Origin of the sequence: Sphingobium sp. SJ10-10 (assembly GCF_036038995.2) — a bacterium.
Lineage (GTDB): Bacteria > Pseudomonadota > Alphaproteobacteria > Sphingomonadales > Sphingomonadaceae > Sphingobium.
The window spans coordinates 167645-397769 of the sequence record NZ_CP158132.1 but is presented as its reverse complement, the minus strand read 5'-3'; the positions used below and the strand labels follow the sequence as shown (position 1 = coordinate 397769).

Below are 230125 nucleotides of genomic sequence, written 5' to 3'. Positions count from 1 at the left end.
CGTTCGACGAAGCTTTCGGGATAGAGGATGTTCGCCGGTTCCGACACCAGCTCGCGGGTGAAGGCAACGCCCGCCGCGACCGCCGCCTGCTTCTCCCATGCCGCCCCTGCATCGGCCGATACCAGCGTGATCTTGCTCAGCGTCGGCTTGGCCTTTTCCGGCTGCCGCGTGCGATAAGTTTCGATTCGCCAGCCGCGCAACAGCGCACCGAAAGCCAATTGCGCCGCCTTCTCCCCGCTCGCGCCGCCGAAGAATTCGACCGCCGCATGGGCCGCGCCGCTGGTCGCCAGCCGTGCCGTCAGAGCGCCGCCCGCACGCTCATAATCCGCGTCGCTGCCCACCCCGGTGCCGACCAGCACCACACGCAGCACCTTGCCGCCTTCCTCCACGAAGCTCTCGAAGCTCGACCCCGCTTCCCCGGCGAAGCGCGCCGCGGCAGCGCCAGCCGCCAACACCGGCGCCGCGCCGAGCGGCAGCGCATCGAAGCCGCCCTTCGGCACGGCGAAGACCAATGTATCGGCTTCGGGACGGATCGGGCTGAACGCGATTTCCATCTAGGATCCTTTATTTCCTGCAAACATTCTATGCCTGTCAGATAGTGCGGCTTAGCTTGTCTGGCAAAGCCGTTCGACCGATTTTCCGGCAAAACTCTTGGTCCAGACGATTGCAGCGCAGACAAAGCGGTGCAATAGGGCATGCGATAGGCGGGAAACAAAGCGCCCCCTCAAAGAGGCTCCATCCCTTTGCATCATTCCCCATCCCTCTTGAATTTCAAACAGGTTCTGGCAGCGGGCGTGGCCTTTTCATGCCTCGCGCTGACGCCCCACGCCACCGCCCAACAGCTCCAGGAACCACAGACCACGATCAGCACGCCCGACGCCCCGGTGCCGGAAAATGACGATCAGATCGGCTTTGCCGCCGACGCCCTGGAATATGACAGCAACAGCGAGGTCGTGACCGCCAGCGGCAATGTGCAATTGCTGCGCGAGGGCAACCGGCTGCGCGCCGACAAGGTCATCTGGAACCGCGACACGGGGAAGGTCGAAGCGACCGGCAACGTCTCCGTCACCGATCCCGAAGGCAATATCGCCTATGGCGACAGGTTCGACGTCACCGATTCCCTCCAGGACGGCATGGTCCAGAACATGCTGCTGGTGCTGCAATCGGGCGGACGCCTCGCCGCCGCCAACGGCCAGCGGGTGAACGGCGTCTATACGCTGCGCAAGGCCGCCTATACCGGCTGCGTGGTCGAGGATCATGAAGGCTGCCCCAAGGAGCCGACCTGGCAGATCAAGGCGGTCAAGGTCGTCTATGATCCGGTGAAGGCCCGAGTCAAATATACCAACGCCAGCATCGAGCTGTTCGGCCTGCCGCTGATCCCGATGCCCGGCTTTTCCCATCCGGTGGGCGACAATGGCGGCAGCGGCTTGCTGGTGCCGAATCTGCGCTACGACCGCACCAACGGCTTTGAAGTCGCGCTGCCCTATTATCTGAAGCTGGCGCCCAATCGCGACCTCACCATCACGCCGCATGTCTATACCGACACGCTGCCGATGCTGGAGACCAATTACCGCCATCTGTGGGACCGGGGCGCCTATCAGATCACCGGCTATGCCACCTATGGCAGCCGCGTCGCCACCAGCGGCGCCTCCTCCACGACCCCGGCGGGATCGGAAAAGGATTTCCGCGGCTATCTGGACGCCAGCGGCGCGCTGCAACTGACGCCGGAATGGAGCATCGGCGGATCGATTCGGGCCGCGACGGACCGTACCTTCCTGCGCCGTTACGACATCAGCCGCGACGACCGGCTGCGCTCCACGCTCAATGCCCAACGGATCGGGAAAAACAGCTATTTCTCGATCGCCGGATGGGCGGTGCAGACGCTGCGCACCGGCGATTCGCAGGGGCAGATGCCGATCGCGCTGCCCGTCATCGACTATCGCCTGCGGATGAAGGATCCGCTGCTGGGCGGCGTGGTGCAGTTGCAGGCGAACAGCCTGGCCATCACCCGCACCCATGGCCAGGATACGCAGCGCGCCTTCGCCGCCTTCGAATGGAATCTGCGCAAGCTGACCCCGATGGGCCAGGAAGTGACCTTCACCACCTATTTGCGCGGCGACGTCTATCACAGCAGCGACAATCTGCTGACCAGCGTGGTGAGCTATGCCGGCGATCCGGGCTGGAAGGCGCGCGGCATCGCGGCAGCGGCGATCGACGTGCGTTGGCCCTTCATGGGCGAGGCTTTCGGCGGCGTCCAGCGCATCGCCCCACGCGTGCAGATGGTCGCCGCGCCCAGGATCGCCAATCTCTCCGTCCCCAATGAAGACGCCCGCGCCATCGACCTGGAGGACAGCAACCTCTTCGCGCTCAACCGCTTTTCCGGCTACGATCGGTTCGAGGATTCGAGCCGCGTCACTTACGGCCTCGAATATAGCCTGTCGCTGCCGAACTTCTCGCTGGAAAGCGTGGTGGGGCAAAGCTATCGCCTCAACAGCCGGGAAAGCATCCTGCCCGACGGCACCGGCCTGTCGGATCGCCTGTCCGACATCGTCGGCCGCACCACCGTCCGCTACAAGGATTTCATCAGCTTCACCCACCGCTTCCGCTTGGACAAGGACAGCCTCTCCGTCCGCCGTAACGAGATCGACGCCACCATCGGCACCCGCAAGACCTATGCGACGGTCGGCTATTTGCGGCTCAACCGCGATGCCAATCTCAATCTGGAGGATTTGCAGGACCGCGAGGAACTGCGTCTGGGCGCCCGCGTCCAGTTCGCGCGCTTCTGGTCGGTCTTCGGCTCGACCGTCATCGACCTCACCGATGCGAAGGAAGATCCGCTCAGCGTCGCGGACGGTTATGAACCCGTCCGCCACCGCCTCGGCATCGCCTATGAGGATGATTGCCTGACGCTCGGCTTCACCTGGCGGCGCGACTATCAGGTGCTGGGCGATGCACGAAAGGGCAATAGCTTCCAGCTTCGGCTGGCTTTTCGCAATATTGGCATATAAGGATCAGCCTTCCCGCTTTCCGCTCAGCACCGGTTAAGGCGGATCGGCGCATCTCGTGCCGAACCGATTGGAGAGTTTTGTCGACGATGCAGCCTGTCGTTTTCCCGTTTTCCCGCATTGGCCGCCATGTCCGGTCGGGTCTTCGCACCATGCTCCTGTCCTCGGCCCTCCTGGCGACGGGCGTGCATAGCGTCGCCGCCCAGACGGTCAATGACGATGATAATGTCGGGACCCAGCAGCTCAACCTGCCCAAGGACGTGACCGTCTTCGGCAAGAGCGATCCCAATGTCCGCAAGGCGACCGCCATCGTCAACGGCCGCATCATCACCGGCACGGATGTTGACCAGCGTCTGGCCCTGATCATCACCGCCAATGGCGGCAAGGTGTCGGACGAGGAGAAGGAGCGGCTTCGCGTCCAGGTGCTGCGCAACCTGATCGACGAAACGCTCCAGATCCAGGAAGCCGCCGCCAACGACATCAAGGTCGACAAGGCCGAAATCGAGCAGAGCTATGAGCGGGTCGCGGCCAATTTCCGCCAGTCGCCCGCCCAGTTCGACCAATATCTGCGTCAGCAGGGCAGCGCGTCCGCCAGCATCAAGCGCCAGATCGAGGGCGAACTGGCCTGGAGCCGCCTGCTCCGCCGCAACATCCAGCCCTTCGTCAACGTGTCGGAGGATGAGGTGAAGTCGGTGGTCGACCGCATGAATGCGGCCAAGGGCAGCGACGAGTTCCGCATCGGTGAGATCTACCTGTCGGCCACGCCGGAAAATCAGCAGCAGATCCTGGCCAACGCCCGCAACATCATCGAGCAGATCAAGCAGGGCGGCAGCTTCGCGGCCTATGCCCGCCAATTCTCCGAGGCTTCGACGGCGGCGGTCGGCGGCGATCTGGGCTGGGTCCGCCCCGCCCAATTGCCCGACGAACTGGCGCAGGCCGCGGCCGAAATGCAGGTCGGCCAGATTGCGGGGCCGATCAGCGTGCCCGGCGGCGTGTCGGTCATCTATGTCATGGACAAGCGCAAGGTGCTGACCGCCGACCCGCGCGATGCCCTGCTCAGCCTCAAGCAGCTTTCCGTCAGCTTCCCCGCCGGCACGACCAAGGAACAGGCCAGCAGCCGGGCCGCCGCCTTCGCCGCGCAGGTCAAGGCCATCAAGGGCTGCGGTCAGGCCAATGAACTGGGCGGCAAGATCGGCGCCGACGTGGTCGACAATGACAATGTGAAGCTGCGCGACCTGCCGCCGCAGTTGCAGGACATCCTCTTGAACCTTCAGGTGGGTGAAGCGACGCCGCCCTTCGGCTCGATCGCGGACGGCGTGCGTGTGCTGGTCGTCTGCGGCCGTGACGAAGCCAGCTCCGCCGCTGCGCCCAACGCCGAACAGATCATGGCGCAGCTTGAGGAAGAACGGGTCAACAAGCGCGCCCGCATCTATCTGCGCGATCTCCGCCGCGATGCCGTTATCGACTATAACTGATCCGGCGGACCCTCCCGCGATGGGGCCGCCCTTCGCCGTATCGCTGGGCGATCCGGCAGGCATTGGGCCGGAAATCGTCGCCAAAAGCTGGGTGATGCGGGTGGCGCGCGGCCTGCCGCCCTTCTTCGCGGTCGGTGACGCCGCCTCGCTGCGGGCGGTCTGGTCCGGCCCGGTTCAGATGGTCAGCTCCCCGGAGGAAGCGATCACGGCGTTCGACCGCGCTCTCCCCTGCCTGCAGGTGGCCGATGCTGGCGAGATAATCCCCGGCACGCCCAGCATGGACGGCGCGCGCACGGCGTTTCAGGCGCTGGAAGTCGCGGTCGGCCTCGCCCGCAGCGGATCGGCCGCAGGGATCGTCACCGCGCCGGTGGGCAAGGAGCAGCTTTACGGCGTCGGCTTCACCCATCCGGGGCAAACCGAGTTCATCGCTGAACGCTGCGGCGTGGCACCGCACAATGCGGTGATGATGCTGGCCGGGCCGTCGTTGAAGGTCGTGCCGATCACCATCCATATCCCCTTGGCCGATGTGGCGTCCGTGCTGACGATCGATCTGATCCGCGCCCGCGCCATCACCACCGCCAAGGGGCTCCAGCGCAATTTCGGCATCGGCCGCCCGCGCATGGTCGTCGCCGGGCTCAACCCCCATGCGGGCGAAGGCGGGGCGCTGGGCCGGGAGGAGATCGACATCATCCGCCCCGCCGTGGAATCGCTCCAGGCCGAGGGTTACGACATTATCGGACCCCTCGCCGCCGACACTCTGTTCCACAGCCGCGCCCGTGAAACCTATGACGCCGCGCTCTGCATGTATCACGATCAGGCGCTGATCCCGATCAAGACGCTGAATTTCGATGAGGGCGTCAACATCACTTTGGGCCTCCCCATCGTGCGCACCTCGCCCGACCATGGCACCGCCTTCGGCATCGCAGGCAAGGACAGCGCCAATCCCGGCGCGATGATGGCCGCGATCAGGATGGCCGCCGAAGCCGCCCGCGCCCGGCTGACCCCCGGCTGCTGAGGCCCATGACTGCTGATACCCGCCCCAAGCTTCCGCCACTGCGTGAGGTCATCGCCACCCACGGCCTTCAGGCGAGCAAGGCGCTCGGCCAGAATTTCCTGCTGGACGAGCAATTGCTGGATCGCATCGCCGCCATCCCCGGCCCCCTCAAGGACCAGCCGGCCTTCGAAGTCGGCCCCGGTCCTGGTGGCCTCACTCGCGCGATCCTGCGGGCGGGCGCGAATCTGGTCGCCGTCGAGCGCGACCGTCGTTGCCTTCCGGCGCTGGCCGAACTGTCCGAAGCGTTCCCCGGCCAGCTCCGCGTCATTTCCGGCGACGCCATGCAGATCGATGCCCGCGCCGAAGCGGGCGAAGGCGCGCATATCATCGCCAACCTGCCCTATAATGTCGGCACGGCCCTGCTGATCGGCTGGCTTTCGGCAGAGTGGACGCCGCTCCCTTGGTGGTCGACGCTGACCCTGATGTTCCAGATGGAGGTGGCCGAGCGCATCGCCGCCAAGCCCGGCGGCGACCATTATGGCCGCCTCGCGGTGCTCGCCCAATGGCGCAGCGACGCCAGGATTGCGATGAAGGTCCACCGCAGCGCCTTCACGCCCCCGCCCAAGGTGATGTCGGCGGTCGTCCACATCACGCCCAAGCCCGCCCCCGAAGGCGTGCAACTGAAGCATCTCGAGCGACTCACCGCTGCCGCCTTCGGCCAGCGCCGCAAGATGCTGCGCCAGAGCCTGAAAGGCCTGCCCGGCGCACTGGACGCGCTGGAGGTGGTCGGCATCGACCCGCAACGCCGGGCCGAAACCGTAAGCGTCGAGGAATTCGTCGCAACCGCGCGGGTGATGGGCCGTTCCTGACGGATCGCCAAGTTTTCAAGGGCCGTCCATGCTGCCTACCCTCCCGTTTCTTCTCGCCCTTCTCGCCAGCCCGGCGCAGGCGCAACTGCGCGATTTCTGCCCGGAACGCCCCGGCCTCGACACCCCGCCTTGCATTTTGGACAAGGGCCATTGGCAGGTGGAAATCGGCCTGGCCGACCTTGCCCGCGACAGAACGCCTGAGCGGAAGACGACCAGCCTCACCCTGGGCGACACCGAATGGCGCTACGGCCTAGACGGCAACACCGAACTGCGCGCAGCCTGGACGGCCTATTTATGGCGGCGCGACATTGACCGGCTCAGTGGTGGGCGCAGTCATGCATCCGGCATGGGCGACCTCAGCCTCGGCATCAAACGCGCCCTGCTCAATCACGATGGCGATGCGCTATCGCTTGCAGGCGCGGCGACGATCACCCTGCCGACCGGAAGCGATTCCGTCAGCAGTGGCACCTGGAGCGCCTCCTTCCAGCTCCCCTTCAGCTATGCCCTGACCGACAGTCTCAGCCTGATCGCCACCCCGGAAATCGACGCCGCCGCCGATGAAGACGGCCATGGCCGCCACCTCGCTTATGGCAGCGCGGGCGGCCTGTCCGCCGATTTTGGCGAGAAATGGAATGCCTCGCTGGAAATGCAGGTCATTCACGATCGAGACCCGGCGGAATCGTCGACCCAGACCCTCAGCTCCGTTTCGCTAGCCTTCAAGCCGCAGGCGTCTCTCATGCTGGATGCCGGGGCGAATTTCGGCCTCAACCACGCCACGCCGGACGCGGAAATCTATATCGGCCTGTCACGACGTTTTTGAAACGTCTCCAGTTTAATCAGATGTGTTCCTGCATCCGAAGGTAAGCCATCAGGGCGTTTCGGTCGCCGCCGCCTTGGGCGCCGGCACCACATCCTTCGAACTCAACACCGTCGCGGGCGGCCCCTTTTCGATCGCTGCCGCCAACTGGCCCACGGCGGCACAGTTCGCCTTGCACAGCCCCTGCGCCTGGGCGAGATTTTCCTTGGCCTTGGCGATCGCACCCTTTTCGACCATCGCCTCGCCCTGTCCCACCAGAGCGGCAACATCATTGGGCTCCAGCAACAGCGCCTCGCGATACAGGCGGATCGCCTTGCCCTGCAAACCCTGCGCCCGAGCGACCTGCGCCAGCTCGATATAGGCGGAGCGGTTGCGCGGATCGACCGCCAGCGCGCTTTCCAGCGCATCGGTCGCGCCCTGATAATTGCCCGCCTTGCGCGCCATCTCGCCCGCCTTCTGCCACTCTACCGACAAGGGCGATATCTGCGAATCCGGCCGCTGCGACAGGCCTGCGCTGGAAACGGTGGTCAGCAGGACAGCCAAGGCGATCGAAGCAGGGGTAAAACGCATGCACAACTCCAGCCATGTCTCAGGCATTGATTCCGACCCGGATTCCGGCTGACAAGTGTCGCGATTTTGCGCGCGCTTGTCCATCGACTCTTTCAGACGATCCGCCGCAGGCGCGCGACATAGAAACCGTCGGTGCCGTCATGGCCCGGCGTCAGCAGCAATCCATCGCCATGGGCACGGCCCATCGCCGCTTCGATCCTTTCGGCGGTCCAACCGTCATGCCGTTCCAGAAATGCCCGCACCTGATCCCGCCCCTCCCGGTCCGTCAGCGCGCAGGTAGCATAGACCAACGCACCCCCCGGCGCCAGCAAGGGCGCCGCAAAATCGAGGATACGTGCCTGCTCCGCCACCAGCCGATCGAGCCGCGCCGGGGTCAGCCGCCAGCGCGCCTCAGGATTGCGCCGCCAGGTGCCGGTTCCCGAACAGGGCGCGTCGACCAGCACGACATCCGCCCGGCCTTTCAGGCTTTCCAGCGCACCGGCCTCATGCCCCTGATCGAGCAGCAGGGTCTCGATGAAGGTCGCCCCGGCCCGCTCGGCCCGCGGATCGAGCCGGGCTAGGCGCGAACGGATGGTATCGGCGGCGATCAGCGTCCCCTTGCCCGCCATCGCTGCGGCCAGCGCCAGCGTCTTGCCGCCCGCCCCGGCGCAAAGATCGATCACGGTCATGCCCGGCGCGGCGGCGCAGGCGAGCGCGATCAACTGGCTGCCCGCATCCTGCACCTCGACCTGACCCCATTTCCAGGGATCGCTCTGCTCGACGGGCGCGCCTTCGGGCAGGCGCAGCGCATCCGGCAGTCCCGATAGCCGGATCGCTTCGGGATAATGCGGCGCGACCCTGTCCAGATCGGCCTTCAACCGATTGACCCGCAGATCGACAGGCGCCCGGCCAAGCAACGCCTCGCGCTCCACCGGCGCCGCCAGCAGCGGCTCGATCCAGCCGGGCACGATACCGGCCAATGCCCCCGCTTCCGCATCGGTGATCGGCTCAGGGCCATGCGCCGATCCGTCGAACAGCGCCGCCAGCTCCGCCCGCTCGCGTACGAGCCCGACCATGGCGGCGCGCCCGCTCTCGGGCCGATCGGCCACGCGCCGCACCGCGTCATAGACATGATCGCGCACCGCCCGCCGGTCCCGCGACCCGGCATAGCGCCGTTCCTTGAAATAGCGGGCGATCAGCGTGTCCGCCGCCGGACCGCCATCCCGCGCCGAGGCGATGATGGCGTCGAGCAGTTCAATCGCTGCCTGAACACGAGCGGATGGGGTCATGATGAAACAAGCCCCTCCCTTTCATGGGAGCGGTTGGGGGTGAGGGCATGTCTCGAACGCGGAGTCCCGTATCGATCCCCCACCCCAACGCCTCCCCCGAAGCGGAGGGGCTTCGTCGAGGCTTCAGCGCGTCGGATAATTGGGCGCTTCCCGCGTGATCGTCACATCATGCACATGGCTTTCCGACAATCCGGCATTGGTGATCTGAACGAAGCGCGCCCGCTCCTGAAGATCCTTGATCGTGCGGCTGCCGGTATAACCCATGGCCGCCTTCACGCCGCCGACGAGCTGATGGATGACATCCTTCGCCGGCCCCTTGAACGGCACTTGACCCTCAATGCCTTCGGGCACCAGCTTCATCTGGTCCTTGATGTCCGCCTGGAAATAGCGGTCCGCCGACCCCCGCGCCATCGCGCCGACGCTGCCCATGCCGCGATAGCTCTTATAGGCGCGCCCTTGATAGAGGAAGGTTTCGCCCGGCGCCTCCGCTGTGCCCGCCAGCAGCGAGCCAACCATGACGCAGCCTGCGCCCGCCGCCAGCGCCTTCGCCACATCACCCGAGGTACGAAGACCGCCGTCCGCGATCACCGGAACGCCCTGCTTGGCCGCTTCCTCCGCCGAATCCATCACGGCGGTGAGCTGGGGCACGCCCACGCCCGCGACAACGCGGGTGGTGCAGATCGACCCCGGCCCGATACCGACCTTCACGCAATCCGCGCCCGCGCCGATCAAGGCCTTGGTCGCCTCTGCCGTCGCGACATTGCCCGCCACGACCTGCACATGGTTGGACAGCTTCTTCACCGCCTCGACGGCGACCGCGACCTGCCTGCTGTGGCCGTGGGCGGTATCGATGACGATAAGGTCGCACTCCGCGTCGATCAACGCCTTGCTGCGCTCCAGCCCTGCATCACCCACGGTCGATGCCGCCGCCACGCGCAAGCGGCCCGAAGCGTCCTTGGTCGCCTGCGGATAGGTGACGGCCTTCTCGATATCCTTGACGGTGATGAGGCCGACGCAATGATAATGATCGTCCACCACCAACAGCTTTTCGATGCGCCGCTGGTGCAGCAGGCGCATCGCCTCATCCTGGCCCACACCCGTCTTCACCGTTGCAAGATTGTCGTGCGTCATCAATTCGCTCACCGGCTGGGCCGGGTTTTCCGCGAAGCGCACGTCGCGGTTGGTGAGGATGCCGACCAGCTTGCCCGTAGCCTCGACCACTGGAATGCCGCTGATCTTGTGGCGGGCCATCAGCATCTGCGCATCGGCCAACGTGGCATTGGGGGTGATGGTGATGGGGTTCACCACCATGCCGCTTTCGAAGCGCTTGACCGCGCGCACTGCGTCCGCCTGTTCCTCGATCGAGAGATTGCGGTGCAACACGCCGATCCCGCCCAACTGCGCCATGACGATCGCCATGTCGGCTTCCGTCACCGTATCCATGGCGGACGACAGGACCGGGATGTTGAGCCTGATCGCCTTGGTGACATAGGTACTGGTGTCCGCCTGGCTGGGCAGCACATCGGATTCGGCGGGCTGCAACAGCACGTCGTCGAAGGTGAGGCCAAGGCGGATATCCATGTGAAAGCCACTTTCTGCTGCGCGGACCATGCGGGGGGAAGCATGATCGCTGGGGGATTCGTGGCGGCCCATGTAACCATTAACCAGCAAAACGGCCAGACCCCCGATGGTATTTTATTGCGGGGATATTTTGGGCCGGGCGTCGAGGGGCTGGAATGGGTGTTTTCCTGCCATTCCCCTCCCGCAGACGTTCAAACGAGCCACGCGCCTCGTTTGAACGTCTGCGGGAGGGGAATGTCCTGGAATGGCCAAAAAAGCGAGCGTTTGATGATATTGTCATCCCAGCGAAAGCTGGGATCTCGTGAGGCTAGATCGAGCGCTATCGCCTGAGATCCCAGCTTTACGGAAATGAAGGCCGCTCCCCACCCAAAACGGCCACAAGAAAAAGGCTGGCGGATTGCTCCGCCAGCCTCTTCTGTTTCGCTTGAGGGCAGGACTTAGAAGTCCATGCCGCCCATGCCGCCCATGCCGCCGCCGGGCATGCCCATCGGCGCCTTGTCGTCGGCGGGCAGTTCGGCAATGGTCGCCTCGGTCGTGATCAGCAGGCCGGCCACCGAAGCGGCGTCCTGCAGCGCGGCGCGAACGACCTTGGTCGGGTCGATCACGCCAGCGGCGACGAGGTTCTCATAGGTGTCGGTCGCGGCGTTGAAGCCCTTGGTCTCGTCATTCTCGCGCAGCAGGTTGCCGGCGACAACGGCGCCGTCGACGCCCGCATTCTGGGCGATCTGGCGCAGCGGCGCTTCGATGGCCTTGCGGATGATGTCGATGCCACGGGTCTGGTCGTCGTTCGCACCCTTGAGGCCGTTCAGAGCCTTGGTCGCGTACAGCAGAGCCGTACCGCCACCGGGGACGATGCCTTCTTCAACGGCTGCGCGGGTCGCATGCAGCGCGTCGTCGACGCGGTCCTTGCGCTCCTTCACCTCGACTTCGGTCGCGCCGCCGACCTTGATGACAGCCACGCCGCCAGCCAGCTTGGCCAGACGCTCCTGCAGCTTCTCGCGGTCATAATCGGACGTGGTGGTCTCGATCTGAGCGCGGATCTGCTCGGTGCGGCCCTTGATCGCTTCGCCGTCACCGGCGCCATCGACGATGGTGGTGTTGTCCTTGTCGATCGTGATGCGCTTGGCGGTGCCGAGCATGCCGAGCGTGACGTTCTCAAGCTTAATGCCGAGATCTTCGGAGATCACTTCGCCCTTGGTCAGGACGGCGATGTCTTCCAGCATGGCCTTGCGGCGGTCACCGAAGCCCGGAGCCTTGACCGCAGCGACCTTCAGGCCACCGCGCAGCTTGTTGACGACCAGGGTCGCCAGCGCTTCGCCTTCAATGTCCTCAGCGATGATGAGGAGCGGACGGCCCGACTGAACCACGGCTTCGAGGATCGGCAGGATCGACTGCAGGTTCGAAAGCTTCTTTTCGTGGATCAGGATGTACGGATCAGCCAGCTCGACAGCCATCTTTTCCGGGTTGGTGATGAAGTAAGGCGACAGATAGCCGCGGTCGAACTGCATGCCTTCGACGACGTCCAGTTCGAAGTCGAGACCCTTGGCCTCTTCCACGGTGATGACGCCTTCCTTGCCGACCTTCTCCATCGCTTCAGCGATCTTCTGGCCGACTTCCACGTCACCATTGGCGGAGATGATGCCGACCTGGGCGACTTCCTGCGAACCGGAAACCGGCTTCGAGCGGGCCTTGACGTCTTCGACGACCTTGGCGACGGCGAGGTCGATGCCGCGCTTCAGATCCATCGGATTCATGCCGGCGGCAACCGACTTCATGCCTTCGCGAACGATCGCCTGGGCCAGAACGGTCGCGGTGGTGGTGCCGTCACCGGCGATGTCGTTGGTCTTCGAAGCGACTTCGCGGACCATCTGGGCGCCCATATTCTCGAACTTGTCCTTCAGTTCGATTTCCTTGGCGACGCTGACGCCGTCCTTGGTGATGCGGGGCGCGCCGAAGCTCTTGTCGATGACGACGTTGCGGCCCTTGGGGCCGAGCGTCACCTTGACCGCGTCGGCCAGGATGTCGACGCCGCGCAGAATGCGCTCACGGGCGTCGCGGGAGAATTTTACTTCTTTTGCAGCCATGGGTAAAAACCTTCTTGCAAATGTGTGTGCGGGAAAATCTTGAGTGGGTCAGGCGACGACGCCCAGCCCGTCGCCTTTAGGCGACAACACCCAGAATATCCGATTCCTTCATGATCAGCAGGTCTTCACCGTCGACCTTGACTTCGGTGCCCGACCACTTGCCGAACAGCACGCGATCGCCCGCCTTCACGTCCAGCGGAGTGACCTTGCCGTCTTCGGCCTTGATGCCGGTGCCGACAGCGACGATCTCGCCTTCCTGCGGCTTTTCCTTGGCGGTGTCGGGGATGATGATGCCGCCGGCAGTCTTCTCTTCCGCTTCTACGCGGCGAACGAGAACGCGGTCATGCAACGGACGAAATGCCATGTTGTGTGCCTTTCCCTCTTTAACGACGTTTAAATGGGATGAGGTGGAACCGCCATGGACGGCGACTCCGGCTCCTTCTCCCGATGAACCCGTGTCTGTTAGCACTCCTGATCAGGGAGTGCCAGCGCCGTTTCATATGGACGGGAAAGCCCGGCGATCAAGAGCCACCCGCAATTTTTTTGGACCCGGAATTTTCCGAACGCACAACGAAAGTGACTATGACGATGCCGCTATAAGACTTCCGTGCGGACAGAGACAGTCAAACTGTTGCCAAAATGCTTCTACGTGCAAAAAATACGACAAATGCAGGCAGATGCCGGGGAAATACTGCTTTACGCGAATAAAACAGAACAGCAACATTCCCCTGTCGGCTCAACCGGATAGCGGATGGTCGGACAAAAAGCAGCGCGATGTCGCGGCATTCCCAGACCGCGGCACGCGCCACAGAGGGGATAGCCTGATGTCTATGATGAAGACATTTGCCCGGCTGCGTGATGGCGCGGCCCTTTCCGTGTTTGCCCTTGCCAGCTTGAGCGCCGTTGCGGCGACACCAGCCTTGGCCCAAAGCTCTCCGCAAAGCTCCTCCACCGCCGATGAGGGCGAAACCATCGTCGTCACCGGATCACTATTCCGCCGCACCAATACGGAAACGCCATCCCCGGTTACGGTTCTCACCGCCGAGACGCTGCAAAAGGCGGGCATCACCACTGCTTCCGACGCCATCCGGTCCGTGTCCGCCGACAGCGCCGGATCCATCGGCACCGGCTTCCAGAGCGGCTTTTCCGCTGGCGGTTCGGCCGTGTCGCTGCGCGGCCTGGGCGTGTCCTCCACACTCGTTCTGGTGGACGGGCTGCGCTCCACCAACTTCCCGATCAATGACGACGGGCACAATGCCTATGTCGACCTGAACTCCATTCCGTTCAGCCTGGTCGAGCGGGTCGAAGTGCTGAAGGACGGCGCGTCCTCCACCTATGGCGCCGATGCGATCGGCGGCGTCGTCAACCTGATCCTGAAGAAGCATTTCACCGGCATTGCAGGCAGCGCCGAGGCAGGCGCCGCCTTCCAGGGCGATGCCGCGCACCAGCGGCTGGACCTGACGGCGGGCTATGGCGACTATGAGGATCAGGGCTGGAACATCTACGTCAACGGCGAATATCAGCGCGACGGCCGCGTCACCAACCACAGCCGCGGTTTTCCGTACAACACGCTGGACCTGACCTCCATCGGCGGGCTGGATAACAATAATAATGACAGCACGCTGACCGGCCAGGCGGATAACGGCACACCCACCGCCGTCGTCACACGCGTCAGCCAGACCGACCTCAACAATCCGCTTGCCGGCGGCGGCACGTTGCTGACGAACCAATATCAAGCGCTCAACCTGAACTGCGCCAACGGCACCTATACCCAGACGGGAGCGCAGGTCGGCACGGTCTGCAAATATAATCTGGAGGATCAATATAATCAGCTCGCGCCCCTTCAGCGGCGCTATGCCTTTAGCGGCCGCATCAGCGTGCGGATCAACGACAATGTCGAAGCCTATCTGACCGGCATGTATTCCAACAGCTTCGTCAGCATCATCAACCAGCCGCGCGCCCTGCGCGCCACCCAGCCCTTCGGCGCTTCGCCCTCGCTGGCGTCGAACAATCCGGGCATCGTGCTGCCGGTCTATATCTGCTCGGCGGGCGTCAATTGCGCCACGGCGGCCAATCGTCAGCTCAATCCGAACAACCCCTTTGCGGCCGCCTTCGCCAACGATCCCGCCAATGGCGCGGCGCGCATCCATTATCTGTTCGGGGACATTCCGGCGGGCAGCGACCGCACCAATGAGGTCTGGCGCTTCGCCGGCGGCTTCAGCGGCAGCATCAATGACGACTGGAACTGGAAGATCGACGGGGTTTACGCCCGCGACAACCTCAAGATCACGCAATATGGCTATCTGAACATCGCCAACACGCTGAACGCGATCAACACGGGCACCTATAATTTCGTCAATCCCTCCGCCAACAGCCAGGCGGTGCGGGACTTCGTGTCGCCTGACATCACCACGCCGTCGCATTCGGAAATGTATTCGGTCGACGCGTCCGTGACCAAGAAGCTGATGGACCTACCGGGCGGACCACTGCAAATCGCGGTCGGCGGGCAGGTGCGCCATGAGATGCTGGAGAACAACAACCAGAATGCGGCGCTCGACACCTGGACGCTGACGACATCCGCGGCGTTCGGCAAACATACCGTTTCGGCCGCCTATTTCGAAGTCCAGGCGCCGATCCTCGACAGTCTGGAGGTGAACGCATCCGGCCGCTACGACCATTATTCGGAAGGGTTCAGCCACTTCTCGCCCAAGCTGGGGGTGAAGTTCACGCCGATCCGGCAACTGGCGCTGCGCGGCACCTTCTCCAAGGGCTTCCGGGCACCGACCTTCGCGGAATCGAACCCGCGCAGCCAGTTTGCGGGCTTCTCCAACTTCACGCCGCCAACCTCCTTCCAACTGGCGCATGGCAATAACGGCTATTCGCAGAGATATCGGCTGGGGTCCGGCCTGACCGGCAATCCCGACCTGAAGCCCGAAGTGTCGCGCAGCTTCACGGCGGGCGCCATCTTCGAGCCGACGCGGTGGCTGAGCCTGACCGTCGATTATTATAATGTGAAGAAATCGGACCTGATCGTCGCGGGGCCACTGACGGGTGCGGCTCGGACCGCTTATTATTCCCAGACCAACGTCACCGCAGCCTGCGCCGCCGTCGCTGCCGTGGGTCCAGGCTATAGCTGCTACGCCATCGACGCGCCCGACCCGGCATTCCCCAGTGCCCTGCCCCGCGTGCTGATCATCAACGCGCCGTTCGTCAACGCCAATTATGCGGTGACGTCGGGCGTCGATTTCTCGGCCACGGCCAAGATCCCGTTGGGCGACGAGATGATGTGGACGAGCCGGATCGAGGCGACTCATGTGATCCAATATGATCTGCACACATCAAGCGGCGTGCAGAAATATGCGGGCACCATGGGCCCCTATGAGCTGTCGTCGGGCAACGGCACGCCCGATTGGCGCGGCAACTGGCAGAATACGTTGCAGGTCAAGAATTTCTCACTGACCGCAACGGCCTATTATGTCGGCAAGATCAAAGCGGTTGCCACGGACGAAGGATCGCTCGACAGGTCCTGCGCCCACAATCTCTACGGCACCGGCGATCGGTTCTGCTATGTTAAGAGCTTCATCAATGTCGACATGAACGCTCAGGTGGAAGTGAACGAGAATTTCACCTTCTTCGCCAATGTCGGCAATGTGTTCGGTCGCCGGGCTCCGCTGGCGCCCGCTTCCTATACAAGCTCGCCCAATTTCCTGACCACCTGGCATTATGCCGGACTGATCGGCCGCACCTTCAAGGCGGGGGCGAGCTTCAAATTCTGATCTTCCGGTAAAAGGGGGAGAAAGGGCGGCCTCCCTTGGGCCGCCCTTTTTTTTGCACGCGCGCGTTTGTATCGCGGGCGGGCGATCCTTACCTAGCCCCGGAGCGGCGGACCTCCTCGCTACCCGCCGCCTTTGTGAGAAGCCTTTAGAGGGATCGCCTGCATGACCGACACAGCCTATATTCCGCCGCGCGTCTGGACCTGGGACAAGGAAAATGGCGGCGCCTTCGCCAACATCAACCGGCCGATCGCGGGACCGACTCATGAAAAGGCGTTGCCGGTCGGCAAACATCCGTTGCAACTTTATTCGCTCGCCACGCCCAATGGGCAAAAGGTGACGATCCTGCTGGAAGAGTTGCTGGAGGCAGGCAAGGATGCGGAATATGACGCCTGGCTGATCCGTATCGGAGATGGCGATCAGTTCGGCAGCGGCTTCGTTTCGGTCAATCCGAACAGCAAGATCCCGGCGCTGATGGACCATGGCGTCTCTCCGCCCCGCCGGCTGTTCGAGTCCGGCTCGATCCTGGTCTATCTGGCCGAGAAATTCGGCGCTTTCCTGCCGACCGATCCGGCCAAGCGCACGGAGACGCTCAACTGGCTGTTCTGGCAGATGGGCAGCGCGCCGCTGCTGGGTGGCGGCTTCGGCCATTTCTTCGCCTATGCGCCGGAGAAATTCGAATATGCGATCAACCGCTATGCGATGGAGGCCAAGCGGCAGCTCGATGTGCTGGACCGGCAACTGGCCGAGCATGAATATATAGCGGGCGAGGATTATACGATCGCGGACATGGCGATCTGGCCCTGGTATGGCGGGGTCGCGCTGGGCCGCGCCTATGATGCGGCGGAGTTTCTCGACGTGGAGAGCTACAAGAATGTGCTGCGCTGGGCGAAGCAGATCGACGAGCGGCCCGCGGTGAAGCGCGGGCGGATGGTCAACAAGGCGAACGGGCCGCTGGAAGAACAGCTACACGAACGCCATGACGCGGGCGACTTTGCGACACGCACGCAGGACAAGCTGGAGGGGGCGAGCTGAGGGCGGCCTTATCCTTGTCCGGTTTTACCTAGGCTGTTTTGAAATTTTGCGCCGGGTGGATTCCCCCCATTCCCCCTCCCGCAAGCGGGAGGGGGATGTCTTGGAAATGGCCAAAACCGGCCACACACACCCTATCCCGCCGCTTTCACGATCTCCGCCCAGGCGGCTTCGTCGATCACTTCAATGCCGAGCGCGGCGGCCTGCTTGAGTTTCGAGCCGGCGCCGGGACCGGCGACCACCAAGTCGGTCTTGGCGCTGACCGAGCCGGCGGCCTTGGCGCCCAGCCGTTCGGCCTGCGCCTTGGCCTCGTCGCGGCTCATGGTTTCCAGCTTGCCGGTGAAGACGACCGTCTTGCCCGTGACCTGGCTGGCGGTGGTTTCGACCACATAATCGGGCGGAGAGACTTCGCTCAGCAGGTCGTTCCACACTTCCACATTATGCGGCTCGTGGAAGAAATCGGCCAGCGCATGGCCAACCGCTGACCCCACATTCTCAACGCTGATATGTTCCGCGATCGCCTTGTCGAGGCGATTGCGGAAACGGCCTTCCTCCTCCCCCTCCGCAGGCTCGGCAGCATCGCGCAGGGCGATGATTTCAAGGGCAAGCGCGTGAACCGCCTCCAGCGTCGTATAGCGTTTCAGCAGATCACGCGCCGTCACCGCCCCAATATGGCGGATGCCAAGGCCAAAGAGCAGACGGGCGGCGTCGGGCCTGCGCTTCGCTTCTATGGCGGCGAGGAGATTGTCGACCGATTTTTCCTTCCAGCCCTCCCGGCCCAACAGGCTCGGGCGGTGGGACTTCAGGCGGAAAATGTCGGCGGGTTCGGTGATCAAGCCCAGATCGAGAAATTCCTCTATGCTCTTCTCGCCCAGCCCCTCGATATCGAGCGCGACGCGGCTGACGAAATGGCGCAGCCGTTCGAAACGCTGCGCCGCGCAGATCAGGCCGCCGGTGCAGCGAATGTCGACCTCCCCCTCTTCGCGCACCGCTTCCGAATGGCAGACGGGGCAATGATCGGGGAAAGTGAAAGGGTCGCGCACGGCATCGCGGGTGAGATTGTCGACCACCTGCGGAATGACGTCGCCCGCGCGCTGCACGACGACGCGGTCGCCGGGACGCACGCCCAGACGCTCGATCTCGTCGGCATTGTGCAGGGTGACATTGGAGACGACGACGCCGCCGACAGTGACGGGGGTCAGGCGGCCCACCGGGGTCAGCTTGCCGGTGCGGCCGACCTGGATATCGATCGCCTCCAGCGTGGTTTGGGCGCGTTCGGCAGGGAATTTATGGGCGATGGCCCAGCGTGGAGCCTTGGCGACGAAACCCAGACGCTGCTGCCAGTCGAGCCGATCGACCTTGTAGACCACGCCGTCAATATCGAAGGGCAAGTCGGCCCGCGCCGCCTCAATGGCGCGATAATGGGCGATCAGCGCCTCCAGCGTGTCGACGCAGGCGAGCCGGTCGGAAACGGGCAAGCCCCAGTTCGCAATCGCCTGCATGACGCCGAGCTGGGTTTCGGCGGGGACGGCGCTGAACTCGCCCCAGCCATGGGCCAGGAAGCGCAGCGGGCGGCTGGCGGTGACGGCGGCATCCTTCTGGCGCAGCGATCCGGCGGCGGCGTTGCGGGGGTTGGCGAATTGGCGGGCCTTTTCCGGGTCATCGGCTTCGGCCGCCAAACGCGCGTTGAGGGCGACGAAATCGGCCTTGGCCATATAGACTTCGCCCCGAACCTCGAAAAGATCGGGGATGGCTTCGCCCGTCAGGCGCTCAGGAATGTCGTCGATGGTGCGGACATTGGCGGTGACATCCTCGCCGGTGGTGCCGTCGCCGCGCGTGGCGGCGAGGACCAGTTCGCCCTTTTCATAGCGCAGCGAGCAGGACAGGCCGTCGATCTTGGGTTCGGCGGTCAGCGCCACCGGGGCATCCTCGGGCAGCGCCAGGAAGCGGCGGACGCGGGCGATGAACTCAGCGATGTCCTCGTCGGAAAAGCCGTTGTCGAGGCTCATCATGCGGACGGCATGCTGCACCTTCTTCAGCGAAGAGGTGGGCGCTGCGCCGACCTGGGCGTTGGGAGAGTCGCTGCGGATGAGATGCGGGAAGGTGGCTTCCAGCGCATTATTTTCGCGGACGAGCGCATCATAGTCGGCATCCGCAATCTCCGGCTCGTCCTGATCGTGATAAAGGCGGTTGTGACGTGCAATCTCGCGCGCCAGGCGCATCAGGCGATTGGCGGCTTCGGCTTCGGTCATTTGCGTGGGGTCGGTCATGACCCCGTCTTTAACGTCAGCCTTTGGCAGCGGGTAGCTACAATTCGAGGGGGATCGATCGCAGAAACGGCGGCAGCGGAAGGGAGGCAAGGCTGATGTGCCAGTTCAGACTCCGGCAACGGGCATTGTTTCGAAATGCTGAGGGAAACCGGCGATGATCGGCCGCGCCTTGGCAATGGCTGCGCGAACGGCGCGGAGATTGAGCGATGCCATGTGACTTTCGCGGCTATCCCAGACTTCGGTGATCCAGAGGGCGTCGGGATTCGCCGTGTCGAGCGCGATGACATAGGAAATGCAGCCGGGCATCGCGCCGGTCGCTTCCCGGAGATAGCCGAGCAGTTCTTCGCGCTTTCCGGGTTGGGCGAGCATCTGGCCTATGAGGCCGAATTTGGGTTTGGCTTCCTGTGCGGCGGCGGGGATGGTGCTGGTTGCGAGGCCTGCGGCGGCCAGGGTGAGCATGTCGCGGCGGTTGAGGGACGTGGCGGGGCGTTGCGCATTTCCCCCTCCACCGGCCTTTGGCCGGTCCCCCTCCCCATCTGTCGATGGGGAGGATTTTTTGTGCACGCTCATCGGCCGCCTCCTACACTTTCTCCAGCAACCTCTCCGCCTGTGCCCGCGCCTCTGCGGTGATCTCCGCGCCAGAGAGCATGCGGGCGATTTCCTCGCGCCGTTCGCCGTCGCTCAGCGCATGGACGCCAGTGCGGGTGACGGTGCCGTCGCTTGATTTGGCGATCAGCATATGGCCCGCACCCCGCGCCGCGACCTGAGGGCTGTGGGTGACGACCAATATCTGATTGGTCTTCGACAAGCGCGCAAGGCGGTCACCGATGGCGGATGCGACGGCGCCCCCTACCCCGCGATCGATCTCGTCGAAGATCAGCGTGTCCGCCCCGCCTTGCTCCGCCAGCGCGACCTTGAGCGCGAGGATGAAGCGGGACAATTCGCCTCCGCTAGCGATCTTGACCAGCGGCGCGAAGGGCGCGCCGGGATTGGTGGAGATTTCGAACTCCACCCGGTCCATGCCATGCACGCCCCATTGCCCCTCCTCCTGCGGCGCGACCACGGTGCGGAACCGGGCGGCGTCCAGTTTCAGCGGCGCCAGTTCGGCGGCGACAGCGGCGTCGAGCTTGCCCGCCGCCATCTGTCGTTCGGCGGACAGAGCCTGCGCCGCTTCACGATAGGCGGCCGCCTTGGCCCTCGTCTCCGCTTGAAGGGCGGCAAGATGCTCCTCCCCGCCTTCGATCGCGGCCAGTTTCGCGGCCATGTCGTTGCGCAGGGCGGCGAGATCGTCGGGCTGCACCTGATGCTTGCGTGCCAAGCCGCGCAGGTCGAACAGGCGGGTCTCGATGGCGTCGAGCCGGGCGGGATCGAAACTCAGCGCCTCGGCGGCTTCGTTCAGGCGGTCTTCGGCTTCGCTCGCCTCGATCACGGCACGGTCGAGCGCGGCGAGAACCTCGGCCAGCGGCTCATATTCGCTGACGATCCGGTCGAGTCGGCGGGCGGCCTGCCGCAACTGGGCAAGGCCGCCATCGGAGCCGGTGAAGCATTGGGTAACGGCGGACAGATCGTCCGACAGGCGGGCACCCTTCTGCATGGTGGCGCGTTCCTCAGCCAGCGTGGCTTCCTCGCCGGGTTCGGGCGCGAAGCGGGTGAGTTCGTCCACCGCATGGGTCAGGTAATCGCGGTCGCGGGCAGCCGTTTCGACGCTGGCGCGGTTTTCGGCAAGGCGGTCGGCGGCGGCCCGCCAAGCCTGATAGGCGCCGGAGACAGCGCCAGTGTCGCAGCGCCCATAGGAATCGAGCAAGGCGCGATGCCCACGCGGGTTGAGCAGACCCCGATCGTCGTGCTGGCCGTGGATTTCCACCAATGCGCTGCTGAGGTCACGCAGCAAGGCGGCCGAACAGGCCTGGTCGTTGATGAAGGCCCGGCTGCCGCCATCGGCCTTGACCATGCGGCGGATGATCAGCGGCTCGCCTGGTTCCAGGTCGATGCCATTGTCGGCCAGCAGGTCCGTCGCGCGATGATCGGCGCGGGGCGTGTCGAAGGTGGCGGTGACGCTGGCCTGCGCCTCCCCATTGCGGACGAGGCCGCTGTCGGCGCGAGCCCCCAGCGCCAGACCCAGCGAATCGAGCAGGATCGATTTGCCTGCCCCCGTCTCGCCGGTCAGCACGCCCAGGCCGGAACCGAAATCCAGGTCCAGCGCCTCGATCAGCACGACATTGCGGATGGACAGGGCGGTCAGCATGACGATGGTCCGCGAATGTCATTCCAGCGAAAGCCGGAATCTCGGGCCGCCAGGTCGCGCCCTGACGTCTGAAACCCCAGCTTGCGCTGAGGTGACGATATCATCCGATTACGCCTTGGGCGCATGTTCCCGCATGAGCTTGTAGGACCGCTCATACCATTTCGAACCGGGATAGTTCTTGCCCAGTACCGCAGCAGCCTTTTGCGCCTCGGCGGGAATGCCGAGCGAGAGATAGCTTTCCACCAGACGCTCCAGCGCTTCCGGCGTATGCGTGGTCGTTTGATATTTGTCGATCACCGTGCGGAAGCGCAGCGTCGCCGCCAGCCACTGGCCCCGGCGCTGGTAGAAGCGCCCGACTTCCATTTCCTTGCCCGCCAGATGATCGTTGACGAGGTCGAGCTTCAGCCGGGCGTCGGCGGCGTAGCGCGTGTCGGGATAGCGGCGGATCAGCTCGCCCAGCGCGTCCAGCGACTGCTGGGTGATCTTCTGGTCGCGGGTGACATCGGCAATCTGTTCATAATAGCAAAGCGCGATCAGATAATAGGCGTAGGGCGCGTCCTTGTTGCCGGTATGAATCGACAGGAAGCGCTGGGCGGCGCCGATCGCTTCGGGATAATCCTGATTCATATAATAGCTGAAGGCGGACATGAGCTGCGCCCGGCGCGCCCAGGGCGAATAGGGATGCTGACGCTCCACCTCGTCGAACAGCGCGGCGGCGAGCTTGTACTGCCCGCGATCCAGCCGGTATTTGCCCGCATTGTAGAGCGTGGACACGTCGCGGGCGACATATTGGGTGTCGGCCTTGTTCTTCGACGTCGCGCAGCCGGCGAGCAGGGCGGCAAGCAGAAGCGGTGCGGTGGCCGCGCCGATGCGCGTCATGGTTTTCGTCAGCATGGCCGGGTCATAGCCGAGCGAATGCGCCGCGCCAAGCGGCAGAATGGTGGCAAGCGTCACTATGCGCGGACTGGCAGGTCCAGCCGTGCGGTCGCGCCGCCCTGCGCCGAGCGCTGGAGGGAGAAACGGCCGTTCAATTGCCCCGCCAGCGCGTTGGAAATGCGCAGCCCCAGGCTCTGACTGCCGCCCAGGTCGAAATCAGGCTCTATCCCCTTGCCGTCGTCGGTTACGTGGAGCGTGATCCCGCCGTCCGCCATGTCCAGACCGACATGGATGCGACCCGCCCGATGCGGCAGGCCATGTTCGATGGCGTTGCTGACCGCTTCCGTCACGATCAGCGCCAGCGGCACGGCGATATCGGGTTCGAGAATCAGATCTTCCGGCGCTTCGATGGTCAGCGCTATGTCATCACGGCCGCTGGCTTCCACCACATCGGCGGTCAATGTCGTCAGGAAGGCACGGATATTCTGCCCCTCCCCCGACGGATTGTAGAGCGCGCGGCTGATGCGTCCGACCAGCGCCAGCCGGGCCGAGGCGTCGTCCAGCGCGCGGCGTGCGATGTCATGGTCCACATCGCGCCGCTGGAGCGAGAGCATCGCGGCCACGACTTGAAGATTGTTGGACACGCGGTGCTGCAATTCGTGGAACAGCAGCTCGCGATTTTCCGCCAGCGCGCGGCTGCGCTCCCGCTCGATCGCGAGGTTGAAATTCGCCTTCTGCATGAAATGGATGAGCGCGATGTCGACCGCCACGACGGCGCCGTAAAAGCCAAGGGCCAGCAGGACACCCGGATCGAATGCAATGCCCATGCGCGGCGGAATGAAGAAATACCAGGAAAGCGCGCCGCATAGCAGGCCCGCATAGATGCCCGGCCGCACGCCGAAGAGGAAGGAAGAGAGAATGACGGCAGGAAAGAAGGACACGAAAGGATAGCCGACCGGCATGACGATTTCGGCGGCGCTCCGGATTGCAAATGCGATCAGGCAGAAGGCTGTCGTCAGCAGATAGGCCTGCCACGGCCGCCGCAGGACAAGCGGCAGGCGCTCCACGAATTTTTCGTTCCTGCGCTGCATTTGTCCCCCCACACCCTTTGTTACCGTATCATAACTTTCATTCCCGCCAACTGATTGAGATCAGGAAAGACTCGATTCCATCGAAAAGGGCGCCCGGATGATCCGGACGCCCTTTCCTGCTGTTTCAGCGATGTGCTTGCGCGATCAGTCCTGGGTCAGGAAGTCGGGCAGACCGGCGTTCGAGCCGTCATCATCACCGCCCTTGCCGCCTTCGCCACGCGGGCTACGGTCACGGCGCGGGCCACGATCGCCACGACCTTCACCACCGCGACCGCCACGGTCGCCGCCATCGCGACGCGGGCCACGGCCCCGATCACCACGATCACCGCGGTCGCCGCGCGGTTCACGCGGCTCGCGGGCAGGACGGGTGTCCTCCAGCTCTTCGCCGGTCTCCTGATCGACGACGCGCATGGACAGGCGAACCTTGCCGCGCGGGTCGATCTCCAGGACCTTGACCTTCACTTCCTGGCCTTCCGACACGACGTCGGTCGGCTTTTCGACGCGCTCATTCTTCATTTCGGAGACGTGGACGAGACCATCCTTGCCACCCATGAAGTTCACGAACGCACCGAAGTCGACGATGTTGACGACCTTGCCGGTGTAGATCTTGCCGACTTCCGCTTCCTCGACGATGCCGAGAATCCACGCCTTGGCGGCTTCGATCTGGGCGATGTCGGACGAGCTGATCTTGATGATGCCCTCATCGTCGATGTCGACCTTCGCGCCGGTTTCCGCGACGATCTCGCGGATGACCTTGCCGCCGGTGCCGATGACGTCGCGGATCTTCGACTTGTCGATCTGGATCGTCTCGATACGCGGGGCATGGGCCGACAGCTCGGAGCGGGTCGAGGACAGCGCCTTGCTCATCTCACCCAGGATATGGGCACGGCCTTCCTTGGCCTGACGCAGGGCGACTTCGAAGATTTCCTGCGTGATGCCGGCAACCTTGATGTCCATCTGCATGGTGGTGATGCCCGCTTCCGTGCCCGCCACCTTGAAGTCCATGTCGCCCAGATGATCCTCGTCGCCCAGAATGTCGCTGAGGACAGCGAAATTCTTGCCTTCCAGGATCAGGCCCATGGCGATGCCCGACACCGGACGCTTCAAGGGAACGCCCGCGTCCATCATCGACAGCGAACCGCCGCAGACCGTCGCCATCGACGACGAGCCATTGGACTCGGTGATGTCCGACAATACGCGGATGGTGTAGGGGAACTCGTCCTTGCTCGGCAGGACCGGGTGCAGGGCGCGCCAGGCCAGCTTGCCATGGCCGACTTCGCGGCGGCCCGGCGCGCCGAAGCGGCCGACTTCACCGACCGAATAGGGCGGGAAGTTATAGTGCAGCATGAAGTTTTCATAATAGACGCCGTTCAGGCCGTCTATCATCTGCTCGGCGTCCTTGGTGCCCAGCGTGGTGGTGCAGATCGACTGCGTTTCGCCACGGGTGAACAGCGCCGAACCATGGGTGCGGGGCAGGAAACCGACGATCGCCTCGATCGGGCGAATCTGCGTGGTGGTGCGGCCGTCGATGCGCTTGCCGTCCTTCAGGATGGCGCCGCGCACGATCTCGGCTTCCAGCTTCTTGGTCAGCTTGATGCCGGCCATGACGGTCTGGGCGTCCAGGCCGTCAGCGGTGAACTGGGCCTTCGCCTTGGCGCGGGCTTCGTTCAGCGCGTTGGAGCGGGCCGACTTGTCGGTCAGCTTGTAGGCGGCGGTGATGTCTTTGCCGATCAGCTTCTTGAGCTTCTTCTTCAGATCATCCAGATTGTCGCCCGTGGCAACGTCCCACGGATCCTTGGCTGCCTTTTCAGCAAGGTCGATGATCGCGTTGACGATTTTCTTGCTGGCTTCATGGGCGAACAGGACGGCGCCGAGCATCACGTCTTCCGAAAGCTCCTTGGCTTCGGATTCGACCATCATCACGGCATTGCCGGTGGCGGCGACGACCAGGTCGAGTTCGCCGGTCTTCACTTCGTCCAGCGACGGGTTGAGCTGATATTCGCCATCCTTGTAGCCGACGCGGGCTGCGCCGATCGGACCCAGGAAAGGCACGCCCGACAGGGTCAGCGCGGCCGAAGCGGCGATCATCGCCACGATATCGGGCTCGCTTTCGCCATCAAAGCTCAGAACCTGAGCGATGACGTTGATTTCGTTATAGAAACCTTCGGGGAAGAGCGGGCGGATCGGGCGGTCGATCAGGCGGGAAACCAGCGTTTCCTTTTCCGTGGCGCCACGCTCACGCTTGAAGAAGCCGCCCGGAATGCGACCGGCGGCCGAATATTTTTCCTGATAGTGGACGGTCAGCGGGAAGAAGTCCTGTCCTTCCTTCACCGACTTGGCGGCGGTCACGGCGCACAGCACCACGGTTTCGCCATAGGTCGCCAGCACGGCGGCGTCGGCCTGACGCGCAATACGGCCGGTTTCGAGAGTCAGGGTCTTGCCTGCCAGCTCGATTGATACCTTCTTTACATCGAACATTGGTTTTTTCCTTCGCCCGCCTGGCCCTATTGCCGGGCGGGGCCTGTGTTGCGCGCTATCCGGCGCGCGGCGGTTTCGGGGCATCGTCTGGCCCCTTGTTTCGAGGGATCGCGCCGGATTGCACAATCTCCTCACCTGATTACCGTGTTCCTGCGACCCGAAGGGCGGCGTAAGCCAACGCAGGAACCCAGTTCTGGTCTTTGTCCTGGATCCCCGCCTTCGCGGGGGCGCCCCAGACCTATTTGGCCAATACGTAATCGGCCCGCCGAAGCGGGCCGAACGATTGGGTCACTTACTTGCGCAGGCCCAGCTTGGCGATGAGGTCGGTGTACCGCGCCCCATCCTTTTTCTTCAGATAGTCCAGCAGCGAACGGCGCTTGTTGACCAGCATCAGCAGGCCGCGACGGCTGTGGTTATCCTTGTGGTGCCCCTTGAAATGCTCGGTTAGGTTCGAAATGCGCTCCGAGAGGATCGCAACCTGGACTTCCGGCGAACCGGTATCGCCTTCGGCGCGGGCATGTTCCTTGATCAGCGCTTCCTTGCGCTCAGCAGTAATCGACATCGGCTTCCTTTCATTTTAGAGATTAAAGCCGCGCACCACCCGGATCTCCGGGCCACTGGCTTCGACCAGCGCGACGGGCGTTTGCCCGTCCATCGCCAGCATCAGGCCGGTATGCGGTTTCCCCATAAGCACCTTCCCCTGTCGGAGAGCCAGCGCGTCATCGGGAGAGACGGGGAGAGCCGGGATGTCGTCCAGCCCCGCCGTCAACGGCAGCATGCACTGCGCGATGCCGCCGCCCCTAGCAGCTTCGTTCAATTTGTCCAGCGAAATCGCGGATTCCAGGGTGAACGGCCCCGCCTTCACCCGGCGAAGCATCGTGACATGGCCCACCGTGCCAAGCGCGAGCGCAATGTCGCGGGCAAGGCTGCGGATATAGGTGCCCTTGGAGACATGAGCGGTGAGGGTGACGGAGGCAAGCCTGTTTTCCTCGAGTTCTGGCCCTTCCGGCTCCTGCCCCGTGATGGAGAGGGCGTGGATGGTGACGGCGCGGGTCTTCATCTCCACCTCCTGCCCTGCGCGGGCAAGGTCATAGGCGCGCTGGCCGTCGATCAGGATAGCCGAATAAGCAGGCGGAGCCTGCTCGATAGGGCCGGTGAACCGCGGCAGCACGGCTTCGACATCGGCCAGCGTCGGGCGATGCTCGCTGGCGGCTATTTCCTTGCCCTCCAGGTCGAGCGTGTCGGTCTGGACACCGAAGGCAACGGTAAAATCATAGATTTTGTCGCTGTCCAGCATCCGCCCGGCGAGCTTGGTCGCTTCACCGATCGCGATGGGCAGCACGCCGGTCGCCAGCGGGTCGAGCGTGCCGCCATGGCCGACCTTCCACTTCCCCGCGCCGCTCTGGCGCAGGGCGCGCTTCACGGCGCTCACTGCCTGGGTCGACCCCAGGCCATGGGGTTTGTCGATGATGATCCAGCCGTGCATGGCGGCGGGCTCTAACCGTCATGCGGCCTATTGTCAGCCCTTCTTGGGCCGGCAGACAAATCAGTCGCCCGATCGCCTTTCAACAAAATGGCGGCGGCAGAGCGCGACATAGCGGTCATTGCCGCCGATTTCAGTCTGCTCGCCCTCGCGGATCGGGCGTCCTTTCCCATCGACGCGCAGGTTCATGATCGCCTTGCGCCCGCATTCGCAGATCGTCTTGATCTCCGTCAGCGTGTCGGCAAGGCCCAGCAGCGCCGCACTGCCTTCGAACAATCGTCCCTGGAAGTCGGTGCGGATGCCATAGCAGAGTACGGGGATGCCCAACCGGTCGCACACCGCGGCAAGCTGCCAGACCTGATCGGTGTTCAGGAACTGCGCTTCGTCGATCAGCACGCAGGACAAGGGGGTTTCCGCTTGCCGCGCCTCGACGGACTGGAAAAGATCGGTCGCCGCGTCGAAGAGATGCGCCTGCGCCTCCAGCCCGATGCGGGACACGATCCGGCCCTGGCCGTAGCGGTCATCGATCGCGGCGGTCCAGAGCATGGTTTCCATGCCGCGCTCGCGATAGTTGAAGCTGGATTGCAGCAGGGTGGTCGATTTGCCCGCATTCATCGAGCTGTAGTAGAAATAGAGCTTGGCCATCAGCGCGCCATCGGGGCCACGCCCTTAAGGAAGCGGACCAGCGCGTCCGCCAGGGCAATGCGCTTGTCGGAGAAACTATGGTCGGTCGGCCAGACCATCAGCCGCGTGTCCGGATTGGCGGATTGCGCGTCGGCGGTGACCTTGCGGGCCATGGCGCCGATGCCCCGCTCCGCGCCGATGATGGTGAGCGGGCGGCGGCCATAGCCGACCAGCCTGCGGCCGAGGTCGAATTTTTGCGGCTGGCCGCGGATTTCGCCGGTCAGGCTGTCATAGGTCGCGCCTTGCAGGGGCGGCAGGTCGCTGGCGACTTCGGCCTTCCAGGCGGCTTCGCCCTGCGGGGTCGATAGCGCGGCGACGGTTTCCGCCGGATCCCAGGGGTCGATCAGGAACAGCCCGGCGACATGAGGCTCGGCGGCTGCGACATCGGCGGCCATGAAGCCGCCCATGCTGTGGCCCGCCACCACGATGGTGCTGGTGTCGATGCGATATTTCGCCACGATGGCGGATTGCTGGAGATATTGCAGCGCATTCCAGGCATCTTCCGAGGCGTGGGTGAAAGAGAAGCTGCCTGGACTGCCCCAGGAGCCGCGATAGTGAAGCGTCAGCACATTCCACCCGGCGCGGCGGGCGGCCTGGGCAAGGTCCAGATTCTGCTCATTGCCGGGAAAGCCGTGGAGCAGCAGCAGCGTGGGATGGAGACCCGATCCGGCGGCAGTATAAAGAAGCGCGTTCAGCCCACCATCCTCGGAGGGGATGACGAAGGCGCTCACGCCGGCCGGATAGGCGCTGTCAGGCGCGGGATCGCTGATGACGGCGGGGTGGACCGGCGCTTCCTTCGCCGCTACCGGCACAGCGAGAGCCAATAGCCCGCCGGCGAAAATCCCGAGTCTTTTCATATGCCCTGCCCCTTGGTTCGTCTGCGGGAGAGGCACTGTTAGCCGGGCTACGCCGTCCCGTCGACGGGATTAGAATCCGTTCGTTTCATGGAGAGCCTGCTCCCGCACAGAAGCACGGCGCACTCATTCGTCTTCAGGCGTTTCCAGATCGCGGGCAACCTTGGGGTCGCGGAGCAGCTTGTCGATGTGGGTGCCCTCATCGAAACTCTCATCCGCCAGGAATTTGAGCTTCGCCGCATATTTGAGGCGAATGCGGGTCGCGACCTCGCGCTGGAGATAGGCGGTGTTGGTGCGCAGCGCCTTCAGCACCACTTCCTCATCCTGCCCCAGCAGCGATTTCACGAACACGGTCGCGTGGCGCAAATCGGGCGACATGCGGACTTCAGTGATGCTGACGACATGGCTGGCCAGCACATCGTCATGCACGTCACCGCGCTGGAGGATGTCGGAAAGGACATGGCGCACCTGTTCGCCTACACGGAGCAGACGAACGGAGGGGCCTTCATTTTGTTGAGCCATTGCAAATCCTGGCCACCCCGGCTTGCACCGGGGTAGCTCATTTGATGGTTACAGCGTGCGAGCGCGTTCTTCGACCTCGAACAGTTCGAGCGTATCGCCAACCTTGATGTCGTTCGTGTCCTGCAACACCGCACCACACTCCATGCCGGCACGGACTTCGGACACATCGTCCTTGAAGCGACGCAGCGAGGCGATGTGGGTGCGCGACACGATGACATCGTCGCGGGTAAGGCGCGCCGACAAACCCTTGCGGATGATGCCGTCGAGGACGAGCAGACCGGCTGCCTTGTCCTTCTTGCCCGCCGGGAAGACCTGAAGCACCTCGGCGCGGCCGACGATGGTTTCGATGCGCTCCGGCGCCAGCTGGCCCGCCATTTCGCCGCGAACCTCTTCAAGCAGATCGTAGATCACGTCATAATAGCGCAGCGAGATTTTCTCGCGCTCCGCCAACTGACGCGCCTTGGCATTGGGCCGCACATTGAAGCCGATCAGCGGCGCCCGGCTGGCTGCGGCCAGCGTGACGTCGCTTTCGGTGATCGCGCCGACACCCGAATGCAGGATGCGAACCTTGATCTCGTCGGTCGAGATGCGGTTGAGCGAAGACACGATCGCTTCGACCGAACCCTGCACGTCGCCCTTCACCACCACCGGATATTCGATGACGGTCGTGTTCAGCGCCGAGAACATATGTTCGAAGCTGGTCGGGGCGGTGGTGGTGCGCTTCTTGGTCGCCTGTTCCTGACGGTAAGCGGCGACTTCGCGGGCGCGGGCTTCATTTTCCACGACGGTGAGCTGGTCGCCCGCCATGGGAACGCCCGAAAGACCCAGCACCTCGACCGGAGTCGAGGGACCGGCTGTCTTCACATTCTGGCCCTTGTCATTGATCAGAGCACGCACCTTGCCGCTTTCCGCGCCGATGACGAAAGTATCACCGACCTTGAGCGTACCCCTGCGGACCAGCACGGTGGCAACCGCGCCGCGGCCCTTGTCGAGCTGCGCCTCGATCACATTGCCTTCGGCTGCGCGATCGGGGTTGGCGGTCAGTTCCATGACCTCGGCCTGGAGCAAAATCTTTTCAATCAGCTCGTCCAGACCCGTCTTCTTAAGCGCCGACACCTGCACGTCCTGCACGTCGCCGCCCATATCCTCAACGACGATCTCATGCTCCAGCAGACGCTCGCGCACCTTTTGCGGATTGGCTTCCGGCTTGTCGCACTTGTTGATCGCCACGATCATCGGGACGCCAGCCGCCTTGGTGTGGTTGATGGCTTCGATGGTCTGCGGCATCAGCCCGTCATCGGCCGCCACCACCAGGATGACGATGTCGGTGACGTTGGCGCCGCGCGCGCGCATTTCGGAGAAGGCTTCGTGGCCCGGCGTGTCGAGGAAGGTGATGACATCGCCCCCCTTGGTCGTCACCTGATAGGCGCCGATATGCTGGGTGATGCCGCCGCTTTCGCCCGCGACCACATCGGTCCCGCGCAAGGCGTCGAGCAGCGAGGTCTTGCCGTGGTCGACATGGCCCATGATGGTCACGACCGGCGCGCGGAGCTTCAGCGTCTCGGGCGCGTCGACATCGCCTTCGATGCCGATTTCGACGTCGGCATCGGACACGCGCTGGATGCGGTGGCCGAATTCCTCGACCAGCAGTTCCGCCGTATCCTGATCGATCGGCTGGTTGAGCGTGACGGCAGTGCCCATCTTGAACAGAGCCTTCACCAGATCCGCGCCCTTTTCGGCCATACGGTTGGCGAGTTCCTGAACGGTGATGCTTTCCGGCACGACCACATCGCGCGACTGCTTTTCACGAGCCTGGGCGCCGCCCGAATAATGGGCGCGGCGTTCCTTCTCACGGGCGCGCTTGAGCGCGGCGAGGCTGCGGGCGCGGGCACTGTCGTCGTCCGCCAGAGCGCGGGTGACCGTCAGCTTGCCGGCCTGACGGCGATTGTCGTCGCCACGCTTGGCGCGGTCGGGCTTGGCCGGTTCCGGACGCTTGACCGGCGCGACCGGGGTAAAGCGGCGCGGCGGAGGCATGGCGGAGGCGCCGGGCGTCGCCGGCTTCTGATCGGCGGCAGCGGGCGCGGCTTCGGCGGCAGGCGCAGCTTCTTCGGTTGGCGCAGGCGCGGCCGGAGCCTCTTCGACTTCCTCGACAGCCTTGGCCTGTTGCTCGACCTGACGCGTGGCTTCCGCCTCAGCGGCTTCGGCAGCCAAGCGATTTTCCTCGGCTCGGCGCTTTTCTTCCTCGGTCGCGGCAAGACGCTGGGCATCTTCACGGCGGCGCGCATCTTCCTGCGCGGTCATCCGGGCTTCTTCCGCCTCGCGCAGCAGCTTGGCCTGCAATTCCTGACGCGACATCAGGCTTTGCGGCGGCGACTGGCGCACGGGAGCGGCAGGCTGCGGCGCGCGAATCTGCTGCGGCGGGGAAGCCGGAGCCGCCGGAGCGACAGGCGCAGGCGCGGGATCGGCCTGAAGCTCAGGCGCAGAGGCGCCGGCTTCACCCGGCCTGCCCAGGATGCGGCGCCGCTTCACCTCAACCACGACCGTATTCTTGCGGCCATGGCTGAACTGCTGCTGCACCTGACCGGACTCGACCGTGCGCTTGATCCCCAGCGGCTTGCGGCCCAGAACCGGCTTGTCTTCCTTGCTGTCACTCATACGACTGAACTATACCCTTCACATCAACCCGGCTGGTAAGGCCCGCCGGCGCCTTTCAATTCCAACAACCACTTCAGGCGCCCAGCGCACCGGCAGAGTCCTGCTCCCCATGCACCGGCGCCTCGTTAGCGCAACCCAGATAGCTTTCCAAGCGGCCTATGGCCGCACGCAGACGCGACGCCGCACGCGAGTCGGTCACTGCGATATGGACGACATTGTCCCGCCCCATTGCCATAGATAGGGCGTGTCGGTCCACAGGCAAGACGATGCCCGCCAAATCCGTGCCCTCCGCCTCCTGCCCGACGCGGAGCGCCTGATCGAGCTTGCGGTTGCCGTCTGCAGCCGCATCGGCGGCATGAAGCAAGAGCGTCACGTCCCCTTTGCGGCAAGCGACATCGATCTTTTCCGAACCTGTAAGGACCATGGAAGCCTTCGCCTCCAGCCCCAGACGGTCCAGCAGAGCCTTGCGCAAGCCGTCCTCGATGAGGGCGGGCAGCGTGTCGGGGATTTGCAACTCACCTGTCTTGAACGCGCGGGCCAGTGCGCCCTTGAGCTTGCCCTTCATGTGCGCCTGTTCGAGTTCGGTGCGGGTGACGCCGATCCAGGCGCCCCGGCCGGGGGCTTTGGCGCGGATATCGGGCAGGATTTCGCCATTGGGGCCGCAGGCGAGGCGCACCAGCATTTCCGGGTCGACGCGGTCGCCGGACAGAATGCATTTGCGTTCGGTCATGCCAGCGCCTCCCCGCCAACTGCCATGTTCCTGCGACCCGAAGGGCGGCGCAAGCCAAAGCAGGAACCCAGTTCAGCGCTATCGAGGAGATGCGACGGCGGGGCTGGACTCCTGCGTTCGCAGGAGCCCATCACCCGAACAGCGATGTCGGCGTTCAGCCTCTCATTGGGAAGTGACCGCGGCATTGGCGTCCTCCCCAGGTTTGGAAGCCGGTGCGCGGTCAGCAATGAGCTGCCCGCCCGACCCATAATTTTCCGTCGAAATCTCGGAAATCACCACTTGCACGGCAGCAGGCGACTTCCCCAATCGCTCGACAAGCGACTGGGTGACGTCAGCGACGATGGCCGCCTTCTGCTCACGGGTGGCACTTCCGGCCAGACGGATGTCGACAAAGGGCATCTGTTCTTACGCTTCCTCGTCTTCGAACCAGTGCGCGCGGGCGGCCATGATGATCTCATTGCCCTGCTCTTCGTTCAGGCCATATTCGGCCAGAATCCCGCCCTTGTCCTCGCTGCTTTCGTTGCGGCGGCGGCGCTGGTCGACGCGCTTCTTGGCGATCAGCTCGTCGGTGGCGAGGTCGGCCAGATCGTCCAGCGTCTTGATGCCCGCCTTGCCCAGCGTCACCAGCATGGCTTCGGTGAGGTGCGGCATGCCGGCCAGCGCGTCCTCGACGCCCAGCGCCTGGCGCTCTTCGCGGGCAGCGGCTTCGCGGCGATCCAGCGCTTCCTGCGCGCGGCTCTGCAATTCTGCGGCGAGGTCTTCGTCGAAGCCCTCGATCGCGGCCAGTTCCTCGACGCCGACATAGGCGACTTCTTCCAGCTCGCCAAAGCCTTCCGCCACCAGAAGCTGCGAGAGCGTCTCGTCCACATCCAGCTCGTTCTGGAACAGTTCGGAGCGGGCGACGAATTCCTTCTGGCGCTTCTCGGACGCGTCAGCCTCGGTCATGATGTCGATGGCCTTGCCGGTGAGCTGCGAGGCAAGACGGACATTCTGGCCGCGACGGCCGATGGCGAGCGAGAGCTGATCGTCGGGAACGACGACCTCGATGCGTTCCTCTTCCTCGTCGATGACGACGCGGGCCACCTGCGCGGGCTGGAGCGCATTGACGACGAAGGTCGCGGTGTCCTCGCTCCAGGGGATGATGTCGATCTTTTCGCCCTGCATTTCCTGCACGACGGCCTGCACGCGGCTGCCCTTCATGCCGACGCAGGCGCCGACCGGGTCGATGCTGCTGTCACGGCTGATGACGCCGATCTTGGCGCGGCTGCCCGGATCGCGGGCCGCGGCCTTGATCTCGATCACGCCGTCATAGATTTCAGGCACTTCCTGCGCGAACAGCTTCTTCATGAACTCGGGGTGGGCGCGGCTGAGGAAAATCTGCGGCCCGCGATTTTCGCGGCGCACGTTCAGGATCACCGAGCGGATGCGGTCGCCCACGCGGACGACTTCGCGGGGAATCTGCTGATCGCGGCGGATGACGCCCTCGGCGCGGCCCAGATTGACAACGACATGGCCGAATTCGACGGATTTCACGACACCGGTGATGATCTCACCCACGCGGCCCTTGAATTCCTCATGCTGGCGCTCACGCTCGGCGTCGCGGACCTTCTGGAAGATCACCTGCTTGGCCGACTGGGCGTCGATGCGGCCTAGATCGATCGGGGGCAGCGGGTCGACGATGAAGTCACCGATCACGGCGTCCTTCTTCAGCTTCTGCGCCTGGCGCAGATCGACCTGCTTGAAATAGTCGTCCACAGCCTCGACCACCTCGACGACACGCCACAGGCGCAGGTCGCCAGTCTCCGGGTCCAGCTTGGCGCGGATGTCGTTTTCCGCACCATAGCGGGCGCGGGCGGCGCGCTGAATCGCGTCTTCCATCGCCTCGATGACGATCGCCTTGTCGATCATCTTCTCGCTGGCGACGCTGTTCGCAATGGCGAGCAGTTCGGCCTTGTTGGCGGAAATGGCGTTGGCCATGGTCGTGAACCCTTATTCTTCGGTTTCGAACTCGTCCGCCCCATCGGAGGAGAGCGGCATACTAGCAGCAATCAGCGCGTCGGTCAGTATCAGCTTGGCATCCCCGACCAGCGCGAAAGGGATGACCACTTCACCGGCCTTGACGTCGGTGAACAATATGTCCTCGCCTTCAACGCCCTTGAGCACGCCCCGGAAACTCTTGCGGCCCGAGACGGTTTCGGCGGCGGCGATCTTCGCCTCATGCCCCGCCCATTCGATGAAATCGTGCAGGCGGGTCAGCGGACGGTCGATGCCAGGCGAGCTGACTTCGAGGCGATAGGCCTCCTCGATCGGGTCGGCTTCATCGAGCACGTCCGAAAGGCGGCGGGAGATGGTGGCGCAATCCTCGATGACGAGCTGCTTCGTTTCCGGCCGTTCGGCCATGATCTGCAGCGTATATTCGTCGCCCGATCCGAACAGCTTGATGCGCACGAGGGCGAAGCCGAGGGCTTTCACCTCCGGTTCGATCAGGGCTGTCAGTTCGGCGATGTCCGCCATGCAGTCTCCAAAAGCAAAATGTGCAGCTTCTTCGTCGCCGCAGGCTCTTGCCTGCGACCCCGACATGTTTGACGATGTAAGGAAGCAACGGCGATATAGGCGGGATGCCGCGCTGCTGCAACAACATTTGTTGCGGGGCATTTCATGCCCGGACGAGAGGAGATTCGATGCGCCAATTCGCCCTGACCGCCCTGCCCCTGGCGCTTATCGCCTGTTCGTCGGACAATGCCGTGGGGCAAAATAGCGCCGCCTCGACGGACAAGCCATTCAAGACGTCGGTGATTGCCGATTTCGATTCTCCCTGGGCGATGACCTTCCTGCCGGACGGGCGGATGTTGATTACCGAGAAGGCTGGCGAGATGATCCTGTTCGATCCGGGAAACGGGACGAAGATTCCGGTCGCGGGAATGCCGAAGGTCGACAGCGCAGGCCAGGGCGCCCTGATGGATGTCGTGCCGGCGCCCGGATTTGCGCAGGACAAGAGGGTTTATTTCAGCTTCTCCGAAACCGGACAGGGCGGCAAGGGCGTGGCGCTCGCCACCGGCACCTTCAACCAAGCAAGCGACGGGACGACGAAGCTGGATGGCGTGAAGGTGATTTTCCGCGCGACCCCCTATCTGGACGGCAACGGCCATTATTCGGGGCGAATCGCCTTTTCCCCGGATGGGAAATATCTGTTCTTCACCAATGGCGAGCGGCAGAAATTCGATCCGGCGCAGGATCCGAAATCGACTTTGGGCAAGGTGCTGCGGCTGAACCTCGACGGTTCGCCGGCGGCGGGCAATCCGCTGGCGGCCAAGGGATTTCATCCGGCCGTCTGGTCTTATGGGCATCGCAACCTGCTGGGGATCGCGTTCGACAAGGACGGGCGACTCTGGGAGCAGGAAATGGGGCCGCAAGGCGGGGATGAACTCAATCTGATCGAGCCGGGGCTGAATTATGGCTATCCCCTCGCTTCCAACGGCAGCCATTATGATGGGCGCGACATTCCCGATCACAAGCCGGGCGACGGGTTCGAAGCGCCAAAGCTCTGGTGGAATCCGGTGATCTCGCCCGGCGGACTTGTCTATTATTCGGGCGACCTGTTCCCGCAGTGGAAGAATTCGCTGTTCATCGGCGGGCTGTCGAGCCAGTCGCTGGTGCGCGTGAAGCTGGACGGAGACAAGGCCGCCAAGGCCGATCAGTGGGACATGGGCGCGCGAATCCGGGAGGTGGAGCAAGGGCCGGATGGCGCGCTCTGGCTGCTGGAGGATGGCAAGGATGGGTCGCAGGGACGGCTATTGAAGCTGACGCCTGCCTGATATCGTCACCCCAGCAAAAGCTGGGTTCTCAGGCCAAAGCGCGCGACATAGCCGCACGAGATCCCAGCTTTCGCCGGGATGACGCATGCAATCAAACCAACCGGCTCTGCTTGACCGCCGCTTCGATGAAGCTGGCGAACAGCGGATGCGGGTCGAAGGGTTTGGACTTGAGTTCCGGGTGGAACTGCACGCCGACAAACCAGGGATGGTCCGGCCGCTCGACGATTTCCGGCAACATGCCGTCGGGCGACATGCCCGAGAAGATCAGGCCGCCCTTTTCCAGCGGTTCGCGATAGCCCGCATTGACCTCATAGCGATGGCGGTGCCGCTCGCTGATCTCGCTCGCGCCGTAGATGCCCGACACGACGCTGTTGCCGGTCAGCTTCGCCGGATAGGCGCCCAGACGCATCGTGCCGCCCAGATCGGTTTCGGCGGTGCGCTTTTGCAGGCCTTCCTTGCTCATCCATTCGGTGATGAGGCCGACGACCGGCTCGCTGGTTTCGCCAAATTCGGTGGTCGAGGCATTGTCGATGCCCGCCGTGTTGCGCGCGCCCTCGATGCAGGCCATCTGCATGCCCAGGCAAATGCCGAAGAAAGGCACATTACGTTCGCGGGCGAACTTGACCGAGGCGATCTTCCCCTCCGACCCGCGCACGCCGAAGCCGCCGGGGACGAGGATGCCGTGCATCGGCTCAAGCCGGGCGGCGATATCCGCCCCCTCTTCCTCGAACAATTCGGCGTCGATCCACTTGATATTGACCTTCACCCGATTGGCGAAACCGCCATGGTGCAGGGCTTCGTGAAGCGACTTATAGGCATCGGGCAGGCCGACATATTTGCCGACCACGCCGATGGTGACTTCGCCCTCGGGATTTTGCTGGCGGTCCATGATGTCGTGCCAGCGGTCGAGCTTCGGCTCGGGCGCGCCCTCCATGCCGAAAGCGCGCAGCACTTCATCGTCCAGCCCCTCGGCATGATATTGCGTCGGCACGGCATAGATGCTGCTGGCGTCAAGCGCGGGAATGACCGCTTCGGGCCGGACGTTGCAGAACAGCGCGATCTTGTGCCGCTCACTCTCCGGCAACGGATGTTCGCAGCGGCAGAGCAATATGTCCGGCTGGATGCCGAGCGAGGTCAGTTCGCGCACGCTATGCTGGGTCGGCTTGGTCTTCAGCTCGCCCGCCGCCGCGATATAGGGGACCAGCGTCACATGGACGAAGATCGACTGGCTGCGCCCCAGATCATTATGAAGCTGACGGATCGCCTCCATGAAGGGCAGCGATTCGATGTCGCCCACCGTGCCGCCGATCTCGCACAGCACGAAATCCAGATCGTCGGATTCGGCCAGGGCGAAGGCCTTGATCTCGTCAGTGACGTGCGGGATCACCTGCACCGTCGCGCCCAGATAGTCGCCGCGCCGCTCGCGCTGGATGATGGTCTGATAGACCCGGCCCTGGGTCACATTGTCGGATTGCCGCGCCGAAACGCCGGTAAAACGTTCATAATGGCCAAGGTCGAGGTCGGTTTCCGCCCCGTCATCGGTCACATAGACTTCGCCATGCTGATACGGGCTCATCGTGCCCGGATCGACGTTGAGATAGGGATCGAATTTCCGAATGCGCACACGGAAACCTCGCGCTTGCAACAAAGCTGCAAGCGAAGCGGCCATCAGGCCCTTGCCAAGCGAGGAGACCACGCCGCCGGTGATGAAAATATACCGCGCCATGGGAGGAGAGGCTTAGCCTTTTACAAACGAGTTAAGCAAGCGCGCGAATCCACGCGCGAGCAAAAAAAGCGAAATTGACGGTTAAGTCGTTCAGTTCGCGAGCGGAACCGCACCATTTGCAGCGTTGCTGCTCGCTGCGCCCGCGGCGCCGGCCAGCGGATCATTTCCCGTCGCGGGCGCCGGAGCGGTAGTTGCCGGCCCCTGGGGCGCCTGCTTCACCAGCGAGGTGTCGATGTCGCTCGGCCGGTGCTGGATCGATGCGATGACCGCCAGCACGACCGACAGAGTCACGAAGATAGCGGCAAGAATCGTGGTCGAGCGGGTCAGGAAATCGGCCGCGCCGCGCGCAGACATGAACCCCGCCGGGCTGCCGCCGACGCCCAGGCCGCCGCCTTCCGACTTCTGCATCAGGATGACGGTGACCAGCAGAGCAGCGACAATGGCCTGCACGACGAGGATGAAGGTGAACATGTGGCGAAACTCTGTCTGGTAATGGGTGCGTTGCCGCGCACATAGCGATGAAGGGGCGCGGGGGCAACCGCCCCTCTTCTCCCCTTCCGCCTAGAGAGGGGCTTATTCAGGCCGCTGCTGCGATCACCGGAGCGAATTTCTCCGCCGTCAGGCTTGCGCCGCCGATCAGGCCGCCGTCGACATCGGCCAGCGCCAGAAGCTCCGCCGCATTGTCGCCGTTCATCGACCCGCCATAGAGGATTCGCATCCCATCGGCCTCCCGGCCGATCCGGCTTGCCAGCGCGGCGCGCAGGGCGGCGTGCATGGCGGCGACCGCTTCCATGGTCGGGATTCGCCCCGTGCCGATCGCCCAGATCGGCTCATAGGCGATCGCCAGCCAGTCCGCCGCCGCTCCCTCAGGCAAAGAGGCCAGCAATTGCGCCGACACCACCGCCTCCGCATTGCCTGCATCCCGGACGTCGAGGCTTTCACCGACGCAGAGGATGACCTTCAGCCCCGCCGCCTTCGCCGCGAGCGCCTTCGCTGCGACATCGGCATCCGTTTCGCCCTGGTCCTGCCGCCGCTCGCTATGGCCGACGATGGTCCAGCTCGCACCAGCCTCAGCCAGCATCGCAGCGGAAAGGCAACCGGTATGGGCGCCGCTTGCCTTCATATGGCAATCCTGCGCGCCGACGAAGGCCGCGCCTTTCACGCCGTCCGCCGCGGCAATCAGCGTCGCGGGCAGGCACAGCCCGACGTCCACCGCCGGATATTCGCGCGCAAGGCCGCCGATAGCCTCCACCTCGCCCAATTGGGCACGAAGGCCGTTCATCTTCCAGTTCCCGACAACCAGCTTCCGCCTGCTCATCGATCTTTCCCCTTATGGTTATTGCTGCACGCTGCCCAACGGCGGCGCTCTCCAATGCGAACCGTCGAGTTGGCCGAGCCGATGAACGGCGCACGGGCATTTGTCCAGCCTTGCGCCCGTCGCGCCCCTTGCCCGCGCGACGATCCGCCCTTAAAGCGGGCCGCCATCAAAGCCGCATTTACGGACTTTCCTCCATGCTTTCAGTCTTTCGCCGTTTCATCCACTCCAAATTCGGCGCCTTCGCGGCCCTGATCTTCCTTGGGATCGTCGCGGCCGCCTTCATCATGGGGGATCTCACCAGCGGCAAGTTCGGCACGTCGCTGGGCGCCGGAGAAACCGCGGCGAAGGCTGGCGGATCGCGCCTGACGATGACGGAATTTCAGGACCGGGTGCAGCGCGTGTTCGAAAATGCGCGCCGCTCCAATCCGGGCCTTCAGATCAGCGATTTCCTGGCGCAGGGCGGCGGAGCGCAAGTCTATGATCAACTCGTCGCATCGATGACGCTGAAGGAATATGCGGGCGACCAGAAGGTCCATATTTCCAAGCGGCTGGTCGACGCGCAGATCGCGCAGGTCCCGGCCTTTCAGGACGCGGCGGGCAATTTCAGCCAGGAGAATTTCCGGCAATTGCTGCTGCGCGAGCGGATCACGGAACAGGCGCTGCGCGACGATATCAGCCGCGAGATATTGGAGCGGCAGATGCTCGCTCCCCTGGGCCTGGGCGTGAAGCTGACCGACTCCATGGTGCTGCCCTATGCCTCGCTGCTGCTGGAGGCGCGCCAGGGCACCATCGCCGTCATTCCCGCCAGCGCGTTCAGGGACATCAAGGATCCGACCGACGCGCAGCTCAACGATTTCTACAAACAGAATGCCGCGCGCTACACGATTCCGGAACAGCGCCGCATCCGCTACGCGGTGATCGATGCCGAACGCTTCACCCAGGCGGCACAGCCGACCGATGCGGAGATCGCGGCCGCCTACAACCAGAACAAGGCCGCCTATGCCGCCAGGGAGAGCCGCAGCTTCGAGCAGTTGATCCTGCCGATCGAGGCAGGCGCCAAGGCGATTGCAGATCAGGTCAAGGGCGGCAAGTCGCTCGCCGCCGCGGCGCAGGGCGCTGGCCTCTCCGTATCCGAACTGACGGACCAGAGCCGTGAGGCGCTGACTGCCGCTTCTTCCGCCGCTCTGGCCAATGCGGGCTTCGCCGCGAAGCAGGGCGAGCTGGTCGGCCCGATGCGCGGGCCGCTGGGCTGGGCGCTGCTGCGCGTCACGGCGGTCAAGTCGACGCCCGCCCGCGCCCTGGAAGCCGTCCGGAGCGAAATCGTCGCCACGCTGCGGACGCAGAAGGAAAAGAAGCTGCTGAACGACTTCACCGGCAAGATCGAGGACCAGATCGCCAATGGCGGCAGCTTCGAGGAGGTGGTGAAGGATAATGGCCTGAAGCTGGAGACCACGCCTTTCCTCGTTTCCTCAGGCAAGCAGGTCGAGGATGCGGCCTATCAGCTCTCCCCCGATGTGAAGCCGCTGCTCGCCCCCGTCTTCGGGATGAGCCAGGATGACGATGCGCAACTGATCCCGATCGCTGCCGACAAGCGCTATGCGCTGGCCGCGCCCGGCGACATCCAGGCCGCCGCGCCGCCGCCGCTCGCCAAGGTCAAGGCGTTGGTGGCGATGCAGTACAAGCTCGCCCAGGGCAATGAGAAGGCAAAGGCGCTGGCCGAACAGATCCGCGCCAAGGTCGCCAAGGGCGTGAAGCTGGAGGAGGCGGTCGCCGCCGCCGGTATCGCCCTGCCCAAGCCGCAGGTCGTGGGCGGCCGCCGCGCCGACATCATGCGCGACGGGCAGCGCCCTCCGGCCGAGGTCGCGATGCTCTTCACCATGGCCCCGAACAGCGTGAAGACGCTGCCGGCAGGGCAGGATCGCGGCTATTTCGTGGTGCAGTTGAACGGCATCAAGCGCGGCGACGCGGGCAGCGACAAGGCGCTGGTCAATCAGGTCCGCGACCAGCTCAGCGATGTCGTCGGCCAGGAATATGGCCAGCAGTTCGAGCGCGCGGTCGAGAAGGAACTGGGCGTCAAGCGCAATGCCAATGCGGTGGCCAGCGTCCAGCGCGCTCTGTCCAACGCCAATAATGGCGGTCAGTAAGATGGTTGCGGGGGGACCGGCGGGAATGGACGGCATCGAAAGCGCGCGCGAGGCACTGGCGGCGGGGCAATCCGCGCTGGTGTGGCGGCGCCAGATAGCCGACACCGACACGCCGATTTCCGCCGCGCTCAAATTGTTCGAGGCCGATCGCGGCGACTTTCTGCTGGAATCGGTCGAAGGCGGCGCGGTGCGGGGCCGCTACAGCCTGATCGGACTGGCCCCCGACCTCGTTTTCCGGGCGCAGAGCCATGCGGCCGAGATCAACCGCCAATGGGCGACCGACCGGGAAGCGTTTGCGCCGGAAAGCGTGGACGCATTGGATGCGCTGCGGGCGCTGGTCGCGGAGTGCCGGGCGGAGCTTGATCCGGCGCTGCCCGCTGCTCTGGCCTGTCTGGTCGGCTATTTCGGCTATGAGACGGTCGGGCTGGTCGAAAAGCTGCCCCGTCCCGCCGAAAATCCCATCGCGCTTCCCGACATGCTGTTCGTGCGACCGACGGTCATATTGGTGTTCGACCGGCTGGCCGACGCGCTCTTTCTGGTCGCGCCGGTGTGGAAGGGCAGCTTTGCCGATGCCGACCGCGCCGTGGAACAGGCGCTGGAGCGGATCGACGCCGTCGCCGCGCGGCTGGCGGCGCCGCTGCCTGCGCAGTCCGCCCCCGCCGAGATTGCCGATGTGGCGGTGACGCCGGTGCTGGAGCCGGGCCGCTATGCCGCCATGGTCAACAAGGCGAAGGACTATATCGTCGCGGGCGATATTTTTCAGGTGGTGCTGGCGCAGCGCTTCACCAGCCCCTTCACATTGCCTCCGATTTCGCTTTATCGGGCGCTGCGGCGGATCAATCCCTCGCCCTTCCTCTATTATCTCGACCTGCCCGGCTTTGCGCTGATTGGGTCAAGCCCGGAAATACTGGTCCGGGCGCGGGACGGCGAAGTCACCATCCGGCCGATCGCAGGCACCCGCCCACGCGGCAAGAATGCCGTCGAGGACGCCGCCAACCGCGAGAGCCTGCTGGCTGACCCCAAGGAACGGGCGGAACATCTGATGCTGCTCGACCTCGGCCGCAACGATGTCGGCCGGGTCGCGGCGGCGGGGACCGTCACCGTGACGGACAGCTATACCGTCGAATTCTACAGCCATGTCATGCATATAGTCTCCAATGTCGTGGGGCGGCTGGCGCCCGAGAAGGACGCGCTGGACGCGCTGTTCGCGGGCTTCCCGGCGGGCACGGTTTCAGGCGCGCCCAAGGTGCGCGCCTGCGAGATCATCGCGGAGCTGGAGCCGGAGACGCGTGGAGCCTATGCCGGTGGCGTCGGCTATTTCGGGCCGGACGGCAATATGGATAGCTGCATTGTCCTGCGCACCGCCGTGCTCAAGGATGGCGTGATGCATGTCCAGGCGGGCGCGGGCATCGTGGCGGATTCGACGCCGGAATATGAACAGCGCGAATGCGAAGCGAAGAGCGGCGCGCTGCTCGCTGCGGCAAGGGAAGCCGTGGCATTGGCGCGCTCGGCGGGTTTCGGGCAGTAGCCCTATTGGGATTGGCCTGTGGTTGAAATGGGCCATTTTCAGCGATTGAGTACACCGTGTTCCTGCGAAGGCAGGAACCCAGATCAGACGGCGGAACTGGGCTTCTGCCTCCGCAGGAGCACGTCAACGACTGTCCGTCTTGCACCCATTGGTGACACCGCCCCCACGCACTCAGTCCCTGAACGCTTTAATCCGCCGTCGTCGGATCGATCGTCGCGCGCACCTGAGCGATGCTGTTGGCCGGGAAGCCCGCCATTTCCGCATGCTGGCGGATCAGTTCCTCACTGGGGGCGCGATAGACGCAGTAAATTTTGTCATCCGTCACATAGCTGTGGACCCATTGGATATCCGGGCCAAGCTGGCGCAGGACATTGCAAGACCCTTGCGACGCACCCTTGAGTTGCTCGCCCGACAATTGGCCGACGCCCGGCATGTCCCGTTCGATCACATATTGCGGCATGGCATCCTCCCCATCTGAAGACGGGCGGAGTGTACGCCTTTCACGCGCCCGGTTCGAGAGGCGATATCGGGTTAGTCATCAACGACAGGCCCACCAGCGCCAACCGCCGCAAGACGAACGAGGCGGCACGGAAAAGGCATGGACCCGGCGCATGTTTCAGACACGCCGGACGGTTCCCACTGGTTCCGACGTCACCGGATAGCCGAGGTGACCGGGAATGCAGAGATGCCTCTCCCCATTTCTTTCCTCAACCCAGGGCGTCACCTTTTCGACCGGGATCGACTGGGCATGCGCCGCCAGATCATCGAAGCTGCCGAATTGCGCCAGCCGCTCCAGATTGCGCCGCGTCGGAAAGATGACCTGTCCCTCCCCCCGATCGCAACGCTCCAGAGTCTCCGCCGCGCCACTCCAGAAGAGCTGCACATTTTCGGTTTCATCGACGCTCGCCGCCTGTCCTTCCGGCGCCCGGACAAGGTAGAAGCGGGTATCGAACACGCGCCGCGCATGTTCCAGACCCGCAGGATGCCAGCGGGCAAAGGGCACCAGCGCATCCAGCGCGACCTCCAGCCCATGCGCGCCCAAAATGTCGCCAAGGCCAGCCCCTTGCGCCAGCGCCCGCCGCATGGCGCCGATCCGGTCCGACTCCAGCGGACGGGTGAAGGCGATGGCAAGGCCACTTTCCTCCAGCGTTTCGCGGATCGCTGCGATGCGCGCCGCCGCTTCGTCGAGCGGCAGGCCGCCAGCGATTTTAGCGGCCAGGGCATGATCGCCGGCATCCACCGCCCCCCCCGGAAAGACCAGCGCGCCCGCCGCGAAAGCCATGCTCGACGCCCGTTCCATCATCAGGATTTCCGGCGCAGCGTCCGGACGATGACGCAGGACGACCACCGTCGCGGCGGCGCGGCTTTCAGAAATATTCTCTGTCATGGAACCGCAATAGGCGTTGAAATCGCCAGCGGTAAAGTCCCTTAGGTCAATTCCGCGAAGGGATTGCCGACCCCAAGGTCGTTGCCCCGTTCCCGCGCTAAATATTCTTCAACCAGAATCGCATCAGATGATCGCTCTCATGCGTTTGCCCCACTTCCTTCCATGCCAGCCGCATATCGTAGCGTGGGGCAATGCGGTAGCCTCGCTTTTGCCAGAAATCCGCCAAATCCCGGACTTCTGCAGGGCGGCGGGGATCATTCTCTTCGCGCACCACCGCGCAGAATGCGGCGCAATCCGCGCCCGCCGCCTTTGCCGCCGCCTCCCGTTCATCGAAGAAGCGATGGCCGACACCCTGCCCGCGAAATTGCGGCAGCAGCACTGATTCCCCGAAATAATGGACCGTGCGGGGATCAACGCCCGCTGCGAGGAAGGAGGCCTTGATCGCATCGGACTGCGTTGCCATGGGCGAGGCTGTCGCCATGCCAACTGGAATCTCGCCTATTCGCGCGACGATGAGGATTGCATCAGCGTCACTCAGAAATTCCGCCAGATAGCCGGCCTCATAATCCAGACTGCCATCATAAAGATAAGGCCAGGTACGAAACACCGTCATCCGCAGGGTGGCGAGCGCGCGCAGGGACATATCGTCCCGGCCGATCCGCTCGATCACCAGCGGGACGGCAAGATCGGTCGTCATGCCGCGCCGCTCACCTGCCGCATCCAGTCGGCGAGATTATAATGGTTGCTGACGCGAGCGATCCGACCGTCCACGATTTCGAAGAACGCGCCCACCCGCAAACGGTACCGCTGTCCGTTCGCGGGCGGCAGGTCGTTGTCGGTCTGAAGATATTCACCCTCCAGATGGAACTCCGCCGCTGCGCGCGCACCGTCGGCGGAGGTCAGGAAGACGGGGTCGATCACCCGTTCCCGGTAACAGCGGTTCATATGGTCGAGGAACGCCGCGAAGGCCGCCTTGCCATGACGCGGCTCGCCCTGCGAGGGTTCGTGCACCACATCGTCGGTCAGCAGATTCAGCATCGCCGTGGCATCGCCGCGGTTGAAGGCATCATAATAAAGGGACAGCACAGTCTCGCTCATCAGTCCTCCGGGGCGATGGTAACCCGCATGCCATCCAGTTCGGCCGTCAGCGGAAGCTGACAGGACAGGCGGGAAAAAATGTTGCGATGATCGCTGCTGTCGAGCAGATCATTCTCGTCAGGGCTGATCGGCGGCAAACCGGCCGCGCCTTCTTTATCCACATAGACATGGCAGGTCGCACAGGAACAGCATCCCCCGCATAGGGCGAGCAGTTCGTCGAGACCATTGTCCCGGATCGCCTCCATCAACGACAAGCCCGCTTCGGCCTGCAACGCATATTGAGTGCCGTCACGACCTGTAACGAAAATCCGCACCATCAATCCATCATTCCTTAACGAGCCGAGCCGCGTGCCAGCGCAGATGGTCGGCCATGAAGGTGGAAATGAAATAATAGCTGTGGTCATAGCCTTCGCGGAGGTTCAGCGTCAGGTCGATGCCCGCCGCCTCGCAGGCCGCCTTCAGCAGTTCAGGACGCAATTCCTGTTCGAGAAAATTGTCGGCCATGCCTTGATCGACCAGCAGCGCAGGGACATGGGCGCCATCCTCGATCAGCGCGACCGCGTCATGCCGCCGCCATGCCGCAAGATCCTCACCCAGATAGCCGCCCAGCGCCTTCCGTCCCCAGGGCACCCTGCCCGGCGCGACGATCGGCGCGAAGGCCGATACCGCCCTGAACCGGTCGGGATGGTTCAGCCCGATGGTGAGCGCGCCATGGCCACCCATGCTGTGCCCCATGATCGACTGGCGTTCCATGTCGGCGGGAAAATGCGCCGCGACCAGCGCGGGCAGTTCTGCGGTCACATAGGACCACATGCGATAATGGGCGGCAAAGGGATGCTGCGTCGCATCGACGTAGAATCCGGCGCCAAGACCGAAATCATAGGCACCGTCCGGATCGTCCGCCACACCCTCGCCACGCGGGCTGGTATCCGGGGCGACGAAGATCAGGCCCAGTTCCGCGCAGGCCGCACGGAACTCACCCTTTTCAGTGACATTGGCATGGGTGCAGGTCAGCCCCGACAGATACCAGACGACCGGCAGTTTCGCCCCTTGCTCATGAGGCGGCACATAGACCGAGAAGGTCATCTCTGTGCCCGTCGCGGAGGATGCGTGGCGATACACGCCCTGCACCCCGCCGAAGGCCTTATTGGCGCTGACCTGCTCCAATGTCACGGGATCAGTGTCCGTCCGTGAAGGCGTAGCTGACGACCTTGTTGCCCGCGGGATCGCGGAGATAAGCGGCGTAGGCGCCGGGCAGATGGCTGCGAGCGCCTGGAGCGCCCTCATCCGTACCGCCATTGGCCAGACCGGCGGCGTGGAAGGCATCGACTTGCGCCGGAGTGGCGCCGGCAAAGCCGATCGTCACGCCGTTGCTCGATGGAGCTTCGCCATTGCCGGGCTTGGCGATGATGAACGCAGGCTTCTCCTTGCCATAGAGAATCCAGCCATTGCCGAACGGCCCGAGATTCCCGATGCCCAACGCTCCAAGCGCAGCATCGTAGAATTTGGCCGAAGCATCGACATCGGCTGCGCCAATGAAAACATGGCTGAATATGCCGTCACCGGAAATCACCGTCATATATTCCTCCTTGCTTGTCTTGAAATCGGCGCGTCGGCGGCGTTTAAGCGCCCCCGCTATCTGGTCGGAACTTGGCGAAGACCACCCTTTGCATGCTGTGCGGGCGGGTAGACCCTGCCGTTCAGAACAGCACGACGCTGCGGATGCTCTCGCCCGCGTGCATCAGGTCGAATCCCTTGTTGATCTCCTCCAGCGTGAGGACGTGGGTGATCATGGGATCGATCTCGATCTTGCCGTTCATATACCAGTCGATGATCTTGGGAACGTCGGTGCGGCCCTTGGCGCCGCCGAAGGCCGTGCCCTTCCAGACGCGGCCGGTGACGAGCTGGAACGGGCGGGTGCTGACCTCCTTGCCCGCTTCGGCCACGCCGATGATTATGCTTTCGCCCCAGCCGCGATGGCAGCATTCCAGCGCGGTGCGCATCACTTCGGTATTGCCGGTCGCGTCGAAGCTGTAGTCGGCGCCGCCGTCCGTGATCTCCAATATCTTCGCGACTGTTTCCTCACGCGACAGACCCTTGCTGTTGAGGAAATGGGTCATGCCGAACTTGCGACCCCATTCCTCGCGATCCGGGTTGATGTCGATGCCGATGATCTTGTCCGCGCCGACCATCTTCGCGCCCTGGATGACGTTGAGGCCAATGCCGCCCAGGCCGAAGACTACGACATTCTCGCCGACCTGCACCTTCGCCGTGTTGACGACCGCGCCGACGCCGGTGGTGACGCCGCAGCCGACATAGCAGCTCGACTGGAACGGCGCGTCCTCGCGGATCTTCGCCACCGCGATCTCCGGCAGGACCGTGAAGTTGGAGAAGGTCGAACAACCCATATAATGGAAGATCGGCTGGCTCTTATAGCTGAAACGGGTCGTGCCGTCGGGCATCAGCCCCTTGCCCTGGGTCGCGCGGATGGCTGTGCACAGGTTGGTCTTGCCCGAAAGGCAGCTTTTGCACTGGCGGCATTCGGGTGTGTAGAGCGGGATCACATGGTCGCCCGGCTTCACGGACGTCACGCCCACGCCGACTTCGCGCACGATGCCCGCGCCCTCATGGCCCAGGATCGAGGGAAAGATGCCCTCGCTGTCGAACCCGTCCAGCGTATAGGCGTCGGTATGGCAGATGCCCGTCGCCATGATCTCGACCAGAACCTCGCCCGCCTTCGGGCCTTCCAGATCGACCTCGACGATCTCCAGGGGCTTCTTCGCTTCAAAGGCGACGGCGGCGCGGGTCTTCATCTCTCATTCCTCGTCATGGTCCAATTTCGAGAGGAACAAGCATGGCTCGGCACAATTGGCAAAATTGCCGCATAACCATGCGAAAATTCTTCCAAGCCAGTTCATCGGCACGCCCTCTCTCTGCTACGCCACCCTAGCGCTATTCCGCAGTGGTGATAATATAGTGTTTTGAAAAATCATTATTTCTAGAATGGGACAATCGAATGTCGAATTGGGATGGCATCGATGAATTCATTAGCGTCGCCACAGCCGGCTCCTTCACGCGCGGGGCAAGAGCATTGGGCGTGTCCACCACGCATGTCAGCCGTTCGATCATGGCGTTGGAGCAGCGCGTGCAGGCGCAGCTATTCCATCGGACCACCCGTACCGTCCGGCTGACCGACACCGGCCGGGTGTTTTTGGAACGTTGCGAGCGCATCGCCCAGGACAGGGACGAAGCCATCGCGCTGATCAGCGATCAAAGCGAACCGCAGGGCGAGTTGCGCGTCACTTGTTCGACCGCAATGGGCGAAAGGTTCGTGGCGCCGATCATCCGTCGCTTCGCCATGCAGCATCCCAGGCTTGCCGTGTCGATCGAATTGTCCAATCGCGTCATCGATCTCGTTGGCGAAGGGTTCGACCTGGCCGTACGCACGGGCACGACCATCGATCCGCGCCTGATTGCCACGCGGGTGGCGTCACGTACGCTCTATACCTGCGCCGCGCCCAGCTATCTGGCGTCGGCGGGACGTCCAACGGAGGTTGAGGCGCTAGGGGAGCATGAATCTATTGCAGGCTCCGCAGGCACTTGGCATTTCAAGGTCAACGGCGAGGAAATGATCCATCGGCCCAAAGGGCGTTTCAGATGCAATAGCGGACATGCTGTCATGGAGGCATGCGTCTCCGGTCTTGGCATCTGCCAACTGCCCGATTTCTACATTCTGCCTTATCTTAAACACGGCATGGTCGAGCTGTTGCTGGAAGATTTTCAGCCGGATGACGAACCCATCTGGGCAGTCTATCCCCAGCGGCGCCATCTCTTGCCGAAGGTGCAGAAGGTTGTGGACTGTCTGCTCCATGAGCTGGGGCCAGCGATGAACCGCCCCAAGAGGGAAGCGCATCCTACCTCTTAGAGCGCGCCGCGCTAATTCCTTGTTGTTTCGCTCAAGGATGTCGCGTTCAACCTGCTTGACGGGCATTGCCAAACTAAAGTCATGATGACGCAGGCGCATGATCTTGATCATCATGTCGGCGCCGATATTGCCCGAACCGATAATGGCCGCCTTGGTCTTGGCCATGGCCTTCAAGTCTTTCCATAGGTGAAATTCGTTTCGCCGATGCCGCCGATGACGGCCCGAACCTGATCGCCGGGATTGAGCGCCACCATAGATCCCAGCGCACCGGCCAGCAGAATATCGCCCGCCTTGAGCGGCTCGCCGCGCCGCGCCAGCGTCTGCGCCAGCCATGCGGCGGCGTTCAACGGATTGCCCAGCACAGCCGCTCCCACGCCAAAGGATACGGGCGCGCCGTTGATTTCCATCACCATGCCGCAACTGTAGAGATCGAGCCCTTCGAGCCGCTTTCCATCCCGCGCGAGGACGAAGAAAGCCGAGGAGCCATTGTCCGCAACCGTATCGGCAAAGCTGATTTTCCAGTCCGCGATGCGGCTGTCGACGATCTCGATGGCGGCATGGACGCTGGCGACGGCCTGCGCGGCCATGGCGGGCGTGGTGTCGGGATCGAGCAGGTCCGCGCCAAGGATGAAGGCAATTTCCGCCTCGGCCTTGGGCTGCAAGACCCGTGCGGGATCGAGCGTGCCGCCATCGGCGATCCGCATATCATCGAACAGCACACCAAAGTCCGGCTGGTCGACGCCCAGTTGCTGCTGCACCGCCCTGGCGGTCAGCCCGGCCTTGCGGCCGACGATGCGCCGTCCCTGCGCTTCCCAATAACGGGTGTTGATCGTCTGGATCGCATAGGCGCTGTCGGCATCCTGCGGCTCCAGCCCGTCGCGCATCGGCGGCACCGCACCGTCGGCATAGGCATTCCGCAAACGGCTGGCGAGGTCTTCATGATTGGGGGACGGCATCGATTTCGTTCCTCTCTTGCTCTTCGAGCGATTGCAGCACCAGAGGCAACAATATCTTGGCATCAGCCACCATCCCGACCTCGGCATAGCGGAAGATCGGGGCGTCAGCGTCGCTGTTGATCGCGATGATCCGGCTTGCCATGCCGATTCCGGCAAGATGTTGCGGCGTCCCCGAAATGCCGGCGGCCAGATAAAGCCGGGGAGTCACGAAATGGCCGGACTGGCCGATCTGGCGCGACACAGGCGCAAGACCGAGGTCGACCGCGGGCAGACTGGCGCCGAGCGCCCCGTCGAGCCGTTGCGCGATTTGGCCGAGGGTGGCGAAACTGTCGGCATCCAGTCCCCGCCCCCCACTCACCACCAGACGCGCGCCCTCCAGCGCGGCGTCGCGGGCGGGCAATTCGACATGGTCGATCCCTGATATGCCGGGCGCCGCCAGCGTCACCATCCGGTCGCAGGCGGGTGGCTCGTTCATGGTGGCGACGGCAATGCCCTGCGTCAGCCGCAGGTCAAACAAGATACGACCCCCATAGGACGGACGCCTTGCGACCAGCGCATCGCCGTCCACGCCGATCTCCGTCAGGCGGCCCAGCAGTACCGCATCGAGACGCGCCGCCAGAACCCCCGCCAGCGCCTCGCCTTCGGGGGTTGCCGGCAGAATCAGTAGGGAGCGGTCACTTGGCCAGTCCGGTACCGAATCATTATCGCTGCCCACGCCGATCGCCACCAGAATGCACTGCCACCCCTTCATAGCCGTTCCCCCATGAGGACGATCGCGAGCGCGCGCGCCTGTTCCTGCACCGTGCCTGCGATCATCAGGCAATTGGTGGGCGACCGCGCGCCCGCCAATTCGCTGCTGCCGGCAAGTTGGAGCCCGGTGGCGCCCACCGCGAAAGCCTCCCGACGTTCGATCTGCGCCTGACGAGCCTGCACGACATTCTTCATCAGCGGCTTGCGCAGCCGGGTGCGCCGGTCATTGGTGGCGCTGGCGACGATGGGCTCCGTGACCGGCAACCATTCCTCACGCGCACCCACTTCGCGCATCAGCCGCAGGTGCGGAGCCGCCTCCACCATCTGCACGCGGCCGAAAAAGGGCAGGCCGAGGATGGCAGCCAGCATCGGCGGCACCAGTCCATCGTCGCAATCGCCAAATTCACGACCGATCAGAATCAGGTCCGCGCCACGTGCCGCCACAGCCAGCGCCCGCGCGGTCGCCGCCTGATCCCAGGGCGTCGCCAAAGCCAGCATCGATACGTCCGCGACGTGAAACGCAGAGACGGCGCGGGCCAGCTTGTCGCATTCAGGACCGCCCGCGACGATCGCGCTCAGTTCGACATCGGGCTGGGCATCGCGGACCCTCAGCGCCATTTCCAGTGCCGCTGCATCGAAAGGACTGAGCAGCAGCCGGTCGCCGGAACATTCGGGCAGGCCTCCCGGTCCCGGCGCCACCGGCCATTTGGGGTCAAGCACGCCTGCGATCAGCACCATGATCCTCATGACACCGCCACCGCTTCGCCCGCAATCCGCCCGAACACCACCGCCTTGCCGAGGGCCGAGCCAGTCATATAGGCGGCCCCGTGGAAGCCGCCGGTGACTTCGCCGGCGGCGTACAGCCCCCCGATCCAGCCACCGTCGGCGCGCAATACGCGCGCTTGGCTGTCAATGCGCAGGCCGCAATAGGTGCCGAACACCACGGCGGTCGAAGGATAGGCATAGAACGGCCCCTGATCGATCCTGCGCAACGCGCCATGATGATGCACAAGATGCGACCTCCCGAAATCGGGATCATGCCCGGCATCGACATGGGCGTTGTAGCGATCCACGGTCGCTGACAGCACATCGGGATCAATCTCGATCTGCGCGGCAAGGTCCGCCAGCGTATCGCCCGTATAGAAAAGTCCTTCCTCCAGCCGCCGCCCGAAATCCAGGATGCGGACGCGGTCGTCGCCGGTGTCGAAAATCGCCTGGTCCATGATCTGATAGGCGCAATGCCATGGCTGGGCCATCACCGCATCGCCCAGCAGCTTGTAGGAAATGCTTTCGTCGACGAAGCGCTGCCCGTCCTGGTTGACGGCGATCGCGCCCTTGTAGACCGCTTGCAGGCTATGGTCGTTGCTCTCGTCGGTCGGATGCTTGCCGAAGGTGCCCTTCACATAATCCATGTCGCGCAAGTCCGCGCCCAGCGCCCGCGCCATCTGCAACCCGTCGCCCTGCGATCCCGCTCCGGCGACGAACACGGCCGGGGCATATTGGGGGGCGTAGCGGTCGAGCAGCAACGAATTCTTCGCAAAGCCGCCGCTGGCGATGATGACGCCGCGTGCCGCTTCCAGCGTTTCGCCGTTTTCGAGAACGACGCCAGTGACTCGCCCGTCCGGATTCTGGAGCAGCGAGCGCGCAGCCATGCCAGGGCGATAATCGATATGGCCGGTTTCTTCGGCGGCGGCATGGAGTGCGCGCACCATGTCGGCGGGATCGACGCTGTGCACGCGCGGCACCGACTGGCCCGCCGCCGTCTCAATCACAGGGCTGAAAGCCACCCCAGCGGCCTTCAGCCATTCATAGGTGGCGAGTTGCGCGTCGCAATAGGTCCGGACCAAATCCGCATCGTTCACCTCCTGGCCCACTTCGCGCAGGTCGGTGAACAACAGATCAGGACTGTCGGCCACGCCTTGAGCCGCCTGAAGATCGGTCCCGGCAAAGGCGAGGCACCCGCCGCTCATGGCCGAGGAACCGCCGGATTCGGCCAGTTTTTCCAACAGCACGACCTCCAGGCCATGCTGCGCGGCGGACAGGGCGGCAGCCCAGCCAGCCGCCCCGCCGCCAATGACGATCACATCAGTCATGCGGGGTTCAATCCGTAGAAATCGAGAATTTCGTCGCGTCGGACCGGATCTGGCATTGCGCCAAAATAGCCTGTCCCCGCCGCCTGCCTGCCCGCCCGGCGAGCATCCACCGCCACTTCCGCCGCCCGCACCCAGGCGCCCAGGGAATCGATCACCGGAACGCCGTCCACCTCACTGACGCCGTTCATCGCCAGCAGCACATTGAGCGGCGCCTCCCCCGGCACGATCGCCTCCGCGCCCCTGGCGATCAGGTCACGGGCCGCGCTCCGAAACCGATCGATCAGCGGGCCGGGACTGGCAAACCCCGCAAGCACGTCGGCAAAGCGAAAGCCGACGTCGCAGGCGCCGACCAGCCGACAACCGATGCCGTGGCGGCGGACATTGTCGCGATAGAGTTCGGCCAGTTCCGGAATGAAAACCAGCGCCCCGAACCGCCGCCCGTCGTCCACCGCCGCCCGTGCCGCGCATTCGCCATAGCCCACCACCGGAATGTCGACCAAGGCGCGGATTTCCCGCAGTCCCGGTTCCGGCAGGGTGCTGAGCGCGAAGGCATCATAGCCCTGCCGTTCCGCCATCAACGCGCCCTGCATGAACTGGATCGCGTGCAGGAACTGGAAGCCGACATGCTTGATATCGTCGCCCGGATAGTTGGTCCGATAGGTGCCTTCGCGCATGCCGTGCATGTCGATTACCGTGTCGGGCCGCGCCACCCGCTTGAAATGCGCCTTCAGCGCGTCGTCATAGGCGGCAAGGTCGCTGAGGACGGTGAAGCTCTGGTGCCAGATGCGGATGCCCATCTCAGTCGGCCTTCGGCTTTTCGTAGAGCAGCGGCGGCAGTTCGCCACTCAGCAGATAGCCGCCCAAGGCACCGGCATTGTTATCGGCATCCTGGGTGACATGGTTGGCGGCCACGAGCGTGTCGCGCAGATAGCGCTGGATCGGGTTGGATTTGTACACGCCCCGCGCGCCGGTGCATTTGTAGAGCGTCAGCACCGCTTCCTCGCACTCGCGGCCGATGCGCGCCATGTCGAGCATATAATGGATGCGATCCTCGGTGGAGACCAGTTCGCGCCGTTCGACGATCTGCGTGCAATGCGCCATCATCTGTTCCATGCGGGCCTGCGATGCGCGGACCTTCGCCACGGCATTGGCCAGCCGATCCTTGACATAGGGGCTGAGCCGCGTCGCCGCGCCCGATCCATTGTCGACCCGCACCTGCATCTGGTCGATGAAGACGTCGATCGCCCCCTGCGCGAAGCCGATGATGACCGAAGAGACCGACGAATAGAAGACCATCGCAAAGGGGAAGAGATAGTTGGTCGGCCGATCGTCCATCTTGTAATCGATCATCGAATGGGCGCGGTGATCGGGGATGAAGGCGTCCTTGATCAGCAGGCTCTTGGAGCCGGTGCCGGACAGGCCGAAAGTGTACCAGTCGTCGATGATTTCATAATCCTCGCGCTTGACCAGCAGGGCGTGGCGGTCGATCGGCACGCCCTTTTCATTGCGTTCCAGCGCGCCGATAAAGGCCCAGGCGCCATGGTCGCTGCCGCTGGAGGTGGGCCAGCGGCCCTTGAGGCGCCAGCCGCCCTCCACCTTGGTCAATTCGCCCACCGGCGGATAGGAGGATGCGATGATGGTCTGGTCATCCTCGCCCCACACATCCTGCGCGGCGCGATCGTCCATGACGCCGAATTCCCAATTATGGACGCCCAGGATCATCATCGCCCATGCGCTGGCGCAGCAGCCGCGGCCAAGTTCCCCCAGCACCCGCATGAAGACGATCGGGTTCATTTCCCATCCGCCATATTTTTTCGGCTGGAGGATGCGGAAGAAGCCGGCTTCGCGGAACATGTCGATCACGTCGTCCGGCACGCGGCGCGCCTCCTCGATCGCGTCGGCGCGGGCGCGCAGGCCGGGAACCATGGCGGCGGCGCGGGCGATCAGTTCCTGACTGGTCGGAATCTCACTGGCCTTCTGGCCCAGTACGGCAACGGACATGGCGGGCTCTCCTTGTATCTTGTTATTCACGTATCTTGTTGTTCACTGGATCGGGCGTTCGGGCAGGAATGCCCCGTCGAAATAGATGAGCGGGTCGCCCCCCGGTTCACGCAGCAGCACGCCCAGCACGTCGCAGATGAAGATGTCGTGCGTGCTGGCTTCGATGCTTTCGCCCACTAGGCAGTCGAAGCTGGCGAGCGCGCTGCCGAGCAGGGGCGCGCCGCTGGTGGCGGTGAGCCAATTGCCTTCCGCGAATTTCTCTTCCGGCGGAACGCCCCCGGCAAAGCGCTTGGCCAACGGCAGGGCATCGTCGCCCAGCACATTGACGCCCAATATGCGCGACTGGCTGATGATATTATGCGCCCAGGTGGAGCGGTTGATGCAGACCAGCAACCGCGCCGGTTCCGCCGTGACGGACGCCACCGCCGTCGCTGTCAGCCCGGCCCAGCCTTCGCGCCCCTGACCCGGCGCGACCGAGGTGATGATCGTGCACGCCCCGGCCAGGCGCCGCATGCCCTGCCGAAACAGGTCGGGCTTGGGCGCCATGGGCGGCGACAGCGGGATGGGATGGGCCAGCGCAGCGGCCATGGCTTTCAGACCTCTCCGGTGGTCAGATATTTGACCACCACGGCATCGAATTCCTCGGGGCTTTCATATTGCGGCCAGTGACCGCAATCCTTCCGCATGACGTAAAGCTTGCCTTTCCTGAGGCGCGGCAGCGCGGCCTCGGCGGCGGGGACGTCATGGATCGGGTTGTGCGTGGTCCAGAGCAGCAGGGCTTCCTGCTCGATCTTTTCCAGCTCCATCGCGTCGGGCATTGACTTGCCGCCGCCGGCCTTGGCCTGGTTCAGCCGGGCGAAGACGAGTGGGGCGGACTTCTGGAAATCGGGCCGCGAATAGATGGCGAGACGGGATTCGATCAGTTCGTCGGTCAGAAGATCCCAATTGCCTTCATAGATGAGCCACTGCATCCGCTCCTTGATGCTTTCGAAGCTGGGCGGCTTGCCGTAATTCTTCTCGGTCAGCGTGGCGAGGTTGACCAGATCCTGGCGGCCCTTGTCGGTCATGATCGGAATGCCGCCCGCCGTATTGAGGATCAGGCGAAGGCAGCGTTCGGGATATTTGACCGCGAACAGGCCGGTTACCAGCCCGCCCAGAGATTCGCCGGAAATATGCGCCTTCTCGATGCCGAGCACGTCCATCAACTCCTTGAGTTGATCGGCATAGATGCTGGCGGGATATTCGATGTCGGTCTTCTTTTCCGACAGGCCGTGGCCGACGAAATCGAGGGCGATGACGTGGAAATGCTCGCCCAACGGCACCACATTCTTTGAATAGGCCTCGATATGGCCGCCGATGCCGTGCATCAGGAACAGCGCTTCGGGCTTGCCCTTGCCCGCTTCGGCAATGCGCACGCGGCCGAAGCTGGGCGTGTCGACATAGCGGATTTCGGCGCCGAGGAAATCGATCCAGATAGACATAATCACTCCCTGATTGGATTGGCCACTATTCAGTCGGCCATGTTCATGTTGCGGGCGTGGCCCCAGTCCGACATGCGGTCGTAGATTTGCGGCTCCCAGCTCGCCTCGTCGATCACCAGGCCGCCATGACCCAGTTCCATCCCGAAGCCCGAGGGGGTCCGCATGTAGAAGCTGAACATCTGGTCGTTCGGGTGATGCCCGAGTTCCAGCACGATCGGGATACCGGCCTTCTTGGCGCGGTCGCAGGCCAAGCCGACATCGTTCATGTCCCGATATTCCAGCATCAGATGATTGAGCCGCTTGGAGGATGGGAAAGAGCCGGTCGCGAGCGAGTGGTGACGCCCAGTGGCGCTGTGGAAGAAGGTCGCGTCCGCATAGACGCCGGGCGCAATGAGTTGCCGGATGCGGTCGCTGTAGCGCAGGCCCAATATGTCGCGATACCAGGCGACACCCTCGTCATAGTCACGCGAGACCGGCAGGATATGGCCGATGCCAAGGTCGCCGGTCGTGAAACCTGCACCTCGCAATATGGGCGAAAGATGGCCGCCATCCTGAACGAAACCAGTGCGCCCGCTGAAAAATTCATGGGTGACGCCGTTGGGATCGGTGAGGCTGTAGAGCCGGGCGACGCAGCGCGCCGCCACTCGCCCGGCATCCTCTTCGCGCACATCCGCTCCCTTGGCGCGAAGGGCGGCGACATAGGCGTCCAGTTCCTCCGCCGAGCCGACATCCCAACCCGCATGGGTCAGGTCATCGTCATCCCCCTGGGTGGCGAGCATCCGCCAGGGATGATCGTCCATGCGCAGGCCAAGGCCGCCGTCGGGCGTCGTCACGGTGCCCAAGCCAACGATGTCGGTTGCAAAGCTGCGCCAGGCCCCAAGGTCGCTGACGGCAAAAACGACATAGGCGAGATTTTGCAATTCTGCCATCAATCCACTCCTGCATCTCGCTTGCCGCGAGTTGATGGGACTGGATTAGCGCTGCCTTCCTATTGTCAGAAACGATATATTTGGATAGTCACTATTGAGATAGGCGATGACAAGGCGAGAGCGATGCAACTGAGGGATTTCGACGTCAACCTGTTGGTCACGATGGAGGCGATCTGGACCAACCGCAACGTATCCAACGCTGCAAGGACGCTGAATCTGGCGCAGTCCACGGTCAGCGCCGCGCTTAACCGGCTGCGGCAAGCGCTGGACGATGAACTGTTCACCTGGTCGGGCAGCGAAATGGTGCCGACGCCGCTAGCCGAACAAATCATGCCGGACGTGTCCCAATTGCTGAATGGTGTGCGGGCAGTCATCACCAAGTCACGCGGCCAGGTCGATACTGTCGAACGGCGCCTGGTGATTGCGACGGCGGACTATGTCGCGGCACTGGTCGGCGGGCCTTTGCTGACACGGGCAGCTATAGAAGCCCCACAACTGTCGTTCGACTTTGTAGAAATCCGCCCGCAATTCCTCAACCGCTCGACCCGGCCGGACATAGACCTGTTCGTCTTTCCGGCCAATGCGCTGCGCGTATCGGGCATGGAACGGGAATTGCTCTATCGCGACACCTATGTCTGCATCGGCGCGGAGGATAATGACTCGCTCTACCCCGGAATGTCGGCCGATGAATTTCTGGCGCTGCGCCATGTCGGTTATTCGGCGCTGCCCCGCGTGTCGTTCAACCATGAAACCATGTTGTGGGACGAGTTGGGCAAGGCCGCGAACCTGCGGCTGACCATGGGCAATTATCTGATCTTCGCCCGGATCGTCGCGGGCAGCGACGCGGTCGCCATCCTGCCCAGGCGACTGGCCACGACGCTGAAGGGGGAATGGAAGCTCAAATGGATCGAGCCTCCCCTTCCCACCCCCGAAATCGACATCTCGGCTACCTGGCGGCCCGATCAGTCGAAGGACATTGCGCTGACCTGGCTGCGTCAGGCGCTGGTCGACATCATGGCTGTCTAGGCCGTAAACTCATAAATGTCGCGTTCGAGGCGCCAAAATGGCGAACATATCGGGCCGAAATGCGCGCCGCGAAGGTTGGACACCTTTGCAAGCGCATTTCGGTTCGAGATGGAAGCCATTTTGGCGTCCTGCGGATTTGACCAAAAAGGCCCATCCCGGCGTCGAGAGGGCTTGAAATATCGACATATTCCTGCGCCCTCTCTCCTTGTGCTGGGCCTTTTTGCCTCAAACCTCGAACGCGACATTTATGAGTTTACGGCCTAGTCCGGCATCAGCCCATGGCGGCGTGGGCACCGGCGATCCGGCCGAACACCGCGCCGCTGGTCAGGCCCGCGCCGCCGGGATAGCGATCATAATAAAGGCCGCCGACCAGTTCGCCCGCCGCGTAGAGCCCGGCGATCGCCTCGCCTTCCTCGCTCTGGACGCGGGCCTGCTCGTCGATCGCCAATCCGCCGAAGGTCAGCGTGATGCCGCATGTGACCTCATAAGCGACAAAGGGCGGCTCGCGCAGCGCCCGCGCCCAATTGCTCTTGTTGATCGCAAGACCCCGGGTGCCGCGTCCATCCTTCACCGCAGGGTTGAAGGGCACGTCCTCATCCACCGCTGCATTGAATTCCGCTATTGTCCGCAGCATGGCGTCGCGATCAATGCCTTCCAGCTTGGCCGCCAATCCTTCCAGCGTATCCGATTCGAACCGCGCCGCTCGCGGCACGCGATATTCGTCGGGCAGGATAGGGATCGACTGGGCATCGAACAATTGCCAGCCCGTACCGCCGGGCTGGCGTAGTATCGCCGCACCCATTTTCGAATAGGTATAGTTGCGAAAATCAGACCCTTCGTCAAAAAAACGCTCGCCATTGCGGTTCACGACCATACCGAGCGTGAAATAATTCTTTTGCTGGTTAAGCATGGCGATATTGCCGAAGTCCTCGGCTCCCGCATCGAAGAAGACGCTGTGGCAGCCCGACCAGTTGCCATGCGACCGTGCACCGATGGCGAAGGCGGCCTGTATGACATTGCCGGTGTTGTAGCGCGACCCCCGGACCTTCGCGAGATCCCAGCCCTGCCCCAGAGTGCGCACCCGCCATTCCGCATTGGCATGATAGCCGCCCGCCGCCAGCACGACCGCCTCGGCATGCAGCGCCTCGCCGTTGACGATGACGCCCTCCACCCCATGGCGATTGCCGATCAGATGTTCGACCTTGTGGTCGTAGCGGATCGTGACGCCCAGCGCCTCTGCACGGCGGAACAGCGCGTCCACCAGGCCGACTCCGCCGCCCGCCGTCTCCACGGTCAGGCCGCCCCAGAAGATGTTCCGCCCGTCGACCTTGAAGGATTGGCGGCCATAAGCGGGCAGGAAACGCACACCCTGATCGCGCATCCATGACAGGGTAGGCAAGCTTTGCTGCACCAAAATGTCGATCAGCAGCGGATCGGCGCGATAGCCGCTGAGTTCGCACAGATCGAGGTAGAATTTCTCCGCGTCATAACGACCGAAGTCGCTGCTGTCCCGCTCCTGCTCGGTCAAGTCGGGAACGAGATGGGCGATATCCTCCACCCCTTCATAGACTGTGCGGAAGGCTCCGCCCGTAAAGGCGGAGTTGCCGCCCCGCGCCGCGTCGGGCGCCCGCTCCAGTACCGTGACCTGCGCGCCCGCCTCCGCCGCGGCTATCGCTGCACACAGCGCCGCATTGCCCGCACCTACCACAAGGACTTTCCGCATTCATCTCTCCTATCGCCATAGACGATAATCGCTATCGATAATTATCGCTTCACTCGATGATGGCTATGTTCTAGCCCTGTGGTCAAGAGGAAAGCCAAGGCGTCGCCAAAACAAGCCGCCGGCCAATGGGAGAGAAGAAGATGACGTTCGCGCGCCTTGCAACAGCAGTGTCCAGCACCGCGCTTGCCATGTCCTTTCTGTCCGCCGGACCCTCTCTGGCGCAGGAGGCATCACAGCCGGAAAATGGCGCCGACATCATCGTCACCGCGACCAAGCGGGCGGAATCGATCAACGATGTTCCCATGTCGATCAGCGCCGCTTCCGGAGACGAGCTGGTCAAGGCCGGCATCCAAAGCGCCAATGACTTGGGCAAGATCGTGCCGGGCTTCACCTTCACCCAGTCGGCCTACAGCACGCCGGTCTATTCGCTGCGCGGCGTGGGCTTCTACAATTACGACATCGGCTCCACGCCGACCGTGACGGTCTATCAGGACGAGGCGCCCCTGCCCTTTTCCGCGATGACGCGCAGCGCCAGTTTCGATCTGGAGCGGGTGGAAGTATTGAAGGGGCCGCAAGGCCTGCTGTTCGGGTCCAATTCGACCGGCGGCGCGGTGAACTATATCGCCGCGCGCCCGACCAACCACCTGACCGCCGGGGCCGACGCCAGCTATGGCCGCTTCGATAGCTGGGATCTGGGCGGCTTCGTGTCCGGCCCCGTCAGCGACACCGTCGCGGTGCGGATCGCCGCCCGGCATGAAGGATCGGGCGCATGGCAGCGCAGCGCGACCCGGCCCGGCGACAATAATGGCAAGCGGGATTTCACCCAGCTTCGCGGCCTCATCGACTATAATGGGGAGCGCTTGAAGGCGAAGATCGGCTTCAACGCCTTCTGGGACAAGTCCGACGTGCAGGCGGCGCAGCTTATCCAGGTCAATCCGCTGATACCGCCCTTCGTCGATCCGCGCCTGGCGCACCAGCCGATCGTCACATCCGACGCCCGTGTGGGCGACTGGACGGCGGGCCTCAATCCCCGCCGCGACGACCGCCAGTGGCAGGTGACGGGCCGGTTCGACTATGAGCTGAGCGACAGCGTGACGCTGACCTCGCTCACCTCCTATTCCGACTATAAGCAGCATGACGTGGTCGACCCCGACGGCACCACGTTGGTGCTGGTCGACACGATCGACAGCGGGCGGATCAAGGCCTTCTTTCAGGAAGTGCGGCTTTCGGGCGAGTTCGGTTCCGGCAGCCGCTGGATCGTGGGCGCCAACCATGAAAACAACAAGGTGGATGAAGTCCAGCGACTGACTTCGACCGAAGCGTCCGGCTTCGCGCCCTTCGCCGTCTTCTTCGGCCTGCCGGTGCCCGATCAGATCCCGATCTCTTCGGAGCAGCGGTTCAAGACCTATGGCGTCTTCGGCAATGTCGACCTGGCGGTGAGCGATACCATCACGCTGCATGGCGGGCTTCGTTACACCGACACGTCCGACAAGTTCACGGGCTGCACCGGCAACAGCGCCAATGGCAGCCTGGCGGTCGGCCTGGGTATCATCACCCAGGGCGATCCGTCGGCGCTCGGCCCCAACCCGCAATGCACGCAGCTCAATGCCGCTCTGCAACCGACGATCACGCGCACCAAGCTGGCGCAGGACAATCTGTCCTGGCGCGGCGGCATCGACTTCAAGCCCAATAAGGACACGCTGCTCTATGCCAGCGTCAGTCGCGGTTACAAGGTTGGCGCCTTCCCGTTGATCCCGGCATCGTCGGACTCGCAATATACGCCGGTGACACAGGAAAAGCTGACCGCCTATGAAGCCGGTTTCAAGCTGACGCTGCTGGACCGGAAACTCCAACTGAACGGCGCGCTATTCCACTATGACTATCGCGACAAGCAGACTCTGGGCAGCGTTATCCTGACACCCAATATATTCGGCCCGTTGAACCTGCTGGTCAATATTCCCAAGTCGAAGGTGACGGGCGCCGAACTACAGGCAGTGCTGCGTCCGGTGCGGGGGCTGACGCTGAATGCAGGCGTGACTTACGTCCGCAGCCGCATCGGGGACTTCGTGAACTTCGATCCCTATGGCGTGGTCGAGAATTTCAAGGGCGAATCCTTCCCCAACACGCCGCGCTGGCAATGGTCGGTGGCCGCCGATTACGAATTCCCGGTATCGCAGACGCTCAACGCCTTTGTCGGCGGTAATATCAACGGCCGCAGCAAGACCAATGGCGCGCTCGGGCAAAATCCAACGCTGGCGATCGACGGCTATACTCTTATCGACCTACGCGCCGGAATTGCCAGCGCCAACGACCGCTGGCGCTTCAGCATCTGGGGCCGCAATGTCGGTGATAAATATTATTGGACCAATGCCTACAAGATCGCGGACGTATCCGCCCGCTTCGCAGGCATGCCCGCCACTTACGGCGCGACGCTTTCGTTCCGTTACTGATCCCCCTTCCCCCGAATATCGGAGTCAATTTGCATGAAATCCGCGTTGCTGCTGCTCGACCTTCAGAATGAGATGGTCGATCCCAAGGGCAAGGTCGGCGCCCATGGCCTCGCCCAGATCGTCGAGGAACGCGGCGTGCTGGCCAATGCCCGCCGCTGCCTCGACGCGGCCCGCAGCGCCGGCATGGCGGTGGTCCATGTCCGGCTCGGCTTTCGTCCCGACTATGCCGATTGCCTGAGCGTCGCCGCCCGGATCGGCGGGTTGAAATCCAATCGCGCCGCGATCGTCGGGGAGTTCGGCACCGAATTCCATCCCGATGTCGCGCCGACCGATGGCGAGCTAGTGATCACCAAGCAGTGCGTCAATCCCTTCTTCAACACAGGCCTGATGACCTGGCTGATGCAGAAGGGCATCAAGCGGCTCTACATGGGCGGGGTCGCTACCCATCTGGTCGTGGAAAGCACCGCCCGTTTCGCGGACGATGCCGGCTTCGCGCCCGTCGTGATCGAGGATATCTGCGCCGCCCCAAATCCGGCGCTGCACGATCACTTCATCACGATGATCGCCCCCGCCGTCGGCACGGTCAGCAACAGCGACCAGTTCGTCCAGGCAGCGCGGGAGGGCTGATCCCATGGCGCTGCGGGACATCGCGTCGCGCCGGAAAGCCGTGCTGGCGCCTGGAGCGGCCAACGCCCTCTTTGCGCGGATCGTCGAGGATCTGGGCTTCGAATGCGTCTATGTGACCGGCGCCGGCATCGCCAATATGGCATTGGGCGCGCCCGACATCGGCCTGACGACGCTGGACGACATTGCCGGGACGGTGTCGCGCATGGCCGACGCCGTCAGCCTGCCGCTGATCGTCGATGCCGACACGGGCTTCGGCAATGCCGTCAACACGTTTCGCACTATGAAGGTGCTGGAGCGGGCGGGCGCATCCGCTATCCAGTTGGAGGACCAGCTTTTCCCCAAGCGTTGCGGCCATTTCAACGGCAAAGGCGTGATCCCGCTGGGCGAGATGCTGCCTAAAATCCGCGCCGCGGCGGATGCGCGGACCCGCGACACCCTGATCATCGCCCGCACCGATGCGCTGGCGGTAGAGGGCATCGACGCCGCACTGGAGCGCGCGGAAACCTTTGTCGAGGCAGGCGCGGACATCACCTTCATCGAGGCGCCACGCGATGCGGCGCAGATGCGGCGCATCGCAGCTCTGCCCGTGCCGCAGATCGCCAATATCGTCCATGGCGGCAAGACCCCGCCCTTGCCCCAGTCGGAACTGGCCGACATGGGCTTCGGCCTCGTCCTCTACGCCAATGCGGCCTTGCAGGCGGCGGTGCGCGCCAGCGCGACCGTGCTTGGTTCGCTCAAGGCGACCGGCTCGCTCGATGCCGTTCATGACCTGCTCGCCTCTTTCGAGGAACGGCAAGCAGCGGTGGCGAAACATCATTGGGACGCGCTCGAACAGCGGTTCAAACCGGAGTAAAATCATGCACCTGATCGTTGTGGGCAGCGGCATTGCGGGCCTGAGCGCCGCGCTGACCGCAGCCGAAGCCGGAGCGCGGGTTACGCTCATCGAACGCGCTGCGGAGGGCGAGCATGGCGGCAACACCCGCTATACCGAAGCCTATCTGCGCATGAAGTCGATGGACGAGGTGGCGGACGATTTCGTCGATCATTTCATGGCCAATGCGGGGGGCTATACCGACCCAAGCATCGAACAGGAAATGGTGCGCGACCATGCCGACTGGTCGCCCATTGCGCGCAGCCAATCGATGGTCGACCCGGACCTGCTTTCCGCCTTTGCCGACCATGCGGGGACGACCCTGCGCTGGCTAGAACGGGCCGGATTGCGCTTCGATTTCCTGCCCACCGCCTTCGTCACCACCACGACCACGCGACTGCTGCCGGTCGGCGGCGGGCTGGCGATGGTCGAGACGCTAACGGAAGCGTGCAAGGCGAAGGGCGTGGACTTCCGCTTCGAAACGACCGCCCGGTCGCTGCTGGTGCGGGACGGGCACGTCACCGGACTGGCGACCAGCCGGGGCGCAATCGAGGGCGACGCCGTGATCCTTGCCTGCGGAGGGTTCGAGGGCAATCCGGAAATGCTGGCCCGCTATGTCGGTGCACAGGCGATCAACCTGCGTCCAGTGGCGCGGGGCGGCCATTATAACAAAGGCGAAGGCATCCGCATGGCGCTGGACATCGGCGCCGCGCCCAATGGCGATTTCGGCAGCTACCATGCCGAACCGATCGATCCCCGTTCGGGTCTCGCGGAACCGGCGATCTTCACCTTTCCCTATGGCATACTGGTCAACAAGGACGGCCTGCGCTTCACCGACGAAGCGCCCGGCACGGTCGATGCTCATTATGAAAATGTCACCCGGCGCATCTTCCAGCAGCGCGATGGCATTGCCTGGCTGATCGTCGATGCGCAGATCGACGATGTCCCCAACTGGCAGAAGGGCAGCCGCACCGATCAGCCGCCGGTCAGGGCCGACAGCATAGAGGCGTTAGCGGACGCGATCGGCGTGCCCCGCGATGTGTTGGCCGACACCACCGGCCGCTATAATGCAGCCTGCGGGGCAGGCGAATTCAAGCCGCTGGAGCGTGACGGTCTCGCCACCCAAGGCCTTACGCCACCCAAGTCCAACTGGGCGCGCCCGATCGACCGGGCGCCCTATCTCGCCTGGCCGGTGATCTCGGCCAATGTCTTCACCTTCGGCGGATTGAAGGTCGATCGCCACGCCCGTGTGCTGGACCAGGATGGTCGCGCCATTGATGGACTCTATGCGGCAGGCGAGACGATGGGCCTCTATTATCGCACCTATACCGGCTCGACCTCCGTGCTGCGCGGCGCGGTGTTCGGGCGGCAGGCTGCACTTCACGCGAGCGCAGCGGCATGAAAACGCGGTTCGCGCTGGATGAAATGGTCATGCTGGTCACAGGCGCGGGCGGCATGATCGGAAGCGCGATCACGCAGCGCATGGCCGAAGGCGGCGCCCGGCTGGCACTTGCCGACCGGGAAGCGCCATCATCGGCGGGTGACAGCCGCAGCTATGCGCTCGACCTCTCCGACGCGGCGCAGGTGCGCGAACTGGTCGATGCGGTGGTCCACGATTTCGGCCGGATCGACTGCCTCGTCACTGCGGCGGGCATCACCTCGCTGGGTTCATTTGAGGACATCAGCCTCGAAGAATGGGACCGGGTGCATGGCATCAACCTGCGCGGCGTGTTCCTCGCCAATCAGGCGGTGATCGCGCCGATGAAGGCGGCTGGCTTCGGCCGGATCGTCAATATCGGGTCAGTGCTCGCCAAAAATGGCGGCAATCCGCGCCCCTGGATCGACCCGCAAGAACAGACGCGCGCAGGCAACGCCGCCTATGGCGCGGCCAAGGCGGGCGTGCATGCGCTCACCCTCTACCTCGCCAGGGAGCTGGCATCGCACGGCATCACCGTCAACGCCGTCGCGCCCGGCCCGATCGCCAGCCCGATGACGAACAGCTTCCCTACTACGCTGGTACAGCAAATCCCGGCAGGCCGCATGGGCCGGTCCGATGAGGTGGCGGGCATGGTCGCCTGGCTCTGCACGCGAGAGAGCGCCTTCGTCACCGGCGAGATCGTCGACGTGAACGGCGGCCTCTGGATGGATTGATCACAAGCACGGGACAAGATGATGGCCATAGCTCACGGCGCATCGGTGGCACCATCGTGAATATCATTCGGGACATATGCTGTCGTTAGACCGGCGCGCTCTAATTGAATGGCGCGCAAGGCCTGGGAGAAGTTGTAGCCCAAGCGCGAAAAGACGCAGAAGCATGATCGCGGCGAAGGTAGTTCTCCCAGCGCTGGAAGGCTCCCGCGAGGCTCGAATTGTCAACATCGGCGCCGTTGCCACCGAAGTCGTTGAGCCTGAGACGGGCCACTATGAATTTCTCCCGCAAATGCCCATCGGATCGTACGGGCGACCACTGAGGTCGAGAGCCGGGCATGGTGAGGCACGTGCGGGCAAATCCGTGCAGGTCGCTTGCCCAAGCCCAAACAACGCACCTCCAGCATATCGGCGACAAATCGTGCCGTGAAGCCGGTGAGATGAACGTAAAAGTCGTTTCGCCGAATCCAAAAAAAGGTTGATATACAGAATGATAGCTGAGAATCCGCTGGCCCGAAACGGGGCAGCGGCACTATCTGCATAGGATAAGGAGGAATCGGCAAAGCGGTCAGTCTCATCCAAGAGAACAACAGGGGTCGCATCATGAAAAAAACATTTTTCTCACGCTCGCTTTCGGGCGCTCTATTCGCATGCCTTTTTATGGTTTGTTTCAGCGCCTTGGCTTTAACCTCGAACGCGATCTTCTTTGCACGTTCAGATCGTGAAGCGCCAGCGTTGGGGGCGGCAACGGACAGGCATGCTTCAGATGCCAAAATCGACACATTGGAATTCATGCGCTCCGCAATAGAAAACGCATCCGCGCAGCACGTGGCTGCCGCTGATACGACTGCCATTGCATCATTCTCATCATTAGACGCAGGCGATTTTTCCAGCTTCGACTTTGCGAACGGCACCCGATATCCGGAGCGGGCCACTGCGTCGGTTGGGCCCGCGACTTATCAGCCTGGGGCTAATGTGGCTCATGTCCCGATCTCGCTTGACCGGCCGACGCCCAACACCGTTATCGCTAGGGTGATGACTGAGGACGGCACCGGACTGGTGAGAGGCGTTGCGGGGGTCAACTATCAGCCCATATACAAAGCCGTCATCTTCCGCCCAGGCGATCCGCTGACAAAAACCGTCGACGTGCCGATCATCCTCGGGATCCCGCAAGCCGATTTCATCGTCCGTTTCGTCGAAGCGCCCTGGGGAGGTAAGATGGGAACCGATCGCGCCTATGTGCAGTGCGACTTTCAGAAAGAGGCCACACCGGCGCAGACTGTCGGGCGCGAGCCTCGGACCTTTTCGCCGAGCGGCACGCTTCAGTGGAGGATGAGCCGGGATACAATGAAATGGTCGGATGCAGGCCATGACAAAGCCTGGTCGACCAAATTGCCAAACGGCCGCTCGCAGCCGGGGAACCAGGAAACCGGGATTTATCTTGATGGCTGGGTTTACCGTGACGCCGGGATCGAGGCGCCCCTGCGCTACACGGACGACGGGCTTGTCATGCATAGCCAGAAGCTCAAACAGCCGCTGGAGTGGGATGGCGTTCCCTATAATTATGGTTCGGTCGTCCTGAGCGGTCACAATACCAAGCCGGTCCAGATCGGATATGGCCAATATGAATTCACGGCCAAGATGCCGGACCGGCGCGGCTCATGGCCAGCTTTCTGGCTCATCTCCACAGCTGGCTGGCCCCCCGAGATCGACATCTATGAGGGGTTCGGCTTCGAGAGCTGGTGGGATTTCGATCGCTATACCGCCAACACGCTGCATGGCGGCGCCAATATCACCCGCACCTTCCAGCAAGGAATATTCATGAATACCGAGGAGGTATATGGCATCGGCGGTTTTACGAAAGGCTTCCACAGCTTTGCCGTAGATATACAGCCGGACTATATAAGCTGGTTCATAGATGGTAAGGAGACCTACCAAGCCGTCAATCCTTTCGCCGGCTTCCGCTGGTACCCGATCATGGATGTCGCAGTGAAGACGACCGGCGATTATGCGGATGGCTCAGGTGACATGATCGTCAAAGACATCAAGATTTATTCCAACTAGGGCGAGGAATGATTTGGGCGCGGCCTGGATGACAGGGGGGCGGCGCCGCCTGTCCGCACCCCGGGGAGTCTATATGTCCCGGTTAACGACTGCAAAGGGTCGGCTTTTCCCGGCCAGGAGGTAGGTTCCTCCGATGATAATCTGCGCGCGTCGATTTCGTGTTATATCCGCAGAGGCAAGGAACCCTGGAGCCCCTCCATTCGTCCGGCTGTTTGCCGGTGGCTGACCTCCAGCCATTATTGCTGACATAAGCTCCTTGCACCCAGAGGAAGCCTTATCTCGATCAATGGAACTGCCGATGACGCTCTCAATTGCTATTCATCTCGACTATGAACTGGCGCGGCCGATGGACATCCTGCTTCATGTCCATGCGGCCCAGATCCCCGAGCAGCGGGTCGAGGATCAGTCTTTCACTCTTCCACCTTATGAGCATGTCGCAAGCGTCGCGGCGCAGGACGGGATTGGAGAACGCATCTGGATGCGCGCGCAGGACCAACTTATCGTTGATTATACCGCAACCGTCGCGATCAATCGCATCCTGACGCCTTTGGGTCAGCTCGATCGCGTGCCCTTTCATCTATTGCCTGGCGAGACAGTGCAATATCTCATGCCCTCACGCTATTGCCCGTCCGATCGTTTCCATGACTTTGTGGATGCGACCTTTGCAGAGCCCGAGGGCGGCGCGATGGCGGTGGCGATGCGCGAGTGGGTCCATGATCATTTGCGCTATGCTCCAGGCGCCAGCAATGGCGACACGACCGCCGCAGACACCTTCATCATGCGAAAGGGCGTCTGCCGCGACTATGCGCACCTTCTCATCACCTTCGCCCGGGCCGCGGGCATTCCTGCGCGCATCGCCAGCGTCTATGCGCTGGGTGTCGAACCACCGGATTTCCACGCGGTCGCTGAACTGTTTCTTGGCGGAGAATGGCATCTGGTCGATGCGACCGGCATGGCGCGGGAAGCCGATATGGCGAAGATAGGCGTCGGGCGAGATGCAGCGGACGTCGCCTTCCTGACAGCCTTTGGCGAAGCTAAACTGAATACCCAACAGGTCAGTGTCGTACGGTTAGAAGAGGCATGATGATGTTCGTCGACGGACGACTTTCATGTAGAGATCGTGCGCTCGCTGGCATCAAGGCTGTGGCCTGGCGGCGCAGTCCTGAACCCCGGTGGCAGCTCGATAGCGCAAGTCACCGCATCGCCAGGGCTCCCGAGGCAAGCGTCGGCACGCTACTGCCGATATAACCGCCATCCAGATCGATGATTTGCCCGGTAAGGTAGCTGGCCTTGTCCGACGCCAGAAATGCGGCAAGGTCCCCTATCTCCTTTGTTTCCGCCCCCCGGCCGAACGGCAGATGCGCCGCCAGTTCGCGCCAGCGGGAACCGTCGCCCAAAGTCGCCTTTGCCTTGGCCTCATAAGCTTCCACGACATACTCGGTATTCACGACCCAGGCTCCAATACCCAGAATCCGGATATTGTCCTTGGCCAGATCATGGGCCAGCGCACGGGTCACTGTCGCCAGCGCGGAACAGCTTGCCGAGGAATAGAGTGCCTTGTTGGTCGCGACCTGATAGATCTGGCCGATCACATTGATGATCACGCCCCCTTCCCGCTTCCGCAAGATCGGGAGAAACGCACGCAGCATGCGAATGTAGCTGAACGGCTTGAGCGACCAGTTATGCATCCATTGGTCTTCATCGATGTCCTCAAGCGATCCGGCCGACGGCGTGTTCGCATTGTTGATCAGGATATCGACATCAGGACATTGAGCGGCGATCTCCACCGGCGCACTCGCTGAATATAGATCCGCCTCGATCCATCTGACGGCAACGTGATACGTCTCCGCGATCTCCCGGCTGACGGCTCCAAGCCGGGCCACATCGCGCGCAACCAGGATCAGATTGACCCCTTCCGCAGCGAGTTGTTCGGCCATGCCGCGGCCGATGCCCTTGCTGCCGCCGGTGATCAGTGCCGTCTTTCCCCGTAAATTCAGATCCATCAATGATCCTTTGATGCGATAGTTATAGGATCTCGTTCATGCCCGGAGGGTCATTGCAGGTTGGCCACCGCCATGGCAGACAGGACGGCGGTTCAGCTCAGGTCGGACACCTCATTTACGAGAAGCCGTGTAGCCAGCCCGCGAACCATTTCCTCAATCCCCTCAACGGATTCAGCGACACCAACCAAGTAACGGTCGGGCCGGATCAGCATGACCGAGCCTCCGATTGCGGAAATCGCGCTGACGACCGCCTGACTGCCGTCCGGCACCAGCACCGCTCCGATTGCTTCGAGCGATGACCGCACCTCCGACGAAAGCTGCGAAATCAGTGCAGGATCACCGACAAGCGCAAAATTATAGCCAACCGCGTCATCCAGACGCCTGCCATCGGCAAGGAACGGTTGCGGCGAAAGCCTTCCGCCACCCCGAGCCGCAGGCTCGTGCATACCGGCGCCCAGCCCCAACCGCACATGGACGACCTGGGCATCGCCAAAGTCCTGCCGTTCAAGCGTAGCCAGTTCCTCCGCGGTGGCGGTCGCCATCCAGCGGAGCCTGTCTCCTACCGCGCCAGCCATTTTGACATAATTATATGCGTTCGGATGACGCTCGCTTTCGTAACTTTCCAACAGTGCCTCCGGTGCGGAGCCTTTCAGCACACGGGCAAGCTTCCATCCCAGGTTGAGAGAGTCGCGAATAGCGGAACATACGCCCTGCCCCAGAAAGGGCGGCATCGTATGGGCGGAATCGCCCGCCAGAAATACTCGTCCGACGCGCCAGCGTTGCGCGACGCGGGAATGGAAATGGTAGACATGGGCGCGCAGGACTTCATAATCGCCCGGCGCGAACCATTTGCTCACGAAGTCGGCAACGGCAGCCGGAGTCTTGACGTCTTCTTCCTTCATGTCCTCTGTAAGGGCGAACTCGAACCGATGCATGTGCTGTGGCATTGGCACATAGGTGAGCGTCTCCTTCTGCGTGACTTTCGTCCACGCCTCACGGTTGATGTCGACCGGCACGCCTTCGTTGACTCGAATATCAACGATCATCCAGCGTTGGCTGTCGGCCAGTTGGTCGACACCGATATCAAGATGCTTGCACACAAAGGAATTGCTTCCGTCACACCCCACGACATAGCGCGCCAAAACCTGCTCCGTGGCGCTTTTCTCGCTCGCCCCCGATCTTATGTAGCTCACCAGAACCTTGTCCTGATGCTCTTCCAGATCCACGACCTGACACCCAAGCTTCTGCATAGCCCCGTTTTCGGTGGCCCGTTTGCGGAGATAATGCTCAATGGCAGGCTGGACGAAATAATAGTCCGATAACCAGCCCTGATCCGTCGGTTCGGACTCAAGCCCGGGATAGCCGCCGATGCGCCGATCCAAGGCATCGTAGATGGCATAATCCGCTGTGGGTATCACGGAATCGGGCATCGCTTCGGGGATCGAAAGCATTTGGAACGTCCGCATGGTTTCGTCGTCGATATGGGCGGCCCGAGGTATCTCGAGCACATTTGGCCATCTGTCGAAGATGACGACGCTTAATCCACTGCTCAAAAGCAGATCGGCAAGGACCGCGCCACTCGCGCCATAGCCGATCACCGCGACATCAAACGTGGAAAGCATATGATTGGACCTATTCCATTCGATCGCGGGATATTGCTCGACTATTCACCCGCCCGACGAACGAGCCGAACCTGTCTCCCTCAGGCCATGCTTTCTTCCTCGGCAATCATCTTGGCGAGGATGCGCCGCGCGCGTCCGCCGCCCGCGTCGCCGGGTAAGAGAAGCGGTTTGAGCGACATGAAATCGGCATCGCCGATCATCTGCTGTTGCGCCTCGACGACCGGCAGATCCTCGGTCTGGAACGGAATGCGCAGATCGTCGGTATGCTGCGTGGCGATCTCCTGGGCTTGGGGACTATCCGCCCAGGCAAAGCACATCGCATAGAAATAATGAGTGCTGGTCGCTGTCTCGGGCGTGAAGAAATGGATGCTGGGCAACACCCTTGCCTCATCGCGCGGCTGCCCCATCTTCACTACGCCGCCATAGAGCTCGATCAGTGCGGGCGCCTGCCAACGACAATCGAGCCAGCGGTCGATCGCCGTGTCGGAATCAAAGCCGAACTGTTCCGCCAGATAGGGGGGCAGACGATCGTCGCTAATATAGCGCTTGGACCAGACAGCGTCGCCTTCCAGCACCGTTTCGATCTTGCCCCTGCGGACCGCTTCGGTCGCAAACATCGGATGGAGGAACTCGATATGGCTCAGGTCCATGATGTTGTCGGATTCAAGTTCGTAATTCGCATGGGGCTTCAGATAGCCTTCACCCACCGCATACAGTTCCGGATCGAGGATTTCGAAATAGGGCAGCTTGGCCGGATCCGCCAACGCGGGGTCGCCCGGCCAGAACCACACTGCTCCATAGCGCTCCATCGTCGGATAGGAGTGAACCTTCGCCGCCTTCGGGATCGGACCGTGCGGGTTGACCACGCACTGTCCGTCGCCTCCGAAACGCAGGCCGTGATATTTGCACTGCACAGACCCGTCGACCAACTCACCCATGTGCAACGGCGCGAAGCGGTGGGGGCAACGGTCGTCGGTCGCCTGAACCGCGCCTTCCTCATCGCGGAAAAACAGCACAGGCTTCTCAAGCAGCGTCCGGTGGAACAGCTTGCCGGGTTCCACCTCAGTGCTCCAGGCCGCCATGTACCAGATGTTCTTCAGCGCACGCATCACAGCCTCCCATAATCATCAGGGCTATCGCCCACTCCCGCTCGTGCCTACGCGCCTGGACAGGCTTTGACCGAAAGATTTTGTTTCCTAGCCTTGGCGCCGGGCCACGACCTTTGAATCTTCTATACCGGAAGCGCAGCGCGGTGATTGCAGCAAGCGAAATGAAATCTCGGAAATCCCAAGATATCCTCTCATTTCATGCAGCGCCGTCCGGTCGTCTTCGGGAAAGAATTAGTCCTCTCCCTTCATGCCGGGCAGATGCAGACTTTTGACCTTCGATACCCAAGATCGCAGCATGAACGCTGAAGCGACGCCCCTTATTATCTCATAGAGCGTCCGGATTGGGGCCGCACTTTGGTCAACCGATCCGAAACAGGTATCAGTGTTCGACTAGTGGTATCGTGCGCCGCTTTCGGTTCCTTGGTAAAATGCCGAGGCGCAGGCACAAATTCAGGAACGGCACACCATAAGGGTTCCGACAGGAGGGGAGATCGATAACGATGAAACTCCATCAATTTCGAGATCTTCTGGCAGTCGCGGAAACCGGCAGCCTGAGGGCGGCGGCACGTCATCTCGGACTTGCGCAGCCGGTCATAACCCGCAGCATCCAGGAATTGGAGCGAGAGCTGGGCATCCCCCTGTTCGAGCGGCACGCCAAAGGCGTCGCGCTTACCGAGAGCGGCAAAACCTTCGTTCGCCGCGTCGAAGCCTTTCAGGCGGATCTTCAGCGCGCGAGAGAGGAGATCGCACAGAGCAACGGCCATCTGGTCGGCGAGATTACCGTCGCCTTTTCCGCGATGGTCTGCCTGACCCTGCTTCCCCGGATAGTCAAACATTTCTACAAGAAATATCCCAAGGTGGTCCTCAAGATTTCCGAAAGCATGTTCCAGGAGGTGGAGAGCAGCCTCGAGAACGGCCTGATCGACTTCTGGGTCGGGCCGCTGGATACCTCCATCCGATATCCACGGCTCTCGATCGAATGCCTTTTCGATACAAGCCGGAGGGTGGTGGGCCGGAAGAACCATCCACTTCAGTTTGCGCATAGCCTGTCCGACCTTGCCGAGGCCAGCTGGGTCAGGCCGGCCATATCCAAGCGCAACACCGAAAGCGATTTCGACAAGGTCTTCGAAAAGGCGGAGTTACCCCCTCCCCAGATCATGTTCCAATCCGGGTCGCCGCTGATCACCATGCTGACGGTGGCGAACACCGATTTCCTGACGATGCTACCGCAGCATATCCTTGCTCTGCCGACCGTTTCCGAACTGGTCCGCCCGTTCAACAATATCGATCCGTTCTTCTCGCCGTCCATCTGCTGCGCGAAACGATATGGCCTTCCGCTGACGCCCGCGGCGGAATATCTGTGCGATCTGATCCGCAAATTGGTTCTGAACCATATTCTTGAAGATACTGCGGGAGCTTGGCCATAACCGTATATTAGGGCGGCCATTCGCAGGAATGTCAGGCAAATCGGGTCACGAACGCCTTGATCGCGGCCGACGTTTCCTGCGGGGCGTCCACGTTTACATGATGTCCGGCATTGGGAATCATGACGAACTTAGCGCCCGGGATTGCCGCCGCAAGCTGCTCACCAAGCGCGGGCCGGCTGTCATGGGGCGCCCAGATGATCAGCGTCGGGCATTTGATGTCGCCCAATCGCGGGGTGATATCGACATAGCTGCGCGGCACGCAGAACAGCAGCTGCACGCTTTGCTTCGAATGCGAAAGCAACAGATCCACCTCGTCCGCAAACCGCTTCGGATCACGCTCGGGGAAGTCCGGCGCGTGAAGATAGCCTGTTGCGAAATCGGTCGCCGCCTTGCGACGCTGGCCCTCATCCCCCTCGGCCATCACCCTGGTGAACTCGTCGAGCTTGACAAGCGCAGCGGGCGGCGGGCCGCCGGGACCCCCGCACATGTTCACGAGTGCCGTGACATGCTCGGGATATTTGAGCGCAACCCTCATCCCGATAGCTCCGCCTTGCGACACGCCGACCAGGATCGCTTTCTGCTCGCCCAGCTTCGCGATGATCGTGACGACATCTTCCACCAGATCATCGGCCGCCCAGCCGGCGGGGTTATATCCGGACTCGGCGTGGCCCGGCCAGTCGAACGCGACGCAGCGGAATGAGTCGGAAAGCGCCTCGATCTGCGGCACCAGCAGTTGCTTGCCGCCGGTCGTGCCGTGCATCAGCAGCAGCAACGCTCCTTCCCCCTCCTCGATGCAGGCATAAGGGATTCCATTCACGTCGAGTGTATATTTCTTCATCTTTGAACCCTTCCAGGCATCAGTCTATTGGTAGGAAACGGCGCCGCGCACGACATCGAGCAGCCATCGGCAATCTTCGGGCAATGCGTCGCCCCGCCACGCCACATGCTGGTCGGGGCGGATTAGCGCGAGCTTATGTTCATAGAGCGCACGGGCGGCATCATCATTCAGCTCATAGACCAGCAGCGGCAATCCGATTTCCGCCGCCATCTTCTCAATCACCGCCGTATCAACCTGCGGATCGAGCTTGAGCAACGTGAAGCCGGGCCCGAAATGATCGTAAAGGGAGTCCTTCTCGCCCAGCCACAGATGCGGCGCGCGACAGCCGGCCACCGACGAGGGCGTATATTCGCCATATTTGAGCGGCGGCAGTTCGGTCCCATCGCCGATGACGATGGGAGAAGTCGTGTAACGATAGCCGAATTGAGCACCAAAGCTGCGCGATTGCTGCGTTTTTTCACGGATGATGAATTCGCGTACCTCGGCACGCGCTTTATCGCCGCGCTCCGAATCTTCCTCCATATGGGGCCGGACGAGCACCTTTCCGGCGACCTGATTGTTATGCGCCGCCCCTTCGATGATATATTTGCAGACGTCCCGGCGTTCGAGCGTGTATGTTTCGATCAGCCGGGGTCCACCCCATCCTTGCAGGGTGGCGGCGATCTTCCACCCGATATCGACCGCGTCTCCTATTCCCATGTTCATCCCAAAGCCGCCGAAAGGCGAAGTGAGATGTGCCGCGTCCCCGACCAACACCGCCCGCCCAAAATTGAAACTGGTTGCAAGGCGGGCCTGGCTGGCGAAATAGCGTCCCACCGGCTCGAAGATCTCAAACTCTTCGCCGATGCTGCGGTAAAGCATGTTACGGAAGGCGGGCCAATCATCGGCTTCGACGCCCTCCGGCATCGGCGTCACATGATATAGCCAATGCCCCTCTGCGCTTTGCGGAATCAGAATGTCGCCATAGCAATCCTCATTGAGAAAAAAGGTCATCGAGGACAGTTGCGTATTGCCGAACAGCTTTGCGAGGTCCGGCGCCCGGAAATGCCACGCCTGGTTATAGAACAGCGTGGTGCCGTCCATGCGAAGATTGAGTTTCTTTCTAAACTCCGACTGGGCGCCATCGGCGATGACGAAATAGTCGGCCGAAACTGTTCGGGCGCCGTCCTTGTCTTCCACGATCAGGGAGACGCCATTCTCGTCCTGGCTGAAATCCTTTATCACGGTGAGAGGAAGGAAAGTGGCGGATTCAAGTGAAAGAATCTTTTCCCGCAAGCTTCTCTCGATCGCCTGGTGGGGTGCCCATTCCGGCACTTCCGCGGTAAAGGGCGGTTGCTCGCGCCATTCATAGGCGCCTTCGACGTTCAGAATGATCCTCCCGTTGGCGCGCGTGGAATAGGTCAGATCCCGCACGACATTCAACGGAACCGGATCATTGGCCCGCAACTGCTCCGCGATGCCCCAACGCCTGAAATGCTCCATAGACCGCGCATTGGTGAGATTGATGCGCCCGACATTATAGTCGTCGACGGCGCGCGGATCACAGATCAGGGTACGGATTCCCCGCAATGCCAGCTCGATGGCGGTCGCCATGCCCACCGGGCCCGCCCCCGCAACGACGACCTGAAAATCCTTTTTGCCCGAAGTGCTCACGAACACTCCTCCCCGCTTCTGTTTTCCGTTCCAAGAAGGGCCGACTGCGTCCGAAGCTTCGGAGCCATACATCCTTCCTGCTATGAGAAATCCCGTTTTCGCGGGGTCAGTTCAAACGGTTTGTGCTGGTTGATGTTACAATTCGCAGTTGTGTCGGCTTGTAAGCAAAGGGTATATCTGCGCATCGAAGAAAAAATGTCCCTTGGGGAGTGAACGTGCGCACCTCCGATATAAGCAAGTTCGATTTTAACCTGTTACGGGCGCTGCATGTGCTCCTGCGCGAACGCAACGTGACGCGCGCAGCGAATGATTTGCACGTCACACAACAGGCGATGAGCGGGTCACTGAAGCGCCTGCGGCAATATTTCGATGATCCGCTGTTCATCCGGGTCGGGCAGCATCTCGAACCCACGCCGATGGCGCTCGCCCTGGTTGCGCCGGTGCGCGACGCCATGCGGCAGATCGCAATGACGCTCGAAACCACCCCGACCTTTGCCCCGGAGGTTACGCGACGGCATTTCCGTGTCGCGATGTCCGACCATGCCTCGCTCACCCTGCTGCCCGACCTGATCGCCAACATGGCTTATGCCGCTCCAGGCATAACCTACGAGATCCAGCCGGTCACAAAGCATACGTTGTACCATCTCGATCTGGGCGAACTGGATTTATGCGTGATGCCGCAAAATCTGCGTGTCCATCAGTCGAACCTGTCGAACGTATGCCCCAAAATTCGAAGCACGACCCTGTTCGACGACTGTTTCGTCTGCGTGATAGATGCGAACAACCCGACGGTCGGCCAGGAGCTGACATTGGATCAATATGTCACCATGCATCACGCCGCGCTCAAGATGACCGACGGTCTGCAATCGCTTGTGGAGGTTTCTTGGATCAATGCCGGCATAGCGCCCCATATTGCGGCGTCCGCCAGCAGTTTTGCGAGTTTGATCTGCATGGTGCCCGGCACGCCCCTGGTCGCGACCGTGCATCGTCGCCTTGCCTATAAGTTCAAGACCATCGCCCCCTTGCGCATATTGGACTGCCCGGTTCAGATCGATGTGACCCGGCAGCAGCTCAACTGGCATTACCGCAACGACAACGATCCCACGCATCGCTTCGTTCGGGAAGCGATGGTTTCGGCCGGCGCGACCATGCAGTAATTCTGTCGCTCTGCCTGCCCTACAAGCCGAGACCCACTGATAGTCGCTACAAGGCACAACTCGCGCTTGTCGCGAGGATCAATCTAAACAGTTTGTATAAGAAACGCGTCTGCAACACTGTTCAGTCCCATCTTACCTAAAACGGTAAAAGGGAGGAGCAGGATGGAACAGCGGAGGTGTCATCTTTATTGACGGCAACACCGCGATCTCGTGTCGCCAAAAATTATGGCGCATTCGAGAAAAACACGCCCGGCAAGATCGGGTGGAGCGCTGGCTGCGTCATCCTGCTCCATACATCGCTCGCCGCGATTGCAGGTATCGCCGATAACAAGTTCGCATCTGCCAAACACATGGCCAGACGATCAGTCTCTATTAAAATATTATCGCACTGTCCGCCAGGACCGGCGCAAAGATCAGAACAAAAAATTTCGATTTGGGGAGGGAAGAATGAAGGGTTTTCTGCTATCCACCGTTGCACTTGTTGCGGCTGTTCCATTTGCGACAGTCGTTCGCGCGCAAACTGCCGACACCGCGAAATCTGAGGTTAAGACTGAAGAAGCGGTCGGTATCGGCGAAATCGTCGTTACCGCGAATAAGCGCAGTGAAAGTGTCCAAAAGGCACCAGCCGCCATCACGGCACTGACAGGTCCGCTTCTTGAAAAGATGGGGATCGTAAGCGCGCTGGACTTGAGGAAGGTCGTATCGGGCGCCGCGTTCGTCCATGAGAATAATGTCGTCCAGGGCTTCATCCGCGGCGTGGGCGGCAATCTCGACGAGCCGTTCGTTGATCCGGCCATCGGCATTAACATCAACGATATCAACCTGCCCCGGGCCGCCAGCGGCTCATCCTTCTTCGATCTACAGCGCGTCGAGGTTCTGCCGGGTCCGCAGGGAACGCTTTATGGCGGCAGCGCGACCGGTGGCGTCGTCAACCTGATCTCTACAGTGCCCGCTCATAATTATGAAGGTTCCGCGAGCCTCGAAGGGGGCAATTATGCGGCACTTCGGCTCAATCTGGCGCAGAACATCGATGTCAGCGATACGTTGGCACTTCGTGGCGCATTCCAATTTGCGCGCCATGACGGGTATCAAAGCCGCGGCCTCTATTCACTGGCCAAAGAGTTTGACGGCCGCATCAGCGCGCTCTGGACGCCGACCGAAGATTTCACCGCGAGCATATTCGCCTCCGCATATATCGCTCATGGCAAGCCCGACGCCACGGTCAACGCGCCCCTTAAAGATAAAAATCACCCCTGGCGGGTTCCAACGGTCGGTCAAATCTTCAATAACCCGGTCGATGCCTCCCTTTCCCGCTTTGCGTTCAAGGTATATGTCGTGGGCGGCCGCTTCAACTATGATGTAGGAGATATAAGACTTTCCTACATTCCGGGTCTCAGTGTTACTCGAGTGTCTCTCAACAGCTATGCCGCCGACTTCCCGGACAGCGAAGTCGACAACGAGACGCGGTACAGCAACGAAGTTCGGATAAGCAACTCGGAAAGTGGCCGCAATAGCTGGCAGGTCGGGCTCTATCAGGCGCATACCAAGGTTGCGTACAACTTCTTCTTCGGCAGCGGTGTGTTTCCGCCTCCGGCCGATATCGTGATCATAGTGCCACGGCAGATCAACACCGATTACGCTGTCTATGCACAGGATGTCTTTAAGATTACACCCGAAATCCGCCTCACCGCGGGCGGCCGCTATTCCTACGACAGCAAGAAAACCCGTAACTCCATCGGTGCATTGGGCGTGCCTTTCTCGGCCGACCACCATTGGGACCATTTCGACTGGAAGGTCGGGGTCGATGCCGACCTGGCAAAGGATGTCCTTGGCTACGCGACCATACAAACTGGTTATCTGCCGGGCGGATACTTTCCGTTGCCGAATACGCCCACGTTCAACAACAATGTCGAGCCGGAGCGGCTGCAGTCGTACACCGTCGGTATCAAGAGTCGTCTTCTGGACAACAGGCTGACGATCAATGATGAGGCGTTTTATTACATATATAAAAATTATCAGATCGTCGCCGTCAATCTTTCGGGAGGTCAGGTAGACCTGATAGGAAATGCGCCACGCGCGGTCATTTACGGCAATCAGTTCAACCTGAGCTATCAATTAACCGGCAACGACACGTTCGATATCGGTTTTACCGCATTGAAGGCAAAGTTCACCAACTTCGTGTTCGGTAACAAGAACCTGAAGGATTTCGACATGGCAAACGCCCCGCATTGGTCGGGCGAAGTAGGATATGACCATAGGTTCGATCTGGCCAATGGGGCAGACGTTACCTTCCATGCGCATTCTCATCTTCAGACCGGCTATTGGGGACTTTTCTCGCATGATCCCGGAACCCGTCAGTCCAAATATACGAAGACGGATGTGACATTGACCTATTCTGCGCCGGGCGACCGTTGGACTGCGGGCATCTGGGCCAAGAATATAGAAAATACCCCCGTATTCGGGGCCACGGGCGCCGGAGGACAGCCTGGCCCGGCATCGGCCTTCATCGAAGAGCCGCGGACCTACGGAGTGAAATTGTCCACCAGATGGTAGAATGATCGGCTTCGATCGCCTGTCATCAAAGGCAGTTTTCATGTGCTATATGGCTCCCTAGACTATGCTGAGCCCTGATTAGGAGGTGTGATGCGCGCGCTGAAGAACATCTGGTACATGGCGGCCTGGAGCACTGAGGTGGAACCCGGCAAGCTGTTCCACCGGACGCTGCTTGAGAAGCCTGTACTGTTTTTCCGCGATGAGGAAGGCGCGGTTCAGGCGATCGACGACCGTTGCCCCCACCGCTTCGCGCCGTTGCACATGGGTGAGTTGGTCGACGGGTCTGTGCAGTGCAAATATCACGGCCTGCGTTTCGGAGGCGACGGACAGTGCGTGTTCAACCCGCACGGTCCGATCCCGAAGGCGGCGAAGGTTCACTCCTATCCGACGATGGAGCGCTATGGCGCGGTTTGGTTCTGGCCCGGCGACCCCGCGTTGGCGGATCCGGCCAAGCTGCCCTATTTCGAAATTCTCGATCCGGAACTGTATGCGGTGGGTGAAGGCTATCTGAAGCCCCATGCGAATTACGAACTTGAATCCGACAACATCATGGACCTGAGCCATATCGAGTTCCTCCATCCGATGTTTGCGACCGAAGCGGTTAGAAACGGAAAGATCGAGACGGCGCTGGAAGGGAATGCCGTCTGGTCCAAGCGCTACATCTCCAATGATCATCTGCCTCCTTATTTGGCAGAACTTTTCGGAGTGGACTCCGACACGGCGATCGACCGCTGGCTCGACTGCCGTTGGCAGGCGCCTGCACTGATCGAGCTTTATGGTGGTGCGGTAAAATCCGGACGGCCGCGCGAGGAAGGGATGGTTTCACCCAGCATCCATTTCTTCACGCCCGAAACCGCGACCAGCACCCATTATTTCTACGCGATGTGCATCGCCCGCGCCAGCAATCCCAAGGCGGGCGAGATCGCGCAACAGCAAACCGACGATCTGCGCATTCCGTTCGAGACCGAGGATTTGCCGGTCGTCGAGGCGCAACAGCAGATGATCGGCGATGCCGATTTCATGTCGCTCAAACCGCTTCTCTTACCCGGCGACGCGGGCGGCGGACGCGCGCGGCGCATCCTCGCCAAGATGATTGCCGAGGAAGAAAGCATGGCCTGAGCTGGCCTGGCCTGCAAGAGCAGTTGCTCTGATTGAAGCAGTTTCGGCCCTATCTTCTGGGACGCCTTAATCTTGCGATCGCCATTTTGATGGACAAGCTGTTCTAAGAGTCTGTTTGGAAATGCGCGGAAGAGCGCATTTCCAAACAGACTCTAAGCGTTCGGCCTAGAAGAGGCCTGGGCAATATTCTGTTTCCAGGCGTCGATGGACTGGATGAACGCCTTCTCGACCTCTTCCAGAAACAAACGTGCTGCGGCACTCATTTTCTTGCGAGAAGGTCGGATCGAGAATATTTCGGTGACCATTCCCGGATATGCGATTTCTCGGGCGATAAGGCTTTCATATTCACCGAACATGCTGGACACGGGTAGCAGCGTGACCCAGTCGCTTGCCTTGACCAGATCAAGGATCGTCGGAACCATTTCAATCTCGATGATCCTACTGATGGGAAGCGAGTCGGCCTCGATATAACGGTCCAGGATGCTGCGGAGCGGATATAACCCCGGCACCACCAGCTTGAGAGGCGGCATTTCGGTCAGATTGATCCGGCCAGACGGCAGATCTATATTATAGGGCGATGCGATCAACACGATTGGCTCTATCGCAACTCGGCTGACCGTTAACCGTTTGTCGGTCGGCGGATCGAGCGTGATCGAAAAGTCGACTTCGCCACGAATGGTAAAATCGATCAGCCGCTGGGGAAGCACTTCGACGATACTGAGTTCGACGTCGGGATATTCGTCCAAAAATTGCGGAATGATGGTGGAAGACAGGAATTTGGCTACCCGCGGCGGCAAGGCCACGCGAAGCGGACCGCGAATATCGGATGTCTCACCGGTGACCGCCTTGCGCGCCGCCTCCAGATCCATCAGTATCTTTTGCAGGCGCACATACAGCCCGTGCGCAACGACTGTCGGCGCCACCCCGGTAGCACTACGCCGAAAAAGCGTCGTATTGAGATCCGTTTCCAAATTCCGGATCGCAATGCTGATGCTGGGTTGAGCAATATTCAGACGTGACGCCGCCTTATTGATGCTGCCCTCTTCGTAGACGGCGCAAAATGCCCGGATGAGCCGAAAATCCATAGGCCTGAATATGATCGGCTATGTCCCATCATACTATATATTTTTACCCGATTAGGCGGCGACACATCCAAAATCGCCGGTAGGGCTCGCGCATCGTCGCATAGTGTTGAACGCTTCAGCTTATAGTTTCTCGATATAACGGCTATAGGCTTTTCACGCCTTCCCGGCCCTTGCCCAAAGCGTCAGACATATATCCGGAACTTCCGCGGCTCCCGCGCACAGGCATCGGATGGCGCAATGCATCGGGATGTCGCTTTCTGCATTAATCCAAATGATCGAGGCTCATGACATGATGAATTTGATTGCGGTTCCGACTTCAACCGGCGGCGCGATCGGCGGGTGGCGGCATCCCGAAGCCTGGGACAACACGGTGATGAATCTCGATCAGATGATCTCATGCGCCCAGACCGCGGAAAAGGGCAAGTTCGACTGCATATTCTTTGCCGACGGCAACGGCGTGCGCGACATCAGCAACCCGATACTTTTCGAAGCCTTAAGGGACCGGGCGGCCAGTTTTGAGCCGGTGACGCTGCTTTCGGCACTGTCGCAACACACCACGAATATCGGCCTTGTGGCTACCGTGACCACCACTTATGAAGAACCCTATACGGTGGCCCGCAAATTCGGATCTCTGGACCATTTGAGCGCCGGCCGCGCCGGCTGGAATATCGTTACCACCGCCCGTCCGGGAGATTCGAAGAATTTCGGCCGTGACGAACATATGCCGCGCGAGGAACGCTATCCGCGCGCGGACGAATTTCTCGACGTCATCAAGGGATTGTGGGACAGCTGGGCCGACGATGCGTTCGTGCAAAATCGCGAGACCGGTCAATATCTGAACCGTACACGCGTCCGCACGCTGAATCACGAAGGCCGATATCTCAAGGTGAAGGGGCCGTTGAATGTTTCGCGGCTGCCGCAGGGATATCCGATCCTGTTTTCTGCCGGTCAATCGGAACGCGGACGCGAGCTGGCCGCCAAGCACGCCGATTGCCTGTTCGCGATCTGCCCGTCCAAGGAAGAGGGCGTCGCGCTCCGCCAGGACATGAAGAACCGCTTGGCCAAATATGGCCGCAGGCCCGAGACGCTCAAGGTCATTCCGGGCATGGGCGCTTTCGTGGGCAGAACCGCCGCAGAAGCGGACGAATATTATGAGCAGGCCGGCGCCATGATTACGGAGCAGGTCGGCTTCAACTATCTCGCCTCGACGCTGTCGCTTGATTTAGCCGGTTGCGATATCGACGGACCCGTGCCGGAAATAGACACGAGCGATGCTTCGGGTGCCACGAGCATCAGCCGGGCCGTGGCCAATCACATCAAAAAGAACAATATGACGATCCGGCAGGCTTACCAGCACCTGATTTTGTCGCACAACCATCCCATTTTCAAAGGCACGCCGACCCAGGTCGCCGAAGAAATGGCGGATTGGTATACTTCCGGCGCCTGCGATGGCTTTCTGGTCGACAGCGCCGTCCAGCCGATCGGCATGGAAAGATTCGTTGATCTGGTCGTCCCGGAGCTTCAGCGCATGGGGATATTCCGCAAGGCATATACCGGCAAAACCTTGCGCGAGCGCATGGGACTGCCGACGCCGGACAATCAGTTTTTCCCCGCCTCTGCATCGCGTGCCGCAGAAGCGGATGGGGCGACGGAGCGTCATCCTTCCAACGTTTGAAGAGCGCCAGTCGCCCTCGCGGCGGACAGCGATGCTGCGTGCACATACCATAAGAAATTTCGAAAACTGAAGGGAGAGCGGCCGAACCGGAGTTCGAGCGACGCCGGACGTGGGCCTAAAAAAAGAAAAAGCAGAAGGAGAAAATGGCGTCGTTTCAATAGACAAAAGGGGAATAAAAATGAAGGGAAGCATATATTTGATGGGAATTTCGCTTACCGCATTGGCGATACCCATGGCGCAGGCGCAATCGCGGCCTGACGCAGCCGACACGGAAGTCTCCCCCGACATCGTCGTCACCGCCCAGAAACGGACCGAGCGCCTGCAGGACGTTCCCATCGCCGTCAACGTCGCCTCCAGCGAACAACTCGAAAATTCCGGGGTCAAGGAACTTCCGCAGCTACAAGCGATCATTCCCGGCCTTAATGTCGCCGTTTCAAGCGGCTCCTTCCTCCCCTCTATCCGGGGCGTCGCGACATCCAGCAACATCGTTGAGAATCCCGTCGCGCTGTACATCGATGGCGTCTACTTGCCGCAGCAGCAGGAAGGCCTGCGCGACCTTGCGGACGTGGAACAGATCACGGTTCTCAAAGGACCGCAGGGCACGCTGTTCGGGCGGAACGCCACGGCCGGGGTGCTTCAAATCAAGACGCTGGGCCCGGATTTCGATACGAGCGGCCAATTCAACCTGAGCTACGGCAGCTATCAGACCGTGCACAGCAATGCCTATATAACGACCGGCCTTTCCGACCGGTTCGCCGTGAGCCTATCGGCGGCCTATCAGACGCAAGGCAAGGGCTGGGGCAAGAGCCTGACGACAGGCAAGGAAGAGAGCAAGCTTTATCACTCCTATTCTCTTCGCGGAAAGCTTCTGTTCCAGATAGGCGACGCCACGTCATTGCTGATCCAGGGCGACTATCTCAATCGGCTGGATGCCAGTGCCAATTTCCGGGCCTATCCCGGCACCACCCTCGCCTATCAAGGCTTTGGACCGGCGAGCAATCTGTATGACAGCTACAGCGGCCTTGCCGGCCGAGCTCTGTTCAAGGGCGGCGGCGTGTCCGCCACGTTCAAGAGCGATCTCGGCTTCGCAGACCTGATTTCGATCAGCGCATATCGTGAGTCCGATTTCGATGCCCGATACGATCTGGACGCCGTTGCCGCGACGATCATAGACACGAACTCCTCCGGCCAAGGCCGAATGTATTCGCAGGAGCTGCAACTGATTTCCAACGCCGGCGGCCCGCTAAAATGGGTCGCGGGTGCCTATTATTTCAATTATCGTCAGGGCTATGATTTCTTCAATCGCGACTTCGCCACCGGCGTCGCGCCCGGTGGAGCGCCCTATCGCTTCTCACCATTTAACCGCAACGCCACGCTGGCGACATTCGAGAAAGCGGAATCCTTTGCGCCCTTTGCTCAGGCGGACCTGGAAGTCCTGCCGGGAACGACAATAACCGGAGGCCTGCGCTATACCTATGAAAAGCGCAGGCTAGACGGCTACCGGCAGCTGACGGACAGTATGGGCGTCGTTGCGGCGCCGACCCATTATACTCCGGCGCCGCTCACCGCGAAAAAGGCAACCTGGCGCCTGGCGGTAAACCGGAAGCTTTCCACCGACGCCATGATCTTCGCATCCTATAGCCGCGGTTTCAAGAGCGGCGGCTTCAATATCGCTACGCCTGCGGCACCGCGCTATTTGCCCGAGCAACTCGACGATTGGGAAATCGGCCTGAAAAGCCAGTTCTGGAATCGCCGGATTACGTTCAACGCCACCGGCTTCTACTATAAATACAAAAATGTTCAGGTATCGCAATCGATCGGAAACCCTCCTTCCCAGAACGTAACCAACGGTGCGGGAGCGAAGATTTATGGCGTCGATGTCGACTTGACGGCAAAGCTTGTAGACGGGCTTACTCTGTCGGGCGGGCTGGAATTGCTGCATCCCTATTTCACCAAATATCTGAACGCGCCGCGCGGCGTCGATCTCTCAGGCGGAGGAGTCCTGATCGTTCCGGGCGGGTTTGATGCGAAAGGGCAGCGCATTCCCTTTGCGCGAACCTATGTGCTGAACGGCGCCCTGGACTATGTGACCCCGGCCTTCGGTGGAAATCTGGAGTTCAATGCTACTGTGACACGCAGCGGCGACTATTATTTCGAGCCGGACAATATCGTGCGGCAGCCCGCCTACACAATGCTGAATGGCGGTGTGAAACTGTCGGATGCATCCGATAAATACAGTCTTCGCTTCGGCGTCACCAACGCCTTCGACAAGGTCATTTATTCGCGAGATGTAACCGTGGCTTTCGGGCGGATGGTTTCATATGGCAGGCCGCCACGGGAATATACGCTGACGCTCGGAGCCAAATTCTAGAGCGCGCTGCGTTAAATCGGACGCGGTTCGCGCGCTCTAAGTTTTTGTGGTCGCCTAAAAAAGGGAAACCTCGCGGACGCGCAAGCGATACGATATAAACAGACGGGCGGAGTGATCAGTTCACCCTGCCCGTTTTTGAGTGCAAAACACTGACCTATCAAGTTCAATAGTTCACCTTTATTTCCGTGTGCCGGACTTTCGGCTTTTCCTCCAGAAATTCGACGACCTTTTCGCGCACCTGCGGATATAAGGGCGTTTTCTGCATATCCAGATGATGCTGAACGGATTTCCACGTCACGATGATCATGACGTTCAACGGATCCTCAACCTCATGATGCAATTCCAGGGCGATGAACCCGGGCGCCTGTTCGAAGATGGACTTGGAAGCCGCAGTACCCGCAATGAAGTTTTCCGCCATGCCTTCCTTGACGCGAAATTCGACCACTTCTCTTACCATATAATCATCCTCCGATGCACGATTTAGCCAAAGATCTCCAAGTGTGAGCGATCGCCGCGAAACATCTTCCGATCCATAAGACGATCAATACCGATAGCGGCCCAGGCTGCACATGATCGCCGAACTCACGAGCAGCGCGCCCATGGCGATCCCGAGAGCCATGTCGTAACTGCCGTAAGCCTGGCGCAACATTGCCCCCGCCATCGGCGCAACCCCGAGCGAAACGCTGAACGTTCCGTACAACACGCCATAGATCGCGCCGTAATGCCGAAGCCCGAAATATCGGCTGACCAAATAGGCCATCACGTCGATCTCAACGCCCGCAGCCAAGCCGACCAGCGCAGGCACCAGAAAGATGAAAGATCCGACATCATCCTGCAGGAGCATGAAACAGGCCAGCGCCGGCAGGAAAAAGATTATCGCTCCCAATAGATTGCCGCGAATGCGATCGAGCAACAAACCCCCGCCAACACGACCGATAATTTGTGCCGGACCGTACATGGTCGCTATCGTCGCCGCCGCAAAAGCATCATATCCCTCATCCTTCAGAATATCGGGCATGGTCAGCAGCAGGAAAGCGATGGCGCCCGAAACGACGCCGATGGCCAACAGCAGGCGCCAATATAAGCGGCTCGCAAGCGCCTGGCGCAACGTCACGCCCGTGGCGGCGGACGACGGCGCAGCAGCCTGCTGCTTCTCTACCTGCTCCTGCTTCGGCAACGCTAGATAGAGAGCCGGCAAAAGGGCCAACACGCTGAAGGCGGCAAGCAAGAAATAGAAATATCGCCAGTGAAAAGCCTCGCTGATCATCGTCGAGACTATGGGCACGATCAGCGGCGCCAGGCCGGCGCCCGCCATGGTCATACCCAAGGCCAGGCCCCTATTGGCGACGAAACGCAGCGCAATGGCGGCAGCCCAGACCGCGGGGCCGATAAACTGAATTCCCACCGAGGCGAGCGTCCAGGTGAACCACCAGGAACCAATCGTCTTTCCCGACAGTCCAACCGCAACCTGACCCAGAGCGAACACGAATACGCCGGGAAGCGCCACGCGCCTTACCCCGTAACGATCGACGAGGCGGCCGAGCGAGGGAGCAAGCAGCAGCGCGGAGGAACTGTATATCAGGGCGGCGCTCATCGCCTGTACGCGCGTCCACCCCGTCTCGGCCAGAATCGGCGGCAGCAAAGTAGCCAGGGATAGAAAACCGGACGACGAAGTCGCGCAACCGAGTATGGCGACCGCGACGATGGCCCAGGAATGCCGCCACTCCTCCTTCGCAAACGGCCCATGAGCCGCATTTGCGCCGGATCCATCCGCCGATGATATAGAGAGATCGCTGGATATTTGGGTCATGGGCGATTGCATCTCCTCGTCCCGAAGTCAGGCATCGAAGGCAGGATCGGTGTCAAAATTCGAGCACGATCTTGCCGAAATATAATCGGGATTCGAGCGATTCCAGCGCGCGGCGCGCCTCGGTCCAGGGCAGGACTTCGCTGATGACAGGCCGGATTCGGTGATAGGAGATTGCACGGCACATCGCTTCGAACGTTTCACGAGATCCCACCGCGACGGCTTTCACCCGGGCAGCACTCGCGAGCAACGTCGCCGGGTTCAACTCCGAACCCGCGCCGAGCATCCCGACAACCGAGATGAAACCGTTCATGCGGACCGCGCGAAGGCTTTCCTCGAAAGTGCCCGGCGCACCCATGTCCAGAATGAAATCAGGCCCGCGCCCCCCCGTCAGGCTGCGCGCCGCAGCCGACCAGTTCGCATCGTTCCGGTAGTTGATGAGGTGGTCGGCCCCATATGCGCGCGCGCGCTCCAGTTTCTCATCCGACGATGATGTAACGATCGTTTCGAAGCCCGCCGCCTTGGCAAATTGCAGCGCGAACATCGAAACACCGCCGGTGCCCTGCAAAAGGGCGACATCGCCCGGCAACAAATTGGGTCCGTCGAAAAGCGCATTCCAGGCGGTCAGCCCGGCACAGGCCAGACAGGCGGCCTCCGCATCGGTAAGAAATTCAGGAGCCTTGACGAGAGCCTCCTGGCTGATCACCGCATATTCCCGGCCAAGGCCAGGCAGGTTCATGCCGACTGCCGCCCCGATCCTCTCCGGCGTCGCCGGTCCCGCCAGCCAGCGCGGAATGATCGTGGGGATCACCCGATCGCCGAGAGCTACGCGCGTAACATCGTCCCCCACCGCATCGACAATCCCGCAACCGTCCCCGAAAGGAATGATCGGCTGCACGGAGAGCGCCCCACGGACATGACGTCCGTTTGCAATCAACAGGTCGCGGAAATTAAGCGATACGGCCTTCATCCGCACGCGGACCTCACCGGGGCCGGGTTCCGGCGTGGGAGCCTCGACGAGATCGATGTTGTCAAGACCCCAGGGCGGAGAAACCATCAAAGAGCGCATGGACATCCTTTCATCCGACCAGCGCATTTCGCGCTTTCAACGACCGCTATTACTCAGCCTTTGACCGGCTCGAGGATCGAGGCGTAGGTGGCTACCGCATCACCGCCCATGTTGACCGTCATCGCAAGCGATGCGCCGGGAAGCTGCATGTCGCCGGCCAGCCCGAGCACCTGCCGGGCACCCATCACATGCATCGAGACGCCGGTCGCGCCGATCGCGTGCCCCTTCGCCTTCAGGCCCCCGGACAGGTTCATCGGCAATCTGCCTTCGCGCGATGTCGCGCCTTCGATCACGGCCTCCCGGCCCTTGCCTGCCGGAGCAACGCCGAGCGCCTCGACCATCATCAGTTCCGCGATCGTGAAACAATCATGCACCTCAGCCAGGCTGAGATCGTCGACGGTTATTCCGGCCTGACCATATGCTTGCGCAATGGCGCGGCGCGGCCCTTCGAACGCGATCGGATTTTTCGCCGACATCGGCAGATAGTCATTCACATGCTGATAGGCGCGGAAGCCCACCGCCTTCGGGAAATCCGACAGCATTTCATCCGACACGATGACCAACGCCGCGGCGCCGTCCGAAATGAGCGAGCAATCCGTTACCTTCAGCGGCGGCGCGATCACCGGGTTCTTTTCCGAGGGCGCGAGGCAATAGTCGAGATCCAGCTCTCGCTTCATCTGCGCGAGCGGATTACGGAGCGCGTTTTTGTGGTTCTTGACGGCGATGTGCGCCATCGCTTCCGTGGGATCCCCGTAATGCTCCGCATAAGCATGCGCGTAGCGGGCAAAGATCTGCGGAAAGGTGAAATCCGCCTCTTCCTTCATATAACCCGCGGACCCCAGCGCAAAAGAGACCCCGGCGGTATCCAGGCTCGTCATCTTCTCCGCGCCGACGACCAGCGCGACCTTTATCCGGCCGCTGTTGATCGCGTCGATGGCCCCGTAAATCGCCGCCGAACCGGTCGCGCACGCATTTTCGCAACGAACCGCCGGCTTGTAGCGCAGCCCGGGATCCGCACCCAGAGCCATGGACGAACAAAAGCTGTCGCGGATCAGCCCCGAATTGAAATGACCCAACCAGACGGCATCGACGTCTTTCCCCTCTATGCCCGCTGAAGACAGCGCCTCCTTCACAGCGCCGTGGATCAGCGCTTCCAGATCGAGCGCATCGAAACGACCAAAGGGGGTGTGCCCCCAGCCAACGATGACAGGTTCCACCTTGTTGTTCCTTCTATCTCTATCTCGACACGGGCGAGACGTTTTGCATTCTATTCAACGAATTCCGCGGCGGTTTTCTCGCGGATTTCCTCAAGGGAAACGCCGGGCGCCTTCTCGATCAACTTCAGGGGATTGGACGTGCCCTTGCTTACTTCGAATACCGCCAGATCCGTTATGATCAGGTCCACCACTTCCTTGCCGGTCAGCGGCAGGGTGCATCGCGGCACGATCCGGGGATCGCCCTTCGCAGTATGTTCCATCACCACGACGACCCGGGGAACGCCGGCCACGAGATCCATGGCGCCGCCCATTCCCTTCACCATTTTCCCGGGAATGGTCCAGTTGGCGAGGTCGCCTCCAGGGGAAACCTGAAGCCCCCCGAGAATCGTGATGTCGATGTGCCCGCCGCGCATCATGCCAAAGCTCAATGCGCTGTCGAAAAAGGAGGAAGTCGGGATCTGCGTCACCGTCTCCTTACCGGCATTGATCAGGTCGGGATCCTCCTCCCCCCGGAAAGGAAAGGGTCCCATGCCCAGCATACCGTTTTCGGAATGAAGCTGAATCGACATTCCCTCCGGAATGAAGTTGGCCACCAGCGTCGGAATGCCGATCCCCAGATTGACGTAGAAACCGTCCTGAAGCTCCTGAGCGGCGCGGGCGGCAATTTGTTCGCGAGTCCATGGCATAGAAAGATCCTCTCAACCCCGCTCGCGCACGGTCAGCTTTTCGATGTGCTTTTCGACATGCGCAAGCGGCACGATGCGCTTGATGAATATGCCTGGAGTGATGATGTGGTCCGGATCGATCTCGCCGGGCTCGACAAGATGTTCCACCTCGGCGATGGTCATCTTCGACGCCGTCGCCACGATCGGATTGAAGTTCCGCGCGGTCTTGCGATAGACCAGATTGCCCTCGGTGTCGGCCTTCCACGCATGAACAAGCGCGATGTCACCCACGATCCCGCGCTCCAGCACATATTCGCGCCCTTCGAACACGCGTATTTCCTTCCCATCGGCGATCTGAGTGCCGACGCCGGTCGGAGTATAGAAGGCGGGAATGCCGGAGCCTCCGGCGCGCATGCGCTCCACCAGCGTGCCCTGCGGGCAATATTCGAGCTCTATCTCGCCGGCGATATACATTTTGGCGAAGGTCGCATTCTCGCCGGCATAGGAAGCGACCAGCTTCCTGATCTGGCCCGAATTCACCAGCCTTCCGACGCCCAGACCATCCAGGCCCGGATTATTCCCCACGATCGTCAGGTCTTTGACGCCGGACGCCTCGACCGCCCGGAGCAGCGTGTCGGGGATTCCGCAAATGCCGAACCCGCCGCATATGATCGTCATGCCGTCCTTCAGCAGATCGGCCAATGCCGAGGCTGCATCCTTGTAGACCTTTGACATCTGTTTTCGCCCGCCTCCAGCGTCTTAAGAGCATTATTTTCAACCAGATCGGAGCCAAGGATGCACACCTCGCCTTCTGGTCTCCAACAGCGGCCTAGGCACTGTCTCCCATCTTCGGCAGATAAGAATTGGTGTCCCGTGATACCTGAATGATGCCTGCAGCAGCGACCGCGATGCTGCCGACACGGCTACCTGTCGATGCGCCTTCTTGCTAAAGTGCCGAAACCCCTCCATCCACGGAAAACATCGCGCCGTTCACGAACGGGGCGGCGCCGGAAAGCAGGAAGGCGATAACGGCGGCAATCTCGCCCGGATCGGCAAAACGACCGGAAGGGTTGAGCGCTCTGCGGCTCTCCAGGCTGGGCCAATTAGGGTCTTGGGCCTTCTCGGCAAAGATGGAAGAAAGCATGCGCCCCTCGACCGGACCCGGCGCAACGCAATTGACGCGAATGTTATGACGGCCCCACTCCAGGGCGCCGCTCCGGGTCAAGCCCAGTACCGCATGCTTGCTGGCGACATAAGGCGACATGCCTTCCACGCCCTTGAAGCCCGCGGTGCTGCATATGTTGACGATCGTCCCCCCGCCATTTTCGCGGAGCAAAGGGATGACATGTTTCATGCACAGGAATACGCCGGTGACGTTCACGGCCATCACGGCTGCAAACATATCCGCCGAAACTTGATCGATCGGAGCGCGCCGGCCTTCTATCCCGGCGCCATTCACAATTCCCCCTATCGGGCCCAGTGAACTGCGCACGTCCGCCAGGGCGGCGACGACATCGTCTTCGGATGTCACATCGCAGGTTCTTGCGAAGACCTGGTCCGTCGGGACATCCCCAAGGTTCGTCAAAGCATCGATCGATCTGTCGAAGGCGGCAACGCGTGCACCGCGGTCCAGCAACAGACGGACCGTGGCCGACCCTATGTCGCCGCCGCCGCCGGTGACGACGAAGACCTTATCTACCATGTCGTCAGGCTGGTCCGCCAATGTCTATGCTCCTCGAAGGCGGCATCGTGGGCTGCGTCACCGATATTGCGCGGCTCCGCGCACGACGTCGACGAGATGTCGGCAGTCATCGGGCAGCGCATCGCCGCGCCATGCGACATGCTGGTCGGGACGGATCAGCGTAAGCTTGCGATCATATTGCGCGCGGACATCCGCATTGTCCAAACGCCAAACCTTGAGCGGCAATCCCGCGTCATCAGCTGCAGCCTCCAGCGGCGCCGTGTCGACCTCCGCGCACAAGACCAGCAGGCAGAAGCCGGTGCCGAAATGATCGTAAAGCGAGTCTTCCTTTTGAAGCCAGACATGCGGTGCGCGATAACCGGGAATGGAAGTGGGAATATAATCGCCATAATGCAGCGGCGGCAGTTCCGAACCGTCCCCGACAATGATCGGCGATCCCGTATAACGATAGCCGAACTGCGCACCCAGGCTTTTGAACTGCTGCGTCTTTTCCTTGATGATGACGTCGCGAACTTCAGCTCGAACCTGCTCGCCGCGCTCGGAGTCCTCTTCCATATATTCTTTGACGAGCGCCTTCCCCCACAATCTGTTGTTGTGCACCGATCCTTCAATGATGAACTTGCAAACCTCGCGACGTTCCAGCGTGTAGCTCTCCAGCAACTGCGGCCCGCCCCAGCCATCAAGCATCGCTGAAATCTTCCATCCGAGATCTGCGGCATCGCCCACGCCCATGTTCATGCCGAACCCGCCGAACGGGGGGGTCAGGTGCGCCGCATCGCCCGCCAGAAAAGCCCGCCCGAAATTGAACGTACGCGTCATCCTGGCATGGCTACCCCATTCCCACCCTTGCTCCTCGGAAGTTTCGAACTCTTGCCCGACGCTACGGAACAGCATTTTCTTGACAGTATCCCAGTCCTTGGGATCGACCCCTTCCGGCGTGGGAGAGACCATGTAGACCCAATGGTCGTTCTCGCTCTGGGGCGCGAGCAGGTCGCCATAGGCATCGTCGTTCAAAAAGAATGTATGGGAGGAAAGCTGGGTCTTTTCGAACAGCTTCGACAACTCCGGAGCCCGGAAATACCAGGAGAAGTTCCGGAAAATCGTCTCGCCCTCCAGCCGCAGATTTATCTTCCGGCGCAAGGAGGAATAGGGGCCGTCGGCAACGACAAGATATTGGCCCGAGACCGTTTTTGTTTGCCCATCCTTTTCGTAGGTGAGTTCAACACCCTTCTCGTCCTGAACGAAATCGACCGCTGACGAAAAGGAGGAGAAGGTAATGTTCGGAAGCTCGAGAACGCGCTCGCGCAGCGTCTTTTCGATTGCCTGAAAGGGCGCCCACTCCGGCTTTTCCGAAGCGATCGGCATAGGCTCGCGCCATTCGTTGCCGCCCACGGCGTTGAAGATGATGAAACCATTGGCACGCGTCGACATCGTCAGATCGCGGATGACAGTGGACGGAATGGGGTCGTTCGCCCGCAGGCGATCCGCAATTCCCCAACGGCGAAAATGCTCCATCGACCGGGCATTGGTGAGATTCACCTTGCCAACACCATATTGGTCAGGGGCACGGGGTTCGCAAATGAAGACGCTGACGCCCCGGAGCGCCAGATCGATCGCCGTACACATGCCGACGGGTCCGGCGCCTGCCACCAAGACCTGATATTTTTCGGCGCCGGCAGCTTCCATCATAAATCCCCTCGCTTCATCAACTTTCTATCTGAAATGGCTAGATGGCAACTGGGGTGACCACCAGATGACAAGACTATATCGACGATACCCAAAACAGCGGAACTGATATTCTGATTTGATTGTGGTAACGCGCAATTGGTATCGATAAAGGAGATAGGAATAGGCCATGAAGCTCACCCATTTTCGAGATCTCCTTGCGGTCGTCAAGACGGGCAGCCTTCGATCCGCCAGCCGACATCTGGGTATCGCGCAGCCCGTCATTACCCGCAGCATTCGCGAACTGGAAAGCGAATTGGGTCAGCCGCTGCTTGAGCGTCATTCCAAAGGCGTATCGCTTACGCCGGTCGGAGAGCGCTTTGTTCGCCGGATTCAAGGCATCCAGGCGGAGGTCCAGCGCGCCAAGGAAGAGGTGGCGCAATGGAGCGGCAACTTCACCGGCGAAGTGGCAGTCGGCCTGTCGCCCGCCTGTGTCATGACCCTGCTCCCATCGGCAATCTCGACCTTCAACAAGCGCTATCCGCAGGTCGTGACCAAAGTTACCCAATCGCTTTTCCAACCGATCGAACACAAGCTGGCTGAAGGTCTGCTCGATTTTTGGGTCGGTCCTTTATTCAAGAAAAATATTTCGCAACGCTTTACCGTCGAACAGCTCATGCGCAACGATCGCAGGATCGCCGCGAGGCAGAATCATCCGTTGCTGGCTGCCAAGAGCCTGGAGGATCTGGCCGAAGCATGTTGGGTGCGCCCCCCACTCGGCGACCGATATGTAGAGAGCGATCTTGAGGCCACGTTCGATCACCTTGGCCTGCCCGCGCCCAAGGTGACGGTGGAGTCATCTTCGATGCTCATTACGCTGACCACTGTTTCGAACACCGATCTGCTGACCGTATTGCCGGATCAGATGTTCCGGCTGATGCCGGTGGCGCGCTTTTGCGCGCCGCTGGAAAATATTCCGCCACTGTGTTCTGACCCGATCTGCATGGTCACGAGGCAGGGCTTGCCACTTACGCCGCTCGCCGAGAAGCTCAGCGACCTTATGAGAAAAGCGGCGCACAACCAAGCATTAGAGAACAGTCCGCTATAGCATTCGGCCGGGGATAGCGTTCTTCCCCGCATCCCCGCCGGCCGTGACCCGGGCAATCCGCATTGGCCTGAAAACACACTCCAGGATCGCACCTGCCTGCCCCTGTGCAACCTTGCAGATCGTCTGACCTGTTGCCCTATCAGGTATCAGACGTTCATTTTTTAGATCGCTCATCGTCGCGCCCGTTCGATATGCATGGACGTCAAGCGACGGCGCTTGCGCCTGAAGGACAACTCCCTGCGGGCAAGCGGCCTAGACGCTCCTTTGATGCGTCCCCTCTGCGTCCGCACGGGCTAAATCCTCACGCAAAAAAGAAGGCAGAGGATAATCGCAACAATGGAAGCCCAGACGTTCTCCGTGCGCGAAATGGCGGCGGTCATTGCTATTGGCGCAGTCGGCGGCTGCACCTCCCCCCTGCAACCCATGCTTCTGGGCGCTCTGCTCGCCGCACACAAGATAAGCCCGGAGGCCATGGGTCATGCTGCGACCGCCGAGGCTCTCGGCATGGTTCTCGGGACCGCGCTCGCAAGTGCCTATATCCCGCCCCGGCGTCTGAAATGGCTCATAACGATTGCGCTCGCCGTCGTCTTCACGGCGAACAGTCTGACGATTATGCTGGGCGGCGCGGGAATTCAGATTTTGCGAGGGTTTTGCGGCCTGGGCAACAGCGTGTTGCTCTGGCTCTTTTTGAGCATGCTGGCGCGATCCGATACACCGACCAGGCTTTACGCGGCCTTCTTCCTGACGAGCGCCTCCCTGATCTTTCTGCTCTCGATGTCCCTAAGCGCATTCGCGCTCGATCGCTTCGGTCCCAATGCCGGCTACATCGCGTTCCTTATCATCGAAATCATCCTCCTGTTCGTTGTCCGGCTCGCCCCCGATCGCTATGCGGAAATCCAGAGTGCCAGAGGGGCTGCCGTTCCACCGGTACGGGGATTGCTGGGATTATTCAGTATTACCCTCTATCTGACCGGCGTGACCGCGTTTTGGCTCTACTCCGTGCCGCTCGGCAGCGAAGTCGGAATACCCGTCCGGTCAATGCAGATGATTGTCAGCGCCGCAACCGGAGTCCAGATCGTTGCGGGCCTTGCGGCAATGACTTTGGCGGCAAAGCTGAAGGCGAGCCATGTGGTCGTCTTCACGGCGATCGGCGGATTGGCCGCCGCATTGACGACGATGACGAGCGGCAACATCTTCATATGGGCGCCCGCGATACTCATTTTCGCATTTTGCTGGATGTTCGCCCCGCCCTTTCATGTCGCGTTTCTGATCTCGGTCGATCCCAGCAGGCGTGCCGCCCTGTTCGTCGGAACCGCGCAACTGACCGGCTTTGTGGTCGGGCCGCTGATCGCTTCCGCCATGATATCAAGTTCGGATTTCGCGCCAGCCAGGCTTGTCACGTTCGTCTGCTATTGCGCGTCCCTGACGACCGTCGCCATAATCCATCTGACAGCAAGTCATGCACCGCCGGCGACAACCAATTCGGAACTGCAATCCTGATCGGCCCGGTGCAATCGCAAGCGGGCAGCAGTCGGCTTTAGGTATCACGCGTTCGGTTTTCTGATCGCGCCAGCATCGCACATGCCTGATATGCATGGGTTCAATCAAGGGAACGCTCGACTATCTGGAGAAGGATATGAAGCTCGTACGTTATGAGGCCGATGGCAAGCCGGTAATAGGGGTAATAGTCGGGGATGGAATCGCCCGTATTTCCGATCTCCTGCCCGAATTTACCGAAATGCGTCAGCTCGCGGCCGCGGGGCCGGAAGCCTTGGCGCGTTTGAAGGAGAAGGTGGCGACAGCCAAGCCGAGCGTCGCACTCGCCGACGTCAAGCTCCTTGCTCCCGTCGAACGGCCGCGTAACTTCCTCGCAATCGGCATGAACTATCTCGAGCATTGCAAAGAAGGCGTGACACTTGGCGTGGTTCCGCCCGAGCATCAGGTCTGGTTCAACAAATCGACCATCTGCCTTTCGGGTCCTTATGACGATGTCGATCCCGGCGTGACCAAAATGCTCGATTATGAGGTCGAACTAGGCGTTGTGATCGGCCAGACCGCGCGTTACGTGTCGCGCGAGGACGCCCCGGCGCATGTCCTGGGATATGTCGTCGCGAACGATTTTTCCGCTCGCGACTGGCAAAATTCCGCCCAGACCTGGTTCATCGGCAAGTCGTTCGAGACCCATGGGCCGATCGGGCCGTGGATCGTCACTGCGGACGAGCTCGAAGATCCGCATAATTTGGAAGTGCGCTGCTATGTGAATGGCGAACAACGCCAGAAGTCGAACACCGAACAGCTGATCTACAATGTATGGGATCAGATCGAGTATGTTTCGACTGCGTTCACTCTGGAGCCGGGCGACGTGCTGCTGACCGGAACGCCGGAAGGCGTCGGCTATGCGATGGACCCGAAGAAGCATCTTCAGCCGGGCGACGTCGTCCGTTGCGAGATCGACGGGATCGGCGCGATCGAAAACAAAATCGTCGCCAGCACGGCGCCGCGGTTCCCCGAATTCGAAGCCAACAAGATCGCCAGGGCGCTGGCCGAGGCAGAAGAAGCGGTCGCCTGAATTAGGAAGGATGGCATGAGACTCGTAACGTTCAACAGCGGGAACGGGGCCGCGCTCGGCGCGATCGTAGAAGACAAGGTTCTGGATCTGCCGGCGGCGGCGTCGATCGCCGGGCTGAGTAATTTCCCGACCAGCATGCAGGCGCTGATCGAAGCAGGCGAGCAAGGTCTGGAGGCCGCACGGTCGTTGGTGGCTACGGCGCCCGCCGCCGCCATGGTCGACTCGCCGCGCCTTCTGGCGCCCCTTCCCCAGCCGATCAGGCTGCGGGACACCTGCCTGTTTCTGGAGCATATGGATGTTTCGGCCGGAAAAATCGCCAAGGCGCAGGCGAAGGCGGCCGGCCATCCGGAGCCGACGCCGAAGGGCACCGGCGGGCGCTGGCTCCATGACGAATTCTACAAGCAGGTCATTTATTATAATGCTGACCATCTGCACATCCACGGTACGGACAGCGATATCCACTGGCCGGTGCAGCCGGGTTGGGCCGATTATGAGCTTGAATGGGCCTGCGTGGTCGGCAAGACCGCCATCAACATCGAACGTTCGGTCGCCCGTAATTATATTTTCGGCTTTACCATCTTCAACGACTGGTCGGCGCGCGATCTCCAGATCCCCTTCATGCAGGCCAATCTTGGCCCGGCCGAAGGAAAGGATTTCGCCAACAGCATCGGTCCGTGCATCGCGACGCTCGACGAGTTCGAAGATCCGTACGATCTGTGGATGACGGCAAAGATCAACGGCGAGTTGTGGTCATCGGGTTCAACCAGGAGCATGCACCATCTTTTCGAAGATGCGCTGGTGCAGTTCAGCCGCGGAAGAACGCTCTTTGCCGGTGAAGTTATCGGCTCGGGAACCGTGCTCAGCGGGTGCGGGCTGGAGCTGAACAAGCAGCTGAGCCATGGTGACGTGGTCGAACTCGAAATCGAAGGCATTGGCGTCTTGCGCAACCGGATATTGTTCCCGAATGGAGCATGATCTGAACCGGTTGTCCGACCGGGGTCTGATGGATGAGGGTCCGCTTCACGCTATATTCGACTGATAGGTTGCATCTGGCGCTTAAATATTAGGAGTTAGGAAAATGGCAGGCGTGACAGGGATCGGATACGTGCGGTATCAGGCGCCGGATCTCGATCGAATGGAAACTTTCCTCAGTGACTTCGGCTTAATCCGAGCGGCACGGACGGACACGGCGTTGTACATGCGCGCGACAGGCAGCGAGCACCATATCCATATCACCGAGTTGGGTGAGCCCTCGCGCGGGCTGGGGGTCGGCTTGCGCGTCGACAGCCGGGAGGATCTTGAACGGATCGCACAGCAGGCCGGTGTCGCGGTTGTCGAGTCCGACGAAGTGGGCGGCGGCGTTCGCGCGATTTTAACGGATCCGAACGGCATGAGGGTCGACATCGTCTATGGGATGAAAACGGTCGAGCCGATCACCGTCCGGACTCCGCTTGTGCTGAATGACTCGCAGAGAGCCCCCCGGCTGGGATTGCTACAACGGCCGACGAGGGGCGCGTCGCACATCGCGCGCCTGGAACATGCCGTTCTGGAGGGTCCGAATTTCGAAGCGGCACTGGAGTTTTATTGCGGGCTGCTCGGCATGGAAGTGTCCGATCGCATGTATCAGGGCGATCCGAAAAATACGGTGGTGGCTTTCCTGCACTGCGGATCGGGACAGGCCTATACCGATCATCATACGATCGCGATAGCGAAGGGTCCGGCCGGCATCCATCACTGCGCCTTGGTTGTGCTGGATTGGGACGATCTGATGCTTGGCCATCATCATCTCAAGGATCGCGGCTATTCGCACGATTGGGGTGTCGGCCGCCACATCATCGGCAGCGAGGTATTCGACTATTGGTGGGATCCGTTCGGCAATCGGCTCGAACATTGTGTCGACGGCGACATGGTCAACGACCAGCACCAACCCGACAACTTTCCGTTCGAAGATGAGGTTCTCGCCATCTGGTCGCCGCCGCCCAATCCGAACCCGGCGATCACCGAGGTGGTGGCCGCTTAGGCCAGAACCGATCGGAGCAACGACGATCCAGGAATAGACGCTCGCCCAAAGTTGGGGCGTTGCGGCAGATGCGGCTGTTCCTTGCCGCTTCGTTTCTCCGTCTCGCCATATGGCGGGGTCCAAAATATGAACGCCCTATCGTGGAGCCTTAATTGCCTAGAATCGCCCTTCTGACAGAAAGCGATGTCGCATCGAATGCAGTAGCGTCAGCCGTCAAGGAAAGACGCGGAGGCCGTTTCCTTAATATGGACCTGCTGATGCTCAAAAGCCCGGTTTTCACCGACGGTTGGAATGACTTCAGCCGGATGCTCGGCAACCTGTCCCTGCCGCTTCAGCTGAGGCAATTCGTGATGTGCGTGATCGGCGTCGCGAACGGTGCCGAATATCAGGTGGCAAGTCATGGTCCCCAGTTCCTGGCCGCTGGTGGCCGTCAGGAACAACTGGATGCGCTCACGGATATGCCCGCCTGTTTCGCGAACGAGAATCTGTTCGACGAGCAAGAGCGGACAGCGTCACTGCTTGCCCTGGAAATGACGGAAAATGTGCAGGTTTCGGACGCCACATTTGACGCGGCAGTCCGCGCATTCGATAATGAGGAAAAGATTGTCGATCTTGTCGGCCTGATCGCGGCGTACAACATGATATCCCGCTTCGTGGTCGCCTTCGACATAAGGCCCGAAAACGGGAAGCTCTGAAAAAAGAGGCGTCTGCGCCGCCAGCGCACTCGCTTGATAAGCGGATCATAATCGCAGGAGGCAGCGCTGGTCGGACAACAGGGCATGTTGTGGGGCGAAGGCATCCGGTGGCGCGACGGCGCGCTGTGGCTTTCCGACACACAAGGGTCGAAGCTTTGGACCAACGCTTCCGGACAATGGCGCTCGACCCCCCTGCCCTCCCCTTCCAACGGTCTATGGTTCCTGCCAGACGGGCGGTTGGTTGGTGCCATGATGCATGAAAAGCGTATCGGTGTCTGGACCGGGATCGAATGGGACACCTACGTCGATCTGGCTCCTCTGGGCGTAGGTCCACTGGGCGATATGATCGGCGACGATTGGGGCAATCTGTACGTCGACGATGTTGCCTATTCCAAGCCGAAGGGGGAAGAACCCCGCCCGGGCCGCCTGATATTCGTGGCAAAGGACGGCACGTCACATGTCGCTGCCGAGAACATGCAGTTTCCGAACGGCCTGGCCTTGCTAAACCGCGGCGACACACTTGTGGTGGCGGAAACGACGGCGCAGAGGCTGGTTTCCTTCCAGGTGGATGCGCCCGGCAAGTTACGCGACAAACAGGTCTATGCCGACCTCGCGGCACTGATGGATCCGGAAGCTGCCCCAGATGGCATTTGGGGGACCGAAGCTGGCATATGGGTTGCCACGCTCGAAGGGCGCGCGATTATATTGGTCCGCGATGGAAAGATCGTCGAGTCCATCAATACGGGCGACGCCCTTCCGGTGGCTTGCTGCACCGATGGCGGCGAGCACCTCTTCGTAACATTGGCCGATACTGCGGGTGAGCCGCTGATGGAGGCAATTGCCCGCAAGTCGATCTCCACTATGGTCCACAGTTATGATCTGAAGCCGATGCCATAGGGTAGAGACCGAGACAAAGCCAATCTCGCAGCAATGTGTCGAAAAACGGATCAGTGCCCAAAATATATTAGCGTTCCATAGATCGCCCTGAACTGCGCTCCGGTTCGGGCAATCCAGTAAAGAAATCGCCCGCCTCTGCAAGCAGGCCGCGGATAAAGCGCTGCGTCAGCCTTACTTGAGCGGTCTCTGCCATCTCCGCATCCGCCACCATCCAATATGACCGGCAAAGCGAAATTTCGTCGGGCAGGACCGCGACCAATTCGGAATTTGTGGACGCGACATAGGCAGGCAATACGCACAGGCCAAAGCCGGAAACGGTCGCGCTCATCTGGGCTTGCAGGCTGCTGTTTTGCAATCGTGCCCGCAGATTGGGGCGGATTTCCGGGAGATAATTTAGCGCACGCGTGAAGATCAGATCGTCCACATAGCCGACAAAAGGATGTTCGCCGAAATCGTCCCGCGATCTGATAGGTGACGCCGAGGCGAGATAGGTTTTGGAGGCATAAACATAGAGCTGGTAGTCCGTCAGATGTTCGTGAACGAAATTGCCGGTGGACGGGAGCGACATGGTGACTGCAAGATCGGCCTCCCGACGCGAAAGTGCAACGATCTGTTGGATTGTGATCATCTCGACCGCGAGCCGAGGATGCGCAGCGGCCAGCTCGCCAATGCGCGGAGCGAGGAAATAGTTGCCGAACCCTTCCGGTGTACTAATGCGAATGGCACCGGTAAGCCCCTGCCGCTGACCGGCCGCTGTTTCCTCGATCCGTACCGCTTCCGCTTCAATCGCTTGCGCCATCGTCAGGAGCGTCTCACCATGCCGGGTGAGGTTGTAACCCCGCGGATTACGCTCAAACAGCTGCAGACCAAGCGCCGCCTCGAGCGCTGCAATCCGGCGACCGACCGTCGCATGATCTGCGCCAGTGCGCCGTCCCGCCAAGGATATGGTGCGCGAACGGGCAACCGCGAGAAAAAAACGTATGTCGTTCCAGTTGAAAGCCGATATACTCATATGTGCAAGCTTGCACAGAAATCGAGCAAAGTCTCTTTTTTATCGATACTTGTTGATGCTAATCATCAAGTCGCATACCGAGAATCACGCCGGCTGAAAGGATGCTCTGTGGCCGCAATTCCTCCGTTGAACGCGATACATATGTTCTCGCAAACCACAGGAGCGGCCCGAGCACAAGAGGTATGAAAATGCTTGACCGGACAGATTCCGGGTACGTCCAATCCCGGTGATAACACCATCTCGGACCTGCTGAACACGCGTCGTATATCGAATCTGCAACTGCTTGTCGTGGGCCTCGTCGCGGCCATTATGGTGCTCGAAGGACTCAGTCTTCAGATACTCGCCTATGTCACGCCCACGGTGCTGGCCGACTGGCACGTGACCAAGTTGCAATTCTCGCCCGCCATCGGAATGTCGAAATTCGGCATGGCGGCCGGGGCGCTCATAGGGTGCAAATTCGGCGATTGGTGGGGCCGCAAACCTGTGCTCATCTGCACGGTTTTTCTGTTCAGCATGAGTACAGCCGTTTCCTCTTCCCTTCCCTACGTTCGGTCGATCGGCCGATGTCAGAAAACACGATCAATGCCGCGCTACGGCGTATGGGCTTCGCGCAAGACGAGATGACCGGCCACGGTTTCCGGGCCATGGCGGCCACGCTGCTCAACGAGATGGGCCCATGGCATCCCGATGCGATTGAGCGGCAGCTTGCCCATTGCGACAACAACGCGGTGCGTCGCGCCTACACGCGCGGAGAATATTGGGATGAGCGCGTCCGCATGATGCAGCACTGGTCCGATCACATCGACTTCCTGCGCGACGGAGCGAAGGTTCTCAAAGGCGGGTTCAAAAAAGCCGAATAAATGGCATGTTTTTCGACCCTTTGCGGTCGTTCATCTGCCTATTTTTTTACTCCCAGGTGCGGACCGGCAGCTCAGTTGCGGATCCTCAATAGCCGAGTCCAGAATGACGGCGTACGTCAGCGATTAAGGAAGGTTGTCGAAAGCGGGTCGGGAAAAGTGACCTAGCTGCCACCGCTTCATTGCTGCCGTTCGGATGCAGAATTGACGTTTCCGAAGTGCGGAGCCCGCAGAAAGACCAGTGTGGCACAACCCTCATTCCGGACACCTGATCCTATCGCCACCTTATGGAAATCTCCATCATGCGCGTTATGATGCGTTAGAAGGGGAAGATTCTTAAATGCGATCAATAAAATACCTGTTGTTGGCGTCCAGTCTGTTGGCCAGCAATGCATATGCCGCCGCCGACAAACCAGTGATTGTGCCCGCCCCGGATTGGGTAAAGCCAAATGCAATCCCCGCGATACCGGACAAATCAGATGAATCACCGATCCGCCTTCTCCTCTCGGATCAGCAGGTCAAAATTGAGACGGGTCGGCAAACCGTCTATTCGGATGTGGCTCTACGCATTCAAACGCCGCAAGGCCTCGCGGCTGGTAATCTTTCCTTGCCCTGGAACCCGGAAACCGATCAGCTTTCCGTCCATAAGCTGCTCATCCATCGTGGCAGCGAAACCATTGATGTGCTGGCATCGGGTCAGACCTTTACAGTGGTACGGCGCGAGCCCAATCTTGAAAGCGCAATGCTTGATGGGAGGCTCACGGCCAACATTCAGCCTGAAGGTCTTCAGGTTGGCGACGTTCTCGAACTCGCCATCTCGATCTCAAGCAACGACCCGGTTCTGAATGGGCATGTTGAGCAGATCGGCGCGGCGTGGAACGGCGTCCCTGTCACGCGCGCGCATTTCAAGGCGCAATGGCCCATCCAGTTGCCGTTGGCCATGCGCCAAAGCCCATCCCTGCCGGTCGCCAAGATCGTCAAGGCGGGCGCCACCAGTTCCCTTGAAATAAATCTCGATAATGTCGAGCCGATCACGCCTCCCAAATATGCTCCAGGCCGTTACAATATCGGACGCGTGATCGAACTCAGCGATTTCCGGTCCTGGGCGGATCTCGGCGCGCTCATGGCACCCCTTTATGCCAACGCCGCTGTCGTGCCGGCCGATGGACCGCTGCGTGCAGAACTGGAAAAGATTAAGATAGACTCGATTGATCCAGTGAAACGTGCCGAGGCGGCGCTCGCACTGGTGCAGGATCGTGTTCGCTATGTCGGTCTACTGATGGGAGCCGGCGGTTATGTTCCAGCGAATGCTGCGGACACATGGTCGCGTCGCTTTGGCGATTGCAAGGGCAAGACCGCTCTGTTGCTTGGATTACTGAAGGAACTGGGCATTGCCGCGGAGCCAGTCGCGGTCAATCTGGGTGGTGGAGACGGTTTTGACCAGCGTCTGCCGATGATCGGCTTGTTCAACCATGCCCTGGTGCGTGCGACAATCGCGGGGAAAAGCTACTGGCTGGACGGCACCCGCACCGGCGATCTCAGCCTTGATCGCTTGCGGATACCCGATTTCGGCTGGGGTCTTCCGCTAGTGAAGAGCGGCGCGCAGCTTGTCCGCATGCAGGCTGGGGCACTCGAAAAGCCGGACGAGGATCTCACCATTGGAATTGACGCCCGTGCGGGGCTGACCATGCCCGCTCCGTTCAAGGCCGAGACCGTATTGCGCGGCGATGGTGCCATCAATACCAAGCTCAGCCTGGCCAGCATGACTACGGATGCAAGAGACCGCACATTGCGGGAATATTGGAAAGGACGGTTCGATTTTGTCGATGTGAAGTCTGTTAGCGCCACTTTCGATCCCCAAACGGGTGAGCAGCGCCTCTCCATGCAAGGCTTAGCGCAAATGGATTGGAAGGAAGGCATGTATGAGGCCGATCAGATCGGTCTTGGCTACAAGGCCGACTTCACCCGCTCGGCCGGCCCCGACCAGAACGCACCTTATGCGGTACAGCATCCTGTTTATTACCACACGGTCGAAGAAATCCAACTTCCACCCGGCTTCCCGGAGGGCAGAGACCTGTCGAACGCAAGGGTGAATGAGGTAATCGCGGGCACCGAATATCGACGCAACGCCCAATTGGTGAATAATGTCTTCCGCATCGAGGCTTCATCCCGAAGCATCGCCTCGGAGTTTCCCGCAAAGGATGCGCCGGCTGCCGAGAAGATGCTGCGAGATCTGGTGGAACGGACAGTCTATCTCCGCAAGCCCACGAACTACCGCATGACCGAGGCGGAGCTAAATGCTCCTCTGCCGGACACGGCCGAGAAGGATGCAATATTACTGGCTCGGGGATTGCAGCTGCTCGATATGGGTCAGTTCGATAAGGCGACCGGTAATTTCGATGGGGTTCTGGCCATTAATCCCCGTAATGCCGTTGCCTTGGCCAATCGTGGCCTGGCGAAGGCATGGATGCAGCAGTTTGATCCGGCATCCAAGGATATCGATGCTGCAATGGCGATAGATCCGAAAAACGTCGTGGCCCTTCGGGCGCGTGGGCTGCTATCGGAAGCCAGAAACGATAGTAAATCGGCAATAGCGGCTTATGGCGAAGCAATAGCATTGGATGCTTCAGACAGTTTTTCTCTTGGACATCGCGCTATCCTCGAACAACAAGCGGGCAATGCTTCGTCAGCACTCATGGATGCGGAGCAAGCGCTCAAACTTAACCCGCATTGGGCTCAGTTGAGACTTGTACGCGCGAACATTTTTAAAAATCAGGGCAAGCGCGATGAAGCCCTCGCCGAAGCCAGAGCGTTGACCACCGACAACAGCGGCGACGGCTGGGCCCAAGTGGCAGCGGCGCGCATATACGGCGCGCTCGATCACAAGGAGGAGGCCATGCAAGCTTTCGACAGAGCCTTGGCCATCAAGCCAGAGGCCTTCATCTATGTGAATCGCGCGAACATAAGGGCGAAGGAAGATATTGCGGGTCGAGAAGCGGACTATGACGCCGCGTTGAGGCTTGATCCCCAAATGCCCGACGCCATAGCGGGCAAGGCGAATTTGCTCATCGAAAGGGGTAATCTGACAGCTGCCATTTCCACCTATTCCGATGCATTGGATAAATCCCCCGATAATATCGGGTTGCTTTCGGATCGCGGCCTTGCTTACGCCAAGAGCGGCGACATGGCCAAGGCTGACCGGGACTTCGCGACGGCCCGCGAACGGGCTAAGAGTGGCGCGGTTCTGAACAATCTTTGCTGGGCCAAGGCCACTGCTGGTATCGCGCTGGAGGCGGCCCTCAAGGACTGCGACCTTGCCTTGGCAAAGGAACCCGAAAGTCTGGCGGCGATCGATAGCCGGGCTTTCGTGCTCTTGCGCCTCAGCCGCCTGGATGAAGCCATAGCGGCCTATGATGTCGTATTAGCGAAAAGCCCGACACTGCCTGCTTCCCTCTTTGGACGCGCGGTTGCTTTGGCTCGCAAGGGCGACAAAGCCAAAGCCGAGAGCGATCGCGCCGCCGCTATCGCAGTCAGTCCTGAGGTGGAGAAGACTTTCGCGGGCTATGGCGTGACATTTCCGTAGAGAATTAAAATCCGCGCGCTTGGTCATGTCGGATGTTCCGAAATACCGTAACGACGGTATTTCTACGGATGCCGTCGGCCCGCGACCCATCTTCGCCGCTCAGAGGGCAAATTTCGTTTCTCAGGTTCCGACCGTCCGGTTTCTTATTTTGGGCGCGCAATTCCAGCTGATTCCCAAATGGCCAGTCTCGGCAAACGATTCAGGAAAGCTGCCAAATCTCATGACGAAAGCCCTGCGCCGAAGCCGGCCATGGCGAAAGTGCCAAGAAAGGTGTCCACACTGAGCGCCCCTTTCCATGGACGTAGGTAAAAGCATCAGCGGTGGTTAAAGGCCCAACGCAGTGTGTGGGCAATGATGAAGGCGCTCCCCCGAACCAAGGGCGATGTCAGCGGCCGCGCCGGGAAGCCGTGCAACTGCTTTGCCCAAGGTGGCAATATATCGACCGATGCCTGCATCAGCATGGCCTGCGCGGGCCTCATCGCTGTGGACGGCGCCGGTTGCGACAGGATCATGCGGGCAACGCCGCGGGTACGGGCATCGGCCTTCAACTCCGGCAGGAATGATGCGATCAGCGTTTCGGCCTCGGCACGGTTTTCGGGTACCGGATCGGCCCCAAGCGCGCGGGCGACCTGCGCTGCCTGTTTGAAATAGCGGTCTTGGTCGGCGCGGCTCATGCCCGGTTCGGCAAAGGCGATCCAGGCGTCGAGGAAACCCATCGCCTCACAGACATGGACCCAGGCGAGCAGGCGCGGATCTGTGGCGGCATAGGGCGTGCCGTCAGGAAGGACGCCCTTCACACGTTCATGCACCTGACGCACCCGATCGATGGCCGCGTCCGCTTCCGCCCGATTGCCAAAGGTGGTGATCGCGATGAAGCGGGCGGTGCGCCGCAACCGGCCCAGCATGTCGCCGCGAAAGCCGCTATGGTCCCAGACGCCAGCCAGTGCGGCGGGATGCAACATCTGGAGAAGCAACGCGGTGACGCCGCCTATCATCATCGTCGTCACATCGCCATGCACGCGCCAGATCACCGACTGGCGCGGATAGAGGGCGTTGTCGGAACGGATAACCGGCCTTTCGCCACGATCACGATCATTGAAGACGTCCTGTATCCGCCGGACCAGCATATGCCGCAGATGGTCGGCCGGCAGCAGAAAAAGAGCGTTGGCCATGGTCAGCAGCCTTCCTTGAGAGCAAGCGGGTGGACGGGCGCATCGGTCAACATCATCTTGTCGGCGCCCGTGATGGCAGCTAGTGCCGCGTCCAGATCGGGATAGTGGAAGCTGAAACCGCTTTGGGTTGCGACGGCAGGCAAGACCCGCTGCCCGCGCAGCAGCAATTCCTCCGCAAAGCCTCCCAACAACCGGCGCAGCGGCCAGGCTGGCACCGGCAGCATGGCGGGTCGATGCAGAGCGCGACCCAGCGCGGCGGTGAAGGTGCGGTTGGTGACCGGTACCGGTGCCGTGCCGTTGACCGGGCCGTTAATTTCCGGCCGGGCGAGGCAATGGACGATCAGGTGGACGAGGTCGTCGCGGTGGATCCAACTCATCCAGTGCCGCCCGTCGCCGAAGCGCCCGCCCAGCCCATATTCGAACGGTGCCAGCATCCGCGCCAGCATCCCGCCGCTGGCGTCCAGCACCAGCCCGGTGCGCAGATAGACGGTGCGAACACCAAGCCCTTCAGCCCGGCGCGCAGCCCGCTCCCAGTTCAGACACACATGGCGGGAGAAGCAGGGGGTACCTTTATCGCCTTCACGCAGAGGCTCATCGCCGCGCAGGCCATAGATGCCGATCGCCGATCCGCTCACCAGCACCTCCGGGCGATGATAGAGCCGCTGTATCAGGCGCAAAACATCCTGTGTCATGACCATCCGCGAGCGAACGATGCGCTGGCGCTTGGCGCGGGTCCACGGGCTGTTGGAAATCGGCTCGCCCGCCAGATTGACGATAGCGTCGATGCAAGTGTCGGGCGAGATCGCGTCAAGGCTGGTGACGATGCGGACCGGGCCGGCCTGAAGAAGCGGCAACGCCTTGGCGCGGTCCCGGGTCAGCACGGTCACGTCATGACCGGCGCTGGCCAGCGCCTCCACCAATCGACTGCCGACAAAGCCTGTGCCACCCGTCACCAACACAGCTTTGCGCGGGCCAAGGGCGGCGGCGAGCGGTGCGGGGTCTGCCGGGACAAGCCGCGGGCAACGACGCGCCGCCGCCAGGTCACGCAGGCCGGACACGAACACGCCGAAAGCGGCAATGGCGCAGAACCAACTCATGATGCCATAATGAACGGGCAAGATCGCGCTTGGCTCCCTGGCCCATTCGAACAGTGCGGGGATCAGCATGGCGAGGATGACACCGTAATTGAGCGTCAGCAGAGTATGAGTGACCCGTTCGGTCGCGGGCAGATGGCGGGTGCGGTCTTCCTCGACGAAATCCCAAAGCGTGATGAACAATTCGCCCGCCAGCAGCAGGATCAGCGCGATTGCCCAGCCGCCCTTCGGGATGGTCCAGCCAAGACAGGCAAAGGCCAGCATATAGGCAAGGTTACGAATGCCGTGGAGGCGCAGTTCCCCGCTCTGGCCATGCCGCCAGGCGAGCCGCTCGGTCCCTTCATGATGATAGAAAGTGTCGAATGCGCCCATCATCATTTGCAGGGCGATGAAAAGCCAGAGGGTGGTCGTCATGGCTGGACCTCCTGTTGCGAGGTGGGCTGATCGTGAAAATGGCCGACTTGGCGAATGAGCTCGCCAAGCAAGCGATGGCGGAGAGACAGGGTGAAGGCGAACGCTCCCTCACCCATGTCCTCATGATCGATGCTGAGCGCGCCGGGCGCAATCCAGCGCGGCAGGCGCAGCCGCAGGGCGCCGATGCAGAGGAAGTAATGATGGCTGCGGAAGCGGATGCCGGTTGCGCTCGCCTCGACGGTCAGCGCGATACCGAAGCCCGCACCCAGATATTCCTCCAGCCCAGTGGGCCCGGCGAACCGCTTGGCGCTGTGGATCACTTGGGGAAAGCCGCGCGGGCGGGCATACATGCGGGTCCAAACCTGCCCGCCGCTGGCGCCATCTTCCGTCACCGTGACGACCGCAGCCATGCCGCTGTCCCGGCCGAGCGGCAGTGGCGATCCGATCAAGCGGCACGCCTGCGCCAGCAGCCAACCCGGTGGCCTCATCCGGCAGGTGATGACCTGCCCCGCATAGCTAACCGAACGCCCCGGCAGCAGACGCTTGGCGAAACGGGTCCGTACCGCCTGCGGCAGCCTGTCCCATGCCTCCGCGCCGAGCAGCATCCTAAAGCGCATGTCGGATATCTGGTCAGGGCTTGAACGGCAAAAGACGCTATCGTCTGTCCTCCGGATCGCTGGTCTGGCCATCTTCCCTTCCTCCAATATATTCGGTTATTTCTGTATTGAGAGAAATAACAGGGCAAAAAGTTAAGGCCTAATCGGCCTCCTTCTTATTCCCCTTTCCGCTGACGAACTTGAGCAGGCCCACGACCTTCGATCCCATGCGGATCAGGGTCATGATCTGGGCGGGCGGGACGTTCAGCATCTGCTGATACCAGTTTTCAACCGTGTTCATGAAGTCGTGCATCGAATGAAGGCGCTTGCGGACGACCGGGCTGATCCGGGGATCATCGGCATGCTCCATTGCGGCGCGGATCGCGGCGACCATGGGATCGATTTCCCGCTCCTTGCGCCCTTGCGCGACCTTCGTCGCCATCTGCCACAGATCGGTTTCCGCCTCATAATGATCACGCCGGTCACCCAGTACCGGAACACGCCAGGCCAGTTTCCAGGCCAGCAATTCGCGCAGGCTGTTCGATACGTTGGAGCGAGCCATGCCCAGCTTGTCGGCAATATCCTCTGCCGTCAGGGGACGATCGGACAGAAAGAGCAACGCATGGATCTGCGCCACCGATCGGTTCACGCCCCACTGCCCGCCCATATCGCCCCAACGCAGCACAAACTGCTCCACAGCAGAAGGAAGGCTTTTCGACTCGTTAGATATTTCTGTCATGACAGAAATATCTAACGAGTCTGCCAGCATGTCAAGGCCGAGCATCTAATTTTTGATCCCCAGGTGCTGACGGTCCGCTTTCCCGGCAGGTGTCGACCAGAGCCGGTCGTTCGTCTTAGGGAGCCTTATCGGCAGTTCCGGCCAGCCCCGGTCATTCGCGCAATTCGAAGTCGTCTGGCTGCGGCGCGTCTATCCAAACGAGAACTCAGCGCTCAAACGCGGATCGCTTCGGAACAGCGGGTGAATTTGGACCTTCCAGAGGGGAAGCTCGCGATTAGATTGTGAACACAGGACCCAATCGCGCAATCGCAGACCAGATTAGCAAGACCATTGCCGCGAACGGCACCATCAAGGAAAAGCTGACGGTCAAGGCGACAATAACACCCCAACGCCCCCGCTGATGATAACGCCAAGCCACGGCGTCGGCCATAGCCCGGTTGATCATTAGCAAACGATAGGTGAGCAAGCACCCAAACAGGCCGGCAAGCCCCAGACCCAGATAGGCGAGCAGCCGCCAGCTTGTATTCGCGATGCCATGCGCCGCTTTCAGAGCAACGGCAGTCGCGACCCACCATGCTAGAAGCCGAAGTACATAGTTGGCATATTCAAACAATGGTTTGTCAGGTTCGAGAATCGCCTTCAGATCGCTCCGAACCAAGGCCATTTCCTCCTCAAAGATCTTCGGGAAAGGTGAAGGCTCTTCACGCCGAATCTGCGGTTTGTCACCATCCATGATGTGCCCTTTCCAATTCTTCGCCAGCATCACGCGATAAGAGGATTCGGATTTGCCTTAACTATTGGCCGTAAGGGGGTACGGCGATGTCAGCCGTCGAGCCGGCCGAAGTCGAGATCTTCAGTAAATGCTTCGAGTGGTTCACTTTCTATTTCGCAAAAGCGTACTAGGTCCATCCAAAGTGGCAAGCCGCTTTTCAGGTTGCGGATGCGTACGGCCGCTTTGGGCCCAAAATCGGTATCGATCGTATCAACGTCGGCAATTCCATAGGCGTCCAGTTGGTTCGCACGATCCCCGATCACACGTTCGCCGAGCCGAAACGCGCCCTTGAGGTCGCTGATCAAAATTCTGACGCCATCGACGTCAGTCCGAACCGCACCGGTATTTTCCATCTTAATGGCCCGCTTCACCACCGCGCCAGCAAATCGCCGCAAGTCTACTGGAACGTTGCGCAGCCGTTCGACATAGACCTCAAGCTCCACGGCGGCGTCTACCAGTTCAACGAGCGAGTTCCCCCAGCCAAGCGCGGAGTCAAGTCGAATCAGGTTGGTCGCATGGCTCGGCTCTTCCGCCTCGGTCCAGTCAGTGAGCTTTTCCAGAATGGCACGATCGGGATGGGAAAACCGCTTCTCGTGATCTTCCTTCATCTTCCGTAACTTCTCGACAGTGTACACTGCAACATCATTGGTCTTCTGATGATGTGGATAGCACATAAGAATGAGATTTTCGGCCTGCCGCCGTCCTTCGTTCGTCATGTTGGCGTTGAAGCGTTCGCCATCTTCTTCAGCCGCCTCAATGTGACAAACCTGTCCGATAAAGGTACCCTCTGCGTCCATCATAAGCGCGCCACATCCAGGAAAAGCGCACAGGTTGCCCGATTTGAGGAAAACTTCTCGCAGAGTGTCGGCCTTGGGTGTCAGGCGTTTCGTTTTTTCGGTTATAGTTGTCATTTCGCTAGTTTAGCATAGAGATCGGGATGTAAGTGGCGCGCGGCGCGACGGAAGCTGTTCGGCTAAACAATCGAGGCGGTCAACATTATTTCCCCGCTATTCCAGCATCATCCTACTCAATCATGCGATATTTAAGCTGTAGGCTCGACGATCGCTATTGTCATCGACGAGCGCAAAGCGCCTGGGTCATGCGAGAGGGGCGCAGTTTCAACGGAAACAGGAGCGGCTTGATCACTACCCGTCCGATTGGTTGGGCGCTGGGCACCTTTGTTGCCCCCTTCAAGATGAAACGCATCGCCGATTTCACAGTGTGATCCAAAGCGCCAAGTCGGAAATGGGCCGAATAGCTCAACCAGGCGGCCGGTGCCGGAACCTTGAAAATGTCAGGTCTTGCCGGAAGCTGACCGTTGCTATTGAGAATCCAAACGACGGCTTTGTCCCAGGAGCCTGCGCTCGCTCTCGGCCAAACCGACCCTGTCCGGCCGTTCAACGGCTAATTTCCCTCTCCTAGATCCGGACCGGCCACTTCAATCTGGACTGCCCGCGATGACTGGTCCGGTTGCATAATTAGCTGATCCGCATTTCGGATGCCAGCCTGGGCGGGAGGCGAAGCGTAGCGGAGCCGAGCGGCCAGGCTGGCATCTTGATGGTTTCCGGCGCTGGCGGGCGATAGCCGAGACTACTGTGCGGGCGCAGTCGGTTGTAATGATCGCGCCACCAGCCGGTGACGCAGCGGACCTCATCCAGGCTGTAGAAGATCTCGCCGTTGAGCAGTTCATCGCGCAGGCGGGCATTGAAGCTCTCGATATAGCCATTCTCCCAGGGGCTGCCCGGCTCGATGTAGAGCGTCGTGACGCCGAGCCGGCCCAACCATTCGCGCACCGCATGGGCGACGAACTCAGGGCCGTTGTCGGACCTGATATGCTCGGGCGGGCCATGCTCGATGAACAGATCGGCCAGCACGTCGATGACATCGTTCGACCGGAACCGCCGCAGCGGCACCATCGCCAGGCACTCTCGGCTGAACTCGTCGATGATGTTGAGCATCCGGAACTTGCGTCCGTTGCGCGTCTGATCCTCGACGAAGTCATAGGACCATACATGCCCGCGATGCTGCGGGCGCATGCGGATGCACGATCCGTCGCCCAGCCAGAGCCGCCGTCGCTTCGGTTGTCTCTTCGGCACTTTGAGACCCTCCCGCCGCCAGATACGCTCCACCACCGACAGGCTGACCTGCCAGCCGGCATGGCCCAGCAAGGCATGGATGCGGCGATAGCCGTACCGGCCATAATCCTTGGCAAGCGCGACGATGTCGGCCGTCAGCCTCTGCTCGTCGCCGTCATCCTTCGGACGATGTCGCTGCGTCGAACGATGCTGAACCAGAACACGGCAGGTCCGTCGCTCCGATACCGGGAGAACACGACGGACCTGCTCGATCGCCTCGCGGCGACGGGAGGGGCTCAAAAAGTCAGCTTCGACGCCTCTTGCAGGATTGCCTTATCCAGCGCGAGATCAGCCACCAGCTTCTTCAGCTGCGCATTCTCTCGTTCCAGATCCTTCATCCGACGCACCTGGTCGACCTTCAAGCCACCATATTCCTTGCGCCACCTATAAAGCGTCTGCTCCGCAATCCCGATCTGCCGACAGGCCTCGACGGCGGTCCCACCCCGCCCGACAATCACTTCCACCTCACGCAGCTTCGCGATGATCTGCTCCGGCGTAAATCGCTGACGTCCCATACAATTCTCCAATTCTTATGCCCAAACGGGCTCTCTTCAGAATTGGACCAATTTTCTCAAGGCAGACCCGGTTCGCCTCCATGTTCGACCGGGCCTACGACATTGTCTGCCGCGATGCGGCCACGCCGGTCGCGCGGCTCTACGCGCTCAAGGGCCGTGCGGGAGAGCCAGAGGATGCCGGCTTAAGGGACAAGAATCTGTCCTGCGCCCGTCCCGAGGAAGCCCCGATACCCGACCTTCGCGGCGTCGGGAAAGCCGAGTGCCGCAATGGCGCTGGCCTCAACTACACGATCTACACCTTGCGGCATGGCGACGAGTTGCTCAGCGCCGAAGGTCTTTCGGCCTATGATAGCGCCCTGCAGATCGGGCTGCGCGCCCTTGCGGCCGACCGTGCCGTCGGCGGCGAGATTTCGGTAGCGACCACCAATGCCGGAGATCCCGCTGCCTTTGCGCGGGTCCAGGCGGCCAGCCTAGATCCCGGCCAGGCGCTCGCCGCCGGTTATGGCCGTAATGTCGAAGGCAGCTACGCCGAGGCGTCGGAATTCTTCGAAGCGCTGGTCGGCCGGGTCCGCACCAAAAATGCCGAAACCAGCAAGACCGCCGAATATTACGCCAATGCAGCCATGCAACAGTCGAACCTCGGCAACATGGCTGAGGCCGATCGCCTGTTCGCTGAAGCGTCCAAGGTCGCTGACGGATCAGACCCTTTGTTCGGACGGCTGTTTCGTAACCTCAAGGCCACGCATAAGCTCAACAAGCGCGATGCCGACGGCGCCATTGCGGCGCTCGATACGGCAGTCCCGGCGATAGCCGAGGCGGCAGGATTGAGTTCACGGCTGGCTGAGGGTTTCATCGACAAGAAGCTTTCGCAGCGGCTCCAGATCGATGACGATGCCATGACTAGGCTCGGCGGAGGGGCCACGTACCTATCCGAAGCCGAGCGCGGCACATTGCTTGATGCCCAATCGCATTATCTGCGCGGCGTCGCTCTCCGTTTGAAGCACGAACGCGATGCGGCCAGATCCGAATTCGCCAAAGTGCTGGCCGATTATTCCTCGGTGCGTGGCGGAGCGGTGCGCTCGATGCACTGGATGGTCGCCAGTGTCTCCATCGAACTTGCCCAGATGGCCGAGGCCGAAGGGAAGGGCGGTGTTGCCGAAAACCATCTGCGCGATGCGTTGCGAATTTATGAAGCCGACTATCCGGAATCGGCAACGGTGCTGGCCGTGAAGGCCAGGCTGGCCGGGCTGCAGGCAAAACATGGCGCCATGAACGATGCCATCCCTGCCTATCGTCAACTGGTGCGCGACGCTGCGCGCATTCCGGGCGGCAGCGAGGCTCTGCGCGCCCTCATCAAGCCCTATTTCGATGCGCTCGCCGCGAAGGGCGATGTCCAGTCCGCGAGGGACTTCTTCGTTGCCAGCCAGGCGATGGTGCGGCCCGGTGTCGCCCAGACCCAGGCCGTGTTCGCGCGGGAGCTGTCGGGCGGCAGCGACGAGGCGTCGAGCCTGTTTCGCCAGTCGATCAGCCTGAGCCGTGATATCGTCGTCACCGACGTTGAAATCGCCCGCCTCGGCGCGATTGAATCGCGCACCCCTCAGGAAGACCAGGCGCTTGTCGCAGCTCAAGCCCATCGCCAGCAGGCCGGCGCCGATCAGACCGCACTGCTCGCCCGCCTGGCTGCGTTCCCCAAATTCCGCATCATGACCAACTCGGCCCTCGAACTCGAAGGCATGCAAGCCGAACTCAAGCCCGACGAAGGCTATTACAAGCTGCTCATCGTTGACGAGGCGGCCTATGGCATCCTCGTGCGCCGCGATAGCGCCCGGATTTTCAAGCTCCGCGCAACCCGCACTGATTTAGAAAAGCTGACCAACACCATCCGCGATTCGATCGTTATCGAAGAATCGAACCAGCTCACCACCAATCCGTTCGACCTCTCCGCCTCGCACAAAATGTACGACCTTCTTTTCGGCGCGGTGGCCGGGGAGATTCCGTCGATCAGGCATCTGGTGTTCGAGCCCGACGGGCCATTGCTCAAGCTGCCCGCCAACGTCCTCGTCATGGATCAGGCAAGCGTCGATGCCTATGCCGCCCGTCAGAAGGTGAAGAATCCGGACGAATTCGACTTCACCGGAACGGCCTGGCTGGGGCGCGACCGCCTCATCTCCACCGCTGTTTCCGCTCAATCTTTCGTCGACGTCCGCAGCCTGCCGGCCTCGCGTGCCAAGCGCCATTATCTGGGCATGGGCCAGAACATGCCGACGGCCCAACTGGAATGGGCGCCGCACAGCGAGGAAGGCCGCGATGCCTGCGACTGGACGCTCTCGCTCTGGAACAAGCCGATCTCTTCGGCTGAGCTGAAGCTTGCTTCGCAGCTTCTCGGCGGTTTCGGCAATGAGGTGGTGACGGAAGAAGGCTTCTCCGACACCGCCCTGCGCGAGCGCGACGATCTGAAGGATTTCCGCATCATCCAGTTCGCGACGCATGGCCTCGTCACCGCGCCGCGGCCCGGCTGCCCTGCGCGTCCTGCGCTGGTGACATCCTATGGCAAGCGCCAATCGGACGGGTTGTTGAGCTTCAAGGAAATCTTCGACTTGAGGCTCGACGCCGATACGGTGATCCTCTCGGCCTGCGACACGGCGGGCGCGGCGACGGCGGCGGCGACACGCGAAGCGGGGATCGGCACTGGCGGCAATTTCGCGCTCGACGGCCTGGTGCGCGCCTTTGTCGGCGCCGGGGCGCGCTCGGTCATCGCCAGCCACTGGCCGGTGCCCGACGACTATGACGCCACCAAAAAGCTGATGTCCCTGATCTACGAGGACAGCAGCACCCGTCCGATCGGGGAATCGATGCGGCTATCGCAGAACCGGCTGATGGATGATCCCCTGACGTCCCACCCCTATTATTGGGCGGCCTTCGCCATCGTCGGGGATGCCGCTAAGCCGCTGTCCGGCGGCACCGCAAACCAGTTCGCCGGGGCGGAGAGTGCCGCGAACGAGAAGGAAGCACGGCAATGAGCGATACCCAAGGAAAAGCGGCCAAGGGCTTTGCTGCGAGGCTGGGGAAACTGGCGACGCAGATCGGCCGGGGCCGGGTCGCGCTCTCGCTGCTCGGGCTGGTCCTGGCGGTGCTTGTCGCCAGATTGAGTTGGAACCTGCCGTTCGCCGTGGATGCCGAACATGCTTTGTTCGATGCGCGAATCATCGCCACCGCACCGACTGTCGAACAGGATAATCGCGTCGTCATCGTCCCCTACACCGACGAAACCCTGATCAAGACCGGCAAGCGCTCGCCGTTGGACCGGACGACCCTGGCCAAGGCGCTCGCGCGGCTGGACAGCATGGGGGCCAAGGGGATCGGCATCGACATATTGATCGACCAGCCGCAGAGCGACGACGCGCTCCTCATCAAGACCTTCCAGGCGATGAAGACCCCGACCTTCCTCGCCCATGCCTCCATCGACACGGCAAGCGACAAGATACTCTACGAGCAGCAGCAGTTCCTGGAGACCTTCCAGAAGGAAATCGCCAGGGGCGGCCATGTCCACCCGACCAGCATCGTCATTCAAACCGATTCCGACAATGTCATGCGCAAATGGGCCGACATCATACCCGGCGCTCCGCCACGCATGCCCAATGCGCTGAATCCCGGCGACAAGGCCTTCGCCCATTATACCGGAAGCCTTGCCTATCGCCGCCCGGCGCTCAAGGATCAGCCAATCTTCGCGGCCATTCCGATCGATACCTTCGCCAGCGACGAGCTGTTCCAGTCTCCTGAGGCGGCAGCGATGTTCGCGCAGCAGATCAAGGGCAAATATGTCCTCATCGGCGGCAACATCCAGGATATCGATATCTTCCAGACCCCGCTGACCCGCGGCGCGGGCAAGGACGAAGCGAAGAATATCTGGGGAATGGAGCTGTTCGCCCATATGCTGGCCCAGATGATGGACGGTCGGCTGTTGAAACCGGTGCCGAACGCCGCGCTTTGGATGGCGGCCATCGCCGCCGTGCTCGCCGGGGCTTTTACCGCGTCCTTCAACCGCAAGCCGATTCTCTCCGGTTCGCTTCTGGCGGTTCAGATCGCGGCGCTGGGTGGCATCCCCTTCCTTCTCGCCGCCAACGATATCGAGACCTACGATCTCCCCGCCTTCGGCTGGATTACCGGCTGGCTGGCCGCGTTCATCATTGCCGGCTCGGCGGCGCGGGCGCTGAGCGCCGAGCAGCGCAGGTTCGCGCAAGGCGCGCTGGGCAAATATCTGCCAGCCGACATTGCCGCGGAGATCATGAAGGATCCCGATTCCCTCCAGCTCGGCGGACAGAAGCGCGAGATATTCGTGATCTTTTCCGATCTTGAGGGCTTCACCAAGCTGAGCCACGCGATCGAGCCGGAGATGGTGGCCAGACTGCTCAACCGCTATCTCGACATGCTGAGCGAGGTTGTGCTCGCCCATGGCGGGACGATCGACAAGTTCGTAGGCGATGCCGTGGTGGCCTTCTGGGGTGCGCCGATCAGTCGTCCGGATGATGGCGAACGCGCGGTCAAGGCTGCGCTCGCGATGCACGCAGCGGGCGAGCTATTTCGCAAGACCGTACCCGAAGGCGTGCCGCCGATCGGCATGACCCGGGTCGGCCTGCACCATGGCGAAGCGATCGTCGGCAATTTCGGCGGCGAGGGACGCATCCAGTATACCGCGCTCGGTGACAGCATGAACACCGCCGCGCGCCTCGAATCCGCGAACAAGCAGACCAAGTCCGCCGTCCTCGTCAGCGAGAGTGCGAAGGAACGCTCAGGCCTCGACATCTTCCGGCCGATGGGCAACGTCGTGCTGCGCGGCCGCGCCTCCTCGATCGGCATTTTCGAGCCGGTTCCCGATATGCCCGAGATCGAACGCAAGCAATTTTGCGAGGTCGCCGGCAAGGCCATTGGCGGTTGTGCCGAGGCGCTGAGCGAGCTTGAAAAGAAATCGGAAACCATAGCGGATGACAAGGCCTTAACGCAGCTCGTTTACAGGCTGAGACACCAGGAAACAGGAGGGTATTTTGTTCTCGACTAGGAAGCTGACGGCACTTGCGGGCGCAGCGATCGCCCTTGCCACCGCCAACGCGGCTCTCGCCGGAACCTTGGTGGTCCGTTCGACTGGCCCTTCGGCTGCCTCCTATCCGGTGGGCAAGACCCTCGCGGCTGACGCCAAGCTGGCGCTCAAGCCCGGTGATATGATCACCGTGCTCGACGCCGCCGGCACCCGCGTCCTCAAGGGGCCGGGCCAGGTTGCGGTTGCCGGATCGGGCGCCGCGACGGGTTCGGGCTTCACCGCCTTGCTCGCCAATGCCGGCGCGCGCCAGTCGCGCACCGGGGCCACCCGCAGCGCCATCGGCGGCGGTCCCGCCCGCAGCCCGAATGTCTGGTATGTCGATGCGTCCCGAGGCGGTCTGCAATGCGTCGCTGACACGGGAACCATGGCAATCTGGCGTCCCGACAACGCCGCCGAGGGTTCGGCCACCGTGACCCGCGAGAGCGATGGCAAGAGCGCACTTGTGGACTTCCGCGCGGGCCAGTCGGTTCGCGCCTGGCCGGTCGACGAACTGCCCGTTGTCGAAGGTGCGCGATTCAAGATCGCGCTCGCCGGTGCGGCCACGCCTGTCACGCTCAAGGTCACCATGGTGAGCCCGTCCAGCGCCGAGCTCGATGGTGTCGCTTCCGCCTTGCTGGCCAAGGGCTGCAACAGCCAGATGGACGTTCTGGTCGAGGGTTCGAAGCAGGAATCCGGATCGGCGCTGGCCGCGAAATGACGCACGCCGGCCGGGTGGGGGTCCGGCCGGTGCAACGCACCTGGGGAGGGGCAACCGGTGTTGATAGCGCAAATCACCGACATCCATCTTGGCTTCGATCCCGGCAATCCCGGTGAGCTGAACCGGCAACGGCTGGACATGGTGCTCGATCGTTTGACGGCCGGTCCAAACCGGCCGGACCTGCTGCTCGTCACCGGGGATCTCACCGACAGGGGCGATCGCGAGAGCTATGCACGCCTGGCGGAAGCGTTGGCGCCGTGCCGGTTCCCGGTGCATCTGTGTGTCGGCAATCATGACCTGCGCGATCCGTTCCGAGCACAGTTCCCGAATGTTCCCGACGCCTTTGGCTTCATCCAATATGCGATCGACCTCGATGGGCTGCGTATCCTGGTCCTCGATACGCTGGAGGAAGGGCGCCATGGCGGGGCGTTCTGCGCAATCCGCGCGGCATGGCTGCGCGCCAGGCTGGCAGAGAAGCCGGACGTGCCCACGATCATTGCCATGCACCACCCGCCGGTCGAGCTGGGGATCGACTGGATGGACACCGCATCTCAGGAACCCTGGGTCGCCCGCTTCACCCAGGCAATGTGCGCCGCCGATCAGGTGAAGGCGATTGTCTGCGGTCATGTCCACCGACCGGTCATGACGCTCTGGCAGGGCCGGCAGGTGACCGTCTGCGCCTCATCTTCTCCCGAAGTCGCGCTGGATTTCCGCCCGATAAATCCCGATGCGACCGACGACCGCGCGATGATCGTCGCGGAGGCTCCGGGATTGGCGTTTCACCGCTGGGACGGCGAACGGCTGGTCACTCATTTCGACGTTGCCGGGAACCGCCAGACCCTGGCGCATTATGATGCAAACATGCAGGCGCTGGTCCGCCATTTGCTCGAAGAGCGCCCTGCCGAAGCAGGAAATCCCGCTGCGGCCCTTCACTGGCAATACACCACCCAATCGCGCACCGCGTAGTATTCAATTTCATTTCAGCAGCGGGGCAGCAAACCACCGGCGATGGGCGGTCTTGCATTGCGTTTCATCCTGGACCGTGCATTTTGCCTGCATGTTGATTGCCACTGAGAGTTGACCCGGGATTTCCACCGAGAAGTGACCCGCCTGATGGTTATGTTTCGGATGTCATCGGTGGTTCAAGATGGTGGTTTCTCCTTTCTGGGTCTGGCCTGCTGGGCCGAGCTGTTTTTGAACCGGAAGCTGTCGTTGCCGGTCTCCAGAATGTGGCAGTGATGGGTAAGCCGATCGAGGAGCGCGGTGGTCATCTTGGCATCGCCGAAGACGGTGGCCCACTCGCTGAAGCTCAGGTTGGTGGTGATGATGACGCTGGTGCGCTCGTATAGTTTGCTCAGCAGGTGGAAGAGTAGCGCGCCGCCGGAGGCGCTGAACGGCAGGTAGCCCAGTTCATCAAGGACGACGAGGTCAGAGTGCACGAGCCGGTTGGCGATCTGCCCGGTTCGCCCCTGGGCCTTTTCCTGTTCGAGGGCGTTGACCAGTTCGACTGTGGAGAAGAAGCGGACGCGCTTTCGGTGATGCTCGATAGCCTGAACACCCAGCGCCGTGGCGACATGGGTTTTGCCGGTGCCCGGTCCGCCGACCAGCACCACATTGTCGGCGACATCGATAAAGTCGCATCGATGCAACTGGCGCACCAGCGCCTCATTCACCTCGCTGCTGGCAAAGTCGAAGCCCGCCAGATCGCGATAGGCCGGGAACCGCGCGACCTTGAGCTGATAGGCCACGGACCGCACCTCACGTTCGGCCGTCTCGGCTTTCAGCAACTGGGAGAGGATTGGCACCGCCGCCTCGAAGGCGGGCGATCCCTGCTGCATGAGGTCGGTCACGGCCTGAGCCATGCCGGGCATTTTCAGGCCGCGCAGCATGACGACGAGGGCGCCGGTGGCGGGATCATGACGCATGACGGTTCTCCCGGCGCAGAGCATCGTAGCGCTCGACATTGGCCATCGGCTCGCTGACCAGCCTCAACGCCTGCGGCGCCGTCACCGGCGGCGTCGAGAGCGGTTTTCCATCGAGCAGCCGGTGCAGCAGGTTGAGGATATGGGTCTTGGTCGGAACGCCCGCGTTCAGTGCCATGGCGACGGCGGTCAGTACCGCCTGCTCGTCATGGTGCAGGACCAGCGCCAGGATCTCGACCATTTCCCTGTCACCGCCGGGGTTGCGCAGCAGATGCCGTTGCAACCGCTGGAAGGCCTCGGGCAGTTCGAGGAAGGGCGCGCCGTTGCGCAGGGCGCCGGGTTTGCGCTGAACCACCGCCAGATAATGGCGCCAGTCATAGACGGTATGGCCGGGGCCATCATGGGATCGGTCAATGATGCGCTGATGCTCGCATATGACCTGTCCTTCCGCCACGACCAGGAAGCGATCGGGATAGACCCGAAGGCTACGGGCCAATTGGCAAAGGAGGCCGGTACGCTGTAGCGATTGCGCTCCAGGTGAACGAGGCAGGTCGGCGAGACGCGCTTGCCATATTCCACAAAGCCGTCGAACGGGCTGCCCACCGGCATCAGGCATTCCGCTTCATCAGCCCAGGCATCGGCAACGGAGCCGGGTTCGATCCCGTGCGGGATATCCTGCCACAGCGCCTTGCAGCGTTCCTCCAGCCACAGGTTCAGGGCGTCGAGGCTTTCCGCCTGCGGTGTAGGTTGCCACAGGCGATGCCGCGCATCCTGGACATTCTTCTTCACCTGACCCTTTTTCCATCCCGCTGCCGGGTTACAGAACTCGGCCTCGAACAGATAATGGCTGACCATCGTCAGGAAGCGGGTGTTGACGTTCCGCTCCTTGCCGCGCCCGACCTTGTCGACGGCGGTGCGCATATTGTCATAGATGGCCCCGGCGCGGCACGCCGCCCAGCACGCGGAAGGCGTGATTATGGGCGCAGATAGGCTCGCACGAGGAAGGCCCGGCTGTGGCTGAGCTTGAAGTGGGCGACCTGCAATTTGGTGCGCACGCCAGCAATGATCGCCCAGTCCTCGCTCCAGTCGAATTGGAAGGCCTCACCCGGTGCGAAGGACAGCGGCACGAATGTCCCGCGTCCGCTCATCTGCTGCTGGCGGCGATAATCGTCGCGCCAGTCCCGCGCAAAGGCGGCAACCCGATTGTAGGAGCCGTCATAGCCCAGGCTCACCAGATCGGCATGCAGCTGCTTCATCGCCCGTTTCCGCTTGCGGGTGCGGCTCATCTCCCGGCGCAGCCAGGCTGACAGTCGCTCCGCGAACGGGTCCAGTTTGCTCGGCCGATCGGGCACCTTGAACCGCGGCTCGATCGTGTCCGAACGTAGATATTTACGGATCGTATTACGTGACAGTCCCGTGCGTCGTGCAATCTCGCGGATCGACAGATGATCGCGGAAATGCCAGCGCCGGATAACGCTCAATAACGCCATGTCCAACACTCCATGACCCCTCGCTCGTCAAAGCCAGGGGTGAGTTCAACATGGGTCAATTCTCAGTGGAAATATCACCCCTTCCTGGGTCAACTCTCAGTGGAAATCAACAATCCTCATCGCTCAGCATCGGCGCGCTTTCGACCACCACGAACAATTCCTCCGACCGCAGATACAGGCAGCACGACAGGAACCGCGCTTCTCCTGATTGGTGCGTGTGGAAGCTGCATGTCAATTCGCGGCGTGCCAGCCGTACCCGCAGCCCTACAGGAACCGCTCGCCGGAAGTGGTAAACGCCCCCGCGTCTGACCGTATTTGGGATGGCTCCCATCCGTACAAAGCCCCAACTTTGTAGCAGGGTTCTGTAGCAAATGCCCCACCACAGTTCCGGCGTCGTCCGAAAAGCCAGGTTTGGCAGTATGTTGGGAAAAACTTGGCTGGGGCGGCAGGATTCGAACCTGCGCATGGCGGCATCAAAAGCCGCTGCCTTACCGCTTGGCGACGCCCCAGCATCGCCGGACATCGCCGGCGCGGACCGCCATATAGCGTGTGCTGCGCGAAAGGAAAGCCTAGTCATTATTTTCCGAAACGGCCAATATGCGCCCCGCCCTTCCCTTCAGCCTGGAATTGTCCGGCATGTCCGCTCCGAATTCTCCATCAGCCGTCTCGACCTCCCAGATCTCGCCTGCTTCGCCGCTGTTCCTGCGCGAAGACGAGATTCGCCGGGGCATAGAGATGCTCTATTTCGGCTATTCCGCGCTGACCCGATCGATCGACGAAGGACTCTCCGCGCAAGGGCTGGGCCGGGCGCATCATCGCGCGCTCTATTTCATTTCGCGCCAGCCTGACCTTACCGTCAAGGATCTGCTGCGCCTGCTGGCGATCACCAAGCAGTCGCTGGGGCGCGTGCTCAACGACCTGATCGAGCAGGGCTATATCGAAACCCGGCAGGGCGCCAATGACCGGCGGCAGAAATTGCTGAGGCTGAGCCCCGCCGGGGTGGCGCTGGAGGCAGAGCTGTTCCGCGCGCTGCGGGAAAAAATGGCGACCGCCTATGCCCAGGCGGGACAAGGCTCCGTCACCGGGTTCTGGCGCGTGCTGGAAGGGCTGATCCCCGATCAGGACCGATCGATGGTGTTCGGCCTGCGCGGCCGCTGAAAGATCGTTACGCAACCTTATCACCGCAGCAACGCTTATTAGACCTTCGTTGATGGCAAATGAGGGTAAACCATGCGCAAATCATTCCTGGCCGCCATGTCGGTGCTGACCGTCCTGAGCGCGTCCGCCTGTTCGGAAAAGGCCTCCGACAATCTGGAAAATGCAGGCTCCGCCATCGGCAATGATGTGAGCAACGCGGTCGACCAGGCGGGAGAGAAGATCGACAGGGGGCTCGACAAGGCAGGCAATGCGATAGACGAGAGTTCTGACCGGATGGGCGCGGCGATGGACAATGCCTCCCGCGATGCCGAACGAGAGGCGCGAGAGGCCAAGCGGGATGTCGGCTCGGCCATGGAACGTGCAGGCAACGACATCCGAAAGGACTGACCCGAACGGAAAAGCGCCACTCCCCGGCCCCGCAAGGGAGCGGCGCTTGACCTGAGCGGCCATCGGCAGCACCAGCGATGGCATGCATGGCGCCACTTCCGAAACACCCTCCCCCTCCCGGCTGATGATCGGACGCCCGGAACTTGCGCTGATCGGCGTCACCCTGCTGTGGGGCGGCACATTTCTGATCGTCCATCATGCGATGCGGCACAGCGGGCCGCTGTTCTTCGTCGGGCTGCGTTTCGGCACCGCCGCGCTGATGGCGCTGCCGTTCGCATTGCCCCTGTTGCGCGGTGTCACCCGGCGCGAATGGCTGGCCGGGACGATGATCGGGATCGGCATCTTCACCGGCTATTCGTTGCAGACATGGGGGCTTCAGACGATCGCCAGCAGCACGTCGGCCTTCATCACCGCCGCCTATGTGCCGCTGGTTCCCATCCTGCAATGGATCATCCTGCGCAGGCGGCCCCGGCTGGCGAGTTGGGCGGGCGTAGCGCTGGCCTTCATGGGGTTGTTGCTGATCGCGGCGCCGAAGGATGGATTGTCGCTGGGCCGGGGCGAGACGCTGACGCTGATCAGCACGCTCGCCATCGCGCTGGAGATCATCTTCATCAGCCTGTGGGCGGGCCGCGTCGACGTGGCGCGGGTCACGTTCATCCAATTGGCGGTGACATCCCTGCTGGCCTTTGCCTGCATGGTTCCGGCTGGAGAGGCGATTCCGCCCTTTTCCTGGACGGTGATGCTGTCGGCCTGCGGCCTGGGGCTGATGACGGCGCTGATCCAGTTCGTCATGAACTGGGCGCAGCAGAGCGTGTCAGCGACCCGGGCGACGCTGATCTATGCAGGCGAGCCGGTCTGGGCGGGCCTGATCGGCTGGATCGCGGGCGACCGCCTGCCGGCCATCGCCCTGTTGGGCGGCGCGCTGGTGGTCGCCGCCGTCATTGTCAGCGAAATCCGGTTCGAGAAGCGTTAGCGTGATTTCGCAGCAGGGGGAAGCCCCTGCTGCATTCCGGTTCAATCAGAACCGGAATGTTTCTAGCGCCGAAACACTGGCGGGCGCTTTTCGAAAAAGGCCGCAAATGCCTCCTGCGCCTCGGCGGAGCGAAGCGCTTCCTGAAACAGTCGCGCTTCCTCCTCGATTCGCTGGTTCAGCACGGCCGGATCGCCCTTCATCAGCCGACGCGTCGCGGCAAGCGCCTGGGGCGGCTTGGTCATCAGCATCGCCGCCTTCTGCCGCGCATGATCCAACAGGCTATCGGCCGGGACGATCGCCGTGACGAAACCCGCCTGATCGGCCGTCTGCGCGTTCATCGGTTCGCCCAGAAGCAGCATCGACGCCGCCTTGGCATAGCCGAATGTGGCGGGCGCCAGCAGGCTGGAGCCCGCCTCGGCCACGATCCCCAGATTGACGAAGGGCGTGATGAAGCGCGCATCGGGCGCCGCATAGACCAGGTCGCAGTGGAACAGCATGGTCGTCCCCACCCCCACGGCGAGCCCTTGCACAGCGGCGACCATCGGCTTTTCGAAGGCGGCGATGGCGCGAATAAAGGCGAAGGCAGCCTCCCCGCCCTGCGGACCAGCCATGAAATCCTTCAGGTCGTTGCCCGCACAGAAAGCGTCGCCCTTCCCGGCGAAAAGCACGACGCCGATCTCGTCCCGCGCGGACGCATCGGCCAGCGCGGCGGTCATGGCACGGTACATGGCGGCGGTCAGCGCATTCTTCTTGTCCGGCCGGTCGATGTGGATTTCGATGACGCCCTGATTTTCGACGATGGCGATCCCTTCGCTCACGGCCAGACTCTCCTTCACTTTTGGCTGCGTTGATTGACCGGGCGACTGTTGGCCGATCGGCGCTGGCACGTCTATTCTTTTTCGACCATCCTGCCTAAAGCCGAGCCATGCAACGCCTGCGCGAGATTCTGGACCCTTTCCTGCTGCTGCTGATCTGCACGGTGGCGCTCGCATCCTTGCTGCCCGCGCGGGGCGAGGCCGCCGGTATCGCCGGAGCCGCCGCGGATGCGGGCATCGTTCTGCTGTTCTTCCTTCATGGCGCCAAACTGTCGCGGGAGGCGATCTGGGGCGGGGCCAAGGCCTGGAAATTGCATCTGGCGACATTGGGAACGACCTTTGCGGTCTTTCCGTTGATCGGCCTTGCGACGCAGCAGGTGGCGGCGATTCCCCCTTCGATGCGCGCGGGATTGCTGTTCCTGACCCTGCTGCCGTCCACGGTGCAGTCCTCCATCGCCTTTACCGCGATTGCGCGGGGCAATGTCGCCGCCGCGGTGGTGAGCGCATCCTTTTCCAATCTGCTGGGCATCGCGCTGACGCCGGCGCTGGTCGCCCTGATGATGGAGAAAAGGGGAACGGGAAATCTGATTTCGCTGTCCTCGATCGAGGACATAGTGCTGCAATTGCTGCTGCCCTTTGTCGTGGGACATCTGGCGAGGCCATGGATCGGCGGCTTCGTGAACCGGCACAGGGCGATGCTGGGCCGGGTGGATCGCGGGTCTATCCTGCTGGTGGTCTATTCCGCGTTCAGCGCGGCCGTCGTGGAGGGACTGTGGCACAAAGTGTCGCGGGGCGAACTGCTGCTGCTGGCGGCGCTGTGCATCGCGATCCTGATCGTCGTGCTGCTCTTCACCTTCTTATTGGGGCGGCTGATGGGCCTTTCGCGGCAGGATGCGATCGTGCTGCAATTTTGCGGATCGAAGAAAAGCCTGGCGACGGGCGTGCCGATTGCCGGCGTGCTCTTCCCGGCCAGCGCGGTCGGACCGATTCTGCTGCCGGTCATGCTGTTCCACCAGATACAGTTGATGGCCTGCGCGGTGCTGGCGCGGCGCTATGGCGCGGCGGCGGACGAGCGGGCCCGTCTGGCTACGGCAGGCTGAAGACGGTGGACCAGCCGATATTGACGCCGGTGACCATGGAGAAATTTCTCGGCCAGATCGATGCGTTGGCGGGTGGGCTGGCGGCTTCGGGATGGCGGCCGGATTATCTGGTCGGCATCGGGCGCGGCGGACTGGTGCCCGCCACCTATCTCAGCCATGCGACCGGGCTGGCGATGCTGTCGGTCGATCTGTCGGTGAAGCTGCCGGATTTCGCGGAAGCGCTGCTAGCGAAGCTGGCGCAACGCGCCATGGCCGGAGACAAGCTGCTGTTCGTCGACGACATCAACGATAGCGGGCGAACGATCAATGCGGTGCGGGACGCCATGACGGCGGCTCCGGCTGAGGCGGTGCGCTTTGCCGTTCTGATGGACAATGTCCGGTCGGCGGCGGCGGTGGACTATCGCGCGGAAGCGATCGACCGGGCGGTGACCAAGGACTGGTTCGTCTTTCCCTGGGAAGCCGTGGCAAGCCGGGAGAGCATATTGGCCGATTGGGGCGATGTGCCGGAAAGGACACAGTAGCTTTCCAAAGGACGGAGTTTCCCGCCGCCCTTGTTGCCCGCGAACCGTTACTGTTATACGAATGTATAACTTCGGCGACTGTGGGGCTCGCGATAATGGACGGCAGCGGGCAAGAGGATGATCCCGACGCGGCATGGAGCCTGCCCGGCTGGACCTATCGCGATCCCGAATTTTTCCATGCCGAACTGCATCGGGTGTTCCGGCCATCCTGGCAGATCGCAGCGCATGAAAGCGACATCCCCTCCCCCGGCGACTTCCATCGGCTGGATTATATCGGGGAAAGCGTCATCCTGATGCGGGGCGAGGATCAGGCCATCCGCGCCTTCACCAATGTCTGCCGCCATCGCGGGGCGCGGATCATTGATGCGGCGTCAGGCTGCGCAAGGAAGCTCACCTGCCCCTATCATGGCTGGACCTATGACAGCGGCGGGCGGCTGACCGGAGTGCCGATGGGGGCGAGCTATGCCTTCGACATAGCCGATCATGGGCTGGCGACCGTGGAAGTCGAAAATTTCCACGGCTTCCTGTTCGTGCGGCTGGAGGATGATGGCGGGCCTTCCGTGGCGGAGATGCTGGCGCCTTATCTGAGCGAGATTGCAGCCTATCGCTTCGAGGAATTGCGGGCGCTCGGGCGAGTGACGCTGCGCCCGCGGGCGGTGAACTGGAAAATCGTCGGAGACAATTATTCGGACGGGCTGCATATCGCGGTGGCGCATCCGGGGCTGAAGCGGCTGATGGGCGATGGCTATGGCGTCGAGGCAAGCACATATGCCGACAGGATGTGGGGACCGATCCTCGACCGGCCTTCCAGCCACCTTTCCGAGCGGGCCTATCAGCATTTCCTGCCGCGCATACCGCATCTGGGGGATGAGCGGCAGCGGCTTTGGGCCTATTTCAAGCTGTGGCCCAATATCGCTTTCGACATATATCCCGACCAGATCGATTTCATGCAGTGGTTGCCGCTGTCTCCGACGCAGACGCTGATTCGGGAGATTCCCTATGCGATTCCTGATAAGCGCCGGGAAATGAGGGCGGCGCGCTATCTTAACTGGCGGATCAACCGGCAGGTCAATGCAGAGGACAGGACATTGATCGATCGGGTGCAAGCGGGCGTGGCTTCGGAAAGCTTTACCGTGGGGCCACTGTCCGATCAGGAGGTGGCGCTCCGGCATTTTTGCAAGCGGATGCGGCAGATCATTCCGCAGGCGCGGCTGCATCGGGCGCCGGCGGCTGGATGGAGCCGGGCCGCATGACGAAACGCTATGACGCCGTCATCATCGGGGGCGGGCATAATGGCCTGGTCTGCGCCTTCTATCTGGCGCGGGCGGGGTACAAGGTGCGCATCCTCGAACGGCGCGCCATCGTCGGCGGCGCCGCCGTCACCGAGGAGTTCCACCCCGGCTTCCGCAATTCGACGGCGAGCTATACCGTCAGCCTGCTCCATCCCAGGGTGATCCGCGACATGGCATTGGCCGAACATGGCTATCGCGTGATCGAGCGCCCCATCAGCAATTTCCTGCCGCAACCCGACGGCCGCTATTTGAAGCTGGGCGGCGGGGTCGATCGGACGCAGGCCGAATTCGCCAAGTTCAGCGCGAAGGACGCCGCCACCCTGCCCGCTTATTATGATGCGCTGGAGGTGGTCGCGGACGTGCTGCGCGACATGGTCCTGAAGGCGCCGCCCAATGCGGGCGATGGGCTGGCGATGGTGGTCGCCGCGCTCCGGCAGGGACGGCGGATCGGCAGGCTGCCGCTGGAACAGCAGCGCGACGTGCTGGACCTGTTCACCAAATCGGTGCGCGGCTTTCTGGACGGCTGGTTCGAGAGCGAGGCGGTGAAGGCCGCCTTCGGCTTCGACGCGGTGGTGGGCAATTATGCCTCGCCCGATACGCCTGGCAGCGCCTATGTGCTGCTGCACCATGTCTTCGGAGAGGTGAACGGGAAGAAAGGCGTCTGGGGCCATAGCGTCGGCGGCATGGGGTCGATCACCCGGATCATGGCGCAGGTGGTGCGCGCCATGGGAGTGGAGATCAGCCTGGAAGCGCCGGTCGCGTCGGTGCTGGTCGACGGAAAGCGCGCCGTCGGCGTCCGGCTGGAAAGCGGCGAGGAGGTGCTGGGCAAGACCGTCATCGCCAATGTCGGGCCGAAGCTGCTCTATGAACGGCTGATGGACCCCGGCGACCTGCCGGACGATTTCCTGAAGCGCATCCGGGGGTTCAAGACGGCTTCCGGCACCTTCCGCATGAATGTGGCGCTGTCGGCGCTGCCGGACTTTTCCTGCCTGCCAGGCGTGGGCGAGCATCACCAGTCGGGGATCATCATCGCGCCGACGCTGGATTATATGGACCGCGCCTTCATGGATGCGAAGCGCGATGGCTGGTCGCGCGAGCCAATCATCGAGATGCTGATTCCTTCGACGGTCGACGAGAGTCTCGCCCCGCACGGATGCCATGTGGCGAGCCTCTTCTGCCAGCAATTCGCGCCGGTTTTGCCGGAGGGCCGCAGTTGGGATGATGAGCGCGAAGCGGCGGCGGACCATATCATCGCGACGGTCGATGCCCATGCGCCCGGCTTCGCGCGTTCAGTGATCGCGCGGGACATACTCTCGCCGCTCGATCTGGAGCGGAAATTCGGGCTGGTGGGCGGCGACATCATGCACGGCAATATGACGCTGGACCAGCTTTGGGCGGCGCGGCCGGTGCTGGGGCATGGGGCGTATCGCGGGCCGTTGAAGGGGCTCTATATGTGCGGCGCCGGGACGCATCCGGGCGGCGGCGTGACCGGCGCGCCGGGGCATAATGCGGCGCGAGAAGTGATGAAGGACGGAACGCTGCTGGGGCGGTGGTTCGGGCGCGCTTGAGCTTGCCCTCGCCCCCACCCTCGCCTAAAGGGTCGGTTCATGCCCGACATCATCGTTCCATCCGCCCAGTCCGATCTTAAAGGGGGCGACCTGACTGGCCGGGCGTTGTTTCCGCATCGGCATCTGCTGTCCATCGCGGACCTCAAGCCCTGGGAAATCCGTTTCCTGCTCGATGAGGCGGAACATTGGGCGAAGAGCAACCGGGGCGGCGCGCGCAAGCATGACGATCGCCTGGCGGGCATGACCCAGATCAACGCCTTTTTCGAAAATTCGACGCGCACGCTGCTGTCCTTCGAGATTGCGGGCAAGCGGCTGGGCGCGGACGTGGTCAACATGGCGGCGGCCACGTCCAGCGTGAAGAAGGGCGAGACGCTGATCGACACCGCCATGACGCTCAATGCCATGGCCGCCGACGTGATCGTCATCCGCCATGCCAGTTCGGGCGCGGTCGCGCTGATCGCGGACAAGGTGGACTGTCCGGTGCTGAACGCGGGCGACGGCTGGCACCAACACCCGACACAGGCCTTGCTCGATGCGCTGACCATCCGGCGGCGCAAGGGCGGGTTCGAGGGGCTGATCGTGGCGATCTGCGGCGACGTGCTGCACAGCCGGGTGGCGCGGTCGAACATGCTCTGCCTCGCCGCGCTGGGCGCGCAGGTGCGGGCGGTGGCGCCGCCAACGCTGATGCCGCCCGAGGTCGAGATGCTGGGCGCGACGCCATACACCCGCATGGACGAAGGGCTGGAGGGCGCCGACGTGGTGATGATGCTGCGGCTCCAGAATGAGCGCATGGACGGGGCTTTCATCCCCTCGGCGCGGGAATATCATATGTTCTACGGGCTGACGCCCGAGCGGCTCGCCATCGCCAAGCCCGATGCGCTGGTGATGCATCCTGGCCCCATGAACCGGGGCGTCGAGATTTCAAGCGTGGTGGCCGATCATCCCGAGCGCTCCGCGATTACCGAGCAGGTGGAAATGGGGGTCGCCATTCGCATGGCCTGTCTGGACGTGCTGACAAGAGGCGCGCGGGGTGTGGAGGGATGGCAATGACAAAGCTCGCCATCATCAACGGGAAGCTGGCCGATCCGGCAGGCAAGGATATCGGCAGCGGCGTCATCCTGATCGAAGGCGACCGGATCGTCGCGGCGGGCGATGTGGCCGTGCCGAAGGATGCGGAGGCGATCGATGCGGGCGGACTGGTGGTCGCGCCGGGGCTGATCGATCTGGGCGTCTTTGCGACCGACAAGCCTGCCTTTCATTTCGGCGGGATCACGCGAGCGGCGCTGATGCCGGACCAGTCCTCCCCTCTGGACGATGCAGGCCTCATCCGGCAGGCGACGCGGGCGGGGAAACCGGATTTCTGGGTGCACCCCATCGCTGCGGCGACGCGAGACCTCAAAGGCACCGAACTGGCCGAGATCGGCATGATGCAGGCGGCAGGCGCCAAGGCTGTCGGCACCGGACGCCAGTGGATCGCGGATTCGGGCGTGATGATGCGGGTGCTGTCCTATGCTTCCGGCCTGGGGCTGACCGTCATCACCCATGCCGAGGATGGCGGGCTGGCAGGCAAGGCCGTGGCGACCAGCGGGGAGACGGCGACGCGCCTTGGCCTGCCGCACGCACCCGCCTGCGCCGAAGCCATGGCCATCGCCCGCGACATCATGCTGGCGCGGGCGACGTGCGCGGCGATCCACTTCCGGCTGGTGACGACCAAGGCGGGCTTCGACCTGATCCGCGCCGCCAAGGCCGAAGGGCTGAAGGTAACGTGCGGCATCAGCCCGGCCTATCTGTTCCTGGCCGACAATGCCGTGACCGATTTCCGCACCTTTGCGCGACTCTCGCCGCCGCTGCGGTCGGAGGACGACCGCAAGGCATCGATCGCGGCGGTGGCCGACGGCACGGTCGACGTCATCACCTCCAGCCACGATCCGCGCGGACCGGAGGACAAGCGCCTTCCCTTCGCGGACGCTTCGCCGGGCATGGCAGGGGCGGAAACGCTGCTTGCGCTGTCGCTCAATCTCGTGCGCGAAGGACATGTGTCGCTGGGTCGCCTGATGACCCTGCTCAGCGCCAATCCGGCGAAGATTCTGGGCGTCAATGCGGGCAGCTTCGCGCCGGGCAGCGCGGCGGACCTGATCTTTGTCGATCCCGACATGCCGTGGATCGTCGATTCGACGAAAATGGCCGCGCAGGCAGGGAATACGCCCTTCAATCGCATGCCTGTGCAGGGCCGCGCGCGCAAGATCATGAAGGGTGGCGTTTTCCTCTGATTTCTCCCCTTGCCCTCCCAGGCGGGCCACGCTAAAGCGCCCTCCTTCGCTGGCACAGGCCAAAGTGCAGGAGTGTAGCTCAGCTGGTAGAGCGTCGGTCTCCAAAACCGAATGCCGGGGGTTCGAGTCCCTCCACTCCTGCCAAAGATTTTGCCGCGAAACCTTGATAAACCAAGGGTTCGCGGCTAAGTGCGCAGGCGAAGATGGGTCGCGGAGCAGGCGGCCGCACCCCCGGACGCCAATATGGGCGGGATCGGGAGGGCGGACTGTTGCTTCGCGCTTTGGTGTTTGTTCGAAGGGTTTGAGACAGGCGATGGCGAAGGTTTCTCCGGGCGAATTCGTCAATCAGGTGCGGACCGAAGCCAACAAGATCGTGTGGCCCACCAGCCGCGAAACGATCATGACTGGCGTGATGGTGGTCATCATGACCTCGCTGCTGGGACTCTTCTTCTTCGGCATCGACACCTTCTTCGGTGCGATCGTGCAATGGCTGCTGGCCTTCGCGGCCGGTCAGGCGTGAAGTTTTTGATTGCCGCGATTTCCAAGTAAATCGCTCTGGTTGGGAGTTTGAGACGGTAACATGGCGCGCTGGTACATCATCCACGCCTATTCGGGCTTCGAGAACAAGGTCAAGGAATCGATCCTGTCCGAAGCCGAGCGCATGGGCCTCTCCCAACTGGTCGAGCAGGTGGAAGTCCCCACCGAGACCGTGACCGAGGTGAAGCGCGGCAAGAAGGTGCAGGTCGAGCGCAAGTTCATGCCCGGCTACGTCCTCGCCAAGCTGGCGATGAACGACGACATCTACCACCTCGTCAAGAACACGCCGAAGGTGACGGGTTTCCTGGGTTCGTCGGGCAAGCCGCAGGCGATCAGCGAGGCCGATGCCGCCCGCTATTTCGGCGCCCAGAAGGAAGCCGAGGCCGCGCCCAAGCACAAGGTCAGCGTCGATTACGAAATCGGCGACAGCGTCAAGGTGCTGGACGGCCCCTTCGCGAGCTTCAACGGCACCGTCGAGGAGCTGGATTTCGAAAAGAACCGGGTCAAGGTGTCCGTGTCGATCTTCGGCCGCGCCACGCCGGTCGAGCTGGACTTCGAGCAGGTCGAGCTTTCGAAGTAACGAATTTCCCTCTCCCGCAAGCGGGAGAGGGCAGCGAGACTTACCGAGCCGCAAGGCGAGGTTAGTCGCAGCGGGAGAGGGCATAGCCCCCTCTCCAAATCGGTCTAAGCGGCGAGCCGCCAAGACCTCCTATCCTGATCAGAGTCTCGTGCCTCTGATCAGCCCCAATGGGGCAAGGATAAATGCAGTGCGGGAGGGTTTCTTCGGAAACCCGTCTGACCGCTAAACTTGAACCGGGCGCGTCTTCGGACACGTCCAGCAACAGAGTGAGTGACAATGGCCAAGAAGATTACGGGCTATATCAAGCTCCAGGTGCCCGCTGGAGCCGCCAACCCCTCGCCGCCGATCGGTCCGGCGCTGGGTCAGCGCGGTGTGAACATCATGGAATTCTGCAAGGCGTTCAACGCCTCGACGGAAAAGATGGAAAAGGGCACCCCGCTGCCGACCATCATCACCGTCTATGCGGACCGTTCGTTCAGCTTCGTCACGAAGCAGCCGCCCGCCACCTATCTGATCAAGAAGGCCGTCAACCTGAAGTCGGGTTCCAAGGAACCGGGCAAGGTCGTCGCCGGCAAGATCACCCGCGCCCAGCTGGCTGAAATCGCCCAGGCCAAGATGGTTGACCTGAACGCGAACGACATCGACGCGGCGACGAAGATCATCGAAGGCTCCGCTCGCGCGATGGGCCTCGAAGTGGTGGAGGGCTAAGACCATGGCAAAGCTGACGAAGAAGGCCAAGGTTCTGGCCACCGCCGTTGACAAGGAAAAGCTGCACGGCGTCGACGAGGCGCTGGGTCTGATCAAGACCCACGCGACCGCCAAGTTCGACGAAAGCGTCGAAATCGCGATCAACCTGGGCGTCGATCCGCGTCACGCCGACCAGATGGTCCGTGGCGTCGTCACCCTGCCCGCCGGCACCGGCAAGGACGTCCGCGTCGCCGTGTTCGCCCGTGGCGACAAGGCTGAAGCCGCGACCGCCGCTGGCGCCGACATTGTGGGCGCCGAAGACCTGCTGGAATCGATCCAGGCCGGCAACATCGACTTCCAGCGCGTGATCGCGACCCCCGACATGATGGGTCTGGTCGGCCGCCTCGGTAAGGTTCTGGGTCCCAAGGGTCTGATGCCGAACCCGAAGCTGGGCACCGTGACGCCGAACGTCGCTGAAGCCGTGAAGGCCGCCAAGGGCGGTCAGATCGAATTCCGCGTCGAAAAGGCCGGCATCATCCACGCCGGCCTCGGCAAGGCGAGCTTCTCGGCCGCCGATCTGCGCAAGAATTTCGACGCGTTCGTCGACGCGATCGTCAAGGCGAAGCCGTCGGGTTCGAAGGGCAAATATGTTCGCAAGATCGCCCTGTCGTCCTCGATGGGTCCGGGCGTGAAGGTCGACGTGGCGGAAGTCGCTTCGGTCTGATCTGACGGATTAAACTGATAGGGGAGCCTCCTTCCTCCATGCGGGGAAGGAGGCTTTCTTCTTTTGTGCTACATAGCCTGAACCACAAAGTGCTCCTGCGCAGGAGCACGGCATTTCAAACACCGCCGGGCACTCGCCCAGGAACGGTGTGAACTTCGGGGTGTGTGACCTTGCACCCCGGCTCCCGCAGCAGCCGGAGCACATCAGGTCATCCAGTATCCGTCGGGAATGGCGGGTCGCCTTTTACCGATGGAAAATAGAATGTCTTTCGAACACCTCCCCCCTCTCCTCTCCGACGCGCTGACGCGGAAAGGCTATGAAAATCTGACCCCGGTGCAGGCACAGGTCACCCAGCCCGAAGCCGAAGGGCGCGACCTGATCGTGTCGGCGCAGACCGGATCGGGCAAGACGGTCGCTTTCGGCCTTGCCATGGCGGGCGAATTGCTGGGCGAGCAGAGCCGCCTCCCCGTCGCGGGCAAGCCGCTGGCGCTCGCCATCGCGCCGACGCGCGAACTGGCGTTGCAGGTGAGCCGCGAGCTGGAATGGCTCTATGGCGAGGCGCGTGCCCGCATTGCCACTTGTGTAGGCGGCATGGACGCCGCCAAGGAACGCCGGGCGCTGAGCCATGGCGCGCATATCGTCGTCGGCACGCCCGGCCGTCTGCGCGACCATCTGGAACGTGGCGCGCTCGATCTTTCGGGCCTCAAGACCGTGATCCTCGATGAAGCCGACGAAATGCTCGACATGGGCTTCCGCGAGGATCTGGAGGAGATTCTCGACGGCACACCCGACGAGCGGCGCACGCTGCTGTTCTCGGCCACCATGCCCAAGCCGATCGTGGCGCTTGCCAAGCGCTACCAGAAGGATGCACTGCGCATTTCCACCGTCAGCGACGAGCGCGGCCATGGCGACATCAGCTATCAGGCGGTGACGGTTGCCCCCGCCGATATCGAGAATGCGGTGGTCAACCTGCTGCGCTATCATGAGGCGGAGACGGCGATCCTGTTCTGCGCGACGCGCGACAATGTGCGGCACCTGCACGCCAGCCTAACCGAGCGCGGTTTCGCGGCGGTAGCGCTGTCGGGCGAGCATAGCCAGAATGAGCGCAACCATGCGCTGCAAGCCCTGCGCGACCGCCGGGCGCGGGTCTGCGTGGCGACCGACGTGGCCGCACGCGGCATCGACCTCCCCAACCTCAGCCTCGTCGTGCATGTCGAACTGCCGCGTGATGCGGAGACGATGCAACACCGTTCGGGCCGCACCGGGCGCGCGGGGAAGAAGGGGACAGCCGTGCTGATCGTGCCCTATCCGCGCCGCCGCCGGGTCGAATCCATGCTGCGTGGCGCGAAGATTCCGGTCGAATGGGGCACCCCGCCGAGCAAGGAAGCGATCCAGGAGCAGGACAATGCGCGGCTGCGCGCCAGCCTGATGGAGAAGGCCGAGCTGGACGAGCAGGACTGGGCGCTGGGCGCCGAGCTGCTAGCCGAAAAGTCCGCCAAGGAAATCGCGGCGATGCTGGTGCGCAGCGCCCGTGCCGCCCTGCCCGCCCCCGAGGAGCTGCTGGATGCCAGCGAAGCGCCTGCGCGGCGTGACGGACCGCGTCCGGGCTTTGAGGACACCATCTGGTTCCGCATGGACATCGGTCGCAACCAGAATGCCGATCCGCGCTGGATATTGCCGCTGATCTGCCGTCGCGGGCATGTCAGCCGGGGCGATATCGGCGCGATCCGCATTGCCGCCAATGAGACGATGTTCGAAATTCCCTCCGCCATCGCTTCGAAGTTCGTCGGCGCGGTGCAGCGCACCGGCCAGGCCAATGACGAAGGCGCCGAAGTTGCCATCGAGCAAATCGAGGGCAAGCCACGCGAAATGGCGCGGGAGAATCGGCGCGAAGGACCGCATGGCAAGGGTCGGCCCAATAGCGAGCGCGGCCCGCGCCCACCCGCACATAGCCCGCGGCCCTTCAAGGGCGGCCCCAAGCGCGCTGGGCCTCGCAAGCCTCGCTAAAGCGCGCTGCGTTAAATCCGACGCAGGACGCGCGCACTAAGTTTTGTGATCGCATCGTTTTTGCGCACGATGCTCCAATGTAAAAGGGCCGCTCCTCGATGGAGCAGCCCTTCCTGTTTGCAGGGTCAGCCCGCGCCGCAGAGCGTCAGCATCTTGGCGGCCAGTTCGCGCTCGCCCATGACGACATGGGGGACGCCCAGCCCTTCCAGATGCGCGACTTCCGCGTCCGAATGCGCTCGGGCGATGACTTGGAGGTTCGGGTTCAGGCGGCGCGCATGTTGGTGGATCGCACCGCCTTCAAAACCCTCCGGCACCGCGATCAGCAGGCGGCGGGCTTCGCAAATGCCCGCCGCGGCGAGGTAGCGGTCCTCCAGCGCGTTGCCACGCACCACTGACAGGCCGGCCTCCTCCGCTTCGTCGGCGCGGTCGGCATCGCCCTCCAACACCACGAAGGGGGCTTGCCGCTCGGCCAGCCGGGTAGCGATCAGCTTGCCGACGCGACCATAGCCGACCAGGATGACATGGCCGGCGCGCGGTTTTTCCGGCGCCTTTTCCGGCTTCGCTTCCTCTTCATCCTCCGCCTTGTGGCTGCGCACGATAACCGAAAAGATCAGCGGGTTGAGGAAGATCGATACGATCGCGCCCGCGAGGATCAGGTCGCGCGCCTCGGCGGGCAGCACCCCCAATCCCGTGCCCAATGAGGCAAGGATGAAGGAAAATTCCCCGATCTGCGCCAGGCTCGCCGCGATGGTCAGCGCCGTGTCGCCGGGATGACCGAAGGCGCGAACGATGGCGAAGGCGGCGATGGACTTGCCGACGATGATGATCGCCACGGTGGCGAACAGCGGCAACGGCTGTTCGATCAGCACTGCCGGATTGAACAACATGCCGACCGAGACGAAGAAGAGCACCGCAAAGGCATCCCGCAAGGGGAGCGTTTCCTCCGTCGCCCGGCGGCTGAGCGGCGTTTCGCCCAGGATCATGCCAGCGAAGAAGGCGCCCAGCGCGAAGGACACGTCGAAGGCGACCGCCGCGCCGAAAGCGACGCCGAGGGCGATGGCAAGGACGGCGAGGCGGAACAGCTCACGCGAGCCGCTATGGACGACCCAGTGCAGCGCCCAGGGAATGACGCGGCGGCCGACGACCAGCATCAACGCGACGAAGCCCGCAACCTTGAGAAAAGTAATGAGCAGCGGCGCGAGCAAGGCTCCTGCTCCACCGCCCGCGTCGGCATTGTTCATGATCCCGGCCAGCGCGGGAAGCAACACCAGCGCCAGGACCATCACCAGATCCTCCACGATCAGCCAGCCCACCGCGATACGCCCCCGGTAGGTTTCGACCAGATCCGCCCCTTGCAACGCGCGCAGCAGGACGACCGTACTCGCCACCGAAAGCGAGAGGCCGAAGACCAGCCCGCCCATCAGCGGCCAGCCCATATAATGGGCAAGCCCCATGCCCATCAGTGTCGCCACGGCGATCTGCCCGATGGCGCCGGGCACCGCGATATTCTTGACCGACAGCAGGTCGCGCAGGGAGAAATGCAGGCCGACGCCGAACATCAGCAGGATCACGCCGATTTCCGCCAGTTCATTGGCCAGCCCCGCATTGGCGACGAATCCGGGGGTGAAGGGACCGACGATGATACCGGCGACCAGATAGCCGACCAGCGGCGATAATTTCAGGCGATGGGCGATGGCGCCCATGATGAAGGCAACGACAAGGCCCGCTACGATCGTTCCGATCAGGGGCGTGTGATGGGGCATAGAGTATGTTTTCCCTGGCGCCGCCGGCGGAGTGCACTGAGTTCGTGCGTCCCACCACCGGCAGCTTATCCTATTTTCATTCAGCGACAGCCAGCATGGCCGCCGACAGCAGCGCGCCGGCCGCGCCCAGTCCCGCCAGGACGGCAGGCATGAACCACCGGGGCGGGCGGCGGCGAGACGAATCGTGGTCGCCACTTCGCGATCTTCTGCGGGTCATGAAGAAGCTCCTTTTCCCTGACGGCGGTTCCCAAAGGGTCCGCCCTGAGAGCGATGCGTCAGGAAAAGGCAGGCGGCGCGCGGGCGCGCTGGCGGGAAAGCAGGTGGAAGGGCTTTGGGGACGGGAAAGAAGGAGAAAGGCGACGAGCAGGCAGGAGAAGCGCGGCGCCCGGCGGCAACGCCGCAACAGGCAGAAACCAGATCGCGGCGGACGCCAATGCCGGTGCCCGCCCATCGCCATCCGGCTCGGTCACCCGGAGCGCGATGGGATTCGCATCAGCGCGGGCCTTCAGCACGACGCTGGTGGTCGCCGGGTTGAAGGCGGAGCCGGTGATCCTACTGGACGGCGGCCCCAGGGGCGCCAGGGCGCTCAACAGCGCCACGCCGAGCGACAGCCACAGAGACAGGATGAAGAGCAGGCCGCCCGGCCCGGCTTCATTCCTGTATGGCGTCGGCGTCATGCGTGATAATATCCCTTCCGCGATGCAAGATAGGAACGGATGGGCCGAAAAACCAGCCCTGAAAGCCGGTCGGATGATGGTCGCATTTTCGAACCGAATGACGGCTTTGCCGCTAATCTGAAAATGCTCTTGCCGGTTGACAGAAGCGAGTCATTCCAGTAGCGGGCCACATTCCCGCGCGGGTCGGTAAGGGCTTCATGTCCTCGACGATCTGCGTAAAGCAGATTTGAACGAGAAGAGAAGAGCCATGTTCGCAATCGTGCGCACGGGCGGCAAGCAATATCGCGTCGCCGCCGGAGACAAGATCGTCGTCGAAAAGCTGGCCGGTGAGGCTGGCGACAAGGTGACCCTGGATGACATCCTGTTCGCCGGTGAAGGCAGCGACGTGAAGGACGCAGCCAAGCTGACAGTCGCCGCTGAAATCATAGCGCAGGCGAAGGGCGAGAAGGTCATCGTCTTCAAGAAGCGTCGTCGTCACAACTACCGCCGCAAGAACGGCCATCGCCAGAATCACACGATCCTCAAGATCGTGTCGATCGCCTGAGCCGCAGCTAAGTCACGAGGAGTTTGAGTCATGGCACATAAGAAAGCTGGCGGTTCATCGCGCAACGGTCGCGATTCAGAATCGAAGCGCCTTGGCGTGAAGAAGTTCGGCGGTCAGGAAGTGATCGGCGGCAACATCATCATTCGCCAGCGCGGCACCCGCGTATACCCGGGCCGCAATGTCGGCATGGGCAAGGACCATACGCTGTTCGCGCTCGGTGAAGGCCGCGTGGTATTCCACACCGGCAAGCTCGGCCGCAAATATGTGTCGGTCGACGCTATGGCCGAAGCAGCCGAATAACGGACGATCGATGACGGATCGTCCCTCGCAATCGGGGCGATCCTCCTGGCGGAACGGCTTTTAGTCCACCGTCAGCGTTCGAGGGAAACAAGGGGCGCCCCGTCCGGGAGCGCCCCTTTTTCCATTTGTCGGCGTCTCCCCTCATTTTCCCTCAAGCCTCTGGAACTCCCCCTCCCCCTCGCGCGTCGAGGCGGCGGGCCCAGCCAGAGACAAAGCGTCGTCAAGCCGTAACTTTTTGCGGCCAGAGGCGCGCCAGAAATCAGGAGACGTTTGAATGTTCGCCCGTACCCCTCGCCTGTTGCTGCGGCCCGGCTGGATGGAAGATGCGCCCGCCCTGGCCGAAGCGATCGGTGATCCTTCGATCCTGCGCAACCTGACGCGTGCGCCCGTCCCCTATGCGCAGGCTGATGCCGAGGCTTTCCTTGCCGCGCCGCAGGATCCGCGCCTGCCGCGCCTGCTGGCCTTCACCCGCACCAACGGCGCGCCGCGTCTGGTGGGCGGCTGCGGCATCCATCTGGAGGAGGATGGTACGGCGGAACTGGGCTATTGGATCGCCCGCCCTTATTGGGGCCTGGGTTTTGCCACGGAGGCCGCGCGCGCTGTCATGCACATGGCGCGGGCGTCGGGAATCCGCGATGTCCGTGCAGCCCATTTCACGGACAACCCGGCATCGGGCAACGTCCTGCGCAAGATCGGCTTCCGCTATACCGGACGGATCGAAACGCGCTTCAGCCTGGGCCGGGGCGCCGCGGCGGACTGCCTGATTTTCGAGGAAGGTGAGGCCGCGCGCATGGCGGCGGATTCGTCAATGGACCTTTACGGGGATTCGGTGCCCGCATTGGCCGCCTGATCCTGCAACACCGGGGGAAGCGACGGGCGCTGCTTCCTCCGTCCCCCTCAAAGGGCACCCGCTGGCGGCGCCAGGCGATTCGGCGCTGGACGAACCGATGACGGCTGGGATCGGCACCGCGAAATCGTCACGCGGCGGCTGGTTTTGGCGCTGACGGAAGAAGCGACCGCTTTTACTGAGCGCGTGGTTTAATTTCGCCGCATAAACCGCTATGGGCGCGCCATGCATTTTCTTGATCAAGCGAAGATTTACATCAAATCCGGCTGGGGCGGTCCCGGCGCGGTCAGTTTCCGGCGTGAAAAATATGTCGAATATGGCGGCCCGGACGGCGGCAATGGCGGCAAGGGTGGCGACATCATCTTCGAGGCGGTGGCGGGGCTGAACACCCTGATCGACTTCCGCTACACCCAGCATTTCAAGGCACAGCGCGGCCTGCCCGGCGCGGGCAAGAATCGCTATGGCGCGGGCGGCAACGATCTCGTCATCAAGGTGCCGGTGGGGACGCAAATCCTGTCCGATCCCACGCCCATAGAGGGCACGGAGGATGAAGACGGCTATCCTGAATATGAGGATCAGGAAGTGTTGGCCGACTTCACCGAGGTCGGGCAACGCATCATATTCCTGCGCGGCGGCGATGGCGGGCGCGGCAACCTGTCCTACAAGACCAGCACCAACCGCGCCCCGCGCCAGCATGGGACGGGCTGGCCGGGGCAGGAAATGTGGGTGTGGCTGCGCTTGAAGCTGCTGGCCGACGTGGGCCTGGTCGGCATGCCCAATGCGGGCAAGTCGACCTTCATCAACCAGGTCACCAACACCAAGGCGAAGGTGGGAGCCTATGCGTTCACCACCACCAAGCCGCAGCTCGGCGTCGTGCTGCATCGCGACCGGGAGTTCGTACTGGCGGATATTCCGGGGCTGATCGAAGGCGCCGCCGAAGGCGCGGGCATTGGCGACCGCTTCCTGGGGCATGTCGAGCGGTGCCGGGTGCTGCTGCACCTGATCGATGCGACCGGCGACGATCCGGTCGAACAGTTCCGCATCGTGCAGGATGAACTGGCTGCTTATGGCGGCGGGCTGGACGAAAAGCCGCAGATCGTGGCGCTCAACAAGGGCGATCTGCTGGGGCAGGAATTGATGGAGGACATTGCCGAACAGCTTCGGGACGAGGCTGACGTGGAGGATGTATTCATCATCTCCGGCGCGACCGGCGAAGGCGTACCGGCTCTGCTGGACGCGGTGCTGCCGCTGCTGGACCAGCCCAGCGACGATGAAGAGGAGGATGAGGCCGGTGAGGAAGGCGAGGCGCCGTGGTCTCCGATCTGACCGGCAAATCAGGCTCGCTTCGATCGCTACCCTCGCCCGCCCCCTCCCTGCAAGGGAGGGGAGGAAGATATAGATGACCCATTCCCTCTCCGGCTTTCCGCCGTCTCAAATCCGCCGTCTGGTCATCAAGATCGGGTCCGCGCTGCTGGTCGATCCGCAGGGACAAGTGCGCGAAGCCTGGCTGCGCACGCTGGTCGCGGATGTCGCGGCGCGCAAGGCTGCGGGGCAGCAGATCATCATCGTCTCCTCCGGCGCCATTGCGCTGGGCGCGCGGCGGTTGAAGCTGCCCAAGGGCGGGCGTGGTTCCCTGGAGGATGCCCAGGCGGCAGCAGCGACGGGGCAAATTGCGCTGTCGCAATGCTGGGCGAGCCTGCTGCACGAGAACGGCATCACAGCCGCACAGATGCTGGTGACGCTGGACGATCTGGAGAATCGCCGCCGCTATCTTAACGCCTCCGCCACGTTGGAGAGGCTGATGGCGCTGGACGTCGTGCCGGTGGTGAATGAGAATGACAGTGTCGCCACGGCGGAGATCCGCTTTGGCGACAATGACCGGCTGGCGGCGCGTATCGGACAGGCGGCACGGGCTGACGCAGTTGTGCTGCTGTCGGACGTCGACGGGCTTTACACCGCCAACCCGCATGTCGATGCGAACGCCATGCTGATAGAGACAATCGAGCGCATCGATGCGCGCATTGCCGGGATGGCGGACAGCGGCTCCGCCTCGGGCATGGGATCAGGAGGCATGACCTCCAAGATCGAGGCGGCGCGCATCGCCACGGGGGCTGGCGCGCATCTGGCGATCATCTCCGGCAAGGTGGATTCGCCGCTGTCGCATTGGAGCAATGGCGGCAAAGGCTCGATCTTCCTCGCCGCGCAGGCGAAGGGCGCGCGCAAGGGCTGGCTGGCCGGACGCCTAACGGTGCGGGGACGGATCGTGGTTGATGCCGGGGCCGAGGCGGCGCTAGGGCGCGGCAACAGCCTGCTGCCCGCTGGCGTGGCGCGGATCGAGGGGATTTTCGCCCGCGGCGACGTGGTCGACATATTGGCCGAGGACGGACGGGTGATCGCCCGCGGCCTGATCGAATATGACAGCGATGAAGCGGCGCGCATCGCGGGCAAGCGCAGCGAGGACATCGCCGCTTTGCTGGGGCATCTCCCCCGCTCCGTGCTGGTCCATCGCGATCATATGGCGATGGTCTGATCCATGGCCCTACGCATTGCGATGACGGGCGCGACGGGTTTCGTCGGCGCCGAAACGCTGAATCAGGCCTTGGCGGCGGGACATCATGTCTCCGCCATAACCCGCCGGGCGCAGCCGCCCCGCGCCCATCTGAAATGGGTGCCGGGCGCGCTGGAGGATCGGGCGGCGCTCAACACGCTGGTGCGCGACGCCGATGTGGTGATCCATATCGCGGGCGTAGTGAACGCGCCGGATCGCGAGGGGTTCGAGATCGGCAATGCGCGCGGCACCATGGCGGTGGTCGACGCCATGCGTCAGCGCGGGGTCAAGCGGCTGATCCATGTCTCCTCGCTCTCGGCGCGGGAGCCGGGGCTGTCCGACTATGGCTGGTCGAAGGAACTGGCCGAACGGCATGTGAAGGCGAGTGGGCTCGATTGGACCATTATACGCCCGCCCGCCATCTACGGACCGGGCGACCGGGAGATGCTGGAACTGTTCCGCATGGCCAGGCGCGGGATCATGCTGATGCCTCCGGGTGGGCGGCTGTCGGTGATCGAGGTGAGCGATCTGGCGCGACTATTCCTGACGCTGGCGGTCGAGAAGGATATGAAGAGCCTGACCCATGTCTATGAAGTCGATGACGGCACGCCGGGCGGCTGGGACCATATGGAGTTCGCGCAAGCGATCGCACATGCGGTTGGGCGGTCGGTGCGGACCTTTGCCACGCCGGAATGGATGCTGGGCATGGGTGCGCGGCTGGACCGGATGGTGCGGGGCAGGAATGCCAAGCTGACGCTCGATCGGGTGCGCTATTTCTGCCATCCCGACTGGGTTGTGGCAAAGCGCAAGCAACCGCCCAAGAAGCTGTGGGTGCCCAAAGTGACGACCGAGGATGGGTTGAAGGCGACGGTCGAAGCCTATCGGGCGAAGGGGTGGCTGTAGCGCGGCTTGCCGGTTCGGGTGGAGAGTGGACGGTCTGCTTCGCGCTCTTTCCTTGAAGCGCATCGTGCTCCTGCGAAGGCAGGAGCCCAGTTCTTATGGTGCGATGATCCACAAGCGGCGGAACTGGGTTCCTGCCTTCGCAGGAACACGGATGCGCTCAATGGCAGCTAATGACCATTCCATCCTCAATGAAAATCCCGCGATTGCGGCAATATCCGCACATTGCGCGGATGCCCTGAGGCCCGCGCATGACGCATGCGGGAAGACTCCTCCGCACCTATTTGCGAAAGCCGCGCCAACTCCGCTGTCCGGTCATGCACTCGGGCAGCCATCAGGTGGACGACTCCCTCCTTGCTGCGCTGCACTTCCCCTTCGACCAGCATCAGCCGCGACGCCATGACCGGCCGCCGCTGCATTTCGAACAATCGCGCCCAGAGCAGGATGTTGGTGATGCCCGTCTCATCCTCGATGGTGATGAAGACCGCATTGCCCTTGCCCGGCCGCTGTCGCACCAGCACCACGCCGGCCGTCTTCACCAGCGTCCCGTTTTTCGCCGCCGATGTCTGCGCGCAGCTCAGCACGCCCTCCGCCGCGAAGACCGGGCGCAGGAATTGCATCGGATGCCCCTTGAGCGACAGGCGCGTCACCAGATAATCGGCCTCGACATGCTCGGACAAAGCCATGGCGGGCAGCATCGCATCCGGCTCCTCGCCCAGTTCCCGCGCCTTGGCGGCGGCGAACAGGGGCAATTCATCCGAAGGCGTCCGCCGCGCTTCCCAGAGGGCAGCCCGCCGGTCCTGCCCCAGCGACCGGCAGGCGTCGGCGTCCGCCAGCAACCGCAAGGCCCGCGCCGGCAATCCCGCCCGCCGCGCCAGATCCTCCATAGTGGCAAACAGCCCGTCCGCCCGCGCCGCGACCAGTTGCTTCGCCCAATCCTCGCGAAAACCATCCACCTGCCGTAAACCCAGCCGCAGCGCCAAGGCCCGCCCCTGCCCCTCGCCCCGCTTGCCGTGCCGCGATCGCAGCAACGGTTCGAGCGCATTGTCCCAGCCGCTCATGTTCACATCGACATCATGCACGGTGACGCCATGCTCCCGCGCATCCCGCACGATCTGCGCCGGGGCATAGAAGCCCATGGGCTGCGAATTGAGCAGCGCGCAGGCGAACACGGCGGGTTGATGGCATTTGATCCAGGCCGAGACATAGACCAGCCGCGCGAAGGACAGGGCATGGCTTTCGGGAAAACCGTAACTGCCGAACCCCTCGATCTGCTTGAAGCAGCGCTGGGCGAACTCCGCCTCATAACCGCGCTCGACCATGCCGTTGATCATCTTCTCGCGAAAATGATGGATGGTGCCGACATTGCGGAATGTCGCCATGGCGCGGCGGAGCCGGTTGGCGTCCACGTCGCTGAAGTTGGCCGCCACGATCGCCAGCCGCATCGCCTGCTCCTGGAACAACGGCACGCCCTTGGTCTTGTCGAGGATTTTCTCCAGCTCGTCCTTCGGCCCATGGTCCGGCGCGGGAGAGGGATAAGTCACCTTTTCCTCTCCGCAGCGCCGGCGGAGATAGGGATGGACCATATCGCCCTCGATCGGCCCCGGACGGACGATCGCCACCTGGATGGTGAGGTCATAGAGGGTGCGCGGCTTCAGCCTTGGCAACATGTTGATCTGCGCCCGGCTTTCCACCTGGAACACGCCGATGCTGTCGCCCTTGCACAGCATGTCGTAGACGGCATCGTCCTCCGCCTCCATATCGACCGTCAGTTGATGGTCGCCCAGCCCCTGTTCGCGCATCAGGTCGAAGGCCCGGCGGATGCAGCTCAGCATCCCCAGCGCCAGCACGTCGACCTTCATCAGGCCGAGGGCGTCGATGTCATCCTTGTCCCACTCGATGAAGCTGCGATCCTCCATCGCCGCGTGATGCAGCGGAACCGTCTCGTCGAGCCGGTTCTGGGTCAGCACGAAGCCGCCCACATGCTGCGACAGGTGACGTGGAAAAGGCTGAGACAGCAACTGGTCGACAATCGCCTTCAACTGCACGATCTGCGGATTGTCGAGCGCAAAGCCCGCCTCCAGGATCCGCGCATCGCCCATGTCGCCGGAATAGCTGCCCCAGACCGTGCTGGACAGACGCGTCGACACATCCTCGCTGAGGCCCAGCACCTTCGCCACTTCCCGCACGGCGCTGCGCGAACGGTAATGGATGACGGTCGCGGCGATCCCGGCGCGATGGCGGCCATAGCGCTCATAGATATATTGCATGACCTCCTCGCGCCGCTCATGCTCGAAATCGACGTCGATATCGGGCGGCTCGTTGCGCTCTTCGGATACGAAGCGGGAAAAGAGCAGGTCATGCTTGCGCGGATCGACGGAGGTCACGCCCAGCAGGAAGCAGACCATGCTGTTCGCCGCCGAACCCCGGCCCTGGCAGAGGATGCCCTTCGTCCGGGCAAAGGCCACGATGTCGTGAACGGTCAGGAAATAATAGGCATAGTTGCGCTTGGCGATCAGTTTGAATTCTTCCTCCAGCGATTCCCGCACCTTCCGGGGAATGCGCGGGCCATGGCGAGCATGGGCGGCCGACCAGGTCAGTTCCTCCAGCCATTGCTGCGCCGTCCAGCCCTCCGGCACCGGCTCATGGGGATATTCATAGGCAAGTTGGTCGAGCGTGAAATGCACCTGACTTAAGAAACGCCCGCTTTCCGCTACCGCCTCCGGACAATCGCGGAACAGATGGGCGATTTCGGCAGGGCTATGGACATGCCTTTCCGCATTCGCCTCCAACAGCCGCCCCGCTTTGGCGATGCCGGTACCTTCGCGGATACAGCTCAACACATCCTGCAAGGGGCGCTGCGCTGGACTGGCATAGAGGGCGTCCATGGTCGCGAGCAAAGGCACGCCCGCCGCCGCCGAAAACGCCTTGAACCGCGCCAGCCGCCGCGTATCCCGTCCATCCCGACCCAATGCCGCCGCCAGCCAGACCCGGCGCGGCGCCAGGCGCCACAATCGGACCAGAAGCCCCTCCAGATCGGCCGGAGGCGGCGGCGGCACAAGGCTGAGATGGCCCTGCCTGATCGCCTCCTTCGGCGGCCGGTCATCATAATCATATTCCACCGGCTTGCGATGCGCGGTCTGCTCGGTGGCGGTGGAACAGGGCATCACGATCAACAGCAGATCGTCGAGATAGGCGGTCAGATCCTCATAGCGCAGGATGCAGTCGCCCTTCACCGACCGGAGATTGCCGACGGTCAGCAATTTGGTGAGTTCGCCCCAGCCCCGCCGCGTCGCGGGATAGGCGACGATGTCTGGCGTGCCGTCGGCAAAGACCAGCCGCGCCCCGACGATCAGCCGCAGATCGGTCCGGCAGGCGCGTTCCTCTTCATCGCTGAGTTCCAGCGGCTGGCCTGCTTCCTTGCGCGCTTCCAGCAGCGCCTCGCGCATCCGTTCGGGCCAGCGCTTGCGTGCGACATGGGCGCGGACCACGCCGGCGACCGTGTTGCGATCGGCAATACCCAGACCCTGAAGGCCCAGCATGATAGCACGCGTCACCATGTCCTGCGCATGGGACGCGCCGCGCAGGAAGGAGAAATTGGTCGCGGCCACCAATTCGGCAAAGGGTGGAGCCTCTGTCGGCGGGGATTGGCCCGGTGGTTTACGCCGCGCCTTCTCCCGCACGGCTTCCAGCGCCTCCCGCTCCCGCCGGTCGATGGATTTGGGTTTTGCCGGATCGGGTCCGCTGCCCCGTTTCATGCGAACAGGCCATGGATATACCAGCCCGGATGCACCGCTTCGGTCCCGTAAAGCCCGTGGCGGAAAATCCAGTAGCGCCGCCCGCGTGCATCCTCGACCCGGTAATAGTCCCGCGTCAGCCCGACGCTTTCCCCCTCCAGCGCGCCGTCCTTGGCCGTCCACCATTCGGGCGCGATGCGTTCGGGGCCTTCATAGCGCGTCACTTCATGCAAAGCCCGCCGCCAACGGAAGCGATGCGGCGGACCATCGGGCACTTCCGCCACCACATCGATCGGCTGGGGCGGGTCGAACAGATGCAGCGGGCGCAGGGGCGGGTCGCCTGCCTCCTGGCTTTGCGGCCAGTTCATGGGCGCGCGGCTTTCCATGGCGGGCAGGGCAAGCTGGGCCTGTTCGGGAATATGGCTGTCACTTGGATGAAGCCGCTGGATGCGCGCCCGCCCCGCCCGGATCGACAGCCGGTCGACCAACGCCGCAACGCTTTCTTCGCGACGCGCCTCCCCCCCTTCCAACGCCAATTGCGTCGGCGCCATCGGTTCGGCCTGCGGCACGGTGAGGCGCAGCATGTCGAAGCCGAAACCCGGATCGAGCGGATCGGACAGCGCATCGATCCGCTCCTGCACCAGCCGCATGATCGCGGGCGCGTCGCGCACCGGCAGGCTGGTTTCGACCCGCAGCGGAAAGGCGAGGCCATCGCTGCGGAAGAACAGCGCTTCGAACCGCCGTCCGCCTTGGCCGCGTTCACCCAGCCGCTCCCCCGCCTCGATCGCCATCTCTTCCAGCACTTGCAGGGCAAAGACGGTGCTGCCCATCGGTTCGGCAAAGCGCCGTTCGATCCGGATCGCCGGGCGTGGCCGCCGGGGCGCAAGCGGCCGCCGTCCCAAGCCAAGCAGGCCATGCAGCGCATCCACCGCTTCCTCACCGAAGCGCGACGCCAGGACCGCCGCCGGTCGCGCCGCCAGATCGCCCACGGTACGCAGCCCCGCCCGGCGCAGCGCCACCGCGCTTTCCTCATCCAGCCGCAATGCCTCCACCGGCAGACGCCGCAGCGCCGCATCCTCATCCGCCGCAGCGCCGACCGGAAAACGGCACAGCGCATGGGCGCCCTCCGCCGTTCCGGCGAGGGCGTGGCGCACCCGCATGCCATGGCGCTCCAGCCGCTCCGCCGCCTCCCGCGCCAACATGTCCTCCCCGCCCCAGAGATGCGCGCAACCCGTAATGTCGAGCATCAGGCCGAAGGGGGAATCGAGCGCCGCAACCGGCGTATAGCGGGCGCAACCATCGCACAGCCGCTCCAGCCAGTCCTGATCGCCATGAGGATCGGCATCGAACATGCGCAGGCCAGGTTCCCGCGCACGCGCGTCGGCCAGCGTCATGCCGGGCGTCAGGCCCAGCGCCAGGGCATCGGCGTCCAGCGTCGCCAGCCGCATCGCGCCACGCACCTGCTCGATGATCACCGCAGGCCCATCGCCCTGCGCTGCCCAGAGGTCAGGCCGCGCGATCCGCAGCCGGTCGACCGGCAGAAACGGAAACCACAGCGCCAGATAGCGGCGCTTGCCGATCGCGTCCTCCGCCATTCTGTCTCCTGCCATCCTGTTCCCTGCCACTCTGGCCAAGGTCATGGCGTTCATCGCGCCCACCTCCACTCTCTTCAAACATGCCCCGGCCATTGTCCCAGACCAGCCGCCAGCCCAGCCCATCCCGCCCCGCCCGCCGCCGCAACAAGCTGAGATCGAAGGCGCACATGCCCGGCCCGTTCCCCGGCACGGGCAACGAAGGGGCCGCCGCCACGCGCCAGCGCGTATCCGCCGCGCTCGGCGCCGGATCGCCGCCCACCCGCAACATGAAGGCCGTCACGCCCGATGCCTCCGCCGCCAGCGCCAACCGCCGGCTGGCCGTCAGGTCGAGCAAGGGCGCGGAGCCACGCAGTTCGACCACCAGCCCGCCCAAGGCCGGACAGCGCAGCGCATCCACCGCCGCGCGCAACAGCATCCCGTCATCGGCCATCACGCCGATCACCAGCCGCTCGGGATCGACTCCCAGCGCCGCCAGTCCCGGACCATAGGGCATGCCCCCTGCCCTCCCCGCCGCCACCGTCCGCAGCCAGAGCAGAGGCGCATCCACCGCCGCCAGCCGCGCCAGGATCAGCGCCAGCCCTGCCCCCGCCGCCGCTTCCTCCACCGCAGCGAAGAATTCATGCACCCGGCCACGCGCCAACCCGCCATCCAGCGCTTGGTCGATCGCCGCATGGCCGGTTTCCACCCGCGCATGAGGCTGCGAGGCTGGAACGCCCTCCAGCGATGCGATATGCCGCCTGAGGGCGGCGAGGGTCTTCACCGACTCGACCATATTATTTGTTCCTGATTTGTTCTTTTCGGCGCAATGACAGGCGCTGTCAATCGAGCGTGGTAGCCCGATCCAGAAAATGCGCGAGGCGGCGCGTCTGCCGGTCCATCAGAGGTTCAAGGATGAGTCCGCCCGTTCGGCACTGTCGTCCCGGGCAGGATGACGGGCTGATATCCCAAGACCGATAATTGAACCGAAACCGACCTATTCGGCTTCCGCAGCTTTGCGCGACCGGCGTTCTGCCACGAATTCGCTGATCGCCTGACCGCTGGCATTGAGCAGCGGATAGGTGCGCGCATCGGACAGCCAGTCCGGGCGGCGCGCGCCGCTGCCGTAGAAAGTGTCGTAGACGAGGCTGAACGCCAGAAACACCAGAGTCGCGCCGATCAAGCCCTTGACCGCACCAAAGCCCGCGCCCAGCACCCGGTCGACGGGACCGAGCACCGACTGGCGCGTACGACGGCCGATCGCATGGGCAAGCAGCTTGCCCGCGCCGAAGGTAATGCCGAACACCAGCGCGAAAGCGAGTACCGCCGCGCCGCTGGTGCTGCCGACGAAGGGCGTGACCAGCTCCGTGGCCGAAGCGTGGAACAGGCGGATTGCGAAGATCGCCAGCACCCAGGCGATCAGCGACAGCGTTTCCTGCACGAAACCGCGCATCAGACCCAAGATCGCGCAACCGCCGATCAGGAGCAGGACGAGAATATCGATCGCGTTCATCGCGTTGCTGGCTATCCGCGCCCGAGCATCTGGTCAACAAGTTGCGCGAGGGCGCGATAGCCGCTGACGGAAATGCCCTTAACCCCATCGGCCACGGCGGCGGGCACGAAGGCGCGGTTGAAGCCCAGCTTGGCAGCTTCGCGCAGGCGGAGCGGCGCATGGGCGACCGGGCGGATCTCCCCCGACAACGCGATTTCACCGAAGAGCACGACATCGGCGGGAACCGGGCGTTCCGACAGCGCGGACATCAGCGCGGCGGCGACGGCCAGGTCGGCGGCGGGGTCCGACAGGCGATAGCCACCCGCGACGTTCAAATAGACTTCACAGGTCGAGAAACTGAGCCCACAACGCGCCTCCAGCACGGCAAGCACCATGGCAAGCCGCCCGCTGTCCCACCCGACCACGGCGCGGCGAGGGGTAGCGCCGCTGGAGAGGCGGACGACCAGCGCCTGTATCTCCACCAACACCGGGCGCGTGCCTTCCAGCGCCGGAAAGACGGTAGCGCCTGTTACCGTTTCATCGCGGTGCGTCAGGAACAGGGCGGAAGGATTGCTCACTTCCTCCAGCCCCTCCGCCACCATGGCGAAGACGCCGATCTCGTCCGTGCCGCCGAAGCGGTTCTTGATGGCGCGCAGGATGCGATATTGATGGCTGCGTTCGCCCTCGAAGCTCAGCACCGTGTCGACCATATGTTCCAGCACGCGCGGTCCCGCGATGCTGCCATCCTTGGTGACATGGCCGACGAGGATCAGCGCCGTGCCGCGCTGCTTGGCGAAGCGGATCAGTTCCTGGCTGGAAGCGCGCACCTGGCTCACCGTGCCAGGCGCGCCTTCGATCAGATCGCTGTGCATGGTCTGGATCGAATCGATGATGAGCAAGGCGGGCGGCGTTTCCTCTCCCAAGGTCGTCAAAATATCGCGGACGGAGGTGGCGCTGGCGAGTTGCACCGGCGCATTGCCCAGACCCAGCCGCTGGGCGCGCAAGCGGACCTGATCGGCCGCTTCCTCGCCGCTGATATAGGCGACGCGGTGTCCCGCCGTGGCGATGCGAGCGGCGGCCTGGAGCAACAGCGTCGACTTGCCGATGCCGGGGTCGCCGCCGATCAGCGTGGCGGAGCCGGAGACGATGCCGCCGCCCAAAGCGCGGTCGAACTCCGCAATGCCGGTGCTGGTGCGCGGCGGCAATTCGACCTTGTCGTCCAGGCCCACCAGCCTCAGCGCACGGCCGCCGCTGTGCAAATCATGCCGTGCGGAAAAAATCGTTTCGGCCACTTCCTCGACGATGCTGTTCCATTCGCCGCAATCGTCGCATTGTCCCTGCCAACGGTTTGAAACAGTGCCGCATTGCTGACAGACGAATTTGCGCTTTGCCTTTGCCATGGGGCACGCATATCAGAACATATGCGGAACACAAATCCCCTTTGCATCTTCCCATGGAAACCGGGCGCGGAGTGGGGCATTGTTTCGACATGAAGACCGTTCGTGTCGCGAGCTATAATATCCGCAAGGCCATAGGCACCGACCGCCGCCGGGTTCCGGAACGGGTGATCGACGTGCTGAACGAACTGGACGCCGACATCATCGCGCTGCAGGAGGCGGACCGGCGCTTCGGCGTACGGTCGGCGGCGCTGCCGCCCTGGCTGCTGGAGAGCATCAGCCCCTACAAGCCGGTGCCGCTCAACGTGCATGTCGATTCCATGGGCTGGCACGGCAATGCCATATTGGTGCGCAAGGAAGCGCAAATCGGCACGCATGACGTGCTGCACCTGCCCTGCCTGGAACCACGCGGCGCCACCATGGCGGAGGTGACGCTGGGCAAGGCGAGCCTGCGCATCTTCGGCATGCATCTCGACCTGTCGGGGCTGTGGCGGCGCAAGCAGGCGGCGGCGGTGATCCACGCGGCGGGCCTGCGCGACACCATGCCGACGGTGCTGATGGGCGACCTCAACGAATGGAGCGCCGAACGGGGCTGCCTCGCGGATTTCGCGCGGCATTACAGCTTCGCGCCCTGCGGCCGGTCCTTCCATGCGCGGCGGCCGGTGGCGCGGCTCGACCGCATCATGCATTGCGGGCAGTTGAAGCTGGCCGATTGCGGCGTGCATGAAAGCGCGGCGGCGCGACGGGCTTCGGACCATCTGCCGATCTGGGCAGAGTTCAAGCTGGGGTGATGCGCGATTCCCGTGGGACAAACGCGCATACCCATCAACGCTCTCTCGACAAGCGGCTCTTGCTCTGCAACTCTCAACCCCATGAAAGAGCGGGAACTCAGGCTCGCACTGGTCTGCTATGGCGGGATCAGCCTGGCCGTCTACATGCACGGCATCACCAAGGAAATCTGGCATCTGGCTCGGGCCAGCCGGGCTTTTCATGACGGCGCGCCATCGGGCAACAGCAGCGAGGCGGTCTATCGCAAACTGCTGAAGGATCTTGAACAGGCCTGCGGCGTCAAATTGCGCGTGATGCCCGATATCATCGCGGGCGCGAGCGCGGGGGGGATCAACGGCATCTTTCTGGCGCAGGCGATCGAGACGGGCCAGTCGCTCGACCCGCTGACCGACATGTGGCTGGACAATGCCGATGTCGAAAGGCTGCTCGATCCCGACGCCCGGCCCGCCCGGCGGATCACCAAATTCTGGGCGACCCCGCTCGTCTGGATGGCGGCGCGGCATCCGGGCGACACGGTCGAGCGCACCGTCGCCCCCGACACGCGGGAGGAGGTGCGGCACAAGCTGTCGCACTTCATCCGCTCCCGCTGGTTCGAGCCGCCCTTTGGCGGCGAAGTCTTCACCGCCATGATCCTTGACGCCTTCGATGCGATGGAGGCGACCGGGCGCGGCCCCGCGCTGCTGCCCGCCGGTCATCCGCTAGACCTGTTCGTCACCGTCACCGATTTCGAAGGGCATCCGCAGAGCCTGAACCTCCACAGCCCGCCGCAGGTGGTGGAGACGGAGCATCGCCTGTCGATCGGCTTTCGCGCCCATGGTCAGAGCGGTCGCTGCCTTGCCGACCCGGCCGAACTGGTCTTCGCGGCGCGCGCGACCGCCAGCTTCCCCGGCGCTTTCCCGCCCTTCACCGTGCGCGAGTTGGACCGGGTGCTGAAACGCCGCCATCGCGCCTGGCCGACGCGGGACGCCTTCCTGACGCGCGCCCTGCCCCGCCACGCCGCGCGGGGCCGCGTGGAGGATGCCGTGCTGATCGACGGATCGGTGCTGGCCAACGCCCCCTTCGCGCAGGCGATCGGCGCGCTCAAGAACCGTCCCTCCCGGCGGGAGGTCGATCGGCGCTTCGTCTATATCGACCCCAAGCCCGGCCACCGCTCGATCCAGCTCAACCGGCAGGGCGAGGCGGAGGAGGCGCCTTCGGGCGAGGAGGCGCTCCTGCCTGGCTTCTTCCGCACCATATTCGGCGCCTTGAGCGACATTCCTCGCGAACAGCCGATCCGCGACAATCTGGAGGCGATCGACCGGCACAGCGCCCGCATCCGGCGCATGGTGCGCATATTGAACGCGCTGCGGCCGGGGATCGAGGCCGAGGTGGAGGGCACCATCGGCGGTATGCTGTTCCTCGACCGGCCGACGCCAGCGCGGCTTTCCGCATGGCGCGGCAAGGCGCAGCAGCGGGCGGCCAACTCCGCCGGTTTCGCCTTTCCGGCTTACGGGCATCTCAAGCTTTCCGGCATTGTCGAGGATCTGGCCGATCTGCTGTTCCGCCTGAGCGGGGAGGAAAGCCCGCTGATGCGCGAAAGCTACCGCCAGTCGCTGTGGAGCCATGTGCGCGCGATCGGTGCGGATCGATTGACCGAGGATGTCGGTCCCGCCTCCGCCCCGGTCGGCTTCTTCCGCCAGCATGACCTGCCCTTCCGCATTCGCCGCCTGCGTTTTCTGGCGCGGCGGCTGGCCGAGACGCTGGAGGTGGAGACGACCACGGATGATGCCATCCTCCAGAAGATGCACGACGCCATCTATGCCGCCCTGTCGCATTATACCGAATGCGAAGGCGTCGATTTCTATAATGGCGAAATCCGGGCAGCGGCGCGAGAGGTGCCCAATGATCCGGGCGCCGCGCTGGAGGCGGTGGCGCAACTGCGGGGCTTGCGCGAACGCGACGAGGCGGCGGACATGATGCTGGCCGACGCGCTGGCGGCGCTGCCCAAGGCGGCGCGGCGCACCATGCTGCTCGCCTATCTCGGCTTTCCCTTTTACGACATCGCGACGCTGCCGCTGCTGCAAGGCCATGGGATGGACGAATATGATCCGGTCAAGGTCGACCGGATTTCGCCGGAGGATTGCAGCGCGATCCGGCCCGGCGGGGCGGAAGCCACGCTGAAAGGCATTGAGTTCAACAATTTCGGCGCCTTCTTCAGCCGCGCCTATCGCGAGAATGATTATCTCTGGGGGCGGCTCCATGGGGTGGAGCGGCTTCTGGATATCGTAATTTCGGCATTGCCTGCGGCAAGCCGTCTTTCGCAGGAGGCGGTGCATCAGTATAGGCGGACCGCTTTCCTGGCGATCCTCGATGAAGAGGAAAAGCGGCTGGACCATGTCGCTGATCTGATCGCCAGCTTGCGAGAGGAGATTGGGTGAACGCAGGCCGGACGCTGTTTCCGATGATGGTGCTGGCGCTGGTTGCCGGTTGTTCTCCAGCCCCCGACGAGCAGGTGAGCGCGAGAGAACGGCCTGGTGAACGGGCCGCCCTGCCCGATTCGTCGTTGACGCGGGATGCTCCGTTGCCCCGCGAAGCGGCGGCTCCGGCATCAGCCCCCGCCATTCTTCCCGACATCGATCCCGCCCTTATCGATATGCAAACGGCGCAAGGCGGTGAACGGAAGGCCGCACGCCACGCACCCCCCGCCGATCCGACCAGTAAAACGCTATCGCAGTCGCTGCCGACAAAGCCATCCGCGGCCAACATCCGGCCCACCGCCTATGTCCCGGACCTGCCACCCTCTGACGGCGCGGCCGACGCCCAGCCCTTTCCCGATGAGGTGACGCGCTACATGGTGGACCGCGACAGTTGCGACCATTTTCGCGGCGAGGAAGCCTATGATGTGGAGCGGCTTGCTTATTTGCAGGAGAATATAGCGGAGCTTTGCACGGGCACCGACGCCCGGCTGGCGCTGCTGCGCCAGCTTTATGCCCGCGACCCGGCGGTCATGTCCGCGCTCAGCGGCTATGACGACCGGATCGAGGGCAACGCATCGCAATAGCGCTTACAGCAGAGCGTCGATCTGCGTGGCGAGGTCGATGTCGCGGCGCGACAGGCCGCCCGCATCATGGGTGGTCAATATGATGTCGACACGGTTGTAGACATTCGACCATTCGGGATGATGGTCCGCCTTTTCCGCAAGCAGCGCCACCTGCGTCATGAAACCGAAGGCGGCGGTGAAATCCTTGAAGGTGAAGAGGCGGCGGATGCCGTCAGGGTCTTGAACGGCCGTCCATTCGGGCAAGTTCCTGAGCGCCAGAGCGCGTTCCTCTCCATCTAGTTTCGCGATCATCTCTTTTTCCTGACTTTTCCCCGCCTCATCCGACGGCGTTAACCCATTTTCCGGTGCGTCGAGAGTTTGCAGACGATTCGGAACATGCTTTATGTCTTCCCTATGCATGATGCCGGTCAACCACCCCGATTTGCGCCGACGCGCGAGGATATCGAAAAGCTGGCGCTGAAGGCGCTGACGCGCCTGCCCGAACCGTTCCGGTCGCATCTTTCCGACGTCGTGCTGTTCGTTGAGGAATTTGCCGATCCCGGAATACTCAAGGAGATGGAGATCGACGATCCCTTCGGCCTCACCGGCCTCTATTCCGGCCGACCAGTGGGGGAAGCGGCGCAGACCGGCGACATGCCGCCGACCGTGCACCTGTTCCGCCGTCCGCTGCTGGACGAATGGGTGGAAACCGGCGTGCCGCTCGACATGCTGATCACCCATGTGGTGGTGCATGAAATCGGCCATCATTTCGGCCTGTCCGACCTCGACATGCATGTCCTGGAGGACATGGTCACCCTATGAGCCGGGTGGGATTGCACCTGTCGGGCGTCGCCTGCGTGCGCGGCGGGCGGTTGCTGTTCCGCGGCGTCGATCTTGCCATGGAGCCGGGCGGCAGCGCGCTGCTGAAAGGGCCGAACGGCATCGGCAAGTCCAGCCTGATGCGGATCTGCGCCGGGCTGCTGCGCGCTTCGGCGGGAACGGTAGATCGCCATGGCCGGGTGGCGCTGACCGACGAACGGCTGGCGCTGGACATGGAACAGCCGCTCGGCGCGGCGCTCGGCTTCTGGGCGCGGCTGGATGCGGCGGCGCCGGGCGCGCTGGACGCGGCTTTGGCGGCGATGGCGCTGGAGCCGCTCCGCCAGGTGCCGGTGCGCATGCTGTCGACCGGCCAGCGCAAGCGCGCCGCGCTGGCGCGGGTAATCGCGGGCGGCGCGCCGATCTGGCTGCTCGATGAACCGGGCAACGGGCTGGACGATGCGGCGTTGGAATTGCTGGGCGATGCTGTGGCGGCGCATCTGGCCAAGGGCGGGATCGTGGTCGCTGCGTCGCACCAGCCGCTGCCGCTGGCGACGCCGGTGGTGATGGCGATGGCCGATTTTGCTGCGGTGGAGGAAGCCGCATGAACATCCTCCTGACGCTGGCCGGCCGGGATTTGCGGCAGGCCTGGCAGTCCGCCGGGCTGTGGCTGCCCGTTGCCTTTCTGTTACTGGTGGCCAGCCTCTATCCCTTTGCGGTGGGCCCCGATGCAGCCTTGTTGCGGCGGACTGGCGGCGGCATGCTGTGGATCGCGGCGCTGCTCGCCAGCCTTTTGCCGGTGGACCGGCTGGTGGCGCCGGACAGGGACGCGGGCGTGCTCGATCAGATCGCCCTGCGTGGGATCGGAGAAGAGATGGTCGTGCTGGCGCGGCTGATCGCGCATTGGCTGGGTTTCGGCCCGGCGCTCATGATCGCGACCCTGCCCGCCGCTGCCCTGTTGAAGCTGGACGGGGCGACCATCGGCTTGCTGGAGGCGGGACTGCTGATCGGCACGCCTGCGCTGGCGGCACTGGGGCTGCTGGTGGCGACATTGACCGCCGGGCTGCGGTCGAGCGGCGCGTTGGCGGGGCTGCTGGCGCTGCCGCTGGCCGTGCCGCTGCTGATCTTCGGCGCGGGAACGCTGGGTGACGGCAGCGGCGCGGCGCTCAAATTTCTGGGCGCGGCATCGCTGCTGCTGGTCGCGATCACGCCTTTTGCCGGCGGTGCTGCGATCCGGGCGGGGCGGGAATAAGCGGGACGGTTTCGGGTGGACGATCTGCTTCACGCTGCCTTCCTTGAAGCGCATCGCGCTCCTGCGAAGGCAGGAGCCCAGTTCCTACCGTGCGATGATCCACAAGCGGCGGAACTAGGTTCCTGCCTTCGCAGGAACACGGATCAATCAATGGCTTACATTGCCAAAACTCGACAACCGAGTGCCATTAGGCCAAAGGTTCGGACATGATCGCCGCTCTCGCCTCCCTTCTCTTCATTCTCATCTGGTCGACCGGCTTCATCGTCGCGCGGGCCATAGTACCCCATGCTGCGCCGGAACTGGTCCTTACCGTGCGGCTGACGCTAACGACGCTGCTACTGGCGGGAGCCGCGCTTTATGCACGGCAAGCCCTGCCTCGCGGACGGCGGTTGGCGTTGCACCTGGCGGCTGGGGCGATGCTGCACGGCTTTTACCTGACGCTCAGTTGGTGGGCGGTGAACAACGGCATGCCCGCCGGAATCATAGCGCTGCTGGGGGCGCTGCAACCGCTGATGGTCGCGGTGGCGAGCGTCGCCTTGCTGGGGGATCGGTTGCCGTCACGCGCCTGGACCGGGCTGGCAATCGCGATCCTTGGGGTCGGCTGCGTGCTGCTTCCCGCGATCGGGCGGACGGGCGCAGGATCGATCACGATATGGCCTGCATTTGCCGGAATGGTGGCCGTGCTGGGCATGGCGGGCGGCACGCTGATCCAGCGCGGGGCAATTGCCGGCGACGGCATCGCGATTTCAGGCGCGGTGCAGAATGCGGGCGGCGCGCTGGTCGCGCTGACAGCGGCACTGATCGTGGGCGAATATCGTTGGGACGGGAATCCCATCCTCTGGCTGGGTCTGGGCTGGTCGGTGCTGGGCCTGTCGGCGGGCGGGCTGTCGCTGCTGGTGTGGCTGGTGCGGCATCAGGGGCCGACGCGCATGTCGATGCTGTTGCTGCTGGTGCCGCCGCTCGCCGCCATCGAGGCTTGGCTGCTGTTCGGGGAGCGGCTGGGGCCGGTGCAGATCATCGGCTTCGCGCTGGCGCTCGGCGGGGTGATGCTGGGCCGATCGACACGGCCCGCGCGCGGTCAGGAAATCACCGAACCGGCCTGACCTCAACCCTGCTGTTCGCGCAGCCGCTCATGATGACGGATCACCTCATCGATGATGAAGCGCAGGAATTTCTCGGTGAAGTCGGGGTCCAGATTGGCGTCGGTCGCAAGTTGGCGCAGGCGCGTGATCTGGCGTTCCTCCCGGCCCGGATCGGCGGGGGGCAGGTCGTGGGTCGCCTTGTGCTCCCCGACGGCCTGGGTGATCTTGAACCGCTCGGCCAGCATGAAGACCAGCGCCGCGTCGATATTGTCGATGCTCTCGCGATAGCGCTTCAAAGTCTCGTCCACTGTGGTCCTCCGATCCATTGGGAGGCTTTTTGCCGCTTCCGCACGCCCGCGCAAGCTATTCCCGCTTGCCTTTAGCATTTTGGCCCGCCACATGGCGCTTGTCATGACAGCATCCGCCACCGGCAATGTCCATCCCATCGGCCGCGCCAACAGCGCGCCTTCGCTCGCCCCCATGATGGCGCTGGTCGCTGAGGGCATGAATCAGGTGAATGCCGTCATCCTGGACCGGATGCAGTCGCGCATTCCGCTGATCCCCGAACTGGCGGGCCATCTGATCGCGGGCGGCGGCAAGCGGATGCGGCCGATGCTGACTCTCGCCTGCGCCGATCTGGTCGGCTATGCCGGGTCGCGCCATTACAAACTGGCCGCCGCCGTCGAGTTCATCCACACCGCGACCCTGCTGCATGACGATGTGGTCGACGGGTCGGGGCTTCGCAGGGGCCGCAAGACCGCCAATATCATCTGGGGGAACAGCGCTAGCGTGCTTGTGGGTGATTTCCTCTTCTCCCGCTCCTTCGAGCTGATGGTCGAGGCGGAATCGCTCAAGGTGCTGAAGATCCTCTCCAACGCCTCTGCCGTAATCGCGGAGGGCGAGGTCAACCAGCTCACCGCCCAGCGCAAGATCGACACCAGCGAAGAGCAATATCTCGACATCATCGGCGCCAAGACCGCCGCACTGTTTGCCGCCGCGTGCCGGATTTCCGCCGTGGTGGCCGACCGCAACGAGGCGGAGGAGCAGGCGCTCGACGTCTATGGCCGCAATCTGGGCATCGCCTTCCAGCTCATCGACGACGCCATCGACTATGAGTCGGACGGTGCGACCATGGGCAAGGATGCCGGAGACGATTTCCGCGACGGCAAGGTGACGCTGCCGGTGATCCTGGCCTATGCGCGCGGTTCGGACGAGGAACGCGCCTTCTGGAAGGCCGCGATCGCGGGCAACCGGGTGAGCGACGAGGATCTCGCTTATGCGACCGGCCTGCTGCGCAAGACGGGCGCGATTGCGGATACGCTGGCGCGGGCGCGGCATTATGGCCAGCGGGCGATCGACGCGCTCGGCATGTTCGACAATGGCAAGGCCAAGGCAGCGCTGACCGAAGGGGTCGAGTTCGCGATTGCGCGAGCCTATTGAGGGTTTTGGCAGGCCAGTTCGTTTCAATTGTCGTGTTCCTGCGTAGGCAGGAGCACGGTGCGCTTCATTCCGCCAAGACTGCCCGCCACCCATGATCCCCTCCCCTGAAACCATCGCCTTCCTCATGGCCGCCGCGCTGATGGCGGGGTGCATCGACGCGATGGCGGGCGGTGGTGGACTGATCGCCTTGCCCGCCCTGCTAGCCGCCGGAATCCCGCCCGTGGCGGCGGTCGCGACCAACAAGCTGCAATCCTCGCTCGGCACTTTGGGTGCCTGCATCGCCTATGCGCGGGCGGGACATATGGACCTCAAGGCCTATCGCTGGCCGCTGATCGCCGCCTTTGTCGGCTCGGCGGGCGGAGCGTGGTTGCTGCAGAGGATCGATCCGTCCATCCTCGCCGGACTGATGCCCGCGTTGCTGATCGCGCTGGCCGCCTATTTCACCTTTTCGCCCAAGATCAGCGAAATGGACCGGCACCAGCGGGTCGGCATCGTGATCCTCAGCCTGCTGATCGGCGCGATCGGCTTTTATGACGGCTTTTTCGGGCCGGGCGCTGGGGCGTTCTACACCACTATATTCATCGCTTTAGGTGGCCTTGGCCTTGTCCGCGCAACGGCACAGACGAAGGCGGCCAATTTCGCCAGCAACCTGGCCGGGCTGCTCATCATGATCGTGGGCGGGCATGTGATCTGGATCGTCGGCCTCGCCATGGCGGTGGGCAGCATCACCGGCGGGCAGATCGGATCGCGCCTGGCGATGCGCTTCGGCAGTCGGTTGATCCGGCCGCTGCTGATCGTCATGTCGCTGGCACTCACCGCCAAGATGCTGCTGGACCCCAAGAACCCGATCCACGCGCTGCTGTTCGGCTGAATCATTGCGTTGTGGCGCGAATGGCGCGAGAGGGAGCAGCGATGACCGCGCTGCCGATCCCCTTGCCGATCCATACCGTGCTGCCCGACCTGCTCGCCACCTTGCGCAAAGGCAGCAATGCCGTGCTGGTGGCGCCGCCGGGCGCGGGCAAGACGACGGCCGTGGCCCCCGCTCTGTTGAACGAACCCTGGTGCACGGGCCAGGTCCTGCTGCTTTCGCCCCGGCGGCTGGCGGCGCGGGCCGCGGCGGAGCGGATTGCCGAGTTGATGGGCGAGGATGTCGGCGGCACGGTCGGCTATGCGACGCGCCTGGATTCGAAGGCCTCCAAGGCTACGCGGCTGCTGGTGCTGACCGAGGGCATTTTCGTCCGGCGAATTCAGGATGATCCCGAGCTTTCAGGCGTCTCCGCCGTCCTGTTCGACGAAGTGCATGAGCGCAGCCTGGACGGTGATTTCGGACTGGCCTTGGCCCTTGATGCCCAGGGCGCGCTGCGGCCCGACCTGCGGATCGTACCCATGTCCGCAACTTTGGACGGGGCGCGCTTTGCCGCGCTGTTGGACGGCGCTCCGGTCGTGGAGAGCGAAGGCCGCATCCAGCCGCTGGAATTGCGCCATGTCGGACGCGCCGCGGAAAAGCGGATCGAGGATGAGATGGCGGCGACCATCCGCCGGGCGCTGAGCGAGGAGGCCGAGGGCGATCTGCTCGCCTTCCTGCCCGGCGTTGCGGAGATCGAGCGGACGGCGGAGCGGCTGGAGGGCGCAGGCATGGAAGTCCACAAGCTGCACGGATCGCTCGACCCGGCGGCGCAGCGGGCGGCGATCCGGCCTTCGCGGGAAGGGCGGCGGAAAGTGATCCTCGCCACCTCCATTGCGGAAACCAGCCTGACCATCGACGGCGTGCGGATCGTGGTCGATAGCGGGCTGGCGCGGCGGCCGCGCTATGACCGGGCGGCTGGGGTGACGCGGCTGGTGACGGAGCGGGCGAGCCAGGCGGCGGCGACCCAGCGCGCCGGTCGCGCTGCGCGGCAACGGCCCGGCGTCGCCTATCGCCTGTGGGAAGCGGCGGCGACGGCGGGCATGCCGTCCTTCGACCCGCCGGAGATATTGGAGAGCGACCTTTCCAGCCTGATCCTCGACTGCGCGCTCTGGGGGGTAAGCGATCCGGCTGAGCTGCGCTGGCTGGACGCGCCGCCGGGCGCTGCGGTGGCGGAAGCGCGCAAAAGGCTGACCGTGCTGGAGGCGTTGGACGCGGACGGGCGAATCACCGCGCATGGCAAGGCGCTGGCGAAGCTGCCGCTGGAGCCGCGCATCGGCCATATGCTGGTGCGGGCGGGCGAAATGGGGCTGGCGGACATCGCGGCGGAGGTCGCCGTGCTGCTGGGCGAGCGGGGAGTTGGCGGACAGGACGTCGACCTGTCGCAGCGGCGCATGCGCTGGCGGCGGGAAAGCGGGAAACGGGCCGACGCGGCGCGGGCCATGGCAAAGCGCTGGAGCAAATTAGCTCCCCTCCCGCTTGCGGGAGGGGTCGGGGGAGGGAATGTCGGCGTGGGAGAAGGCCATGAAACCGGCCTCGCGCTTGCCCTCGCCTTCCCCGACCGCGTGTCCAAGCGCCGCTCCGCCGACGGCGCGGATTGGGCGAGCGTCGGCGGGCGCGGCTTCCGGCTCGACCCGCTCAACCTCCTGGCGCGCGAGGATTGGCTGGCGGTGGGCGAAGTGCAAGGCAGCGCCGCCGGCGCCCGCATCCTCTCCGCCGCGCCAATCAGCGAGGCGGAAGTCATCGCCCTGTTCGGCGCCCGCATTGCGGAGCATCGCACGGTGCGCTTCCGCCCGGCCAATGGCGGGATCGAGGCGCTGCGGGAGCGGCGGTTGGGGGCGGTCAAGCTATCCTCCGGATCCGACGACCGCCCCGATCCCGAAGCGGTGGCCGCTGCCCTGACCGACGGCGTGCGCCAAGGCGGGCTGGACCTGCTCCCCTGGTCCGACGCGGCGCGTTCGCTCCGGATGCGGGCGGAATTTGCGGGGGTGGAGGCGCTGTCCGACGCCGCGCTGATGGAAACGCTGGACGACTGGCTGCCACCGCTTCTGCAAGGCAAGCGGCGCCTGTCCGACATCGATCGCTCGCAGCTTTCCGGCGTCCTCGAAGGCCTGATCGGCTGGGACGGCAAGCAGCAGATCGACCGGCTCGCCCCGCCCGATTTCCGTTCGCCCGCAGGCAGCGCTCATGAAATCGACTATGCCGCCGAAGGAGGCCCACGCGTCGAACTGCGCGTGCAGGCGCTGTTCGGCTTGGCCGAGCATCCGGTGGTGGGTAGCCAGCGCATTCCGCTGGTCCTGTCGCTCACCTCGCCAGCAGGCCGCCCGATCCAGACCACGCGCGACCTGCCCGGCTTCTGGGCGGGAAGCTGGAGCGCTGTGGCCAAGGAAATGCGCGGGCGCTATCCCAAGCATCCCTGGCCCGACGATCCGGCAGCGGCCAGCGCCACTTTGCGCACGAAACGCGCCGATGCCAAGGGGAAGCCTTGACTTGGGTCCGTTCGCTGGTGCAACGCAGCGCCATATTCCCTCAGGAGTCTTTATCGCGATGAGCGCGCGCATCTATCAGATCCAGAAGAACGCCCTGCAATCCGGCAAGGCGCTGACCCATAAATGGGTGCTGGAATATGCGCCCGCCGAAGCGAAGAAGCCCGATCCGCTAACCGGCTGGGCCGGGTCAGGCGATACGAAGCAGCAGATCAAGCTGAGCTTTCCCTCCGAAGAGGCGGCACGCGCTTATGCGGAGCGGGAAGGCATTGCCTATAGCGTGATCGCGACGGCGCCGAAGACGCTGAAGATTCAGGCCTACGCCGACAATTTCCGGTAATCCTGGGGTGTTCCTGCGAAGGCAGGAACCCAGTCCCGCCCTCTGAACTGGGCTCCTGCCTTCGCAGGAGCACATAATCCTAAAATGGCGGGGTTATCGCCACCCCAGCGCAAAATCGACCACCAGCGCCACGAAACTCAACACCACGCCAGTCAGAAACAAGCGGTACGCATAGCCCAGATAGCGATATTTCCGCCGCTGGAGCACCTGCCCATTCTGGTACATGTCACGTAGCATCGCCCGGCACAGCGCATCGTCATCCGCGACGAGCGCCATCATCCGCTCGCTGAACTCGGCCTCGCTGAGACTGGTGAAGATGCCGAAGAACAGCAGATTGTCGCTCTCCCCCACTTGCCCCAACGGCCGCCCGACGCTCGGCAACACCGCCAGGATCGCGCAGGTCGCGGCCAGAAACACGCCTACCGCCAGCACCGCCACCGGCCAGACCAGCGCGCCCGACCGCAATTGCGCGACGCACAGGGTGAAGATCACCATCGAAGCGCCGATCAGCATATTCGCCTTCTGATCGGCCATCTGGCTCAGTTGCATATTGGTCTGCACCGCCGTGCGCAGCAGGTGGATCGCATTGGGCACTGGAGCATTAACCGCGTCCATCATCTTCCCCTCCCCTTTTTCGCGACACTCATGCCCGATTGCCGCCTTATTCCCTTGCCAAAGAGTGACGCTTGAGGGCAAAAGCCGCTCTTTCACGGAAAGCACCACGGATAATGACGGATCGCCAGCAGATTTTCGACAGCGTTTTGAGCCAGATCGCGCCTTTCAACAAAAAGGGCGCGGACCTGACCGAAGCCACCAGTTTCGCGGGCGATCTGGAGTGGGACAGCCTGACCGTGATGGACTTCGTCGCTGCGATCGAGGACGAATTCGACATCATCATCACCATGAACATGCAGGCCGAGATCGAGACCATCGGCCAGCTCGTGGAAGCCGTGGCGAAGCTTAAGGGCTGAAGCCGGCTATACTGATCCTTGGTGCTGGCGACAGCACCCGCATATTCGCGTAGCGTCCGGCCCTGCCCCGGACCAACGGCTATTGGGACCACATATGACGACCGAAACCCGTGACCTCTTCTCCAAATTCGACCCTTTGATCGCTGAGCGCGAGACGCTGCTGGCGACCGGCGTGCGCGATCCCTTCGCGATCGTGATGGACGAGGTGAAGTCCCCGACCCAGGCGGTCATCAAGGGCAAGGACACGATCCTGCTCGGCACCTATAATTATATGGGCATGACCTTCGATCCGGACGTGGTCGCGGCGGGCAAGAAGGCGCTGGACGAATTCGGCGCAGGCACGACCGGCAGCCGCGTGCTGAACGGCACCTATCAGGGGCACAAAGAGGTCGAGGACGCGCTCAAGGAATTTTACGGCACGACCGGCGCCATGGTCTTTTCGACCGGCTATCAGGCCAATCTGGGCATGATCTCCACGCTGGCGGGCAAGGGCGATTATGTCATTCTCGACGCCGACAGCCATGCCTCCATCTATGACGGCTGCTTCCTGGGCGATGCGGAAATCGTCCGCTTCCGCCACAACAGCGTCGAGGATCTGGACAAGCGCCTGGGCCGCCTGCCCGCCGACGCGCTGAAGCTGGTGGTGCTGGAGGGCGTCTATTCGATGCTGGGCGATGTCGCTCCGCTGCCGGATATGGTCGCGGCGGTGCGCAAGCATCCCAATTGCATGATCCTGGTCGACGAAGCCCATGGCATGGGCTTTTTCGGCCCCAATGGCCGCGGCGTCTATGAAGAGCAGGGCGTGGAAAAGGACGTCGATTTCGTCGTCGGCACCTTCTCCAAGTCGGTCGGCACGGTCGGCGGCTTCTGCGTCTCCAACCATCCCAAGTTCGAGGTGCTGCGCCTCGTCTGCCGTCCCTATGTCTTCACCGCTTCGCTGCCGCCCAGCGTCGTCGCCACGGCCGCGACCTCCATCCGCAAGCTGATGCATGCGGGCGAGAAGCGCGCCCATCTGTGGAAGAACAGCCAGCGGCTGCACAAGGGGCTTCAGGATCTCGGCTTCAAGCTCGGCACGGAAACGCCGCAATCCGCGATCATCGCGGTAATCCTGACCGACCAGACCCAGGCGGTGGCCATGTGGCAAGCGCTGCTGGAACTGGGCCTCTACGTCAACATGGCGCGTCCCCCGGCGACCCCGGCGGGCACCTTCCTGCTGCGCTGCTCGCTCTGCGCCGAACATAGCGACGAACAGGTGGGCCAGATCATCGCGATGTTCGAAGCGGCAGGCAAGGCCACGGGCGCCATCGGCTGATCGCGCCTTCATCTCGACCGCACGACCGAGCGGGCATTTAACGCGACGGAATTCCACGCAAAATCGGAACTTTCCACCTGTGGCATTTCTCGCTTAATGTTGTTCGTCTAGTGTAACTGTCGATGGCGGACGGGTTTTTCATGGATGAACATGTGACCGGGTGGCGAGCGATCACAGCCCGCTTCCTGCCGCTGGTGCTGGTCGTTCTGCTGGTCGGGTCGCTCGGCATATTGCTTTACAGCGCCAGCCACGCCGCGCGCGACCATGAGCGCGCGCTGAAGGAACAGCGCCGCAGTTTCGAGACCATTGCCCTCGCCCGCGCTTTCGAGGCCAAAACCGCAAGGGCGGAGGTGACTCTGGCCCGCTATGTCATCAGCCTCGACCCCGATACGGGCCGGCTGTTCCAGGATCAGTGGCGCACCGCCGCAAGCCAGCTCAAGACCCTGAACTATACCACCCGCCATTCCGACTGGCAGCGCGGCAACGTACTGGCGCTGCAAGCCGCGTTCGACCAGCGGGGCAAGACATTGAGCGAGATCGGGCTGCGCACCACCTATGATCAGAAGGTTGGCGCGCTCGCCCAGTTCCATCAGGCGGGCAAATCGCGGGATCTGATGCGCATCACCGCTCTGCTGGACCGGGTCATCCAGGCGGAAAATGCCCGGTTGCAGGAACGCAGCGAAGCCGTGTCGCTGGCCGGGGACCGCAATGCGTGGTTCGGCAAGACCTCGCAACTTTTCGGCCTGGTGCTGCTGGTCTGCGTGCTGTTCGCGCTGTGGTTCGCCAATGCCGCCTATAATGAGCGGCGCAATGCGCGGCGGCAGGCTGAGAATGAGGGCGAGCGCGCCGACCGGCTGGAAGCGGCGGTCGCCGCGCGCACGGCCGAACTGTCCGACGCCTATGAGCAGCTCAAGAAGCAAACCACCGAGCGCGCCGCTGCCGAGGAAAATCTGCGCCAGATGCAGAAGATGGACGCCGTGGGCCAGCTCACCGGCGGCATCGCCCACGACTTCAACAATATGCTGGCGGTGGTGGTCGGCGGGCTGGAACTGGCCAAGCGCAAGCTGCGCCTGAAGCCGCAGGAGGCGAGCCGCCACCTCGACAATGCGATGGAGGGGGCCAATCGCGCCGCCGCCCTCACCCGCCGCCTGCTGGCCTTTGCCCGATCCGAACCGCTATTGCCCAATGCGGTCGATCCCGATGCGTTGGTGGCGGGCCTTTCGGATCTGATCGACCGGTCGATCGGTGACCAGATCACCATGGCCTTCGAAAAGGAAGCGCAAGGCTGGCGGATCTTCGTCGACCAGCATCAGATGGAAAATGCGATATTGAACCTGTGCGTCAATGCGCGGGATGCGATGGACGGGCGCGGCCGCCTGGTCATCAGGACGGGTCAGGCCCAACTCGCGCCCCAGGAGATCGGGGAATGCGCGGGCGGCGAATATGTGATGCTGAGCGTCAGCGACGATGGCTGCGGCATGACGCCCGAAATCCTCTCCCGCGTGTTCGAACCCTTTTTCACGACCAAGCCGGTCGGCAAGGGAACGGGTCTGGGCCTCAGCCAGATTTTCGGCTTCGTGCACCAGAGCGAAGGCGAGATTCGGATCGAATCCGAACCCGGTCAGGGCACCAGCGTCCACATCTACCTGCCCCGCCATATCGGCGCGGAGGGTGAGGATGCGGTCGACGCGCATGCCCCCGACCGGGAACCTGTCCTGCATCCGCCGACGCGCATCCTGGTGGTGGAGGATGACCCCCGCGTCCTCAACCAGACGATGGCGGCGCTGGCGGAACTCGGCCATCTGCCGGTCGCCTGCGACCATCCCTCAAAGGCGGCGAAGCTGCTGACCAGCCATCGCGACATCGGCCTCATCATGAGCGACGTGCTGATGCCCGATATGACCGGGCCGGAAATGGTCCGCACCCTGCCCGCCGGCTGTGCGCATCTGCCGGTGCTGTTCGTCACCGGCTATGCGGGCGATACCATCGAAAGCGCGGATTTTGCGGGGCATGAAGTGCTGCGCAAGCCCTATACGCTGACGGGCCTGGCGCAAGCACTGTCCCACGCGCTCAACGGATCGCACCACCCCGGAACAGCCGCGGCAGCAGAGTAAGCGCGCCAATCAGCGGCCAGCGGCGCTGCCATGGCTTGATCTCGATCGCCGTACCGGCATGGCGGTTGATCTTCCAGGCGAGATAATCGATGCCGCCTGCATAGGTGAAGCTGGCCTTGGCAAGGCGGATGACGGAGAGCCATTTGCCCCGCCTTTGCAACCGCCGCCAGCGGATAGCCGCCTGATCCGGCGCGAGCGCTGGCGGAAGACCCTCCGCCAGCGCAGCTTCCCCGAAGCGGCGATAGCGGTCGGGATCGGCGTCGACGATGGAGAAAGAACGGCCTTTCCGCTCCGCGCGCAACTCCGCCCCATAGGTTAGGGTGAAGCCTGTCTTCCAGAGCGACAGCGCATCCTGCTCCTCCGCCATCGGACGGGCGAGCGACAGCAGTGTCGGGGTGGCGCTGGCGACGGCGCCGATGGCGCGCTGGCGAGCGAGGTCGTCCGCGGCCCAGAGCAGCCGCGCTGGCTGGGCGAAACGCGCCCAGACCGAAACATTGTCGGCGGCCGGACTGTTCAGCCGCGCAAAATCCGCCTCCGACAGCACGGCATATTTGGCGATCAGGCCGTTATGCTCGAACGGGAACACATTGGGCGGGATCAGCCGGTTGGCGGTCGCGAGCCAGCGCTTTCCATAGGCGGCGCGATAGTCCGACACGATCAGATAGAAATCCAGCATCAACCCGTCGAGATTCTTCTCACGCAGGCAGGAACCGTAGAAGAGCACCGCACGCGAGGCATGGGGGTATTTGGCCGCCAAAGCGCCAGCCATGGCAGCCGCTCGCGGATCGGCGGGGCCGGCAAGTTCGGCGGTGACGAGGGAGAGGAGAGTTTCGGGCATCGGTCCTGCTGGGCACTTCGCGTTCCTGCTTTCGCAGGCGCGCGCCGGTCTTTCAATCCCGCCGCCGAAATAGCAACGACAGGTTGTTGGCAGGCATTTCCACAAGGCGGTCGAAGCGCAGCCCTTGGGCATCGGCGGCGGCGATCACATCCTCGACGCGGCGCAGGCCCCATTGCGGGTCGCGGGCCTTGAGCGAAGCATGGAATGCCAGATTGCTGGGCGCGATTTCCACATCGTCACGCAGATAGGGACCGTAGAGATAAAGCAAGCCCTCGGGAGGCAAGCATGCCCCTGCCCCACGCAGCAGCCCGAGCGTCGCGATCCAGGGGGAGATGTGGACCATATTGATGCAGAGGATCGCGTCGGCGCGATCCACCGGCCAAGGCGCAGCAGCGTCGAGCCGGATCGGCGCGCGGAGATTGGCTAGGCCCGCTTCCTGACGCCACGCCTCGATGGATGCCAGCGCTGCCGGATCGGGATCGCTCGGTTGCCAATCGAGATCGGGCAAGGCTGCGGCGAAGTGGATCGCATGTTCGCCGCTGCCGCTCGCCACCTCCAGCACGAGGCCGGAGGATGGCAGTTCTTCGCGCAGCACGCCAAGAATGGCGTCGCGGTTGCGCTCCGTGGCGGGAGCGTAGCGCCTGAGATCGCCGCTGCCCGCTGCAACCGGGCCGGAACCGGGTTCCCACGGCTCCGGCTGGTCCGTCATTCGGCGGCCTGCGCCAGCGTGGGTTCGCTCCAGGTCAGGACCGGCTTGCGCGCTGCCAGCGTCTCATCAAGGCGGCGGCGCGGGGCGAAATAGGGCGCGCCCTTCAGCGCTTCATCGCCCGCCTTGGCGCGTTCCGCCAGGCTGCGCAGCGCCATGATGAACTGGTCGAGCGCGGCCTTGCTTTCCGTCTCGGTCGGTTCGACCAGCATCGCGCCATGGACGACCAGCGGAAAATACATGGTCATCGGGTGGAAGCCCTCGTCGATCAGCCCCTTGGCGATGTCGAGCGTGGTGAAGCCTTCGGCCAGCCCCTTGTCGCTGAACAGAGCCTCATGCATGCAGGGACCGCCGCCGCCGAACGGCGCGTCCAGCACATCGTCCAGGCTGCGCAGGATGTAATTGGCGTTCAGCACCGCGTCGCTCGCCACCTGGCGCAGACCGTCCGCGCCGTGGCTGAGGATATAGGTCAGCGCGCGGGTGAACATGCCCATCTGGCCATGAAAGGCGACCATGCGGCCGAAGCTGCTGGCATGATGCTCCCCGGCCGTCTCTTCCTCGACCAGCGCGAAGCCATTGCCCTGCTTTTCCACAAAGGGCAGCGGCGCGAAGGGGGCGAGCGCCTCCGACAGCACCACCGGGCCAGAACCCGGACCGCCGCCGCCATGGGGCGTGGAGAAGGTCTTGTGCAGGTTGATATGCATCGCGTCGACGCCCAGGTCGCCGGGACGGACCCGGCCGACAATCGCGTTGAAGTTCGCACCGTCGCAATAGACGAAGGCTCCGGCGGCGTGGACCGCGTCGGAAATCGTCTTCATGTCGCGCTCGAACAGGCCGCAGGTGTTGGGGTTGGTGATCATCACCGCCGCGACATCGGGGCCAAGGCGGGCCTTCAAGGCTTCCAGATCGACGCGGCCATCCGGGGTCGCCGGAATATCCTCGACCTTGTAACCGCAAAAAGCGGCGGTAGCCGGATTGGTGCCATGGGCGCTTTCCGGGACGAGAATGACGCTGCGGGCGTCGCCACGGGCTTCCAGCGCGGCGCGGATCGCAAGCAGACCGCACAGCTCGCCATGCGCGCCTGCCTTGGGGCTCATCGCGACCGAATGCATGCCAGTCAGCTTTATGAGCCATTCGGCCAGTTCATGGATCACCGCCAGCGCGCCCTGCACCGTCGATTGGGGAGCCAGCGGGTGAAGGTCCGCGAAACCGGGCATCCGCGCGACCTTCTCATTAAGGCGCGGATTATGCTTCATCGTGCAGGAGCCGAGCGGGAACAGGCCAAGGTCGATGGCATAGTTCTGACGGCTGAGGCGCGTATAATGGCGCACCGTTTCCTGTTCCGACAGGCCCGGCAGGCCGATGCCGTCCGTGCGGGCGAGATTGCCCAGGCGGCTGGCGACCTTCGGCGCTTCCGCGAAGTCGACGCCGGTGGTGTCGGTCGAGCCGATCTCGAAGATCAGCGCCTCCTCCAGCATCAGCGCGCGGTTGCCCGTGGCGGTTGCGGGGGCCGTGTCGGCTTCGTCCAAGGCTTGCGGCGCGGTGGGGCGGCCTTCCTTCAGCATGGTCATGCCAGTTCCTCCTCAAGCGCCTTGGCAAAACTCTCGATATCCTCCGGCGTCACGGTTTCGGTGACGGCGACGACGAGGCCGTGGCCGATCTCCGGTGCATCGGGGAACAGGCGGCCCAGCGACACGCCGCCCAACACGCCCTTGTCGGCAAGGGTGCGGACGATTTCGCGAGCGTCCTTCGACAGAACCAGCGTGAACTCATTGAAGAAGCTGTCGTTGAGCAGCTTCACGCCCGGCACCTGCGCCAAACGGTCGGCCGCCTGACAGGCAAGCCCATGGTTGAGCATCGCCAGCTCCCTCAATCCCTTCTCGCCCAGCAGCGTCATGTGGATGCTGAACGCCAGCGCGCAGAGGCCGGAGTTGGTGCAGATGTTCGACGTCGCCTTTTCGCGGCGGATATGTTGCTCGCGGGTCGAGAGGGTCAGCACGAAGCCGCGCTTGCCCGCCGCGTCCACCGTCTCGCCGCAGAGGCGACCCGGCATTTGGCGGACATATTTCTGCTTGCACGCGAACAGGCCCAGATAAGGCCCGCCAAATTGCAGGCCGACGCCGATCGACTGGCCTTCACCCACCACGATGTCCGCGCCCATATGGCCCGGCGCCCGACAAGCGCCCAGCGCAACCGGCTCCGTCACGACGGCGACCAGCAGCGCGCCCGCCGCATGGGCGGCGTCCGCGAGCGGGGTCAGGTCAGCGATGCGGCCGAGAATGTCGGGATATTGGACGACGACGCAGCTCGTATCCTTGTCGATCCTGGCGATCAGCGCATCGATGTCCGTGGCAGCGTCCAGGGTCGGCGCTTCATGCACCAGCGCGTCGCCGGTGAACTTCGCCATGGTGTTGGCGACCGAGACATAATGGGGATGCAGGCCGGAGGAGAGGATCGCCTTGCCCCGCTTGGTGATGCGGCGGGCCATGCCGATCGCCTCCCAGCAGGCGGTCGAGCCGTCATACATGGACGCGTTGGCGACATCGCAGCCGAGCAGGCGCGCCACCTGGGTCTGGAATTCGAACAGCACCTGGAGCGTGCCCTGCGCGATTTCCGGCTGATAGGGCGTATAGGCGGTCAGGAACTCGCCGCGCTGGATCAGATGATCGACGCTGGCGGGGACATGATGCCTGTAGGCGCCTGCGCCCAGGAAGAAGGGCGCCTCCCCTGCCGACAGATTTTTCCGCGCCAGGGCCGCCATGTGGCGCTCGACCGCCAGCTCGCTGGCATGATCGGGCAGGCCTGCGATCTTGTCGGAAAGCCGGGCTTCGGCGGGGACGTCCACGAACAGGTCATCGATGGAAGTCGCGCCGATGACGGACAGCATGTCCTGCCGGTCAGTGTCGGTAAGGGGTAGGTAGCGCATGATGTTTTCCTGCGGGCGTCATCCCCGCCTTCGCGAGGATGACGATGATAAGATCAGAGCGAGGCCACGAACTTCTTGTAGGCGGCTTCGCTCATCAGGCCTTCCAGCTCGCTCGCATCGGCAATGCGCAGCTTGAAGAACCAGCCGTCTTCCTCGGCGTCGCTGTTCACCAACGCGGGTTCATCCTCCAGCGCGCCGTTGGTCTCGACGACTTCGCCGGAGATCGGCGCATAGACGTCCGAAGCGGCCTTGACCGACTCCACGACGGCGGCGTCGTCGCCCTTTTCGAAGCTGGTGCCTTCGGCGGGCAGTTCGACGAACACGATGTCGCCCAACTGTTCCTGCGCATAATCGGTGATGCCGACGGTGGCGATTTCGCCCTCGACATCGATCCATTCATGTTCGTCGGTGAAATAACGGCTCATGGATTTACTCCCCTCGGAAAACAGTCAAGCCTTGCGGCGGTAACGGTGCGGCACGAACGGCATCGGCGCGACGGTGGCGGCGATGCGCTTGCCACGCACCTCGATCTCCAGCGCTTCGCCCAGCCCGGCATGGGGCAGGCTGACCCAGCCCATGGCGATCGGCGCGCCCACGGTCGGCGCGAAGCCGCCCGAAGTCACCTCGCCCACCAGCACGTCGCCGGCATAGATCACCGCGCCTTCACGCGCAGGTAAACGGCCTTCGATCTTCAGGCCCACGCGTTTGGAACCCGGCCCGTCGGCCAGTTCCTTCATCACGCGGGCATGGCCGATGAAGCCGCCTTCCTCGCGGCGGCGCTTCTGGATGGCGAAGCCCAGATCCGCGCCGATGGTGCTGACGGCGGGCGTCAGATCATGGCCATAGAGCGGCAAGCCCGCCTCCAGCCGTAGCGAGTCCCGCGCACCAAGACCAATCGGCTTCACCTGCGGCAATTCGCACAGCGCCTCCGCCAGCAGCACCGCATCCTCGGCGGGAACGCTAATCTCGAACCCGTCCTCGCCGGTATAGCCCGAACGGCTGATCCATAGCGACACGCCGCGCCAGGTGAAAGGGCCGGACTGCATGAAGATCATCTCGGCGGTTTCAGGAATGAGCGCCGCCAGCGCCTCGCCCGCTTCCGGGCCTTGCAGGGCCAGCAGAGCCTGCTCGTCCATATGGTTCATGACGACCTCATCGGGCAGATGCTCGATCATCCAGCCGATATCGTCATATTTGGTCGCGCCGTTGACGACCATGTAGATGTCCGCGCCGTCAAAGGCCTCACCGCCCAGGCGTGAGACCATCAGGTCGTCCAATATGCCGCCCTCTTCGTCCAGCAGCATCGAATAGCGCTGGCGGAAGGGCTTGAGTCCCTTGATGTCGCTCGGCAGCAGATGCTCCAGCGCCTCGTCCACGCCCTCGCCGGAAAAGGTGAGCTGACCCATATGGCTGACATCGAACAGCCCGGCATGCTCGCGCGTCCAGGCATGTTCGGCCATGATGCCTTCATATTGGATCGGCATGTGATAGCCCGCGAAGCCGACCATCCGCGCACCCCTGCCACGATGCCAGGCATCCAGCGGCAGATCCTGCAGCGGCAATTCTTCTTCGATATGAGCGATGTCGTCATTGCCGGACATGGGAGGTGGCCTTTCCGTACGAGTTACAGGCGACACACGCAGGCGTCCGGAGTCGGACCCATCGCGTCTGCCACCCCCTCTGTCACGGAACCTGAGAGCTTTGACCACCGGCCAATCGACCGGATGGCTTACCCCTTCGGTGGGACGGCGTTAAACCGTCCGCTTTCCAGAGTGCCTGCCCATGATGCGGTCCTTTGGCCTGAGAGATTCCGGGGCGGTTGCTCCTTCGGCGACGGGGTGGCCTGAAAGGCTTCCCATGCTCTCCCGCATCAAGTCCGGCGCCGAATCCTCGGCAACGGAGACCTCTTCGCATTGCGTCAAACGCGCCCCGGCGTCAATCGGGCAATCGGAGGGTATGAGCGGTTTTAGGCGATCTCCAGCCTGCCGAAGATTTCCGCATGGCGCTTTTCCGCATAGCGATCGGTCATGCCGGCGATGAAATCCGCGATGTGGCGGCTACGCTGCGGCTCGGACGAGACGCAATCGTCGCGCCATTCCTCGGGCATCAGCTTCGGATCGGCCTGATAGGCGCGGAAGAGGTCGATGACGATCACCCTCGCCCGGTCGGCCGCCGCAAGCTGCGTGGGATGGTGATAGAGCGTGGCGTACATGAAACGCTTGAGTTCGCGCTCCTGCGCCGCCAGTTCGGGCGAGAAGGCGACCAGCGTGCGTCCAGCTCCACGGACATCCTCGACCGTTTTCACGCCGGCGTCCGCGATATTGGCCCGGGTAGCGGCGATCAGATCATTCGCCATGACCCCGATCTGCTCACGCACCAGTTCGCGCAGCAGCCGGTCCTGAGGCACGTCGGGATAACGGCTGCGAACGCGATCCCAGCAGGTTCTAACGAGCGGAATGGTCAGCAACTGGTCCAGGCTCAGCAATCCGGCGCGTAAGCCGTCATCGATGTCGTGATTGTCGTAGGCGATGTCGTCCGCGATCGCAGCCAATTGCGCCTCCAGCGAGGCATGGCTCGCAAGGTCGAGCGGAAACAGCGCGTCCACCTCTTGCATCGCCCAGCCGGGACGGGTGATCGGGCCATTATGCTTGGCCAGCCCTTCGAGCATTTCCCAGCTCAAATTCAGCCCCCGGAACAGCGGATAGGGACTTTCCAGCAGCATCAGCGTGCGCAACGTATGGGCATTGTGATCGAAGCCGCCATGATCGTCGAGCGCCGCCTCCAGCGCATCCTCGCCTGCATGGCCGAAGGGTGGATGGCCGATGTCATGGGCGAGGCAAAGCGCCTCGGTCAGATCTTCGTTGAGGCCCAGGGTCCGCGCCGTAGTGCGGCCGATCTGCGCGACCTCCAGACTATGGGTCAGGCGGACGCGGAAATGATCGCCGTCGGGGGAGACGAACACCTGCGTCTTGTGCCGCAGGCGGCGGAAGGCGATGCTATGGATGATCCGGTCGCGGTCGCGCTGAAACACGTCGCGGGGGCCGCGCATCTCGCCGCCGGGTTCGGCGTGGAGGCGGCCCCGGCTCTTGCCGGGGTGCGATGCATAGGAAGCAAGCAGCGTCATGCCGCGCCCTTTAAAGCTGTTTCCCGTAATTGGCTACGCTGGCCTCGCGGTTCCGAGTCTCCAGATGGTCCATCCGACCTGAAATCGCTCTACTTGGCCGGGAGCCGTTCGACGACCTCCCCGGCATCACTTTTCCAGGCAAACACGTCCGCCCCTGCCGATTTCAGCTTGTCCTCCAGCGCCTTGGCGCGAGTGAAGCTGCTGAACGGTCCGACCAGCAGGCGGTTGGTTCGGCCCCAGCCCGCAACCCAGGCATCCTGGGGTTCGAGCGAGTCATATTTCTTGCGCAGCCCCTTCATGGTGAAGGCCAGCGCGCCCTTGCTCGCTCCCGTACCCACCTGAAGCCAGTTGCGCGAGGGATTGGCGGCAAGGCGCGCCTTTTCCTCGGCGGCCTTCTTCTTTTCCTCGGCCAGTTGCTTCGCCTTGGCGTCTGCTTCCGCCTTTGCCTTGGCGGCAGCGGCCTTCTTCGCCTTTTCCGCGGCAACAGCGGCGGCGGTTTCGCGTTCGGCGCGACGGGCTGCCTGCATCTGCGCGATTTCGGAAAGGTCCACCGCAACGACGCTCGATTGGCGTTCGGATTCCGGCACGTCGATGGCGTGGATGATGTCGGCCAGCGACCGGGTCACGGCGGGGTCGATCTGCGGCTGGGGCGCGGTTGCCGGAGGCGCGGCTTCAGCCATAGCGGCAGGAGGGGTGGCTGGCGGAGTAGGCGCGGGCGCCGGGACGGGCGCGCTCTGCGGTTGTGGCGCGGGGGAGCGAGGCACAGACGCCTGCGCCAGCGTGATCGCGTTGAGCTGACTGGCCGATGGGTTGGCGGGCGTGGCAGGCTGGGCCGGGACGGACTCGAAACCGGGCGCCGGTGGACCCTGCACATTCGCGGCAGGAACGGTGGCCTGTTGTGCTGGGCGGGACGCAGCCTGAGGTGTGGAGGCGGGGGGCTGCGCTGGTCGAGCGGCGGCTTCCCGTGTCGGAGCAGGCTGATAGGAAGGCGGCGCGGCAACCGGACGAGGCGGCCCTTCCGCCTGGGCGAGCGTGGCGCTGCCCGACCCATTGCGGCGCGAACGATCCTGCCGCCCGGTCTTGGCAACTTGCGGCGTCTCGGCAACCGGCGGCCTGGCGGTTGGCGCCGCTGATGCAAAGGCTGGCGGCGTCGGCGTCACGGCGGCGATGGTCGTGCCGACATTGGCCGGGAAATGCCCGAAATGCACGGCCGCCGCTTTCTGGGCCGCCGTCAGATAGGGCATTTTCTGCATATAGGGCAGGATCGCCGTGGCGAGTTGCGACGGCATGGTCTGCTCGGCAATCTTCTTCGCGTCAGCCTGGCGGTTGTTCATCGCCAGGATGAAGGCGCGGTAGCGCCAGGCGGCACGGTCGCTCTTGTAGAGCAGCGGTTTCAGCACCCGTTCCGCCGCATCCACCTGCCCCGATATGCCAAGGGACGCTGCGTAGCGATGGGTCAGCTCCACATCATCGGGCGTCCGCTGGAGCGCCGCCTGATAGTCGCGCTGTGCCCCGGCCTGATCGCCGGTCATGTCCTTGGCAAGGCCGCGATCGGACAGCAGGGCCGCTTCGGAATAGCCCAGCCGCGTCGCCTGATCGAACAGGCGCAGCGCCTCGCCCGGATTCTGGTTCTTGAGCATCACCCGGCCAAGGCCCGCCTTCACCTTGCCATTATTTGGCGCAAGCGTGTCGGCGCGCGCGAAAAAGCCCGTCGCCGCACGCGCGTCGTCCATGTCGAGCGCCGCCTCGCCCGCGCCGATCAGCGCCGCCACATCGCGCGGATTGGACGCCAGACGCGCGAGATTAGTGTTGAGATTTTCCGCGCTGGAAGGGCGTATCGCCTGCACCTGAGCCGGTTGCGCCAGAATTGGTTGTGCTGGCGCGATGCCCGCTAAAAGCAGCCCGCCCAGAATCCATATGTCATAACGTCTCACAGGCAGCCCTTTAGCGGAAGGAAGCGGGGCAAGGGAATATGTCGAAAGAAAAAGCGCGCCCGGTTGCCCATGGCAGCCGATAGCGCGCTTGTCCTGCTGAGGCGGGGCCGAAGCCCGCGTCCGATTACTGGTTGCTCTGACGGTTCAGGAAACGCGGAATATCCGGAGTCGGCGCGCCATCATCGCTGGCTGCGGCGCCCTTGTCCGCGCCACGGGTCAGGCCCGCCATCCGCTCGAACAGCGTCCCGCCGGTGGCGACACGCGGAGCCGCCTGCGGCGCGGGGGCCGGAGCCGGCTTGGCTTCGGCTTCCTCTGCGCCTAGCAGCAATTCGTCCTGCGAGGGGTCTTCATCCGAGAAGACGGCGGCCGGACGCGTCGGCGTGAAAGGCGCAGGCTTGGGCTGTTCCGCGACCGGCGGGGTCAGCGGCGCAGGGGCAGGCGCCGCAGGCACGTCCAGTTCCAGCGTTTCAGGTTCCGGCTCGGGCGCGGCGGCCGGCGCAGGGGCCGGAACCGGCTGCGGCGCGGACCTGGACGCGGCGGCAGTCGGCACAGCGACGGCCGGACGGCTGGCGAAGCTGAACGGCTGCGTCAACGGCGCGGCAGCGGCGCCTGCATCGCTGTCGATGCCGGTGGCGACCACCGACACGCGGATCTTGCCGTTCAGATTGTCGTTGAACGCCGAACCCCAGATGATGTTGGCATCCGGATCGACCAGCTCGCGGATATGGTTGGCGGCTTCGTCCACTTCCATCAGGCGCATGTCGTCGCCGCCGACGATGGAGACGATGACGCCCTTCGCGCCACGCATCGACACACCGTCGAGCAGCGGGTTGGCGATCGCCTTTTCCGCCGCCTGGAGCGCGCGGCCGTCGCCTTCGGCCTCGCCGGTGCCCATCATCGCCTTGCCCATCTCGCCCATGACCGAGCGGACGTCGGCAAAGTCGAGATTGATGAGGCCCGGCATGACCATCAAGTCGGTGATGCCGCGAACGCCCTGCTGCAACACCTCGTCCGCCATCTGGAAGGCTTCCTTGAAGGTGGTGTTCGGGTTGGCGATCAGGAACAGATTCTGGTTCGGGATGACGATGAGGGTATCGACATGCTTTTGCAGTTCCTCGATGCCGCTTTCCGCCGACTTCATGCGGCGATTGCCCTCGAAGGTGAAGGGCTTCGTCACGACGCCGACGGTCAGGATGCCGCGATCGCGCGCAGCCTTGGCGATGACGGGAGCAGCGCCTGTGCCGGTGCCGCCGCCCATGCCGGCGGCGATGAAGCACATATGCGCGCCGTCCAGAGCCTGCTCGACCGAGGCGATGGTTTCCTCAGCCGCTGCCTTGCCGATTTCGGGGCGGGAGCCTGCGCCCAAGCCTTCGGTGATCTGCGGACCAAGCTGGATGCGCCGTTCCGCAGGCGAGGCGTTCAGCGCCTGCGCGTCGGTATTGGCGACGATGAAATCAACGCCCTCGACCGAGGCGGCGATCATGTTCGCGATGGCGTTGCCGCCCGCGCCGCCGACGCCGATCACCGCGATGCGTGGCTTCAACTCGTCCACATGCGGTGGGCTGATTTCAATGCTCATAAATTCTAGCTCCCTCCAGCTTCGGTGACGTGAGCGAAACTGTCATCGAAGGTTAATGCAACAGATGATGGCGTAATTCACCAGTAAATTTCGCCTGACTTCACTTTATTTCAATAGTTCGTCTTCATGGCTTTGACCATTCTTTGCCACCAGGCAGGCGCACCGATACGATGAACCGTCTGAGAGGCAGGCGCTATCGTTCTAAGATCAACCGGGTTCGAAGCGCCGTAAAGCGCAAGACCGGCCAAAGTCGCGAAGGCCGGACCGCTATGCGCCTCGGGCAAGGCGGCTAGCCCACGGGGCCGCCCGATGCGCACGGCGCGCCCTAAAGCACCCTGGGCATAGTCGGCAATGCCCTTCATTTCCGCGCCGCCGCCGGTCAGCACCACTTGCCGCCCTGTGGGCGTGTTGAAACCCATGCCGGCGAGCGCAGCGTTCACCTCGACCATGATCTGGTTCAGCCGCTCGCAGATCACCGCTACCAGCGCGGCGCGAGTGATCTTGCCGCCATCGGCGTTGGGACCGGCGCTCTGGCCCGGAATGGCGACATCGCCATGGGGGGCGGCGATCTCGATCATGTCCCGGAAATCGCGGCGGTTCTGCATCGCGGAGCCGTAGAAGCATTTGATCCGCTCCGCCTGGCTGCGGCGGATACCGAAGGCGGAGGCGATGTCGTCGGTGATATCCGACGCGCCGATGGGAATGCTGTGCAGGCCGACCAGCATCCCGCCCGCGTAAAGCGAGACATTGGTGACGCCCGCGCCCAGTTCGACCAACGCAACGCCCAGATCCCTCTCCTCTTCGGACAGGCAGGCCAGGCCGGTGGCGATGGGAGAAGCGACGATGCTGTTCACATTGAGATAAGCCCCTCGAACGCACAGGTCGAGATTGGCCAGCGGCGCGCCATCGGCCAGCACCACATGGATATCGACGCCCAGCAGGTCGGCATGCATGCCCAGCGGCTTCTTCACCGGCACGCGGCCATTGATGGTAAAGCAGGTCGGCTGCGCGTGCAGAACCACGCGCCCTTCGGGATCGATGCCCTGCTGGCCGGTGGTAAGCAGGTCATCGATATCGGCCTGCTCGACGCGATATCCGCCCATGTCGCGCTCGACCGTGACGACATCGCTGACGAGAGAGCCGCCCGAAAAGCTGACCCAGACATCCTCGATATTCGTGCCCGCGACGCGCTCGGCCTGCTCGACCGTCTCGCGCACGGCCAATTCGGTCCGCTCCATGTCGGCAATGAAGCCGCGCCGCACGCCCCGGCTTTCGCGTTGACCCGTCCCCAAAATCGCCAGTTCGCCATTTTCGGTGCGCCCCGCGATCAGCGCGGACACCTTCCACGATCCGATATCGATCGCGGTGACGAACTTTTCGACCTTGGGTTGGGCCATGGGATCAGCCTTCCTCGCCCTTGGCGGGCGCGTCCGCGCTTGCCGCCGGCTTTTCGCTGGACGTGCCGGTGCCCTGGCCCTGCGGCAGACGCAGCACGAAGCGGTCGGGATCGCGCATGTCGAACTTGACGATGCCCCGGCCCAGCAGGCGGTTCACGCCATCCATCCGCGCGAAATTGACGAGCGCCGTGGCCGACGGCTTGTCGCCTTCGGGCAGGGATAGCGTCTCACCCGACTGAAAGCGCAGATCCCAGCGCCGGTCCCCGACCCAGGTGGCACCGGCCAGCATGGGCTTCAGCGCAGGCGCATTTTCCATCAACTTGTTGAGGCCCGCCGTCTGGAGATTGGCATTGGGACCGACCACCAGCGGCAGGTCGGGCATCGCGCCCGCGGACACCGATTGCAGCACCACGCCCTGCACGTCGATCAGATGGAGCTGGCCGTCATGCTGCCAAACCGCCACCGGATCGCGCTCGACGATATCGACAACCAGCGTATCGGGCAGGCGGCGGGAAATGCGCGCATCCTTGACCCAGCCAAGCTTCAGCATGTCGTCCCGCACCTTGGGCAGATCGAGCGACAGCATGGAGCGGCTCACCTGTCCCAGCGCGATATTGTAGATGGGCAGTTCGTCCATCCGCTCGACGCCACGCACTTCGACCTTCTCGACCTCGAAGCCCGCATTGGCGGCGAGTTCGGAGGCCTTCTGCCCGGCCATGGCGGGAAGGCCCATCAGCATGGCCATGCCGACCAAGCCCGCCAGCACAATGCTAACGATGGCCCAGCTCGCCATGCGTTGGAGCGTTTCCTCGCTGAAAGGGAGCAGGTCGAGCAGGCTGTCGACCCAGTTCCGGCGCTTGACCGAGCGGCCTCTCCCTCCGCTGCGGCCGCGCGCGCCGGTCGCGCGCGTCAGCCGCGCCGTCCCGCCACGCCGGATGCGTGCTTCAGCCATGATCTGCCCCCTTTGCGTGCTGCTTCCCCTTCAACGCGTCCTCGACAATACGCTCCACCAGCTCGGCATAGTCAATGCCGAGCTTCGCCGCCTGTTCGGGAACGAGGCTTAAGGGCGTCATTCCCGGCTGAGTGTTCACTTCCAGCAGGAACAGCCCCTCGATCCCCTGATTATCGTCCCAGCGGAAATCGGAGCGCGAGGCGCCCTTGCAGCCCAACAATTGATGCGCGCGGAGCGCGATCGCCTTGCAGGCTTCCGCAATCTCATTGGGAATCTCCGCCGGGCAGACATGCTCGGTCATGCCATCGGTATATTTGGCGTCGAAATCGTAGAAGCCGCTTTTCGGGCGCAATTCCGTCACCAGCAGCGCTTCGTCGCCTAGTACGGCGGTCGTGAGTTCCCGGCCGCGAATATAGGGTTCGGCCAACAACTCATCGAAATGCAGCCATGGTCCCTCGACATCCCGGCCAATGGGCGAACCGTAATTGCCGTCCTGCGTCACGATGGCGACCCCGACCGAGCTGCCCTCATTAACCGGCTTCACCACATAGGGGCGCGGCAGGGGGTCAGATTCGAACAGGCTGTCGCTTTTGACGATCTGACCGCCGGGCATAGGGATGCCATGGGGCACCAGCGCCTGCTTGGTGAGCTGCTTGTCGATCGCGATGACCGAGGTGGCGAGCCCCGAATGGGTGTAGTTGAGACCCATCAGGTCCATCATGCCCTGCACCGTGCCATCCTCGCCGGGGACGCCGTGAAGGGCGTTGAACACCACGTCGGGCCTGGTTTCGGAGAGGCGCAGGGCCACGTCGCGGTCCATGTCGATGCGCGTGACCTTATGGCCGCGCGATTCCAACGCCTTGGCAACGCCTTCGCCCGAGGACAGCGAAACGGGCCGCTCGGCGGACCAGCCACCCATCAGGACGGCAACATGCCACGGACCACGGCTCACTTCTTCACTCCCACAAGATTTTCCACTTTTGCCTCGTCGGCAAACAGGCCAACGCGCTGAATTTCCCATTCCAGTTCAATGCCGCTTTTTTCCTTCACCCGGCGGCGGACTTCCTCGCCCAAGGCTTCGATGTCGGCGCTGGTCGCGTCACCCAGGTTGAGAAGAAAATTGGTATGCTTTTCCGAAACCTGCGCGCCGCCCCGTTGCAGGCCACGGCAACCGGCTTCATCTACCAGCGCCCAAGCCTTGTGCCCGGCGGGATTCTTGAAGGTCGAACCGCCGGTCTTGCTGCGAAGCGGCTGGCTCTCCTCGCGAGCGGCGGCGATGCGGTCCATTTCCGCCTGGATCGCGGCAGGTTCACCCGGTAAACCCCGGAAAATTGCGCTTACCACCACCGCGCCTTCCGGCAGAGTGCTGTGGCGATAGGTATAGCCCAATGCGTCGAGCGGCAGCGTGGCGATCTCGCCGGATCGCAGCACGACCGTGCATTCCACGAGAATATCGCAAGTTTCGCGGCCATAGGCGCCGCCATTCATCCGCACGAAGCCGCCGACCGTGCCTGGGATGGAACGCAAAAACTCCAGTCCCGATATCCCCGCATCCCGCGCGGTCGAGGAAACGAGGATGCCCGAAGCCCCTCCCCCGCAGCGCAGGGCGGTCGCATCGATCTGCTCGACCTTGGCGAAGGGCTTGCCGAGCCGCACGACCACGCCCGGAACACCACCATCGCGGACGATCAGGTTGGAACCTAGGCCAAGCGCCATCACCGGGATCGCCGGGTCCAGATCACGCAGAAAATCCGAGAGATCCTCCGCATCCTTCGGCTCGAACAGCCATTGCGCAAGACCCCCCGCCTTGAACCAGACGAGGGGGCCAAGCGGCGCATCAGCCTTGAGCGAGCCGCGAACCGAGGGAAGGGCCGTCGCCGCCAACGTCAATCGCGCATCCCCCAGAGCCGCATCCAGCCCTTCATCGCTTTCATGCCCGCTTCGCCCGCCTGGGTCGCGGCCTGTCCGGCCTCGACATTGCGCTGCGCCGTATCGACCATTTCGCGGGCGACTTCGATGCCTTGCATCTGAATGTCGATTATCCGCTTCTGCATTTCCAGGCCGACATTGAACAGTTCGAACATCAGGCGGCCTCTTTCGCTGCAACGGCAGCAGCAAGCCCCGCCGCCCATTTTGTGATGTCCCCCGCGCCGAGACAGATGATCATGTCGTCCGCCTGAACATCAGCGGCGATCACGCGGGCAAGCTCATCGGCGCCCTCGACGATCGAAGCGCGATGATGCCCCCGGCGCTTCAAACCCGCGACCAGTTCGGCGCTGTCCACGCCCTCGATCGGCTGCTCGCCCGCCGGATAGACCGGGGCGGCATAGACGATGTCGGCGTCGTTGAAGGCCTGTTGGAACTCGTCCATCAGGTCGCGCAGGCGGGTGAAGCGGTGCGGCTGGACCACGGCAATGACGCGGCCCTTCGCCCCTTCGCGAGCGGCGGCGAGCACCGCCTTGATCTCGACCGGATGGTGGCCATAATCGTCGATGACCGTCGCGGTGCCGCCGTCGACAGCGATTTCCCCGACCTTGGTGAAGCGCCGCTTCACCCCGCCGAATTTGGCGAAGCCGGTCTGGATCGTGGTGTCGTTGATCCCCATTTGCAGCGCCACGCCGATCGCCGCCATGGCGTTCAGCACATTATGGCGGCCGGGCATCGGCATCTCGATCCCTTCGATGCGGCGGGTCGAGCCGTCCCGCTCGCGGATCTGCACATCGAAGCGGTTGCCGCCGGGGATGGGCTGGACATTCTCGCCGCGAATATCGGCCTGCGCGGAGAAGCCGTAAGTGACGATGCGCCGGTCCTGCACGCGCGGCAGGATCGCCTGCACCTCCGGATGATCGAGGCACAGCATCGCCGCGCCATAGAAAGGCACATTCTCGACAAATTCGACAAACGCGTCCTTCACCTTGTCGAAGCTGCCATAATGGTCGAGATGCTCGGGATCGATATTGGTCACGACCGCCAGCGTGCCGTCGAGCCGCAGGAAACTGCCGTCGCTCTCATCGGCTTCCACCACCATCCAGTCGCTCTTGCCCAAACGGGCGTTGGAGCCATAGCTGTTGATGATGCCGCCATTAATGACGGTCGGGTCCACCCCGCCCGCGTCCAGCAGCGCCGCCACCATCGACGTGGTCGTCGTCTTGCCATGCGTGCCCGCAATCGCGACGGTGGATTTGAGCCGCATCAGTTCCGCCAGCATTTCCGCGCGGCGGATGACGGGGACGCGCTTTTCCAGCGCCAGATCGACTTCCGGATTGCCCTTCTTGATCGCGGTGGAGGTCACGACCACGGCGGCATCGCCCAGATTTTCGGCCTTGTGGCCGATCATCACGTCAATGCCCTTCTTGCGCAGCCCTTCAACGACATAGCCTTCCGCCACGTCGGATCCCTGAACCTTGTAACCCAGATTATGCATCACCTCAGCGATGCCGGACATGCCGATCCCGCCAATGCCGATGAAATGGATCGTGCCGATGTCGGTGCCGACACCCTTCATGCGCGGGATTCCTTATATGCAAAACCGTTCGGGCTGAGCGAAGTCGAAGCCGTCCACTGAACGCAGTGAAGTGCTTCGCCAGGTTCAACCAAGCCCTTAGACATGCTCGGGGCGAACGGGGAGAGGTTGGCGTTCTTCATGCAGGAACACCCTGCAAATTCAGGCTGGTGGGCGTAGGACCAACCCGCAGCGGATCATTCATGATCGGCGCCGGCCCGATGCTTTCCAGCAAATCGGCCATATCACGCGCGGCATCGGGGCGGCCGCAGGCGCGGGCGCGCCTGGCGGCGTTCTGGAGGGCGCCGGGTTCCAGCGCCATTTTCTGCATCTGCTTGGCGAGCTCGACCGCCGTGAAGCGCGCCTGCGGGATGGTGCGCGCGCCGCCCGCCTCGGTCATTTCGCGGGCATTGGCGGTCTGGTGATCGTCCATGGCGCTCGGCAGCGGAATCAGGATCGCCGGACGGCCCGCGCAGGTCAGTTCGGCCAGCGTCGAAGCACCCGCGCGGGCGATGACGAGGTGCGACCAGCCCAGCTTTTCCGGCACATCGTTGAAATAGGTCGCGAGATCCGCCGGGATTTCGAGATCGGCATAGAGCTTGCGCACACGTTCGATATCCTCGGCGCGGCATTGCTGGGTGACTTGCAGGCGACGGCGGAGGCTCAAAGGCAACATGCCCAGGCCATCGGGCACCACGCTGGAAAGGATCGTCGCCCCCTGGCTGCCGCCGATCACCAGTACGCGAAAGACGCTTTCGTCGGTCAGCGCCGGAAATTCCTCCTCGCGCAGATGCTTCACTTCCTCGCGCACCGGATTGCCGATCAGGTGAACCTTCCCGGCATATTTGTCCTTGAGCCGTCCGACCTCCGGATAAGCGGTCGCGATGGCATCGACCCGCCCGGCCAGATAGCGGTTCACCCGGCCCAACACCGCATTCTGTTCATGGATGGCGGTCGGGATACCGTCGGCCAGCGCGCCGAGCAGCGCAGGCATGGCCGGATAGCCCCCAAAACCCACCACGGCGGTTGGACGGAAGGTTTCGTTGAGCCGTCGCGCCATCGCCCGGCCCGCGAGGATCGCATTCAAGGCGCCCGGCCAGCTTTTGGGATTCTTGGTCATCCGCCCTGCGGGCATGACATGGACCTGCGCCTTATCGAAAATGCCGGGAATCTTCGCGCCGCGCTCATCGGTCACCAGAGCGACATGATGGCCGCGCAGCATCAGCTCTTCCGCGACGGCATGCGCCGGAATCATATGACCACCCGTCCCGCCTGCGGCGAGGACGAAGTGACGGGAAATGCTCATCGACCACTCCATTTGACGACCGTGTGCCGACCCATGAAGGGATTGCGCCGCGTGAACGCGAGCAACAGGCCGACGCCGATACAAAGCGCCAGCATAGAGGAGCCGCCATAGCTGATAAAGGGCAGCGTCATGCCCTTGGAAGGAAATATCTGCGCATTGACGCCCATGTTGATGATCGCCTGTAAGCCGAACTGGGTGGTGAGGCCTGCTGCTGCGAGGATGGTGAAATTATCGTCCTCGTCCAGCATCCGCAGGAAAACGCGCACGACGATGGCCAGATAGACGCAGGCGATGCCGATGCAGGCGAGCAGGCCGAACTCCTCCCCGATCACGGAGAAGATATAGTCGGTATGCGCTTCGGGCAGGCGGAATTTATTCTGCCCGCCGCCGGGACCGACGCCCAGAAAGCCACCATGGGTGATGGTGCGGAAAGCCAGTTCGGTCTGGTCCGGCCCGGTATCCTGCGCCACGCCGATGCCGAGAAAGTCATTGATGCGCTGGCGGCCATTCTCATAGAATATGTACATTAATACCAAGCCACCCAGCCCGGCGCCCGCCAAACCGCCAATGGCGCGCATCGACACGCCCGACAGCAGCAGCAGCCCGCCCCAGCAGGCGAGGAAGATCACCGTCTGACCAAAGTCCGGTTGCCGCATCAGTACCACCGCGATCATCGCGGTGGTCACGAAGGTCAACTGGATCACCGGCAGCGTCATGTCCTTGCCGCGCAGCGACAACAGCCAGGCCATCGTCACCACATAGACGGGCTTCAGAAACTCGGACGGCTGGAAACGAAAACCCGGTAGGTCGATCCAGCGCTTCGCCCCGTTCACCGTGGACCCGAGCACCGGCACCAACAATAATGCCAGCGCAAAGACGATGCACAGGCAGAAAGCCAGCCGTCGCGCCTGCGTGCGAGGCAGCATGGAGATCACCAGCATGATCGGCAGGCCGATGAACACCCACATCAACTGGCGGTAGAAATAGATAAGCGGCGTCACGGAAATGGTACTGGTCGACCGGTCGATCGCCGCCACGGGCGAAGCCGCCGCGACCGCGACCAGCCCGATCGCCATCAGCGCGACGATCAGCGACAGCAGCACGCGGTCGATTTCCCAGAACCAGATGGCCAGCGCCGTGCGCTCACGCGGGACGGTACGGTTCCTGAACTCCCTGACCAGTTCACCAGCTCTGGACATGCCTCTTGCCCCTCTATTCCAGTGCCGCGACGGCGGCGGCGAAGGCATCGCCCCTCGCCTCGAAATCGCGGAACTGGTCGAAACTCGCGCAGGCGGGCGACAGCAGCACCACATCCCCCGGCTGGGCCACCCTCGCCGCGCGGCGAACGGCGGCGGATAGCATTTCCGAGTCATCCACCGCCATAGAGCCACGCAACAACTCAGCGAACATAGGCCCCGCTTCACCGATGGTATAGGCCTGCGCCACATTGTCGAAATAGGGCGCGCACTCGTCCAGATTGTCGGTCTTGGCGAGGCCACCGACGATCCAGTGCAGCCGTTTGCGCCCCTCGACCGGCGGATAGGCCGCCAGAGCAGGCGCGGTCGAGGCTGCGTTGGTCGCCTTGCTGTCGTTGACGTAGAGGACGCCGTTCAGTTCCCGCACCCGCTGCATGCGGTGCGGGAGCGAGGCGTAGCTGGCAAAGGCGGCTTTGATCGTAGCAGGATCAATACCGAGCGCCGCAGCCGTTACCATCGCGACTGCGGCATTCTGCGCGTTATGCGGCCCTTGCAGCGAGGGCCAGCCACGCTGTTCCACAGGATCAACCAACCCGGACGACACCTCGACCACATCTTCTCCACCGCCACGGGCCTGGCAGACCTGGGCGAGGATGGAACGGCTCGGTTCATCTTCGGCCGCAATGATGGCGCGGTGCCCCGCCGACTGCATCGCAAACAGCCGCGCCTTGGACGCCACATAGCCCTCAAAGCCATTATAGCGATCCAGATGGTCCGGCGTGATGTTGAGCAGCACCGCCACATCGCAATCGAGGCTCTGCGTCAGGTCGATCTGATAGCTCGACAGCTCCAGCACATAGACGCCGCCCTCCGGCAGTGGATCCTGCCCGAGAATGGGAAGGCCGATATTGCCGCCCATGCGCGTCGGGATGCCCGCCGTCTCGATGATATGATGGACCAGCGCGGTGGTGGTCGACTTGCCGTTGGTGCCGGTGATCCCGACCACGCGATGCCTGGGGAGCGCAGGGCGGGCCAGCGCGAACAGCTCTATGTCACCGATGATCGGTACGCCCGCCAATTTGGCGTGCATGGCGATGGGATGCTTGTTGAGCGGCACGCCGGGCGAAACGACCACACCGTCAAAGCCCTTGAGGTCGATCTCCGCCGGATCGGCCAGTTCCGCCTTGTACGCGACAGCCGCGCGGGCTTCGTCGCGGCTATCCCAGGCGACGACCTGCGCCCCGCTTTCCGCCAGGCATTCGACCGTGGCGAGGCCGGAACGGGCCAGACCCAGCACCGCATATTTCTTGCCCGCAAAGACGTCGGATACGATCCCCATGGCGCTCACCGGAGCTTCAGAGTGGCGAGGCCGGCCAGGGCCAGCACGAAGGAAATGATCCAGAAACGGATCACGACGGTCGGTTCGGCCCAGCCTAACTGTTCGAAATGATGGTGGATCGGTGCCATCTTGAACACGCGCTTGCCGGTGCGCTTGTAGAAGAAGACCTGGATGATGACGGACATGGCCTCGACCACGAACAGCCCGCCGATCACGCCCAGCACGATTTCATGATGCGCGGTGACGGCGATCACGCCAATGGTGCCACCGAGCGCAAGACTGCCCGTATCGCCCATGAACACGGCTGCGGGCGGCGCATTGAACCAGAGGAAGGCCAGACCTGCCCCGATGATCGCGCCGCAAAGGATAGTGAGGTTGCCTGCGCCCGGCACGTGGGGAATGCCCAGATAACCCGCAAAGTCGGCGCGGCCCACCAGATAGACGATCGCCATGAAGGCCATGCAGGCGATGATCACCGGCATGGTGGCAAGACCGTCGAGGCCGTCGGTCAGGTTCACCGCATTGCCGAACGCGACGATCACGAAGGCCGCGAACAGGAAGTAGAACGGCCCCAACTCGATCGCCGGGCCATTGTAGAAAGGCACATACAGCGCGGTGTTGCCATGCTGGCTGACGATCAGCCATGCCGCGAAGCCCGCGATCAGAAATTCGAAGGCCAGACGCATCTTGCCCGAAAGCCCCTTGTGGCTGGCCTTCGTCACCTTGTCATAATCGTCGAGGAAGCCGATGGCGCCGAAACCGAGCGTCACGAACAGGCAGGCCCACACATAGATGGACGACAGGTCCATCCACAACAGCACCGACGTCACCACCGACGTCAGGATCATGAGGCCGCCCATGGTCGGCGTGCCGCGCTTGGCGAGGTGGGTCTGCGGGCCGTCGTCGCGGATCGGCTGCCCCTTGCCCTGCCGCACCCGCAGCCAGCCGATGAAGCGCGGACCGATCACCAGGCCGATAATCAGCGCGGTTGCGATCGCAGCGCCGGCGCGGAAGCTCAAATAACGGATGAGGTTGAACACACCCGCGAAATCCATGGTCTGGGCCAGCCAGTAGAGCATCAGTTCGTCTTTTCCTTGAGCGCGGCGACGAGGCGCGACAGGCCGATGCCGTTCGAGCCTTTGACCAGGATCGCGTCGCCCGCGCGCATTTCGGTTTGAAGGAGATCGGTCGCCTTGGCCGCGTCGGGCACATGGTCGAAGGCGATCACGCCCTCTACGTTTTTGGCAAGCGCGTCGGCCAACGGCTGCATTTCCTCGCCAACGAGGATGGCATAATCGACCTGTCCCGCCGTCAGCGGTTCGACCAGCCCGGCGTGCAGCTCCCGGCTCCGGTCGCCCAGCTCGCGCATACCGCCCAGCACGGCGACGCGGCGCCTGGCCTGCTCGCGGCCCAACTGCTTGAGCGTTGCCGCCATGCTCAGCGGATTGGCGTTGTAGCTTTCATCGATCAGCAGCGCCTCGCCGCCCTCAACCGGCACAATGCGCCGCTCGCCCCGGCCCGGCAGCCCCGGCATCTCCGCCAGAGCCAGCCCCGCCGCCGCCAGGTCGCCGCCAAGCGCCTCGACCGCCGCCAGCACGGCCAGCGCATTGGACACCCAATGCTCGCCCGGTGCGCCCACGGTGAAGCATAGCTCCACGCCGGGCAGCGTCGCCGTGACCAGCGTGCCGCCGCCCGCAGCCGGCACCATCTCGCGGGCGTGGACATCGGCCTCCGGATCAAAGCCGAAGGTCAGGATGCGCGCGGCATGCCGCTCCGCCTTGGCATAGAGCGTGGCGACATGGGGGCTGTCATAGGGGATGACCGCCGTGCCGCCCGGTTCCAGCCCTTCGAAAATCTCGGCCTTGGCCTCCGCGATCTTCTCCTCGGTGCCGAAAAATTCGATATGGGCGGGCGCTATGGCGGTGACGATGGCGACATGCGGCCGCACCTGCTGCGTCAACGCGGCCAGCTCGCCCGCATGGTTCATGCCCATTTCGAACACGCCGAAAGCCGAGTCCCGCGCCATGCGCGACAGGCTGAGGGGCACGCCGACATGATTATTATAGCTTTTGACCGAACGATGCACTTTGCCGGGGCAGATCCGGTCGAGCGCATGGAACAGCGCTTCCTTGGTGCCGGTCTTACCAACCGATCCAGTGACGCCGACCACCTTGCCCTGCATCCGGGCGCGCGAGGCCCGGCCCAAAGCCACCAGCGCCGCCGCGCTGTCGGGCACCAGCACGTGCGGCTGGGCGATCGGTTCGCTGACGATGGCGCCCGCCGCGCCCTGCCCGAAGGCTTTTCCCACGAAACGATGACCGTCCGTCGTTTCGCCCTTCATCGCGACGAACAGGTCGCCGTCCGTCACTTCGCGGCTGTCGAACGCCACGCCAGAAACGGCGAAGGGCGCCGAAGCGACGCCCCCTGTGGCCTGCACAATCTCTTCGGAGGTCCACAATGCGCTCATCCGGCGCATTCCCGCGCCACGGTCACATCGTCAAAGGGCAACACACGGTCCCCGATAATCTGCCCCTGCTCATGCCCCTTGCCCGCAAGCAGCACGATATCATCCGCGCCCGCCTGCGCAATGGCGGCGGCAATGGCGGCGCGGCGCCCGCCAATCTCCTCTGCCCCCGGCGCGCCCGCCATCACGGCGGCGCGGATCGAGGAAGGTTCCTCCGAACGCGGATTGTCGTCGGTCACGATCACATGGTCGGCCAGTTCCGCCGCGACCTTGCCCATTTGCGGCCGCTTGCCCGCATCGCGGTCTCCGCCCGCACCGAACAGCGCGATCAAGCGCCCACGCGTATGCGGACGCAGCGCCTCGATCGCGGCGCGCAACCCATCGGGCGTATGCGCATAATCGACATAGACCGGCGCACCCGCTCTGGTGATGACGGCGCGCTCCAACCGCCCGCGCACCGGCTGAACCCGGCCGAGCAGTTCCAGCACCTTGCCCACATCCTCGCCGCCCGCGATCACCAGCCCGGCGGCGGTCAGCGCATTGGCAGCCTGATAGGCGCCGATCAGCGGCAGATTGACCTTATAGAGCTTGCCCTCAACCCCGACTTCCAGCGTCTGGCCCAACTGGGTCGGGGTGCGGTTGGCAAGGCGAAAGCCAAGCCCCTGCACCCCGACGCTCAGCACACGAAGCCCCCGCTTCGTAGCCCGCTGGATGACCTTGTCCGACCACTCGTCATCGGCCCACACGACCGCCGTGCCATCGGGCGCGACCACCTCGTCGAACAGCCGCATCTTGGCCTCGAAATAGCTGTCCATGTCGCCATGATAATCGAGATGATCGCGCGACAGGTTGGTGAAGGCGCCGACCGACACCGGCAGCCCTTCGGTGCGATATTGAGCAAGGCCATGGCTCGACGCCTCGAACGCGGCGTGGGTGACGCCCTCGCGCTTCAGGCCGGACATGTTGGAGAGGAAAGTCACGATGTCCGGCGTGGTCAGCCCCGTGGACACCTGGTCGACCGAGGTGGTGACGCCCAAAGTGCCGATGGAGGCCGAATGATGCCCCAGCATCCGCCACAATTGCCGCGTCAGTTCCACCGTGGAGGTCTTGCCGTTGGTCCCTGTGACGGCAACCGTGACATCCGGAAAAGGCGCGAAATAGCGCGCCGCCAACTGCGCAAACAAGCGGCGCGGATTGTCATGGGCGATATGGATCGCGCCATCGACCTTGGCCTCGGGCCGGGCAACGACCGCCACGGCTCCTGCGCGCACGGCGGCGGCAATATAATCCTCGCCATTCACGCGCGCGCCCTGGAAGGCGCCGAACACCGTGCCCGGCGCAACCTTCCGATTATCGATCGCAAAGCCCGACACCGGCACATCTAGCGATGCCTTGGTGTCGGGCTTTGCATCCAGCCCCTCGATGAGCGACCCGAGGCGCATCCTATTCTTTCTCCTTGTCGCCGTGCAGCAACGGCATGAGGTCGGAAATATCGACGTCGCGGCGCTCGTCGGGCAGCACGCCCAGCATCGGCCCGGTGCGCTCGACCACCCGTTTCACCACCGGCGCGGCGGTCCAGGCCGCCGTGCGCAGGCCATATTGACCCGTCGCCTCGTCCATGGTGACGAGGACCACATAGCGCGGATTGTCCATCGGGAAGGCAGAAGCGAAAGTCGTCACCAGCGAAGTCTTGTTATACCGGCCTTCTTGGGGTTTTTCGGCCGAACCAGTCTTGCCGCCCACCCGGTATCCCTTGGCGTCGGCGCTGCGACCTGTACCCGCCGCGACGATCATGCGCAACAGTTGCCGCATGCGCGCGCTGGTGGCGGCGGAGAAGACCCTGCGGCCCTCCGGCACTTCATCCGCCTTCAATTTGCGCAGCGTAGCGGGCCGCCACAGCCCGCCATTGACCAGCGCCGCATAAGCCGAAGCGAGATGCAAAGGCGTTACGGCGATGCCATGGCCATAGGAAACGGTCAGCGTGGTGATGCGCCCCCAATTGGCCGGCCACAGCGTCCCGGCGCGTTCGTTGAGTTCGATCGGCGCGCGATCGTTGAAGTGCAACTCGCGGAAAAGATGCTGCAAAGGCTCCGCGCCCATCTGGTCAGCGATGCGCGCCGTGCCGATATTGGAGCTGTGCACGAGAATTTCCGGCACGTTGATCCAGCGGCCGAGCGGATGGTCGTCCTTGATCCGGAAACCGGCGATGGCAAGTGGGGCTGTCGCGTCATAGGTCCTGGACATGGAGGTCACGATCCCCCGGTCCATCGCCGCGGCGATCGAAAGCGGCTTGAACGCCGAACCCAGCTCATAGCGCGCCTGCACCATATGGTTGCAGAGCGGCGATTCGCTGCACGACTTGCCCGCGTAATTTTGCAGCTTGTTGGGATCGAAGACCGGGATCGAAGCCATGGCGATCACTTCGCCGCTATTGGCGTCCAGGATCACCCCGCTTGCGCCCTTGGCGCGGGTCTGCACCAATTGCGCGTAAAGCTCGCTCTCCAGCGCGCCCTGGACCCGGCTATCGATGGACATGGCGAAGGGCTGCCCACGCAGCGCCGGATCGGTCAGGCGGTCGTTGAACGCGGCTTCGACGCCCATGCCACCCTTGCCATCCGCATTGGGCGCAAAGCCAAGCACATGCGCCGCCAAGGTGCGCTGCGGATAGAGCCGCTCCTTTTCACGCGGAAATTCGATGCCGATCTCGCCCAGCGCATTCACCGCCGCCACTTCCTCGGGCAGCGCGCGGCGACGCAGATAGGCCCAGCCTTTGCCGGTCAGCTTCTTGTGGAAGGCCGATTCCGGTTCATCGGGAAAAATCTCATGCAGCTTGCGCGCAAGATCGGATGGATCGCTGATCAGCTTGGAAGGCCGCACGGCAATGGAATAAGCGTCCATGGTCCGCGCCAGCGGCACCCCGTTGCGATCCACAATGTCGGCCCGAGCAGGCAGTCCCGACATCACGTCGCCGCCCCGTCCGCTACCCGAAAAAATGCCGACCCAGGTCAGCCGCAGGACCACCACCCCCGTAACAACCAAGAACAGGATCAGCAGCAGCATCAGCCGGTTGTGCGCGATCGCCGTCAGGTCGACCCGCTGCTTGCCCGCTCTGGCTCCGCCCGGCTGGACGATGATCGTCGCCATTTCAGCGATCCCCCTTGCGACGCTCGCGCTTGGCCTGCGCCGTCAGATCGCCCATGGTGCTGTCGTCCAGCAGCTTCGCGTCCAGCATCGCCATCCGCTCGGCGCGGCGGGCGACGGGATTGGGCTTCGAACTGTCGGCGTCGTCCTTTGCCTTTTCCTTGGCGGTCTTGACCACGGGCTTGGCGATCTTGTCGACATTGTCGGCGGCATGGGCTTCGCGAATCACCGCGATGTCGCTGCGGATCTGCGTCGCAGCGGGGCTCGCCGGGGCAGCCTGCGGCGCGGAGGGCAGGTCGGCGGGCGTCTGCACCATCGCCACCATCACCGGCGGCGCGACATAGTCCGGCCCATTGGGCTGCACGCCGTCCAGATGCGCCAGAGCGCGCTCGCCCGCCAGATATTGCTGGGCGGTCGGCGTCGCATACATGAAATCATCCTGATTCCAGCGTTCAAGCTGGCGCATGTTCGCGCGCGCGCTGAACTCGGTCTCCAGATAGCGGATATCGGCCTTCGCCCGCGCGATCTGCACCCGCACCTTCATCAGCTCGTTGCGCTCGGTCGCGACCTTCAGCGACACCATATAGGCTCCCAGCGCACCCAACGCGACGAGCAGGATCCAGATCAGGCTCTGCAATCTCTTGACCGCGATCATGAACGGGGACTCCGGGTGGCAACAGGGGCGGAAGTGCGAATGGCGCTGCGCAAGGTGGCGGATCGGGCTCGGGGATTGCGGGCCAGCTCCGCCTCTCCCGGCCGCACCGCCTTGGCAGGCTTTTCGAAAGTGGGCGCAGGACCGAGTTTCTTCTGAGGCAAATGGCGCGATCCACCTGCTTCGCCGCCACTGCGATTGCGCAGGAACTGCTTGACGATGCGGTCTTCCAGACTGTGGAAGGTCACGACCGCCAGCCGCCCGCCCTCTTCCAAAATCGCCTCGGCCGCCTCCAGCCCGCGCTCCAGCTCCTCCAGTTCGCGGTTCACATGGATGCGGATCGCCTGGAAGGTCCGGGTGGCCGGGTCTTTCTTGTCATGCGGCTTGTGGCCGAGCGCCCGGCGCACGACGCTCGCCAACTGGCCGGTACGCTCCAACGGACGCGCCTCGACAATCGCTTTCGCCACGCGGCGCGAGCGCGGCTCCTCGCCATAGCGATACAGGACATCGGCAATTTCCTGCTCGGGGGCATTGTTGAGGAAATCGGCGGCGCTCATGCCGCTCTGGCTCATGGTCATGTCCAGCGGCCCGTCACCCTGGAAGGAAAAGCCCCGCTCCGCCCGGTCGAGCTGCATCGAGGACACGCCAATATCCAGCGTCACGCCCGCTACCGAGGTCACGCCCCGCTGCGCCAGCAGTTCCTCCATCCGCGAAAACTCACCGGCGATCAGGGCAATGCCCTTCTCGTCGGCCAGCGCCTGTCCTTCCCGAATCGCATCGGGATCGCGGTCGAAGGCGAAGACCTTCGCGCCCTTGCCCACCATGGCGCTGGAATAGCCGCCCGCGCCGAAGGTGCCGTCAACATGGACCTCGCCGGGGTTGATGGCGAGAGCGTCGAGCACTTCGTCGATGAGCACCGGAATGTGACGATCGGGGTCGACGGGAGCGCTCACTTGCCGCCTCCCGCTTCGCGCTGGTCCAGCCAGCGGCGCACCTTGTTGCGGATCAGTTCCGGCCGGTCCTTGCTGCCGACCAGCGTTTCGGGCTTCCAGATCTGGATGTAGCGGCCCACGCCATAGAAAAATACTGCATCGGCGATGCCATATTCCTCCTTGATATCGGGGTGCATGGCGAAGCGGCCGCCTTCGTCGAAATTCACCTCCTCGATCGTGCCGAGGCGGCGTTCCAGCTCCAGATCGGCATCATAGTCGCGGCCGGCCGCGCGCGCTTCGCGGGCCAGTTCCTCGACTTCGGTGAACAGATGGCGGCGGTGCGACTCACCAAAGGCCGTGGCGCAGGGGTTGCCGCCATGGACCGAGAGAAAAAGCCGCGTTTCGTTGCCGCTGGAGAGCTTGACCTGCCGGCGCATCTCCAGGGGCAGCACGAAACGGCCCTTGCCGTCCGCGACGCTGAACGCGTTGCCCGTATAGAGAATGACTTCCGACACTTTTGGACCGCTGCCCCTCTGTTCCCAGGGCGCAGGCCGTCGCCAACCGGATCGCCACGATGACGAACCGGCTCACAGGACTAGCAAAGCCTGACAAACCCCTATGGCTTTCAAATACCAAGCCACGGGGTTCAAGAAAAGGGATATTTTGGGATAATCCGGGAAATCCTGTTTTGTTCTGGTATTTAGTCCCCAATTTCCGGTTTCGGGACGATGACATGTTGTCGAGAGCGGTCAAAATGCGCCCGATTCCGCCGCCGGAACAGCACCGCGCCCAAGGCTGCCCAGAAAATCCCGGCCAGAGCTGCCCAGCGGACGGCGTTGACCAGCGCCTGGCCCGACCTGACCCAGCGGCGACCGGCGGGAAGCTCGTCACCCAAGGCCTGTGCGACAAATTGCGGCGTATCGGCGGTCCACTGATCGGTGTCCAACGGCGCGGCCGGATCGGCCAGCCAGAGCCGGTCGTCGATCAGGTCGGCATCGGCGACGATGGTCGCTACCCCCTTTCCCACCCCGCAGTGCGCCACCAGCCCGCGCCCGACGATGCGGCAATCCGGCCCGGCATCATCGAAACCCGAGGCCGCATAGACGGTCAGCATCCGCCCATCGCCCAGAAAACGGCGTTCCTCCTCCGCTCCAGCGGCAGGCGGCATCAGCTTCACGCCCCAATATTCGATCATCGCGGAGAGCAGGGTAACGGCAGGCGGCCGGCGCCGGTCACCCAATGGCAAGCCCATCGGCCAGCGCAATTGCGGATCGGCCAGGATCAGCGCTTTGCCGCCCCGGCTGATCCACGCATTGAGCGCCACCAACTCGTCCATCGAAAAGGCGCGCGGCTGGGCAAGCAGCAGCGCCTTGGTCCGGCTCCTCTCCAGCGCGACTGGGCTGTCGACAGGCGTGACCGTGAAGCGCTGGCGCAGCAGGGTGATGATGGGCGCGTCAGCCTTGGCCGCCAGCCCTTTCTCGCCGTCTCTCCAGAAAAGCGGCAGGCCGCTGATGACCGCCAATTCCGGCCGCCGTTGTAAAGGTTCAACGCGAGGCTCTTTGGCAAGCCAACATATCGCCAAAGCCAGCAGAGCCAGCCCTAGCCCCACCAACTGCCGTGCTCCTGCAAAGGCAGGAGCACGAAACCTTTCAAATTGAAGCCCCGACAAGGTTGCCAGTGCCACCACGCCGAGCAACCACGCCACCGGCACCAACCCCGGCACATGCCAACTCGCCAAAAACGTGCAAGATAGCACCGCCCCCGCCGTTCCCAGCCCGGCCCACCAGGCCGCCCCCTCACCCCGCCGCGCTTTTAAAAAAGCGGCCGCCGGGATCAACAACAGCGCAGGCAGCATCCAGCCACGCGGATCGACCTGTCCCGTCCGCAGCAACGCCGGAAGCCCGCCGAGCAGCACCAGCACCCCCAGCAAAGCCAGCATCGCCCAAGTTCGGAGCAGAAATTTCAAGTGATCAGTCAGCGCGAGGCCGGCGGAATCTCGCGATCCATGGGTTTCTTCAAATTAGGGTCCGGCTGCAAGTCCGGCACGATCGGCGCCTGCTCCGGCGCGGGCTGCACGCCCAGTTCCGCGAGAGGCTCCTTGGGCGACACGGCATTGACGTCCAGCGTGGGCACGGTCGGCGGCGGCACGGTCGGATCGTCGATCCGCGCCTTGTCGATCACGATATTCGCCAGACCCACGAGCAACACCACGCCCGCCAGCCCGGTGAGGCCGATCTGGACACGCTGCAACCCTTCCTGTTGGCGGGGTGTTTCAGCCATGAAGCGCTCTTTTTTCTCGCTGTCGAGACCCGTATCGACAGTCAACGAGTGTGCGCGAGCCAGGGGAAGACAGTCAAGCCCTTCGATTCCAGCCACTCGCGATTGTAGAGCGTTGAAAGATAACGGAATCCCGTATCGCACAGGATGGTGACGATCCGCTTGCCCGGCCCGAGCTGCTTCGCCAGCGCCACCGCGCCCGCGACATTGATGCCCGAGGACAGCCCCAGACATAGCCCTTCCTCGGCCAACAAGCGCCGCACCCAGAGCAGCCCTTCTTCATCGGAAATGCGGAACTGCGTATCGATCGGCGCGCCTTCCAGATTGGCGGTGATCCGGCCCTGCCCGATACCCTCGGCCACCGAATTGCCCTCCGCCTTCAACTCGCCATGGGCATAATAATTGTAGAGTGCCGCGCCATGCGGATCGCTTAGCGCAATGATGATATTCTCGTCATGCGCCTTCAGGCCCAGTCCGACGCCCGCAATCGTCCCGCCCGTGCCCGCCGCGCAGGTGAAGCCGTCGACCTGCCCATCCATCTGGGTCCAGATCTCCTCGGCCGTGCCGATGATATGCGCCTTGCGGTTGGCGATATTGTCGAACTGGTTCGCCCAGATCGCCCCTTCGGTTTCCTCGGCCATACGGCGCGAGGTGTGCACGAAATGGCCGGGGTTGGAATAGGGAGCCGCCGGAACCGTCACCAGCTCGGCGCCCAGAGCGCGCAGCGTGTCCATCTTCTCGCGGCTCTGCGTCTCGGGCATGACGATGATCGTCTTATACCCCTTGGCATTGGCCACCAGTGCAAGGCCAATGCCGGTATTGCCCGCCGTGCCCTCCACGATCGTGCCGCCAGGCTTCAACAGCCCCTTTTCCTCGGCATCGTTGACGATGAACAGCGCGGCGCGATCCTTCACCGAAGCGCCGGGGTTGGCGAATTCGCACTTGGCGAAAATGTCGCAGCCCGTCTCTTCCGAAGGGCCGGTGAGGCGCACCAACGGCGTGTTGCCAATCAGGGCAAGGCTATCATTCTGAACCAGCATGGTCTCCGCATAGCGGACCAGATACGCCCTTGCCAAGCAAGGGAATGATGGCCGCGCAAAAGTCCGGTTTGTCCTTCGCCCCGTTAAGCTTTGCTTCCCCCGCTGTTCCATTGCGGGACAGCGCGTAATCGTGGGAGGAAATGGCAAGGCTTTTCCCTTATGGCCGGTGCCAAGCTACGGATTATCAGAGGAAAAGATCAGTTGGCGGGCGGCAGGACAGTAAAGGCGATGAGGGCGAGGCATGGCGCGATCGCCGCGCTGGCGCTTGTCGCACTGGCCGCGCCGCGCCTGATCACCGCCGCGCCTCTCGACCTTCTGGCCGCGACGGGAATCCAGGATGACCCCGCCGAAAAGCCGGGCCAGAATTTCCCCGGATCAGCCTTTTTCTTCGCCGAGGGCGCTTTCGATCCCGTAGCTGGCGCCGCCACGCTGAACAGCGAGCATGTTCTGGGACTCGACGCGGTGCAGGTCGCCCCCGCCATGGCATTTCGCGGCCTGACCGCGCTCGACAGCTACAGGGCGCTCAACTGCCTGACCTCCGCCATCTATTATGAGGCCGGGAGCGAGCCGGAAGAGGGCCAGCGCGCCGTGGCGCAGGTGGTGCTGAACCGGGTGCGCAACCCGCTCTGGCCGCAAAGCGTGTGCGGCGTCATCTATCAAGGGTCGGAACGCGCCGATTATCGCTGCCAGTTCACCTTCAGTTGCGACGGTTCCATGGCGCGCATGGCCAACGCCAAAGGCTGGGCACGCGCGCGCCGCATCGCCGCCCAAGCCCTCTCCGGCCTCGTCTATCAGCCCGTGGGCCTCGCCACCTATTATCACACGCTGGCGGTCCGGCCCGACTGGGCGACGGCAATGCGGCCCGTTGCAGTGATCGGCGCGCATATCTTCTACCGTCCGTCCGGCTTTGACGGAACGCCCGCCGCCTTCCGCGCCGCCTATCTGGGGCGGGAAACGCAGTCAGGTCCGGCCTGGCCGGTGAAGCCCTTGCCGTTCGCCCCGGCCCTGGAACTGCCCATCCCCATTTCCTCCCCGTCCGCCACATCCGGCGCGGCGACCGCCGATCCCTTGCCCGCTGCGGCGCCCGGCCTTCCCCAGTCGACGATCCGGCCCGAATATCGCAACAGCGGCCGTCCCCTCATCTGACCTGGATTTTTTTGGCGGCGGAGGGAATATTTTACGTTTAATTCGTCAGAAACCATTCAACTTGTTGAAAAATAACAGAATAAAAATCTGGTGATTTTTCGGAGCTCCGGGAACCTAATCCTCCGCCCGATAGTTCTGCACTGCGGATAGCAAATCTTTTGCCCCCCGCTCTTGCTATCCAAAAAAACATGAGCCCGGAACGCATCTCCCCCCCCCGACGCGTTCCGGGCTCAGAATTTTTGGGCCTATCCCACGGAAATCGGAGATATTTTCGCTTTCGGAACGCTTTTCCGAGCGGCGGGTTGTTCCTTGGGTCACCGGCATGATGTCCGGTTGAAGCATTTCCCGTCAGGGATGCAGGACAAAAAGCTCTGAAAAGGAGACGATGATGACCAGGAAGATTCTAGCTGCCCTTTTGCTGACCGGTTCGTTGATGGTCGCGGCCTGCAATACGGTCGAGGGTGCCGGCAAGGACGTGCAGAGCGCTGGCCAGGCGGTCGAGAACGCCGCCAACTGATTTGAAAAGGCTCGCCTCCCCGGCGAGCCTTTTTTCTTCAGCTCGCAGCTTCGGCCGCCGCCACGTCCCTGGCCTGTCTCCGGTCAGTGAACCAGATGGCGATGATGGTAATCTCATACAGCGCCAGCAACGGGATCGCGAGCATCAGTTGCGACACCACATCGGGCGGCGTCAGCACTGCGGCCAGGATGAAGGCGGCAACGATCATATAGCGGCGCAGGCCGATCAACTGCGCCCGGCTGACGAAGCCCGCCCGATTGAGCAGCATCAGCAGCACCGGCATCAGGAAACTGATTCCAAAGGCCAGGATGAACTGCATCACCAGCCCCAGATAGGCGTCCGCGCTCGGCAGCGCCTCCACCTGAAGGCCGCTACTATTCCCCTGAAATTCCAGGAAGAAATGGAAGGCGGTCGGCATCACCACGAAATAAGCGAGCGACGCCCCCATGGCGAAGAGAAAAGGCGTGGCGATGATGAACGGCAGCAGCGCCTTCTTCTCCTTCGCGTAGAGCCCCGGCGCGACAAAGGCCCAGAGCTGGTTCGCGATGATTGGAAAGGACAGGCAGAAAGCGCCGAAAACCGCGATCTTCACCTGCACGAAAAAGGCTTCGTAAAGTTTGGTATAGACCAGCCGCCCACCGCCATCGCCAAAGGCTTCCTTGAGCGGATAGACCAGTATCGCGAACAACTGCTCCGAAAAATAGAAGCAGATCGCGCCCGTGATGAACAGCGCATAGACGCATTTGAGCAACCGCCCACGCAGCTCGATCAGATGGTCGAGCAGGGGCGCCTTGCTGTCGTCGATATCCTTCATGCCCCCGCGTCCCCCCTCCGCACAGGCTCCTGCGCGACATAGGGCGGTCCGTCGGTCGCGGGCTGGACCTCCGCCACATAGGGCGGCGCCTCAGTCGCCGGCGCGGATTCGGCCACGAAAGGGGGCACTTCCCCAGCCGCCGCTTCAGCGCCAGGTGCAGGCAGCGCTTCCAGCTCCCCGGTCGTTTCCGGTGGATGCTCTTCCATGATCCGCTTGTTCTGCGCGGCCCATTTCTTTTCCAGCTCCTCCAGCTCAACCTCGCGAACCATCGCGTCGATGCCGGTGCGGAAATGGCGCGCCATGCCCTGCGCCTTCCCGACGATCTGCCCCACTTTGTAGAGCGCGCGAGGCAGGTCTTTCGGGCCGATGACGATCACCGCAATGATGATGATCACCAGAAGCTCAGACGAATCGATACCAAACATGCGTGCCTACCGCCCCGGCCGGAGGAAAATCAGGCCTTGGTCTTTTCGTCTGCCGCATTTGGCGTGGCAGTCGACGCATCCTGTTCCGGAACGCGATGGCCCTCAATGCGCGTGGCGGGCTTGGTCGGCACGACATCGTCGTCATCCTCCGCCATGCCCTTCTTGAAGCTCTTGATGCCCTTGGCGACGTCACCCATCAACCCGGAAATCCGGCCGCCGCCGAACAGCAGCATGACCACCAGGAGAACGATGACCCAGTGCATCAGCGAAAAGGAACCCATTTTAACTTTCTCCTGAAACTGCCGCTTATCTAAAGTGATTTCGAGTGAAATGGAACATTTCACGGCTCGGAAATCACGGCAAACAAAGCCCGCAGATCATATTGCCACAGAATATGATCTAAGCGTCTTCCTCGTCATTTTCCACAACGGATTGGGCGCCCAGACCCTCAAGCGCCAAATCCACCGGATCGAGCAGACCCGCGGCGCGCAGATCGTCGATACCCGGCAGGTCGCGGCGGCTGCTAAGGCCGAAATGTGACAGGAATTCATGCGTGGTGGCATAGATTAGCGGCCGCCCCGGCACTTCCCGTCGTCCTGCGGGCCGCACCCATCCCGCCTCCATCAGCACGTCCAGCGTGCCCTTCGCCACCTGAACGCCGCGGATGGCCTCGATCTCGGCGCGGCTCACCGGCTCATGATAGGCAATGATCGCGAGGGTTTCCATAGCGGCGCGGGACAGCTTGCGCGTCTCGTCCTTCTCACGGCGCAGGATATGGGCCAGATCGGCGGCCGTCTGGAAATGCCAGCGCCCGCCCCGCTCGACCAGATTGATGCCGCGCCCGGCATAGTGATCGCTCAATGTCGCGAGCGCGGCGGTCAGATCCCCCGCCTCCCCCACATGCAGCTTGAGTTCGGCTAGGGTCAGCGGTTGTTCGGAGACGAACAGCACGGCTTCGACGGCGCGGAGGAAATCATCAGGTTCTTCGATCACAACAGACGTCCCGCAGTCGGTTCCGGCACGGCGGCGCGCAGGAAAATGGGTTCGAAAATCCCCTCCTGCTGGATTTCCAGCCGCCCCTGCCGCGCCAGTTCCAGGGCGGCGACGAAACTACTGGCGAGCGCCGATCGTGCCATCGGCCCATCCTGCCCGGTCGGCAGGAAGGCTTCAAGCGCGGTCCAGTCGATCGCCGCGCCGACCAGGGTGCTGACCCGCTGGATCGCTTCGTCCAGAGTCATCACCGGTCGAACCGCGACCATATGCACGACCGGCTGGGTCCGGGCGCGAATCTGGCCGTAGGACTGGATCAGGTCGAACAGGCTCGCCGCCCATTTCGCCCTGCGGACGAGGCGCAGCCCTTCAGGCTTTTCCCGCGCGAAGACGTCGCGGCCGATCCGGTCCCGCGCCATCAGCCGCGCGCCCGCCTCCCGCATCGCGTGCAGGCGCTGGAGCCGCAATTGCAGACGCAGCGCCAGTTCCTCCGGACTGGGGTCGGGCTGCGCCTCCTTGGGCAGCAGCAGCGCCGATTTGAGATAGGCGAGCCACGCCGCCATCACGAGATAATCGGCGGCCAGCTCCAGCTTCAGCTTCCGCGCGCCCTCGATATAGGCGAGATATTGCTCGACCAGCGCGAGGATGGAGATTTCGCGCAGATCGACCTTCTGCGTCCGCGCCAGCGCCAGCAACAGGTCGAGCGGCCCCTCCCAGCTTTCGAAACTGAGCATAAGGGTTTCAGGCCGGGGAACGGCGGGAGGGGTGAAAAGATCGTCCATCGCTAGACTATCGCTTTTAGGTTTTTGTGGCATCCCCTCTTCACGCCGGAACCATCGCCAGCAGCGCATCGCGGGTGGCGAGCAATTCCTCCAACAGCGGGCCGTCCGACAGCCTGTGCGTCGACGCCATCGCGCGACCGAGGCGCGTCATGGCCTCCGGCGTGATCTCCGGCAGCAGATCGGCAATCCCCACCATATCGTCCATCCGCCCCCAGCAATTGAGCGCCAGATCGCATCCCGCCGCAACCGTGGCCGCCGCCAGTTCGGGAATGCTGCCCTTCAACGCCTTCATGTCGAGATCGTCGGACATCAGCAGCCCATCGAAGCCGATCCGCCCCCGGATGATGGTCTCGATGATGGAGGGAGACAGGCTCGCAGGCAGATCGGGATCCCAGGCGGTATAGACGACATGCGCCGTCATCCCCATGGGCGCGTCCTTGAGCGCCTGGAACGGCGCCAGATCGACCGCCAGCGCATCCTCGTCAGCGGTGACGATGGGCAGTTCATGATGGCTGTCGACCATCGCCCGGCCATGGCCCGGCATATGCTTGACGATGCCGACCACCCCGCCATCGGCCAGTCCCTCGATCACCGCCCGTCCCAGCGCTGCGACCCGCATCGGTTCGGCGCCCAGCGTCCGGTCGCCCATGATATCGCTCGCCCCCGCCTGCCGCACATCGAGCAAGGGCAAGGCATCGACCGTGATCCCCACTTCCGTCAGCGTGGCGGCGATCGCCCGGGCATTGGCGCGGGCGGCCGCGATGGCGCTGGACGGCGCGACCTCATAGAGCCGGTCGAACACGGCGCCGGGCGGGAAACTCGGCCAGACGGGCGCCTGCATCCGCGCCACCCGGCCGCCTTCCTGATCGATCATGATGAGCAGATCGTCCCGGCCATGCAGCGCCCGCAGATCATCGGTCAGCGCCCGAAGCTGCTCCCTGTCCACGATATTGCGCCGGAAGAGGATGTAGCCGGCAGGCTGCGCTTGCCGGAAGAAGGCGCGCTCGTCCGCAGTCAGGGTCTCACCGGAAAGGCCGAAGATAACGGGTTTCATAAGAGCGATGGTAGCGGCTGAAAGAGGCTCTGTCGAAGGGGTTATTCCGGCCTTGTCGCAGGATTTGCGGGATTTGGCCGAGGGATAAAATGAGTGGGGAGCGGACACGCCAGGACAGTCTACCTGGGCATAAGGCGCAACGTGCTCCTGCGAAGGCAGGAGCCTAGTTGTTTAGTCCCGGCCTCTATGGATTATCGGACCGTCCGAACTGGGCTCCTGCCTTCGCAGGAGCACGCTGTGGTTATCGGCAGCCAAGACCGTCTCAGGCCAAATCCCCCACACCCCTAATTCACGACCATGCAGCTCTCGCCCGCCACCTTCAGCTTGCCGCAGAGCGTGCTGGCCTGCCCGCCCGCCGCCGCGCGCAGGCGATAGACAGTGCTGCCGCTCACCTCTGCCTGCTCGATCGACATCGGCAGCGGCTCCAAATAGGTGAAGCGTTTGGACAGCCGCTTCCACGCATCCTTCGCGAAGGCCTGATTGCCATAGGCGCCCAACTGGATCATGCCGCCTGCGGGCCGCGCAACCGTCGTCACGGGCTTCGCATTGGTTTCATCGGCTACCCGCGCCGTGACGCTCTGACCCGGTTTTCCCGCCACCGCCGACTTGGCGTTGCCAGCCGCGCCGGTCGGCGTGATCGGCGCTTCCGGCACCCGAGTCGGATCGATCCGCCCGTCGCGGGCCACGCCCTCGCTCGCCGCATAGCTGGCGTCGCCCTCTCCGTCGAACTTCTTGGCGTCGGCTTCCTTGGCGGGTATCTTGTAATCCCCGGCCGGCGCGGCGATCAGCTTGCCTTCGCCGCCAGCCCCGCCCGAGCGGTTCTGGATCAGCCATACGCCCGCGACGACCAGACCGATCAGCACCAGTCCAAAGAGAATGAAGCCCAGCAGCCGCAGCGGCGAGAGCCCCTGCTCCTCCTCATCCTCGATGGCGGGTTCGAGCCAGGGCAGACGCTCCTCGTCGTCCAGGTCCAGCCTGCCCCGCGCATAATCGCCCATCTCGTCCGTGCCTCCGCCGGTTACTGCATCTCGGTCAAGGCTGCGACGCCCATCAGCGCCAAGCCGTTACGGATGATTTGCCCTATTCCCCGGCTCAAGAAAAGCCGCGCGGAAGTAGTGGCCGGATCGTCCATCAGGATGACCCGCGCCTGCGGATTGTCGTTGCCCAAATTCCACCAGCTATGGAACGCCGAAGCCAAGTCATTGAGATAGAAGGCAATACGATGCGGTTCACGGGCCGATGCCGCCCCTTCCACAACGCGGGGGAATTGCGCGGCAAGCTTCACCAGTCCCAGTTCCTCCGTCCCAAGGCGGGACAGGTCGGGCGCGGGCAGGTCGATCCCCGCCTCCTCCGCCCGCCGGCCGAGCGAGGAAATCCGCGCATGGGCATATTGCACATAGAAGACCGGATTGTCCTTCGACGCCTCCACCACCTTGGCAAAGTCGAAGTCCATCTGCGCATCGGCCTTGCGCGTCAGCATGGTGAAGCGCACCACATCCTTGCCCACTTCGCGCACCACATCGGCCAGCGTCACGAAATTGCCGGCGCGCTTGGACATCTTCACCGGCTCGCCGTCGCGCAGCAGACGGACCATCTGGATCAGCTTGACGTCGAAACGGGCCTTGCCTTCGGTCAACGCCGCGACCGCAGCCTGAATGCGCTTCACCGTGCCGCCATGGTCAGCGCCCCAGATGTCGATCAACTGGTCGGCCGTCTGCGCCTTCTGATAATGATAGGCCATGTCGGCGCCGAAATAAGTCCAGCTTCCGTTGGATTTCTTGATCGGCCGGTCCTGATCGTCACCGAATTTCGTCGAGCGAAACAGCGGCAGCTCGACCGGCTCCCAATCCTCCGGCGTCTCGCCCTTGGGCGCTTCCAGCACGCCATCATAGACGAAGTCATGTTCGCGCAGCCATTTTTCCGCAGCTTCCGGCTTTCCGGCCGCCTGCAACTCGGCTTCGGAAGAGAAAATGTCGTGATGGATGCCCAGCAGCGCCAGATCGCTGCGAATCATGTCCATCATCGCCGCCACAGCCCTGGTGCGGAACGGCACCAGCCATTCGCTTTCCGGCGCGCCGACATATTTGTCGCCATAGTCGGCGGCCAGCGCTTGTCCCACCGGCACCAGATAGTCGCCCGGATAGAGGCCTTCGGGAATCTCGCCAACGGCCTCGCCCAGCGCCTCGCGATAGCGCACATGCGCCGACCGGGCGAGCACATCGACCTGCCCGCCCGCATCGTTGATATAATATTCGCGGATGACCTTATGCCCGATATGCTCCAGCAGGGTCGCGAGTGCGTCGCCCACCACCGCCCCCCGGCAATGGCCCATATGCATAGGGCCGGTGGGGTTGGCGGAGACATATTCGATGTTGACGGTGATGCCCTCTCCGGTAGCGGAGCGGCCATAATCCTCCGCCTCGGCATGAATCGCGGCGAGTTCCGCGCGCCAGGTAGCGTCGGTCAGCCTGAGGTTGATGAAACCTGGCCCGGCGATGGACGCTCCCTCGACCTCGTCCAGCTTTTCCAGACCAGCCACGATCTTTTCCGCCAAAGCACGCGGATTGGTGCCAGCCGGCTTGGCCAGCACCATCGCCGCATTGGTGGCAAGGTCGCCATGGCTTGCGTCGCGGGGCGGCTCGACCGTTACCGGCTTGCGGTTCAGGCCAGCGGGCAGCGAACCATCAGCCTCCAGCGCGTCGAGCACGGCGTCGAGATGGGCGGTGAAACGGTTATAAAGAGACAAGGGACGGACTTTCCTTCAACTCCGTTCGCCCTGAGCGCAGTCGAAGGGCCGTCCTTTCCTCAACAAAAGGTCAGGGCATCGACTTGTCTCAGCCCGAACGGAAAAATGGGCTTAGCGGGTAGCGTTGTAACGGAGCTGATCCTGGGTCAGGTTGAAACCCACGAGCAGCTCGAAGCTGGTTCGCTGCAAGGCCGCCTTGACGTCCGGCTGCGCGAAGGGATCGATCGCCGCGTCGGCGTCACCCGCCTTGCGCTTCTGCGTGATCATCGCCTGGATCGGCCCCGGCAGCGTGGCGGCGGCCTTGTTCACATAGGATCCGGCCTTGGCGGTCGCGCTGGCGCGATATTGCCCCGCCGGGAAATCCAGCACAACCTGGCCCACGCGCTTGGCGACCACGGCGTTGCCGCCCCGCACCACGGCGGAATAATAAGGCAATGTCACCTGCCGCGCTGCGCCCGCATCGCTGCGGCGGGCATTCACGGTAAAGGTCGCCTCGGTATAAAGCTGCTCCCCGTCGGCGCAGGTCGAGCGCAGATTGGTGATTTCCGCCACCACGTCGATCGCGCGGGCATCGGTGCTGCCTGCCGGATTGAACAGGGTGATGTCGCCGGTCTGGGCCGGGACCGCCGCCACCGGGCAGGCCGAGCGCACGGCCACGATGCCGCCGGTCGGGTCGATTTCGCCCCGCTGGGAACAGCCCGCAAGGGCCATGGCGATCATTCCGGTCAGCGCAATTCGAGAAAAGGTCACAGGCAATCCCTTGGGAACAGGCGTTGGGCTTCTTATCCATAGGCTGCGGGACGCGCAACATAAAGGAAGCGGCTTTCATCCTCCGTCACATTCGCCTAAGCGGCAAGCCATGACCTCTCGCTCGCCCATGAAGCTGCTGATCGCCGCCCCGCGCGGCTTTTGCGCCGGTGTCGACCGCGCCATCATCATCGTCGAAAAGGCGATCGAGAAATATGGCGCCCCGGTCTATGTCCGCCATGAAATCGTTCACAACAAGTTCGTGGTCGACAGCCTGAAGGCCAAGGGCGCGATCTTCGTGGAGGAACTGGATCAGGTACCCGACGGCGTGCCGGTGGTCTTTTCCGCCCATGGCGTGCCCAAGGCGGTGCCCGCCAAGGCAGAGGAACGCGGCCTCGACTATCTCGACGCCACCTGCCCGCTGGTCAGCAAGGTTCACCGCCAGGCCGAACGCCAGGTGGAGGCCGGACGCCACATCCTCTTCATAGGTCACAGGGGCCATCCGGAGGTGATCGGCACCTTCGGCCAGGTCGATGACGGCAACATGACCCTGATCGAAACGGTCGAGGATGCCGAAGCCTTCGCTCCCGCCGACCCCGACAATCTGGCCTTCCTGACGCAGACGACCCTGTCGGTGGACGACACCGCCGCCATCGTCGCGACGCTGCTGCGCCGTTTTCCCGCCATCCATGCGCCCAAGGGCGAGGATATCTGCTACGCCACCTCCAACCGGCAGGCGGCGGTCAAGGCGATCGCCGGGCAATGCGACGCCGTCTATGTGATCGGCGCGCCCAACAGCTCCAATTCACTGCGGCTGGTTGAGGTGGCGGAGCGCGAAGGCACCCCCGCCCGGCTGATCCAGCGCGCCGACGATATGGACTTCGCCTGGCTGGAGGGCGTGCGCACGCTGGGCCTTACCGCAGGTGCCTCCGCCCCCGAAGTGCTGGTGCGCGAAGTGGTCGACCGGCTGGCCACGCGGTTCGACGTGATCGAGGAGCAGGTGGAAACCGCCCGCGAAAACATTGCCTTCAAGCTTCCCCGCGGACTGGAGGCCGCGTAAATCCATGGCCGTCTATACCCAGGTTCCCGCCGAAGAGATCGACGCTTTCCTCACCCGCTACGACGCCGGACGCCTCGTGTCGGCCAAGGGCATCGCGGAAGGCGTGGAAAACAGCAATTACCTGCTCGAAACCACCGGCCATGACGGCGCCTTGGGTTCCGGGGGAGGCCACCGCTACATCCTCACCCTCTACGAAAAGCGGGTGGATGAGGCGGACCTGCCCTTCTTCATGGACCTGCTCGATCATCTGGGCGCACGCGGCTGCCTCGTCCCCCGCTTCATCGCGGATCGGGAAGGCAAGCGGCTACAGCAACTCGCCGGACGCCCCGCCTGTCTGATCGAGTTCCTGACCGGCATCTCCGTCACCGAACCGACCGTCGGCCAGGCCCGTGCGGCGGGCGCGGCGCTGGGCGAAATGCACCGCGCGGCGGAAGGCTTCACCGGCACCCGCCGCAACGCCCTCGACCTGCCCGGCTGGCATGAACTGGCCGCCAAATGCGGCGAGGATTTCGACCGGATCGCCCCCGGCCTCGGTGCGCGGGTGGCGCAAGAGCTGGCCTTCCTTGATGCGCATTGGCCCGCAGACCTGCCCCGGTCGGTGATCCATGCCGACCTTTTTCCCGACAATGTGCTGATGCTGGGCGATGAGGTGACGGGCCTGATCGACTTCTATTTCAGTTGCACCGATATCCGCGCCTATGACCTGGCCGTCACACACAGCGCCTGGGTGTTCAGCAATGATGGCGCCACTTGGTTCGGGGACCGCGCCGCAGCCCTGGGCGCCGGTTATATGACGGCCCACGGCCTGTCCGACGCCGAACTCACCGCTTTCCCGATCCTCTGCCGGGGTGCGGCGCTGCGTTTCCTGCTGACGCGGGCTTATGACTGGATCAACACGCCCGCCGACGCGCTGGTGATGCGCAAGGATCCGCTGGCCTATCTGCGCCGCCTCGATTTCTACGCCAGCGCCGACCCGGCGGCGCTGCTTGGCGCATGAGCGAGCTTCCCGAGGTCGAGATCTTCACCGACGGCGCGTGCAAGGGCAATCCCGGCCCCGGCGGCTGGGGCGCCGTGCTGCGCTTTGGGGAGAAGGAGAAGGACATCTCCGGCGGAGAGGCGCAGACCACCAATAACCGCATGGAAATGATGGCGGCGGTGCAGGCGCTGGAGACGCTCAAACGCCCTTGCCGGGTGACGCTCTACACCGACAGCAAATATGTGATGGACGGCATCACCAAATGGGTCTTCGGCTGGCAGAAGAACGGCTGGAAGACGGCGGACAGGAAGCCGGTGAAGAATGCCGAACTCTGGCAGCTACTGGTGAAGGCCGCCGCCCGCCATCAGGTGACATGGCAATGGGTCAAGGGCCATGCCGGTCATCCGGAGAATGAGCGCGCCGATCAATTGGCCTGCGCGGCTGCGGAGAGTTTCCGGAAGTAGCGACAGTTAAGGCTGTTTTTCTGCCATTTAAATCCGTCATCCCAGCGCAAGCTGGGATGACGAATGTTATCGATGTCCGCCTCTGGCCAAAACCCGGCCATATCCCTCAAACCGCACTCAACCCCGCATCGGCCAGCCCGCGCCACAGATGCAATGCCTGCACGCTTTCCTTGACGTCATGCACCCGCACCATCTGCGCGCCCAGTTCCACAGCGCGGAAGGCCAGTCCCACCGACCCGCCCAGCCGCTCCGCCGCAGGCGCCTCGTTCGACAAGGCTCCGATCAGCCGCTTCCGGCTCCCGGCGAACAGCAACGGCACCCCCAGCCCCTGAAATACCGCCAACCCATTCACCAAAGCGAGATTATCGCCCAGCGACTTGCCAAAGCCCAATCCCGGATCGACCATGATCTTCTCGCGGGCAATACCCGCCGCCAGACATGCCTCCACCCGCGCTTCCAACATATCGAACACATCGGCCACGACATCGCCATAACCGCCCGGATTCTCATGCGGATCGTCGCCGGCCGATGGCGCATGCATCAAGATCACGGGACAGCCCGCCGCGACCACCACCTCCATCGCCCGCGGATCGTGCAGCAACGCGCTCACATCATTGACAACAGCCGCTCCTGCCGCCAGCGCCGCCTCCATGACCGCGGCCTTGCGCGTATCGATGGATATGGAAACGCCCGCCGCCGCCAGCTTCTCGATCACCGGCACGACGCGTGCGATCTCATCCCCTTCCCACAGGCGTGGCGCCTTGGGCCGGGTCGATTCCCCGCCTACGTCGATCAAAGCCGCCCCCGCAGCCGCCATGGAAAAGCCCGCATCAGCCGCCGCCTGGGGATCGTCCATATGCTCACCGCCATCGGAAAAGCTGTCGGGCGTGATGTTCAGGATCGCCATGACCTGAGGCGCGTCGAAGCGAATGGTCCGCTCACCCAGCAGTAAAGGCGGACGTTGCGCCGAGATATTGGCGGCGAGGCGCTGCGCCCGCTCCGCCAGCGGATCGGGCAACCCCGCAGCCGCATCGGCAAATTCCGTGACCGGCACCGTCACCCGCGCCACCCGCCGACCATCCTTGCGCGCAGTCAGCTCATAGCCCTGAAACCAGATCAGCCCATTGCCCATCCGCGCCGCCGACCCGTCCGGCAAGCCGATGGGCGACGGCACGAACCAGGTGGGGCGCAGGTAAAGCCGCGCATCGGCAGGGATTTGGGAAAGCATTGCCATGTCCTTCGATCGGATCGAAAGGGCTTCCCTTAGCGCGATGACGTGCTCCTGCGAAGGCAGGAGCCCAGTTCGGAGGTGGCGCGAATAAACTGAGGTCTGAACTGGGTTCTCACGAGCCGCTTGTCTCGCTCAAATGCCTGCGCAGGAACGCGGGGCCGCTTACGGCTCGTTCGCAAGCAGATAGGTCTGCCGCAAAGCATCGATCGGCTTCAACACACCCTCGATCTCGCAATGCCAGAAAGTCCAGCCATTGCAGCTCGGCGCGCCTTGCAGCGTCGCGCCCATCTTATGGATAGACCCCGTATCCGTCCCCACGCTGAGCGAGCCATCCGCCCGCACCACCGCCTGCCAGCGCCGCTTGGAATCCATCAACACCGAACCCGGCTGCAAATAACCCGTCTCGACCAACGTGCCGAACGCCACCTTGGGCTGCTGCCGCGCGGTCTGCATGATGGTGAGCGAGCTTTCGTCCAGCGGCAGCGCCGCCTCGATCCGCTCCAGCGCGACCTCGATATAATCGTCCTCGCGCTCGATGCCGATCCACTTGCGGCCCAGGCGCTTGGCCACCGCGCCGGTCGTGCCTGTGCCGAAAAACGGATCGAGCACCACGTCGCCCGGCTTGGTGCAGGCCAGCATCACGCGATAGAGCAACGCCTCGGGCTTCTGCGTCGGGTGCGCCTTGGTGCCGTTGCGCTTCAGCCGCTCCTGCCCGCCGCAGATCGGCAGCACCCAGTCGGAGCGCATCTGCAATTCGTCGTTGAGCGTCTTCATCGCCTTGTAGTTGAAGGTGTACTTCGCATCCTCGCCTTGGCTGGCCCAGATCAGCGTCTCATGCGCATTGGTGAAGCGCGTGCCCTTGAAATTGGGCATGGGGTTGGACTTGCGCCAGATGATGTCGTTCAGAATCCAGAAGCCTTCGTCCTGCAACGCCGTGCCGACGCGGAAGATATTGTGGTAGCTGCCGATCACCCAGATCGAGCCATTGGGCTTCAATATGCGGCGCGCCTCGCGCAGCCAGGCCTTGGTGAAGCGATCATAGCTGCCCAGCGTGTCGAACTTGTCCCAATCATTGTCGACCGCATCGACGCGGCCGCCCTCGGGCCGGAACAGATCGCCGCCAAGCTGGAGATTATAGGGAGGATCGGCAAAGATCATGTCGATGCAGGCGTCGGGCAGCTTCGCCATTTCGGAGATGCAGTCGCCACGCAGCAGGCGGTCGGCCTCGACCTCGACTGGCGCAACCGCCTTTTTCCGCCGCGGCGCGACGCGTTCCATGACACCCATTAGTGACCCCCGTTCGGTTCTGAGGCCCAGCGATGAGTCCTCGGGAGTCCGCCGTCAAGATCAGCAACTTAGGGTTCGAGCCTCACACAATGGTTAACGCTGCGGAGAACGAACCGGGTAGCCACTAGATATTGAGTCGAACGCGACTCGAAAGACTCAAGATCGGCTAGTGTGACGCAAAAGACTCAGCGGAAAAGGGTCAAAAAGTTTTTTTGGTTAACGCCGCTTCGGAGGGCAAAAACGCACCTTCGCTTGACCATCTCATAACCATTAGGTTATGTCATAACGATGACAGAACATATTTTGAGGGGGGATCGTTCGGCCTCCTGCGATGAACTTTTCAAGGCCTTGTCCGACGGCACCCGGCGGGCGCTGCTCGAATATCTGGTGCGCGAAGGCGAACAGAGCGTCCACGCCCTCACCGCCATTTCCGGCGTATCGCAACCCATGGTGTCCCGCCACCTTGGCAAGCTGAAGCGCGCCAGCCTCGTGACGGCCCGCCGCGCAGGCCGGGAAACCTACTACACCGCCCGCGCCAAGGGGCTCGCCCCGGTGGTGCAATGGATGGCGGTGTACGGGGCGCTCTGGTCGCAGCGCTTCACCGCGCTGGAGAACCTGGACGGCTACTGACTTCTGAGTGCAGAATAACGTGCTCCTGCGCAGGCAGGAACACGGCAGCTCTATTCAGCAGACTTGGCCAAAATCGCCTCGATCAACACAACATCATCCGGCTTATCCGCATCGATACAAGCCTCCGCCTGCTCCATAGCCACGAGCCGCGCCACCAGCCCAAAGCGCCGCCCCACCCGCGCGATCCCGCCCCGCAGCGTGGAAATCCGCAGCACCGCCCCCAACAAAGCCAAAGACCCGAAAGCGGACAATATCTTCCACCCCTTCTTGCGGTCCTGCTCGACCTCCTGCCAGAGCGCGATCACCGGCCGGGCCTTACCGCTTCCGAACCAGAAGATATTCGCCCCCGACCACCAGCCGTCGCGGAACTTGAGCCAGGTCCGCCGCGATCCCGGATAGCGCGCCAATAGGGTCGCCCGCTCCACCATCGCCACGGCAATGTCGGCCCCGTTCGCCTCCCGCACCATCTGGTCGAGCATCGCTCCATCCAGCAGCACGTGATCCGCCGTCGTCATCAGTAGCGGAAAGGGTAGATCCGCCCGGTCCAACAAAGTCATCAGCGAGGACGCAATCCCGCCCCCGCTCGTTTCGAACCGCACCTTGGGATGCCCCGCCAGCCAGGCGGTAGCCGGATTACCGGCAAATAGTTCGGGCGCCTGCGTCAGCACGATCACGCGCCCGATCGCGGGATGCGCCAATAATGCTCGCGCCGGGTGGTTGATCATCGGCTCACCCCCGACAGGGACCAGCGGCTTTACCGCCACCCCCGCCGCCACAGCCAAAGGATCAGGAACTGGCCGCCCTCCGGCCAGCAATATTGCGGTAATGTCGGAAGCCGGTGCGATCATGTCCGCCCGTTAGCCCAGGCGACCATACGCGAAAAGCTATTTCCCGGAAACCGCCGGCCCCGCACTCTGGGCTTGCTGCTTTTGGGCCACCTGGACGGGCAAACCGATCCTCAGGCTCTTCAACTGCACCAGCCGCGCCCGGAAAGCCGCCAGCTCCCGCCCAGCCAGTTGCGACGTGGTCGTAAAGCGAACCGACAGCGGATTGATCGTCTGCCCGTTGCGATACAGTTCATAATGCAGATGCGGCCCGGTCGACAGGCCCGATGAGCCGACATAGCCGATCACCTGCCCCTGCCGCACGCGCTGCCCCGGCGCGGCCGCGATCCGGCTCATATGCGCATAGCCGGTGGCGAGGCCATTGCCATGCTCCAGCCGCACATAATTGCCGTGCCCGCCATGGCGCCCGGCATAGGACACCACGCCGTCGGTCGCCGCATAGATGGGCGATCCATAGGCCGCCGCGAAATCGATCCCCGCATGCATCCGGGTATAGCCCAATATCGGGTGCCGCCGCATGCCGAAGCTGGACGACATGCGCCCCGCCACCGGCGCGGACAGCACGCCCCGCCGCTGGCCCACGCCCGACGCCTCGAACCATTGGGTCCGCCCGTCGCTATTCCATTTCAGCATGTCGATGCCGCGTCCGCTGGCCCGGTGCAGTCCGGCGAACAACAGGTCGCCCACCTCGACATCGCCGGTATCCGCGCGCCGATATTCGGTGACGATGTCATAGCGGTCGCCCGCCGAGATCGACCCCAGATCGATCTGCTGCGCCACCACGCGCAGGAAGCTCTGGATCGCCTTGGGCGGCGCCCCCGCGGCCCGCGCCGAATGGTACAGGCTTTCCCCCACGACGCCCTGGATGCGCAGCGGCGTATCGTCGACATGGATCGCGGTCCGCTGCACCTGCAACACCCCGCCAGCCCGCGAAATCTCTATCCCCAGGTCCAGCCGCGCCCGAAATGCCAGCTTGTCGAGCGGCCGGGGCACGTCCCGGCTCGCCCGGCGGCCGAGCAGGATGTCCAGCGGCGTCCCCGGCTTCATGCCCGCGCCGACATCGCCGGCGACAAGGCTCATCACCGTCGCCACATCGCCGCCGCTCACCCCGGCCCGCGCCAGCGCCCGGCCCAGCGAATCGCTCCCGCCGATCTGCGCGCGCAGCTCGATCTGCGGCCGCTCCGGCGTCTCGCGCAGCGGCTGCACGGCGTCGGTCGGTCCCATGCGCCGCCCGCTGTCGGCGCCCATGGCGAGCGGCATGATCATCTGGCTGCGCACTTCGTCGAATTGCCGGGACGCCATCAAAGGCTGCGGCTCGCCCGGCAGCGCATGGAAGCCCGGCGACAGATAAAGCGCCGCCGCGCACAGTCCGAAACAGGTCGCAAGTCCCCGGAACCAGGTGAAACTTCCCACCCGCTGGCCAAGGTCGGGAACCAGCTCCACATCCTCGGCCCAGTCGCGCAGCTTTTCGCGCCAATCGCGCGAATCCTCGACCGGCTCCCCATTGCGGATGGAGTCAGTCAGCCACAGGGACGCAGAGGCGCCCCCCTGTTGGGCATTGATCTGACTGCCATGAAACACGGTAAAACAAGCCCCCGGGGCAATATACGCCACGACCCCCGCCGCGCGTTCATCCGCAATTCTGTGAAGGCATAAGGTTAAAGTCAAATAAAGACGGCTATTTTAACCCTTTTTCTGCGCCCGGACGAGCCACATGGCGGACCGGCGGACCAATTTGGGGCATCGCACCGCTTTACCAGGCCTTTGCCCTTGCCCTTCCGCCCGCCATGCCCGACATAGCAGGGGTCATGGCCCTATTTGCCCGCTCGCCCATCACCGCCGTGTTGGGCCCTACCAATACCGGCAAGACCCACCTCGCCGTCGAACGCATGTGCGGCCATTCCTCCGGGATGATGGGCTTTCCGCTGCGCCTTCTGGCGCGCGAAGTCTATGACCGGGTGGTCGGGATGAAGAGCGCCAGCCAAGTCGCGCTGATCACCGGCGAAGAGAAGATCGTGCCGCCGAACGCGCGCTATTTCCTCTGCACGGCGGAATCCATGCCGGTAGACGGAGATTACGCTTTCGTCGGCCTGGACGAAGCCCAGCTCGGCGCCGACCCGGGGCGCGGCCATGTCTTCACCGACCGGCTGTTGCGCGCTCGGGGTCGCGAGGAAACGATGATCCTCGGTTCCGCCAGCATCAGCCGCGTCGTCAAATCCCTCGTCCCCGACGCCGAGATCATCGGCCGGCCTCGATTCTCGACGCTCAGCTACGCAGGCGCGAAAAAGCTCTCCCGCCTGCCCAAGCGCTCCGCCATCGTCGCCTTCTCCGCCGAAGAGGTCTACGCCGTGGCCGAAATGCTCCGCCGCTTCCGGGGTGGCGCGGCGGTGGTGATGGGCGCGCTTTCCCCCCGCACGCGCAACGCGCAGGTGCAGATGTTCCTGAACGGAGAGGTCGACTATCTGGTCGCCACCGACGCCATCGGCATGGGCCTCAACCTCGACGTCGCCCATGTCGCCTTCGCCTCGCTGCGCAAGTTCGACGGCCGCCGCACCCGCCGCCTGACGGTCAGCGAAATGGCGCAGATCGCAGGCCGCGCTGGTCGCCATCACAGGGACGGCACCTTCGGCAGCCTGGGCCATGAAGAGGGTGAAGCCGCCTTCACCCCGGAAGAGATCGAAGCGATCGAAGCCCACCGCTTCCCCCCGGTCGAGCAGCTTTTCTGGCGCGACGGCACGCCACGCACCGACCGGCTCGACCATCTGATCTTCGACCTGGAAGGGAAACCCGAACGCCCCGAACTGCGCGCCGCTCCCGAGGCTGTCGACCTCGCCGTCCTCAAACGCCTGGCCGACGACCCGCTGGTAATCGAGCGCGCCAAGGGCCAGAAGCAGGTCGAACGTCTCTGGGCCGCCTGCGGCCTGCCCGATTTCCAGAAGCTGGGGGCGGAACATCATGCCCGCACGGTCAGCCGCATCTGGCGCTTCCTCTCGGAAGGGAGCGGCCACATCCCTCGCGACTGGTTAGCCCAGCAGATCGCGCGACTCGATTCGGTTCAAGGCGACATCGACACGCTATCGGGCCGGATCGCCGCCGCGCGCACATGGTCTTACATAGCCCATCGCGCCGACTGGCTCGCCCATCCGGCGGAAATGGCCGAACGCACCCGCGTGCTGGAAGAAAAACTCTCCGATGCGCTCCACGCCGCGCTGACGCAGCGTTTCGTGGACCGCCGCACCACGGTTCTGCTAAGGGATATCGGCCAGAGCGCAGCCAATCTGCCGGTCGACATAGAGCCGGACGGGACAGTCTGCGTCGATGGCGAGACGATCGGGCGACTTGACGGATTTCGTTTCTCGGTCGATCCCGCTACCCGGCATCAGGACAGGAAGATGCTGCTGGCGGCCGCTGAACGGCGCCTTGGAAGGATATTGCGAGTGAAGGCTGACGAATTGCTGAGCGCACCCGATACTGATTTCGCGCTCATGGACGAAGCAGGACAAGCCCCCGGCATAAGCTGGAAGGGGGACGCGGCGGCCACGCTGCACGGCGGCCCCGCGCTGCTGACCCCGGAAATCCGGCTGGATCGCGCGCTTCTGGCGCTGGGCCAGGATGTGCAGAAGCTTATTCTCGCCCGCCTCACCACCTGGTTCGACGCGCAGAAGGAAAAGCACCTCCTGCCGCTGACCAAGATGGTCGCCAGCTCCTCCGACCCCGAAGTGCCCGCAGTCGTCCGCGCCGTCTTCGCCCAGCTTGCCGATGCGGGCGGCGTGATCGCGCGCACCGATCTCGATTCGGCGCTCGGCCATCTCGACAAGGATCAGCGCCATTTGCTGCGCCGCGCCGGCATCGATATCGGCGTGCTCGACATCTATCACCCCGGCCTGCTGAAGCCCGGCGGCGCCCGCTGGCGCGCCGCTTTGCTGGCGGCCCGCATCGCCAAGCCCTGCTTGCCTCTGCCCGGTCCCGGCCTCACCCTGATCCCGGCCGGCGAAAAGCCCGAGCAGATGGGCGCCCGCATCGCCGGTTTCCGCGGCTTTGGCGAGCAGATGCTGCGCATCGACATGGCCGAACGCATGGCCCGCACCGCACATGAAGCCATCGCCAAGAACGAGGCCTTCACCGCGCAAAGCCCGCAGATCATCTCGCTAGGCCTATCGGAAGAAGCCTTCCTGCAACTGATGCGCCTCGCCGGCTTCCGCCCCGTGGAAGCGCCCGAGGAAGGCGGCCCCAACTGGGTCTTCCGCGGCCGGCAAAAGCCCCGCCCGCACCTGCAGCACCAGAACCGCGACAAGCGAGGCACCCCATCTCAGGGCAAGTCTCAGGGCAAAACACGCGGCGACCGGACGCCCCGCCCCGCCGCCTCATCCGGCTCCGCGCCCATCGGCAACCACGCTTTTGCGGGTCTTGCCGAATTGCTGGGCCGCAATGGCTGACGCGGGCATGGTGTCGGTCCACGGACCAAGCCTGCGCATCGACAAATTCCTCTGGTTCGCGCGGCTCGCGAAAAGCCGCTCGGTCGCCCAGAAGATGGCGGAGGAAGGCCATATCCGCCTCAATGGCCGCCGCATCGACCGCTCGCACGCCCCGGTGCGGGCGGGCGATCTCATCACCTTCCCCCACCCCAGCGGCGTGCGAGTGGTTCGGGTGACCCAGCTTCCCCATCGCCGCGGCCCGGCGCCAGAAGCCCAGGCCTGTTATGAGGAACTGACGGTCGGCGCCTGAAGCCGCAGAAGCTTAAGCCCAACAATCACCCCGCCAACAATATCCTCATTGACCTTCGCCGCGACCGCGCATAGCAGGACGCCCAATTGTCCTAATTCCAAGAGTGCTGACCCATGACCTACGTCGTGACCGATAACTGCATCCGCTGCAAATATATGGATTGCGTCGAGGTTTGCCCCGTGGACTGTTTCTACGAGGGCGAGAATATGCTGGTCATCAACCCCAATGAGTGCATCGACTGCGGCGTGTGCGAGCCTGAGTGCCCTGCCGAAGCGATCCTGCCCGATACCGAGAACGGCCTGGAAAAATGGCTGGAGCTGAACACGAAATTCTCCGCCGAATGGCCGAACATCACCGTCAAAGGTGACGCCCCCGCCGACGCCGACGCGATGAAGGGCGTCGAAAACAAGCTGGAACAGTTCTTCTCGCCCGAGCCCGGCAGCGGAAGCTGATCTGCCGCGCCGCAGCGTTGCCCGCGCGCGGTCCGGACATCCCCCAAACTAGCTGTTGCGTTTAATTTGCAAGCCCACTCCCGGATTTTGTGTCCGGGGGTGGCAATTTTGTTACGAATCTGCTAAATAGGGACCAACAGGTGGACATGGTCGCGTCCGCTACGGAGACAAATGCCTGATGTATTGATGGTGGCGCCGCATCCCCCTCGGCTCGTGCATCTGTTCGCACTTGCAACGCGAACGCCACCGCTCCCCTGTAATATGGAAAGGTTTCAAATGGCTGCCAAGGCGCTGTCCTTTGACGTAGGTGATTATGTTGTTTACCCCAAGCATGGCGTTGGCCGCGTCATAGAGCTGCAAAAGGAGCAGATTGCGGGCATGGAGCTGGAGCTCTATGTTCTCCGCTTCGAAAAGGAGCGCATGACGCTCCGCGTGCCCACGAACAAGGCCGAAGGCGTCGGCATGCGCAAGCTGTCCTCCAACAAGACGCTGGAGGAAGCGGTCGAGACGCTCAAGGGCAAGCCCAAGGTGAAGCGCACCATGTGGTCGCGCCGCGCCCAGGAATATGAAGCGAAGATCAATTCGGGCGACCTAGTGTCGATTGCCGAAGTGACCCGCGACCTGTTCCGCGCCGACGATCAGCCGGAACAGAGCTATTCCGAACGGCAGATCTTCGAGGCCGCCTCCAGCCGCCTCGCCCGCGAACTCGCGGCGATGGAGGAAACGGACGAGCCGAGCGCGCTCAAGAAGATCCTGCGCATCCTCAACGAAGCCGCGCCCCGGTACGTGAAGGTGGAAAGCTGATCAAACTGCGCTCGAGCCGACAACGGCAGGCGTAAAGAAAAGGGCGTCCCGATCGGGGCGCCCTTTTCCGTACATCCTGAGTTGGCAGCTTCCAGAACCATCCGCTTCTGCACAAGCGCCGGGCCGAGACAGACGGCTCAAGACAGCGCAGATACTGGGTTCCTGCCTCTGCACGACCACCAACCATGCGCAATCTTATTGCTGATCCTTTACGGCACCCGCCGCATCCTTGGCTGCGTCACCGACATCGCTTGCCGCCTGACCGACCTGCGTAGCGGCGCCTTCGACAGCGCTATCCTTGCGGGTTTGGCTGCTGATCAGGAAGAAGGCGGCGATCGCCACCACCACGACCAGCAAGAGAACGGCTACCATGGTGCCGCCGCCGCCACGCTTTTCGATGACCGTGGTGGTCGTCGGACGCTCCTGATAATCCGCCATAGAAATCCTCCTCATCTTCACGCCACCCGGCAACATAATGCGCAAGCAAGCTGACGGGTTCCTGAGCCTTCAACGGCAATAGCCCTCCCGCCCCGGCACAACGACCAAACAATCCTGCCTGCCCGCGAGATATTTGAACCCCGTCTCGGCGCCCGCGCCCGGCCGGATGCTGAGTTCCTGGCCGTCCCGCACGAAGCGGATCGCCGCCCCTGCGGCCACACCGTCATAACCGCCCTGCCGGTCGAGATTGTCCCGGTTCGTGATGGTATAATGGCCTGGCCGGCCATCCGGCGAGGGCTGAATGTCCAGGAAAAGTCCCTCCGGCCCGTTCCACCGTCCCACCCAATCATCAGTGGGCAGGCCCGCCGCTTCATTGGCGGCCGCGCCGACCGCATCCGGCTCCTCGACCGCCTCGACATCCGGCGCCTGCGCGGCATTGTTCGCGACCGTCCCCTTATCCACGCTCTTCGCGCAACCGGACATCAGCGCGCCCGCCAGCATCAACGGTAGAAGCGCGCGGTTCAGATCAAGACGCCTCATTCATCTTTCCCCTTGCAATTGGCCTCATAAACGGCTGAACGCGGGTCTTCGATCCATTTTCCTGAATGGGGACGGAGCGCTTGCCAGCGGTTCCGGCAGGGAGCAGGATCATGGCGGGGAAAAGAAATGGAGCACAAGGTTGAGGGGCGCCCCGAACGGGCGCGTTTCGTTCGCGAAACCGCCGATGTCCGGCGGCAGGCTCTGATCGAGGCAACCGCGCGCTGCCTGGCCGAAAAGGGCGTGGGCGGCACCTCCGTTCGGGCGATCTGCGCCTATGCGGGCGTGTCCGCAGGCCTGCTGACTCATTATTTCGACGGCGTGGATGCCCTGATCCTGGCGACCTATCGCGATGTCGGGGAACAGGTCGCCGCCGCGATGGAACGCGCCGTGGCCGAGGCCGGACCCGATCCCCGCGCCCGGCTCTGGGCCTATTTGCGGTCCAATTTCCAGCCGCCGGTACTGGACCCCAGTCTGCTTGCGACCTGGATTTCCTTCTGGAGCCTCAACAAGACCAATCCGAAAATCGCCGCCACCCATGCCGAAACCTATGGCGGTGGGCGCGAACGCATGGAGGTGCTGCTGCGGGAAGCGGCGCCGCAAATTCCTCGTCCGGACGCGCGCATCGCCGCCATCGGCCTCACTGCGATGATCGACGGCCTCTGGCTGGAACTGTGCCTCGATTCGTCCACCTTCACCATCGAGGAAGCGTTGGGCATGATCGAGGAAGCGATGAATTACGTCCTGCACAAGCCCAGAAGCGGTCCGATCGATCAATAAGACGGCCTGTGATCGCTTTTATCAATCGACTTGGCCAAGAAAACCAATTTCACGTCCCCATGCGCATTCCCTACATGGGTCGGGCAACAGCAACTCCCTAAAAGGAACTGGAAAGCCCATGGCTCTTATCAACACGACCATCAAGCCGTTCACCGCCACCGCGTACAAGCAGGGCAAGTTCGTCGACGTCACCGACGCCGACGTGAAGGGCAAGTGGGCCGTCTTCTTCTTCTACCCCGCCGACTTCACCTTCGTCTGCCCGACGGAGCTGGAGGATTTGGCCGACATCTACCCTACCCTTCAGAAGCTAGGTGTGGAAGTTTATTCGGTTTCGACCGACACGCATTTCAGCCACAAGGCCTGGCACGACACCTCGCCGGCCATCGGCAAGATCAACTATTTCATGCTGGGCGACCAGTCGGGCCAGATCACCAACAATTTCGACGTGATGCGTCCGGGCGTCGGCCTGGCTGACCGCGCCACCTTCCTGGTCGATCCCGAAGGTGTGATCCAGTTCATGGAAATCACCTCGGAAGGCGTCGGTCGCAACGCGACCGAACTGCTTCGCAAGGTCAAGGCTGCGCAATATGTCGCCGCCAACCCTGGCGAAGTCTGCCCGGCCAAGTGGGAAGAAGGCGAAGCCACCCTGGCTCCCTCGCTCGACCTCGTCGGCAAGATCTAACGGCCTCGCCGACATTCCGCCCATGCGGGCCTGCGAAGCACGATTTCCTGCGCTTCGGTGCTCACGGACCAGAAGTCCGCTGCGCTCCGATACTCGGACATCACGCTTCTCGGCTCCACCTGAACGAAATGTCGACAAGGCCTTAACTCTTCGTCGGGCTGGGTTGAAGGCACCCTCCCCGGCCCGGCGGGAGCCATTATATGCAACGTGCTCCTGCGAAGGCAGGAGTCCAGAGCGTCAGGTCACGCGCCAAAGCCTGGACTCCTGCCTTCGCAGGAGCACGCCGCTCTCAATTTACAACCTCCGCAAACGCCGGGCCTTCGGATCGCACCGTCCCGGCGAAGGACAAGCCGCGTGCCCCGGATCGGCGCGCCCAACCCATGGAGACCACTATGTTGGACGCAAATCTCAAGGGCCAGCTCAAGGCCTATATGGCGAACATTACCCAGCCGATCGAGCTGGTGGCGTCGCTGGACGAAGGCGCGAAGAGCCGTGAACTCAAGACGCTGCTGGATGAGATCGCTGAACTGTCGGACAAGGTGTCCATCACCACCGGCCCAAAAACCGATAGCACCAAGCGCGTCCCCAGCTTCATGATCCGCCGTACCGGCACGGACATCGGCGTAACCTTCGCCGGCCTGCCCATGGGCCATGAATTCACCTCGCTCGTCCTCGCCCTGCTGCAAGTCGGCGGCCACCCGTCCAAGGCGGCGCAGGAACTGATCCAGCAGATCAAGGACATCGATGGCGATTTCGCTTTCGAAACCTATTTCTCGCTGTCCTGCCAGAACTGCCCCGATGTGGTGCAGGCGCTGAACCTGATGGCCGTCCTCAACCCCCGCATCAGCCACACCGCCATCGACGGCGCGCTGTTCAAGGAAGAAGTCGACGCCCGCAAGGTCATGGCCGTCCCCACCGTCTTTCTGAACGGCGAACCCTTCGCCTCGGGCCGGATGGAGCTGGAGCAGATCGTCGCCAAGATCGACAGCGGCGCGGCCACCCGCGCAGCGGAGAAGATCAAGGCGCAAGACCCGTTCGAGGTGCTGATCGTCGGTGGCGGTCCCGCTGGCGCTGCGGCGGCGATCTATGCGGCGCGCAAGGGCATCCGCACCGGCGTCGCGGCGGAGCGCTTCGGCGGTCAGGTGCTCGACACCATGGATATCGAGAATTTCATCTCGGTCAGCCGCACCGAAGGCCCCAAATTCGCCGCCGCGCTGGAAGCCCATGTGAAGGACTATGACGTCGAGATCATGAACCTGCAGAAGGCTGCCAAGCTGATCCCGGCCAAGACCGAGGGCGGCTATCATGAGGTCGTGCTGGAAAATGGCGCGTCCTTGAAGGGCAAGACCGTCATCCTCTCGACCGGCGCCCGCTGGCGGCAGATGGGCGTGCCTGGCGAGGACGAATATAGCAACAAGGGCGTGGCCTATTGCCCGCATTGCGACGGCCCGCTGTTCAAGGGCAAGCGCGTGGCGGTGATCGGCGGCGGCAATAGCGGCGTCGAGGCGGCCATCGACCTGGCCGGCATCGTCGCCCATGTGACGCTGATCGAATATGACAGCCAGCTCCGCGCCGACGCCGTGCTCCAGCGCAAGCTCGCCAGCCTGCCCAATGTCAGGATCATCACCTCGGCCCTCACGACCAAAGTGGACGGCAATGGCGAACGCGTCACCGGCCTCAGCTATAAGGATCGCAGCGGCGGTACGGAGCATGATGTCGAACTGGAAGGCATTTTCGTCCAGATCGGCCTCGTCCCGAACACCGAATGGCTGAAGGACGCGATCGCCCTTTCCCCACGCGGCGAGATCGAAATCGACGCGCGCGGCGAAACCAGCCAGCCCGGCATCTTCGCGGCGGGCGACTGCACCACCGTGCCCTATAAGCAGATCGTGATCGCTTGTGGAGCGGGCTCGACGGCGGCGCTCTCCGCCTTCGATTACCTGATCCGCCTGCCCGCAGCGGAGGAAACCGCCGAAGCAGCCTGATCATCCGGGCCAAAGAATCGCGGGGCGGCGGATTCCACGGGGGGATCAGCCGCCCTTTTCTCATTCAAGCCACTCAAAAGACACGCGATTGTAAAGTTAATGTCTTTTTCACCATGATTCGCGATTCTGGACGGCGTCAATTACGCAAGCAGGTATCGTCATGGCGCACTGTGCCTATCGCAATCCGGAATGGCTGTCGGCGGTCTACGCCATGGTCGACGATGTCTGCGCGCGGGATGGCGCCCCTC

The 230125-nt window shown here is 63.1% G+C and carries 208 protein-coding genes, 2 tRNA genes, 2 pseudogenes and 1 riboswitch (2 of these 213 cut by a window edge); of the genes and pseudogenes, 88 read left to right on the top strand and 124 right to left on the bottom strand.

The window, feature by feature from the left end; genetic code table 11:
- Window positions 1-554: the beginning of a leucyl aminopeptidase gene (locus VVT58_RS01870; protein ID WP_327751663.1), read on the bottom strand. Its footprint begins 907 nt before the window's first position; 554 of the gene's 1461 nt are visible here — the first part of the coding sequence; its start codon is at window positions 552-554; its stop codon lies beyond the left edge, outside the window.
- 240 nt (window positions 555-794) lie between these two features.
- On the opposite strand from VVT58_RS01870, the gene VVT58_RS01865 reads away from it, so the two are divergent.
- The 5 genes from VVT58_RS01865 (at window position 795) to VVT58_RS01845 (ending at window position 7163) form a co-directional block, all read left to right on the top strand.
- Window positions 795-3008 carry an LPS-assembly protein LptD gene (locus VVT58_RS01865; protein WP_405053717.1) on the top strand — a complete coding sequence of 738 codons (2214 nt, stop codon included), beginning with the start codon at window positions 795-797 and terminating at the stop codon, window positions 3006-3008.
- 86 nt (window positions 3009-3094) lie between these two features.
- Complete coding sequence (locus VVT58_RS01860) at window positions 3095-4480, top strand: peptidylprolyl isomerase (protein WP_327751660.1); 1386 nt, start codon at window positions 3095-3097, stop codon at window positions 4478-4480.
- Window positions 4458-5495 carry a 4-hydroxythreonine-4-phosphate dehydrogenase PdxA gene (gene pdxA, locus VVT58_RS01855; RefSeq protein WP_327751659.1) on the top strand — a complete coding sequence of 346 codons (1038 nt, stop codon included), beginning with the start codon at window positions 4458-4460 and terminating at the stop codon, window positions 5493-5495. The genes VVT58_RS01860 and pdxA overlap by 23 nt, the downstream gene beginning before the upstream one ends.
- Window positions 5496-5500: 5 nt before the next feature.
- Window positions 5501-6343: a 16S rRNA (adenine(1518)-N(6)/adenine(1519)-N(6))-dimethyltransferase RsmA gene (rsmA, locus tag VVT58_RS01850; protein ID WP_327751658.1), complete on the top strand. Its 843-nt coding sequence runs from the start codon at window positions 5501-5503 to the stop codon at window positions 6341-6343.
- Window positions 6344-6371: 28 nt separating this feature from the next.
- The gene (locus VVT58_RS01845) at window positions 6372-7163 is read left to right on the top strand and encodes a transporter (RefSeq protein WP_327751657.1); all 792 of its coding nucleotides are present in this window, start codon (window positions 6372-6374) and stop codon (window positions 7161-7163) included.
- A 48-nt stretch (window positions 7164-7211) separates the two neighbouring features.
- Here VVT58_RS01845 and VVT58_RS01840 read toward each other — a convergent pair whose 3' ends face one another.
- The 5 genes from VVT58_RS01840 to groES all read right to left on the bottom strand — a co-directional run bounded on the left by VVT58_RS01840 (window position 7212) and on the right by groES (window position 13027).
- Window positions 7212-7730 (bottom strand): tetratricopeptide repeat protein, encoded by a 519-nt coding sequence (locus tag VVT58_RS01840; protein ID WP_327751656.1) that lies wholly within the window; start codon window positions 7728-7730, stop codon window positions 7212-7214.
- A 92-nt stretch (window positions 7731-7822) separates the two neighbouring features.
- On the bottom strand, window positions 7823-8998 hold the full coding sequence (locus VVT58_RS01835; protein WP_327751655.1) for an RsmB/NOP family class I SAM-dependent RNA methyltransferase: 1176 nt from the start codon (window positions 8996-8998) through the stop codon (window positions 7823-7825).
- A gap of 123 nt (window positions 8999-9121) precedes the next feature.
- Window positions 9122-10579, bottom strand: coding sequence for an IMP dehydrogenase (gene guaB / locus VVT58_RS01830; protein WP_066558913.1), 1458 nt, complete (start codon window positions 10577-10579; stop codon window positions 9122-9124).
- A 437-nt stretch (window positions 10580-11016) separates the two neighbouring features.
- Complete coding sequence (gene groL, locus VVT58_RS01825; RefSeq protein WP_066558918.1) at window positions 11017-12663, bottom strand: chaperonin GroEL; 1647 nt, start codon at window positions 12661-12663, stop codon at window positions 11017-11019.
- 76 nt (window positions 12664-12739) lie between these two features.
- Complete coding sequence (groES, locus tag VVT58_RS01820; RefSeq protein WP_066558920.1) at window positions 12740-13027, bottom strand: co-chaperone GroES; 288 nt, start codon at window positions 13025-13027, stop codon at window positions 12740-12742.
- A 460-nt stretch (window positions 13028-13487) separates the two neighbouring features.
- Here groES and VVT58_RS01815 point away from each other — a divergent pair, with 460 nt between their 5' ends.
- Window positions 13488-16439: a TonB-dependent receptor gene (locus VVT58_RS01815; RefSeq protein ID WP_405053716.1), complete on the top strand. Its 2952-nt coding sequence runs from the start codon at window positions 13488-13490 to the stop codon at window positions 16437-16439.
- A 162-nt stretch (window positions 16440-16601) separates the two neighbouring features.
- Entirely contained in the window at window positions 16602-17471 is an 870-nt protein-coding gene (gene yghU / locus VVT58_RS01810; RefSeq protein ID WP_327751651.1) for a glutathione-dependent disulfide-bond oxidoreductase, read from the top strand.
- Between the two features lie 131 nt (window positions 17472-17602).
- Here the strand turns inward: yghU and ligA are convergent, their stop codons facing one another.
- From ligA to rimP, 16 genes are all read right to left on the bottom strand, one after another.
- On the bottom strand, window positions 17603-19738 hold the full coding sequence (ligA, locus tag VVT58_RS01805; protein WP_327751649.1) for an NAD-dependent DNA ligase LigA: 2136 nt from the start codon (window positions 19736-19738) through the stop codon (window positions 17603-17605).
- 105 nt (window positions 19739-19843) lie between these two features.
- Complete coding sequence (locus tag VVT58_RS01800) at window positions 19844-20197, bottom strand: putative quinol monooxygenase (protein ID WP_405053730.1); 354 nt, start codon at window positions 20195-20197, stop codon at window positions 19844-19846.
- Between the two features lie 121 nt (window positions 20198-20318).
- Window positions 20319-21983, bottom strand: coding sequence for a DNA repair protein RecN (gene recN, locus VVT58_RS01795; RefSeq protein WP_327751647.1), 1665 nt, complete (start codon window positions 21981-21983; stop codon window positions 20319-20321).
- Between the two features lie 108 nt (window positions 21984-22091).
- Entirely contained in the window at window positions 22092-22877 is a 786-nt protein-coding gene (locus VVT58_RS01790) for an outer membrane protein assembly factor BamD (RefSeq protein ID WP_066561873.1), read from the bottom strand.
- A 59-nt stretch (window positions 22878-22936) separates the two neighbouring features.
- Window positions 22937-23950, bottom strand: a complete 1014-nt coding sequence (locus VVT58_RS01785) for an ATP-binding protein (RefSeq protein ID WP_327751646.1) — start codon at window positions 23948-23950, stop codon at window positions 22937-22939.
- A 144-nt stretch (window positions 23951-24094) separates the two neighbouring features.
- Window positions 24095-26428, bottom strand: coding sequence for a polyribonucleotide nucleotidyltransferase (gene pnp / locus VVT58_RS01780; protein ID WP_327751645.1), 2334 nt, complete (start codon window positions 26426-26428; stop codon window positions 24095-24097).
- Between the two features lie 292 nt (window positions 26429-26720).
- On the bottom strand, window positions 26721-26990 hold the full coding sequence (rpsO, locus tag VVT58_RS01775) for a 30S ribosomal protein S15 (RefSeq protein WP_022681215.1): 270 nt from the start codon (window positions 26988-26990) through the stop codon (window positions 26721-26723).
- A gap of 15 nt (window positions 26991-27005) precedes the next feature.
- Window positions 27006-27914, bottom strand: a complete 909-nt coding sequence (gene truB, locus VVT58_RS01770; RefSeq protein WP_327751642.1) for a tRNA pseudouridine(55) synthase TruB — start codon at window positions 27912-27914, stop codon at window positions 27006-27008.
- 60 nt (window positions 27915-27974) lie between these two features.
- Window positions 27975-28556: a thymidine kinase gene (locus tag VVT58_RS01765; protein ID WP_327751640.1), complete on the bottom strand. Its 582-nt coding sequence runs from the start codon at window positions 28554-28556 to the stop codon at window positions 27975-27977.
- Window positions 28556-29452, bottom strand: a complete 897-nt coding sequence (locus VVT58_RS01760) for an alpha/beta fold hydrolase (protein WP_327751639.1) — start codon at window positions 29450-29452, stop codon at window positions 28556-28558. The genes VVT58_RS01765 and VVT58_RS01760 overlap by 1 nt, the downstream gene beginning before the upstream one ends.
- A 123-nt stretch (window positions 29453-29575) precedes the next feature.
- Window positions 29576-29971 carry a 30S ribosome-binding factor RbfA gene (gene rbfA, locus VVT58_RS01755; RefSeq protein ID WP_087574505.1) on the bottom strand — a complete coding sequence of 132 codons (396 nt, stop codon included), beginning with the start codon at window positions 29969-29971 and terminating at the stop codon, window positions 29576-29578.
- A 48-nt stretch (window positions 29972-30019) separates the two neighbouring features.
- Window positions 30020-32626: a translation initiation factor IF-2 gene (gene infB / locus VVT58_RS01750; RefSeq protein WP_327751638.1), complete on the bottom strand. Its 2607-nt coding sequence runs from the start codon at window positions 32624-32626 to the stop codon at window positions 30020-30022.
- Between the two features lie 73 nt (window positions 32627-32699).
- A complete protein-coding gene (locus VVT58_RS01745; RefSeq protein WP_327751636.1) occupies window positions 32700-33356 on the bottom strand; it encodes a DUF448 domain-containing protein in 657 nt (218 codons plus the stop codon).
- 162 nt (window positions 33357-33518) lie between these two features.
- Entirely contained in the window at window positions 33519-33755 is a 237-nt protein-coding gene (locus VVT58_RS01740; RefSeq protein WP_327751635.1) for a 4-oxalocrotonate tautomerase family protein, read from the bottom strand.
- A gap of 6 nt (window positions 33756-33761) precedes the next feature.
- A complete protein-coding gene (gene nusA / locus VVT58_RS01735) occupies window positions 33762-35333 on the bottom strand; it encodes a transcription termination factor NusA (protein ID WP_327751634.1) in 1572 nt (523 codons plus the stop codon).
- Between the two features lie 12 nt (window positions 35334-35345).
- Window positions 35346-35870 (bottom strand): ribosome maturation protein RimP, encoded by a 525-nt coding sequence (gene rimP, locus VVT58_RS01730; RefSeq protein ID WP_087574501.1) that lies wholly within the window; start codon window positions 35868-35870, stop codon window positions 35346-35348.
- Between the two features lie 167 nt (window positions 35871-36037).
- On the opposite strand from rimP, the gene VVT58_RS01725 reads away from it, so the two are divergent.
- A complete protein-coding gene (locus VVT58_RS01725; RefSeq protein ID WP_327751633.1) occupies window positions 36038-37171 on the top strand; it encodes a PQQ-dependent sugar dehydrogenase in 1134 nt (377 codons plus the stop codon).
- A 91-nt stretch (window positions 37172-37262) separates the two neighbouring features.
- On the opposite strand, the gene VVT58_RS01720 is transcribed toward VVT58_RS01725, so the two are convergent.
- From VVT58_RS01720 to tpiA, 3 genes are all read right to left on the bottom strand, one after another.
- Window positions 37263-38897 carry a CTP synthase gene (locus tag VVT58_RS01720; RefSeq protein ID WP_327751632.1) on the bottom strand — a complete coding sequence of 545 codons (1635 nt, stop codon included), beginning with the start codon at window positions 38895-38897 and terminating at the stop codon, window positions 37263-37265.
- Between the two features lie 90 nt (window positions 38898-38987).
- Complete coding sequence (secG, locus tag VVT58_RS01715; protein WP_327751631.1) at window positions 38988-39368, bottom strand: preprotein translocase subunit SecG; 381 nt, start codon at window positions 39366-39368, stop codon at window positions 38988-38990.
- Between the two features lie 106 nt (window positions 39369-39474).
- Window positions 39475-40215 (bottom strand): triose-phosphate isomerase, encoded by a 741-nt coding sequence (tpiA, locus tag VVT58_RS01710; RefSeq protein ID WP_327751629.1) that lies wholly within the window; start codon window positions 40213-40215, stop codon window positions 39475-39477.
- Window positions 40216-40409: 194 nt separating this feature from the next.
- Here tpiA and VVT58_RS01705 point away from each other — a divergent pair, with 194 nt between their 5' ends.
- Both VVT58_RS01705 and trpE read left to right on the top strand, forming a co-directional pair.
- Complete coding sequence (locus VVT58_RS01705) at window positions 40410-42359, top strand: SurA N-terminal domain-containing protein (protein ID WP_327751627.1); 1950 nt, start codon at window positions 40410-40412, stop codon at window positions 42357-42359.
- A gap of 25 nt (window positions 42360-42384) precedes the next feature.
- The gene (gene trpE, locus VVT58_RS01700) at window positions 42385-43887 is read left to right on the top strand and encodes an anthranilate synthase component I (protein ID WP_327751625.1); all 1503 of its coding nucleotides are present in this window, start codon (window positions 42385-42387) and stop codon (window positions 43885-43887) included.
- A 187-nt stretch (window positions 43888-44074) separates the two neighbouring features.
- Here the strand turns inward: trpE and VVT58_RS01695 are convergent, their stop codons facing one another.
- From VVT58_RS01695 to VVT58_RS01660, 8 genes are all read right to left on the bottom strand, one after another.
- Window positions 44075-44347: a DUF4242 domain-containing protein gene (locus VVT58_RS01695; RefSeq protein ID WP_327751623.1), complete on the bottom strand. Its 273-nt coding sequence runs from the start codon at window positions 44345-44347 to the stop codon at window positions 44075-44077.
- 156 nt (window positions 44348-44503) lie between these two features.
- A complete protein-coding gene (locus VVT58_RS01690; RefSeq protein ID WP_327751622.1) occupies window positions 44504-45274 on the bottom strand; it encodes an NUDIX domain-containing protein in 771 nt (256 codons plus the stop codon).
- 97 nt (window positions 45275-45371) lie between these two features.
- Window positions 45372-45971: a GNAT family N-acetyltransferase gene (locus VVT58_RS01685; RefSeq protein WP_327751621.1), complete on the bottom strand. Its 600-nt coding sequence runs from the start codon at window positions 45969-45971 to the stop codon at window positions 45372-45374.
- On the bottom strand, window positions 45968-46372 hold the full coding sequence (locus tag VVT58_RS01680) for a ketosteroid isomerase-related protein (protein WP_327751620.1): 405 nt from the start codon (window positions 46370-46372) through the stop codon (window positions 45968-45970). The genes VVT58_RS01685 and VVT58_RS01680 overlap by 4 nt, the downstream gene beginning before the upstream one ends.
- The gene (locus VVT58_RS01675; protein ID WP_327751619.1) at window positions 46372-46689 is read right to left on the bottom strand and encodes a 2Fe-2S iron-sulfur cluster-binding protein; all 318 of its coding nucleotides are present in this window, start codon (window positions 46687-46689) and stop codon (window positions 46372-46374) included. Before VVT58_RS01675 ends, VVT58_RS01680 begins: the two co-directional genes overlap by 1 nt.
- Window positions 46690-46696: 7 nt before the next feature.
- Complete coding sequence (fghA, locus tag VVT58_RS01670) at window positions 46697-47539, bottom strand: S-formylglutathione hydrolase (protein WP_327751834.1); 843 nt, start codon at window positions 47537-47539, stop codon at window positions 46697-46699.
- A gap of 10 nt (window positions 47540-47549) precedes the next feature.
- Window positions 47550-47951: a VOC family protein gene (locus VVT58_RS01665; RefSeq protein ID WP_327751617.1), complete on the bottom strand. Its 402-nt coding sequence runs from the start codon at window positions 47949-47951 to the stop codon at window positions 47550-47552.
- Window positions 47952-48072: 121 nt separating this feature from the next.
- Window positions 48073-49185, bottom strand: a complete 1113-nt coding sequence (locus VVT58_RS01660) for an S-(hydroxymethyl)glutathione dehydrogenase/class III alcohol dehydrogenase (protein WP_327751616.1) — start codon at window positions 49183-49185, stop codon at window positions 48073-48075.
- Window positions 49186-49388: 203 nt separating this feature from the next.
- On the opposite strand from VVT58_RS01660, the gene VVT58_RS01655 reads away from it, so the two are divergent.
- Window positions 49389-50297: a LysR substrate-binding domain-containing protein gene (locus tag VVT58_RS01655; RefSeq protein WP_327751614.1), complete on the top strand. Its 909-nt coding sequence runs from the start codon at window positions 49389-49391 to the stop codon at window positions 50295-50297.
- 170 nt (window positions 50298-50467) lie between these two features.
- Here VVT58_RS01655 and VVT58_RS01650 read toward each other — a convergent pair whose 3' ends face one another.
- Genes VVT58_RS01650 through VVT58_RS01610 form a run of 9 tightly spaced genes read right to left on the bottom strand, consistent with a single transcriptional unit; the run spans window position 50468 to window position 58507 of the window.
- On the bottom strand, window positions 50468-51253 hold the full coding sequence (locus VVT58_RS01650) for a fumarylacetoacetate hydrolase family protein (RefSeq protein ID WP_327751613.1): 786 nt from the start codon (window positions 51251-51253) through the stop codon (window positions 50468-50470).
- The gene (locus VVT58_RS01645) at window positions 51234-52004 is read right to left on the bottom strand and encodes an electron transfer flavoprotein subunit alpha/FixB family protein (RefSeq protein WP_327751612.1); all 771 of its coding nucleotides are present in this window, start codon (window positions 52002-52004) and stop codon (window positions 51234-51236) included. Before VVT58_RS01645 ends, VVT58_RS01650 begins: the two co-directional genes overlap by 20 nt.
- A complete protein-coding gene (locus tag VVT58_RS01640) occupies window positions 52001-52750 on the bottom strand; it encodes a hypothetical protein (protein WP_327751611.1) in 750 nt (249 codons plus the stop codon). The genes VVT58_RS01645 and VVT58_RS01640 overlap by 4 nt, the downstream gene beginning before the upstream one ends.
- Window positions 52747-54096, bottom strand: a complete 1350-nt coding sequence (locus VVT58_RS01635; protein ID WP_327751609.1) for a flavocytochrome c — start codon at window positions 54094-54096, stop codon at window positions 52747-52749. The genes VVT58_RS01640 and VVT58_RS01635 overlap by 4 nt, the downstream gene beginning before the upstream one ends.
- Entirely contained in the window at window positions 54093-54893 is an 801-nt protein-coding gene (locus VVT58_RS01630) for an aspartate/glutamate racemase family protein (protein WP_327751608.1), read from the bottom strand. The genes VVT58_RS01635 and VVT58_RS01630 overlap by 4 nt, the downstream gene beginning before the upstream one ends.
- Window position 54894: 1 nt before the next feature.
- Window positions 54895-56097, bottom strand: a complete 1203-nt coding sequence (locus VVT58_RS01625; RefSeq protein ID WP_327751607.1) for an acyl-CoA dehydrogenase family protein — start codon at window positions 56095-56097, stop codon at window positions 54895-54897.
- Window positions 56098-56139: 42 nt separating this feature from the next.
- Complete coding sequence (locus tag VVT58_RS01620) at window positions 56140-56685, bottom strand: flavin reductase (RefSeq protein WP_327751606.1); 546 nt, start codon at window positions 56683-56685, stop codon at window positions 56140-56142.
- A gap of 5 nt (window positions 56686-56690) precedes the next feature.
- Complete coding sequence (locus VVT58_RS01615; RefSeq protein ID WP_327751605.1) at window positions 56691-57578, bottom strand: alpha/beta hydrolase; 888 nt, start codon at window positions 57576-57578, stop codon at window positions 56691-56693.
- A gap of 29 nt (window positions 57579-57607) precedes the next feature.
- Window positions 57608-58507, bottom strand: coding sequence for a VOC family protein (locus VVT58_RS01610; protein ID WP_327751604.1), 900 nt, complete (start codon window positions 58505-58507; stop codon window positions 57608-57610).
- Window positions 58508-58630: 123 nt separating this feature from the next.
- Here VVT58_RS01610 and VVT58_RS01605 point away from each other — a divergent pair, with 123 nt between their 5' ends.
- Complete coding sequence (locus tag VVT58_RS01605; protein ID WP_327751603.1) at window positions 58631-59533, top strand: LysR family transcriptional regulator; 903 nt, start codon at window positions 58631-58633, stop codon at window positions 59531-59533.
- A 271-nt stretch (window positions 59534-59804) separates the two neighbouring features.
- Here the strand turns inward: VVT58_RS01605 and tcuA are convergent, their stop codons facing one another.
- Entirely contained in the window at window positions 59805-61256 is a 1452-nt protein-coding gene (gene tcuA, locus VVT58_RS01600; protein WP_327751846.1) for an FAD-dependent tricarballylate dehydrogenase TcuA, read from the bottom strand.
- Between the two features lie 140 nt (window positions 61257-61396).
- On the opposite strand from tcuA, the gene VVT58_RS01595 reads away from it, so the two are divergent.
- The 7 genes from VVT58_RS01595 to VVT58_RS01565 all read left to right on the top strand — a co-directional run bounded on the left by VVT58_RS01595 (window position 61397) and on the right by VVT58_RS01565 (window position 70500).
- Complete coding sequence (locus tag VVT58_RS01595; RefSeq protein WP_327751847.1) at window positions 61397-63706, top strand: TonB-dependent receptor; 2310 nt, start codon at window positions 61397-61399, stop codon at window positions 63704-63706.
- A gap of 33 nt (window positions 63707-63739) precedes the next feature.
- Window positions 63740-64333, top strand: a complete 594-nt coding sequence (locus VVT58_RS01590; protein ID WP_327751848.1) for an isochorismatase family cysteine hydrolase — start codon at window positions 63740-63742, stop codon at window positions 64331-64333.
- Window positions 64334-64337: 4 nt separating this feature from the next.
- Complete coding sequence (locus VVT58_RS01585) at window positions 64338-65186, top strand: isocitrate lyase/phosphoenolpyruvate mutase family protein (protein WP_327751849.1); 849 nt, start codon at window positions 64338-64340, stop codon at window positions 65184-65186.
- A 4-nt stretch (window positions 65187-65190) separates the two neighbouring features.
- Window positions 65191-66606: an FAD-dependent oxidoreductase gene (locus VVT58_RS01580; RefSeq protein WP_327751850.1), complete on the top strand. Its 1416-nt coding sequence runs from the start codon at window positions 65191-65193 to the stop codon at window positions 66604-66606.
- Complete coding sequence (locus tag VVT58_RS01575) at window positions 66603-67355, top strand: SDR family NAD(P)-dependent oxidoreductase (RefSeq protein WP_327751852.1); 753 nt, start codon at window positions 66603-66605, stop codon at window positions 67353-67355. Before VVT58_RS01580 ends, VVT58_RS01575 begins: the two co-directional genes overlap by 4 nt.
- Before the next feature lie 789 nt (window positions 67356-68144).
- Entirely contained in the window at window positions 68145-69416 is a 1272-nt protein-coding gene (locus VVT58_RS01570; protein ID WP_405053729.1) for a family 16 glycosylhydrolase, read from the top strand.
- 298 nt (window positions 69417-69714) lie between these two features.
- Window positions 69715-70500 carry a transglutaminase family protein gene (locus VVT58_RS01565; protein WP_327751854.1) on the top strand — a complete coding sequence of 262 codons (786 nt, stop codon included), beginning with the start codon at window positions 69715-69717 and terminating at the stop codon, window positions 70498-70500.
- 109 nt (window positions 70501-70609) lie between these two features.
- Here VVT58_RS01565 and VVT58_RS01560 read toward each other — a convergent pair whose 3' ends face one another.
- The 3 genes from VVT58_RS01560 to VVT58_RS01550 form a co-directional block, all read right to left on the bottom strand.
- Window positions 70610-71419, bottom strand: coding sequence for an SDR family oxidoreductase (locus tag VVT58_RS01560; RefSeq protein ID WP_327751855.1), 810 nt, complete (start codon window positions 71417-71419; stop codon window positions 70610-70612).
- Window positions 71420-71511: 92 nt separating this feature from the next.
- Window positions 71512-73041, bottom strand: coding sequence for a bifunctional 3-(3-hydroxy-phenyl)propionate/3-hydroxycinnamic acid hydroxylase (locus tag VVT58_RS01555; RefSeq protein ID WP_327751856.1), 1530 nt, complete (start codon window positions 73039-73041; stop codon window positions 71512-71514).
- An 80-nt stretch (window positions 73042-73121) separates the two neighbouring features.
- Entirely contained in the window at window positions 73122-74150 is a 1029-nt protein-coding gene (locus VVT58_RS01550; protein WP_327751857.1) for an aromatic ring-hydroxylating dioxygenase subunit alpha, read from the bottom strand.
- A gap of 500 nt (window positions 74151-74650) precedes the next feature.
- Between VVT58_RS01550 and VVT58_RS01545 the strand changes: the two genes are divergently transcribed.
- Window positions 74651-75577, top strand: a complete 927-nt coding sequence (locus VVT58_RS01545; RefSeq protein ID WP_327751858.1) for a LysR substrate-binding domain-containing protein — start codon at window positions 74651-74653, stop codon at window positions 75575-75577.
- 31 nt (window positions 75578-75608) lie between these two features.
- On the opposite strand, the gene VVT58_RS01540 is transcribed toward VVT58_RS01545, so the two are convergent.
- Window positions 75609-76415: an alpha/beta hydrolase gene (locus tag VVT58_RS01540; RefSeq protein ID WP_327751859.1), complete on the bottom strand. Its 807-nt coding sequence runs from the start codon at window positions 76413-76415 to the stop codon at window positions 75609-75611.
- Window positions 76416-76439: 24 nt separating this feature from the next.
- A complete protein-coding gene (locus VVT58_RS01535; RefSeq protein WP_327751860.1) occupies window positions 76440-78068 on the bottom strand; it encodes an FAD-dependent monooxygenase in 1629 nt (542 codons plus the stop codon).
- A gap of 215 nt (window positions 78069-78283) precedes the next feature.
- Between VVT58_RS01535 and VVT58_RS01530 the strand changes: the two genes are divergently transcribed.
- The 3 genes from VVT58_RS01530 (at window position 78284) to VVT58_RS01520 (ending at window position 82897) form a co-directional block, all read left to right on the top strand.
- Window positions 78284-79225, top strand: coding sequence for a LysR family transcriptional regulator (locus tag VVT58_RS01530; RefSeq protein WP_327751861.1), 942 nt, complete (start codon window positions 78284-78286; stop codon window positions 79223-79225).
- 447 nt (window positions 79226-79672) lie between these two features.
- Window positions 79673-81778 carry a TonB-dependent receptor gene (locus VVT58_RS01525; protein WP_327751862.1) on the top strand — a complete coding sequence of 702 codons (2106 nt, stop codon included), beginning with the start codon at window positions 79673-79675 and terminating at the stop codon, window positions 81776-81778.
- Window positions 81779-81868: 90 nt separating this feature from the next.
- Window positions 81869-82897: an aromatic ring-hydroxylating dioxygenase subunit alpha gene (locus VVT58_RS01520; RefSeq protein ID WP_327751863.1), complete on the top strand. Its 1029-nt coding sequence runs from the start codon at window positions 81869-81871 to the stop codon at window positions 82895-82897.
- Window positions 82898-83049: 152 nt separating this feature from the next.
- Here VVT58_RS01520 and VVT58_RS01515 read toward each other — a convergent pair whose 3' ends face one another.
- Window positions 83050-83982 (bottom strand): LysR family transcriptional regulator, encoded by a 933-nt coding sequence (locus VVT58_RS01515; RefSeq protein ID WP_327751864.1) that lies wholly within the window; start codon window positions 83980-83982, stop codon window positions 83050-83052.
- 229 nt (window positions 83983-84211) lie between these two features.
- Here VVT58_RS01515 and VVT58_RS01510 point away from each other — a divergent pair, with 229 nt between their 5' ends.
- Window positions 84212-85657 (top strand): LLM class flavin-dependent oxidoreductase, encoded by a 1446-nt coding sequence (locus VVT58_RS01510; RefSeq protein ID WP_327751865.1) that lies wholly within the window; start codon window positions 84212-84214, stop codon window positions 85655-85657.
- 178 nt (window positions 85658-85835) lie between these two features.
- On the top strand, window positions 85836-88028 hold the full coding sequence (locus VVT58_RS01505) for a TonB-dependent receptor (protein ID WP_327751866.1): 2193 nt from the start codon (window positions 85836-85838) through the stop codon (window positions 88026-88028).
- Between the two features lie 163 nt (window positions 88029-88191).
- On the opposite strand, the gene VVT58_RS01500 is transcribed toward VVT58_RS01505, so the two are convergent.
- The 8 genes from VVT58_RS01500 to VVT58_RS01465 form a co-directional block, all read right to left on the bottom strand.
- Window positions 88192-88485 carry an antibiotic biosynthesis monooxygenase family protein gene (locus tag VVT58_RS01500; RefSeq protein WP_327751867.1) on the bottom strand — a complete coding sequence of 98 codons (294 nt, stop codon included), beginning with the start codon at window positions 88483-88485 and terminating at the stop codon, window positions 88192-88194.
- A gap of 84 nt (window positions 88486-88569) precedes the next feature.
- Window positions 88570-89838: an MFS transporter gene (locus VVT58_RS01495; protein ID WP_327751868.1), complete on the bottom strand. Its 1269-nt coding sequence runs from the start codon at window positions 89836-89838 to the stop codon at window positions 88570-88572.
- Between the two features lie 52 nt (window positions 89839-89890).
- Window positions 89891-90904, bottom strand: a complete 1014-nt coding sequence (locus VVT58_RS01490; protein WP_352000010.1) for an NAD(P)-dependent alcohol dehydrogenase — start codon at window positions 90902-90904, stop codon at window positions 89891-89893.
- Window positions 90905-90957: 53 nt separating this feature from the next.
- On the bottom strand, window positions 90958-92121 hold the full coding sequence (locus VVT58_RS01485; protein WP_327751870.1) for a thiolase domain-containing protein: 1164 nt from the start codon (window positions 92119-92121) through the stop codon (window positions 90958-90960).
- A 50-nt stretch (window positions 92122-92171) separates the two neighbouring features.
- Window positions 92172-92807, bottom strand: a complete 636-nt coding sequence (locus VVT58_RS01480; protein WP_327751871.1) for a 3-oxoacid CoA-transferase subunit B — start codon at window positions 92805-92807, stop codon at window positions 92172-92174.
- A gap of 12 nt (window positions 92808-92819) precedes the next feature.
- Complete coding sequence (locus VVT58_RS01475; RefSeq protein ID WP_327751872.1) at window positions 92820-93521, bottom strand: CoA transferase subunit A; 702 nt, start codon at window positions 93519-93521, stop codon at window positions 92820-92822.
- Between the two features lie 211 nt (window positions 93522-93732).
- On the bottom strand, window positions 93733-94488 hold the full coding sequence (locus tag VVT58_RS01470) for an SDR family oxidoreductase (protein WP_327752054.1): 756 nt from the start codon (window positions 94486-94488) through the stop codon (window positions 93733-93735).
- 57 nt (window positions 94489-94545) lie between these two features.
- Window positions 94546-96177, bottom strand: a complete 1632-nt coding sequence (locus tag VVT58_RS01465; RefSeq protein WP_327751873.1) for an FAD-dependent monooxygenase — start codon at window positions 96175-96177, stop codon at window positions 94546-94548.
- Window positions 96178-96343: 166 nt separating this feature from the next.
- Here VVT58_RS01465 and VVT58_RS01460 point away from each other — a divergent pair, with 166 nt between their 5' ends.
- From VVT58_RS01460 to VVT58_RS01430, 7 genes are all read left to right on the top strand, one after another.
- Complete coding sequence (locus VVT58_RS01460) at window positions 96344-97261, top strand: LysR substrate-binding domain-containing protein (protein ID WP_327751874.1); 918 nt, start codon at window positions 96344-96346, stop codon at window positions 97259-97261.
- Between the two features lie 336 nt (window positions 97262-97597).
- Window positions 97598-98761, top strand: coding sequence for a hypothetical protein (locus VVT58_RS01455; RefSeq protein WP_327751875.1), 1164 nt, complete (start codon window positions 97598-97600; stop codon window positions 98759-98761).
- 94 nt (window positions 98762-98855) lie between these two features.
- Entirely contained in the window at window positions 98856-99830 is a 975-nt protein-coding gene (locus VVT58_RS01450) for a fumarylacetoacetate hydrolase family protein (protein WP_327751876.1), read from the top strand.
- A gap of 15 nt (window positions 99831-99845) precedes the next feature.
- Window positions 99846-100805, top strand: a complete 960-nt coding sequence (locus VVT58_RS01445) for a fumarylacetoacetate hydrolase family protein (RefSeq protein ID WP_327751877.1) — start codon at window positions 99846-99848, stop codon at window positions 100803-100805.
- 103 nt (window positions 100806-100908) lie between these two features.
- Window positions 100909-101850, top strand: a complete 942-nt coding sequence (locus tag VVT58_RS01440; protein ID WP_327751878.1) for a VOC family protein — start codon at window positions 100909-100911, stop codon at window positions 101848-101850.
- 245 nt (window positions 101851-102095) lie between these two features.
- Window positions 102096-102545: a carboxymuconolactone decarboxylase family protein gene (locus VVT58_RS01435; RefSeq protein ID WP_327751879.1), complete on the top strand. Its 450-nt coding sequence runs from the start codon at window positions 102096-102098 to the stop codon at window positions 102543-102545.
- 84 nt (window positions 102546-102629) lie between these two features.
- Window positions 102630-103442: an SMP-30/gluconolactonase/LRE family protein gene (locus tag VVT58_RS01430; RefSeq protein ID WP_327751880.1), complete on the top strand. Its 813-nt coding sequence runs from the start codon at window positions 102630-102632 to the stop codon at window positions 103440-103442.
- A 67-nt stretch (window positions 103443-103509) separates the two neighbouring features.
- Here VVT58_RS01430 and VVT58_RS01425 read toward each other — a convergent pair whose 3' ends face one another.
- Window positions 103510-104454 (bottom strand): LysR family transcriptional regulator, encoded by a 945-nt coding sequence (locus tag VVT58_RS01425; RefSeq protein WP_327751881.1) that lies wholly within the window; start codon window positions 104452-104454, stop codon window positions 103510-103512.
- A 192-nt stretch (window positions 104455-104646) separates the two neighbouring features.
- On the opposite strand from VVT58_RS01425, the gene VVT58_RS01420 reads away from it, so the two are divergent.
- From VVT58_RS01420 to VVT58_RS01410, 3 genes and pseudogenes are all read left to right on the top strand, one after another.
- Window positions 104647-105078: a hypothetical protein gene (locus VVT58_RS01420; protein WP_327752061.1), complete on the top strand. Its 432-nt coding sequence runs from the start codon at window positions 104647-104649 to the stop codon at window positions 105076-105078.
- Window positions 104973-105314, top strand: a pseudogene (locus VVT58_RS01415) (tyrosine-type recombinase/integrase); the annotation flags it as partial. The gene VVT58_RS01420 and the pseudogene VVT58_RS01415, both read left to right, overlap by 106 nt.
- Window positions 105315-105690: 376 nt before the next feature.
- The gene (locus tag VVT58_RS01410; protein ID WP_327751882.1) at window positions 105691-108894 is read left to right on the top strand and encodes a DUF3857 domain-containing protein; all 3204 of its coding nucleotides are present in this window, start codon (window positions 105691-105693) and stop codon (window positions 108892-108894) included.
- Window positions 108895-109208: 314 nt separating this feature from the next.
- Here the strand turns inward: VVT58_RS01410 and VVT58_RS01405 are convergent, their stop codons facing one another.
- From VVT58_RS01405 to VVT58_RS01375, 7 genes are all read right to left on the bottom strand, one after another.
- Window positions 109209-110066, bottom strand: coding sequence for an oxygenase MpaB family protein (locus tag VVT58_RS01405; protein WP_327751883.1), 858 nt, complete (start codon window positions 110064-110066; stop codon window positions 109209-109211).
- 2 nt (window positions 110067-110068) lie between these two features.
- On the bottom strand, window positions 110069-111574 hold the full coding sequence (locus VVT58_RS01400; protein WP_327751885.1) for a TIGR01777 family oxidoreductase: 1506 nt from the start codon (window positions 111572-111574) through the stop codon (window positions 110069-110071).
- Window positions 111571-112191 (bottom strand): DUF4166 domain-containing protein, encoded by a 621-nt coding sequence (locus VVT58_RS01395; RefSeq protein WP_327751886.1) that lies wholly within the window; start codon window positions 112189-112191, stop codon window positions 111571-111573. Before VVT58_RS01395 ends, VVT58_RS01400 begins: the two co-directional genes overlap by 4 nt.
- A 139-nt stretch (window positions 112192-112330) precedes the next feature.
- Window positions 112331-112909 carry a MarR family transcriptional regulator gene (locus VVT58_RS01390; RefSeq protein WP_327751887.1) on the bottom strand — a complete coding sequence of 193 codons (579 nt, stop codon included), beginning with the start codon at window positions 112907-112909 and terminating at the stop codon, window positions 112331-112333.
- A 274-nt stretch (window positions 112910-113183) separates the two neighbouring features.
- Window positions 113184-113642, bottom strand: coding sequence for a hypothetical protein (locus tag VVT58_RS01385; protein WP_327751888.1), 459 nt, complete (start codon window positions 113640-113642; stop codon window positions 113184-113186).
- An 89-nt stretch (window positions 113643-113731) separates the two neighbouring features.
- Window positions 113732-114592 (bottom strand): hypothetical protein, encoded by an 861-nt coding sequence (locus VVT58_RS01380; protein ID WP_327751889.1) that lies wholly within the window; start codon window positions 114590-114592, stop codon window positions 113732-113734.
- A 567-nt stretch (window positions 114593-115159) separates the two neighbouring features.
- Window positions 115160-116331 (bottom strand): IS3 family transposase gene (locus VVT58_RS01375; RefSeq protein WP_405053715.1). Its coding sequence is split into 2 segments (ribosomal slippage): window positions 115160-116058 and window positions 116058-116331, totalling 1173 coding nucleotides; the frame shifts between segments, so codons are not numbered across the junction.
- Window positions 116332-116411: 80 nt separating this feature from the next.
- Between VVT58_RS01375 and VVT58_RS01370 the strand changes: the two genes are divergently transcribed.
- The 4 genes from VVT58_RS01370 to VVT58_RS01355 are packed head-to-tail and all read left to right on the top strand — an operon-like array spanning window position 116412 to window position 123089.
- A complete protein-coding gene (locus VVT58_RS01370) occupies window positions 116412-119351 on the top strand; it encodes a CHAT domain-containing protein (RefSeq protein ID WP_327751891.1) in 2940 nt (979 codons plus the stop codon).
- A complete protein-coding gene (locus VVT58_RS01365; protein ID WP_327751892.1) occupies window positions 119348-121387 on the top strand; it encodes an adenylate/guanylate cyclase domain-containing protein in 2040 nt (679 codons plus the stop codon). Before VVT58_RS01370 ends, VVT58_RS01365 begins: the two co-directional genes overlap by 4 nt.
- The gene (locus VVT58_RS01360) at window positions 121374-122123 is read left to right on the top strand and encodes a hypothetical protein (protein ID WP_327751893.1); all 750 of its coding nucleotides are present in this window, start codon (window positions 121374-121376) and stop codon (window positions 122121-122123) included. Before VVT58_RS01365 ends, VVT58_RS01360 begins: the two co-directional genes overlap by 14 nt.
- A 57-nt stretch (window positions 122124-122180) precedes the next feature.
- Complete coding sequence (locus VVT58_RS01355; RefSeq protein ID WP_327751894.1) at window positions 122181-123089, top strand: phosphodiesterase; 909 nt, start codon at window positions 122181-122183, stop codon at window positions 123087-123089.
- A gap of 176 nt (window positions 123090-123265) precedes the next feature.
- Here the strand turns inward: VVT58_RS01355 and istB are convergent, their stop codons facing one another.
- The 4 genes and pseudogenes from istB to VVT58_RS01335 all read right to left on the bottom strand — a co-directional run bounded on the left by istB (window position 123266) and on the right by VVT58_RS01335 (window position 126044).
- Window positions 123266-124048: an IS21-like element helper ATPase IstB gene (gene istB, locus VVT58_RS01350; protein WP_327751895.1), complete on the bottom strand. Its 783-nt coding sequence runs from the start codon at window positions 124046-124048 to the stop codon at window positions 123266-123268.
- Window positions 124038-125535 (bottom strand): annotated as a pseudogene (istA, locus tag VVT58_RS01345) (IS21 family transposase). Before istA ends, istB begins: the two are co-directional and overlap by 11 nt.
- A gap of 106 nt (window positions 125536-125641) precedes the next feature.
- Window positions 125642-125866 carry a DUF6538 domain-containing protein gene (locus tag VVT58_RS01340; RefSeq protein WP_352000008.1) on the bottom strand — a complete coding sequence of 75 codons (225 nt, stop codon included), beginning with the start codon at window positions 125864-125866 and terminating at the stop codon, window positions 125642-125644.
- Window positions 125867-125969: 103 nt separating this feature from the next.
- Window positions 125970-126044 (bottom strand) — tRNA-Gln (locus VVT58_RS01335).
- Between the two features lie 127 nt (window positions 126045-126171).
- Here VVT58_RS01335 and VVT58_RS01330 point away from each other — a divergent pair.
- The 3 genes from VVT58_RS01330 to VVT58_RS01320 all read left to right on the top strand — a co-directional run bounded on the left by VVT58_RS01330 (window position 126172) and on the right by VVT58_RS01320 (window position 128053).
- Entirely contained in the window at window positions 126172-126693 is a 522-nt protein-coding gene (locus VVT58_RS01330; RefSeq protein ID WP_327751897.1) for a MarR family transcriptional regulator, read from the top strand.
- A 72-nt stretch (window positions 126694-126765) separates the two neighbouring features.
- Window positions 126766-127080, top strand: coding sequence for a hypothetical protein (locus tag VVT58_RS01325; RefSeq protein ID WP_327751898.1), 315 nt, complete (start codon window positions 126766-126768; stop codon window positions 127078-127080).
- Between the two features lie 82 nt (window positions 127081-127162).
- Window positions 127163-128053 carry a DMT family transporter gene (locus VVT58_RS01320; RefSeq protein WP_327751899.1) on the top strand — a complete coding sequence of 297 codons (891 nt, stop codon included), beginning with the start codon at window positions 127163-127165 and terminating at the stop codon, window positions 128051-128053.
- Between the two features lie 62 nt (window positions 128054-128115).
- Here VVT58_RS01320 and VVT58_RS01315 read toward each other — a convergent pair whose 3' ends face one another.
- Window positions 128116-128871 (bottom strand): enoyl-CoA hydratase-related protein, encoded by a 756-nt coding sequence (locus VVT58_RS01315; protein ID WP_327751900.1) that lies wholly within the window; start codon window positions 128869-128871, stop codon window positions 128116-128118.
- Between the two features lie 107 nt (window positions 128872-128978).
- Between VVT58_RS01315 and VVT58_RS01310 the strand changes: the two genes are divergently transcribed.
- From VVT58_RS01310 to VVT58_RS01255, 12 genes are all read left to right on the top strand, one after another.
- A complete protein-coding gene (locus VVT58_RS01310) occupies window positions 128979-129968 on the top strand; it encodes a bile acid:sodium symporter family protein (protein ID WP_327751901.1) in 990 nt (329 codons plus the stop codon).
- A gap of 5 nt (window positions 129969-129973) precedes the next feature.
- Window positions 129974-130489 (top strand): phosphoribosyltransferase family protein, encoded by a 516-nt coding sequence (locus VVT58_RS01305; protein WP_327751902.1) that lies wholly within the window; start codon window positions 129974-129976, stop codon window positions 130487-130489.
- Window positions 130490-130584: 95 nt separating this feature from the next.
- Window positions 130585-131742 carry an aromatic ring-hydroxylating dioxygenase subunit alpha gene (locus VVT58_RS01300; RefSeq protein ID WP_327752055.1) on the top strand — a complete coding sequence of 386 codons (1158 nt, stop codon included), beginning with the start codon at window positions 130585-130587 and terminating at the stop codon, window positions 131740-131742.
- A complete protein-coding gene (locus VVT58_RS01295) occupies window positions 131739-133349 on the top strand; it encodes an NAD(P)/FAD-dependent oxidoreductase (RefSeq protein WP_327751903.1) in 1611 nt (536 codons plus the stop codon). The genes VVT58_RS01300 and VVT58_RS01295 overlap by 4 nt, the downstream gene beginning before the upstream one ends.
- Before the next feature lie 39 nt (window positions 133350-133388).
- A complete protein-coding gene (locus VVT58_RS01290) occupies window positions 133389-134399 on the top strand; it encodes an aspartate carbamoyltransferase catalytic subunit (RefSeq protein ID WP_066559261.1) in 1011 nt (336 codons plus the stop codon).
- On the top strand, window positions 134396-135619 hold the full coding sequence (locus VVT58_RS01285) for an amidohydrolase family protein (RefSeq protein ID WP_327751904.1): 1224 nt from the start codon (window positions 134396-134398) through the stop codon (window positions 135617-135619). The genes VVT58_RS01290 and VVT58_RS01285 overlap by 4 nt, the downstream gene beginning before the upstream one ends.
- A 68-nt stretch (window positions 135620-135687) precedes the next feature.
- Window positions 135688-135763 (top strand) — tRNA-Trp (locus tag VVT58_RS01280).
- A gap of 169 nt (window positions 135764-135932) precedes the next feature.
- Window positions 135933-136139, top strand: a complete 207-nt coding sequence (gene secE / locus VVT58_RS01275) for a preprotein translocase subunit SecE (RefSeq protein WP_066559273.1) — start codon at window positions 135933-135935, stop codon at window positions 136137-136139.
- A 60-nt stretch (window positions 136140-136199) separates the two neighbouring features.
- Window positions 136200-136736 (top strand): transcription termination/antitermination protein NusG, encoded by a 537-nt coding sequence (nusG, locus tag VVT58_RS01270; protein ID WP_037451561.1) that lies wholly within the window; start codon window positions 136200-136202, stop codon window positions 136734-136736.
- 276 nt (window positions 136737-137012) lie between these two features.
- Complete coding sequence (gene rplK, locus VVT58_RS01265) at window positions 137013-137444, top strand: 50S ribosomal protein L11 (protein ID WP_007709087.1); 432 nt, start codon at window positions 137013-137015, stop codon at window positions 137442-137444.
- Between the two features lie 4 nt (window positions 137445-137448).
- Window positions 137449-138147: a 50S ribosomal protein L1 gene (rplA, locus tag VVT58_RS01260; protein ID WP_066559275.1), complete on the top strand. Its 699-nt coding sequence runs from the start codon at window positions 137449-137451 to the stop codon at window positions 138145-138147.
- Window positions 138148-138408: 261 nt separating this feature from the next.
- A complete protein-coding gene (locus VVT58_RS01255) occupies window positions 138409-140154 on the top strand; it encodes a DEAD/DEAH box helicase (RefSeq protein ID WP_327751905.1) in 1746 nt (581 codons plus the stop codon).
- A 125-nt stretch (window positions 140155-140279) separates the two neighbouring features.
- Here VVT58_RS01255 and ybaL read toward each other — a convergent pair whose 3' ends face one another.
- The 3 genes from ybaL to VVT58_RS01240 form a co-directional block, all read right to left on the bottom strand.
- A complete protein-coding gene (gene ybaL, locus VVT58_RS01250) occupies window positions 140280-141917 on the bottom strand; it encodes a YbaL family putative K(+) efflux transporter (RefSeq protein ID WP_327751906.1) in 1638 nt (545 codons plus the stop codon).
- A gap of 76 nt (window positions 141918-141993) precedes the next feature.
- On the bottom strand, window positions 141994-142134 hold the full coding sequence (locus tag VVT58_RS01245) for a hypothetical protein (RefSeq protein WP_327751907.1): 141 nt from the start codon (window positions 142132-142134) through the stop codon (window positions 141994-141996).
- 58 nt (window positions 142135-142192) lie between these two features.
- Window positions 142193-142594 (bottom strand): hypothetical protein, encoded by a 402-nt coding sequence (locus VVT58_RS01240; RefSeq protein WP_327751908.1) that lies wholly within the window; start codon window positions 142592-142594, stop codon window positions 142193-142195.
- Between the two features lie 247 nt (window positions 142595-142841).
- On the opposite strand from VVT58_RS01240, the gene rplU reads away from it, so the two are divergent.
- The 6 genes from rplU (at window position 142842) to VVT58_RS01210 (ending at window position 147736) form a co-directional block, all read left to right on the top strand.
- Window positions 142842-143138 carry a 50S ribosomal protein L21 gene (gene rplU / locus VVT58_RS01235; protein ID WP_066559284.1) on the top strand — a complete coding sequence of 99 codons (297 nt, stop codon included), beginning with the start codon at window positions 142842-142844 and terminating at the stop codon, window positions 143136-143138.
- A gap of 30 nt (window positions 143139-143168) precedes the next feature.
- The gene (rpmA, locus tag VVT58_RS01230; RefSeq protein ID WP_007683600.1) at window positions 143169-143438 is read left to right on the top strand and encodes a 50S ribosomal protein L27; all 270 of its coding nucleotides are present in this window, start codon (window positions 143169-143171) and stop codon (window positions 143436-143438) included.
- A gap of 274 nt (window positions 143439-143712) precedes the next feature.
- Complete coding sequence (locus VVT58_RS01225; protein WP_327751909.1) at window positions 143713-144288, top strand: GNAT family N-acetyltransferase; 576 nt, start codon at window positions 143713-143715, stop codon at window positions 144286-144288.
- Between the two features lie 222 nt (window positions 144289-144510).
- Window positions 144511-145611, top strand: a complete 1101-nt coding sequence (gene obgE / locus VVT58_RS01220) for a GTPase ObgE (RefSeq protein WP_327751910.1) — start codon at window positions 144511-144513, stop codon at window positions 145609-145611.
- 73 nt (window positions 145612-145684) lie between these two features.
- Window positions 145685-146815, top strand: a complete 1131-nt coding sequence (proB, locus tag VVT58_RS01215) for a glutamate 5-kinase (protein WP_327751911.1) — start codon at window positions 145685-145687, stop codon at window positions 146813-146815.
- 3 nt (window positions 146816-146818) lie between these two features.
- Window positions 146819-147736, top strand: a complete 918-nt coding sequence (locus VVT58_RS01210) for an NAD(P)-dependent oxidoreductase (RefSeq protein WP_327751912.1) — start codon at window positions 146819-146821, stop codon at window positions 147734-147736.
- Window positions 147737-147921: 185 nt separating this feature from the next.
- On the opposite strand, the gene VVT58_RS01205 is transcribed toward VVT58_RS01210, so the two are convergent.
- From VVT58_RS01205 to radA, 5 genes are all read right to left on the bottom strand, one after another.
- On the bottom strand, window positions 147922-151491 hold the full coding sequence (locus VVT58_RS01205) for an error-prone DNA polymerase (protein ID WP_327751913.1): 3570 nt from the start codon (window positions 151489-151491) through the stop codon (window positions 147922-147924).
- Window positions 151488-153080: a DNA polymerase Y family protein gene (locus tag VVT58_RS01200; protein ID WP_327751915.1), complete on the bottom strand. Its 1593-nt coding sequence runs from the start codon at window positions 153078-153080 to the stop codon at window positions 151488-151490. The genes VVT58_RS01205 and VVT58_RS01200 overlap by 4 nt, the downstream gene beginning before the upstream one ends.
- Window positions 152977-153837, bottom strand: coding sequence for a hypothetical protein (locus VVT58_RS01195; RefSeq protein WP_327751916.1), 861 nt, complete (start codon window positions 153835-153837; stop codon window positions 152977-152979). The genes VVT58_RS01200 and VVT58_RS01195 overlap by 104 nt, the downstream gene beginning before the upstream one ends.
- Window positions 153838-154038: 201 nt before the next feature.
- Window positions 154039-154554, bottom strand: coding sequence for a CvpA family protein (locus tag VVT58_RS01190; RefSeq protein ID WP_327751917.1), 516 nt, complete (start codon window positions 154552-154554; stop codon window positions 154039-154041).
- Window positions 154555-154565: 11 nt separating this feature from the next.
- A complete protein-coding gene (radA, locus tag VVT58_RS01185) occupies window positions 154566-155933 on the bottom strand; it encodes a DNA repair protein RadA (RefSeq protein ID WP_327751918.1) in 1368 nt (455 codons plus the stop codon).
- A gap of 89 nt (window positions 155934-156022) precedes the next feature.
- Between radA and VVT58_RS01180 the strand changes: the two genes are divergently transcribed.
- The 3 genes from VVT58_RS01180 to VVT58_RS01170 all read left to right on the top strand — a co-directional run bounded on the left by VVT58_RS01180 (window position 156023) and on the right by VVT58_RS01170 (window position 159759).
- The gene (locus VVT58_RS01180; protein ID WP_176392455.1) at window positions 156023-156721 is read left to right on the top strand and encodes an endonuclease/exonuclease/phosphatase family protein; all 699 of its coding nucleotides are present in this window, start codon (window positions 156023-156025) and stop codon (window positions 156719-156721) included.
- 81 nt (window positions 156722-156802) lie between these two features.
- Window positions 156803-159136, top strand: a complete 2334-nt coding sequence (locus tag VVT58_RS01175) for a patatin-like protein (RefSeq protein ID WP_327751920.1) — start codon at window positions 156803-156805, stop codon at window positions 159134-159136.
- The gene (locus VVT58_RS01170) at window positions 159133-159759 is read left to right on the top strand and encodes a hypothetical protein (RefSeq protein WP_327751921.1); all 627 of its coding nucleotides are present in this window, start codon (window positions 159133-159135) and stop codon (window positions 159757-159759) included. Before VVT58_RS01175 ends, VVT58_RS01170 begins: the two co-directional genes overlap by 4 nt.
- Window positions 159760-159762: 3 nt before the next feature.
- Here the strand turns inward: VVT58_RS01170 and VVT58_RS01165 are convergent, their stop codons facing one another.
- Window positions 159763-160050, bottom strand: a complete 288-nt coding sequence (locus VVT58_RS01165; protein WP_066561903.1) for a 4a-hydroxytetrahydrobiopterin dehydratase — start codon at window positions 160048-160050, stop codon at window positions 159763-159765.
- Window positions 160051-160134: 84 nt separating this feature from the next.
- Here VVT58_RS01165 and VVT58_RS01160 point away from each other — a divergent pair, with 84 nt between their 5' ends.
- The 4 genes from VVT58_RS01160 to VVT58_RS01145 all read left to right on the top strand — a co-directional run bounded on the left by VVT58_RS01160 (window position 160135) and on the right by VVT58_RS01145 (window position 162909).
- Window positions 160135-160560: a metallopeptidase family protein gene (locus tag VVT58_RS01160; RefSeq protein WP_066559320.1), complete on the top strand. Its 426-nt coding sequence runs from the start codon at window positions 160135-160137 to the stop codon at window positions 160558-160560.
- Complete coding sequence (ccmA, locus tag VVT58_RS01155; RefSeq protein WP_327751922.1) at window positions 160557-161162, top strand: heme ABC exporter ATP-binding protein CcmA; 606 nt, start codon at window positions 160557-160559, stop codon at window positions 161160-161162. The genes VVT58_RS01160 and ccmA overlap by 4 nt, the downstream gene beginning before the upstream one ends.
- Window positions 161159-161806, top strand: coding sequence for a heme exporter protein CcmB (locus VVT58_RS01150; protein ID WP_327751923.1), 648 nt, complete (start codon window positions 161159-161161; stop codon window positions 161804-161806). Before ccmA ends, VVT58_RS01150 begins: the two co-directional genes overlap by 4 nt.
- A 206-nt stretch (window positions 161807-162012) precedes the next feature.
- Window positions 162013-162909 carry a DMT family transporter gene (locus tag VVT58_RS01145; RefSeq protein WP_327751924.1) on the top strand — a complete coding sequence of 299 codons (897 nt, stop codon included), beginning with the start codon at window positions 162013-162015 and terminating at the stop codon, window positions 162907-162909.
- Window positions 162910-162911: 2 nt separating this feature from the next.
- Here the strand turns inward: VVT58_RS01145 and VVT58_RS01140 are convergent, their stop codons facing one another.
- On the bottom strand, window positions 162912-163196 hold the full coding sequence (locus VVT58_RS01140; RefSeq protein ID WP_066559329.1) for a chorismate mutase: 285 nt from the start codon (window positions 163194-163196) through the stop codon (window positions 162912-162914).
- A gap of 103 nt (window positions 163197-163299) precedes the next feature.
- On the opposite strand from VVT58_RS01140, the gene VVT58_RS01135 reads away from it, so the two are divergent.
- From VVT58_RS01135 to VVT58_RS01120, 4 genes are all read left to right on the top strand, one after another.
- A complete protein-coding gene (locus VVT58_RS01135) occupies window positions 163300-164328 on the top strand; it encodes a polyprenyl synthetase family protein (RefSeq protein WP_066561905.1) in 1029 nt (342 codons plus the stop codon).
- A 91-nt stretch (window positions 164329-164419) separates the two neighbouring features.
- Complete coding sequence (locus VVT58_RS01130) at window positions 164420-165199, top strand: TSUP family transporter (protein ID WP_327751925.1); 780 nt, start codon at window positions 164420-164422, stop codon at window positions 165197-165199.
- Between the two features lie 20 nt (window positions 165200-165219).
- Entirely contained in the window at window positions 165220-167721 is a 2502-nt protein-coding gene (gene hrpB / locus VVT58_RS01125) for an ATP-dependent helicase HrpB (protein ID WP_405053714.1), read from the top strand.
- 58 nt (window positions 167722-167779) lie between these two features.
- Window positions 167780-168058, top strand: coding sequence for an ETC complex I subunit (locus tag VVT58_RS01120; protein WP_327751927.1), 279 nt, complete (start codon window positions 167780-167782; stop codon window positions 168056-168058).
- Between the two features lie 93 nt (window positions 168059-168151).
- Here VVT58_RS01120 and VVT58_RS01115 read toward each other — a convergent pair whose 3' ends face one another.
- Window positions 168152-168676 carry a Pycsar system effector family protein gene (locus tag VVT58_RS01115; RefSeq protein WP_327751928.1) on the bottom strand — a complete coding sequence of 175 codons (525 nt, stop codon included), beginning with the start codon at window positions 168674-168676 and terminating at the stop codon, window positions 168152-168154.
- A 110-nt stretch (window positions 168677-168786) separates the two neighbouring features.
- On the opposite strand from VVT58_RS01115, the gene VVT58_RS01110 reads away from it, so the two are divergent.
- The 3 genes from VVT58_RS01110 to VVT58_RS01100 all read left to right on the top strand — a co-directional run bounded on the left by VVT58_RS01110 (window position 168787) and on the right by VVT58_RS01100 (window position 172455).
- Window positions 168787-169029: an acyl carrier protein gene (locus VVT58_RS01110; RefSeq protein ID WP_327751930.1), complete on the top strand. Its 243-nt coding sequence runs from the start codon at window positions 168787-168789 to the stop codon at window positions 169027-169029.
- A gap of 94 nt (window positions 169030-169123) precedes the next feature.
- Entirely contained in the window at window positions 169124-170341 is a 1218-nt protein-coding gene (gene spt, locus VVT58_RS01105) for a serine palmitoyltransferase (protein WP_327751931.1), read from the top strand.
- Window positions 170342-170463: 122 nt separating this feature from the next.
- Window positions 170464-172455, top strand: a complete 1992-nt coding sequence (locus VVT58_RS01100; RefSeq protein ID WP_327751932.1) for an ATP-binding protein — start codon at window positions 170464-170466, stop codon at window positions 172453-172455.
- Here the strand turns inward: VVT58_RS01100 and VVT58_RS01095 are convergent.
- From VVT58_RS01095 to VVT58_RS00960, 28 genes are all read right to left on the bottom strand, one after another.
- The gene (locus VVT58_RS01095) at window positions 172412-173293 is read right to left on the bottom strand and encodes a hypothetical protein (protein ID WP_327751933.1); all 882 of its coding nucleotides are present in this window, start codon (window positions 173291-173293) and stop codon (window positions 172412-172414) included. The genes VVT58_RS01100 and VVT58_RS01095 overlap by 44 nt on opposite strands.
- 52 nt (window positions 173294-173345) lie before the next feature.
- Window positions 173346-174002 carry a DUF938 domain-containing protein gene (locus VVT58_RS01090; RefSeq protein ID WP_327751934.1) on the bottom strand — a complete coding sequence of 219 codons (657 nt, stop codon included), beginning with the start codon at window positions 174000-174002 and terminating at the stop codon, window positions 173346-173348.
- Entirely contained in the window at window positions 173999-175570 is a 1572-nt protein-coding gene (gene gcvPB / locus VVT58_RS01085; protein ID WP_327751935.1) for an aminomethyl-transferring glycine dehydrogenase subunit GcvPB, read from the bottom strand. Before gcvPB ends, VVT58_RS01090 begins: the two co-directional genes overlap by 4 nt.
- Window positions 175567-176925 (bottom strand): aminomethyl-transferring glycine dehydrogenase subunit GcvPA, encoded by a 1359-nt coding sequence (gene gcvPA / locus VVT58_RS01080; RefSeq protein ID WP_327751936.1) that lies wholly within the window; start codon window positions 176923-176925, stop codon window positions 175567-175569. The genes gcvPB and gcvPA overlap by 4 nt, the downstream gene beginning before the upstream one ends.
- A gap of 53 nt (window positions 176926-176978) precedes the next feature.
- Window positions 176979-177350: a glycine cleavage system protein GcvH gene (gene gcvH / locus VVT58_RS01075; RefSeq protein WP_327751937.1), complete on the bottom strand. Its 372-nt coding sequence runs from the start codon at window positions 177348-177350 to the stop codon at window positions 176979-176981.
- 24 nt (window positions 177351-177374) lie between these two features.
- Window positions 177375-178526: a glycine cleavage system aminomethyltransferase GcvT gene (gcvT, locus tag VVT58_RS01070; RefSeq protein ID WP_327751938.1), complete on the bottom strand. Its 1152-nt coding sequence runs from the start codon at window positions 178524-178526 to the stop codon at window positions 177375-177377.
- A 177-nt stretch (window positions 178527-178703) separates the two neighbouring features.
- Window positions 178704-178803, bottom strand: a riboswitch (glycine riboswitch).
- Between the two features lie 88 nt (window positions 178804-178891).
- Complete coding sequence (locus tag VVT58_RS01065) at window positions 178892-180049, bottom strand: deoxyguanosinetriphosphate triphosphohydrolase (protein WP_327751940.1); 1158 nt, start codon at window positions 180047-180049, stop codon at window positions 178892-178894.
- Between the two features lie 89 nt (window positions 180050-180138).
- Window positions 180139-181983: an SPOR domain-containing protein gene (locus VVT58_RS01060; RefSeq protein WP_327751941.1), complete on the bottom strand. Its 1845-nt coding sequence runs from the start codon at window positions 181981-181983 to the stop codon at window positions 180139-180141.
- A 124-nt stretch (window positions 181984-182107) separates the two neighbouring features.
- Window positions 182108-183562, bottom strand: a complete 1455-nt coding sequence (gene ftsZ, locus VVT58_RS01055; RefSeq protein ID WP_066559375.1) for a cell division protein FtsZ — start codon at window positions 183560-183562, stop codon at window positions 182108-182110.
- A 110-nt stretch (window positions 183563-183672) separates the two neighbouring features.
- Entirely contained in the window at window positions 183673-184959 is a 1287-nt protein-coding gene (gene ftsA, locus VVT58_RS01050; protein ID WP_066559376.1) for a cell division protein FtsA, read from the bottom strand.
- Window positions 184960-184963: 4 nt separating this feature from the next.
- A complete protein-coding gene (locus tag VVT58_RS01045; RefSeq protein WP_327751943.1) occupies window positions 184964-185911 on the bottom strand; it encodes a cell division protein FtsQ/DivIB in 948 nt (315 codons plus the stop codon).
- Window positions 185904-186863, bottom strand: a complete 960-nt coding sequence (locus tag VVT58_RS01040) for a D-alanine--D-alanine ligase (protein ID WP_327751944.1) — start codon at window positions 186861-186863, stop codon at window positions 185904-185906. Before VVT58_RS01040 ends, VVT58_RS01045 begins: the two co-directional genes overlap by 8 nt.
- Window positions 186860-187801: a UDP-N-acetylmuramate dehydrogenase gene (murB, locus tag VVT58_RS01035; protein WP_327751946.1), complete on the bottom strand. Its 942-nt coding sequence runs from the start codon at window positions 187799-187801 to the stop codon at window positions 186860-186862. Before murB ends, VVT58_RS01040 begins: the two co-directional genes overlap by 4 nt.
- Window positions 187798-187995 (bottom strand): hypothetical protein, encoded by a 198-nt coding sequence (locus tag VVT58_RS01030; RefSeq protein WP_327751948.1) that lies wholly within the window; start codon window positions 187993-187995, stop codon window positions 187798-187800. Before VVT58_RS01030 ends, murB begins: the two co-directional genes overlap by 4 nt.
- Complete coding sequence (gene murC / locus VVT58_RS01025; RefSeq protein ID WP_066559383.1) at window positions 187995-189416, bottom strand: UDP-N-acetylmuramate--L-alanine ligase; 1422 nt, start codon at window positions 189414-189416, stop codon at window positions 187995-187997. The genes VVT58_RS01030 and murC overlap by 1 nt, the downstream gene beginning before the upstream one ends.
- A 136-nt stretch (window positions 189417-189552) precedes the next feature.
- Complete coding sequence (gene murG / locus VVT58_RS01020) at window positions 189553-190719, bottom strand: undecaprenyldiphospho-muramoylpentapeptide beta-N-acetylglucosaminyltransferase (RefSeq protein WP_327751949.1); 1167 nt, start codon at window positions 190717-190719, stop codon at window positions 189553-189555.
- A complete protein-coding gene (locus VVT58_RS01015) occupies window positions 190716-191918 on the bottom strand; it encodes a putative peptidoglycan glycosyltransferase FtsW (protein ID WP_327751950.1) in 1203 nt (400 codons plus the stop codon). The genes murG and VVT58_RS01015 overlap by 4 nt, the downstream gene beginning before the upstream one ends.
- Window positions 191919-191931: 13 nt before the next feature.
- Window positions 191932-193254 (bottom strand): UDP-N-acetylmuramoyl-L-alanine--D-glutamate ligase, encoded by a 1323-nt coding sequence (gene murD, locus VVT58_RS01010; protein ID WP_327751951.1) that lies wholly within the window; start codon window positions 193252-193254, stop codon window positions 191932-191934.
- 5 nt (window positions 193255-193259) lie between these two features.
- Window positions 193260-194333 carry a phospho-N-acetylmuramoyl-pentapeptide-transferase gene (gene mraY / locus VVT58_RS01005; RefSeq protein WP_327751952.1) on the bottom strand — a complete coding sequence of 358 codons (1074 nt, stop codon included), beginning with the start codon at window positions 194331-194333 and terminating at the stop codon, window positions 193260-193262.
- A complete protein-coding gene (murF, locus tag VVT58_RS01000) occupies window positions 194333-195721 on the bottom strand; it encodes a UDP-N-acetylmuramoyl-tripeptide--D-alanyl-D-alanine ligase (protein WP_327751953.1) in 1389 nt (462 codons plus the stop codon). Before murF ends, mraY begins: the two co-directional genes overlap by 1 nt.
- Window positions 195718-197160, bottom strand: coding sequence for a UDP-N-acetylmuramoyl-L-alanyl-D-glutamate--2,6-diaminopimelate ligase (locus VVT58_RS00995; protein ID WP_327751954.1), 1443 nt, complete (start codon window positions 197158-197160; stop codon window positions 195718-195720). The genes murF and VVT58_RS00995 overlap by 4 nt, the downstream gene beginning before the upstream one ends.
- A 1-nt stretch (window position 197161) precedes the next feature.
- A complete protein-coding gene (locus VVT58_RS00990; protein ID WP_327751955.1) occupies window positions 197162-198862 on the bottom strand; it encodes a penicillin-binding protein 2 in 1701 nt (566 codons plus the stop codon).
- A gap of 1 nt (window position 198863) precedes the next feature.
- Window positions 198864-199514 (bottom strand): colicin transporter, encoded by a 651-nt coding sequence (locus tag VVT58_RS00985; protein WP_066559400.1) that lies wholly within the window; start codon window positions 199512-199514, stop codon window positions 198864-198866.
- Window positions 199511-200464: a 16S rRNA (cytosine(1402)-N(4))-methyltransferase RsmH gene (gene rsmH / locus VVT58_RS00980; RefSeq protein WP_327751956.1), complete on the bottom strand. Its 954-nt coding sequence runs from the start codon at window positions 200462-200464 to the stop codon at window positions 199511-199513. Before rsmH ends, VVT58_RS00985 begins: the two co-directional genes overlap by 4 nt.
- The gene (locus VVT58_RS00975) at window positions 200461-200958 is read right to left on the bottom strand and encodes a division/cell wall cluster transcriptional repressor MraZ (protein WP_327751957.1); all 498 of its coding nucleotides are present in this window, start codon (window positions 200956-200958) and stop codon (window positions 200461-200463) included. Before VVT58_RS00975 ends, rsmH begins: the two co-directional genes overlap by 4 nt.
- 185 nt (window positions 200959-201143) lie before the next feature.
- Window positions 201144-202409 carry a Gldg family protein gene (locus tag VVT58_RS00970; protein ID WP_327751958.1) on the bottom strand — a complete coding sequence of 422 codons (1266 nt, stop codon included), beginning with the start codon at window positions 202407-202409 and terminating at the stop codon, window positions 201144-201146.
- An 8-nt stretch (window positions 202410-202417) separates the two neighbouring features.
- Complete coding sequence (locus VVT58_RS00965; RefSeq protein WP_044660141.1) at window positions 202418-202723, bottom strand: hypothetical protein; 306 nt, start codon at window positions 202721-202723, stop codon at window positions 202418-202420.
- A 41-nt stretch (window positions 202724-202764) separates the two neighbouring features.
- The gene (locus VVT58_RS00960; RefSeq protein WP_327751959.1) at window positions 202765-203760 is read right to left on the bottom strand and encodes a cysteine synthase A; all 996 of its coding nucleotides are present in this window, start codon (window positions 203758-203760) and stop codon (window positions 202765-202767) included.
- Window positions 203761-203988: 228 nt separating this feature from the next.
- On the opposite strand from VVT58_RS00960, the gene VVT58_RS00955 reads away from it, so the two are divergent.
- Entirely contained in the window at window positions 203989-204906 is a 918-nt protein-coding gene (locus tag VVT58_RS00955) for a cell wall hydrolase (protein WP_327751960.1), read from the top strand.
- A gap of 388 nt (window positions 204907-205294) precedes the next feature.
- Window positions 205295-205423, top strand: a complete 129-nt coding sequence (locus VVT58_RS00950; RefSeq protein WP_025546951.1) for an entericidin A/B family lipoprotein — start codon at window positions 205295-205297, stop codon at window positions 205421-205423.
- Between the two features lie 37 nt (window positions 205424-205460).
- On the opposite strand, the gene tatC is transcribed toward VVT58_RS00950, so the two are convergent.
- The 9 genes from tatC to VVT58_RS00905 form a co-directional block, all read right to left on the bottom strand.
- Window positions 205461-206237, bottom strand: a complete 777-nt coding sequence (tatC, locus tag VVT58_RS00945; RefSeq protein ID WP_066559409.1) for a twin-arginine translocase subunit TatC — start codon at window positions 206235-206237, stop codon at window positions 205461-205463.
- The gene (tatB, locus tag VVT58_RS00940) at window positions 206234-206662 is read right to left on the bottom strand and encodes a Sec-independent protein translocase protein TatB (protein ID WP_327751961.1); all 429 of its coding nucleotides are present in this window, start codon (window positions 206660-206662) and stop codon (window positions 206234-206236) included. The genes tatC and tatB overlap by 4 nt, the downstream gene beginning before the upstream one ends.
- 29 nt (window positions 206663-206691) lie before the next feature.
- Window positions 206692-206943 carry a twin-arginine translocase TatA/TatE family subunit gene (locus tag VVT58_RS00935; protein WP_066559414.1) on the bottom strand — a complete coding sequence of 84 codons (252 nt, stop codon included), beginning with the start codon at window positions 206941-206943 and terminating at the stop codon, window positions 206692-206694.
- 118 nt (window positions 206944-207061) lie between these two features.
- Complete coding sequence (scpB, locus tag VVT58_RS00930) at window positions 207062-207655, bottom strand: SMC-Scp complex subunit ScpB (protein WP_327751962.1); 594 nt, start codon at window positions 207653-207655, stop codon at window positions 207062-207064.
- Entirely contained in the window at window positions 207652-208434 is a 783-nt protein-coding gene (locus VVT58_RS00925; protein WP_327751963.1) for a ScpA family protein, read from the bottom strand. Before VVT58_RS00925 ends, scpB begins: the two co-directional genes overlap by 4 nt.
- A 40-nt stretch (window positions 208435-208474) precedes the next feature.
- A complete protein-coding gene (gene nagZ / locus VVT58_RS00920) occupies window positions 208475-209488 on the bottom strand; it encodes a beta-N-acetylhexosaminidase (RefSeq protein WP_327751964.1) in 1014 nt (337 codons plus the stop codon).
- 284 nt (window positions 209489-209772) lie between these two features.
- Window positions 209773-210486, bottom strand: coding sequence for an SPOR domain-containing protein (locus VVT58_RS00915; protein ID WP_066559425.1), 714 nt, complete (start codon window positions 210484-210486; stop codon window positions 209773-209775).
- 20 nt (window positions 210487-210506) lie between these two features.
- Complete coding sequence (argS, locus tag VVT58_RS00910; protein ID WP_327751965.1) at window positions 210507-212234, bottom strand: arginine--tRNA ligase; 1728 nt, start codon at window positions 212232-212234, stop codon at window positions 210507-210509.
- A 111-nt stretch (window positions 212235-212345) separates the two neighbouring features.
- Window positions 212346-212954, bottom strand: a complete 609-nt coding sequence (locus VVT58_RS00905) for a hypothetical protein (RefSeq protein ID WP_327752056.1) — start codon at window positions 212952-212954, stop codon at window positions 212346-212348.
- A gap of 139 nt (window positions 212955-213093) precedes the next feature.
- Here VVT58_RS00905 and ispH point away from each other — a divergent pair, with 139 nt between their 5' ends.
- The 3 genes from ispH to rnhA are packed head-to-tail and all read left to right on the top strand — an operon-like array spanning window position 213094 to window position 215481.
- Entirely contained in the window at window positions 213094-214041 is a 948-nt protein-coding gene (ispH, locus tag VVT58_RS00900) for a 4-hydroxy-3-methylbut-2-enyl diphosphate reductase (RefSeq protein ID WP_327751966.1), read from the top strand.
- Between the two features lie 4 nt (window positions 214042-214045).
- Entirely contained in the window at window positions 214046-215038 is a 993-nt protein-coding gene (gene thrB, locus VVT58_RS00895) for a homoserine kinase (protein WP_327751967.1), read from the top strand.
- Window positions 215035-215481 carry a ribonuclease HI gene (rnhA, locus tag VVT58_RS00890; RefSeq protein ID WP_327751969.1) on the top strand — a complete coding sequence of 149 codons (447 nt, stop codon included), beginning with the start codon at window positions 215035-215037 and terminating at the stop codon, window positions 215479-215481. The genes thrB and rnhA overlap by 4 nt, the downstream gene beginning before the upstream one ends.
- 106 nt (window positions 215482-215587) lie before the next feature.
- On the opposite strand, the gene folP is transcribed toward rnhA, so the two are convergent.
- Entirely contained in the window at window positions 215588-216709 is a 1122-nt protein-coding gene (gene folP / locus VVT58_RS00885; RefSeq protein WP_327751970.1) for a dihydropteroate synthase, read from the bottom strand.
- A 165-nt stretch (window positions 216710-216874) separates the two neighbouring features.
- Window positions 216875-217999, bottom strand: a complete 1125-nt coding sequence (locus VVT58_RS00880) for a site-specific DNA-methyltransferase (protein WP_327751971.1) — start codon at window positions 217997-217999, stop codon at window positions 216875-216877.
- Between the two features lie 288 nt (window positions 218000-218287).
- Between VVT58_RS00880 and VVT58_RS00875 the strand changes: the two genes are divergently transcribed.
- A complete protein-coding gene (locus VVT58_RS00875) occupies window positions 218288-218629 on the top strand; it encodes a metalloregulator ArsR/SmtB family transcription factor (RefSeq protein WP_327751972.1) in 342 nt (113 codons plus the stop codon).
- A 50-nt stretch (window positions 218630-218679) separates the two neighbouring features.
- Here VVT58_RS00875 and VVT58_RS00870 read toward each other — a convergent pair whose 3' ends face one another.
- Window positions 218680-219477 (bottom strand): nucleotidyltransferase family protein, encoded by a 798-nt coding sequence (locus tag VVT58_RS00870; RefSeq protein ID WP_327751973.1) that lies wholly within the window; start codon window positions 219475-219477, stop codon window positions 218680-218682.
- A 36-nt stretch (window positions 219478-219513) separates the two neighbouring features.
- On the bottom strand, window positions 219514-221055 hold the full coding sequence (locus VVT58_RS00865; protein ID WP_327752057.1) for a M23 family metallopeptidase: 1542 nt from the start codon (window positions 221053-221055) through the stop codon (window positions 219514-219516).
- A 227-nt stretch (window positions 221056-221282) separates the two neighbouring features.
- Here VVT58_RS00865 and VVT58_RS00860 point away from each other — a divergent pair, with 227 nt between their 5' ends.
- The 4 genes from VVT58_RS00860 to VVT58_RS00845 all read left to right on the top strand — a co-directional run bounded on the left by VVT58_RS00860 (window position 221283) and on the right by VVT58_RS00845 (window position 225455).
- Window positions 221283-223910 (top strand): helicase-related protein, encoded by a 2628-nt coding sequence (locus VVT58_RS00860; protein WP_405053713.1) that lies wholly within the window; start codon window positions 221283-221285, stop codon window positions 223908-223910.
- Window positions 223903-224199 (top strand): RNA-binding S4 domain-containing protein, encoded by a 297-nt coding sequence (locus VVT58_RS00855; RefSeq protein ID WP_327751975.1) that lies wholly within the window; start codon window positions 223903-223905, stop codon window positions 224197-224199. Before VVT58_RS00860 ends, VVT58_RS00855 begins: the two co-directional genes overlap by 8 nt.
- Before the next feature lie 113 nt (window positions 224200-224312).
- Window positions 224313-224651, top strand: coding sequence for a ferredoxin FdxA (gene fdxA / locus VVT58_RS00850; RefSeq protein WP_327751976.1), 339 nt, complete (start codon window positions 224313-224315; stop codon window positions 224649-224651).
- Between the two features lie 276 nt (window positions 224652-224927).
- Complete coding sequence (locus VVT58_RS00845; RefSeq protein ID WP_066559459.1) at window positions 224928-225455, top strand: CarD family transcriptional regulator; 528 nt, start codon at window positions 224928-224930, stop codon at window positions 225453-225455.
- Between the two features lie 195 nt (window positions 225456-225650).
- Here VVT58_RS00845 and VVT58_RS00840 read toward each other — a convergent pair whose 3' ends face one another.
- Both VVT58_RS00840 and VVT58_RS00835 read right to left on the bottom strand, forming a co-directional pair.
- Window positions 225651-225893: a hypothetical protein gene (locus tag VVT58_RS00840; RefSeq protein ID WP_066559460.1), complete on the bottom strand. Its 243-nt coding sequence runs from the start codon at window positions 225891-225893 to the stop codon at window positions 225651-225653.
- 69 nt (window positions 225894-225962) lie between these two features.
- A complete protein-coding gene (locus VVT58_RS00835; protein ID WP_327751977.1) occupies window positions 225963-226433 on the bottom strand; it encodes a hypothetical protein in 471 nt (156 codons plus the stop codon).
- Window positions 226434-226559: 126 nt separating this feature from the next.
- Here VVT58_RS00835 and betI point away from each other — a divergent pair, with 126 nt between their 5' ends.
- The 4 genes from betI to VVT58_RS00815 form a co-directional block, all read left to right on the top strand.
- Window positions 226560-227210 (top strand): transcriptional regulator BetI, encoded by a 651-nt coding sequence (gene betI / locus VVT58_RS00830; RefSeq protein WP_327751978.1) that lies wholly within the window; start codon window positions 226560-226562, stop codon window positions 227208-227210.
- Between the two features lie 118 nt (window positions 227211-227328).
- Window positions 227329-227892, top strand: coding sequence for an alkyl hydroperoxide reductase subunit C (gene ahpC / locus VVT58_RS00825; RefSeq protein ID WP_267249465.1), 564 nt, complete (start codon window positions 227329-227331; stop codon window positions 227890-227892).
- A gap of 392 nt (window positions 227893-228284) precedes the next feature.
- Window positions 228285-229877, top strand: coding sequence for an alkyl hydroperoxide reductase subunit F (ahpF, locus tag VVT58_RS00820; protein WP_327751980.1), 1593 nt, complete (start codon window positions 228285-228287; stop codon window positions 229875-229877).
- A gap of 160 nt (window positions 229878-230037) precedes the next feature.
- Window positions 230038-230125: the beginning of a hypothetical protein gene (locus VVT58_RS00815; protein ID WP_327751981.1), read on the top strand. It continues 212 nt past the right edge of the window; 88 of the gene's 300 nt are visible here — the first part of the coding sequence; the start codon lies at window positions 230038-230040; its stop codon lies off the right edge, out of view.

Excerpts from the sequence above, each read along its gene's own strand:
- VVT58_RS01330 (WP_327751897.1), top strand. The coding sequence starts at position 126,172 with ATGTCCGCTCCGAATTCTCCATCAGCCGTCTCGACCTCCCAGATCTCG.
- VVT58_RS01340 (WP_352000008.1), bottom strand. The coding sequence starts at position 125,866 with ATGGGAGCCATCCCAAATACGGTCAGACGCGGGGGCGTTTACCACTTC.
- VVT58_RS01130 (WP_327751925.1), top strand. The coding sequence starts at position 164,420 with ATGATCCCCTCCCCTGAAACCATCGCCTTCCTCATGGCCGCCGCGCTG.
- VVT58_RS01640 (WP_327751611.1), bottom strand. The coding sequence starts at position 52,750 with ATGAGGATCATGGTGCTGATCGCAGGCGTGCTTGACCCCAAATGGCCG.
- VVT58_RS01440 (WP_327751878.1), top strand. The coding sequence starts at position 100,909 with ATGGCAGGCGTGACAGGGATCGGATACGTGCGGTATCAGGCGCCGGAT.
- VVT58_RS01565 (WP_327751854.1), top strand. The coding sequence starts at position 69,715 with ATGACGCTCTCAATTGCTATTCATCTCGACTATGAACTGGCGCGGCCG.
- VVT58_RS01180 (WP_176392455.1), top strand. The coding sequence starts at position 156,023 with ATGAAGACCGTTCGTGTCGCGAGCTATAATATCCGCAAGGCCATAGGC.
- rpsO (WP_022681215.1), bottom strand. The coding sequence starts at position 26,990 with ATGTCGATTACTGCTGAGCGCAAGGAAGCGCTGATCAAGGAACATGCC.
- VVT58_RS01145 (WP_327751924.1), top strand. The coding sequence starts at position 162,013 with ATGATCGCCGCTCTCGCCTCCCTTCTCTTCATTCTCATCTGGTCGACC.
- VVT58_RS01595 (WP_327751847.1), top strand. The coding sequence starts at position 61,397 with ATGACGTTCGCGCGCCTTGCAACAGCAGTGTCCAGCACCGCGCTTGCC.
- VVT58_RS00860 (WP_405053713.1), top strand. The coding sequence starts at position 221,283 with ATGGCCCTATTTGCCCGCTCGCCCATCACCGCCGTGTTGGGCCCTACC.
- VVT58_RS01165 (WP_066561903.1), bottom strand. The coding sequence starts at position 160,050 with ATGATCGCGAAACTAGATGGAGAGGAACGCGCTCTGGCGCTCAGGAAC.
- VVT58_RS01240 (WP_327751908.1), bottom strand. The coding sequence starts at position 142,594 with ATGACGCCGACGCCATACAGGAATGAAGCCGGGCCGGGCGGCCTGCTC.
- thrB (WP_327751967.1), top strand. The coding sequence starts at position 214,046 with ATGGCCGTCTATACCCAGGTTCCCGCCGAAGAGATCGACGCTTTCCTC.
- VVT58_RS01115 (WP_327751928.1), bottom strand. The coding sequence starts at position 168,676 with ATGATGGACGCGGTTAATGCTCCAGTGCCCAATGCGATCCACCTGCTG.
- mraY (WP_327751952.1), bottom strand. The coding sequence starts at position 194,333 with ATGCTCTACTGGCTGGCCCAGACCATGGATTTCGCGGGTGTGTTCAAC.
- VVT58_RS00925 (WP_327751963.1), bottom strand. The coding sequence starts at position 208,434 with ATGGACGATCTTTTCACCCCTCCCGCCGTTCCCCGGCCTGAAACCCTT.
- rbfA (WP_087574505.1), bottom strand. The coding sequence starts at position 29,971 with ATGGCTCAACAAAATGAAGGCCCCTCCGTTCGTCTGCTCCGTGTAGGC.
- VVT58_RS00835 (WP_327751977.1), bottom strand. The coding sequence starts at position 226,433 with ATGAGGCGTCTTGATCTGAACCGCGCGCTTCTACCGTTGATGCTGGCG.
- VVT58_RS01475 (WP_327751872.1), bottom strand. The coding sequence starts at position 93,521 with ATGTCAAAGGTCTACAAGGATGCAGCCTCGGCATTGGCCGATCTGCTG.
- VVT58_RS01590 (WP_327751848.1), top strand. The coding sequence starts at position 63,740 with ATGAAATCCGCGTTGCTGCTGCTCGACCTTCAGAATGAGATGGTCGAT.
- VVT58_RS01550 (WP_327751857.1), bottom strand. The coding sequence starts at position 74,150 with ATGCGTGCGCTGAAGAACATCTGGTACATGGCGGCCTGGAGCACTGAG.
- VVT58_RS01110 (WP_327751930.1), top strand. The coding sequence starts at position 168,787 with ATGACGGATCGCCAGCAGATTTTCGACAGCGTTTTGAGCCAGATCGCG.
- VVT58_RS01500 (WP_327751867.1), bottom strand. The coding sequence starts at position 88,485 with ATGGTAAGAGAAGTGGTCGAATTTCGCGTCAAGGAAGGCATGGCGGAA.
- VVT58_RS01815 (WP_405053716.1), top strand. The coding sequence starts at position 13,488 with ATGTCTATGATGAAGACATTTGCCCGGCTGCGTGATGGCGCGGCCCTT.
- VVT58_RS01840 (WP_327751656.1), bottom strand. The coding sequence starts at position 7,730 with ATGCGTTTTACCCCTGCTTCGATCGCCTTGGCTGTCCTGCTGACCACC.
- VVT58_RS01630 (WP_327751608.1), bottom strand. The coding sequence starts at position 54,893 with ATGGGCATCCGCATCTGGCACCAGAGCTTCACCGTCCTCAGCGACCTT.
- VVT58_RS01635 (WP_327751609.1), bottom strand. The coding sequence starts at position 54,096 with ATGACTGATGTGATCGTCATTGGCGGCGGGGCGGCTGGCTGGGCTGCC.
- VVT58_RS01665 (WP_327751617.1), bottom strand. The coding sequence starts at position 47,951 with ATGACGGTGATTTCCGGTGACGGCATATTCAGCCATGTTTTCATTGGC.
- gcvPA (WP_327751936.1), bottom strand. The coding sequence starts at position 176,925 with ATGCGCTACCTACCCCTTACCGACACTGACCGGCAGGACATGCTGTCC.
- VVT58_RS01835 (WP_327751655.1), bottom strand. The coding sequence starts at position 8,998 with ATGACCCCATCCGCTCGTGTTCAGGCAGCGATTGAACTGCTCGACGCC.
- VVT58_RS00870 (WP_327751973.1), bottom strand. The coding sequence starts at position 219,477 with ATGATCGCACCGGCTTCCGACATTACCGCAATATTGCTGGCCGGAGGG.
- VVT58_RS01575 (WP_327751852.1), top strand. The coding sequence starts at position 66,603 with ATGAAAACGCGGTTCGCGCTGGATGAAATGGTCATGCTGGTCACAGGC.
- VVT58_RS01480 (WP_327751871.1), bottom strand. The coding sequence starts at position 92,807 with ATGCCATGGACTCGCGAACAAATTGCCGCCCGCGCCGCTCAGGAGCTT.
- VVT58_RS01645 (WP_327751612.1), bottom strand. The coding sequence starts at position 52,004 with ATGAAGGGGTGGCAGTGCATTCTGGTGGCGATCGGCGTGGGCAGCGAT.
- VVT58_RS01585 (WP_327751849.1), top strand. The coding sequence starts at position 64,338 with ATGGCGCTGCGGGACATCGCGTCGCGCCGGAAAGCCGTGCTGGCGCCT.
- VVT58_RS00960 (WP_327751959.1), bottom strand. The coding sequence starts at position 203,760 with ATGCTGGTTCAGAATGATAGCCTTGCCCTGATTGGCAACACGCCGTTG.
- nusG (WP_037451561.1), top strand. The coding sequence starts at position 136,200 with ATGGCGCGCTGGTACATCATCCACGCCTATTCGGGCTTCGAGAACAAG.
- proB (WP_327751911.1), top strand. The coding sequence starts at position 145,685 with ATGACCCATTCCCTCTCCGGCTTTCCGCCGTCTCAAATCCGCCGTCTG.
- VVT58_RS00995 (WP_327751954.1), bottom strand. The coding sequence starts at position 197,160 with ATGCGCCTCGGGTCGCTCATCGAGGGGCTGGATGCAAAGCCCGACACC.
- ahpF (WP_327751980.1), top strand. The coding sequence starts at position 228,285 with ATGTTGGACGCAAATCTCAAGGGCCAGCTCAAGGCCTATATGGCGAAC.
- infB (WP_327751638.1), bottom strand. The coding sequence starts at position 32,626 with ATGAGTGACAGCAAGGAAGACAAGCCGGTTCTGGGCCGCAAGCCGCTG.
- VVT58_RS00880 (WP_327751971.1), bottom strand. The coding sequence starts at position 217,999 with ATGGGTGTCATGGAACGCGTCGCGCCGCGGCGGAAAAAGGCGGTTGCG.
- VVT58_RS01745 (WP_327751636.1), bottom strand. The coding sequence starts at position 33,356 with ATGACCGAACGCAAATGCATTCTGTCCGGCGACCGCGTCGACCCGGAA.
- VVT58_RS01320 (WP_327751899.1), top strand. The coding sequence starts at position 127,163 with ATGCATGGCGCCACTTCCGAAACACCCTCCCCCTCCCGGCTGATGATC.
- nagZ (WP_327751964.1), bottom strand. The coding sequence starts at position 209,488 with ATGAAACCCGTTATCTTCGGCCTTTCCGGTGAGACCCTGACTGCGGAC.
- ispH (WP_327751966.1), top strand. The coding sequence starts at position 213,094 with ATGACCTCTCGCTCGCCCATGAAGCTGCTGATCGCCGCCCCGCGCGGC.
- VVT58_RS01425 (WP_327751881.1), bottom strand. The coding sequence starts at position 104,454 with ATGAGTATATCGGCTTTCAACTGGAACGACATACGTTTTTTTCTCGCG.
- radA (WP_327751918.1), bottom strand. The coding sequence starts at position 155,933 with ATGGCAAAGGCAAAGCGCAAATTCGTCTGTCAGCAATGCGGCACTGTT.
- ftsZ (WP_066559375.1), bottom strand. The coding sequence starts at position 183,562 with ATGAGCATTGAAATCAGCCCACCGCATGTGGACGAGTTGAAGCCACGC.
- murG (WP_327751949.1), bottom strand. The coding sequence starts at position 190,719 with ATGAGCATTTCCCGTCACTTCGTCCTCGCCGCAGGCGGGACGGGTGGT.
- VVT58_RS01015 (WP_327751950.1), bottom strand. The coding sequence starts at position 191,918 with ATGTCCAGAGCTGGTGAACTGGTCAGGGAGTTCAGGAACCGTACCGTC.
- VVT58_RS01845 (WP_327751657.1), top strand. The coding sequence starts at position 6,372 with ATGCTGCCTACCCTCCCGTTTCTTCTCGCCCTTCTCGCCAGCCCGGCG.
- VVT58_RS01765 (WP_327751640.1), bottom strand. The coding sequence starts at position 28,556 with ATGGCCAAGCTCTATTTCTACTACAGCTCGATGAATGCGGGCAAATCG.
- VVT58_RS01545 (WP_327751858.1), top strand. The coding sequence starts at position 74,651 with ATGAAACTCCATCAATTTCGAGATCTTCTGGCAGTCGCGGAAACCGGC.
- VVT58_RS01685 (WP_327751621.1), bottom strand. The coding sequence starts at position 45,971 with ATGACGACCGATCTTGCCGTCCCGCTGGTGATCGAGCGGATCGGCCGG.
- guaB (WP_066558913.1), bottom strand. The coding sequence starts at position 10,579 with ATGGATATCCGCCTTGGCCTCACCTTCGACGACGTGCTGTTGCAGCCC.
- VVT58_RS01725 (WP_327751633.1), top strand. The coding sequence starts at position 36,038 with ATGCGCCAATTCGCCCTGACCGCCCTGCCCCTGGCGCTTATCGCCTGT.
- VVT58_RS01570 (WP_405053729.1), top strand. The coding sequence starts at position 68,145 with ATGCGCTCCGCAATAGAAAACGCATCCGCGCAGCACGTGGCTGCCGCT.
- VVT58_RS01200 (WP_327751915.1), bottom strand. The coding sequence starts at position 153,080 with ATGGCAGGAGACAGAATGGCGGAGGACGCGATCGGCAAGCGCCGCTAT.
- trpE (WP_327751625.1), top strand. The coding sequence starts at position 42,385 with ATGGACGGCATCGAAAGCGCGCGCGAGGCACTGGCGGCGGGGCAATCC.
- VVT58_RS01615 (WP_327751605.1), bottom strand. The coding sequence starts at position 57,578 with ATGTCTATCTGGATCGATTTCCTCGGCGCCGAAATCCGCTATGTCGAC.
- tatC (WP_066559409.1), bottom strand. The coding sequence starts at position 206,237 with ATGAAGGATATCGACGACAGCAAGGCGCCCCTGCTCGACCATCTGATC.
- pdxA (WP_327751659.1), top strand. The coding sequence starts at position 4,458 with ATGCCGTTATCGACTATAACTGATCCGGCGGACCCTCCCGCGATGGGG.
- VVT58_RS01800 (WP_405053730.1), bottom strand. The coding sequence starts at position 20,197 with ATGCTCACCCTGGCCGCCGCAGGCCTCGCAACCAGCACCATCCCCGCC.
- VVT58_RS01445 (WP_327751877.1), top strand. The coding sequence starts at position 99,846 with ATGAGACTCGTAACGTTCAACAGCGGGAACGGGGCCGCGCTCGGCGCG.
- VVT58_RS01390 (WP_327751887.1), bottom strand. The coding sequence starts at position 112,909 with ATGACAGAAATATCTAACGAGTCGAAAAGCCTTCCTTCTGCTGTGGAG.
- VVT58_RS01450 (WP_327751876.1), top strand. The coding sequence starts at position 98,856 with ATGGGTTCAATCAAGGGAACGCTCGACTATCTGGAGAAGGATATGAAG.
- VVT58_RS01510 (WP_327751865.1), top strand. The coding sequence starts at position 84,212 with ATGGCGCAATGCATCGGGATGTCGCTTTCTGCATTAATCCAAATGATC.
- truB (WP_327751642.1), bottom strand. The coding sequence starts at position 27,914 with ATGCACGGCTGGATCATCATCGACAAACCCCATGGCCTGGGGTCGACC.
- VVT58_RS01090 (WP_327751934.1), bottom strand. The coding sequence starts at position 174,002 with ATGACGGACCAGCCGGAGCCGTGGGAACCCGGTTCCGGCCCGGTTGCA.
- rnhA (WP_327751969.1), top strand. The coding sequence starts at position 215,035 with ATGAGCGAGCTTCCCGAGGTCGAGATCTTCACCGACGGCGCGTGCAAG.
- VVT58_RS01720 (WP_327751632.1), bottom strand. The coding sequence starts at position 38,897 with ATGGCGCGGTATATTTTCATCACCGGCGGCGTGGTCTCCTCGCTTGGC.
- VVT58_RS01785 (WP_327751646.1), bottom strand. The coding sequence starts at position 23,950 with ATGCAGCGCAGGAACGAAAAATTCGTGGAGCGCCTGCCGCTTGTCCTG.
- murC (WP_066559383.1), bottom strand. The coding sequence starts at position 189,416 with ATGAAGGGTGTCGGCACCGACATCGGCACGATCCATTTCATCGGCATT.
- VVT58_RS01135 (WP_066561905.1), top strand. The coding sequence starts at position 163,300 with ATGACAGCATCCGCCACCGGCAATGTCCATCCCATCGGCCGCGCCAAC.
- VVT58_RS00845 (WP_066559459.1), top strand. The coding sequence starts at position 224,928 with ATGGCTGCCAAGGCGCTGTCCTTTGACGTAGGTGATTATGTTGTTTAC.
- VVT58_RS00875 (WP_327751972.1), top strand. The coding sequence starts at position 218,288 with ATGACAGAACATATTTTGAGGGGGGATCGTTCGGCCTCCTGCGATGAA.
- VVT58_RS01370 (WP_327751891.1), top strand. The coding sequence starts at position 116,412 with ATGTTCGACCGGGCCTACGACATTGTCTGCCGCGATGCGGCCACGCCG.
- spt (WP_327751931.1), top strand. The coding sequence starts at position 169,124 with ATGACGACCGAAACCCGTGACCTCTTCTCCAAATTCGACCCTTTGATC.
- VVT58_RS01365 (WP_327751892.1), top strand. The coding sequence starts at position 119,348 with ATGAGCGATACCCAAGGAAAAGCGGCCAAGGGCTTTGCTGCGAGGCTG.
- VVT58_RS01435 (WP_327751879.1), top strand. The coding sequence starts at position 102,096 with ATGGACCTGCTGATGCTCAAAAGCCCGGTTTTCACCGACGGTTGGAAT.
- folP (WP_327751970.1), bottom strand. The coding sequence starts at position 216,709 with ATGCTTTCCCAAATCCCTGCCGATGCGCGGCTTTACCTGCGCCCCACC.
- VVT58_RS01680 (WP_327751620.1), bottom strand. The coding sequence starts at position 46,372 with ATGAGCGAGACTGTGCTGTCCCTTTATTATGATGCCTTCAACCGCGGC.
- VVT58_RS01695 (WP_327751623.1), bottom strand. The coding sequence starts at position 44,347 with ATGCCGCAATATGTGATCGAACGGGACATGCCGGGCGTCGGCCAATTG.
- VVT58_RS01405 (WP_327751883.1), bottom strand. The coding sequence starts at position 110,066 with ATGGCCAACGCTCTTTTTCTGCTGCCGGCCGACCATCTGCGGCATATG.
- rplU (WP_066559284.1), top strand. The coding sequence starts at position 142,842 with ATGTTCGCAATCGTGCGCACGGGCGGCAAGCAATATCGCGTCGCCGCC.
- VVT58_RS01245 (WP_327751907.1), bottom strand. The coding sequence starts at position 142,134 with ATGACCCGCAGAAGATCGCGAAGTGGCGACCACGATTCGTCTCGCCGC.
- VVT58_RS00905 (WP_327752056.1), bottom strand. The coding sequence starts at position 212,954 with ATGATCGCCATGGCCCTTGCGGGCTGTTCCCAGCGGGGCGAAATCGAC.
- VVT58_RS01195 (WP_327751916.1), bottom strand. The coding sequence starts at position 153,837 with ATGGTCGAGTCGGTGAAGACCCTCGCCGCCCTCAGGCGGCATATCGCA.
- VVT58_RS01430 (WP_327751880.1), top strand. The coding sequence starts at position 102,630 with ATGTTGTGGGGCGAAGGCATCCGGTGGCGCGACGGCGCGCTGTGGCTT.
- VVT58_RS01520 (WP_327751863.1), top strand. The coding sequence starts at position 81,869 with ATGCGCGCGCTGAAGAACATCTGGTACATGGCGGCCTGGAGCACTGAG.
- gcvH (WP_327751937.1), bottom strand. The coding sequence starts at position 177,350 with ATGAGCCGTTATTTCACCGACGAACATGAATGGATCGATGTCGAGGGC.
- VVT58_RS01605 (WP_327751603.1), top strand. The coding sequence starts at position 58,631 with ATGCAACTGAGGGATTTCGACGTCAACCTGTTGGTCACGATGGAGGCG.
- VVT58_RS01465 (WP_327751873.1), bottom strand. The coding sequence starts at position 96,177 with ATGATGGAAGCTGCCGGCGCCGAAAAATATCAGGTCTTGGTGGCAGGC.
- VVT58_RS01610 (WP_327751604.1), bottom strand. The coding sequence starts at position 58,507 with ATGGCAGAATTGCAAAATCTCGCCTATGTCGTTTTTGCCGTCAGCGAC.
- rpmA (WP_007683600.1), top strand. The coding sequence starts at position 143,169 with ATGGCACATAAGAAAGCTGGCGGTTCATCGCGCAACGGTCGCGATTCA.
- VVT58_RS01555 (WP_327751856.1), bottom strand. The coding sequence starts at position 73,041 with ATGCTTTCCACGTTTGATGTCGCGGTGATCGGCTATGGCGCGAGTGGC.
- ahpC (WP_267249465.1), top strand. The coding sequence starts at position 227,329 with ATGGCTCTTATCAACACGACCATCAAGCCGTTCACCGCCACCGCGTAC.
- VVT58_RS00965 (WP_044660141.1), bottom strand. The coding sequence starts at position 202,723 with ATGGCTGAAACACCCCGCCAACAGGAAGGGTTGCAGCGTGTCCAGATC.
- VVT58_RS01580 (WP_327751850.1), top strand. The coding sequence starts at position 65,191 with ATGCACCTGATCGTTGTGGGCAGCGGCATTGCGGGCCTGAGCGCCGCG.
- pnp (WP_327751645.1), bottom strand. The coding sequence starts at position 26,428 with ATGTTCGATGTAAAGAAGGTATCAATCGAGCTGGCAGGCAAGACCCTG.
- yghU (WP_327751651.1), top strand. The coding sequence starts at position 16,602 with ATGACCGACACAGCCTATATTCCGCCGCGCGTCTGGACCTGGGACAAG.
- ybaL (WP_327751906.1), bottom strand. The coding sequence starts at position 141,917 with ATGCCCCATCACACGCCCCTGATCGGAACGATCGTAGCGGGCCTTGTC.
- VVT58_RS01395 (WP_327751886.1), bottom strand. The coding sequence starts at position 112,191 with ATGCGCTTTAGGATGCTGCTCGGCGCGGAGGCATGGGACAGGCTGCCG.
- VVT58_RS01675 (WP_327751619.1), bottom strand. The coding sequence starts at position 46,689 with ATGGTGCGGATTTTCGTTACAGGTCGTGACGGCACTCAATATGCGTTG.
- VVT58_RS01455 (WP_327751875.1), top strand. The coding sequence starts at position 97,598 with ATGGAAGCCCAGACGTTCTCCGTGCGCGAAATGGCGGCGGTCATTGCT.
- secE (WP_066559273.1), top strand. The coding sequence starts at position 135,933 with ATGGCGAAGGTTTCTCCGGGCGAATTCGTCAATCAGGTGCGGACCGAA.
- secG (WP_327751631.1), bottom strand. The coding sequence starts at position 39,368 with ATGTTCACCTTCATCCTCGTCGTGCAGGCCATTGTCGCTGCTCTGCTG.
- VVT58_RS01655 (WP_327751614.1), top strand. The coding sequence starts at position 49,389 with ATGTCGAATTGGGATGGCATCGATGAATTCATTAGCGTCGCCACAGCC.
- VVT58_RS01150 (WP_327751923.1), top strand. The coding sequence starts at position 161,159 with ATGAACATCCTCCTGACGCTGGCCGGCCGGGATTTGCGGCAGGCCTGG.
- VVT58_RS01300 (WP_327752055.1), top strand. The coding sequence starts at position 130,585 with ATGGACGGCAGCGGGCAAGAGGATGATCCCGACGCGGCATGGAGCCTG.
- rplK (WP_007709087.1), top strand. The coding sequence starts at position 137,013 with ATGGCCAAGAAGATTACGGGCTATATCAAGCTCCAGGTGCCCGCTGGA.
- tatB (WP_327751961.1), bottom strand. The coding sequence starts at position 206,662 with ATGTTTGGTATCGATTCGTCTGAGCTTCTGGTGATCATCATCATTGCG.
- VVT58_RS00935 (WP_066559414.1), bottom strand. The coding sequence starts at position 206,943 with ATGGGTTCCTTTTCGCTGATGCACTGGGTCATCGTTCTCCTGGTGGTC.
- recN (WP_327751647.1), bottom strand. The coding sequence starts at position 21,983 with ATGCTGACCGCCCTGTCCATCCGCAATGTCGTGCTGATCGAGGCGCTG.
- VVT58_RS01045 (WP_327751943.1), bottom strand. The coding sequence starts at position 185,911 with ATGGCTGAAGCACGCATCCGGCGTGGCGGGACGGCGCGGCTGACGCGC.
- rsmA (WP_327751658.1), top strand. The coding sequence starts at position 5,501 with ATGACTGCTGATACCCGCCCCAAGCTTCCGCCACTGCGTGAGGTCATC.
- VVT58_RS01290 (WP_066559261.1), top strand. The coding sequence starts at position 133,389 with ATGCCCGACATCATCGTTCCATCCGCCCAGTCCGATCTTAAAGGGGGC.
- VVT58_RS01560 (WP_327751855.1), bottom strand. The coding sequence starts at position 71,419 with ATGGATCTGAATTTACGGGGAAAGACGGCACTGATCACCGGCGGCAGC.
- rplA (WP_066559275.1), top strand. The coding sequence starts at position 137,449 with ATGGCAAAGCTGACGAAGAAGGCCAAGGTTCTGGCCACCGCCGTTGAC.
- VVT58_RS00950 (WP_025546951.1), top strand. The coding sequence starts at position 205,295 with ATGACCAGGAAGATTCTAGCTGCCCTTTTGCTGACCGGTTCGTTGATG.
- VVT58_RS01175 (WP_327751920.1), top strand. The coding sequence starts at position 156,803 with ATGAAAGAGCGGGAACTCAGGCTCGCACTGGTCTGCTATGGCGGGATC.
- VVT58_RS01460 (WP_327751874.1), top strand. The coding sequence starts at position 96,344 with ATGAAGCTCACCCATTTTCGAGATCTCCTTGCGGTCGTCAAGACGGGC.
- VVT58_RS01400 (WP_327751885.1), bottom strand. The coding sequence starts at position 111,574 with ATGACGACCACCCTCTGGCTTTTCATCGCCCTGCAAATGATGATGGGC.
- VVT58_RS01620 (WP_327751606.1), bottom strand. The coding sequence starts at position 56,685 with ATGGCCGCTGCGCTGGCCCATCCCATCCCGCTGTCGCCGCCCATGGCG.
- ftsA (WP_066559376.1), bottom strand. The coding sequence starts at position 184,959 with ATGGCCCAACCCAAGGTCGAAAAGTTCGTCACCGCGATCGATATCGGA.
- tpiA (WP_327751629.1), bottom strand. The coding sequence starts at position 40,215 with ATGAGCAGGCGGAAGCTGGTTGTCGGGAACTGGAAGATGAACGGCCTT.
- VVT58_RS01495 (WP_327751868.1), bottom strand. The coding sequence starts at position 89,838 with ATGACCCAAATATCCAGCGATCTCTCTATATCATCGGCGGATGGATCC.
- VVT58_RS01515 (WP_327751864.1), bottom strand. The coding sequence starts at position 83,982 with ATGGATTTTCGGCTCATCCGGGCATTTTGCGCCGTCTACGAAGAGGGC.
- hrpB (WP_405053714.1), top strand. The coding sequence starts at position 165,220 with ATGGCGCGAGAGGGAGCAGCGATGACCGCGCTGCCGATCCCCTTGCCG.
- VVT58_RS01760 (WP_327751639.1), bottom strand. The coding sequence starts at position 29,452 with ATGAAAAGACTCGGGATTTTCGCCGGCGGGCTATTGGCTCTCGCTGTG.
- istB (WP_327751895.1), bottom strand. The coding sequence starts at position 124,048 with ATGCGTCATGATCCCGCCACCGGCGCCCTCGTCGTCATGCTGCGCGGC.
- gcvPB (WP_327751935.1), bottom strand. The coding sequence starts at position 175,570 with ATGACCATGCTGAAGGAAGGCCGCCCCACCGCGCCGCAAGCCTTGGAC.
- ccmA (WP_327751922.1), top strand. The coding sequence starts at position 160,557 with ATGAGCCGGGTGGGATTGCACCTGTCGGGCGTCGCCTGCGTGCGCGGC.
- VVT58_RS01650 (WP_327751613.1), bottom strand. The coding sequence starts at position 51,253 with ATGCCGTCCCCCAATCATGAAGACCTCGCCAGCCGTTTGCGGAATGCC.
- VVT58_RS00840 (WP_066559460.1), bottom strand. The coding sequence starts at position 225,893 with ATGGCGGATTATCAGGAGCGTCCGACGACCACCACGGTCATCGAAAAG.
- nusA (WP_327751634.1), bottom strand. The coding sequence starts at position 35,333 with ATGGCCAACGCCATTTCCGCCAACAAGGCCGAACTGCTCGCCATTGCG.
- VVT58_RS01505 (WP_327751866.1), top strand. The coding sequence starts at position 85,836 with ATGAAGGGAAGCATATATTTGATGGGAATTTCGCTTACCGCATTGGCG.
- VVT58_RS01030 (WP_327751948.1), bottom strand. The coding sequence starts at position 187,995 with ATGTTCGAACTGTTCAATGTCGGCCTGGAAATGCAGAAGCGGATAATC.
- betI (WP_327751978.1), top strand. The coding sequence starts at position 226,560 with ATGGAGCACAAGGTTGAGGGGCGCCCCGAACGGGCGCGTTTCGTTCGC.
- VVT58_RS01690 (WP_327751622.1), bottom strand. The coding sequence starts at position 45,274 with ATGACAGAGAATATTTCTGAAAGCCGCGCCGCCGCGACGGTGGTCGTC.
- VVT58_RS01705 (WP_327751627.1), top strand. The coding sequence starts at position 40,410 with ATGCTTTCAGTCTTTCGCCGTTTCATCCACTCCAAATTCGGCGCCTTC.
- fdxA (WP_327751976.1), top strand. The coding sequence starts at position 224,313 with ATGACCTACGTCGTGACCGATAACTGCATCCGCTGCAAATATATGGAT.
- VVT58_RS01120 (WP_327751927.1), top strand. The coding sequence starts at position 167,780 with ATGAGCGCGCGCATCTATCAGATCCAGAAGAACGCCCTGCAATCCGGC.
- VVT58_RS00990 (WP_327751955.1), bottom strand. The coding sequence starts at position 198,862 with ATGGCGACGATCATCGTCCAGCCGGGCGGAGCCAGAGCGGGCAAGCAG.
- VVT58_RS01325 (WP_327751898.1), top strand. The coding sequence starts at position 126,766 with ATGCGCAAATCATTCCTGGCCGCCATGTCGGTGCTGACCGTCCTGAGC.
- murD (WP_327751951.1), bottom strand. The coding sequence starts at position 193,254 with ATGGGGATCGTATCCGACGTCTTTGCGGGCAAGAAATATGCGGTGCTG.
- VVT58_RS01540 (WP_327751859.1), bottom strand. The coding sequence starts at position 76,415 with ATGAAGAAATATACACTCGACGTGAATGGAATCCCTTATGCCTGCATC.
- VVT58_RS01160 (WP_066559320.1), top strand. The coding sequence starts at position 160,135 with ATGCTTTATGTCTTCCCTATGCATGATGCCGGTCAACCACCCCGATTT.
- VVT58_RS01065 (WP_327751940.1), bottom strand. The coding sequence starts at position 180,049 with ATGACGCTGCTTGCTTCCTATGCATCGCACCCCGGCAAGAGCCGGGGC.
- ligA (WP_327751649.1), bottom strand. The coding sequence starts at position 19,738 with ATGACCGACCCCACGCAAATGACCGAAGCCGAAGCCGCCAATCGCCTG.
- VVT58_RS00855 (WP_327751975.1), top strand. The coding sequence starts at position 223,903 with ATGGCTGACGCGGGCATGGTGTCGGTCCACGGACCAAGCCTGCGCATC.
- VVT58_RS01095 (WP_327751933.1), bottom strand. The coding sequence starts at position 173,293 with ATGCCCGAAACTCTCCTCTCCCTCGTCACCGCCGAACTTGCCGGCCCC.
- VVT58_RS01660 (WP_327751616.1), bottom strand. The coding sequence starts at position 49,185 with ATGAAGACCCGCGCCGCCGTCGCCTTTGAAGCGAAGAAGCCCCTGGAG.
- groL (WP_066558918.1), bottom strand. The coding sequence starts at position 12,663 with ATGGCTGCAAAAGAAGTAAAATTCTCCCGCGACGCCCGTGAGCGCATT.
- VVT58_RS00985 (WP_066559400.1), bottom strand. The coding sequence starts at position 199,514 with ATGATCGCGGTCAAGAGATTGCAGAGCCTGATCTGGATCCTGCTCGTC.
- VVT58_RS01210 (WP_327751912.1), top strand. The coding sequence starts at position 146,819 with ATGGCCCTACGCATTGCGATGACGGGCGCGACGGGTTTCGTCGGCGCC.
- murF (WP_327751953.1), bottom strand. The coding sequence starts at position 195,721 with ATGAGCGCATTGTGGACCTCCGAAGAGATTGTGCAGGCCACAGGGGGC.
- obgE (WP_327751910.1), top strand. The coding sequence starts at position 144,511 with ATGCATTTTCTTGATCAAGCGAAGATTTACATCAAATCCGGCTGGGGC.
- VVT58_RS01740 (WP_327751635.1), bottom strand. The coding sequence starts at position 33,755 with ATGCCCTTTGTCGACATCCGTCTGGCCGGAAGTGCCACCCGTGAGCAG.
- VVT58_RS01295 (WP_327751903.1), top strand. The coding sequence starts at position 131,739 with ATGACGAAACGCTATGACGCCGTCATCATCGGGGGCGGGCATAATGGC.
- VVT58_RS00955 (WP_327751960.1), top strand. The coding sequence starts at position 203,989 with ATGAGGGCGAGGCATGGCGCGATCGCCGCGCTGGCGCTTGTCGCACTG.
- VVT58_RS01100 (WP_327751932.1), top strand. The coding sequence starts at position 170,464 with ATGGCGGACGGGTTTTTCATGGATGAACATGTGACCGGGTGGCGAGCG.
- VVT58_RS01860 (WP_327751660.1), top strand. The coding sequence starts at position 3,095 with ATGCAGCCTGTCGTTTTCCCGTTTTCCCGCATTGGCCGCCATGTCCGG.
- VVT58_RS01790 (WP_066561873.1), bottom strand. The coding sequence starts at position 22,877 with ATGCTGACGAAAACCATGACGCGCATCGGCGCGGCCACCGCACCGCTT.
- VVT58_RS01285 (WP_327751904.1), top strand. The coding sequence starts at position 134,396 with ATGACAAAGCTCGCCATCATCAACGGGAAGCTGGCCGATCCGGCAGGC.
- VVT58_RS00915 (WP_066559425.1), bottom strand. The coding sequence starts at position 210,486 with ATGGGCGATTATGCGCGGGGCAGGCTGGACCTGGACGACGAGGAGCGT.
- VVT58_RS01225 (WP_327751909.1), top strand. The coding sequence starts at position 143,713 with ATGTTCGCCCGTACCCCTCGCCTGTTGCTGCGGCCCGGCTGGATGGAA.
- tcuA (WP_327751846.1), bottom strand. The coding sequence starts at position 61,256 with ATGCGGAAAGTCCTTGTGGTAGGTGCGGGCAATGCGGCGCTGTGTGCA.
- VVT58_RS01385 (WP_327751888.1), bottom strand. The coding sequence starts at position 113,642 with ATGGATGGTGACAAACCGCAGATTCGGCGTGAAGAGCCTTCACCTTTC.
- rimP (WP_087574501.1), bottom strand. The coding sequence starts at position 35,870 with ATGGCGGACATCGCCGAACTGACAGCCCTGATCGAACCGGAGGTGAAA.
- groES (WP_066558920.1), bottom strand. The coding sequence starts at position 13,027 with ATGGCATTTCGTCCGTTGCATGACCGCGTTCTCGTTCGCCGCGTAGAA.
- VVT58_RS01255 (WP_327751905.1), top strand. The coding sequence starts at position 138,409 with ATGTCTTTCGAACACCTCCCCCCTCTCCTCTCCGACGCGCTGACGCGG.
- VVT58_RS01625 (WP_327751607.1), bottom strand. The coding sequence starts at position 56,097 with ATGTCCGTTGCCGTACTGGGCCAGAAGGCCAGTGAGATTCCGACCAGT.
- gcvT (WP_327751938.1), bottom strand. The coding sequence starts at position 178,526 with ATGTCCGGCAATGACGACATCGCTCATATCGAAGAAGAATTGCCGCTG.
- VVT58_RS01470 (WP_327752054.1), bottom strand. The coding sequence starts at position 94,488 with ATGGTAGATAAGGTCTTCGTCGTCACCGGCGGCGGCGGCGACATAGGG.
- VVT58_RS01380 (WP_327751889.1), bottom strand. The coding sequence starts at position 114,592 with ATGACAACTATAACCGAAAAAACGAAACGCCTGACACCCAAGGCCGAC.
- VVT58_RS01490 (WP_352000010.1), bottom strand. The coding sequence starts at position 90,904 with ATGCGCTCTTTGATGGTTTCTCCGCCCTGGGGTCTTGACAACATCGAT.
- VVT58_RS01525 (WP_327751862.1), top strand. The coding sequence starts at position 79,673 with ATGAAGGGTTTTCTGCTATCCACCGTTGCACTTGTTGCGGCTGTTCCA.
- VVT58_RS01310 (WP_327751901.1), top strand. The coding sequence starts at position 128,979 with ATGCAACGCCTGCGCGAGATTCTGGACCCTTTCCTGCTGCTGCTGATC.
- VVT58_RS01190 (WP_327751917.1), bottom strand. The coding sequence starts at position 154,554 with ATGAACGCGATCGATATTCTCGTCCTGCTCCTGATCGGCGGTTGCGCG.
- VVT58_RS01205 (WP_327751913.1), bottom strand. The coding sequence starts at position 151,491 with ATGAAACGGGGCAGCGGACCCGATCCGGCAAAACCCAAATCCATCGAC.